Source organism: Bacillus sp. FSL P4-0290, from assembly GCF_037975435.1.
GTDB classification, from domain to species: Bacteria; Bacillota; Bacilli; order Bacillales; family Bacillaceae; genus Bacillus; species Bacillus subtilis.
Window position 1 is genome coordinate 3581501 of record NZ_CP150253.1, and the last position, 230686, is coordinate 3812186.

The 230686-nt window shown below is 42.8% G+C and carries 232 protein-coding genes and 8 pseudogenes (2 of these 240 cut by a window edge); 62 read left to right on the forward strand and 178 right to left on the reverse strand.

Going from position 1 to position 230686, the window contains the following annotated elements; translation table 11 throughout:
* Positions 1–2703 carry the 5' portion of a metallophosphoesterase gene (locus MKY10_RS18785; protein ID WP_044052448.1) on the reverse strand. Its footprint begins 1167 nt before the window's first position, so the window shows 2703 of its 3870 coding nt (coding positions 1–2703); the start codon lies at positions 2701–2703; its stop codon lies off the left edge, out of view.
* Positions 2704–2867: 164 nt separating this feature from the next.
* On the opposite strand from MKY10_RS18785, the gene MKY10_RS18790 reads away from it, so the two are divergent.
* Positions 2868–3341, forward strand: coding sequence for a MarR family transcriptional regulator (locus MKY10_RS18790; RefSeq protein ID WP_003228083.1), 474 nt, complete (start codon positions 2868–2870; stop codon positions 3339–3341).
* 40 nt (positions 3342–3381) lie between these two features.
* On the opposite strand, the gene cypX is transcribed toward MKY10_RS18790, so the two are convergent.
* Together cypX and pchC are read right to left on the reverse strand one after the other, a co-directional pair.
* Entirely contained in the window at positions 3382–4599 is a 1218-nt protein-coding gene (gene cypX / locus MKY10_RS18795) for a pulcherriminic acid synthase (RefSeq protein WP_044052447.1), read from the reverse strand.
* A 15-nt stretch (positions 4600–4614) separates the two neighbouring features.
* The gene (gene pchC / locus MKY10_RS18800) at positions 4615–5361 is read right to left on the reverse strand and encodes a cyclo(L-leucyl-L-leucyl) synthase (protein ID WP_003242712.1); all 747 of its coding nucleotides are present in this window, start codon (positions 5359–5361) and stop codon (positions 4615–4617) included.
* A 425-nt stretch (positions 5362–5786) separates the two neighbouring features.
* Between pchC and pchR the strand changes: the two genes are divergently transcribed.
* Positions 5787–6296 (forward strand): pulcherriminic acid biosynthesis transcriptional regulator PchR, encoded by a 510-nt coding sequence (pchR, locus tag MKY10_RS18805; protein WP_015251128.1) that lies wholly within the window; start codon positions 5787–5789, stop codon positions 6294–6296.
* A gap of 20 nt (positions 6297–6316) precedes the next feature.
* Positions 6317–7528 (forward strand): MFS transporter, encoded by a 1212-nt coding sequence (locus MKY10_RS18810; RefSeq protein WP_015251127.1) that lies wholly within the window; start codon positions 6317–6319, stop codon positions 7526–7528.
* A gap of 27 nt (positions 7529–7555) precedes the next feature.
* Here the strand turns inward: MKY10_RS18810 and MKY10_RS18815 are convergent, their stop codons facing one another.
* Genes MKY10_RS18815 through yvlA form a run of 4 tightly spaced genes read right to left on the reverse strand, consistent with a single transcriptional unit; the run spans position 7556 to position 9567 of the window.
* Positions 7556–7915: a phage holin family protein gene (locus MKY10_RS18815; protein WP_003228066.1), complete on the reverse strand. Its 360-nt coding sequence runs from the start codon at positions 7913–7915 to the stop codon at positions 7556–7558.
* Position 7916: 1 nt separating this feature from the next.
* Positions 7917–8114: a PspC domain-containing protein gene (locus tag MKY10_RS18820; RefSeq protein ID WP_003228065.1), complete on the reverse strand. Its 198-nt coding sequence runs from the start codon at positions 8112–8114 to the stop codon at positions 7917–7919.
* Positions 8115–8118: 4 nt separating this feature from the next.
* Positions 8119–9216 carry a DUF4097 family beta strand repeat-containing protein gene (locus MKY10_RS18825; RefSeq protein WP_003228061.1) on the reverse strand — a complete coding sequence of 366 codons (1098 nt, stop codon included), beginning with the start codon at positions 9214–9216 and terminating at the stop codon, positions 8119–8121.
* A 24-nt stretch (positions 9217–9240) separates the two neighbouring features.
* Positions 9241–9567 carry a protein YvlA gene (gene yvlA / locus MKY10_RS18830; protein WP_003244375.1) on the reverse strand — a complete coding sequence of 109 codons (327 nt, stop codon included), beginning with the start codon at positions 9565–9567 and terminating at the stop codon, positions 9241–9243.
* Between the two features lie 217 nt (positions 9568–9784).
* Here yvlA and MKY10_RS18835 point away from each other — a divergent pair, with 217 nt between their 5' ends.
* Positions 9785–10015, forward strand: a complete 231-nt coding sequence (locus tag MKY10_RS18835) for a hypothetical protein (protein ID WP_003235419.1) — start codon at positions 9785–9787, stop codon at positions 10013–10015.
* 198 nt (positions 10016–10213) lie between these two features.
* Here MKY10_RS18835 and MKY10_RS18840 read toward each other — a convergent pair.
* From MKY10_RS18840 to MKY10_RS18855, 4 genes and pseudogenes are all read right to left on the reverse strand, one after another.
* A pseudogene (locus tag MKY10_RS18840) lies at positions 10214–10777 on the reverse strand (flagellin); the annotation flags it as partial.
* An 80-nt stretch (positions 10778–10857) separates the two neighbouring features.
* On the reverse strand, positions 10858–13731 hold the full coding sequence (gene uvrA / locus MKY10_RS18845; RefSeq protein WP_048655012.1) for an excinuclease ABC subunit UvrA: 2874 nt from the start codon (positions 13729–13731) through the stop codon (positions 10858–10860).
* Positions 13732–13738: 7 nt separating this feature from the next.
* Positions 13739–15724 (reverse strand): excinuclease ABC subunit UvrB, encoded by a 1986-nt coding sequence (gene uvrB, locus MKY10_RS18850; RefSeq protein WP_003228054.1) that lies wholly within the window; start codon positions 15722–15724, stop codon positions 13739–13741.
* A 185-nt stretch (positions 15725–15909) separates the two neighbouring features.
* Positions 15910–16140 carry a CsbA family protein gene (locus MKY10_RS18855; RefSeq protein WP_003228053.1) on the reverse strand — a complete coding sequence of 77 codons (231 nt, stop codon included), beginning with the start codon at positions 16138–16140 and terminating at the stop codon, positions 15910–15912.
* 445 nt (positions 16141–16585) lie between these two features.
* On the opposite strand from MKY10_RS18855, the gene MKY10_RS18860 reads away from it, so the two are divergent.
* From MKY10_RS18860 to MKY10_RS18870, 3 genes are all read left to right on the forward strand, one after another.
* Entirely contained in the window at positions 16586–19081 is a 2496-nt protein-coding gene (locus tag MKY10_RS18860) for a PEP/pyruvate-binding domain-containing protein (protein ID WP_114523626.1), read from the forward strand.
* A 75-nt stretch (positions 19082–19156) separates the two neighbouring features.
* Entirely contained in the window at positions 19157–19726 is a 570-nt protein-coding gene (locus tag MKY10_RS18865) for a TetR/AcrR family transcriptional regulator (RefSeq protein WP_015251123.1), read from the forward strand.
* A 30-nt stretch (positions 19727–19756) separates the two neighbouring features.
* Positions 19757–21091, forward strand: coding sequence for an MFS transporter (locus MKY10_RS18870; RefSeq protein ID WP_015251122.1), 1335 nt, complete (start codon positions 19757–19759; stop codon positions 21089–21091).
* A gap of 47 nt (positions 21092–21138) precedes the next feature.
* Here the strand turns inward: MKY10_RS18870 and minJ are convergent, their stop codons facing one another.
* The 30 genes from minJ to degS all read right to left on the reverse strand — a co-directional run bounded on the left by minJ (position 21139) and on the right by degS (position 47329).
* A complete protein-coding gene (minJ, locus tag MKY10_RS18875) occupies positions 21139–22332 on the reverse strand; it encodes a cell division topological determinant MinJ (RefSeq protein WP_003228042.1) in 1194 nt (397 codons plus the stop codon).
* 78 nt (positions 22333–22410) lie between these two features.
* Entirely contained in the window at positions 22411–22764 is a 354-nt protein-coding gene (gene swrA / locus MKY10_RS18880) for a swarming motility protein SwrAA (protein ID WP_015251121.1), read from the reverse strand.
* A gap of 383 nt (positions 22765–23147) precedes the next feature.
* Positions 23148–24590: a carboxy-terminal processing protease CtpB gene (gene ctpB, locus MKY10_RS18885; RefSeq protein WP_003228041.1), complete on the reverse strand. Its 1443-nt coding sequence runs from the start codon at positions 24588–24590 to the stop codon at positions 23148–23150.
* A 139-nt stretch (positions 24591–24729) separates the two neighbouring features.
* Entirely contained in the window at positions 24730–25620 is an 891-nt protein-coding gene (ftsX, locus tag MKY10_RS18890) for a permease-like cell division protein FtsX (RefSeq protein WP_015251119.1), read from the reverse strand.
* A complete protein-coding gene (ftsE, locus tag MKY10_RS18895) occupies positions 25613–26299 on the reverse strand; it encodes a cell division ATP-binding protein FtsE (RefSeq protein WP_003228039.1) in 687 nt (228 codons plus the stop codon). Before ftsE ends, ftsX begins: the two co-directional genes overlap by 8 nt.
* A 234-nt stretch (positions 26300–26533) precedes the next feature.
* On the reverse strand, positions 26534–26872 hold the full coding sequence (gene cccB / locus MKY10_RS18900) for a cytochrome c551 (RefSeq protein ID WP_048655013.1): 339 nt from the start codon (positions 26870–26872) through the stop codon (positions 26534–26536).
* Positions 26873–26920: 48 nt separating this feature from the next.
* On the reverse strand, positions 26921–27766 hold the full coding sequence (locus tag MKY10_RS18905; RefSeq protein WP_003242677.1) for a YitT family protein: 846 nt from the start codon (positions 27764–27766) through the stop codon (positions 26921–26923).
* Positions 27767–27931: 165 nt separating this feature from the next.
* A protein-coding gene (gene prfB, locus MKY10_RS18910) for a peptide chain release factor 2 (RefSeq protein ID WP_010886623.1) occupies positions 27932–29033 on the reverse strand; the annotation gives its coding sequence in 2 pieces (ribosomal slippage) (positions 27932–28960 and positions 28962–29033; 1101 coding nt in all).
* Positions 29034–29102: 69 nt separating this feature from the next.
* Positions 29103–31628: a preprotein translocase subunit SecA gene (secA, locus tag MKY10_RS18915; RefSeq protein WP_003228033.1), complete on the reverse strand. Its 2526-nt coding sequence runs from the start codon at positions 31626–31628 to the stop codon at positions 29103–29105.
* Between the two features lie 167 nt (positions 31629–31795).
* Positions 31796–32365, reverse strand: a complete 570-nt coding sequence (gene hpf / locus MKY10_RS18920) for a ribosome hibernation promotion factor (protein WP_003228031.1) — start codon at positions 32363–32365, stop codon at positions 31796–31798.
* 190 nt (positions 32366–32555) lie between these two features.
* Entirely contained in the window at positions 32556–32933 is a 378-nt protein-coding gene (locus tag MKY10_RS18925; protein ID WP_003244377.1) for a hypothetical protein, read from the reverse strand.
* A gap of 9 nt (positions 32934–32942) precedes the next feature.
* The gene (gene fliT, locus MKY10_RS18930) at positions 32943–33284 is read right to left on the reverse strand and encodes a flagella biosynthesis regulatory protein FliT (RefSeq protein ID WP_003242603.1); all 342 of its coding nucleotides are present in this window, start codon (positions 33282–33284) and stop codon (positions 32943–32945) included.
* Positions 33281–33682 carry a flagellar export chaperone FliS gene (gene fliS / locus MKY10_RS18935; protein ID WP_015251116.1) on the reverse strand — a complete coding sequence of 134 codons (402 nt, stop codon included), beginning with the start codon at positions 33680–33682 and terminating at the stop codon, positions 33281–33283. The genes fliT and fliS overlap by 4 nt, the downstream gene beginning before the upstream one ends.
* A gap of 21 nt (positions 33683–33703) precedes the next feature.
* Entirely contained in the window at positions 33704–35200 is a 1497-nt protein-coding gene (locus tag MKY10_RS18940) for a flagellar hook-associated protein 2 (protein ID WP_003242960.1), read from the reverse strand.
* Positions 35201–35217: 17 nt separating this feature from the next.
* Positions 35218–35547 (reverse strand): flagellar protein FlaG, encoded by a 330-nt coding sequence (gene flaG, locus MKY10_RS18945; RefSeq protein ID WP_009968250.1) that lies wholly within the window; start codon positions 35545–35547, stop codon positions 35218–35220.
* 232 nt (positions 35548–35779) lie between these two features.
* On the reverse strand, positions 35780–36694 hold the full coding sequence (gene hag / locus MKY10_RS18950) for a flagellin Hag (protein WP_003228021.1): 915 nt from the start codon (positions 36692–36694) through the stop codon (positions 35780–35782).
* 144 nt (positions 36695–36838) lie between these two features.
* Complete coding sequence (csrA, locus tag MKY10_RS18955; protein ID WP_003219727.1) at positions 36839–37063, reverse strand: carbon storage regulator CsrA; 225 nt, start codon at positions 37061–37063, stop codon at positions 36839–36841.
* Positions 37057–37488 (reverse strand): flagellar assembly protein FliW, encoded by a 432-nt coding sequence (gene fliW / locus MKY10_RS18960; RefSeq protein WP_003228007.1) that lies wholly within the window; start codon positions 37486–37488, stop codon positions 37057–37059. Before fliW ends, csrA begins: the two co-directional genes overlap by 7 nt.
* A 20-nt stretch (positions 37489–37508) precedes the next feature.
* A complete protein-coding gene (locus MKY10_RS18965; RefSeq protein ID WP_003243053.1) occupies positions 37509–38084 on the reverse strand; it encodes a DUF6470 family protein in 576 nt (191 codons plus the stop codon).
* Between the two features lie 46 nt (positions 38085–38130).
* On the reverse strand, positions 38131–39027 hold the full coding sequence (gene flgL / locus MKY10_RS18970) for a flagellar hook-associated protein FlgL (RefSeq protein ID WP_003228004.1): 897 nt from the start codon (positions 39025–39027) through the stop codon (positions 38131–38133).
* A gap of 10 nt (positions 39028–39037) precedes the next feature.
* Positions 39038–40561, reverse strand: coding sequence for a flagellar hook-associated protein FlgK (gene flgK / locus MKY10_RS18975; RefSeq protein WP_003228001.1), 1524 nt, complete (start codon positions 40559–40561; stop codon positions 39038–39040).
* A gap of 18 nt (positions 40562–40579) precedes the next feature.
* Complete coding sequence (gene flgN, locus MKY10_RS18980) at positions 40580–41062, reverse strand: flagellar protein FlgN (RefSeq protein WP_003227999.1); 483 nt, start codon at positions 41060–41062, stop codon at positions 40580–40582.
* Between the two features lie 15 nt (positions 41063–41077).
* Positions 41078–41344: a flagellar biosynthesis anti-sigma factor FlgM gene (flgM, locus tag MKY10_RS18985; protein WP_003227997.1), complete on the reverse strand. Its 267-nt coding sequence runs from the start codon at positions 41342–41344 to the stop codon at positions 41078–41080.
* An 80-nt stretch (positions 41345–41424) separates the two neighbouring features.
* Positions 41425–41844, reverse strand: coding sequence for a TIGR03826 family flagellar region protein (locus MKY10_RS18990; RefSeq protein WP_003227995.1), 420 nt, complete (start codon positions 41842–41844; stop codon positions 41425–41427).
* 73 nt (positions 41845–41917) lie between these two features.
* The gene (comFC, locus tag MKY10_RS18995; RefSeq protein ID WP_003227991.1) at positions 41918–42640 is read right to left on the reverse strand and encodes a comF operon protein ComFC; all 723 of its coding nucleotides are present in this window, start codon (positions 42638–42640) and stop codon (positions 41918–41920) included.
* Positions 42604–42900, reverse strand: a complete 297-nt coding sequence (comFB, locus tag MKY10_RS19000) for a late competence protein ComFB (protein WP_003227989.1) — start codon at positions 42898–42900, stop codon at positions 42604–42606. Before comFB ends, comFC begins: the two co-directional genes overlap by 37 nt.
* A gap of 59 nt (positions 42901–42959) precedes the next feature.
* Positions 42960–44351, reverse strand: a complete 1392-nt coding sequence (gene comFA, locus MKY10_RS19005) for an ATP-dependent helicase ComFA (protein ID WP_003243962.1) — start codon at positions 44349–44351, stop codon at positions 42960–42962.
* Between the two features lie 105 nt (positions 44352–44456).
* Complete coding sequence (locus MKY10_RS19010) at positions 44457–45302, reverse strand: DegV family protein (RefSeq protein ID WP_003244125.1); 846 nt, start codon at positions 45300–45302, stop codon at positions 44457–44459.
* 97 nt (positions 45303–45399) lie between these two features.
* Entirely contained in the window at positions 45400–46089 is a 690-nt protein-coding gene (gene degU / locus MKY10_RS19015; protein WP_003219701.1) for a two-component system response regulator DegU, read from the reverse strand.
* An 82-nt stretch (positions 46090–46171) separates the two neighbouring features.
* A complete protein-coding gene (gene degS / locus MKY10_RS19020) occupies positions 46172–47329 on the reverse strand; it encodes a two-component sensor histidine kinase DegS (RefSeq protein WP_339225980.1) in 1158 nt (385 codons plus the stop codon).
* Positions 47330–47545: 216 nt separating this feature from the next.
* Here degS and MKY10_RS19025 point away from each other — a divergent pair, with 216 nt between their 5' ends.
* Both MKY10_RS19025 and tagV read left to right on the forward strand, forming a co-directional pair.
* On the forward strand, positions 47546–48199 hold the full coding sequence (locus MKY10_RS19025) for a YigZ family protein (protein WP_003227979.1): 654 nt from the start codon (positions 47546–47548) through the stop codon (positions 48197–48199).
* On the forward strand, positions 48199–49374 hold the full coding sequence (tagV, locus tag MKY10_RS19030; protein WP_015251114.1) for a polyisoprenyl-teichoic acid--peptidoglycan teichoic acid transferase TagV: 1176 nt from the start codon (positions 48199–48201) through the stop codon (positions 49372–49374). The genes MKY10_RS19025 and tagV overlap by 1 nt, the downstream gene beginning before the upstream one ends.
* A 73-nt stretch (positions 49375–49447) precedes the next feature.
* Here tagV and MKY10_RS19035 read toward each other — a convergent pair whose 3' ends face one another.
* The 13 genes from MKY10_RS19035 to MKY10_RS19095 form a co-directional block, all read right to left on the reverse strand.
* A complete protein-coding gene (locus MKY10_RS19035) occupies positions 49448–50524 on the reverse strand; it encodes an MraY family glycosyltransferase (protein ID WP_003227975.1) in 1077 nt (358 codons plus the stop codon).
* 144 nt (positions 50525–50668) lie between these two features.
* Positions 50669–51862 carry a glycosyltransferase family 1 protein gene (locus MKY10_RS19040; RefSeq protein WP_072692828.1) on the reverse strand — a complete coding sequence of 398 codons (1194 nt, stop codon included), beginning with the start codon at positions 51860–51862 and terminating at the stop codon, positions 50669–50671.
* 28 nt (positions 51863–51890) lie between these two features.
* Positions 51891–52649, reverse strand: a complete 759-nt coding sequence (locus tag MKY10_RS19045) for a glycosyltransferase family 2 protein (protein WP_003242619.1) — start codon at positions 52647–52649, stop codon at positions 51891–51893.
* Positions 52650–52672: 23 nt separating this feature from the next.
* On the reverse strand, positions 52673–53353 hold the full coding sequence (locus MKY10_RS19050) for a Wzz/FepE/Etk N-terminal domain-containing protein (RefSeq protein ID WP_015714805.1): 681 nt from the start codon (positions 53351–53353) through the stop codon (positions 52673–52675).
* Positions 53354–53381: 28 nt separating this feature from the next.
* On the reverse strand, positions 53382–54848 hold the full coding sequence (gene tuaE / locus MKY10_RS19055) for a teichuronic acid biosynthesis protein TuaE (protein WP_048655015.1): 1467 nt from the start codon (positions 54846–54848) through the stop codon (positions 53382–53384).
* Positions 54849–54932: 84 nt separating this feature from the next.
* On the reverse strand, positions 54933–56318 hold the full coding sequence (gene tuaD, locus MKY10_RS19060) for a UDP-glucose 6-dehydrogenase TuaD (RefSeq protein WP_080348104.1): 1386 nt from the start codon (positions 56316–56318) through the stop codon (positions 54933–54935).
* 61 nt (positions 56319–56379) lie between these two features.
* The gene (locus tag MKY10_RS19065; RefSeq protein WP_048655017.1) at positions 56380–57549 is read right to left on the reverse strand and encodes a glycosyltransferase family 4 protein; all 1170 of its coding nucleotides are present in this window, start codon (positions 57547–57549) and stop codon (positions 56380–56382) included.
* Complete coding sequence (locus tag MKY10_RS19070) at positions 57546–58997, reverse strand: MOP flippase family protein (RefSeq protein ID WP_029725996.1); 1452 nt, start codon at positions 58995–58997, stop codon at positions 57546–57548. The genes MKY10_RS19065 and MKY10_RS19070 overlap by 4 nt, the downstream gene beginning before the upstream one ends.
* Before the next feature lie 55 nt (positions 58998–59052).
* A complete protein-coding gene (locus MKY10_RS19075; protein WP_003242561.1) occupies positions 59053–59712 on the reverse strand; it encodes a sugar transferase in 660 nt (219 codons plus the stop codon).
* A gap of 234 nt (positions 59713–59946) precedes the next feature.
* Complete coding sequence (tarQ, locus tag MKY10_RS19080) at positions 59947–61851, reverse strand: (poly)ribitol-phosphate teichoic acid beta-D-glucosyltransferase TarQ (protein ID WP_048655018.1); 1905 nt, start codon at positions 61849–61851, stop codon at positions 59947–59949.
* A 219-nt stretch (positions 61852–62070) separates the two neighbouring features.
* Complete coding sequence (locus tag MKY10_RS19085) at positions 62071–63558, reverse strand: N-acetylmuramoyl-L-alanine amidase (RefSeq protein WP_046664049.1); 1488 nt, start codon at positions 63556–63558, stop codon at positions 62071–62073.
* Positions 63559–63645: 87 nt separating this feature from the next.
* Entirely contained in the window at positions 63646–65799 is a 2154-nt protein-coding gene (locus MKY10_RS19090) for a SpoIID/LytB domain-containing protein (RefSeq protein ID WP_046663988.1), read from the reverse strand.
* A gap of 27 nt (positions 65800–65826) precedes the next feature.
* The gene (locus MKY10_RS19095) at positions 65827–66150 is read right to left on the reverse strand and encodes a hypothetical protein (RefSeq protein WP_015251105.1); all 324 of its coding nucleotides are present in this window, start codon (positions 66148–66150) and stop codon (positions 65827–65829) included.
* Positions 66151–66362: 212 nt separating this feature from the next.
* Here MKY10_RS19095 and lytR point away from each other — a divergent pair, with 212 nt between their 5' ends.
* Positions 66363–67283, forward strand: a complete 921-nt coding sequence (gene lytR / locus MKY10_RS19100) for a transcription antiterminator LytR (RefSeq protein WP_015251104.1) — start codon at positions 66363–66365, stop codon at positions 67281–67283.
* Between the two features lie 39 nt (positions 67284–67322).
* Here the strand turns inward: lytR and wecB are convergent, their stop codons facing one another.
* The 4 genes from wecB to MKY10_RS19120 form a co-directional block, all read right to left on the reverse strand.
* Complete coding sequence (gene wecB / locus MKY10_RS19105) at positions 67323–68465, reverse strand: UDP-N-acetylglucosamine 2-epimerase (non-hydrolyzing) (protein ID WP_123373710.1); 1143 nt, start codon at positions 68463–68465, stop codon at positions 67323–67325.
* 22 nt (positions 68466–68487) lie between these two features.
* Positions 68488–70398: a glycosyltransferase gene (locus MKY10_RS19110; RefSeq protein ID WP_038427954.1), complete on the reverse strand. Its 1911-nt coding sequence runs from the start codon at positions 70396–70398 to the stop codon at positions 68488–68490.
* A gap of 75 nt (positions 70399–70473) precedes the next feature.
* Entirely contained in the window at positions 70474–71994 is a 1521-nt protein-coding gene (locus MKY10_RS19115) for a glycosyltransferase (RefSeq protein ID WP_048655019.1), read from the reverse strand.
* Between the two features lie 34 nt (positions 71995–72028).
* Positions 72029–73396, reverse strand: coding sequence for an alpha-glucosyltransferase N-terminal domain-containing protein (locus MKY10_RS19120; protein WP_015251099.1), 1368 nt, complete (start codon positions 73394–73396; stop codon positions 72029–72031).
* Between the two features lie 340 nt (positions 73397–73736).
* On the opposite strand from MKY10_RS19120, the gene galU reads away from it, so the two are divergent.
* Complete coding sequence (gene galU, locus MKY10_RS19125; protein WP_017695322.1) at positions 73737–74615, forward strand: UTP--glucose-1-phosphate uridylyltransferase GalU; 879 nt, start codon at positions 73737–73739, stop codon at positions 74613–74615.
* Positions 74616–74653: 38 nt separating this feature from the next.
* Here the strand turns inward: galU and tagH are convergent, their stop codons facing one another.
* From tagH to tagD, 6 genes are all read right to left on the reverse strand, one after another.
* On the reverse strand, positions 74654–76237 hold the full coding sequence (gene tagH, locus MKY10_RS19130; protein WP_015251097.1) for a teichoic acids export ABC transporter ATP-binding subunit TagH: 1584 nt from the start codon (positions 76235–76237) through the stop codon (positions 74654–74656).
* A 19-nt stretch (positions 76238–76256) separates the two neighbouring features.
* Positions 76257–77084, reverse strand: coding sequence for a teichoic acids export ABC transporter permease subunit TagG (tagG, locus tag MKY10_RS19135; protein WP_015251096.1), 828 nt, complete (start codon positions 77082–77084; stop codon positions 76257–76259).
* Positions 77085–77257: 173 nt separating this feature from the next.
* Positions 77258–79960, reverse strand: coding sequence for a poly(glucosyl N-acetylgalactosamine 1-phosphate) glucosyltransferase (ggaB, locus tag MKY10_RS19140; RefSeq protein WP_114523625.1), 2703 nt, complete (start codon positions 79958–79960; stop codon positions 77258–77260).
* Between the two features lie 125 nt (positions 79961–80085).
* Positions 80086–81426, reverse strand: a complete 1341-nt coding sequence (locus MKY10_RS19145; RefSeq protein WP_048655282.1) for a glycosyltransferase family 2 protein — start codon at positions 81424–81426, stop codon at positions 80086–80088.
* A gap of 23 nt (positions 81427–81449) precedes the next feature.
* Complete coding sequence (locus MKY10_RS19150; RefSeq protein WP_015251091.1) at positions 81450–82634, reverse strand: CDP-glycerol glycerophosphotransferase family protein; 1185 nt, start codon at positions 82632–82634, stop codon at positions 81450–81452.
* Between the two features lie 93 nt (positions 82635–82727).
* On the reverse strand, positions 82728–83117 hold the full coding sequence (gene tagD / locus MKY10_RS19155) for a glycerol-3-phosphate cytidylyltransferase (RefSeq protein ID WP_048654774.1): 390 nt from the start codon (positions 83115–83117) through the stop codon (positions 82728–82730).
* 508 nt (positions 83118–83625) lie between these two features.
* Here tagD and MKY10_RS19160 point away from each other — a divergent pair.
* The 6 genes from MKY10_RS19160 to MKY10_RS19185 all read left to right on the forward strand — a co-directional run bounded on the left by MKY10_RS19160 (position 83626) and on the right by MKY10_RS19185 (position 90521).
* Positions 83626–84399 (forward strand): WecB/TagA/CpsF family glycosyltransferase, encoded by a 774-nt coding sequence (locus tag MKY10_RS19160; protein WP_015251089.1) that lies wholly within the window; start codon positions 83626–83628, stop codon positions 84397–84399.
* Positions 84400–84494: 95 nt separating this feature from the next.
* On the forward strand, positions 84495–85646 hold the full coding sequence (locus MKY10_RS19165) for a CDP-glycerol--glycerophosphate glycerophosphotransferase (protein WP_015251088.1): 1152 nt from the start codon (positions 84495–84497) through the stop codon (positions 85644–85646).
* Positions 85647–85734: 88 nt separating this feature from the next.
* Positions 85735–86448, forward strand: a complete 714-nt coding sequence (locus tag MKY10_RS19170) for a 2-C-methyl-D-erythritol 4-phosphate cytidylyltransferase (protein ID WP_015251087.1) — start codon at positions 85735–85737, stop codon at positions 86446–86448.
* Complete coding sequence (locus MKY10_RS19175; protein WP_003235523.1) at positions 86445–87470, forward strand: ribitol-5-phosphate dehydrogenase; 1026 nt, start codon at positions 86445–86447, stop codon at positions 87468–87470. The genes MKY10_RS19170 and MKY10_RS19175 overlap by 4 nt, the downstream gene beginning before the upstream one ends.
* Before the next feature lie 3 nt (positions 87471–87473).
* The gene (locus tag MKY10_RS19180) at positions 87474–88643 is read left to right on the forward strand and encodes a CDP-glycerol glycerophosphotransferase family protein (protein WP_044052444.1); all 1170 of its coding nucleotides are present in this window, start codon (positions 87474–87476) and stop codon (positions 88641–88643) included.
* An 18-nt stretch (positions 88644–88661) separates the two neighbouring features.
* Positions 88662–90521: a CDP-glycerol glycerophosphotransferase family protein gene (locus tag MKY10_RS19185; RefSeq protein WP_015384814.1), complete on the forward strand. Its 1860-nt coding sequence runs from the start codon at positions 88662–88664 to the stop codon at positions 90519–90521.
* 38 nt (positions 90522–90559) lie between these two features.
* Here MKY10_RS19185 and lytD read toward each other — a convergent pair whose 3' ends face one another.
* Positions 90560–93202 (reverse strand): beta-N-acetylglucosaminidase LytD, encoded by a 2643-nt coding sequence (lytD, locus tag MKY10_RS19190; RefSeq protein ID WP_015251084.1) that lies wholly within the window; start codon positions 93200–93202, stop codon positions 90560–90562.
* 128 nt (positions 93203–93330) lie between these two features.
* The gene (gene manA, locus MKY10_RS19195; protein WP_015251083.1) at positions 93331–94281 is read right to left on the reverse strand and encodes a mannose-6-phosphate isomerase, class I; all 951 of its coding nucleotides are present in this window, start codon (positions 94279–94281) and stop codon (positions 93331–93333) included.
* 264 nt (positions 94282–94545) lie between these two features.
* Here manA and gerBA point away from each other — a divergent pair, with 264 nt between their 5' ends.
* From gerBA to gerBC, 3 genes are read left to right on the forward strand one after another with little or no spacing between them, the layout of a single operon-like run.
* Positions 94546–95997 (forward strand): spore germination protein GerBA, encoded by a 1452-nt coding sequence (gene gerBA, locus MKY10_RS19200; RefSeq protein WP_003243291.1) that lies wholly within the window; start codon positions 94546–94548, stop codon positions 95995–95997.
* Positions 95998–96002: 5 nt separating this feature from the next.
* Positions 96003–97109, forward strand: a complete 1107-nt coding sequence (gene gerBB / locus MKY10_RS19205; protein ID WP_015251082.1) for a spore germination protein GerBB — start codon at positions 96003–96005, stop codon at positions 97107–97109.
* Positions 97106–98230 (forward strand): spore germination protein GerBC, encoded by a 1125-nt coding sequence (gene gerBC, locus MKY10_RS19210; RefSeq protein WP_191603849.1) that lies wholly within the window; start codon positions 97106–97108, stop codon positions 98228–98230. The genes gerBB and gerBC overlap by 4 nt, the downstream gene beginning before the upstream one ends.
* A gap of 36 nt (positions 98231–98266) precedes the next feature.
* On the opposite strand, the gene MKY10_RS19215 is transcribed toward gerBC, so the two are convergent.
* Positions 98267–99640: a sugar porter family MFS transporter gene (locus MKY10_RS19215; RefSeq protein ID WP_015251080.1), complete on the reverse strand. Its 1374-nt coding sequence runs from the start codon at positions 99638–99640 to the stop codon at positions 98267–98269.
* A gap of 332 nt (positions 99641–99972) precedes the next feature.
* On the opposite strand from MKY10_RS19215, the gene tagT reads away from it, so the two are divergent.
* On the forward strand, positions 99973–100941 hold the full coding sequence (gene tagT, locus MKY10_RS19220; protein WP_015251079.1) for a polyisoprenyl-teichoic acid--peptidoglycan teichoic acid transferase TagT: 969 nt from the start codon (positions 99973–99975) through the stop codon (positions 100939–100941).
* Positions 100942–101096: 155 nt separating this feature from the next.
* Positions 101097–101957, forward strand: a complete 861-nt coding sequence (gene ywtE, locus MKY10_RS19225) for a 5-amino-6-(5-phospho-D-ribitylamino)uracil phosphatase YwtE (RefSeq protein WP_003244395.1) — start codon at positions 101097–101099, stop codon at positions 101955–101957.
* Between the two features lie 33 nt (positions 101958–101990).
* Here the strand turns inward: ywtE and pgdS are convergent, their stop codons facing one another.
* The 5 genes from pgdS to pgsB all read right to left on the reverse strand — a co-directional run bounded on the left by pgdS (position 101991) and on the right by pgsB (position 106361).
* The gene (pgdS, locus tag MKY10_RS19230) at positions 101991–103232 is read right to left on the reverse strand and encodes a gamma-DL-glutamyl hydrolase (RefSeq protein WP_015251078.1); all 1242 of its coding nucleotides are present in this window, start codon (positions 103230–103232) and stop codon (positions 101991–101993) included.
* A gap of 140 nt (positions 103233–103372) precedes the next feature.
* A complete protein-coding gene (gene edmS, locus MKY10_RS19235) occupies positions 103373–103540 on the reverse strand; it encodes an extrachromosomal elements maintenance protein EdmS (protein WP_015251077.1) in 168 nt (55 codons plus the stop codon).
* A gap of 14 nt (positions 103541–103554) precedes the next feature.
* Positions 103555–104697 carry a capsular polyglutamate synthetase PgsA gene (pgsA, locus tag MKY10_RS19240; RefSeq protein WP_015251076.1) on the reverse strand — a complete coding sequence of 381 codons (1143 nt, stop codon included), beginning with the start codon at positions 104695–104697 and terminating at the stop codon, positions 103555–103557.
* Positions 104698–104715: 18 nt separating this feature from the next.
* Positions 104716–105165: a poly-gamma-glutamate biosynthesis protein PgsC gene (gene pgsC, locus MKY10_RS19245; RefSeq protein ID WP_003227889.1), complete on the reverse strand. Its 450-nt coding sequence runs from the start codon at positions 105163–105165 to the stop codon at positions 104716–104718.
* Between the two features lie 14 nt (positions 105166–105179).
* The gene (gene pgsB / locus MKY10_RS19250) at positions 105180–106361 is read right to left on the reverse strand and encodes a poly-gamma-glutamate synthase PgsB (RefSeq protein ID WP_003227883.1); all 1182 of its coding nucleotides are present in this window, start codon (positions 106359–106361) and stop codon (positions 105180–105182) included.
* A 783-nt stretch (positions 106362–107144) separates the two neighbouring features.
* Here pgsB and MKY10_RS19255 point away from each other — a divergent pair.
* The 8 genes from MKY10_RS19255 to MKY10_RS19290 all read left to right on the forward strand — a co-directional run bounded on the left by MKY10_RS19255 (position 107145) and on the right by MKY10_RS19290 (position 113867).
* Entirely contained in the window at positions 107145–108125 is a 981-nt protein-coding gene (locus MKY10_RS19255; RefSeq protein WP_029726015.1) for a LacI family DNA-binding transcriptional regulator, read from the forward strand.
* Between the two features lies 1 nt (position 108126).
* Positions 108127–109008, forward strand: coding sequence for a ribokinase (rbsK, locus tag MKY10_RS19260; protein WP_339225981.1), 882 nt, complete (start codon positions 108127–108129; stop codon positions 109006–109008).
* Entirely contained in the window at positions 109005–109400 is a 396-nt protein-coding gene (rbsD, locus tag MKY10_RS19265; protein WP_029318753.1) for a D-ribose pyranase, read from the forward strand. The genes rbsK and rbsD overlap by 4 nt, the downstream gene beginning before the upstream one ends.
* 15 nt (positions 109401–109415) lie before the next feature.
* A complete protein-coding gene (rbsA, locus tag MKY10_RS19270) occupies positions 109416–110897 on the forward strand; it encodes a ribose ABC transporter ATP-binding protein RbsA (RefSeq protein WP_029726016.1) in 1482 nt (493 codons plus the stop codon).
* Position 110898: 1 nt separating this feature from the next.
* Positions 110899–111867, forward strand: a complete 969-nt coding sequence (rbsC, locus tag MKY10_RS19275; RefSeq protein ID WP_017696600.1) for a ribose ABC transporter permease RbsC — start codon at positions 110899–110901, stop codon at positions 111865–111867.
* Positions 111868–111879: 12 nt separating this feature from the next.
* The gene (rbsB, locus tag MKY10_RS19280) at positions 111880–112797 is read left to right on the forward strand and encodes a ribose ABC transporter substrate-binding protein RbsB (protein ID WP_015251072.1); all 918 of its coding nucleotides are present in this window, start codon (positions 111880–111882) and stop codon (positions 112795–112797) included.
* A gap of 81 nt (positions 112798–112878) precedes the next feature.
* Complete coding sequence (locus MKY10_RS19285; RefSeq protein WP_017696599.1) at positions 112879–113415, forward strand: SH3 domain-containing protein; 537 nt, start codon at positions 112879–112881, stop codon at positions 113413–113415.
* Between the two features lie 155 nt (positions 113416–113570).
* Positions 113571–113867 (forward strand): DUF3892 domain-containing protein, encoded by a 297-nt coding sequence (locus MKY10_RS19290; RefSeq protein ID WP_003227867.1) that lies wholly within the window; start codon positions 113571–113573, stop codon positions 113865–113867.
* Positions 113868–113906: 39 nt separating this feature from the next.
* Here MKY10_RS19290 and MKY10_RS19295 read toward each other — a convergent pair whose 3' ends face one another.
* The 3 genes from MKY10_RS19295 to alsS all read right to left on the reverse strand — a co-directional run bounded on the left by MKY10_RS19295 (position 113907) and on the right by alsS (position 117075).
* The gene (locus MKY10_RS19295) at positions 113907–114434 is read right to left on the reverse strand and encodes an NAD(P)H-dependent oxidoreductase (protein ID WP_003227865.1); all 528 of its coding nucleotides are present in this window, start codon (positions 114432–114434) and stop codon (positions 113907–113909) included.
* 99 nt (positions 114435–114533) lie between these two features.
* Positions 114534–115301, reverse strand: coding sequence for an acetolactate decarboxylase (gene budA, locus MKY10_RS19300; protein WP_003244457.1), 768 nt, complete (start codon positions 115299–115301; stop codon positions 114534–114536).
* Between the two features lie 61 nt (positions 115302–115362).
* The gene (gene alsS / locus MKY10_RS19305) at positions 115363–117075 is read right to left on the reverse strand and encodes an acetolactate synthase AlsS (RefSeq protein ID WP_014478171.1); all 1713 of its coding nucleotides are present in this window, start codon (positions 117073–117075) and stop codon (positions 115363–115365) included.
* Between the two features lie 157 nt (positions 117076–117232).
* Between alsS and alsR the strand changes: the two genes are divergently transcribed.
* Positions 117233–118141, forward strand: coding sequence for an acetoin biosynthesis transcriptional regulator AlsR (gene alsR, locus MKY10_RS19310; protein WP_003227859.1), 909 nt, complete (start codon positions 117233–117235; stop codon positions 118139–118141).
* Positions 118142–118351: 210 nt separating this feature from the next.
* On the forward strand, positions 118352–119680 hold the full coding sequence (locus tag MKY10_RS19315) for an arsenic transporter (protein ID WP_010886626.1): 1329 nt from the start codon (positions 118352–118354) through the stop codon (positions 119678–119680).
* Positions 119681–119736: 56 nt separating this feature from the next.
* Here the strand turns inward: MKY10_RS19315 and MKY10_RS19320 are convergent, their stop codons facing one another.
* The 3 genes from MKY10_RS19320 to cotH all read right to left on the reverse strand — a co-directional run bounded on the left by MKY10_RS19320 (position 119737) and on the right by cotH (position 122818).
* On the reverse strand, positions 119737–120414 hold the full coding sequence (locus tag MKY10_RS19320) for a DUF2642 domain-containing protein (protein ID WP_014481116.1): 678 nt from the start codon (positions 120412–120414) through the stop codon (positions 119737–119739).
* Positions 120415–120473: 59 nt separating this feature from the next.
* Positions 120474–121601 carry a spore coat protein CotH gene (locus tag MKY10_RS19325; RefSeq protein ID WP_339225982.1) on the reverse strand — a complete coding sequence of 376 codons (1128 nt, stop codon included), beginning with the start codon at positions 121599–121601 and terminating at the stop codon, positions 120474–120476.
* Between the two features lie 128 nt (positions 121602–121729).
* Positions 121730–122818 carry a spore coat protein CotH gene (gene cotH / locus MKY10_RS19330; RefSeq protein ID WP_014478176.1) on the reverse strand — a complete coding sequence of 363 codons (1089 nt, stop codon included), beginning with the start codon at positions 122816–122818 and terminating at the stop codon, positions 121730–121732.
* A gap of 141 nt (positions 122819–122959) precedes the next feature.
* Between cotH and cotG the strand changes: the two genes are divergently transcribed.
* From cotG to MKY10_RS19345, 3 genes are all read left to right on the forward strand, one after another.
* Positions 122960–123544 (forward strand): spore coat protein CotG, encoded by a 585-nt coding sequence (gene cotG / locus MKY10_RS19335; RefSeq protein WP_080478428.1) that lies wholly within the window; start codon positions 122960–122962, stop codon positions 123542–123544.
* A gap of 173 nt (positions 123545–123717) precedes the next feature.
* The gene (locus tag MKY10_RS19340) at positions 123718–124335 is read left to right on the forward strand and encodes a flavin reductase family protein (protein ID WP_046160934.1); all 618 of its coding nucleotides are present in this window, start codon (positions 123718–123720) and stop codon (positions 124333–124335) included.
* Positions 124336–124511: 176 nt separating this feature from the next.
* Entirely contained in the window at positions 124512–124847 is a 336-nt protein-coding gene (locus MKY10_RS19345; protein WP_046160935.1) for a DUF4181 domain-containing protein, read from the forward strand.
* A 4-nt stretch (positions 124848–124851) separates the two neighbouring features.
* On the opposite strand, the gene ggt is transcribed toward MKY10_RS19345, so the two are convergent.
* Positions 124852–126429, reverse strand: coding sequence for a gamma-glutamyltransferase (ggt, locus tag MKY10_RS19350; protein ID WP_046160936.1), 1578 nt, complete (start codon positions 126427–126429; stop codon positions 124852–124854).
* A 213-nt stretch (positions 126430–126642) separates the two neighbouring features.
* Here ggt and chrS point away from each other — a divergent pair, with 213 nt between their 5' ends.
* The 3 genes from chrS to chrA are packed head-to-tail and all read left to right on the forward strand — an operon-like array spanning position 126643 to position 128259.
* Positions 126643–127119, forward strand: coding sequence for a chromate efflux transcriptional regulator ChrS (gene chrS / locus MKY10_RS19355; RefSeq protein ID WP_014478181.1), 477 nt, complete (start codon positions 126643–126645; stop codon positions 127117–127119).
* A gap of 13 nt (positions 127120–127132) precedes the next feature.
* The gene (gene chrB, locus MKY10_RS19360; RefSeq protein WP_014481123.1) at positions 127133–127726 is read left to right on the forward strand and encodes a chromate efflux transporter subunit ChrB; all 594 of its coding nucleotides are present in this window, start codon (positions 127133–127135) and stop codon (positions 127724–127726) included.
* Complete coding sequence (chrA, locus tag MKY10_RS19365; protein ID WP_029726023.1) at positions 127723–128259, forward strand: chromate resistance efflux protein ChrA; 537 nt, start codon at positions 127723–127725, stop codon at positions 128257–128259. The genes chrB and chrA overlap by 4 nt, the downstream gene beginning before the upstream one ends.
* Positions 128260–128286: 27 nt before the next feature.
* Here chrA and MKY10_RS19370 read toward each other — a convergent pair whose 3' ends face one another.
* Both MKY10_RS19370 and MKY10_RS19375 read right to left on the reverse strand, forming a co-directional pair.
* A complete protein-coding gene (locus tag MKY10_RS19370; RefSeq protein ID WP_014481125.1) occupies positions 128287–128508 on the reverse strand; it encodes a hypothetical protein in 222 nt (73 codons plus the stop codon).
* The gene (locus MKY10_RS19375; protein ID WP_014481126.1) at positions 128505–129050 is read right to left on the reverse strand and encodes a flavodoxin family protein; all 546 of its coding nucleotides are present in this window, start codon (positions 129048–129050) and stop codon (positions 128505–128507) included. Before MKY10_RS19375 ends, MKY10_RS19370 begins: the two co-directional genes overlap by 4 nt.
* Before the next feature lie 122 nt (positions 129051–129172).
* On the opposite strand from MKY10_RS19375, the gene MKY10_RS19380 reads away from it, so the two are divergent.
* Positions 129173–130054: a LysR family transcriptional regulator gene (locus MKY10_RS19380; RefSeq protein WP_014481127.1), complete on the forward strand. Its 882-nt coding sequence runs from the start codon at positions 129173–129175 to the stop codon at positions 130052–130054.
* Positions 130055–130151: 97 nt separating this feature from the next.
* Here the strand turns inward: MKY10_RS19380 and MKY10_RS19385 are convergent.
* From MKY10_RS19385 to MKY10_RS19460, 16 genes and pseudogenes are all read right to left on the reverse strand, one after another.
* A pseudogene (locus MKY10_RS19385) lies at positions 130152–130853 on the reverse strand (endonuclease V); the annotation flags it as partial.
* Between the two features lie 120 nt (positions 130854–130973).
* Positions 130974–131327, reverse strand: coding sequence for a hypothetical protein (locus MKY10_RS19390; protein WP_014481129.1), 354 nt, complete (start codon positions 131325–131327; stop codon positions 130974–130976).
* Between the two features lie 12 nt (positions 131328–131339).
* On the reverse strand, positions 131340–131684 hold the full coding sequence (locus MKY10_RS19395) for a hypothetical protein (protein ID WP_031601064.1): 345 nt from the start codon (positions 131682–131684) through the stop codon (positions 131340–131342).
* 332 nt (positions 131685–132016) lie between these two features.
* Positions 132017–132328, reverse strand: a pseudogene (locus tag MKY10_RS19400) (transposase); the annotation flags it as partial.
* A 131-nt stretch (positions 132329–132459) separates the two neighbouring features.
* Complete coding sequence (locus tag MKY10_RS19405; RefSeq protein WP_021480772.1) at positions 132460–132669, reverse strand: hypothetical protein; 210 nt, start codon at positions 132667–132669, stop codon at positions 132460–132462.
* A gap of 13 nt (positions 132670–132682) precedes the next feature.
* A complete protein-coding gene (locus MKY10_RS19410) occupies positions 132683–133201 on the reverse strand; it encodes a hypothetical protein (protein WP_033881787.1) in 519 nt (172 codons plus the stop codon).
* Between the two features lie 7 nt (positions 133202–133208).
* The gene (locus MKY10_RS19415) at positions 133209–135020 is read right to left on the reverse strand and encodes a T7SS effector LXG polymorphic toxin (protein WP_031601067.1); all 1812 of its coding nucleotides are present in this window, start codon (positions 135018–135020) and stop codon (positions 133209–133211) included.
* A gap of 18 nt (positions 135021–135038) precedes the next feature.
* Positions 135039–135299 (reverse strand): YwqI/YxiC family protein, encoded by a 261-nt coding sequence (locus tag MKY10_RS19420; protein ID WP_003227825.1) that lies wholly within the window; start codon positions 135297–135299, stop codon positions 135039–135041.
* 9 nt (positions 135300–135308) lie between these two features.
* Positions 135309–135731 carry a DUF5082 family protein gene (locus MKY10_RS19425; protein WP_010332155.1) on the reverse strand — a complete coding sequence of 141 codons (423 nt, stop codon included), beginning with the start codon at positions 135729–135731 and terminating at the stop codon, positions 135309–135311.
* Positions 135732–135950: 219 nt separating this feature from the next.
* Positions 135951–136058, reverse strand: a pseudogene (locus MKY10_RS19430) (hypothetical protein); the annotation flags it as partial.
* 49 nt (positions 136059–136107) lie between these two features.
* Complete coding sequence (locus MKY10_RS19435) at positions 136108–136893, reverse strand: YwqG family protein (RefSeq protein ID WP_046160937.1); 786 nt, start codon at positions 136891–136893, stop codon at positions 136108–136110.
* Positions 136894–137096: 203 nt separating this feature from the next.
* Positions 137097–138419: a UDP-glucose 6-dehydrogenase UglF gene (gene uglF, locus MKY10_RS19440; protein ID WP_339225983.1), complete on the reverse strand. Its 1323-nt coding sequence runs from the start codon at positions 138417–138419 to the stop codon at positions 137097–137099.
* 194 nt (positions 138420–138613) lie between these two features.
* Entirely contained in the window at positions 138614–139378 is a 765-nt protein-coding gene (locus MKY10_RS19445) for a tyrosine-protein phosphatase (protein WP_153529909.1), read from the reverse strand.
* Between the two features lie 48 nt (positions 139379–139426).
* Complete coding sequence (ptkA, locus tag MKY10_RS19450; RefSeq protein WP_041519554.1) at positions 139427–140143, reverse strand: tyrosine-protein kinase PtkA; 717 nt, start codon at positions 140141–140143, stop codon at positions 139427–139429.
* Positions 140133–140879, reverse strand: coding sequence for a protein-tyrosine kinase activator TkmA (gene tkmA, locus MKY10_RS19455; protein ID WP_003227811.1), 747 nt, complete (start codon positions 140877–140879; stop codon positions 140133–140135). The genes ptkA and tkmA overlap by 11 nt, the downstream gene beginning before the upstream one ends.
* A gap of 233 nt (positions 140880–141112) precedes the next feature.
* Entirely contained in the window at positions 141113–141256 is a 144-nt protein-coding gene (locus MKY10_RS19460; protein ID WP_003242876.1) for a hypothetical protein, read from the reverse strand.
* A gap of 203 nt (positions 141257–141459) precedes the next feature.
* Here MKY10_RS19460 and MKY10_RS19465 point away from each other — a divergent pair, with 203 nt between their 5' ends.
* Together MKY10_RS19465 and MKY10_RS19470 are read left to right on the forward strand one after the other, a co-directional pair.
* Entirely contained in the window at positions 141460–143070 is a 1611-nt protein-coding gene (locus MKY10_RS19465) for an SWIM zinc finger family protein (protein ID WP_339225984.1), read from the forward strand.
* Positions 143057–145825, forward strand: coding sequence for a DEAD/DEAH box helicase (locus MKY10_RS19470; RefSeq protein WP_038427969.1), 2769 nt, complete (start codon positions 143057–143059; stop codon positions 145823–145825). The genes MKY10_RS19465 and MKY10_RS19470 overlap by 14 nt, the downstream gene beginning before the upstream one ends.
* Before the next feature lie 127 nt (positions 145826–145952).
* Here MKY10_RS19470 and ywpJ read toward each other — a convergent pair whose 3' ends face one another.
* From ywpJ to ywpG, 4 genes are all read right to left on the reverse strand, one after another.
* Positions 145953–146810 carry a phosphatase YwpJ gene (gene ywpJ / locus MKY10_RS19475; RefSeq protein ID WP_038427970.1) on the reverse strand — a complete coding sequence of 286 codons (858 nt, stop codon included), beginning with the start codon at positions 146808–146810 and terminating at the stop codon, positions 145953–145955.
* A gap of 5 nt (positions 146811–146815) precedes the next feature.
* Positions 146816–147592 (reverse strand): transcriptional regulator GlcR, encoded by a 777-nt coding sequence (glcR, locus tag MKY10_RS19480; RefSeq protein WP_003244075.1) that lies wholly within the window; start codon positions 147590–147592, stop codon positions 146816–146818.
* A gap of 223 nt (positions 147593–147815) precedes the next feature.
* Positions 147816–148157: a single-stranded DNA-binding protein SsbB gene (gene ssbB, locus MKY10_RS19485; protein WP_003227798.1), complete on the reverse strand. Its 342-nt coding sequence runs from the start codon at positions 148155–148157 to the stop codon at positions 147816–147818.
* A 76-nt stretch (positions 148158–148233) separates the two neighbouring features.
* Entirely contained in the window at positions 148234–148617 is a 384-nt protein-coding gene (gene ywpG, locus MKY10_RS19490; RefSeq protein WP_015714843.1) for a DynA interaction protein YwpG, read from the reverse strand.
* Positions 148618–148791: 174 nt separating this feature from the next.
* Here ywpG and MKY10_RS19495 point away from each other — a divergent pair, with 174 nt between their 5' ends.
* The gene (locus MKY10_RS19495; protein WP_014481144.1) at positions 148792–149202 is read left to right on the forward strand and encodes a YwpF-like family protein; all 411 of its coding nucleotides are present in this window, start codon (positions 148792–148794) and stop codon (positions 149200–149202) included.
* 139 nt (positions 149203–149341) lie between these two features.
* Here the strand turns inward: MKY10_RS19495 and MKY10_RS19500 are convergent.
* Together MKY10_RS19500 and MKY10_RS19505 are read right to left on the reverse strand one after the other, a co-directional pair.
* Positions 149342–149734, reverse strand: a pseudogene (locus tag MKY10_RS19500) (class A sortase); the annotation flags it as partial.
* Positions 149721–150098 (reverse strand): prealbumin-like fold domain-containing protein, encoded by a 378-nt coding sequence (locus MKY10_RS19505; RefSeq protein ID WP_116758329.1) that lies wholly within the window; start codon positions 150096–150098, stop codon positions 149721–149723. The gene MKY10_RS19505 and the pseudogene MKY10_RS19500, both read right to left, overlap by 14 nt.
* Here MKY10_RS19505 and MKY10_RS19510 point away from each other — a divergent pair.
* Positions 149982–150817: pseudogene (locus MKY10_RS19510) on the forward strand (histidine kinase). The gene MKY10_RS19505 and the pseudogene MKY10_RS19510 sit on opposite strands and share 117 nt — an antisense overlap.
* 47 nt (positions 150818–150864) lie before the next feature.
* Here the strand turns inward: MKY10_RS19510 and mscL are convergent.
* Positions 150865–151260, reverse strand: coding sequence for a large conductance mechanosensitive channel protein MscL (gene mscL, locus MKY10_RS19515; protein ID WP_021445844.1), 396 nt, complete (start codon positions 151258–151260; stop codon positions 150865–150867).
* Between the two features lie 72 nt (positions 151261–151332).
* Complete coding sequence (gene fabZ, locus MKY10_RS19520; RefSeq protein WP_003221796.1) at positions 151333–151758, reverse strand: 3-hydroxyacyl-ACP dehydratase FabZ; 426 nt, start codon at positions 151756–151758, stop codon at positions 151333–151335.
* A 191-nt stretch (positions 151759–151949) separates the two neighbouring features.
* Between fabZ and rapD the strand changes: the two genes are divergently transcribed.
* Complete coding sequence (gene rapD / locus MKY10_RS19525; protein ID WP_029726041.1) at positions 151950–153014, forward strand: aspartate phosphatase RapD; 1065 nt, start codon at positions 151950–151952, stop codon at positions 153012–153014.
* A 22-nt stretch (positions 153015–153036) separates the two neighbouring features.
* On the opposite strand, the gene flhP is transcribed toward rapD, so the two are convergent.
* The 5 genes from flhP to MKY10_RS19550 form a co-directional block, all read right to left on the reverse strand.
* Positions 153037–153846: a flagellar hook-basal body complex protein FlhP gene (gene flhP / locus MKY10_RS19530; RefSeq protein WP_014478212.1), complete on the reverse strand. Its 810-nt coding sequence runs from the start codon at positions 153844–153846 to the stop codon at positions 153037–153039.
* A 32-nt stretch (positions 153847–153878) separates the two neighbouring features.
* Positions 153879–154691 carry a flagellar hook-basal body complex protein FlhO gene (flhO, locus tag MKY10_RS19535; protein WP_048654786.1) on the reverse strand — a complete coding sequence of 271 codons (813 nt, stop codon included), beginning with the start codon at positions 154689–154691 and terminating at the stop codon, positions 153879–153881.
* 163 nt (positions 154692–154854) lie between these two features.
* A complete protein-coding gene (gene mbl / locus MKY10_RS19540; RefSeq protein ID WP_003227776.1) occupies positions 154855–155856 on the reverse strand; it encodes a cell shape-determining protein Mbl in 1002 nt (333 codons plus the stop codon).
* A gap of 165 nt (positions 155857–156021) precedes the next feature.
* Positions 156022–156303 (reverse strand): sporulation transcriptional regulator SpoIIID, encoded by a 282-nt coding sequence (gene spoIIID / locus MKY10_RS19545; protein ID WP_003221804.1) that lies wholly within the window; start codon positions 156301–156303, stop codon positions 156022–156024.
* Positions 156304–156317: 14 nt separating this feature from the next.
* Positions 156318–156428, reverse strand: a complete 111-nt coding sequence (locus tag MKY10_RS19550) for a protein usd (RefSeq protein WP_010886628.1) — start codon at positions 156426–156428, stop codon at positions 156318–156320.
* A gap of 224 nt (positions 156429–156652) precedes the next feature.
* On the opposite strand from MKY10_RS19550, the gene MKY10_RS19555 reads away from it, so the two are divergent.
* Together MKY10_RS19555 and MKY10_RS19560 are read left to right on the forward strand one after the other, a co-directional pair.
* On the forward strand, positions 156653–157066 hold the full coding sequence (locus MKY10_RS19555; protein WP_003227771.1) for a MarR family transcriptional regulator: 414 nt from the start codon (positions 156653–156655) through the stop codon (positions 157064–157066).
* A gap of 21 nt (positions 157067–157087) precedes the next feature.
* Complete coding sequence (locus tag MKY10_RS19560) at positions 157088–158278, forward strand: MFS transporter (protein ID WP_003227769.1); 1191 nt, start codon at positions 157088–157090, stop codon at positions 158276–158278.
* 82 nt (positions 158279–158360) lie between these two features.
* Here the strand turns inward: MKY10_RS19560 and MKY10_RS19565 are convergent, their stop codons facing one another.
* The 5 genes from MKY10_RS19565 to MKY10_RS19585 all read right to left on the reverse strand — a co-directional run bounded on the left by MKY10_RS19565 (position 158361) and on the right by MKY10_RS19585 (position 164099).
* The gene (locus tag MKY10_RS19565; protein ID WP_339225985.1) at positions 158361–159767 is read right to left on the reverse strand and encodes a right-handed parallel beta-helix repeat-containing protein; all 1407 of its coding nucleotides are present in this window, start codon (positions 159765–159767) and stop codon (positions 158361–158363) included.
* 105 nt (positions 159768–159872) lie between these two features.
* Positions 159873–161345, reverse strand: a complete 1473-nt coding sequence (gene pucI, locus MKY10_RS19570) for an allantoin permease (RefSeq protein ID WP_003243156.1) — start codon at positions 161343–161345, stop codon at positions 159873–159875.
* Positions 161346–161523: 178 nt separating this feature from the next.
* The gene (locus MKY10_RS19575) at positions 161524–162882 is read right to left on the reverse strand and encodes an MFS transporter (protein ID WP_015251034.1); all 1359 of its coding nucleotides are present in this window, start codon (positions 162880–162882) and stop codon (positions 161524–161526) included.
* Positions 162882–163451: a hydrolase gene (locus tag MKY10_RS19580; RefSeq protein WP_015251033.1), complete on the reverse strand. Its 570-nt coding sequence runs from the start codon at positions 163449–163451 to the stop codon at positions 162882–162884. The genes MKY10_RS19575 and MKY10_RS19580 overlap by 1 nt, the downstream gene beginning before the upstream one ends.
* Before the next feature lie 183 nt (positions 163452–163634).
* The gene (locus MKY10_RS19585) at positions 163635–164099 is read right to left on the reverse strand and encodes a hypothetical protein (protein ID WP_015251032.1); all 465 of its coding nucleotides are present in this window, start codon (positions 164097–164099) and stop codon (positions 163635–163637) included.
* Between the two features lie 281 nt (positions 164100–164380).
* Between MKY10_RS19585 and amtB the strand changes: the two genes are divergently transcribed.
* From amtB to bcrC, 3 genes are all read left to right on the forward strand, one after another.
* Positions 164381–165595: an ammonium transporter AmtB gene (gene amtB, locus MKY10_RS19590; protein WP_015251031.1), complete on the forward strand. Its 1215-nt coding sequence runs from the start codon at positions 164381–164383 to the stop codon at positions 165593–165595.
* 11 nt (positions 165596–165606) lie between these two features.
* Positions 165607–165957 (forward strand): P-II family nitrogen regulator, encoded by a 351-nt coding sequence (locus MKY10_RS19595; protein WP_003221829.1) that lies wholly within the window; start codon positions 165607–165609, stop codon positions 165955–165957.
* Positions 165958–166138: 181 nt separating this feature from the next.
* The gene (gene bcrC, locus MKY10_RS19600) at positions 166139–166720 is read left to right on the forward strand and encodes an undecaprenyl-diphosphate phosphatase BcrC (protein WP_024573494.1); all 582 of its coding nucleotides are present in this window, start codon (positions 166139–166141) and stop codon (positions 166718–166720) included.
* Between the two features lie 40 nt (positions 166721–166760).
* On the opposite strand, the gene MKY10_RS19605 is transcribed toward bcrC, so the two are convergent.
* Positions 166761–167183, reverse strand: a complete 423-nt coding sequence (locus MKY10_RS19605; protein ID WP_029726047.1) for a VanZ family protein — start codon at positions 167181–167183, stop codon at positions 166761–166763.
* A 110-nt stretch (positions 167184–167293) separates the two neighbouring features.
* Positions 167294–168166 (reverse strand): stage II sporulation protein spoIIQ, encoded by an 873-nt coding sequence (spoIIQ, locus tag MKY10_RS19610; protein WP_029726048.1) that lies wholly within the window; start codon positions 168164–168166, stop codon positions 167294–167296.
* Between the two features lie 141 nt (positions 168167–168307).
* Between spoIIQ and MKY10_RS19615 the strand changes: the two genes are divergently transcribed.
* The 3 genes from MKY10_RS19615 to MKY10_RS19625 all read left to right on the forward strand — a co-directional run bounded on the left by MKY10_RS19615 (position 168308) and on the right by MKY10_RS19625 (position 169583).
* Complete coding sequence (locus tag MKY10_RS19615; protein ID WP_072692832.1) at positions 168308–168799, forward strand: GNAT family N-acetyltransferase; 492 nt, start codon at positions 168308–168310, stop codon at positions 168797–168799.
* Positions 168796–169293 (forward strand): DUF5362 family protein, encoded by a 498-nt coding sequence (locus MKY10_RS19620; protein ID WP_029726050.1) that lies wholly within the window; start codon positions 168796–168798, stop codon positions 169291–169293. The genes MKY10_RS19615 and MKY10_RS19620 overlap by 4 nt, the downstream gene beginning before the upstream one ends.
* A 158-nt stretch (positions 169294–169451) precedes the next feature.
* Positions 169452–169583: a hypothetical protein gene (locus MKY10_RS19625; RefSeq protein WP_032678712.1), complete on the forward strand. Its 132-nt coding sequence runs from the start codon at positions 169452–169454 to the stop codon at positions 169581–169583.
* On the opposite strand, the pseudogene MKY10_RS19630 reads toward MKY10_RS19625, so the two are convergent.
* Positions 169580–170012, reverse strand: a pseudogene (locus MKY10_RS19630) (YwnF family protein). The gene MKY10_RS19625 and the pseudogene MKY10_RS19630 overlap by 4 nt on opposite strands.
* A 241-nt stretch (positions 170013–170253) precedes the next feature.
* On the opposite strand from MKY10_RS19630, the gene cls (MKY10_RS19635) reads away from it, so the two are divergent.
* Positions 170254–171702, forward strand: a complete 1449-nt coding sequence (gene cls, locus MKY10_RS19635) for a cardiolipin synthase (RefSeq protein WP_003243311.1) — start codon at positions 170254–170256, stop codon at positions 171700–171702.
* 20 nt (positions 171703–171722) lie between these two features.
* Here cls (MKY10_RS19635) and mta read toward each other — a convergent pair whose 3' ends face one another.
* Entirely contained in the window at positions 171723–172496 is a 774-nt protein-coding gene (gene mta, locus MKY10_RS19640; protein ID WP_032722680.1) for a transcriptional activator Mta, read from the reverse strand.
* 144 nt (positions 172497–172640) lie between these two features.
* On the opposite strand from mta, the gene MKY10_RS19645 reads away from it, so the two are divergent.
* Positions 172641–173024: a DUF5362 family protein gene (locus tag MKY10_RS19645; RefSeq protein ID WP_003227738.1), complete on the forward strand. Its 384-nt coding sequence runs from the start codon at positions 172641–172643 to the stop codon at positions 173022–173024.
* 34 nt (positions 173025–173058) lie between these two features.
* Here MKY10_RS19645 and MKY10_RS19650 read toward each other — a convergent pair whose 3' ends face one another.
* The 20 genes and pseudogenes from MKY10_RS19650 to MKY10_RS19745 form a co-directional block, all read right to left on the reverse strand.
* The gene (locus MKY10_RS19650) at positions 173059–173700 is read right to left on the reverse strand and encodes an NAD(P)-dependent oxidoreductase (protein WP_014481167.1); all 642 of its coding nucleotides are present in this window, start codon (positions 173698–173700) and stop codon (positions 173059–173061) included.
* Between the two features lie 67 nt (positions 173701–173767).
* Complete coding sequence (locus MKY10_RS19655) at positions 173768–174169, reverse strand: Rrf2 family transcriptional regulator (RefSeq protein ID WP_003227734.1); 402 nt, start codon at positions 174167–174169, stop codon at positions 173768–173770.
* Positions 174170–174303: 134 nt separating this feature from the next.
* Positions 174304–176013, reverse strand: a complete 1710-nt coding sequence (ureC, locus tag MKY10_RS19660) for an urease subunit alpha (RefSeq protein WP_014481168.1) — start codon at positions 176011–176013, stop codon at positions 174304–174306.
* Positions 176010–176384 carry an urease subunit beta gene (gene ureB, locus MKY10_RS19665; RefSeq protein ID WP_015251023.1) on the reverse strand — a complete coding sequence of 125 codons (375 nt, stop codon included), beginning with the start codon at positions 176382–176384 and terminating at the stop codon, positions 176010–176012. Before ureB ends, ureC begins: the two co-directional genes overlap by 4 nt.
* A complete protein-coding gene (ureA, locus tag MKY10_RS19670; protein WP_046160948.1) occupies positions 176381–176698 on the reverse strand; it encodes an urease subunit gamma in 318 nt (105 codons plus the stop codon). The genes ureB and ureA overlap by 4 nt, the downstream gene beginning before the upstream one ends.
* Before the next feature lie 194 nt (positions 176699–176892).
* Positions 176893–177051: a hypothetical protein gene (locus MKY10_RS19675; protein WP_120363539.1), complete on the reverse strand. Its 159-nt coding sequence runs from the start codon at positions 177049–177051 to the stop codon at positions 176893–176895.
* 310 nt (positions 177052–177361) lie between these two features.
* Positions 177362–177530, reverse strand: a pseudogene (locus MKY10_RS19680) (urea ABC transporter substrate-binding protein); the annotation flags it as partial.
* A gap of 212 nt (positions 177531–177742) precedes the next feature.
* Positions 177743–177931 carry a stress response protein CsbD gene (gene csbD / locus MKY10_RS19685; protein WP_003227718.1) on the reverse strand — a complete coding sequence of 63 codons (189 nt, stop codon included), beginning with the start codon at positions 177929–177931 and terminating at the stop codon, positions 177743–177745.
* A gap of 72 nt (positions 177932–178003) precedes the next feature.
* Positions 178004–178483 (reverse strand): hypothetical protein, encoded by a 480-nt coding sequence (locus tag MKY10_RS19690; RefSeq protein WP_003244390.1) that lies wholly within the window; start codon positions 178481–178483, stop codon positions 178004–178006.
* Positions 178484–178637: 154 nt separating this feature from the next.
* Complete coding sequence (rapB, locus tag MKY10_RS19695; RefSeq protein ID WP_015251020.1) at positions 178638–179771, reverse strand: response regulator aspartate phosphatase RapB; 1134 nt, start codon at positions 179769–179771, stop codon at positions 178638–178640.
* Between the two features lie 191 nt (positions 179772–179962).
* Positions 179963–180988: a GTP 3',8-cyclase MoaA gene (gene moaA / locus MKY10_RS19700; protein WP_003243488.1), complete on the reverse strand. Its 1026-nt coding sequence runs from the start codon at positions 180986–180988 to the stop codon at positions 179963–179965.
* Between the two features lie 15 nt (positions 180989–181003).
* On the reverse strand, positions 181004–181792 hold the full coding sequence (gene fdhD, locus MKY10_RS19705) for a formate dehydrogenase accessory sulfurtransferase FdhD (RefSeq protein WP_015714864.1): 789 nt from the start codon (positions 181790–181792) through the stop codon (positions 181004–181006).
* A 245-nt stretch (positions 181793–182037) separates the two neighbouring features.
* Positions 182038–182199 carry a hypothetical protein gene (locus tag MKY10_RS19710; RefSeq protein ID WP_015714865.1) on the reverse strand — a complete coding sequence of 54 codons (162 nt, stop codon included), beginning with the start codon at positions 182197–182199 and terminating at the stop codon, positions 182038–182040.
* A 94-nt stretch (positions 182200–182293) separates the two neighbouring features.
* Positions 182294–182968 (reverse strand): VWA domain-containing protein, encoded by a 675-nt coding sequence (locus tag MKY10_RS19715; RefSeq protein WP_003243553.1) that lies wholly within the window; start codon positions 182966–182968, stop codon positions 182294–182296.
* Positions 182969–183020: 52 nt separating this feature from the next.
* Positions 183021–183161 carry a hypothetical protein gene (locus MKY10_RS19720; protein WP_014478246.1) on the reverse strand — a complete coding sequence of 47 codons (141 nt, stop codon included), beginning with the start codon at positions 183159–183161 and terminating at the stop codon, positions 183021–183023.
* Positions 183162–183291: 130 nt separating this feature from the next.
* Positions 183292–183975 carry a VWA domain-containing protein gene (locus tag MKY10_RS19725; protein WP_003227700.1) on the reverse strand — a complete coding sequence of 228 codons (684 nt, stop codon included), beginning with the start codon at positions 183973–183975 and terminating at the stop codon, positions 183292–183294.
* A 385-nt stretch (positions 183976–184360) separates the two neighbouring features.
* Positions 184361–185392: a stage II sporulation protein D gene (gene spoIID, locus MKY10_RS19730; protein ID WP_014478250.1), complete on the reverse strand. Its 1032-nt coding sequence runs from the start codon at positions 185390–185392 to the stop codon at positions 184361–184363.
* A gap of 195 nt (positions 185393–185587) precedes the next feature.
* A complete protein-coding gene (gene murA, locus MKY10_RS19735; protein ID WP_003227695.1) occupies positions 185588–186898 on the reverse strand; it encodes a UDP-N-acetylglucosamine 1-carboxyvinyltransferase in 1311 nt (436 codons plus the stop codon).
* 33 nt (positions 186899–186931) lie between these two features.
* Complete coding sequence (locus MKY10_RS19740; RefSeq protein WP_015483817.1) at positions 186932–187672, reverse strand: YwmB family TATA-box binding protein; 741 nt, start codon at positions 187670–187672, stop codon at positions 186932–186934.
* Between the two features lie 134 nt (positions 187673–187806).
* Positions 187807–188037 carry a DUF1146 family protein gene (locus MKY10_RS19745; protein ID WP_003227691.1) on the reverse strand — a complete coding sequence of 77 codons (231 nt, stop codon included), beginning with the start codon at positions 188035–188037 and terminating at the stop codon, positions 187807–187809.
* A 169-nt stretch (positions 188038–188206) separates the two neighbouring features.
* Between MKY10_RS19745 and MKY10_RS19750 the strand changes: the two genes are divergently transcribed.
* Entirely contained in the window at positions 188207–188680 is a 474-nt protein-coding gene (locus MKY10_RS19750) for a hypothetical protein (protein WP_086344421.1), read from the forward strand.
* Positions 188681–188713: 33 nt separating this feature from the next.
* On the opposite strand, the gene MKY10_RS19755 is transcribed toward MKY10_RS19750, so the two are convergent.
* The 18 genes from MKY10_RS19755 to spoIIR form a co-directional block, all read right to left on the reverse strand.
* Positions 188714–189112, reverse strand: coding sequence for a F0F1 ATP synthase subunit epsilon (locus MKY10_RS19755; protein ID WP_021480810.1), 399 nt, complete (start codon positions 189110–189112; stop codon positions 188714–188716).
* Between the two features lie 23 nt (positions 189113–189135).
* Positions 189136–190557, reverse strand: coding sequence for a F0F1 ATP synthase subunit beta (atpD, locus tag MKY10_RS19760; protein ID WP_003227686.1), 1422 nt, complete (start codon positions 190555–190557; stop codon positions 189136–189138).
* 25 nt (positions 190558–190582) lie between these two features.
* Positions 190583–191446: an ATP synthase F1 subunit gamma gene (gene atpG, locus MKY10_RS19765; RefSeq protein ID WP_014481185.1), complete on the reverse strand. Its 864-nt coding sequence runs from the start codon at positions 191444–191446 to the stop codon at positions 190583–190585.
* Positions 191447–191522: 76 nt separating this feature from the next.
* The gene (gene atpA, locus MKY10_RS19770) at positions 191523–193031 is read right to left on the reverse strand and encodes a F0F1 ATP synthase subunit alpha (protein ID WP_014481186.1); all 1509 of its coding nucleotides are present in this window, start codon (positions 193029–193031) and stop codon (positions 191523–191525) included.
* A gap of 16 nt (positions 193032–193047) precedes the next feature.
* Positions 193048–193593, reverse strand: a complete 546-nt coding sequence (locus MKY10_RS19775; RefSeq protein WP_003243176.1) for a F0F1 ATP synthase subunit delta — start codon at positions 193591–193593, stop codon at positions 193048–193050.
* On the reverse strand, positions 193590–194102 hold the full coding sequence (atpF, locus tag MKY10_RS19780; RefSeq protein WP_003244051.1) for a F0F1 ATP synthase subunit B: 513 nt from the start codon (positions 194100–194102) through the stop codon (positions 193590–193592). The genes MKY10_RS19775 and atpF overlap by 4 nt, the downstream gene beginning before the upstream one ends.
* Positions 194103–194264: 162 nt before the next feature.
* Entirely contained in the window at positions 194265–194477 is a 213-nt protein-coding gene (atpE, locus tag MKY10_RS19785; protein WP_003151167.1) for a F0F1 ATP synthase subunit C, read from the reverse strand.
* Between the two features lie 45 nt (positions 194478–194522).
* The gene (gene atpB, locus MKY10_RS19790; protein ID WP_003242621.1) at positions 194523–195257 is read right to left on the reverse strand and encodes a F0F1 ATP synthase subunit A; all 735 of its coding nucleotides are present in this window, start codon (positions 195255–195257) and stop codon (positions 194523–194525) included.
* 7 nt (positions 195258–195264) lie between these two features.
* The gene (atpI, locus tag MKY10_RS19795; RefSeq protein ID WP_015251014.1) at positions 195265–195648 is read right to left on the reverse strand and encodes an ATP synthase subunit I; all 384 of its coding nucleotides are present in this window, start codon (positions 195646–195648) and stop codon (positions 195265–195267) included.
* A gap of 423 nt (positions 195649–196071) precedes the next feature.
* Entirely contained in the window at positions 196072–196701 is a 630-nt protein-coding gene (upp, locus tag MKY10_RS19800; protein WP_015251013.1) for a uracil phosphoribosyltransferase, read from the reverse strand.
* A gap of 134 nt (positions 196702–196835) precedes the next feature.
* Positions 196836–198083, reverse strand: coding sequence for a serine hydroxymethyltransferase (gene glyA, locus MKY10_RS19805; RefSeq protein ID WP_003227669.1), 1248 nt, complete (start codon positions 198081–198083; stop codon positions 196836–196838).
* A 206-nt stretch (positions 198084–198289) separates the two neighbouring features.
* Complete coding sequence (locus MKY10_RS19810; protein ID WP_003227667.1) at positions 198290–198832, reverse strand: TIGR01440 family protein; 543 nt, start codon at positions 198830–198832, stop codon at positions 198290–198292.
* A 12-nt stretch (positions 198833–198844) separates the two neighbouring features.
* Positions 198845–199294, reverse strand: a complete 450-nt coding sequence (gene rpiB / locus MKY10_RS19815) for a ribose 5-phosphate isomerase B (protein ID WP_003221910.1) — start codon at positions 199292–199294, stop codon at positions 198845–198847.
* 156 nt (positions 199295–199450) lie between these two features.
* Positions 199451–199903 (reverse strand): protein arginine phosphatase PrpB, encoded by a 453-nt coding sequence (prpB, locus tag MKY10_RS19820; protein ID WP_015384897.1) that lies wholly within the window; start codon positions 199901–199903, stop codon positions 199451–199453.
* A 75-nt stretch (positions 199904–199978) separates the two neighbouring features.
* Positions 199979–200536 carry a manganese efflux pump MntP family protein gene (locus MKY10_RS19825; protein WP_003227661.1) on the reverse strand — a complete coding sequence of 186 codons (558 nt, stop codon included), beginning with the start codon at positions 200534–200536 and terminating at the stop codon, positions 199979–199981.
* 78 nt (positions 200537–200614) lie between these two features.
* Positions 200615–201655: an L-threonylcarbamoyladenylate synthase gene (locus MKY10_RS19830; RefSeq protein ID WP_019712588.1), complete on the reverse strand. Its 1041-nt coding sequence runs from the start codon at positions 201653–201655 to the stop codon at positions 200615–200617.
* A gap of 156 nt (positions 201656–201811) precedes the next feature.
* Positions 201812–202255, reverse strand: coding sequence for a hypothetical protein (locus tag MKY10_RS19835; RefSeq protein ID WP_003244265.1), 444 nt, complete (start codon positions 202253–202255; stop codon positions 201812–201814).
* Positions 202256–202321: 66 nt separating this feature from the next.
* A complete protein-coding gene (gene spoIIR, locus MKY10_RS19840) occupies positions 202322–202996 on the reverse strand; it encodes a stage II sporulation protein R (RefSeq protein WP_015714872.1) in 675 nt (224 codons plus the stop codon).
* Between the two features lie 140 nt (positions 202997–203136).
* Here spoIIR and MKY10_RS19845 point away from each other — a divergent pair, with 140 nt between their 5' ends.
* Positions 203137–203499 (forward strand): UPF0715 family protein, encoded by a 363-nt coding sequence (locus MKY10_RS19845; protein ID WP_014478265.1) that lies wholly within the window; start codon positions 203137–203139, stop codon positions 203497–203499.
* Between the two features lie 16 nt (positions 203500–203515).
* On the opposite strand, the gene MKY10_RS19850 is transcribed toward MKY10_RS19845, so the two are convergent.
* From MKY10_RS19850 to prfA, 3 genes are read right to left on the reverse strand one after another with little or no spacing between them, the layout of a single operon-like run.
* Entirely contained in the window at positions 203516–203803 is a 288-nt protein-coding gene (locus MKY10_RS19850; RefSeq protein WP_087614762.1) for a DUF5316 family protein, read from the reverse strand.
* 59 nt (positions 203804–203862) lie between these two features.
* Entirely contained in the window at positions 203863–204729 is an 867-nt protein-coding gene (gene prmC / locus MKY10_RS19855) for a peptide chain release factor N(5)-glutamine methyltransferase (RefSeq protein ID WP_015251009.1), read from the reverse strand.
* A 1-nt stretch (position 204730) separates the two neighbouring features.
* On the reverse strand, positions 204731–205801 hold the full coding sequence (gene prfA / locus MKY10_RS19860) for a peptide chain release factor 1 (protein ID WP_003227645.1): 1071 nt from the start codon (positions 205799–205801) through the stop codon (positions 204731–204733).
* A gap of 125 nt (positions 205802–205926) precedes the next feature.
* On the opposite strand from prfA, the gene MKY10_RS19865 reads away from it, so the two are divergent.
* The gene (locus MKY10_RS19865; protein WP_015251008.1) at positions 205927–206313 is read left to right on the forward strand and encodes a VOC family protein; all 387 of its coding nucleotides are present in this window, start codon (positions 205927–205929) and stop codon (positions 206311–206313) included.
* 121 nt (positions 206314–206434) lie between these two features.
* Entirely contained in the window at positions 206435–206989 is a 555-nt protein-coding gene (racA, locus tag MKY10_RS19870) for a chromosome-anchoring protein RacA (RefSeq protein ID WP_021480817.1), read from the forward strand.
* Positions 206990–207023: 34 nt separating this feature from the next.
* On the opposite strand, the gene MKY10_RS19875 is transcribed toward racA, so the two are convergent.
* The 11 genes from MKY10_RS19875 to spo0F all read right to left on the reverse strand — a co-directional run bounded on the left by MKY10_RS19875 (position 207024) and on the right by spo0F (position 217572).
* Positions 207024–207983 carry an AEC family transporter gene (locus MKY10_RS19875; RefSeq protein WP_003242497.1) on the reverse strand — a complete coding sequence of 320 codons (960 nt, stop codon included), beginning with the start codon at positions 207981–207983 and terminating at the stop codon, positions 207024–207026.
* 81 nt (positions 207984–208064) lie between these two features.
* Positions 208065–209762 carry an oxaloacetate-decarboxylating malate dehydrogenase gene (gene malS / locus MKY10_RS19880; RefSeq protein ID WP_003244309.1) on the reverse strand — a complete coding sequence of 566 codons (1698 nt, stop codon included), beginning with the start codon at positions 209760–209762 and terminating at the stop codon, positions 208065–208067.
* Between the two features lie 289 nt (positions 209763–210051).
* The gene (locus MKY10_RS19885; protein ID WP_014478269.1) at positions 210052–210639 is read right to left on the reverse strand and encodes a thymidine kinase; all 588 of its coding nucleotides are present in this window, start codon (positions 210637–210639) and stop codon (positions 210052–210054) included.
* Between the two features lie 88 nt (positions 210640–210727).
* Positions 210728–210928, reverse strand: a complete 201-nt coding sequence (gene rpmE, locus MKY10_RS19890; protein WP_003151132.1) for a 50S ribosomal protein L31 — start codon at positions 210926–210928, stop codon at positions 210728–210730.
* A 118-nt stretch (positions 210929–211046) separates the two neighbouring features.
* Positions 211047–212330, reverse strand: coding sequence for a transcription termination factor Rho (gene rho / locus MKY10_RS19895; RefSeq protein WP_003221939.1), 1284 nt, complete (start codon positions 212328–212330; stop codon positions 211047–211049).
* A gap of 30 nt (positions 212331–212360) precedes the next feature.
* Entirely contained in the window at positions 212361–212522 is a 162-nt protein-coding gene (locus MKY10_RS19900; RefSeq protein ID WP_003227632.1) for a hypothetical protein, read from the reverse strand.
* 214 nt (positions 212523–212736) lie between these two features.
* Positions 212737–213702 (reverse strand): class II fructose-bisphosphatase, encoded by a 966-nt coding sequence (gene glpX, locus MKY10_RS19905; RefSeq protein ID WP_003242962.1) that lies wholly within the window; start codon positions 213700–213702, stop codon positions 212737–212739.
* Positions 213703–213732: 30 nt separating this feature from the next.
* Entirely contained in the window at positions 213733–215022 is a 1290-nt protein-coding gene (locus MKY10_RS19910) for a UDP-N-acetylglucosamine 1-carboxyvinyltransferase (RefSeq protein ID WP_003227628.1), read from the reverse strand.
* Positions 215023–215401: 379 nt separating this feature from the next.
* A complete protein-coding gene (gene fsa, locus MKY10_RS19915) occupies positions 215402–216040 on the reverse strand; it encodes a fructose-6-phosphate aldolase (RefSeq protein WP_003227626.1) in 639 nt (212 codons plus the stop codon).
* 119 nt (positions 216041–216159) lie between these two features.
* Positions 216160–217017 (reverse strand): class II fructose-bisphosphate aldolase, encoded by an 858-nt coding sequence (locus MKY10_RS19920; protein WP_003243339.1) that lies wholly within the window; start codon positions 217015–217017, stop codon positions 216160–216162.
* A gap of 180 nt (positions 217018–217197) precedes the next feature.
* Complete coding sequence (spo0F, locus tag MKY10_RS19925; RefSeq protein WP_003227621.1) at positions 217198–217572, reverse strand: sporulation initiation phosphotransferase Spo0F; 375 nt, start codon at positions 217570–217572, stop codon at positions 217198–217200.
* Between the two features lie 165 nt (positions 217573–217737).
* Here spo0F and MKY10_RS19930 point away from each other — a divergent pair, with 165 nt between their 5' ends.
* A complete protein-coding gene (locus MKY10_RS19930; RefSeq protein WP_015251005.1) occupies positions 217738–218259 on the forward strand; it encodes a DUF2529 domain-containing protein in 522 nt (173 codons plus the stop codon).
* An 81-nt stretch (positions 218260–218340) separates the two neighbouring features.
* On the opposite strand, the gene pyrG is transcribed toward MKY10_RS19930, so the two are convergent.
* The 4 genes from pyrG to MKY10_RS19950 all read right to left on the reverse strand — a co-directional run bounded on the left by pyrG (position 218341) and on the right by MKY10_RS19950 (position 224147).
* Positions 218341–219948, reverse strand: coding sequence for a CTP synthase (glutamine hydrolyzing) (gene pyrG, locus MKY10_RS19935; RefSeq protein ID WP_015251004.1), 1608 nt, complete (start codon positions 219946–219948; stop codon positions 218341–218343).
* Positions 219949–220189: 241 nt separating this feature from the next.
* Positions 220190–220711 (reverse strand): DNA-directed RNA polymerase subunit delta, encoded by a 522-nt coding sequence (gene rpoE / locus MKY10_RS19940; protein ID WP_015251003.1) that lies wholly within the window; start codon positions 220709–220711, stop codon positions 220190–220192.
* A 182-nt stretch (positions 220712–220893) separates the two neighbouring features.
* The gene (gene acdA / locus MKY10_RS19945; protein ID WP_015251002.1) at positions 220894–222033 is read right to left on the reverse strand and encodes an acyl-CoA dehydrogenase AcdA; all 1140 of its coding nucleotides are present in this window, start codon (positions 222031–222033) and stop codon (positions 220894–220896) included.
* Positions 222030–224147: a heterodisulfide reductase-related iron-sulfur binding cluster gene (locus MKY10_RS19950; RefSeq protein ID WP_048654791.1), complete on the reverse strand. Its 2118-nt coding sequence runs from the start codon at positions 224145–224147 to the stop codon at positions 222030–222032. The genes acdA and MKY10_RS19950 overlap by 4 nt, the downstream gene beginning before the upstream one ends.
* A 154-nt stretch (positions 224148–224301) precedes the next feature.
* On the opposite strand from MKY10_RS19950, the gene cls (MKY10_RS19955) reads away from it, so the two are divergent.
* The 3 genes from cls (MKY10_RS19955) to MKY10_RS19965 all read left to right on the forward strand — a co-directional run bounded on the left by cls (MKY10_RS19955) (position 224302) and on the right by MKY10_RS19965 (position 226826).
* Positions 224302–225498, forward strand: a complete 1197-nt coding sequence (cls, locus tag MKY10_RS19955) for a cardiolipin synthase (protein WP_003227602.1) — start codon at positions 224302–224304, stop codon at positions 225496–225498.
* Between the two features lie 12 nt (positions 225499–225510).
* Positions 225511–226473 carry a UV DNA damage repair endonuclease UvsE gene (gene uvsE, locus MKY10_RS19960; protein ID WP_003227599.1) on the forward strand — a complete coding sequence of 321 codons (963 nt, stop codon included), beginning with the start codon at positions 225511–225513 and terminating at the stop codon, positions 226471–226473.
* Between the two features lie 80 nt (positions 226474–226553).
* A complete protein-coding gene (locus tag MKY10_RS19965; protein ID WP_003227597.1) occupies positions 226554–226826 on the forward strand; it encodes a hypothetical protein in 273 nt (90 codons plus the stop codon).
* A 41-nt stretch (positions 226827–226867) separates the two neighbouring features.
* Here the strand turns inward: MKY10_RS19965 and MKY10_RS19970 are convergent, their stop codons facing one another.
* The 3 genes from MKY10_RS19970 to cls (MKY10_RS19980) all read right to left on the reverse strand — a co-directional run.
* Entirely contained in the window at positions 226868–227392 is a 525-nt protein-coding gene (locus MKY10_RS19970) for a dihydrofolate reductase (RefSeq protein ID WP_015251001.1), read from the reverse strand.
* 9 nt (positions 227393–227401) lie between these two features.
* Positions 227402–229129, reverse strand: coding sequence for an ABC transporter ATP-binding protein (locus tag MKY10_RS19975; RefSeq protein WP_044052434.1), 1728 nt, complete (start codon positions 229127–229129; stop codon positions 227402–227404).
* 88 nt (positions 229130–229217) lie between these two features.
* Positions 229218–230686, reverse strand: the 3' portion of a protein-coding gene (gene cls / locus MKY10_RS19980) for a cardiolipin synthase (RefSeq protein WP_041351299.1). The gene runs 34 nt beyond the window's last position; 1469 of the gene's 1503 nt are visible here — the last part of the coding sequence; its start codon lies beyond the right edge, outside the window; its stop codon occupies positions 229218–229220.

Genomic DNA, 230686 nt, shown 5'->3' on the forward strand with positions numbered 1-230686 from the left:
CCGTACAAAATCGGCGGCAATCACAGACGCTTTCAGCGTAAACGGTTTGTCATCCTTCGCTACGAAGCTGTCAACAGGCTGCCATTCGTTTGTCCGATAATTCCAAGCATACATCGTCACCTTTCTCCCCGGCAAAGAACTGCCCTTCCAGACTGCTTCTGCCAGATCATTCTCATCAATTGATGGATCAACCGTCACTTCAAAGCGATGATAAGGGAAAAGCTCTTTGTTTTCTGTCGATACTGTTTTTCCATCAGCAGCTGATACCCGCTCCAATTCTTTATTCGTAAATGGGGTCTCCCTTTCCGGCACAAAGCTTTTCGGCGGTTCAGTCAGTGACGCGTGCTTAAATATTTTCACATGATTGCGCGCTGTATATTGAAATCCCCTATAAAAACCAACATCCATGGCATCATTCGTCGGATCTTTCACCCGTACAGAAATCTTGGCCTTATGCGTGTCGGCTTCGCTGTCTATAACCTCCGGCTGGTCCGGATGCTCTCGTTCGGTTTTAAATATCCTCTCAATCACTGTTTTATTGCCCGCGAGATCCGTTGCTGTCACTTTTAGAGAATGTTTTCCCGGCAAAAGGTCAGAAGATGACGTATGATATGGGAGTGTAATGCTTTCTCCATCTAACGACGCCTCCGCTTCCTCAATTCTGCTCCATTTATCATACATATCCGCCTGCAGGATAAGGTTTCCTTTATACGTTTGCCCCTCGGTGATATTCGGCTCAATGTGAGGTCCTGAATTATCTACCCGTACAACCAGGCTGACATTTTCCTTCCCGTCGCTTGCTTGAATATGGTGAGCGCCTTCAGAAAGCTTTGATGTATCCCACTCCAGCAGCTGTGATGTAAATAGTCCGTCAGGCAGATTGAACTGAAATTGCCAGCTTTTATTTGAGCGCTGATTATCGCCAATAAAGAGTTCCTTCTCAGGGGACACCCTCTGATCCCTGATCACCGTTCCATCTGATAACACCAATCGGGCGTTTTTGACTAAGAAGTCATCACGGTTTTCAGCAGTATCAAACGGAGACACCTTCGAACCTGAACGTATCGTAATACGCTGCAGCTGCTTCCCTTTCCGAAGCAGTGTCTCTGGCAATGGAACAGAATAGGTGCGGTATTTATTTGTTGTATCATCGAACACCTTCAGCACTTTGCCTTCCATCGTTACCGCGTTTTTAAAATAAAGGTTCGTTTTCCTCGTATCGAATGCAAAATATACTTCTTTTTCCATCGCGGGCTCTGTCACTTGTTTTCTCCCGTCAATCCATAGCTTAATGCGGTCAGCTCGCCCTTCTGTCGTGGCTTTGAGAAATTGAGTTCCCGACAGCGTGTCTCTGTTTTCAATATTCAACCGCAGACCGTGCGCCTTGCTTGTTTGTTTAATATCAATCATTTTGACCGGCGTTCTCGCTTCATTGATCCCGTCCCCGGCCGCCACATAATACTCTAGTTGATCCTTCCCGATCAATTCAGGCGAATACACAATATAATGGTAGAGATTATCGTTACGGTCTTTTTCAGCAAGAATTCGCTTAAACGGTTTGTTCTCATCCGTCCGGTAGTAAAAGGCAGCTGTTTTCACTAGACTTCGGTCCCGTATGTCAGCCCGCAGCTCAATGCTTTCAGCAGGGCGGACAGGCTTGCGGTCAGTCAAATCCTCAATAACCGGCTTTTCTTTATCGAGCTTGATTTTCCGTTTCTGGTCGGGCACCTGTGCCTGTAATACGGTTCCGGGAGACGGATTCTTTTCCCCGATTGAAATGTTCAGAAGTTCTGCTGTTCCGTTCAGTGGATACTTATAAAGCACTGATGACAGCCGACGCAGCGCATGTTTCCGATAATGCGCAACCGAAATGTCCTTTCCTGTATTCGTTGATATCACAACGGCCCGCGGCCTCGTATTGGCCATACCCTCTGTCTCGTCTATCACCGCAAGATTTTTTCCTTCTTTTAGTTGTGTCTGATAATAACGATTGAAATCCGCTGACGTCAATTCTGGATGCCCGGCAGGCTTCAGCCAGACGACAAACGTTTCGCCGGATGGTATCAAGATCCTTTCATCAGGTCTCCAAATCAGATCGGAGTCAGGCCCTTCTTTTGGGTAGCGGTAACGGATATGGTAGTCTTTAAAATCAATCGTTCTGTCAGTCGTATTAAAAATCTCAATAAATTCATAACCGTCTGCGCGTCCTATATTCTTCGTATCAACCGCCAGCTCTGTGATCAGAAGCTCCGGAATATGGGCAAGGTCAGCCTGGTATCCTTCAAGCTTCAGTTTCTTCGTCTCCGACTCAACCCGCTGCTTCCCATTCGACATCACAATGTAATACTCAAGCTCGCTGTTCCAAATCAAACGTTTCGGAATTTGTGCCAAAAACTTGCGGACCGCTCCGGGGGTCGGGTCCATCGGCACCATTTTGTAGCCCAGCTCATTACTTTGTTTATAAAAAAGAAAGGCGGAAAATGCTTGATACGAATTATCGCGAACTTGAGCCTCAATCATTAGATTGCTTCTCATTTCAGCTTTCACATCAATTTGAGGAGGATTTTCAAGCAAGGGTATGTAATGAGGCGTTTGAAATAGTTCCTGCTGTACAACAGGAAAAGCTTTCGATTCATGATGGCCGCCAGACAAAACGGAAAGAAAAGACAGTAATATAGAAGCAATAACCGTGTATTTCCTCATCAAAGCACCTCCCTTTTCATGTATTTTGCGTCTGAACAGGGAAGCTTATGAGTTCATTTTTGTGCATAAAGAACAAAAAAACGTCTGTCTCTTGAAAATTCCACTATTACCCAGTAAACTAAGAATAGTTAACCAGTTAACAATTAAATCAGAGAGGCAAATTGATGGACAACAGCATTCATGATGAATTATTTCAAGCTATACAACAATTCGCATTAAAAAGGGATAAACGCGTCTGGCAAAAGGTGCAGATACCATCCATTGGCATATCCTCACAACATCACGATCACCTCAAAAAAGACTGGACTTTGACCCAGCTTCACATTGTTTCCTGCATACATACCAGCCAAAATGTGAACAACAGCTTCTTAGCATCCCGTTTACACATCTCAAAAGCCGCTGTTTCAAAAGCGGTTCATGCTTTGTTGAAACACAATATCATTACAGTGACAAAAAAGCCTGGCAACAAAAAAGAAATTTTTTATACGCTAACTGATAGCGGCAGAAAATTGGCGGCATTACATGAACAGCTTCATGAGAAAGCAAAGGAGCAATATAAACAGCTTTTCAATGAATTTTCAATTGATGATTTAAAAACAGTGACTGCGTTTTTCAACTTGTGGATCAAATATATGTAAAAAGAGTCTCACCCGCATGGGAGAGACCTTTGGAATTCTATTATGCCCCGTCAAACGCAACGAGAAGTGAAACAGGTCCGCGTGTATACAGACCGGACTCAGCATAACAAAAATCTTCCTCTAATCTGATATTCCGCATCTTATCCAGCACAATATTAGCTACAATTTCGATTTCGTTTTTGGCAAAAGCTGCTCCTACACAGTTATGAATGCCGGATCCGAAAGCGAGATGCCGGGCGGCGCCGCTAAAAGCGCTCTTGATACCAAGATCTTCCCGATGAATATTAAACACGTCAGGCTGTTCAAATGCTTCAGGGTCCCGGTTAGCCGCACCGATCATACAAAAAACAATCGTATCTTTTTTGATTTCCATACCGCCGACCACTGTATCTTGGGACAGCTGCCGCGGAATCAGCTGAACCGGCGGTTTATAACGCAATGTCTCCGCAATGGCTCTCGGAACTAACGAACGGTCAGCCAAAATATCATTCATCTGCTCAGGATTGTTGAGCAAATGGTAGATCATCAGTGCCAGCGTCTTATCAGCCGGTTCCGTTGCGGCTAACAGCACATTAAGAATCAGTGCGAGTATATCCTTGTCCGACAGCGCCATGCCTTCATATTCAGAAGTACATAGGATCGAAATTAAATCTGATCCCGGATTGACGCGACGTTCTTTAATGACCGGCATCAAGTATTGGGAAAGCTGTTCGCTGCACCATAACGAATGTGCCCGCGCTTCAGGAGATTGAGAGATACTCGTGATAAAATCGGCAACTCCGCTGTGCCACTCAGAGATTTTTTCATGGTCTCTTTTATCCAGCCCGAGCATGTCCATCGTGACGCACACCGCAAACGTCTTTCCAAAATCATTGACGAGATCAATTTTCCCTCTTTCAAGATAAGGCGCTAACAAGTTTTCTGCATTTTGTTTAATCAATGGAGACAGATGATCCAGTGCGTCACCGATAAAGCTTCTCACTACAATTCTTCTTTTGGCAGAGTGTTCTTTTCCATGCATTTGGGCCAGCACAGGGCCTCGCATGACTGGTTCGGCACGCTCAACAAGTGATTTCGTCGTGAAGATATCCGGATGCTGAAGGATATAGCGGACATCATGATAGCGGCTGATAAAATAACTGTCTATCGACTCTTCATAATGAACCGGATCTTCCTCCCGCAGTTGTGAAAAATAAGCATATGGATTGTTTTGAAATTGATCAGAAAGCACACTAAACAATTTAATCGATTGGCTCATGTTTTACTCCCCCTATCATCCTTCAGATGTGATCCGTTTCTCAGAAAGCATCTGCGCCATTTCCTGTACAATGAGATACCCTTGATTCGGCCGCATACAAATAGAAAATTCATGGTTACTGATCTTCTCACCCAGCTTCCACGGACGATGATAAGCAAGGAGTGTCTCTTCCACCTCTAAAATATCCGGAGCTCCGATAAAAAACGGCAGCTCAGCTATGACATATTCCACAGCCAAATTCAGCATATCCTCACTGACTTCTTCCATCATCAAACTGACGCCCCGCGCACGCCCGATTATCGCTTCACGAGACATGTCCAAACAAGCATGTCGAAAATGAGGCTGCTCAAAAAATGCATGTTCAACTTCTTGTCTCAACAGCTGGTAGGCTTTGTTATCTATAAAATCAGAAAATGTATGAATCGCCTTCGGATCCCCGCCATGAGCCACAAGGGCTCTTTCTGCAAATCTCCTGTTTCGTGATACCTCTTTCCTTACTTTTCGTTCAGCCTTTCCTCTCGGAGTTCCAAGCGCTTCTAGAAGATTAGCCGCCTCATGCCCTGCAAGTAAAACTGAAACGCTTTTAAATTGAGCTTTCGCCCATCCAATTAATCTGTAAATATAATCCTCTGAAAACCTGCTGTTAAATGGGCTGATCCCCACCAAAACATGCCTGCGCCGTTCAAATATTTCTCTGCAGTTTTCTGTTAATGCCTCAGCAATAAAATGCACAGACCTTCTTTCCGTTACCATTCCGGTCATCTCATTCACCCCTAAAACTTATCCCGCTTTAAGTCATCACCCTCAAATACAAGATGGAATAGCTAGAACAACTGAACAAGACGAATGGCAGGCAGCACTTAAAGTTTCCAAATGTTTTTTAAAATTTTAATAATCATTTTCAATACCCATATCATGATAAATGTTTACTAGTAAACATTAGTCATTTTATCCCTTTTCCTTCCAAACGTCAATATGATCTGTACCCAAATATTTGAAAATAAATGTAAACATCACATTTTCCACACACTTTTTACACGCATATTCAGCATGACAGATCAACAAATAGTCTAAACACCAACAATTGACAACGAAAACAAGAAAAGATAAAATGAAATTGTTCACCAGTAAACGATTTGTTTTATTGTTTCATCGTAAACTATTATTACTAAGAAAGAAGGTAGCCTATGTCTGATTTGACAAAACAGATGATATACGACATATACGTGAGACTGCTGCACCTTAATGAACAAAAAGCGAATACTTCACTTCAGCAATTTTTTAAGGAAGCCGCAGAAGAGGATGTGATTGATATCCCTAAAAACATGACAAGCATACATGTCATTGACTGTATCGGCCAACATGAACCCATTAATAATACCGGAATTGCCAGAAAAATGAACTTATCGAAAGCGAATGTAACGAAAATCAGCACAAAACTGATCAAGGAAGAATTCATTAACAGCTATCAGCTGACAGATAACAAAAAAGAAGTTTATTTTAAATTAACCCGTAAAGGCAGACGGATTTTCGACTTACATGAGAAACTGCATAAAAAAAAGGAGCTGGCTTTTTACCAATTCCTCGATTCATTTTCACAAGAAGAACAAAAGGCTGTATTGAAGTTTCTAGAGCAGTTGACGTCAACACTTGAAGCAGAACAAACCGATGGGACTCCAGACAAACCTGTAAAGTAAACAAAAAGGCGGTGTACACTTTGGCTCATACAAAATCAAAGGCAGTATTGATCTTATACAATGTTTGCTTCAGTGCATTTTTTGCATCTTTAAGCCAGAACATTTATTCACCTATTCTTCCGATCATTAAAGAATCATTCCATGTTTCCACAGCTATGGTGAACCTGTCAGTCTCAGTTTTTATGATTGTGACAGCAATAATGCAAATTATATTAGGAGCGATCATTGATTTTAAAGGCGCTCGGATCGTCTTGATTACCGGTATTCTGGCAACGGCAGCAGCCAGCATCGGCTGTGCGGTGACTACTGACTTTACCTTGTTTCTGATATTCAGAATGATACAGGCAGCCGGTTCCGCAGCACTGCCTCTTATTGCTGCCACAACGATCGGACAGCTGTTTACAGGAAATGAACGCGGGAGTGCAATGGGAACGTATCAAATGCTCCTGTCTGTCGCACCGGCTATTGCTCCAGTTCTAGGAGGATTCATAGGCGGAGCAGCCGGATACGAAGGGATTTTTTGGATACTTGCGGCCATCTCGATCGTTTTGCTGGTGACAAACAGCATCACCTTTCCTAAAGATTCTCCAACTGAATCTATGCAGCAAGCCAAAGGCAATGTGTTCGCTCATTATAAATCAATATTTACAAATCGAACAGGGAACGTCATTTTGACTTTAAGTTTTGTTCTCTTTTTCATTTATTTTGCAGTAATTGTCTACCTCCCAATATTGCTGACAGAGCATTACCATATAGATGTGGGTATAGCAGGACTGTTATATTTGCCGCTGGCGCTGAGCACGATTGCAGGTACGTTTCTGTTTAAAAGAATACAGGCAAAAATCGGGCTGCACACCTTGTTTATCGGAAGCAATGTGATTGCCGCCTGCAGCATCATTTTATTTGCTGTTACACATTCCGTTTCTCTCGTTCTCATGGCTCTGACGCTGGCACTGTTTGGCATCTCGATGGGGGTTATTCCTCCCTTGTACTCTACAATGATTACTAATGAATTTGAGCACAACAGAGGGAGTGCAATCGGAATGTTTAACTTTATCCGATATACAGGCATGGCAGCAGGTCCGATGGTATCTGCCTACTTGCTCACAATGATGCCGTCTGCCATGTCCTTTAGCCTCCTAGGCCTTGGATTTGCCGCATTGAGCTTTTGCCTTCTTCCGCCAATGTTTTCGCCGCAGAAGCGCACGAAACAAAAAAAGCACCACATGTAAAAAAGCTGCCTTTGCGGGCAGCTTTTTTTATTTTTTTCTAAGCGGCTCTAAAATGCCTTTTTGAATCAGCAAATGGAAGACCGACAGGATAACGGATGCCCATATCGCTGTGCCGAAGCCGTCGATTTGAAAGCTGTCACCCATAATGGACGCGGTCATCATAAGCGTGATGGCGTTAATCACAAACAAGAAGAGTCCAAGCGTCACCATGGTGACCGGCAGTGTAAATATAATTAAAAGCGGTTTAATCAGCACGTTTAAGATCGATAAAATGAGGCTGGCGATAATCGCTGCCCCAATGCTGCTGATATGGATGGAGTCAATATATCCATCAATGACGATTAATAACAATGCATTGACTAAAATGCTGACTGCCCATTTTACCATGTCATTTCATATCCCTTTCTGACGGGACGATAAAAATCCAAATGATATAAATGAGCAAAACCGGCAAGACACTTGTCATAATGGCTAAGATGACAGTTATGACTCTGAGGAGTGATGCGTCCCAATTGAAATATTCCGCGAGACCTCCGATAACACCGGCGATTTTCTTATTTTTTTCTGAGCGATAAAGCTTATTCATTCGATCACCTCTGTGAGTACTTTAGTTTGATGGCGCCTGTTAGTGATTCTGAGAAGACGGTGATGTTTTGATCATGTGCCTGATTTGAAGTGAACATCATTTCTTTTTGAATCGTATCATTTTTTTCCTTCAGCATCTCTACATCCATTAATTCATGGGACAGCGTACCAAGATTGCTTTTCAGCTCTGCCTTCACTGCGAGATCGTCCGGAATTGCAAGCTCTACATTTCCAGTCGTTGTTTTTGCATAAATGGAGCGGCAGTCTGATTCTGTTACGTTAATCGCAATATTTCCGTTAAAGCTTTGAACGTCAATGGATTCGCTTTTCCCTCGGAGATCGATCAATCCGTTAATGGTTTCCGCTTCTATCGTACCGCAGCTGTGGCTTGCGAGCTTAATTTGCCCGTTGGCCGTTTCAGCTATGGCTTTTTCGGCTGTTAAATACGAGAACGACAGCACGCCGTTTGTCGTTTTCGCTGAGAACTCTTTTACATGTAAATGTTCCCCTCTGACCGGACCGTTAAACAGCTTCACCCGAATCTTATCATACTCCTTCTGAGGAATATACAAAGTGACATTCGTTTTCATCGTCTTTTTCTCAGTACGGATAAAAAACTTATTACCTTTGATTTCACATTCAATATGCTGAAGAAATGCGTGTCTCGCCGCATCCTGGCTGTCAGCGCGATATACCTTCGCCTGGCATTCCGCTCTGATATCGTCATCTTCCCAAGGGACGATATTTACGCTGCCATTGGCAATTTGCAGCTCAACACTGGAAAAGTCAGTATCTTTAAATTGAAAAATGTGCTGAACATCATACGCATGGCCAAAGTTTAAATCAAGGTCAACTTCCTTGACCTTTTTCACAGCAGAATCAATCCAGTCAAACAGCTTGGCTCCTAAAGACGGTTTGCCGCTTTCTTTTTTTGCCGTTGTAAATGGCTCTTCCTCGTCATGAACGTGAACTGAGAGCGCTGTGATTTTCTCTTCTTTTTCCTTGTAGTCGCTGTCAAGCTTTTCAATCAGTGTCAAAGCTTCTTGTGCTGTAAGCTTTCCTTCCTCAACAAGCTTAAGGATTCGTTCCTTTTCTTGCTTCATTACGATCTCCTCCCCATTGTCTACTTATGCTGCACGCAGGACCTTAATGCCCTGAATCACATTCCAAATGATAATGCCAATGACAACTAAGAAATAAATAACCGCTCCCCCGATGATTACAAATACAGGAAGCAAGCTGTCTCCATCAATCGCAACGGCTCCGCCAAGTAAAGCAATAAAAAGGAACAGCCAGCCGACAAACGGAACAATGTGAGAAATAAGAGAGCGTATCGCATGGCGTTTTGTTTCTTTCTCATTTACAACAAAATATGCGACAATCGGCACAATGATTGGCGCAATGAACACACTGAAATAACAAAGTGATGCAATAATAGCTTGATTACGGTTCAATTCATTCCACACTCCTATTGTGAATTGTCCATGACAAAAGATCAGGGACGTTTTACTTATTTATACGTTTAAAATCTCTTCAGGTTTCAAATTCATTCTTTAGACATGCTCCGATTTACGGAAATTGGATTTTAAAAAGTTTTAGAAGTAGAATCTTCCGGCTATACCGATTACAATATGTAAAAAGCTTACGGCAACCAAGGAGGCTGGACAAGCAATGGAGAAAGATCCCAGTGACTATACAGTAACACAAGAATCAGTGTTAAAGCTGATTCATGAACAAAAAAGAATGAATCGTGAAATGATCGCCGAGCTTGAGCAGATTCACGGACCCTTCCCGATCTCTCACGATATCCAATATATAAAAGTGCTGCTCGACAGCAGCAACACACATATTGTTCAAGATTTAATGAGTGTAAGTAAGCAGCTGTATAAGAAGACTTTGTAATTGCGGAAAACATATCATTCATTATAACTGAAACAAAGCTAAAGGTTAGATGACAATATCTTGCCTTTTTTGTTTTGAAAAAACAAGTGATTCCCTGGCTGTCACAAAATGATTGTAACAAAAAAAGCCTGCCGGCACATCCAGTTAATGGACTCTGTCGGCAAGCTGTAACTATCAGAAAGAGATAGCCGTTCAAAATTAACGTAACAATTGAAGCACGTTTTGCGGCTGTTGGTTTGCTTGAGCAAGCATCGCTTGAGAAGCTTGAGAAAGAATGTTGTTCTTTGTGAAATCGCTCATTTCTTTCGCCATGTCAACGTCACGGATGCGAGACTCAGCAGCTGTTAAGTTTTCAGAAGAAGCACCAAGGTTGTTGATTGTGTGCTCTAGACGGTTTTGTACCGCACCAAGTTTAGCACGTTGGTTTGAGACATTGTTGATTGCAGTATCAATACTTTCAAGTTGAGTATCAAAAGGAGTATTTGCAAAATCTGTTACATTAAGTGCGTTTACTCCTAAAGCAGTTGATGACATGCTGTCAATGTTAACTGTAAGCTGCTGGCCAGCATTTGCTCCAATTTGGAAAGTGAAACCATCAGTTTCAGTACCATCTAATAACTTTTTGCCGTTGAATTCAGTACGATTTGAAGTGCCATCAACTTCCTCAATAAGCGCATCCATTTCATCTTTAATTGCACCAAGATCTTCTGCTTGTTGTGTACCTGTGTTTCCTGCTTGAACAGTAAGTTCACTTCTAAACCTATTATGCCGTAAAGAAAAAGCTTGCCTGCTAAGCCCAAGGATGGACTTGCTGACAAGCTGTCCCCTCTTAACAGAGGGTTTTAAGATGTAGCTGTTTCTTTCGCTTTCAAGAGCGATTTCATGCGTGCTTTGTCACGTTCGATAACAGGCTTCAAATAACGGCCTGTATACGATTCTTCAACTTCAGTGATTTCCTCAGGCGTTCCAGACGCGACAATGGTTCCGCCCCCGGCTCCGCCTTCCGGGCCCAAATCCACAATGTAATCGGCCGTCTTAATGATATCAAGGTTGTGCTCAATAACCAGTACAGTGTCTCCGTTGTCTACCAACCGTTGCAGCACGACAAGAAGCCTGGCGATATCGTCGACATGCAAACCTGTCGTCGGCTCATCTAAAATGTAGAGCGTGCGTCCGGTTGAGCGTTTGTGCAGCTCTGACGCGAGCTTCACGCGCTGCGCTTCTCCGCCTGACAAGGTCGTCGCCGGCTGGCCGAGCGTAATATAACCTAAACCAACATCATAAAGGGTTTGGAGCTTGCGTTTGATTTTCGGGATATTTTCAAAGAAAGAAAGAGCATCTTCAACCGTCATATCAAGCACATCAGAGATGCTTTTTCCTTTGTACGTCACTTCAAGCGTTTCACGGTTATAGCGTTTGCCGTGACACACCTCGCATGGAACGTATACGTCAGGAAGGAAGTGCATTTCAATTTTAATAATCCCGTCTCCGCGGCAGGCTTCACATCGTCCGCCCTTCACGTTGAAGCTGAAACGGCCTTTTTTATAGCCGCGGACCTTCGCTTCATTTGTCTGCGCGAATACATCACGAATGTCATCAAATACACCGGTGTATGTCGCAGGGTTGGATCTCGGCGTTCTTCCGATTGGCGCCTGGTCAATGTCAATGACTTTATCTAAATGATCCAAACCTTTAATCTCTTTATGGCTGCCGGGCTTCGCTTTCGCTTTATGAAGCTTTTGCGCCAGCGCCTTATGCAAAATTTCATTAACGAGTGTACTCTTTCCTGAACCAGAAACACCTGTAACTGCTGTAAACGTCCCAAGCGGGAACTTGGCATTCACTTTTTTCAGGTTGTTTTCTGAAGCACCTTTAATTTCAATGTAACGTCCGTCCGGCTTTCTTCTTTCAGGAGGCAATGGGATAAACTTTTTCCCTGATAAATAGCTGCCCGTTAATGAGTTTGGATCTTCCATCACTTCTTCCGGTGTACCCGCAGATATCACCTGTCCGCCGTGAATGCCGGCTCCCGGTCCAATATCTATTAAATAATCTGCTGCCATCATCGTGTCCTCATCATGTTCGACAACAATCAGCGTGTTCCCGAGGTCTCTCATATTTTTCAGAGCGCTGATCAAGCGGTCGTTATCACGCTGATGCAGACCGATAGACGGCTCATCTAAAATATAAAGCACACCGGATAAACGCGAGCCAATTTGAGTCGCCAGCCTGATGCGCTGCGCCTCTCCCCCGGACAATGTACCCGCTGCCCTGCTCAATGTCAGGTAATCGAGGCCGACTTTGTCCAGAAAGCTTAAGCGCTCCACAATTTCGCGCAAAATCAAATTGGCGATCTGCATATCCTTCTCAGAAAGGGTAAGTTCTTTAAAGAAGGCAAGTGCGTCGGCGACAGACAGCTCGGTAATTTTTCCAATGTGGCGGCCGTCAATCAGTACGGCAAGCGCCTCTTTCTTTAACCGATAGCCTTTGCACGTCGGACAAGACTTCTGAGACATATACTGCTCCATCTGCTCACGGATGAAATCAGAGCCTGTCTCCTTATAGCGTCTTTCAATGTTGCGCAATACGCCTTCAAATTGAATTTCACCTTCGCGTATTTGTCCAAAATCATTTTCATATCGGAAATAAATCAGGTCATCCCCGCTGCCGTACAGCACTTTATCCAGTTGATGCTTCGGCAAATCTTTGACTGGCACATCCATATCAATCCCGTAGTGGGTGCAGACTGCCTCAAGCAGCTGAGGATAATATTGTGAGCTGATCGGTGTCCAAGGGGCGACTGCATTCTCCTTCAATGACAAATCTTGATTGGGGATGACAAGATCGGCATCCACTTCAAGCTTCATTCCGAGACCGTCACACGTCGGACACGCCCCGAACGGACTGTTAAACGAAAACAGACGCGGCTCAAGTTCACCAATTGAAAATCCGCAGTGCGGACAGGCATGATGCTCGCTGAACATCAGCTCTTCCTCACCGATGACATCGATCATAACCCGTCCTTCACCTAAACGAAGCGCCGTTTCCAATGAATCTGACAGCCGGGCTGCCACGCCTTCTTTCACCACAATCCGGTCAATGACAACCTCAATGGAATGCTTCTTGTTCTTTTCTAATTCGATATCGTCAGAAAGCTCAGCCATCTCGCCGTCAATTCTGACTCTGACATAGCCTTGTTTTCTAATCTGTTCAAGCACTTTGACATGAGCGCCTTTTCGGCCCGAGACAATCGGCGCCAGCACCTGAAGCTTCGTCCGTTCCGGGTATTCCAGAATTCTGTCCACCATTTGCTCGATGGTCTGGGATGTAATCTCAATTCCGTGCTCCGGACAATGAGGCTTCCCTACTCTCGCATATAAAAGACGCAGATAATCATAAATCTCAGTTACCGTACCGACAGTAGACCTCGGATTGCGGCTCGTTGTTTTCTGATCAATGCTGATGGCGGGAGAGAGCCCCTCAATTGCATCCACATCAGGCTTATCCATTTGCCCTAAAAACTGGCGGGCATAAGCAGACAGCGACTCAACATACCGTCTCTGTCCTTCAGCATATATCGTGTCAAAGGCAAGGGAGGATTTACCTGACCCGGACAAACCCGTGACAACGACAAGCTGATCTCTCGGAATCGTTACATCTATATTTTTCAGGTTATGCGCCCTGGCTCCCTTCACCTCTATCCGATCCATAGCCATTTGTTCATCATCCTTCCGCTTTTAGCTCTAAAAGTAAATCGCGAAGCTCCGCGGCTCTCTCAAAGTCAAGCGCCTTGGCGGCTTCCTTCATTTCATGCTCCATCTGTTCAACGACTTTCTGGCGTTCTTTCTTCGTCATTTTCGACAGCTTCGGCGCGGCTTTTGTTTTGTATTCCGCTTTATCCTCAGCTGCTACTGTGGCACGAATGACATCGCGAATTTCTTTATTTATCGTTTTCGGCGTAATGCCGTGCTCTTCGTTAAACCGCTCCTGCTGCTCGCGGCGGCGTTTTGTTTCATTAATCGCAATTTCCATAGACTTCGTTATTTTATCGGCGTACATAATGACGCGGCCTTCCGCATTTCTCGCTGCCCGTCCGATGGTCTGGATCAGCGACCGCTCCGAACGAAGGAAACCTTCCTTATCCGCATCCAAAATCGCAACAAGGGATACTTCGGGAATGTCCAAACCTTCCCTCAGCAGGTTGATGCCGACAAGCACATCGTACTTGCCAAGGCGCAGGTCGCGGATAATTTCAATCCGTTCAAGCGTCTTGATCTCAGAATGCAGATAGTTTACTTTAATGCCGATTTCCTTTAAATAATCGGTCAGATCCTCTGACATCTTCTTCGTCAAAGTTGTCACAAGCACCCGTTCATTCCGCTCGATTCTTGCTTGAATTTCGCCGATCAAGTCGTCAATCTGACCTTCGATTGGACGGACGTCAATAAGCGGGTCAAGAAGCCCCGTCGGACGAATGATCTGTTCGACCATTTCATCTGTATGTTCAATCTCGTACGGCCCTGGTGTTGCTGATACATACACGATATTGTGCATATGCTTTTCAAATTCCTCAAAACGAAGCGGACGGTTATCAAGCGCTGATGGAAGCCGGAAGCCGTGATCCACGAGCACCTGTTTCCGCGCCTGGTCTCCGTTAAACATGCCGCGCACCTGGGGAATTGTCACATGCGACTCATCCACCACGATCATAAAATCGTCTGGGAAATAATCAAGAAGCGTATACGGCGTTGAACCTGGAGGCCGCAGCGTCAAATGTCTTGAATAGTTCTCGATGCCGGAGCAGAAACCCATTTCACGCATCATTTCAAGATCATATCTTGTCCGCTGCTCTAAACGCTGCGCTTCAAGGAGCTTTCCGTTTTCATGCATGACCTTTAGCTGCTCCTCAAGCTCCTTCTCGATATTTTGAATCGCCTTCTCCATTTTCTCGGCCCGCGTTACGAAGTGGGAAGCCGGGAAAATCGCAACATGATCTCGGTCGCCGAGAATTTCTCCTGTCAGCGCATCCACTTCCCGAATCCGTTCGATTTCGTCACCGAAAAATTCAACTCTGATACAATGCTCATCACGGGATGCCGGAAAGATTTCCACTACATCCCCGCGCACACGAAATGTACCGCGCTGAAAGTCGATATCGTTGCGGGCATATTGGATGTCTACAAGTTTTCTGAGCAGCTCATTGCGCTCAATTTCCATTTCAGTCCGCAGTGACACGACCATTTCCCGGTATTCCTCAGGCGAACCGAGGCCGTATATACAAGACACACTCGCAATAATAATGACATCTCTGCGCTCAAACAAAGCTGATGTGGCGGAGTGTCTCAGTTTATCAATTTCATCATTAATACTAGCGTCTTTCTCTATAAATGTATCCGTTTGAGGCACATACGCCTCCGGCTGATAATAATCATAGTAGCTGACAAAATACTCGACAGCATTGTTCGGAAAAAATTCCTTGAACTCACTGTAAAGCTGTCCAGCAAGGGTTTTGTTATGGGCAATCACGAGAGTCGGCTTATTGACTTCTTTAATCAAATTAGACACCGTAAATGTTTTCCCAGTTCCTGTCGCACCCAGCAGAGTCTGATGCTTCTTGCCCTCCTGAATTCCTTTCACAAGCTTTTCAATGGCTTTCGGCTGATCTCCCTGGGGCTGATATTTCGAGACTAACTCAAAGCGATCTTTCACAAAAATAAGCCTCCGTTTCTTTAACGAAATCTTCCTATAGATATAGTAACACAATGGAAAGCAAAATCACTAAAAATACGAACTAAAGTTCGGTGGTTTTTTATTTCCAGCTGTTTTTGTGTATAAAAAACCTGCTTTTAAATCGTAAAAGCAGGTATTCAGTCTTTATATTCATTATGTCCGATTTATTCTTCTTTTTTCTCTGCAGCTTTTTTGGCCATGTACAGTCCGCCAGCCACAAGAGACACAACATCCAATCCTACAATAAAATACGTTTCTGTATAGCCTTTTAAATAAGAGGCAAACAGCAATGCAGCTGTTAAAGCGATCGCCACATAATGATTAAAGGTGACTCTAGTAAATAGAACAACAAGCATAAAAGGGAAAAACAATGCAAAAACGGCTTTTGTAATCAACAAAAACCCTCCTCAGGGATTCTTCATCTGATCTGATTATAGTAAAAAATGAAGAATCGGACAATCGTGCATTCGCTCCCTCTCCTACACCATACCCCTTTTCAGCCAAAATCAATCACCATATTTGCATTTTGGTGCCGGTCAAAACTTATTCCATGGTGCCGCTGTTCTAATCAGCGGCACTTTTTTTATTACATCATCAAGTCCGCCGCCAGATTCCGAGAATAAAAGAAAATAGGCATACAGTACCAGTACGGCCGCATTTTTCAGGATAATATAACCAACTTAACTATTCATTTTATTTAGGACTTTCTGCGTTTGACAGCATTTTCCTGAAAACCTACAATTGAATGATAGTGTTTACTATCATTTTTTAAACACAGGCTCCGCAATAAAAAGACTAGAGAGAAAAACAAAATGAATGAAGAAAAGAGGGGTTTCAAATATGTATTCTGTTTTATTTCGCCAGGCAGAAGAGTCCAGCCAGCTGGCTGGAGCAAAAGGAATGAATTTGATTAAATTGACCAAACACGGTCTTCCTGTTCCGGACGGGTTTATTATTCAAACGAATGCGCTCGCACGTTTTATGGAGGACAACCAGCTTCAAGAGACTAGCGAAAACGTCGAAAGCGGGATCATTTCCGGAACATTTTCGGATGAGCTGAAAAATGAGCTGACTAGTTCCTTTTATAAGCTTAGAGAATCATATCGATCCGTAGCCGTGCGTTCTTCGTCTGCCTCGGAAGATTTAGAAGGCGCCTCATTCGCGGGTCAATATGAAACCTACTTAAATATCAAAACAGAGGAAGAGTTTCTGGCTAAAGTGAAAGAATGCTGGGCCTCATTTTTTTCTGGGCGGGTCAGCAGCTATAAGAAAAAAATGAACAATCAAATCGCAGAGCCGTTAATGGGAATAGTCGTTCAGGGGCTGATCGATTCAGAAATGTCAGGTGTTATCTTCAGCCGCAACCCTGTTACCCATGATGATAGAGAGCTTTTAATCAGCGCCAGCTACGGGTTGGGTGAAGCTGTTGTATCAGGAAGTGTTACCCCAGACACGTTCATTGTTAATAAATCTTCGTTTGAGATTCAGAAAGAAATAGGTGCAAAGGAAATCTACATGGAGTCTGCGGCAGAAGGAATTGCTGAAAAAGAAACGAGTGAAGACATGCGCAGCCGTTTTTGCCTTACAGATGAACAAGTGATTGAATTGGCTGAAATCACAAAAAAAACCGAAGACCTGTACGGATATCCTGTCGATATAGAATTTGGAATTGCTGATCATCAAATATACCTTCTGCAAGCTCGCCCGATTACAACCATTGATCAGGACAAAAAAGCGGCAGAAGAAAAACGCAGCTTCATGATTACCGACACTGATATGAATGATTTCTGGCTTAACATGGAGTCTAATATTGAAGGTCCGGTGAGTCCGTTATTTTCATCCTTCATCGTGCCGGCATTGGAATATGGCTTGAAGAAGAGCATGCAAAAGTTTCCGATTGGTGTAGTTGTTGATGAAGTAAAACTTTATCGCGGACATATTTATTCCAAAAACCAAGGTGGACAGCAGCCTCCTTCTGAAGACTGCGGCAAAGAGCTTTTCCCGATTTTATCGGAGCATATGTATGACATCATCAATCACACATACCTCCCTTTTTACCGGACACTGGACCAGCTCGCACAAACTGAGCATACCGCAGAAAGCGCACTGGATGCTTTTCAAAAACTAAAGGCCTTTTATCTCACGGCTTATGAAGAGCACTTCAATATCGTTTTCCCGCAAATCCTTTTAACAAACAAACTGCAAGCGATGTATCAGGACATTCAAGGAGAGTCCGAAAACGCTCATTTTTACGAGATGCTGACAGGAAAAATGAACAAATCACTGGAAACGGACCGTTGCTTATGGCTATTTTCTATGGAAGTTCAGGAGAACCCGAACCTTCTGACCATTTTTGAAAACAACAAGCCTGAACAGCTCCAGGAGAAATTAGAACAAACAGATGAGGGAAGACACTTCCTGAAGAACGTCCATGAATTCTTGCAAGAATACGGATGGAGATCTGTTAAAAGTCATGATCTGATTGAACAAATCTGGGTGGAAAATCCGTATTTCGCTCTGGCTAATATTCAAAATTATGTCCGTAATGGCTATCATTTTGACAATGAATTTCAGAAAACGAAAGAAAAACGAGAGAAATTATACAATGAATTCTTGGAAAACATAGAAGATCCCGGTTTGCGCACCGAATTTGACCGCTACTATCAATGGACACTGAACTCTGCAAATATAAAAGATGATCACCACTTTTATATTGACGCCATGCTGGATGCCAAGGCGAGAATCTTTCTGCTGAAGATAGGTGAATTGCTGGCGGAAAACGGTGTCATTCAAGATCGTGAGGACCTTTGGTTCTTATATGACGACGAAGTGGAACAAGCGCTTCTTCACCCTGTATCCCTGCAAGAAAAGGCTGAAAAACGCAGACAGATTTTTCATGAGTATGAGCTGGCCCAAGCCCCTGCCTACCTCGGCACCCCGACAAAAGAACAGCTCAAAGCAGCTGAAGAAATTGTCGGCGCTGTGATAGAGGATGAAAAAAACACAGAGAATCATATTTTTGGCATTGCGGCATCAAGCGGCATTGCGACAGGTCCGGTGAAAATCATTCGGGACGCCAATGAATTTTCTCAATTCGCGCCTGGGGACGTACTCGTTTGCAAGATGACCACACCGCTATGGACCAGCCTGTTTCAAGACGCCAAAGCGATTATTACAGACACAGGCGGCATTTTGTCTCACGCTGCGATTATTGCCCGTGAATACGGCATTCCAGCCGTTCTCGGCACACGCACGGCAACCGAAAGACTGCGAGACGGTGACATCATCACTGTTGACGGAAGCAGCGGCAAAATCACAGTTGTCAGCCGGTCCTGATGCGTCCCCCTCTTTCTTATACAAGCGGGGCGGGTGTATACTTGTCCTGCCAGTATACTCGTGAGGTGAAACGTATTGAGACCGACAAACAAGAGAATCCTTGACGCTGCCATGCAGCTGCTCGTCAAAAAAGGATATCGCGCAACAACTACAAAAGAAATTGCAGAAAAAGCAAATGTAAGTGAAGCGACGATTTTCAGGAACTTTAAAAACAAACAAGGACTAGTTGAGGCTTTGCTTTCTCAGCATTCTTCAAACAGAGGCAGCATTTTGGAACAAACAGAAGGGGATTTGTACAAAGACCTGCTTCATATCGGAACCTGTCTCTTGGAGGAGCTCGAACATAGAAAAGATATCATTAAAATCAGCTTTCGTGAACCGGCCATGTTTCAGGATGTCATTAACCACGTCACTGAATATCCCCAATCTATGAAACAGCTATTGGTTGATTATCTCAAAACGATGGGTGAGAAAGGGGTTATTCAGACAGGAAATGAAGCGGAGAATGCCGACGTGTTCATGTCGATTATCTTCGGTTATTTCATTCACCGTCTCCACTTAGGAGACCAGGTCATATCAATGCCCCAGGAAAAAATGCTGGAGCACAGCACAGCTCTATTTGTCAAAGGAATTTCTGCTGATTAACTCCTTGGCATAATAAAAAGGAGGATCCCAATGAGCTCAAGAAAAGAATGGGCGCTGATCGTCTCGCTATTAATGGGGGCCATTCTGGCTCCCATTAATTCAACGATGATCGCGGTCGCGCTCTCATCTATTTCCCATACGTATAACGAGTCCATCGCAAGCATCACTTGGGTGGTTACCGTTTATTTAATCGTGATGGCAGTCACACAGCCGATTGCAGGAAAGCTCGGTGACATGTACGGCAATAAAACAATGTACTTATGGGGAGTCGGCCTTTTTCTAATCGCATCTCTAGGCTGCGCCCTTTCACCGAGTCTGCTCCTGTTAATTGTCTTTCGGGCATTGCAGGCTGTCGGCGGGGCATTGCTTACGCCAAACAGCATTGCCATTATCCGGCATGTTGTTTCTGAAAAACGCCTACCGAAAGTGTTTGGATTTTTCGGACTGGGCGCAGGACTTGGTGCAGCACTCGGGCCTTTTATCGGCTCTATACTGATTGACAGCTTCAGCTGGCATTCGATTTTTTGGGTCAACATCCCGTTCCTCGCCATTGCTTTATTTACGGCATTAACGATGTTTCCTCAATATAAAGAAAATAAATCTGACGCGCCGCTGGATATCATCGGCTCTCTCTTGCTTGCAGGCAGCATCGTTTCAATTATCCTGCTGACGAAAAATGAGGCTCCATGGGGATATGCGGTATACAGTGTATTGATACTTCTTTTTGTTCCGCTTTTTTTCAGAAGAGAAAAACGTACCCAGCACCCCATCATTGACTTTGCACTGTTTAAAAGCTCAACCTTTACAAATGCGAATCTATCAGTCTTGTTAAGCAATTTGATGATGTATGCCGTCTTATTGATTATGCCGTTATTTATGACGAACCAATTTGGGCTTAATACATCTAACAGCGGGATGGCGCTTTCTGTATTTTCGATCTTCATGTCAGCCAGCAACTGGGTGGGCGCGCAGCTCCATCACAAATGGGGAGCAAAAAAAATCATTTTTCTTTCATTTGCCATGATGGCTGGTGCGAATCTATTATTTTTGCTGTTAAGCAGCTCGCATTCTGTCTTGTTCCTCATTCTCTCTCTTATCCTTGGCGGGCTCGCTTCCGGAGTCGGTCTGACCAGCATGCAGGTGTCATCCCTTGCCACAGTAGACCCCGGAATGTCAGGAGTGGCATCTGGGATTTTCTCGACCTTCCGTTATTTCGGAAGCATCATTTCATCAGCCTTAATCGGCCTGATTTCGGGATATCACATCCTATTTATGATTCTCTTTGCTGTATCCATCATCGGCGTTTTTGTTTCATTGGGCATCAAATCTGATGAAACAGCACGGATAGAAAAAAACTCAGCGTAACACAAAACAGCCCGGCATCGCATCTTCCTGCGGTGCCGGGCTGCCTTTTATGATCCAGAAGCGGCTGCTTCGTCTTCACGGTCATCCTTTACGAAGAGGATGCCCAATTCATGATGTTCTCCTTCATAAGAAGCTCGCTGGTCAAAACGAATTTCTCCATTCAAACCGATAATTTCAAGCTTTACATATGCACGGTTATGCTGAAGCGCTTCATAGAAATCAGAAACGTTCTTAACCGGTATGCCATTGACTTTCGTTATGATTTCCCCGATTTTCAATTCCAGATCCTCAGCCGGCGTATTGGGGATAATCCCAAGCACCATTAAGCCCTGATCCCTTTTCGAGAAATAAAACGGAGCCGCGTTATCATTCACTCTTTGCTTTATGGACAGAAAAATGCGCCCTAACAAAGCAGTACAGACCGCTGCACCCGCAAGCGGCGTCCAAAGTAAGCTCGCTGCACCGAGAACTGCGACGGCAAGACCGAGAATACAAACGCGTTTCGCTGTGATCCTTATACTCGTTTCAGGCAGCGATCCCTGTACCCTTTGTCCAAATCCGACAAAGTAAGGAATCCATAGAAAATGGAATGAGCCGCCGGGAACCGTAAACACGGGCCACCAGCTAAGGTGCGATTCTAAACCATTACCGGGCACGAGAAGGAACAGCGGCAAAAGCCAAACCCGGTTTGCCAGCTGCTGTCCGATCGGCAAACCGCGGCTGCTTACGACAAGTGCCGGTGATGTTCTCACATGCGCAGAACGATAAGCAACCGCTCCTTCAGTGATAATCAGCAAACCTAGAAACACAGCCACAGCCGGCCAAACAACTGCAAATCCTTGCGGAAATCTCTCCAGAAAGGGCTCCGCCTGATATATTTGCAGTCCAAAACCTATCAGCATACTCACACTGACGATATATGCAGCAGACATCCAGTTTGCGCGAAGAGTGAACGCTGCCGCTGCAGTGATAACGGCAATAATCGCAAGTAAACCGAGAGGAATCGATATTCCGAGTCCACCTAAAATAACTGACAAAAGAAGACCTGGAATCAGTCCCTTTGTATATGTAAATTTCAGATCATCATAAATATCTGCTATTCTTGTATGAAAGGTTTTTCGTTCCCGTTTGATTCTTACATAGCCGAAAGCCAGGGTTATGATGATAAAAAACCAGAAAAGCGGGTGTAAGAAGAACAAGCCCGCGCTTTTTAACAGTTCAATTCCCCATTGAACAGACACTATCTCTCACCGCCTCAAGCCAAACATGTTACTCATATTCTATCAAATATTAAATGGCTTGGATATCCTCTGGAGAGTTTATCTCTCTTGCGTCATCCACAGCGTGACATTCGATAGTGAAAAATCCTTTAAATAGTGGTTTACATCCACATCCAATAACCCGCTGATTAGATGCATCGACCTTTTTATATCTGTCAGATTAATTCCTAATCGCTTATGGTTTTTCATTAAGTAGTTAAAATAATGTTTGGCGCATTCCTCATTAATGTCATTTACTGATTCGACATTGGTGTAATTGACCAAATATCTGCTGAACAGCATAAGAAGACTTAGTGCTTTTGTAGCTGAAAATGTTACGTCTTGTGTTCTGTCTTTTAATTGTTCCACTAATTCATAATATTTTTTTTCACGCACAATACTTGCCCTCTTCAATTGTGAACCCCCATTTTCTTTATACAGATAAGCACGGGCCAGTATAAGCAGCAGTACTGGAGTGCTAACAAGCATTCTCGCTAACGTTACTCTTTAAATACCTGTCGTTCAGCTGCCATTAACCTGATTACTGTTCTTTTTAGAACCTTCTTATATTGTATGAAGTAAACAAAGACTAGGCAACTTGCAAAAGTTTCATTTTAAATGCATATTAACTCGTTAGAAAGTCTCTCTCATATATTGATATCGGGTAATAACAGTCCTTTATAAATGTTTATTTGTGAAAATTTTTTTAATTTCTTGTCAAAAACTCATTTTTTATGTGACTTATGATCCATAATCTCTTTAAGCACAAAGAAACAGGAGACGGAATACCATCTCCTTTAATTGACAAATAATGATTTCAATGCTGTTTGAAGCTGCAAATCATTTTTTTCATCTGATTTTTTCTTTTCTATCTGCTGATTTAATGTCTCTGCAGTGCGAGTGTCGATCACACCGGTTTTATTCAGCTTGTTTTGATCCTGAAAAGCCATAACCGCTTTTTTCATGTCTTTGCTGAAATAGCCATCCTCACGTCCCGGATCAAAGCTGAGACCTTTTAACAATACCTGCGCATGCTTGACGTCTTCATTGTTCATGTCCACTTTAAGCGGCTCTTTCAGCTGTAAGGGCCCGGCGGAGAAATAATCGGGCTGCTTAATCGCAATGGTCGGTTCAATTCCTTTCTTATGAATCCAGTTTCCATTTGGCGTCAGCCACTTGTAAAGCGTTAATTTGATGTTGCTGCCGTCCCCCATTGGCACAGCCTGTTGAACCGTTCCCTTTCCAAAAGACGTATCGCCTACAACATCATAATGGCCAGCTTCCTTTAATGCGCCGGCAAGAATTTCTGATGCAGAGGCACTTCCTTTATCCGTAATCACATTGACAGGGTACGCTTTTTTATGGGTCAATGTTGAAAAATAACGTTTTTTATCCCCATTGCGTTCAGCAATCTGAATATACGGTTGATCCTTTGTAACAAAATGCTTAAGAATTTCTTCCACACTTTGAAGATATCCGCCCGGGTTGCCGCGTACATCAATGACAAGTCCTTCTATTTCTTTTTTCTCAAGCTCCCTCAGCGCTTTTGCAAAATCCTCTGCAGTGTGCTCAGAAAAAGTAGAGATGGCAATATATCCGACAGAATGCCCCTGTACTTTTTTCTCTGATGCAAAAACCGTTTCGAGCGGAATCTCAGCTCTCTTGATCCGGAATGACAGCTGCTTCTTCGTTCCAGGCCGCTGAATCTTCATTGAAACGCTGGACCCTTTTTTTCCTCTTATTTTTAACACAGCGTGGTTTAAATCCTTGCCGGCCATCGATTCTCCATTGATGCTGATAATTTCATCATTAGGCTTCAACCCGGCTTTTTCCGCTGGCGATTTCTTGAATGGAGAAACAATAATAATTTTGCCGTCTTCCATTCCAACCTCAGCCCCGATGCCTTCAAATGAGGAATCAAGAGAATCAGAAAATTGCTTAGCTGTCTGCTTGTCCATGTAAACAGAATAAGGATCATTTAGCGTAGACAGCATTCCCTGGATGGCTCCCTCGAGCAGCTTTTCTCTATCTACTTTTTCTACGTACTCATTCGAAATTAACTCATACGCTTTTTCGATTTTGTCCATAGCTTTATCCCGTTCAGAGTCAGCTTGTGCCGTCGCGGGAACTGCTGCAGTCTGGGGCTTATCCATCTCAAGCAGGTTGATTCCCGCATATACACCAGCGCCTCCGAACAGCATGCTCCCTGCTGCTATCACAGCCATTATTTTTTGATTCATCCTTTACTCCTCCTGTATGCCAGACTGTCTTTACCAAAACCTAGAGATAGTATATGTAAAGGATGGAGATTTCATGTAATCATAGAAGAAAAAGAAGGCAAATGAAAAGCCGTCCCGAAAACGGAACGGCTTTTTCACTTTATACTCGCAAAAACTTGCGGATGGAAGTCAGACTTCCCCATACTCCAATTACTGCGCCGATTGCAATCAGCACTAGCGAAACTTGGAATACAAATGGATTATAAGGAAGAAGAGAGACAAATGATCCTTGAACCTTTGGAACGACCCATCCGATGACGTATTGGTAAGTGCTCAGCACCAGTGCAATCGGAATCACAGAACCGAATACGCCTAACAGCAATCCTTCAAGGAAAAACGGCCAGCGAATAAACCAGTTTGTCGCGCCGACAAGCTTCATGATTTCAATTTCTTTTCTTCTTGCGAAAATTGTAATTTTAATGGTGTTGGAAATTAAGAACATCGCCGTAAATACCAGGCCGATAATTAACGCGATTCCGATGTTGCGGGAAACGCCGACTACTTTAAACAAACGGCTGACCTCTTCTTTTCCATAAGTGACTTTATAAACATGATCCATTTTTTCGATCTTTTTCGCCACGTTCGGCGTATCATGCGGATCTGTCGTTTTGACGACAAACGCATCATTAAGCGGGTTTTCTTGATCCTTCATTGTCAGGGATTTTCCGCTGTCACCAAAACTGTCAACCAGCTGGTCAAGCTCTTTTTCTTTAGATGAAAAAGTGACACTCTGAATGCCCTTCAGTTCCTTAATATCGTTCTGAAGCTTGTCCTGTGCCTTCTGATCTGCAGTCAGATCAACCAGCACTTTGATTTCGACTTGTTTTTCTGCATTCGTGGCCATGTTATTCAAATTCAGCATAATCACTAAAAACACGCCGACTAAAATCAGCGTAACGGTTACAGCACTAATGGATGCAAATGTCATCCATGTGTTTCTCCCGAGAGATTTAAAACTCTCACGCAAGTGGCGCCCGAGAATTTTAATCATATGAACCATACTCCCCTCTTGACTCATCACGCACAATGATACCATCTTCGATTGCAATGACACGTTTCTTCATGGTGTTTACGATTTCTTTATTATGTGTCGCCATCACGACTGTTGTCCCGCGGTTGTTAATTTCCTCCAGCGTCTTCATGACTTCCCAAGACGTATCCGGATCAAGGTTTCCTGTCGGTTCATCAGCAATGACAACATCAGGGTTGTTCACAATTGATCTTGCAATAGATACACGCTGCTGCTCCCCGCCTGAAAGCTGGTCAGGAAATTGTCGCGCTTTATGCTTCAGCTGCACGAGATCAAGCACTTCAAGCACCCGTTTCTTAATGACAGACGGCTGTTCTCCAATCACTTCAAGGGCAAATGCCACATTTTCAAAAACAGTAAGTTTCGGAAGAAGCTTGAAATCTTGAAAGACAACGCCTATTTTTCGGCGCACGAAAGGAATCTCTTTTTCTTTAATTGTCGCGAGATCTTTATGATTGATTAAAATTTGTCCTTTTGTCGGTTTTTCTTCTCTGTAAATCATTTTAATAAAAGTAGATTTACCTGCTCCGCTCGGACCAACAACATACACAAACTCGCCGGGATGAATGGTAACAGAAATCCCATTGAGCGCTTTTACGCCGTTCGGATAGGCTTTATATACTTCCTTCATCTCTATCATGAAATCACCTAATCTTTTTATATCATTTTATCTATCACACGGTCATACTCTTCGAATGCATTCGACAATTTATGACCCATTCATTTGTAAAAAGATGAAAAATCTGAAAGTTCCCTTTTTCAATACACTTCATTATACGTCAAATTTAGACATAATACTATTACAGTTTCTTTTCATTCATATTGTCAAGGCATAAAAACATCCTTGCCGGCACTCGGCAAGGATGTTTTTATCTTACTTTTTTTCTGACAGCCATTTGGCAATAACAGCGGCTTCGTTATCCTCTACAAGCCCCTTTGGCATATTGCCGCGGCCGTTTTTAATAATGCTTTCAATTTTGTGTTCATCGTATTTGCCTCCGACCTCTTGGAGATTAGGCCCTGACACACCTTCTAAATCCTTGCCGTGGCAGCCCACGCAGCTTTGCTGATATAATTCTTCCCCTTCAGATGCAGTGGCTTCCGTCTTGCTGCCGGTGTCTGCCTTCTCTTCTTTTGCATCGTTTGATCCGCAGGCAGCCAACAGAACAGAAAGCGCAAATCCAACCATTAGTATCAATAACTTTGATTTCATGTTGAGAAGCACAACTCCTTTACGATCTCTTCCATATTATAACCTCGTTTAAGCGCGTTTGAAACCCTCGCCCAGCACCTCGCTCGCGTCTGCTACAATTACAAAAGCTGACTCATCAATCTGTTTGACGATTTGTTTCAATTTGGTGAATTCAGTTTGCCCAACCACGCACATTAAAATCGGACGGTCATCGTCAGTATATCCGCCGACTGCAGAAATTTTTGTCACGCCTCTGTCAATCTTCTGTAAGACAGCCTCCTTGACAGCCTGCTCCTGCTTTGTAATGATGAGCGCCATTTTTGAACGATTAAAGCCGACTTGCACAACATCAATGGTTTTGCTGGACACATAGACGCCAAGCATGGCATATAAGCCTTGCTCAATATTAAATACAATCATAGCCGTAACAACGATCATTCCGTCAATGATGGCGAGACACTTCCCCAATGACAGACCGGAGTACTTATGAATGATCTGTGCAGCCAAGGCTGTACCTCCCGTCGAACCTTTCCCTAAGTACACAATACCAATTCCGATACCTATCCCGACACCGCCAAAAATCGCCGCCAGGAGTTCATGATGAGTGGCGGGCTGAATATCCCTTGTCAGAAACACTACTAGCGGCAAAAACACAGAACCTGCAAGCGTCTTTAGTCCAAATTTCCCGCCGAGCAAAATGACGCCAGCAATAAATAAAGGGATATTAATAATCCACTGTACATACGCTGCTTCAAAACCATATGATTGTAAAATCGTACTGATCCCGCTGACCCCGCCGGCGGCAATCTTATTCGGAAGCAAAAATACATTAAAGGACACGGCCGTAATCGCTGCTCCTATCAATATGTATACATAATCCCGCAAAATCCACAATGTTTTATTCCGTACGTCCATCATATATCCTCCGTTTCTTCCAATGCTCTCCGATAGCATTTTAATCCTTCCCTGATTAGATGTAAATAACACCCAAATACAGTGGTAATATGCTAAAGCAGCAGTGAAATCAAGGATATAAGAAATAAAAAAACACACCCGTATGCATCAGGTGTGTTTTTCAGCTTATGAAAGCTTAGAACGCAGGTAGGCATCAATAAACGTATCAATGTCACCATCCATTACAGCTTGAACGTTCCCCATTTCTGTATTGGTCCGATGGTCTTTTACCATGGAATACGGATGGAATACATAAGAACGGATTTGGCTGCCCCAGCCGATTTCTTTTTGTTCACCGCGAATTTCATCCAGCTCTGCCTGCTGCTCTTCAATTCTGCGCTGATACAGCTTGGCCTTCAGCATTTTCATGGCTCTTTCACGGTTTTTAATTTGTGAGCGCTCCGTTTGGCATGTCACAACTACATTCGTCGGCAAGTGAGTAATCCGAACGGCTGAATCCGTCGTATTGACGTGCTGTCCGCCCGCGCCGCTTGCACGGTACGTGTCAACTTTAATATCCTCCGTACGAATATCAATATCAATTTCATCGTTAAATTCAGGCATGACTTCACATGAAACGAAAGATGTGTGGCGGCGGCCTGATGAATCAAATGGTGAGATCCGCACAAGACGATGAACACCTTTTTCTGCTTTGAGATACCCGTAAGCGTTGTGTCCTTTGATGAGCAATGTCACTGACTTGATTCCCGCCTCGTCACCTGGAAGGTAATCGAGAGTCTCTACTTTAAAGCCGCGGCGCTCTCCCCATCTTGTATACATTCTAAGAAGCATAGAGCCCCAGTCCTGTGACTCTGTACCGCCAGCACCAGGGTGCAGTTCTAAAATCGCGTTATTTTTATCATACGGCTCGCTGAGAAGAAGCTGAAGCTCAAACTCATTGAACTCTTTTGTTAATGATTTTAGTTCTTTTTCAAGCTCAAGCTGGAGATCAGTGTCCGGCTCTTCTTTCAAAAGATCATGAGTCATTTGTAATTCTTCGTGGGATTCATTCAATTTTTTATACGAATTGACATAATCCTTTAAACCGTTTGCTTCATTTATAACCGTTTGAGCTTTTTGCTGATCATTCCAGAATTCCGGATCAGCCATTTGTTCATCTAGCTCAGCAATGCGGGCCTCCTTTGATTCGAGGTCAAAGAGACCCCCTAAAGTCCGCTAAACGAGAAGCCATATTTTCGAGCTCTGCTCTGATTTCTGATAATTCCATTTCATTCACCTCATTAAAAGATCCGCAGGCGCCTGCAGGCGCCGCGGTCAGTAAACTTGCCGGGGCGAACTATTCAGTACGGCCGCAGCAATTTTTATATTTTTTCCCGCTTCCGCAGTGGCATGGGGCATTTCGGCCGATATCAACCACTTTGCGAACCGGCGCTTTCTTTGCTTTTTTGTTATCGTCGCCTTCTTGCGGCTGATGAGCTGTTGTTTGGCCTTGTACAACCTCTTCACGCTCCAGATTGTTTTCAATCTCAGCTTTCATCACAAATTTTGCGACTTCGTCCTCAATTGATTCAATCATATGCTCAAACATCGCAAAACCTTCCATTTGATACTCACGAAGCGGGTTCGTCTGCGCGTAAGCACGAAGGTGAATCCCTTGGCGGAGCTGATCCATCGCATCAATATGATCCATCCATTTAGAATCAACGGCACGAAGAACGATAACTTTTTCGAATTCGCGCATTTGCTCTTTGCCGAATTGCTCTTCCTTCTCATTATATTTTGTGATGATGCGATCCATAATGAGCTCAAGCATTTCATCCGGTTCTTTGCCGAAGATATCGCTCTTCTCAAGCGCACCTTCATCAAGATAAGTTGTGTTGATAAGATCAACTAGACCGTCAAGCTTCCACTCCTCAGGAAGCTCTTCTCTTGGCGTATAGGCTGCAATTGCGCGTTCGAGAGAAGACTTGATCATATTTTCAACGATTTCACGCAGGTTTTCAGAGTCAATGACTTCAAAGCGCTGCTTATAAATGACCTCACGCTGCTGGCGGAGAACATCATCATATTGCAGAAGCTGTTTACGCGAATCGAAGTTATTGCCTTCGACACGTTTTTGAGACGATTCAACCGCGCGAGAGACCATTTTGCTTTGGATTGGAGTAGAGTCGTCCATGCCGAAGCGGTCAAGCATCGCCATTGTCCGCTCAGCTCCGAATCTGCGCATCAATTCATCTTCCATAGAAAGATAAAATTGAGTAATCCCCGGGTCTCCCTGACGTCCGGAACGACCTCGAAGCTGATTGTCAATCCGGCGTGATTCATGTCGTTCTGTTCCGACTACAGCGAGCCCGCCAAGCTCTTTTACACCTTCGCCAAGCTTAATGTCCGTTCCGCGCCCCGCCATGTTAGTCGCAATCGTAACTGCGCCTTTTTGGCCGGCCTCTTCAATGATCTGCGCTTCACGTTCATGGTTTTTGGCATTTAACACTTGATGCGGAATTCCTTTGTTTTTAAGCAGCTTAGAAATCAATTCAGATGTTTCAACGGCAACCGTACCGACTAGAACAGGCTGTCCTGTCATGTAACGCTGTGCGACATCCTCCGCAACTGCCTTAAACTTTCCTTCCATCGTGCGGTAAATTAAATCCGGTCGGTCATCACGGACAACAGGCCTGTTGGTAGGGATCGTGACAACCTGCATATTGTAGATGTTGCGGAATTCTTCTTCCTCTGTCTTAGCTGTACCCGTCATACCGGCAAGTTTTTCGTACATCCGGAAGTAATTTTGGAACGTAATCGTCGCCAAGGTCATGCTTTCGTTTTGAATCTCAAGCCCTTCCTTCGCTTCAATCGCTTGGTGAAGCCCCTCACTGTAGCGGCGGCCTTTCATCAAACGTCCCGTGAAGGAATCAACAATAACAACCTGTCCGTCTTCCACTACATAGTCAACGTCCTTTTGCATCGCAACGTGAGCTTTTAAGGCCTGGTTGATATGGTGGTTGAGCGCGACATGCTTCACATCAAAGAGGTTATCGATGCCGAACGCTTTTTCCGCCTTCGTCATTCCTTCTTCAGTAAGCTGTACAGCTTTTGTTTTGATATCGTACGTGTAATCCTTCTCCGCTTTTAACGTGCGGACAAAAGCATTTGCCTGTACGTACAGCTTAGTGGATTTTGCAGCTTGTCCAGAAATGATAAGCGGTGTTCTCGCTTCATCAATTAAAATAGAGTCAACTTCATCTATTACCGCAAAATGAAGCGGGCGCTGAACCATCTGCTCTTTATAAAGAACCATATTGTCACGCAAATAGTCGAAGCCAAGCTCGTTGTTTGTGGAGTAAGTAATATCAGCGGCATAAGCTTCCCTTTTTTCGTCTTTTGACATTGAGTTTAAATTCAAACCGACAGTCAAACCGAGAAACTCGAAAATTTTCCCCATTTGCTCAGCGTCACGGCTTGCCAAGTATTCGTTGACAGTCACGACGTGTACGCCTTTACCGGTTAACGCATTTAAATAAACAGGCAGGGTAGACGTTAATGTTTTCCCTTCCCCCGTTTTCATTTCCGCTATATTTCCGTCATGAAGCGCCACGCCCCCCATGAGCTGGACTTTAAACGGAAACATGCCTGTTACGCGGCGTGAAGCTTCTCGAACAACAGCGAAAGCTTCAACAAGAAGATCATCCGTTGTCGCCCCTTTTTCAAGACGCTCTTTAAATTCAATTGTTTTATGTTTCAATGCGTCGTCAGAGAGATTTTCATAGTCTCCGCGAATCGCATCAATATCGTTAGCAATTTTTTCGTATCTATTCAGCGTACGTTTTGTTGGATCAAACATTTTATTTAAAATTCCAAGCATTTATAACGCTCCTCTATCATCACATGCCTATTTTAGAGGCATGTATAAATAATTTACTAGTCCATGTATACCTCTCATTATCATATCATACCTTTTGTTATTTCCAAAGAATTTGCAAATAAGAAAAACAAAAACCTTCCGCGGACATCACGGAAGGCTTCTCTTCATTATTCAGTCGGTTCAATTAAGCCATACTTCCCGTCATTTCTGCGGTACACGACATTTGTAAGGTTTGTTTCCGCATTTGTGAAAACAAAGAAATTATGGCCGAGCATATTCATTTGCAAGATCGCTTCTTCACTATCCATCGGCTTTAAATTAAAGCGTTTCTGACGGACGATGTCCAAGCTCTCCTCCTCTTCTATGTCATCCTGAACCGCAATATCTGTATCAGAGCCAAGACCGTTTGCCAATAAATATTTTGGAGAGCCCTGCTCACGGAATTTACGGTTTACTTTCGTTTTATGCTTACGGATTTGACGTTCCAGTTTGTTTGTTGCGAGATCAATTGCGTTGTACATATCCTCGTTATGCACCTCGGACCGAAGCGCCAGATCTGTCATCGGAATCGTAACCTCAACCTTAGACTCCTTGTCATTGTAAAACTTCAAGTTGACGTTCACATCAGCATCCACGCTATGGTCAAAATAGCGCTCCAGCTTGCCGATCTTCCTCTCGACATGATCCTTTAACGCGGGTGTCACTTCAATATTTTCTCCTCTGATGTTATAGTTCATCAAAGAACGCCTCCCTTTTATTAAGGATATGTATCTATTTCTCTTTTACCCTTTACAATTCCTGCTGAAACATAAATCTTTTGTGAAAATTCAGTGAACTTTGTCGAATTTTGTTTGTATTTGCTCTGTTATTGGCGGTTCGGAGGTATATGTATATGCTGATTGAACGAAACAAATACCTCAAACACGCCTAATTGATTAAAAAGGGTTCCATACATTGATGAATAGACAGCATCCATTTTCTATAATGAATCAGAAAATGTTCCTTTAAATACTCACAGAACTCATGAGAGGGAAAAGAGAAAGAGACCAATTGATCAAACTCCGCAAAAATTTGGTCAAATGCTTTCACACAAATTTCAGCACACCGCGAATCCATAATGAAGAGAAGTGTTGAATGTGTTGAATCCAAATAAAAAAAGGCTTGGATCAGATCTTGGTAGATCCGATCCCCTTCTGTTTTTGATAAATTCTCTTCAGCCTCTATCAAATAACACAACCCCTCTTCGATGGTAAAAAGAAGATGATAATAAGCTGATAAAAGCGTATAATCTTCAATGCTCTTCAAGGCACTCACCTATTTACGCTTGTCATAATATGTGCCGTCAATCGTAATGTTGTTATAAGGGTTTAAATACGTCGTATGCATCACACGTTTTCTTTTCATCTGCTGAAGTTCTGTTGCGATTGACTGCTTCAGTCTTTCCATTTCCTTCACAATCAGCTGATCCCATGTCAAAATAAGTTTCATCTGCTTTCGCTCTTCTTCTGAAAGCGGCAGAGATATCTCCTGAATCAGTTCAGACCGTGTAGCCACAAAGTCTTCAATTTGCTTTAAAAGTTCATCGCTTTCCGGCGTATTTTGTATGTGTGACAGCATACTCTTCGTCTCAGTGTATAGTTGATCTATATTATTCATGCGATCCCGCCTGATCCGTGCCGGTCCTTCCGCTCACTTTGAATGGCTTGTTTCCAAGCATCGCGAAAATCTGTTACATAATCTTCAACCTCAGCCAGCATGCCCGTATCATTTTTGATATTTGCCTGTACCAATCTGCGATACATATAATCGTACATCGCACCCATAGAAGCGGAAAGCTCTATGTTACGGTTAAGTGTAAAATTTAATTCCTGAATAATATTTTGCGCTTTAATCAGATTTTCATTTTTACGTTCCATATCATCATTCTCAATGGCCTGAGCGGCAAGTCTTATAAATTTCAAACAGCCATTATACAGCATAAGCGTCAGCTCCCCGGGTGTAGCCGTATTCACTGAATTTTGCTGATAGGCTGTATATGGATTTTGGATCGCCATGTGTCATCCTCCAAATTACATTTATTGTACAAGAAGCTGTGATAAATAGGACGCTTGTTCGTTCATTTTTTGAATCGCAGAATCCATTGCACTGAATTTTGAATAATAGCGGTTTTCTATGGTATTCAATCTGTCCTGCATATCAGTTATTTCAGTACTTATCGAGTTTAAATTTTTTCCAATGGAATAGCTACTAGCTCCCATTGTCGAGTTCCCAGCTTTAGCTTCAATACTTTTCACAGTACTTCTAAGTGTATTAGTAATCCGCTTCATAATACCTTTATCGCTATAGTTACTATCATTTGTTCCACTTGTAAAAAGATTAGCAACTCCTTGAGGATCTTCTGCTATTTTTGCTTTCAATTTCTCTTCGTTAATCTCTAAGTGCCCTCGCAGTTGGTAAGCACTTGAAGTTGTGATGCCAAATTCAGTTAATTGATAGGTTTTCCCATCCGCATTCACTTGAGTATAAAAGTCAGTCCGCATTTGGTTCGTGCCAGTGCTGATGCTTGAATCGTTTCTCAGCAATCCGCTTTTCGCCTTCTCCTCCCAGAGCTCTACCTCTTTATCGGACATGGCTTCTTTTTGTTCACTCGTGAGTGGCGTATAGTCTCGGTATTTTTCTTCTTTCAGCTTTTCATTCAGGCTGTCAACCAGTTCATTGTATTTATCTACAAACTCTTTGATTTGGTTATAAATCCCATCAACATCAGTAGAAACAGATGTGGTAACAGGGCCTGTGGCTGCAGTTGTATTTTTAATCGAATAAGTAACACCATTCACCGTGAAATTGTTTGTCAGCTTCTCCATTTCAAAGCCGTTGATTGTGACTTTGGCATTTGTGCCTTCTTTGTAAGCAGTAAGCTTATTATCAGCATCCAAAGAAAAACCAAGCTGACCGGACATAAAGTCAGCTGTAGCAGAGTCTGCTGCCTGTATGCTTCCTCCTGCACCTGTTGCTTTAGAAGAAAACGCAATCGTTTCTACGTACTCTGTACCATTCCAAATTTTATCTTTAAATGCTGATACTCCTAGATCTGAGCTGTTAAGTTTAGAAATCACATTATCAATCGTATCGGCACTCGTCACACTAATGTTCACTGTTTTTGCTGTTGTTTCGCCAGGCGCAACAACGTTAAATGCCAAATTGTAATCGCCTTGTGTGTATCCCGTATAATTGTTTGCCTTATACGTTGCTGCAGTTGCCAAGCTCGCCACTTCAACAGTAGACGAAGAATTTGGCGCACTTACGCTTCCTGTAGCAGTTAACACAGACTCATTAGAGCTTGTCACAGTTTTGCTCTGATACGTGCTCGGATATGTCAACGTATTTTTAGACATATAATCTTGCAATTCTTTTATTTTTGAGTTTACTTCACGATAGCTGTCACGCTGCCATTCAAGAGTCTGCTTTTTTTGTGTCAGCTTATCAAGCGGCGCTCTTTCTGTCTGCATCAGCTTTGATACGATATCATCTATATCCATTCCTGACGCCAGACCTGTTATTCTTGTGACCATCTCAAACCACTCCTATTCTACTTTTTTTCATCTACAAATAACCCAAGAAATTCAGTCATAGCCGCATAAAAATCAAGCCACCGTTTTGGTGGAATTTCGCGGATCACTTCATTTGTAGAGTCCTCTATTACCTTTACATAGTATTCATTTAACTTGTCATGAAGCTCGAACTTCAGATGAACTTGCGAAGGTTCCAAAAGCTTGTTCATTTCCCCCACCATTTCAGCAAGATTGGTATATGAAACTTGATGAACAGGAACCTCGTTATCATTATCTTTCTGATTATGTATTTGAGTATCATAACGATCCCAAACAGGTTGTAACGTAGTGAGCCTTTCAATGTTCAATTGATCATCCCCTATGCCCCAATCTATCGTTTATATCGACTAAGTCGAGATAAGATTACACATATTTTTGGAAAAAAATCTTCTGTTTTAGATTTCTTGTATGGAAATACATTTATAAAAAGTTAGTGGAGAATCCGGTTATTATATCATGAGTTAGTGACAGGATGAGGAATGATTAGGAGATAGAAATTTAAATTAAAAGACCCTGGCAACGCCAAGGTCTTTTTTAAAATTAACGTAATAATTGAAGTACGTTTTGCGGCTGTTGGTTTGCTTGAGCAAGCATAGCTTGAGAAGCCTGAGAAAGAATGTTGTTCTTTGTGAATTCGCTCATCTCTTTAGCCATGTCAACGTCACGGATACGAGACTCAGCAGCTGTCAAGTTTTCACCAGAAGCGCTTAAGTTGTTAATTGTGTGCTCTAGACGATTTTGTACCGCACCAAGCTTAGCACGTTGAGAAGAAACTTGGTTGATCGCTTCATCAACAACTTTCAATTGAGCATCGAAACCGATATCAGCAGTATCTGCTGCATTATCTGCGAATTTTGTTACGTCAAGATCATTAACTGAATGAAGAGCTGCAATTGAACCATCAGCTTCTTTAATTCCAAGAGCGTCAGCACCCATATCCTCAATATTTACAGAGATTTGCTGTGTAGCATTTGCTCCGATTTGGAATACCAAGTTCTTTTGATTTGCAGGAGTAGCTGTGTCAACTTTGTAAGTGCCATCGAGCAATTTCTTACCATTGAATTCTGTACGATTTGAAATACCATCGATTTCATCTGTTAAAGCTGAAATTTCATCTTGAATAGATTGCAAATCAGTTGCTTTGTCCTGAGTTCCAGTGTTTCCAGCTTGAACAACTAGCTCACGAACACGTTGAAGGATCGCATGAGTTTCAGTTAATGCACCCTCAGCTGTTTGGATAAGAGAGATTCCGTCTTGAGAGTTTTTAGAAGCCATTTCAAGACCTCTGATTTGTCCTCTCATTTTTTCAGAGATCGCAAGACCTGCTGCGTCATCTCCCGCACGGTTGATGCGAAGACCTGAAGAAAGTTTCTCCATGTTCTTTTGGCTCGCACTGTTGTTTGAAGACAAACGGTTCAGTGTGTTAAGCGCTGCAATATTGTGGTTAATTCTCATTGTTTTGTTCCTCCCTGAATATGTTGTTAAGGCACGTCCTTGTGCCCTTATTTTGTAACTGGCTGAGTCTTTTGCGCCTCCTCCCGGCTACATCATTAATATCGGATTGTCTCTGATTTTGTTAATACAAAAATAAAAAAATCCTCACTTTTTTTGTGAGGATAATGCGGAGATCACATCGCTGGATAACGCTGCTGCACGGTTATTTTCTTCCTGAATGGTCAAGTAAATTTCTTTCCTGTGAATATCAATATGCTTTGGGGCGTCAATTCCAAGCTTCACTTGATCCCCTTCAACCGCAATCACTTTTACTTCAATATCAGCACCTATTTGAATCGCTTCGTTTATTTTCCGCGATAAAACTAGCATGATTCTCCTCCAATCGGATGCTTTGTCGTATATGAGGAGTCGTGTAAAACGACTTGCTTAGCCATCATGTTCTTGCGATTCACAATAATGGGAGCCAATAAATTCGCAGTAGACTTTTCAAATGGCTCTGCCATAGTCAATATTGTCATGACTTCTACGTCTTGAATATTATCGATATCCAAAAGTTCAGCAGTTGATTCATCAAGATCAAATTCATAATTCTTAAAAAAGATAAACGGACTTACGACGATAAACGCAAGATTTTCTGAAGTGACGGACTGCAGTGCCACGAATGGAGAGTCTTCTGAAAGCGGAAGTATGACGAACTGTTTTTCTTCTAAAAAGCCTGGAATCCCGCTTTCAAAAAGAATGATTTGTTCTTCTTTTATGTTCATTTGGCCATGGTACTTCGTATGAATGATCATTGTTCACGATCCTTTTCTTTTTACTTTTCGGGTGATTCTTTCGGGTATTCTACATCTATATTTAAATCAGGGTATTGAAGCATGTCAACCTTAACATTTCCTGGCGTATATTCAACAATTGGCTTATGCGGCTCAGCCTGAATAACAGGCTTTCGCGGCGTAATCTGCACATCAAGCTGTGACGGAGTATATTGTATTTTCACCCTCGAAAGAGAAGGAGCATAATTTTCGCCTAATTGAATTTGGTGCATTTCAGAGTTCCTCCTTGCTTGTGAAGCGATTGGGTTCCCCTTATTTTCAATCTTCATAAGCTCGTCGCCTTCTTCTGCAGTGCGTGCTATTCCCTCCATTACATCCTCATGCCCTTGTTGGGCGGCTTCTTCAATTCTCTTGAAAACATGCTTTCTGTCTAATTCTTCCCATGCTTGTGTCTGGTCAATCGTGAGTTTTCCAGGTGTCACCGATATTTCCATTTCCGCACTCGGCTGTTCGATCTCTAGATCAGCTTGAGGCTGCTCCATTTTTAAGCTGGCAGGCGTCGTTGTTAAACCAATTTTTCCTTGAACACTATGCATAATCAATCTGGGAATCTGCATCACTCTACCTCCTGAACTATAAAAAAAGCGAACTCCTAAGAGCCGCTTACTTTAAAAAGTCAATCAATGTAGGCTGAACAATTTGCGCATTAACGGCCAGAGTAGCCCTGTGCACACTTTGCTGCGCAATAAATTCAGTTATTACTTCTTCCAGTTCTACATCTTCATTGTCTGATAACACTTTGGTAGCTGTTTCTTCTTGCGCTGACAGTCTTGTATTAACCAGTTCAAGACGATTATATCTCGCTCCAAGATCAGATCGTTCAGCGCTCATGCCGTCAGAAAAATGATCAATATCATTTAAAACACTGTCCATGCCATCTAGCGAACCAGAATTTAGTGCTTTCTCAAAAGAATCAAGCATTTCAAATACATTCTGCCCGCTTTCAGAAGTGCCTCCAAAAGCTGACTTTGGATCTGAATTCACTTTCAATGACATATTATTTGATATATTGACTACGACATCAGCTGTATCAGAAATTGTATAAGTTCCGTCTCCGTTATCTGTAACCGGAGGCTTATCTGAATTTGTGCCATTAAAGATATATCTGCCGTTCACTTGTGTATTCGCAATATTTAAAAGCTGTTCCTTTAACTGCTTTACCTCTACGCCAATCGCTTGCCGCTCCGGCTCGCCGTTTGTATCATTTTGAGCTTCAACCGCTAATTCTCTGACCTTTGACAAGATGTCAATTCCTTCTGTAATGTTTGTTTCTGTGTTTTCGAGCCAGGTAAAGGCTTGAGAAGCATTGCTTTTGTACTGCTGCACTTGAGACAGTTGCGTATTATACTTTAAGCTTTTCATTGCTACTACAGGATCGTCGGAAGCTTTTGAGATTTTTTTTCCTGAAGAAATCTGCGACTGGAGTTTATCCAGCTTCGAGTAGCTCGAACCGATATATCTCAGTGAGTTTTGCTGTATCATGCCTTGTGTTACTCTCATGTGACTCTACCTACCTTCCTCCAACACCCATGCCGTTGATCACTTTATCAAGCAATTCGTCTTGTAAAGTCACCATTCTTGCAGCTGCATTGTATGCGTGTTGGAATTGAATCATATTCGTCATTTCTTCGTCTAAAGAAACTGCGCTCATTTGCTGACGGTTTATGTCAGCATCATTCAGCTGTGTTTCTGTATTAGACGCCAGTCGATTAGCCTCTTGAGCTTCGATCCCTAGCTCGCCAATCAGACCCGCATAATAATCTAAAACACTAGTTTCTTTACCGTTAATGGTTATTTTACCGGTTAAAACATTTGCTAATTTTGTAGCATTTGCGTTATCGTTGGCTGCGCCAGTCAGTGAGAAAGCAATGTTTGCGCCTTTTGAATCTATTATGCTGTCAGCCACTTTGATCTTGCCCGCCGCGCCCTTGGCAGGTTCAGTTTCACCGCCAGTAAAATCAAAAAAGTCTCCGCCTTGTTCACCGCTCTTGGTCACACCATTTCTGTGCACTTCATTGAAAGCTTTCGCGAATTCAAGCGCCATATTGTCAAGATCAGAAAGCATTTCCGGGTATACGCCCTTTTCTTGGCCATCTGCTGTTATATACCCATAAGACTCTATAAACCCTAAAAGGGATCCCTTGCTGCTAAAGGACTCCGCCTGTACAGCTGTATCCCCGATTGAAATACTTGATACTAACCCAGTTTCATTATCATAGTTGGCTGCAAGTTCTGAAACCTCGTAATTTTTACCGTCCAAAACAGTTCCTAGCGACTGTTTATTTTTATCAAGGATTTCAATTGATACAGTTCCTTCAGCAGATGCAAGTGCATTCCCGCCTGATTTGTTGTAGCTGACTTTGATATCAACCATTGAGGATAATTTATCGATCAGCAAATCTCGCTGGTCATATAAGCCATTCGGAAGAAGCCCGACCGGCTCTACTTGTGCAATTTGCTTATTTAAACTGTTTAACTGAGAAAGCAGAGAATTGACATCCAACACAGTTGTATTTAGCTCTGCTTTTAAATTCGATTGGACATTTGTAAGTGATTCAGAAATATAATTAAACGTTTCAGCTACAGCTTGTCCTTTTCGAGCAACAACAGAACGTGCACTTTCTTCATTTGTATTATTCGATAATTCCTGCAGGGAATTCCAAAACGAATTGAGCACACTGTTCAAGCCGCTGTCATCCGTTTCATTTAAAACGCCTTCCATTTGGGACAGCGCTTTTGCCTTCGTGTCATAGTATCCGGCACTGTTGTTTTGAAGACGGTATTGGTAGTCAAGAAAGATATCTCTTATTCTCTCAACTGATTTTCCTTGAACGCCCGTACCCATTTGTCCCGCTGTTTTTTCTGCATTTTTAGATACAGCAGGGAAATAGTCAGTTGCCTCCAATGAGACCCGCTGTCTTGTATAACCATCAGTATTGGCATTTGCCACGTTATTTGCAGTAGTGCTTAACGCTGCCTGCTGAGCGCTTAACGCCCGCCTTGCAGTTTCAAGCCCCATAAAGGTAGATGTCATTTTCTGAATTCCTTTCTGCTAAGCTTTTGAATCAAACAGTTTCATTTTGCTACTTTTCGGCAGCTCAGCTTTAATTGATTTGCTGTAATTGAAGTTATTTTCCTTAGGAACCAGCATATCGTACGAAATAGAGATGAATTGCAGCGCGTCTCTTGTCAGCTGCCTATTCATCTCATTTACTTTTTTCAGACGTCCGAGAACTTGAGAAAGAGATTCGTATAGTTGTTCCAGCTCTTCCTTTTCACTGCCTGAGGTTTTGGCGATACATGCGGAAATAGTATTATTTTCGCTATATCCGAGAAAGGCCGAAGTTGTTTTGATCCGGTCATCTTCTGTCTGCGTGATTGCTTGAATATATTTTTGCTCTTTTGTCAAAATGTTAGAAAGCTCTTTTGTTTTGCCGGCTTTGAGCGCTTCCGTCTTTTCTTCAGACAGCGTGAGCAGGTGCTCATGCAGAACGCAAAGTCGCTTCAATTGTTCAATAATTGCCTTCGCTGACATGGGCTTTCTCCTTTTTTATTGCTTTTTATAAAAATTAATCATATTTTTCGCAATATGATTTGCGTCTACTTTGTATGACCCGTTTTCAATTTGCGCTTTAAGCTGCGCAATTTTTTCCTGTCGTGAACCAGTGACTGCGTCGGATGCATGTTGCATTTCTTTAGCCTGTGATGAAATTTCAATTTTATCTTGAGGCTGTGCAACAGTTTTTTGCACCGCTTGCTTATCATAATTTTTTTGATATGGATTAACGGATTGTGTTCCAAATTGATTGATTTTCATAGGATTCCTCTCGCTTTCCGTTGCAGTCTTTAAACAATCTTAACCCTTTTATCGACTGCGTTTTCAGTTAGTTTAGGGAATCAGCTGTTTTTGGTATTATAGGCATAGTATGTGTCTTTTTTACTATTTTCTTTCTCGATTTTCAGAGCATCCTCGTGGTTCAAATGATCCATTTGATCCTTAATATCGGACTGGCAAGCCTTGCAGAACTTGCCTTCTCTAATCGATGTCCCGCACCTTTCACAAGGGTATGCCAAATTAGGAAGATGAGTGATCTGAATTCGCTTCTGCCTGATGAATTTCAATATCAGCTCTTCTTCCACACCTGTTTCCTCAGTTATCCGGCTCAAAGTTGATTGCCGGTTTTCCTGTTTTCTTAAAAATTTATAGACAGTCTCAAATGATTTTTCTTCTTCCTTAATACACGCCTGACATACGGTTTGCAGCTTTGTTTTTAAAAATAAAGCATTGCATTTCGGACAATTAGCCAGTTCTCCCATCTTTTTTTCTCCTTATTAGATAATATGCCTGTGTCAATTTCTAGTGATTATATCGGCATAAAAACAGAATCATTTAGCTTCTGATCAAGGTAAAAGATGACACTGAAGCGGCTTTTCCTTTTTCTAATAAGCAGCGGGCTGCGAAGTGCAAGGTGGCGCCTGTTGTATAAAGATCGTCTATTAAAATGATATTCATACCTTCTGCTGAATTATTTTTTGTATCAAAAATGCACTCTGACAGCAGGCGTTCTGTTTTCTTTTTCTTTGACTGTTTCTCATTATTCAGGCGAATGAGGGGATGGTGGGAAGGCCGGTCTAAACATTCTGCCAAGAGATGTGCCTGGTTAAATCCGCGCTCTTCTTCCCGTTCCTTGCTCAGCGGAATAGGTACAAGAACAAAATGCTTATCGGGGTAAACCTTAGAAAAGGTTGAAGAAAAATCACTTTTAAATGCATTTATGATTTCTGCATCTCCTCTAAATTTAAAACGGGAGAGCGTTTCTTTCATCATATCATTATATGTGTAAACTGAACGGTTTTGACGCAATAGCAAACTGTCTCTGATCCTTGTTCTCCACACCTCGCAATCCCTGCATACGGCATGAACAGATTGAGGTCTGCCGCACAGGGGGCAGATATGTCCTGTGATTTTCTTTAATTTGCTTCTGCAAGAATAACAAACCTTTTCATCAGGCTTTAGTAAAAAAAGGGCTCTCCATGTAACATCTTGAGAAAATTGCGAATCACATAATAAACAGATCAGTTTATGAATGCCTCCTCCTGCTTCGTTTGACATAAATCGCTTGGACTCTCTGAAACTACTGCAGCAGATTCAGCCAAAATGACAAGCATTGCTGTGTTTTTTTGTTTATCTACCAGCTCAGCTTTCGTATATGCGATCTTTTTAAAATCAGTAACGTAGGATGGACTCACTTTGTTTAAAGAAAGTGCCAATACATCGTTTTGGCATACTTGGCAAGTACAGGCCATATGAAGCTGGTCCATATATCGGTCGAGCAGTTCTTTCATTACGATTTCTTTTGAATTGACAAGCATTTTTACAGCTCCTCATCATCGGTTATATGAGTATACTGTACCACGTTTTCAAATAATGGCTAGTCTGTACATTCAACTTTTGCTGCCAATTCATTCATTTCTTTTATATGCTTTCTTGCATCGAGCATACTCTTTGTTTTGCCGAAGTGAAAGTAAATGACATCGCCGTCCGCATATTCTTTATGCCGGCCGGTTCTTCCTGCAATTTGAACAAGTGCGCTTTCAGTAAAGATAGACGATTCCGCTCCTAGTACACCCGTTTGCACCTTGGGGACTGTGACGCCTCTTTCCAGTATTGTTGTTGTGATTAATAGATCGAGCTGACCATCTCTGAATTGCTGCACTTTCTCCTTTCTATGCTTGTCTTCCGCGTGCACAGATGCGGTTCGGCAATGAACACCTTTAAAGCACGCAGCAGCCTTTTCCAGAATAGAAACGGAAGGAACGAATAAAAAAACAGGCCTCCCTTCTTTTACATGAAACTCTATCCATCTTTTCACCGCTGGCGGAATTTTATTTCGGTTTAATTTCTTCTTCCAGTTTCCACACCATACAAAGCGCGGTTCGGGTAAAGGTTTCCGGTGGTGTCTTGCGGGGATGCGAACTGAATGTAACTGTCCGTTCAGTGCTTTTCTTTTTAATTCTTTAGGAGGTGTTGCACTTAAATAAACGAGGGTGCTGTTTTTCTTTCTTGCTTTTTGAACAGCGAATTGAAGGGTTTGATCAGCAGAATATGGAAAAGCGTCAACTTCATCAATGATCATAACATCGATTGCATCTTTATATCGCAAAAGCTGATGCGTAGTGGAAATCATAAGCGGAGATAGCCGCCCTTTGTCATCGCTTCCTCCGTAAAGCGCTGAAATGTCAGCACCCTGAAAGGCAGCCTTGAGTCTTGGAGCAAGCTCTAATACAACATCGGTGCGAGGTGTTGCAATACATACACGCAGTCCTTGATTTAACGCTGATTCTATACCAGGAAACAGCATTTCTGTTTTGCCAGCGCCGCAAACCGCCCAGATGAGGAGCTCTTCTTTTTTTGATATTGCTTCAATTAAAACATTGGCGGCTTTTTGCTGTCCGCTTGAAAGCTTGCCATCCCATGTCAGCTTAATAGACTTCCAGTTTGATTCATTTTCCTCTTTCCATGAATATAAAGGAACCTCCTCACTCACTCTGCCCATCATGACACAGGAACGGCAATACAGCTTATTCTTTCCAGATGAGTGATAAAAAGAAAAATACCGCTGATCAGTTTGTCCGCACCTATTACATCTATATCTCCGTTTATTTATGGATATAGAATTTTCAGCAGTGATATATCCATTCTTGATATGCCATTCAATCATCTCATCGGAAAATGAGAGCTCAGTCCTGAGCAAATGACGGCTTCGAAGCGTCTGCTGCAATTCTTTTGAAAAGGAACTGTTTTTTTCAACTGGCACATTCACATAGCACGCCTCCTTTCGAAACAGTATGCCTGAATGAATATTTTCTGTCCAACTATTAAAATAAGAATATAAAAAAATCTCCGCTCTAAAAACGGAGATTTGGCCTTATTTAAAACACCAGCAAATTCCTAACGCACCTTCACCCAAATGAGTGCCGATTACCGCGCCAAAATAGCTGTTATAAAATTCAACATGAGGATATTTTGCAGAAAGCTCTTCAATGATTTTCGCTGCTTCTTCCTCTCGATTAGCGTGGATAACAGCAGCTCGCATAGGCAACCCTTTACTCGCATCTTCGTCTAAAAGCTCATAAATTCGCGAAATTGCTTTTTTACGTGTGCGAATCTTCTCAAAAGGCACAATTACCTTATTGTCAAAATGAAGGATAGGCTTTACCTTTAGAAGACTACCAATGAAGGCTTGGGCGCTGCTTAATCGCCCGCCGCGCTGAAGATGGGCTAAGTCATCTACCATAAAATAAGCTCGAACTGTTTTTTTCATTTCTTCCAGTTCTTTTATAATATCTTCCGGCGATGATGCTCCGTTTTTGATTAATTCAGCAGCTTTAAGGGCATAAAAGCCTTGAGCCAAGCAGCTGATCTCTGAGTCAAATGGATACACATCAATATTGTCGACCATCGAATCAGCCGCTGCTGCACTGCTGAATGTTCCGCTGATCCCGCTGGAAAGATGGATACTGATAACCGCATCATAAGACTTGCCAAGCTCTTCATACAACGCAACCAGCTCGCCGATTGGCGGCTGAGAAGTCGTCGGGAGCTCATTATGTTTTTTCACTTCTTCATAAAAGCTTTTCCAGTCCAACTCAATTTCTTCACGGTAAGTCTCCTCCCTAAAAACAACCTGGAGAGGGATCATATGTATCTGATGTTGTTCACGCATTTCTTTCGGAATATATGCCGTGCTGTCTGTTACGACTGCAATATTCATAGCTTCGATACCTGCCTTATTGCTTTATAACTCTATTGTAAGGGAAACGGCAGCCTAAAAAAAGACCTGCCTAGTAAAAGGCAAGTCTCCTATTATACTATCTCATTTCTACCCAGCCATTTTTAATGGCGACCACAACGGCTTGCGTCCGGTCGTTTACATTCATTTTTTGTAAAATATTGCTGACATGGTTTTTAACGGTTTTCTCACTGATAAACAATGATTCACCAATACCGCGGTTGCTTTTTCCGTCTGCAAGCATCTGCAGCACTTCACATTCCCGCCTAGTTAAAATATGTAATGGTCTGCGGATTTCAGGGTAAACCTCATGTTGAGGGTGTGCAGAAACTCCGCTTGTTGCAAGGCGGCGGAATTCGTTAACGAGGTTGTGAGTAACCTTCGGATGGAGGTAAGATCCGCCCTCAGCCACTACTTTAACCGCTTCAATTAATGTATCAGCATCCATCTCTTTCAGCAGATAACCTCTTGCACCTGTTTTCAGGGCATGTGTTACATAATTTTCGTCATCGTGAATTGATAGAATAATTACTTTAGATTCAGGATACAGCTCTACAAGCTGTTTTGTAGCTTCCACACCATTTACGTTTGGCATATTGATATCCATGATCACAACATCAGGATGATAGTGCTCAACAATACGAGCCGCTTCGTCTCCGTCATCACCTTCGGCTACCACTTCAAAGGTAGGTTCAAAATCCAATATCCGTTTAACACCTTCACGAAATAACTGATGGTCGTCGATAATAACAATGTTTACTTTAGTCACAAGCCACGCCTCCTTGTATTATTGTTCTATATACTCTAGCATTCGGTCAATATGCCTTTTGGCTCTATTTTACAAATCATAGTCAAAGAGATAACGGAACCTTAATCATAATAAATGTCCCAAGACCTATTTTCGAATCTATTGTCATCGTTCCTTCCAATAAATCTACTCTTTCTTTCATGCCCAGCAAGCCGAATGATTTGTTTTTCTTCTCTTTCGCTTCCTTCAGGTCGAACCCTTTACCGTTATCTTTTATCATTAAAATCACAAAATCCTTTGTGATCTCAACTTTGACTGTAATTTCTTCAAATTCAGAATGCTTTAGCGCATTAGACACAGCTTCCTGTGCGAGCCTGAAGAGCGCAACCTCAAACTGAGGCGCTAGCCTCTGATCCTCTGTTTCTCCAATGCACTGAAAATGTATTTTGACCTTCCCGTTATATTCCTCGGTTGTATATAGATATTTTCTTAAAGTTGGAATCAGGCCTAGGTCATCAAGGGCCATCGGTCTTAAATCATATATAATCCTTCTCACTTCGTAAAGGGCATTCCGAACATTTTGGCGTAGATTTTTAATTTCTTGGAATCCGTCCTCTGCGCCCCGGTCACGGAAAATCCGCTCGATTAATTCCGATCTCATCATAACATTCGCCAGCATTTGAGCGGGTCCGTCATGGATTTCTCTTGAGACTCTTTTTCGCTCTTCTTCCTGCGCCTCAATGATTCTTAAGCCGAAATCCTGTTTTGCCTGAGCATCAGCAAGAAGCAGTCCAACTTCGCGCAAATCCTGATTCAAGTAGTTGAGCACAACTGTAATTTGGCTTACTAATGATTCTGACCGCTCAATGATTTCCTGAAGCCCTAGCAATCTGCGCTCCAAATCGTCCCGCCGTTCGCGCAATTGCTTCTCACGCTGCTGGATCATCGTCAATTCTACCTGCAGCTTATGGGCTTTTTCATAAGCATTGCGGATTTCCTCTTCACTGAATCTATGAAAATTACGGCTGACCTCGGATAAACGGTTTCTCGCATGGCGAGTTTGCACTTCAAGTTTATCGCCAAGCTCAATCACTTCATACACCTGCTGTTTAATTTGTTTCAGTTCTTCGACCAGCTGTTCATACTGCTGGCGTGACTGCTCCCCGATTTGAAAAACCTCGTCCTTGCTCCCGTCAACGGTTTTCAGCATCTTCATCAAAATAGAATCCAGCACTTTGGAATCCATCTTTGTTTTATTCATAATTTCCCTCCGTCACGGCGTTGTCATATATTTTTATTATAAATGTAATTGATCTGCAAATTATGTCGAATTATAATGAAAGAATGCGTATATTCTAGAAAAAAACATTTTTATATACTATCTACTCTTTATGATACCAAAATACGCACAAAAATTCTAAAGACTGTACGAATTTGTATAGGCAGTCTTTTATGCTTAGCAGGAGGGTCAGCTAGCATGCTGCACAGCTATTTTACTGTGAAAGAAGCAGGAGAACACGAGATTGTTATAGAAAAATCGCGTTTTATCTGTCATTTAAGCCGTGTTTCTACCGAACAAGAGGCACAGGAATTTATACAGAAAATAAAGAAACAGCACTGGAATGCGACTCATAATTGCTCGGCTTATGTTATTGGCGAGAATGATCATATCCAAAAAGCCAATGATGACGGGGAACCAAGCGGTACAGCGGGAGTGCCGATGCTCGAGGTTTTAAAAAAACGCAGGCTGAAGGATACTTGCGCCGTCGTTACACGCTACTTCGGAGGCATTAAGCTTGGTGCTGGCGGATTAATTCGCGCTTATGGGAAATCAGTGTCTGAAGGATTAAATCATATAGGCGTTGTAGAACGGAAGCTTATGCGAATCATGCATACTTCTGCAGATTACACATGGCTTGGCAAGATTGAAAATGAATTAAGGGAGTCACAATTTCTGTTAAAGGAAATCCATTATTCAGAAAATGTTGAATTCGAAACATACGTCGAAGAAAAAGAAACAAACGCTTTTTCTGAATGGATGACAGAACTGACAAATGGAAAGAGTGATATTAAAGAGGGAGAGTTGACGTATCTTGAAAAAGCCGTCAATCACATAAAGGAGACTGAATAATGGCTGAACGCGTTAGAGTGCGTGTGCGAAAAAAGAAAAAGAGCAAACGCAGGAAAATTTTAAAAAGAATTATGTTATTGTTCGCCCTTGCACTATTGGTAGTTGTAGGGCTTGGCGGGTATAAACTTTATAAAACCATTAACGCTGCGGATGAATCGTACGATGCCCTATCCCGCGGGAATAAATCAAATCTTCGCAACGAAGTTGTCGACATGAAGAAAAAACCATTTTCTATTTTATTTATGGGAATAGAGGATTACGCGACTAAAGGACAAAAAGGGAGATCAGACTCTCTTATTGTTGTTACCCTGGATCCCAAAAATAAAACCATGAAAATGCTGAGCATTCCGCGTGACACACGTGTGCAATTAGCTGGTGACACAACGGGAAGCAAGACGAAGATCAATGCCGCTTACAGCAAAGGCGGTAAAGATGAGACAGTTGAAACTGTTGAAAACTTCTTGCAAATCCCGATTGATAAATATGTCACAGTTGATTTTGACGGATTTAAAGATGTGATTAATGAAGTCGGCGGTATTGATGTAGACGTGCCTTTCGATTTCGATGAAAAAAGTGACGTAGACGAAAGCAAACGGATTTACTTCAAAAAAGGCGAGATGCATTTGAACGGCGAAGAAGCCTTAGCATATGCCCGGATGAGAAAACAGGATAAACGCGGAGACTTTGGCCGTAATGACAGACAAAAACAAATCTTAAACGCGCTGATTGACCGCATGTCAAGTGCAAGCAACATTGCTAAAATTGATAAAATCGCAGAAAAAGCCAGCGAAAACGTTGAAACCAATATTCGCATTACTGAAGGTTTAGCGCTTCAGCAGATTTACAGCGGCTTTACCAGCAAAAAAATCGACACATTGAGCATTACAGGTTCTGATTTGTATTTAGGGCCTAACAACACATATTACTTTGAACCTGATGCTACAAATCTCGAGAAAGTCAGAAAAACGCTTCAAGAGCATTTAGATTATACTCCTGATACAAGCACTGGCACTTCCGGTACCGGAAGTGCAACAGACGGGACTGACAGCTCAAGCAGTTCTGGCAGCACTGGCACAACAACTGACGGGACGACGAGCGGAAGCAGCTATTCGAATGACAGCAGCACAAGCTCAAACAACAGTACAACGAATTCAACAACTGATTCATCCTATTAAAAAATGCCCGGTCCTTTTAGAGGATCGGGCATTTTTGCGCAGAAAAAAAACTCCGGCACATAAGCCGGAATTTTTAATTCCTTTTCACCAGCCGTTTATAAAACTTTGTAAACGGCTTAAATTTTTCATTCACGAGTCCTGTCACTTCTGCTATGATTTGCATAAAAATAATTAAAATGAAGATAATAAACAAAGAAAGCCAAATTGTGGCACTTTTAAGTACAATCGCACTGATACTGAAAATAAATCCAATTAAATAAATAACTAAGACCGACATCCGATGTGAAAGGCCAAAGGCCATCAGTCTATGGTGAATATGCGACTTATCCGGCGCTGAAATCGGCTGTTTGTTTAATATTCTTCTGATGATAGCAAATGTTGTATCAAAAATCGGTACGCCTAATATAATAATCGGGATAACGATACTGAACAATGTGACACTTTTATACAGGCCTAATAATGAAAGAATCGAGATACTATACCCTAAAAACAGTGATCCCGTATCTCCCATAAAGATTTTTGCCGGATGGAAGTTGTAAAACAAAAACCCCAGCGTGCTGGCAATAACGACTAATGAGAGTGACAGAATGAGTACTTTTCCGCCGGATAGCGCCATGACAGCAATCGTTGACAGGCCGATAACAGAAAGACCGGCAGCAAGGCCATCCAATCCATCAATCAGGTTAATTGCGTTCGTGATGCCGACAATCCATAATACCGTCAGCGGATAAGCCATCCATCCTAACTCAAATCGTTCTGTTAAAAAAGGTACTGAGAAAAAGTCCATTTTTAAGCCAGTGCTTACAATCATAATGGCTACACCTAATTGAATCAAAAACTTAACTTTTGCACTTAATTGATATTTATCGTCAAGAATACCTAACACAATAATGATGAATGCTCCGACTGTAATTGCCGTCATCCTTGTTTCTGTGTAAATACCGGATGCAAGCACGCCTGCAACCACCCCGATAAATATGGCCAGCCCGCCCATGCGGGGCATGATTTTGTCATGTACTTTTCGATTGCTGGGCTGGTCAACTGCACCTATTTTAATCGCAATCCTTTTTACGATTGGGGTTATGATTAAAACTGTCAGCAGCGAGACAATAAACGCAACAACAATGCGAATCATGCGTTCGTCAAGCATAAAGAAGTCTCCTTTGGAATTAAATGAAGTCTTTATTTATATAGAGAACCGTTCCTTCCATTATACCTTCTCCTTAGTTATTATAACAAGCTTCATCAAAAAGAAACACGTATAATCAAAAAACGCGCATCCCAATTTATAGGACTACGCATGTTTTTGAATCCCTGTATATTTCATAATTTGTCTAAATAAGCAATTCCAATCTTGTGTGCGAGCGATGTTTCGGCGCATTTCTTTATAGGTTTCGTCTCCGTTTTGTCCGAGAACTTTTTCACAAGCTGCTATAAAATCAATTGGATGATCACCTTCTACATATTCGTATACATACGGCTTTTGCATTTTTGAGGTTGACGGAAGATTAGTGCCTACAACAGGTTTTCCTGCCGCTAAAAATTCAAATAGTTTCAGCGGAAACACAGCTTGATTATACGGTGATTGTTTATATGGCATGATGCCAATGTCGATAAGCTCCATATAATGAGGCACTTCTTTTGGATCTGCCGGACCGGTCCATATGACATTGGGAAGCCTCAGCAGCTCTTGAAACGAAACATCACCATTGGTGGCATCCGGGCCAACCCATAAAAATGTCCAATCAGGCTTTTGCAGTGCCGCTTCTTTAATCATTTTAAAATCGAGCTTCGGTTTAATCCCGCCAATAAAGCCTAACACCGTTCCTTCTCTCCCCTGCAGTATACTGCGATCGGGAGCTTGTTTATGTGCAGAAAACAGCTCATACTCCACACCGTTTTCCACAGTATGAACCTTTTCTCGTCCTGCAGTCAGTTTTTTGTCTACTTCCTTGTGAAGATAATCTGATGAACAGGTTATTGAATCTGCTCGTTGTATAATTCTCAGCTCTGCCGTTTTAATGACTTTTCGCCGGAATTCAGACAGCAGATTTGATCGGCCGCTGATCGGCGCCGCCCATAAGTCACTGCAGTCATAAATGACCTGATCCCAAGGATACAGCGAAGACAGCAGCGGGAATCCGGGAAACGTGTACCATAAACAGCAGCGTTCACCGTTTGCAGAAGCAGGTGTAAGCTCATCGAGTAATGGGGAGAGCTTATGTCTGTAAAAAACATCTGTATATCGTCCGAAACGAAACATTTTTTTCTGCAGCAGGTCTTTGACAGCGAATTGCCTGATGCCAGAATGGACTTCCTGAAACTCTTTCCCTTGGGCACGCGGAGCCGGACATACCCAAATAACTTCCTTCGTTTCCTCCTGAGCAGCTAAAAATTCTGCCAGCCGGTGCCTTCTGTATCTCAATTGGTCTTTTCCCCATTCAGCAGTGGCAACGATGACATGAATGATTGCTTCTTTTGTTTCCACCTTCATCACCTTTTCTCTCTGTTTGCGGCTATAATCTTTTTTTCACCGCGTTTTTTGCATATTGAACAAAACACCATGTTGCTTTCATAAAATGAAGCCGTTCGATCTCCCTGTAGACAAACCACGTTTTTTTCGCAGCCTTCCATTTGTTGCTGGAAATTGAGTTATTGACAAGCCGATATTCAGCCAGGCATTCATTCATTCCATAGGCAGTAAATCCTTTTTTTAAAAGAGACAGCCATGTGGCTAAGTCCTGTCTCGTTCTGATATTCGGCATTTGGATCTGTCCCGTTTGCTCCCTGTCAATCATCACCGTCAAGCAGCCGATAATTGTATTTTTCAGGGCGTCATCGTACGTCAGGCTTTCCGGCGCATGAATAAATTTATCGAGTGGGGTCCCGTCCTGCGCCATTAAGCTGTAGCCCGTGAAAGAAAACGCACAGGAGCGCTCCATCATAAACTCAAGCTGCTTTTCCAGTTTGTCTTTTTTCCATTTGTCATCACTGTCCAAAAATGCTACGTAGCGCCCTTGAGCGCGTTCCAACGCTTTGTTGCGAGCAACCGCAGCTCCGGAGTTCTCTTCCAGATACACCACATGAATTCTTTCGTCTATTTTTTCATACTGCTGTAAAATGTCGCGGGTCCCATCCGTTGAGCAATCATCCACGATAATCATTTCCCAATGAGGATGGCTCTGATCTAATACCGAATGAACCGTGTCTTCAATATAGTCACGCGCATTATAGGAAGGTGTAATGACAGATACGAGAGGTTTCCAATTGGTCATGATCACATCTCCATCGTATGATTTTAAAAGGATTCTCTGAAAAATTCAGGAATGACAACGAACATAAAGGCAATCGTAAGGCCAATCATAACGCCGAGAACTGCTTTCTTTTTCGGAGACATACCGCCGCCTGCTGTCTCACTTACGGTTTCGGAATCAGTAACACTTGCCGCTTTCAGGTTAAGCTGTGTGTTTTTGAGCTCATACAAAAATCTCTCTTTATCCACTTTGGAATCCTCGCTCACCGACTCGCCTTCAAGCGCGTCTATGCTGCTGCGGATGACGGCTTCTCTTTCTGCATACAGCTTTTGATCGTTTTTGAGGAAGGTGGAGGAAATGGCTTTTAAGACAGATTCCGTTTTATCCTTATCCTCGTCGCTATAGCTTAAAGTCAGTAACGATTTGGATTCCGTTTTGATTGTAAGCTTCTCTTTGATCTCTGCTACATCTTCATCCTTTTCATCAGGAAGCGCCTCCTTCAAAAAAGAGTCGCTCTTTAATAGAAGCGGAATCTCTTCTGTGCTGTTATAAACCGGATGATCATAGCTCCCCACAGCCAAAGTATCTTCAGCTGTATAGCTCTTTTGATCAGCGATCTGTGACGGCAGGATATACCCCGCCGCACCTAATATAATTGGCACCGCTATGATCCAAATGATATTTTTTTTTATGCGACGGGCTATTCTTATCAATATATCGTTCATATAAGTCTCCCTGCTTTTTGTAGTCTGTTTATCTGTACATCGGCTCAGGCATTTGTCTGGATCGCCTTAACACATTCACGGCCGCGATGACGAGCGCCATAAACACCCAATGGAAAAATAAATTTGAAACAGAGCTTGGGCTGATACTTGATACCAGGAAACTGACCATAGCGGTAATAAGTCCTTCTGTGATCAGTTTTGACTGATTTTCTAATTTTCTTTCATAAAACTTGTAAAGCACCCATATGAGGTAGGCATAAACGGACAGATATCCCAGCATGATGAACAAGCCAAAATTAGCCAGAATTTCAACAAGCCAGTTATGCACCTCTGCCACATTGTCAGTATCATATACAGCATAATGCTCAAGATAATAGGATACATTTCCTGCCCCGACTCCGAATCCGTATGAATCAAGGAAAAAATGCCAAGCGTTTTTCAGCAGATTTGCCCGAGCCACATTTGATGGAAGCCTGTCATGAAATGAATGCAGCGTCTGCGGGGCCAGAAACAGCTCCCAAAACTTTGAATAGATTTTGCTGGCGAAAAGAACTGCGAAAAGAGCAATTCCCGCCGCCGACAGCCATATAGCCATTCTCTTTAAAACAGGCGGCAATACAATGAAGATGTAGACAGCAATACCTGCAAAAATGCCCAGAAGGCTGGCTCTTGAACCAGTGGCAAAAATTAAATACAACGCACAGAGCGAGAGCACAAGGCCAATTGCCTTGATGTATCCATTCTTAATGTTTTTCATCATCGTGATGTAAAAAAAGAAGCTGATGGATAAAAAGGTCGCAAAGTCATTTTGATTAAAAAAGACCGATGTCGGATAATGCTGCTTATACTCCGGTCCGCTGTACAATGTGGAACTCGCAAGATGATGGTGGGTGATATGATTGTAAAAACCAATGATCATCAGAAATACCGTCATCACCAGCCAAATGGCATAAACAATCATCAGCCGCTCCATTTTTTGCACGTACATGACAATAAGATAAATGAAGAAAATTCCCATTGCCAATAAGGCTAAATACTTGAGGCCAACTGTTACCGACTTGGCCCATAGCAGAGAAACAAGGCCATATATAAACCAAAAGGCGAAAAAGAGCAATATCCCTTTTACTTGCAGCCCATGCCATCTTTCAATATGGGTTCGATTCCGAACCATGCCGAAAATATGAAGGCAACCCGCTGCAATGAGCAGAAGCCGGTAAAGGAACAAACTGAAAAATCCAAGATGAATAGCGAAAAATGCATTATTTAAAAAAGTGCAGGCGATCAAAATATAGATTACAGCCATAAAGAGCCGTTCTTTTGTTGTAAATGCGGTTGCAAGCGTCAGTAAAAACATGCCAATTGCCAACACCGCAAGCACAACAGCCATCTGCATGAAACCTATATCTTTATGGATGGCTCCCAGCAATAGGACGACTCCAAATATAGCAGCGGCCAGTAACGCTAGCGTATGGACCGCTGATCGTTTGATACTCACATGTTTAACCCCTTTCCTGATGTTTCAGGAGCCGGCGGCCGAGCCTAGCAGCCGGCAGCTTCAACCAAGTAACACTTTTTCTTTTTATAAATTGACGCTTCCCAAGTCTTTAGCCAATTCTTCAAGCGGCAAGCCCGGAAAATATTTGTCAGAGGGTTCCGTTCCCCGAACAGCGGGACGGCCGATAGAGTGATAAATGTATCCGGCTGCCTGCATCTCTTCAAGTGAAAATAAATTTCTGCCATCGATGATGACTGGCTGTTTTAAGAGGTTTTTTACTTTTACAAGCTCCATTTCTTTTACTTCCGGCCAATCCGTTAAAATCAGGCATGCATCAGTGTCTTCCATCGCAGCATACACATCTGTGTAATACTCGACCTGTTCGCCAAGGATCGCTGAAGCTTCAGGAATAGCAATCGGATCGTATGCTTTTACATGGGCGCCCAGCTGCTGCAGCATTGGGATAATATCAAGCGCTGGAGCGGATCTCACATCGTTCGTATTCGGTTTGAAGGCTAATCCCAGGACTGAAATGGTTCTCCCTTTGACGCTTCCCATAACAGTCAAAAGTTTATCTACAATATGAACACGCTGCTTCTCGTTCGTTTCAATGACAGCTTCGATGAGCTTGAATGGATAGCCTGCCGATTTTGCGATTTGAAGCAGCGCGGTTGTATCCTTTGGAAAACATGAACCGCCGAATCCAATACCCGCTTTAAGGAACTTTCTGCCGATACGGCTGTCAAGACCAACACCATCAGCAACTTTTGAGACGTCTGCGCCGACTCGCTCACAAATGTTTGCAATATCGTTGATAAAGGAAATCTTTGTCGCCAGAAATGCATTCGCGGCGTACTTAATCATTTCTGCACTTTCTAGGTTTGTTTTAATGACAGGAGCATGGAATGGCTGATGAAGTTCCTCAATGATGGCAGCGGCTTTATGACTTGTTGAACCAATCACGGCACGCTCCATATTCATCGTGTCATGAATCGCTGACCCTTCCCGAAGGAATTCAGGGTTAGATACAACATCAAATGAGTATCTCCCCTTTGAGGCTTTTTGAACGATAGATTGCACCAGTTTCCCTGTTCCAACCGGGACTGTGCTTTTATTTACGATCACTTTGTAGCCGTTAAGATGCTCACCGATTGTTTTCGCCGCCGCTTTGACGTACGTTAAATCAGCTTCACCTGTTTTGGACATAGGCGTTCCGACTGCAATATAAATAATATCTGAGGCCCGAATGGCGGACGGGATATCGTTCGTAAAGGTCAGGCGCTGATCTAGCACATTTTTTTCAACTAAGTCTGCAAGCCCTGGTTCATAGATTGGGATTACCCCATTTTTCAGACTTCTGATTTTTGATTCATCGATATCACAGCAAACAACTTTATTGCCGATCTCCGCAAAGCAAGTGCCTGATACGAGTCCTACATAACCTGTTCCAATGACAGCTATTTTTTTCACAGCGCTCATCCCTCTCCTGTAAAATGATCTTCCTATTTATATTGGTCGCAGTTTCTTACGATTAAACGGACGTTTTCGTGACCGTCTGATACTGATGATGCAAGGCCTTGGCGTTTTTTCCTGCGTCAAATTGAGCCTGCACGGTTTCATATAAGTCATCTGCTACTTCCGGCTTCCATATTTGCTCATGTTCGTACCGAGTGATCGCTTCCGCCAAGGCTTGAGCGGATTTCGGTTTAATCAGCAGATGTTGGTGCTTTCCGAACAAAGACGACACTCCGCCAACATCCGTACAGATAACAGGAACCCTTAGCGCCAGCGCCTCAATCACAACAGTCGGCATCCCCTCACTGTAAGAAGGAAGCACGAATAGATCTGCCGCAAGTAAATAGTCTCTTACATGATGATTCGGCACTTGGCCTGTGACGATATGCCCCTTCTGCGTCAGCGTCGATTTTGCGGGACCATCCCCGACAAAGACTGCCTGAGGTGGGTCCTGCAGCGATTCGATCGCTTCAGACAGTTCAAAAATGCCTTTCTCTCTGACCAGCCGGCCGACATAGACAGCCAGACGCTGATCAAGCGGGAGTCCGAGTCTTTCTCTGATTTCCTCTTTCGTCTCCTCATTCTCCTGAAAACGGCTGAGCTGTATGCCAATTGGCAAAACCGAGCTGTCAAAGCCCGAAAGCTTTTTGGCTTCTTCCTGAAGCTTGTGGCTGACTGCTAAAACAACTGACGCAGAACCTACGGCACGCTTGAAGGCTTTAAACGCTCCTTTGCTGTAATGCGGATAGACATTCACATCACTGCCATGCAAGGTCAGGACATAAGGAATTTGCGTGGACTCTGACACGACTGCCGCAGCCCCGCCCGATGGCATGGCAAAATGAGCATGGATCAGATCCGGATATAGACCGCGCTGTTTCATGGTTTTTAAAACGGCTGATGCGATTCTCCGATGAGGCTGCGCCCACTTCAGCTGGCCGGGAACTGCCCGATAGAAAGGCCGGTAAACCGGTATCCCCTTTCTAACCTCATACTCCGGTCTGGCATCCTTTTTTCGATATGTCTTTTTCAGCATGCGGACAGGCGCTGAATGAAAAGGCCGTGGGCATATCACAGTGATATCAAGCCCGAGTTTTTGCAGCTCTTGCACCTGTGTCTCATGAAACACACCCTCTCCGGGTTTCATACTGCTCGGATATACGCTTGTGATCCACAAAATCTTCATGACAAACGTCCTTTTCTTAGTAGTTTGCTTTTCGTTTGAGGGTACGCTTTTACCAAAAGAAAGAGATAGCACAGCGCCCCGGCCGCAACTGAAATGGCCAGCCGCATTTCTGCCTGCATACTGAAGTGTTCGGTACTGAGGCTTACACCAAACGCGATGATGCCCATCGCCGCAGTAATCAGAAATGGCTTCATAATCGACTGGAAATAAGCTGAAAGGTTAAGCTTGATGACATATGCCAAAAGCCAGCGCCCGATCAGGAAATTAACAACACTGATAATGGCATACACCCATGCGACTGTCAGCAGGCTTCCCGTCTGTACAGCTGCAAACAGTGATAATCCGTACAGCAGCAGCACGCCAGAATCCCAATAAAACGCTAAGTCAGCTCTTCCTTTAGCCAGCAACACAGATCCATTTGGATTCATAAGCACTCTTAGTATTCCGACAATCGCCAGAACATTTAGGATCGGAACAGCAGCAAGCCACTTTTCTCCGAAAACCGCTGTGATAAAGGCGTCTGACACAGACACGAGCCCGATTAACAGCGGAAACGAAACAAGCGCCAGCATTTTTGTCATATTCAGAAAGCCTTCTCTGATCACGCTGTTTTCATATTTGTTTTTTGCGAAAACAGGGAATGCCACCCGTGTGACAATCGGATTGATCTTCAAAACCGGAATGGTGACAATCTGATAAGCGAGGTTATAAATCCCCAATGCTTCAGCACCAATAAACCGGCCGATCAAAATCATGTCGATATTTGCTCCCAGTCTGTTCACAAGACGGGATGAAAGCTGAAAGGCTCCAAAAGAAAAGAAATCCTTCATGCCTCTCAAATCAAAAACAAAAGCAGGATGCCACTTTTTTCGGTATACAGCCCAATATAAAATCCCTTTACTGGACTGCAGCAGGACTTGAGAAATCACATACGCCAAAATCGCATCCATCATAAAAACCGCTATCGCTAAATATCCGAATGACAATACATTTGAAAAAATCTCTATTTTGCTTAACGTATTAAAATGCAGCTGCTTTTGCAGCATATACTGATATTGCTGTCCAATTGGCGCGATCAAAAACATAATCGCCAGAATCCGAACCAGAAACACCAGCTCTTCTCTTTGATAAAATCCCGCAATGACAGGACTGCTCACATATAAAAGAACAAACAGCAAAACGCCCGTCATAATGTTAAGCCAATACAATGTTGACAGCTGGCGCTCCGTCGCGTCGTCTCTCTGAATTAATGCTGCGCCAAAACCCATATCGAGCACAATCTGGGCGAAAACTGTAACCGTTGTGATCATGCCGACAAGCCCAAATTCTGTTAAGGTCATCATATTTCCAAGCAGGGCAAACTGAACAATTTGTATGATTGTAATACACATGGTTGAAATACTTGTCCACTTTGCACCGCTCATGATTTGTTTTGTAATACTTGGCATCATATTCCCTACTTCTTTTTAAGCTCAGATTGATGGTGAATAATGGCATTCCGTTTTATCTTGCACCATCACCCGTCCAAACTACTTTACAAGTTTTTAACATAATTTTTAATTCTAAAGTGAAAGTCAGATTGCGAATGTAATATAAATCAAATATCAGCTTTTCCTTCGGCGTCATATCGTAACCGCCGTTCACCTGAGCCCAGCCGCTCAATCCTGGTTTAACAGCCAGACGCTGTGTAAAGCCTGGAATCTCATTCTGGAATTTTTCCGTAAATACGGGCCGTTCCGGACGAGGGCCAATCATACTCATATCGCCTTTCAGCACATTAAACAGCTGAGGAAGCTCGTCAATTCTCGTTCTTCTGATAAAAGCTCCGATCCTTGTCACCCGCGGATCTTGCTTCTGTGCCCAAACCGCCCCAGACTTCTCGGCATCTATTTTCATGGAACGAAGCTTATAAAGCTTAAATGGCTTCCCGCCTTTCCCTACGCGTTCCTGCGTATAAATGGCAGGCCCCGGCGTCTCCAAACAAATCAAAATTGAAAATACCGCAATCATTGGCAGCGCAATCGCCAACCCAATGAGCGCAAACCAAATATCCATTACGCGCTTTATTGCCAAATAACGAGCCGTCTTTTCAGATAATGTAAAAGAATGTATTTGTTGAACTGAGAATTCACGACTCACATTCATGCTTTTCTCTGCACTCACTGACACACACCTCACGATTTGTTTGGGATGTTATGATGACCTATGCCAGTCAGTTTAGCAGACGGATGTTAATTGGATGTAAATGGTATGTTAAGAAGTGTGAATTTGTTATTTTTTCTGACATTTATCCGTAAACTTTTTATTGTTTTAGACACTTTTTTTAAAAATTAAGCATATTGTTTAAAAAAAGAGACAAATCATTTTACTGATTTGTCTCTTTTCGTTGTGAAGCATTTAATATTGAAAATAAAACTTTGATTTAGAGGTTAACAGCTTGTATTGAACCTCAACCATTTTACTAAAGAATAACATGGATTTTCGTTCCACATTCCTTGTGTCCAGGACAATTGCTTGGTTATCCACTTTTGCACTGATTTTATTTTGAGAAGTGTTTATCGCAAATTCAATTAATCGCTCTTTCTTTACATGAGCTAGCTGTTCAAGCAAACTCTGCACGTTTACCGTCAATTTTGTGCAATTAGGCTCTAACTCTATACGTTTTACCGGTAATGAGATTTCAGACTGTCCGGTATTCACAATCATTTTTGAATGATTTGGCAAACAGATTTGCTTATCTTTAAAAATAAATGATAAATCTTTTGATTCAGTTTCATATGAAAGTTCTGCTTCTGTATAGGCATGTTTCTTTATATCAATCGAAAGATTATCGTAGTTCATTGTGAAATATGGTCTTGCACTGAAGACAAACAACGCATTATGCCCTAAATACATCGTGTTTGTTGAATACTTATACGCAGCACGCTTGTTTCCGATTCTCGCCCTTAATTTATAGCCATCTATTGACGATTCAATAAAGAAATCCCAAACGCCTAAATCTTCTTCTGCAGATGCCAGTTCATCAAACTTGCACTCAAATGTAAATGTTGAATTTTCATACTTAGCCGGCGCAATGTATTTTTCCGCCTTTGTATCGCGATGAACAAATACTCCTGTCAGAGATTGATTTTGATTCGTTTCATCATTCAACAATTTGTGTTTAATGGTTCCTTGAATGCTGAGGCTGTGATCACTAAATTCAATATTCTGCAGATAATGTTCAAGCTTATTTTTATAATTTACTTTTAATAACTCTTCAGAAATTTGATAACGTTCTAAGCTCGGATAACGTGCAATTATATCCCCGTTATTTACAACACAGAACTTTTTAATGTCTTGTTCTTCACGCTCATACTGGGTTAACCCCTGCAAATCATTATTCCGAATAAACAGCAGCCGCAATTTGATATGCGGAAGCAAAAATTGATCAGCCTCTTCAGGTACTGCATGAATAAATGAAGACAAATATTTAAACCATTCAGCTCTTTCTTCATCTGTCTTCATTTTTATTGTGACATTTTTTGTCCGTGAAAAATCGAAATGCCTGTTTAAAAATACTGCCATCAGTTTAATTTTTCTTGCTTCTTCCAGGTCACTAGCCTTGATAGCAGAAATAATATCTTCCATTGCTCCATAAAAGTTCTCTGGGGGAACATAAGCAACACTCATATGCTCACCGTCTCTTTTGACCAGATAGTAATAATCATAGTCAGCTGAAACAGAAATCTTCTTTGCTTTTAAATAAGCGTTCATTGTGAAGACCTGATCTTCCGCTGCTTTTATGTGAGTAGGGAAGGTAATTTTATTTTCTTTTAAAAGTGAGGCTTTAAACAGTTTTTGGGGTCCCAATGTAAAAACAATTTTGGAATCAACCAAATCAACATCCGGGTTCGTTTCCTTAAACATTGATTTGGGAACACCTCGGCCGTTTATCCCTTTTAACTTACCTAAAGTAATATCTGAATCATTCTCTTTTGAGAAATTGTACCATCTTAACAATGCTTCATTGCCTAGATAGTCATCGGAATCAACAAACAGGATGTATTCACCTTTGGCAATTTTTATTGCATCATTCCGCGGCGCACCTGGACCGCCTGAATTTACCGTTCTTTCAATAACAACTATATTTTCATATTTCTTTTTATATTGATTCAAAATGTCTAAAGATGAATCCGTAGATTTATCATCAACACATATAATCTCATAATCCTCTTTTGGCATCGTTTGATTAACTAAGCTGTCAAGACATTCGGAAATAAGATCTTCTGAATTATATACAGGGATAACAATGCTTATTTTCATCGATTACCTCACTACCCTAATGGTTCGGTTATATTTTTGCCTGATAATTATATCAAAAACATCTGTCAATAAGAATAGGTCTAACCTTAAATTTTGTTAAACTTTTACATAGCATATGTGGTTTAAAATTTTTCTCATTTTATCGTATAAAAAAGCTTGCCGGCAATTCCTGATGGGTTCTGCCGGCAAGCCGCTATTGATGTCTACTAATTTAATCCCCTAATAATATCCAATGATTCCTTCATATATTGCTTGAGCTGCTTTTTCTTGATACAAAGCACTCTTTAACTTACTTGCGTCGTTCGCATTTGAAATGAACGCCAGCTCCGCTAAACTGCTCGGCATCGTTGATTCTCTGATGACATGGAAATTCCCGATTTTCACGCCGCGGTTTTGAGTATTGAGTGCTTTATAGAGTCTGTTTTGTATTTCTGTCGCAAGCCGTTTGCTATTCGCTGACTCATACTTTGTATAATAGTAGGTTTCAGTACCTGTTGCAGCAGGAGTTGCTGAATTGGCGTGAATACTCACAAACAGGTTTGCATTATTGCTTTTTGCTTTTGCAACCCGCTCTGAAAGCTCTAAGAAAACATCTGTAGATCTGGCCATAATCGGAATGGCTCCACCATTGGAAAGTTTGCTGTTTACAAGCTTAGCAACGGCAAGGTTAACATCTTTCTCTTTTAAACCATTACCTACCGCGCCGCTGTCATAACCACCGTGTCCTGCATCCACAAATACCTTTTTGCCTACAATTACATTTTTAAGCTGGTTCACGACATTTGTTGTCACTGAAATAGTTCCCCCAAGAACTGTGAAGGTATTCTTGCTATTTGATCCGATGACTGTTCTTGTCGCAGTCGGCAATGAACCGGCGTCAGTAAATAGCATTGGGCGATTTTGCTTCGCCGCCAGCACAGAACCCGCTAAAGCATCTGCATATTGATAGCCATTGCTGACAAATGCAGCTTTTGATGAAGAATAATACTTTTTCGCTATGTTGGCAGCCACTTCAAAACGGCTGTTCCCGCCGATTCTTGTTGGTGATGGCAACTGGCTGTAAACGCTTTTTGAGACACTGATTTCTCCCCCGACCACAATAGTCGATGTTGTTCCTTTGCTGTTCATCGCATTTTTCGTTGGTTCGGGAATAGAGCTTGCAGTCGTCAGTAGAATTGGAATACCGTTACGGGCAGCATAAGAACCGATTGCCAGACTGTCAGCATATGCCATTCCATTTGCGATTACTGCTTTTGAATTTGAAGACAATTTTTTAGAAATATTTTGAGCAACTTCATAGCGGCTTCTTCCGCCGATCCGTTCCACATTGGAAATACCCAATTTTTTAATGTCGCTTACAACGTTGTTAGAAACACTGATCGTTCCGCCAATGACGATGACCTTGCTCGGTTTAAGCTGGCTGATTCTGTCTTTAGTCGGTGTAGTCAGTTTAGATGATTCCGTCAATAGAATCGGAGCATTGTATTTGTAAGCCAAAGGTGCAGCAGTTAATACATCTGCATACGCTGTTCCGTTTGCTATAACAACCGTGCCCGCACTGCTCCAGCCTTGTTTTGATACATTTACTGCAACCTCATATCTGCTTGCTCCATCCAGCCTTGTAACAGAGTTGGCCGCAAACGCATTTGGTACAAATAACACGACTCCTAGTATCAGCATAGGTATGCTTTTAAGAAAGATCCGCAAAGATAGTCCCTCCAAAGATTCATAATGATCCATAAATCAAATAACGAACAAAGGAGGCATCTCGCCTCCTTTGACTCTAACAATCTTTTAATAGCTTGATAGAGTTGTTCCCGGATAGTAAAAACTTAAAATTGTTGTATAAGATTGTCCAGCAGCTGCTCTGGCATTGGCTCCGTACTGACTCATGCCTATGCCGTGTCCGTATCCTTTACCGCTAATGAGAAAGGCGTTTGTATTGCTTGAGACAGAAGCATATGTACTCTTCATATTGGAAGCGCCAAGCATCGTTCTCAGCTCTGTTGCAGGTACAGTAATTGTTGCTGTTTTTTCACTGAGGCTTCCATTTGACAGGATATAGCCATTTGATTTTTCTTTCACGAAATATGAGAATGTGACGCTTGCTGTTTTCGGCCGCTGACCGGCAGTTTTCTCCGTGCTGAATTTCACACTGGATATTTTCGTGATTTTGATAGACTCGGCATTGCTGTATTTATTTTTAATAAACCATCTTTTCAAACCGCTCAAATATGATGAGTTTGTTTCATTTTTAGAGCTCCACCATGAACCCGGGCTTTTCAGATTCAGACTGCTCTTATCAAGCTGGGTTTTATTTAAAGACAGAGACCAGCTGATTTGCGGGTCGTACGTATCTTTTTTGGCGATTAAATAAGGAAGCTGGCTGCTCCACACCTCACCGCTCGCTTCTGTGTAGCCGCCGTTGCTTGAGGAATACGTAGCTGAAATCAAATTCCCATTGTATTTCAAAACTTTTCCTTTTGTAGCTTCGACCACTTCTGAAGTTTTTGAATTCCAGTCATATCCGCCATATACCTGAAAAGCGGTGGTGTCTTGTACTTCTTTTCCGGCCGAATTAATGGAATAAGTTCTCGCTGCGACAGCTTGGGCTTTAAGCGCTTCTTTCTGCCAGCTGGCCGGCATTTCATGAGGCACAACACCCTTTAAATAATCTTCAAAGGGGATATTCACATTGATTGGCCGAACATATTTGCCTGACTCTATTGTAAATTTCATGTTTCCGAGATATGGCGTTCCGTTCAAACTGATAGAATTTGTAGTTGCATATTTTTTAGGCTGTGCTGCAAAAGACGTTCCAAGCGTCTTGATTGCAGTACTGTTTTTATAAAGCACTAGGTTTCCGCCGGTTAACTTGACTGTATATCCAGTTCCTGCAAAAGTATCTGCCAGTTTGTTCTTTAGCGTATCACTGATGGAAATGCTTCCTCCAAGCAGCGCAAATGACTGAGTTCCTTTTGACGCTACTACATCAGCGACTGGTGACGGCAGGCTGCCTGATTCAACCAGCAGTAAAGGGCTTCCCTGCTTTGCTGCAAGCACAGATCCCGTTAATGCATCCGCGAATGTTTGGCCGTTTGACATAAATACCTTTGTTGCTTTCATATTTAATTCTTTAACGATATTGGCAGATACCTCATATCGGGAAACGCCGCCAATCCGTTTCACAGTTGCCTTCTTTTTTAATGCAGCTTCCACACCAGTGCTGACACTCAACGGACCGCCGACAATTGTAACCTTGCTTGGAATTTTGTAATCACTGCGGATGTTATTGTCTCCCGCAAGTAAAATCGGATAACCGTTCATTGCAGCATATGGCGCGATTGACAGGGCATCCGTAAAGACCATGCCTGTGGCCACTACTGCCTGGCTGTAATTCCCCATCCGATCGGCTATGTTTTTAGAAACCTCGTAACGGGTTGCTCCGCCAATCCGATCGATAGAACCATATTTTTTTAATGTATTTTCTACATTTTTAGAAACACTGATTGTCCCGCCAATGATGAGAATATTGTCAGGATTTAATTTTGCAATTTCGCTTTCTGTTTTTGGTGTTAGCGAATCTGCGTCTGTTAATAAAATCGGTGCATCGTACTTTTTGGCAAGCGGGGTTGCTGAGAGCGCATCGGCAAAAGCGTCCCGATTCACAATGACCACAGTCGTTGGATTTGTCCATCCGGCAGAGGCGACATTATTGGCAACATCAAAACGGGTTGATCCTCCATATCGCTCCGTATCCGCAATTCTTGAGCCGGGAATTTCATATCCGCCTGTGATATCGACATCCAAACTTGATTTGCTGCCTACATAATTACTCAGCTTAACCGAAATGGTTTTATCAGCGGCTTTCGCAGTCTGCATAAACGCCGGACATGCTACAGCCGCCGCAGTGACTGACGATAGAAGCAAGAGCTTCATTTTTTTCAAAACATGGAACCCCCTAAGAGTTTTTTATTACTTTGTCTCAAGATCCTTAAGCATTAAAGCGCCATTTGAATCTTTTGTATATTTGACAACAACTTTTTGCCCTTCTGAAATGCTGTTCATTTTGTCCTGAAGGTCTGAACCAACCTGAATCGACGTCTCTTTATCATCAATAGTGACTGCAATTGTATGGCTGTCCGCCAAACCGGCAAAAGTGCCTTCCTTCGTTACTGTCTCTTCTGCAGTTGCATCCTGGCTGTCTGAATTTGTTTCTGCTCCTGATGAGTTCTGAGCTGTGCCGCACGCAGACAAAAGAAGCAGCATTGAGAACATTAAAATAGCAATTTTTTTCATTCCTATATCACCTCTCCACTTTTTATCGACAATTTTAAGCTTATTTTAAGATTTCTTTCAAAACAACGAAAAATTTTTGCGGATTTTCTTAAAATACCGAAACATTTGTTACAAGGAGCCGTCTATTGTAAAGAATCAGACAAATTTTAGTTGTTTTCAAATATTAAGAAACTTATAATCGTACTAGATTACAAAAAAGCGAGGACTTTATTATGAGAGCTGAAAAAAGAAAGAAAAAAAGAAAGGCATTACTTGTCATTTTAGCCATTGTGGCCGTATTTGTACTCGGAACTGGCGGCTATGCATACTACTTATGGCATAAAGCAGCATCAACCGTGGCAAGTATTCATGAAAGCATTGATAAATCGAAAAAGAGGGATAAAGAGGTCAGTATCAATAAAAAAGATCCTTTTTCTGTCTTAATCATGGGTGTAGATGAACGCGACGGCGATAAGGGCCGTGCCGATACGCTCATTTATATGACTGTTAACCCAAAAACGAATACAACCGATATGGTCAGCATTCCGCGTGACACGTATACAAAAATTATCGGAAAAGGCACAATGGATAAAATCAACCATTCATACGCTTTCGGCGGCACGCAGATGACGGTAGACACTGTTGAGAACTTCCTCGATGTTCCGGTTGATTATTTTGTGAAAGTGAACATGGAAAGCTTTAGAGACGTTGTTGATACACTTGGCGGCATTACAGTTAACAGCACATTCGCGTTCAGTTATGACGGTTATTCGTTCGGCAAAGGAGAAATCACACTGAACGGAAAAGAAGCGCTCGCTTATACCCGGATGAGAAAAGAAGATCCGAGAGGCGACTTCGGACGCCAGGACCGCCAGCGCCAAGTCATCCAAGGTATTATTAATAAAGGCGCTAATATTTCTTCCATCACGAAATTCGGAGATATGTTTAAAGTCGTTGAAGATAATGTGAAAACGAACTTGACCTTCGATAACATGTGGGATATCCAGTCCGATTACAAAGGTGCGCGGAAACATATTAAACAGCACGAACTAAAAGGTACAGGCACGAAAATCAATGGAATTTACTACTACCAAGCTGATGAAAGCGCCCTTTCCGATATTACAAAAGAGCTGAAGGAAAGCCTCGAAAAGTAAAACAAAAAGAAGCTTCGCACAATGTGCAAAGCTTCTTTTTTATTTGCCTGTAAATGAATCCGGTTGTTCTTTCCGGTACCCGTAATGAAACAGCAATTCTTCCACAATCCGGCGGGAAGCCTCTCCATCTCCATACGGATTAGAAGCCTGGGACATTTTCTTGTACTCATCAGGATCAGTTAACAGCTGTTTTGCCAGCTGATAAATGTTTTCCTCATCCGTCCCTGCAAGTTTCAGCGTTCCCGCTTCCACTCCTTCAGGCCGTTCCGTCGTATCACGCAGAACAAGAACCGGTTTCCCGAGAGATGGGGCTTCCTCCTGCACGCCGCCCGAATCTGTCAATATAAAATGCGATTTCGCTGCAAAGTTATGGAAATCAATCACCTCTAAAGGTTCAATCAGATGCACTCTGTCAGAATCACCAAAATGCTTATGAGCCGCTTCCCGGACAACAGGATTCAGGTGCACAGGGTAAACGACTTGTACATCTTCAAATTCCCCTACAATTCTGCGGATAGCCTTGAACATATTTTCCATTGGCTCACCCAAATTCTCCCGGCGGTGAGCGGTCAAGAGAATCATTTTATCCTCACCCACCTGATCGAGAACAGGATGTGAGTAACCATCCCTAACCGTTGTGTTGAGTGCGTCAATCGCTGTATTGCCCGTTACAAAAATAGAGTCGGCCTTTTTGTTTTCTTTTAATAAATTGTCTTTCGCCTGGCCTGTCGGAGCAAAATGCAAATCAGCAATCGCCCCTGTCATCTGTCGATTGAGCTCTTCCGGAAACGGGGAATACTTATTCCCTGTACGGAGCCCCGCCTCCACATGACCGACAGCAATTTGATGGTAAAAAGCGGCTAGGCTTCCGGCAAACGTCGTCGTCGTATCACCATGGACAAGCACAATATCGGGTTTGATATCTTTAAACAACTCATCCAATTTTACAAGTGCGTTAGACGTAATCTCTGCCAGTGTCTGCCGCTCCTTCATAATGTTCAAATCGAAGTCAGGCTTGATGTGAAACGCATCTAACACCTGATCGAGCATCTGTCTGTGCTGTGCAGTTACCGTTACATAGGAATCTATTTCAGGATATTTTTTCAATTCAAGCACAAGCGGTGCCATCTTGATCGCTTCAGGCCTGGTCCCGAAAACAGTCATAACTTTTAGTTTTTTCATATTTGTCACCTGGTTTCTTTGTTTAACGGGCTGTTAGATAGAATTTCGATTGGTCCGATTGTATAAATAGATCTACTTTCTTCTTTATTTTAAAGCACCATAGCTTTTTTTCAATATTTTTACTGCAAAAGTACACACTGACATCCTTTTTCGGAACCAATGTGGTTTTATAAGAATTAATGGATAAAACAATATTGGTGTTTTGTAAATAAGCCGGAGCAAACTTTTGCTGAACGAGATTCCGATCAACCTGTATCACTGTCCCATCAACTGAACTGATTTGATTTTTTATTGGTATTAAAAACTCTTGGTTATTGCATTCGAGCAATAATAAAGATTGCTTCGGAAAAAACAATTGGCTTCCAGGAAATACGAACGTTAAATGCTGGTCCGAATCATTATCTCTGAATTCGACTTTCAGAACTTCCTGCTTTCTGATATCCACCGACAAATTATCATAGGTTTTAGTAAAGTACGGCCGTGCGCTGAAAGCATATTCCCCGTTATTCCCAATATATTTAGCATGTTTTGAATAAGGATACGGTTCTCTGCTGCTGCCAATTCGGACGCGTTTTTTATAGCCGTCTATCCCCGATTCAATAAAGAAATCCCACACACCAATATCTTCTTCATGAATAGCCAAATCAGTAAACTTCGTGAGAAATTCAAATTCTCCGTCCTTGGAATACACTGGAGAAATGATTTTTTCAGTTTTTCTATCACGGTGCACCCAAATGCCGTATAAAGTTTGCATAGCTTGATGCTCTGGTTGTAAAGCCGTGTGGGTAACCGACCCTCTTAATGTGAAAGTGTTGTCCTTCATTTGAAATTCGCTCACGTAATGACTGATTTTGTTTCTGTCATCAACAATCCGTTCATTCTCTGCCAAATGATATGAGATAAGGCTGGGATAGTTTGCTATGATATGACCATTTTTAACTGACGTATATTGGGCCATATTTTCTTTATCAGCTTCAAACTGCTTTAAGCCCTTTAGGTCATTATGGCGTACAAAGTGTAATTTTAACCGCGTATGAGAATGAACAAGTTTATCAATTTCCCGTGGTATATTTTGTTCAACAAAATGATGCAGCTCTGTCATCCATGTTTGCTGCTCCCGTTCGTCCTCGATTGTTACGGTAAAGTCCGTTGTTCTGGAAAAATCAAAATGACGATTCAAAAATTTCGCCATAAACTTCATTTTGCGATTATGTGAAAGACGGCTATTACGAATCATATCTATGATTACCTTCATTGCGCCATAGTAGCTTTGAGGCGCAACGTATGCAAACGTCATATGCTCGCCATCATGCTGTACAGCATAGTAATAATCATAATCGGCCAAGACAGAAATTTTGTCCGCTTCTAAATAAGCCTGCATGACAAATACCTGATCCTCTGTAGCCTGTATATTAGAGGGGAAATATATGTCATGCATTCTAAGCAGTGAGACTTTAAAAAGTTTTGTCGGTCCTATTGAGTAAACAAGCGGAGATTTTACAAGATCCGCCTCAGGTTTCGTTTCCTTAAAAATAGCTTGCGGGACCGATCTGCCGTTTACACCGACCATTTTCCCAAGCACAATATCTGAATCATGCTGTTTTGCAAATTGATACATTCTCTCGAACGCTTCGATTCCTACATAATCATCGGAATCAATAAAAAAAATGTATTCACCGTTCGCAGCACGTATCGCTTGGTTTCGCGGCTCCCCCGGCCCTCCCGAATTTTTTTCTCGTTCTATAACCGTTATATTAGAATACTGTTCACTGTACTTTTTTAATATTGAAACCGTGCCATCCTGTGAACAATCATCTACACAAATAATTTCGTACTCATTATTCGGCATGGTTTGTTGAACCAGACTATCCAGGCAGCGGGAGATAAAATGTTCTGAGTTGTATGTGGGTACTGCTGCAGTGATTTTCACCATGACACCTCTATCCTTATCCGCTTCTATTTCATTCGCAAAAGCTCATATAATGAACAAAAATGATGCAAAAACGTACTATTTCGTTATTTCAAATACTTCTTCCCATCTTTCAAATAATCGGGCTTCACTATATTCAGTATCCATTAAGTTCTTTGCGTTTTTTCCATATTGAATGGCTCTCTCAGGGTTGTCGTACAAATAAATGATACTTTCAGCAAGCATGTCAATATTATCAGGTTCTACAAGCATTCCCGTTTCGTGTTCTTTTATGAGCTCCCTCGGGCTGTATTTCACATCAAAACTGATAACAGGGGTTGCGCACGAAAACGATTCACAAATCGCGAGACTAAACCCCTCAAATTTTGATGTTAATAATGTGGCAAGCGCCTGCTGATAAAATGGAGCGGGATTTGCGACATATCCTTTTAAATGTACATTATCTAACTTAAGATCATCGATCAATTGCTGGTATTCCTCATGGCCGGGACCGCTGCCATATATATTCAGGACAATATCCGGCCGGGATTTTTTTACGATTCCCATTGCTTTTATGACCTTATCGATCCCTTTTTCCTCATGATATCTGGCCACCATGACAAATTCGTTTTTCTTCTTTTCATACGTTTGTAATTTTTCAAGCCTTCTTGGTGCATGAGGAATAACAAAAATATTATTGTTCGACTCAAAATCCTTCATGATATCTTCTTTTTGTTCATTCGTTAATACGATCAGCCCGTCATAATCCTTAATATGCTCCATCGCATATTGATGATTGGTTCGAACTTTGCTGCCTAACGTATAAGGATAATCTAAATGATTTGAGTGAACACAGTAAAATCGTTTTGCCAATCCTGCACGCATTTCATTTACTTTTGAAGCACTTCCGACTCCATCACAGATGATAATAGGGTCCTTTTCTTTCTCACATAACGTTTCAAGCCAATGTGTATGAAACTGGTGCTTGTTTTTGAAAAATACAGCTTCCTTTTCATCACGGCCAAACAGTATAACTCCTTGACTGGCTCCTGTTTTAAAATGGTACCATTCTGTTAAATAACAAAAACCGTCGGGTGCTGTGTAGTGAATTTGATTGATTTTTCCGCTTCTTGTATCGAAAATCACAGTTTTATTTACATAACCGCCATGAAAGAATTCTCGCTTTGTCATTTGCATATTTTCATTGAAATGATCTACATATAAAAGATTATCCGACTCATCCCATTTTTTCTTTTTTATATATAAGCCATTCTTGAAGTATTCCGTTTCTAATTTTTCCTCGTTATGATACGCAGCATATGGTTCTTCAAAGCGATTACGATTTTGATCATAGTAACTTTGCTGCACTTCCCCAATTTTTATATGCTTATGCTGATTTTTATAGTCATCATAAATATTGAGGATATTTACATCAGCATGCAGCCTTCCAGCGCTCTTCAGCACTTGCTCAATCAGATCATAATTGTCCTTATAATCAAGTGTAACCAAATCGATTTTATGGCCGCGCTCCGCAAATGTAAAAGATCTTGACATCATAGAGCTTGTAATGCCGCCTTTTTCAATGTCTATTTCATATATAAGTGAAAAGATCCTTCTCATCTTCAAGCTCCTTCTTCTGGTAAAACCTTGTCTGCTATTTTTTCACAAACAGCCGTTTCATTAATTTTCTCCGAAATCCCTCGGCAGTCTGAACACGCAAATAATTATTTTCTTTTTCTAAAGTAACTTGCCAGCCTGAAATACTTTGTTCTGATAATGGAATTTCCTTTGAATCGGTTATTCGCACACCTGATGCAAAGAAACTATTATCCCACTCGGAACAGAGATACAATTCAATGGTGGACAACTGATCTAACACAGAGTGAACACGAAGTGTACCGCTTACGGTAAATATTAGTTCTTCCTCGCTGTTTACTTTTGCGTTAAACGTGCTTTCAGTGCCGCTCTTTTTATTTTTTAACTTCCAATACATTTTATGGCGGCCAACAGAATGGGGAGGAATGCAGCCTTTAAATTCAACCTTGGCTGACAAATATAAATCGGATTTTGATTGCCATTCTGCCATTAACAGCTCAACATTCATATCCTTCAATTGATTATTAAATGGCACCTGATCTATTAGTTTGTCCACAAAACGCTTGCGGGTAAACGGCTCTTCAGAAACGTAATAAATATTTGTGCGAGGCCCCGTATTTTTAATTATGTCATGATATCTCTTCAAGGAAGGAACCACGAAAGCATCAAGGTGGCCTATTTCCTTTTCAGGGTTTTCCAACATCTCATTCGTCTCTATAAAACCTAGATACATGGAAGAATATTTAACTGAAAGAGATTTTAATGTAGTATATAACTCAACTTCAGAAGTCATAAATAAATAATCCGCTTCCTTTATCAAGCGGCTCAGAAAATAACGGGAAAGTTCATTTTCTGAATACAATACACTGACTATATTCTCTTTTTCGTCAAAAATGACAATTTTTTCAGTTGTTCCATCATTCTTATACCATTTTGTCATATAACAAGTGCCATCTGCCCTTAAATAAAGATGCTGCTTCGGTTTGTTAGTGTCCAGATCCATGTACATTAAGCTATGTACATATCCAGACAAATCATATTCTTCCCTTTTAAATCTTTGCCTGCTTTCATTAAAGTAATCAATGACAGCAAGTTCTCCTGATGCTGTAAACCTTTGATATTTGATATAACGTCCATTATTGTAATAACGATAAATTGGCTTATTTGGTTCTTGAATATATGTTAAACCTTCTTGTTCAATCGGATGCTTGATTTTATCTTTCTGAGGTTCAGAACCTTTAAAGTAGCTGTACATATTAATAACAGCAGTATCTTTAAAAGAAGAAGGCCCATTGGGCTCATGATGTAAAGTGACAATTTCCATTGGATAATTCCAATCGATCGTATTGATACTAAACTTTTGTGCAGCATTCAGCTCTTGACAAACAAATGCTAATTTTGGAGTAGAAACCTTAATCGTCATCATCTATTTATTACCTTTCGAATAAATTCGTACAGTCACATTTTCAGAACTACATTATATCACTTTTGCTGAGCAGGCTCTAGAGATGAAGAAGCTGTTATATTTCTTGAAATACCGGATCAGGTGAAACTGTTTTATCTATCAATTAATGATATTTTTTTGTATTTGTTCAACCCCAAAGTCACTGAATTGACTCTTGTTTAATATTGGTTTTTCTTATATGATTAAATGTGTTTAACAGAATGAAAATAGGGTATTGATGAGAAAAGAAACTCAAACATTTTAAATACTCTGCATTCAAAAGAGTGACCCTAAATCTGTTCTTAAGGAAGGTGCTTTGAAATTGAAAAAAGTACGTAAAGCCATAATCCCTGCCGCAGGTCTCGGAACGAGATTCTTGCCGGCTACGAAAGCAATGCCGAAAGAAATGCTTCCTATCGTTGATAAACCTACCATTCAATACATAATTGAAGAAGCTGTTGAAGCCGGTATTGAAGATATTATTATCGTAACAGGAAAAAGCAAGCGTGCGATTGAGGATCATTTTGATTACTCTCCTGAGCTTGAAAGAAACCTAGAAGAAAAAGGAAAAACTGAGCTGCTTGAAAAAGTGAAAAAGGCTTCTAACCTGGCTGACATTCACTATATCCGCCAAAAAGAACCTAAAGGTCTCGGACATGCTGTCTGGTGCGCGCGCAACTTTATCGGCGATGAGCCGTTTGCGGTACTGCTTGGAGACGATATTGTTCAGGCTGATACACCAGGGTTGCGCCAATTAATGGATGAATATGAAAAAACACTTTCTTCTATTATCGGTGTTCAGCAGGTGCCTGAAGAAGAAACACACCGCTACGGCATTATTGACCCGCTGACAAGTGAAGGCCGCCGTTATCAGGTGAAAAACTTCGTTGAAAAACCGCCTAAAGGCACAGCACCTTCTAATCTTGCCATCTTAGGCCGTTACGTATTCACGCCTGAGATTTTCATGTATTTAGAGGAGCAGCAGGTTGGCGCCGGCGGAGAAATTCAGCTCACAGATGCCATTCAAAAACTGAATGAAATTCAAAGAGTGTTTGCTTACGACTTTGAAGGCAAGCGTTATGATGTTGGTGAAAAGCTCGGCTTTATCACAACAACTCTAGAATTTGCGATGCAGGATAAAGAGCTTCGCGATCAGCTCGTTCCATTTATGGAAGGTTTACTAAACAAAGAAGAAATCTAAACAAAAAGGCTATTGGACATTCATCCAATAGCCTTTTTTTATTTCAACATCAAAGTCAGTGTATGCTCTTCATTATCAACTGCAAAAACCTGATCATCTGTATTCACTAGAAAACGCTTCTTGCTGCTGTCATACAATACATCGCTATCACTTAAGGATAGTGACGCCGGGGTGATAGGAGAAATGTTATGAAAAATAAGCTCTGTTGCTTTATCATTCTCCAGCACATAGCTGATTTTTTCATAATCAAAATCTAATGTTTTTCTGCCGTCAGCCGTATCCCCTTCAGTATATCCATTCAACTTGGATTGAATGCTGGTTCTGCTGTCTCCCAGGAATTTCAGAAAGTATTCATAGGAAGAAGCTGCGTTTTGCGAGACATAAGACGTAAATGCAGCAGCATGCAATTCAGTATGTTTCATGTTAGCTGCAACAGCGCTCTTTTTCACATAATAAGAGTGCCCGTCAAATTTTATTTTCGCTGCTTGTTTGCCTTTTGCAGCTACCGTCACCTCTGTACCGAATGGCAGTGTAACGTCAGCCTTCTGTTTCAAACCCTGATCCTTATAAGCAGCCGCTTTTTCATTTGCTATAAACCCTTGCTTATTGACTGCGGTTAAGCGTTCCTCTGACTTGCCCTTTGCATTGCCATGATGATTCTTCACTTCATTTTGCGGGATAGCGCCAAACGAAGCAATTGTACGAAGCGGAGCATTAAAGAACATCGTTCCTGCCATGAAGACAGTCAAAATAGACAAAATAGCAATTTGAACCGCATTAGCCAATGATTTCGGCTTTTTCTTCTTTTGGCGGAAACGGGCAAACGCTTCAGGATCTTCTTTCTTCCGCTCTTCCGTCTGCTCTTTTTTATATGTCTCTTTTTCTTTTTTAGACAGCTTATTAAACCAGTCAATAAACGCTTTGTACTCTTTCACAACCGTTTTTGTTTCATCAAACATACGAAGCTCGCCATAGTGCATCCAAGCAACACGGTCACACATCTTTTCAATCTGACCGATTGAGTGGCTGACAAAGAAAATCGTTTTTCCTTGCTTTTTAAACTCATTTATTCTGTCTACACACTTCTGATAAAACGTTTGGTCCCCTACAGAAAGCGCTTCGTCAATAATTAAAATGTCAGGGTCAATATGCACGGAAATTGCAAAACCGAGACGCGATTTCATCCCGCTGGAATAGTTTTTAACCGGCTGATTAATAAAATCGCCAATCTCGGCAAATTCAACGATGCTGTCATACATATCATCAATTTCTTTATTGGTTAACCCCATCATCAAACACTTGAGCCGGACATTGTCCCGCCCCGTTAATTGGTTATTTAAACCGGCAGCAATCGCAATCAGCGACGGCTGGCCGTTCATTTCAATTTCACCGCTGGTCGGCGGAATAATTTTAGCCAGCAGGTTAGACATGGTTGATTTCCCTGATCCATTTATCCCTACAAAGCCGATTGTCTCTCCCTCATACACGTCAAAGGAGACATTCCGCACAGCAAAAAAACCATTATCCTTAGCCGGAAAAAACAATCCTTTTATCTTGTCCGATTGTTTTTTATACAAATGATATTGCTTTGAAACATTTCGAAACGAAACTTTTAGTTTCATCGTACAATCTCCTTACGTATTAAAGAAAGTCAACAAACTTGTCTCTGAATTTCATATGCAGAATAGAACCCACTAACAATAAAAGGAATGTGAACAGCCAGAAATACAGCGTGTACTTCACGTCTTGGAAAAACCATTTTCCGTCTAAGAAGCTGTTCCTAAATCCTTCTATCAGATAAAAAATCGGATTCAGCTTAAGCACAGGCAGAAGATTCGGGTGATTTTTCCCGAGCTGCTCTGAGATATTCCAAAAAATCGGAAGTAAAAAGAACAATAATCTGGTTACGGCCTGCAGCAGAAATTGATAATCTCTGACAAGCACACTGATTGTAGAGTTAAACAAGCTAAATGAAAACATAAAAACAATCATGCAGATTAAATAGTAAATATATTGTATCCAATGCAAGCTAGGGTAAACACCGCTTGCTAAAAGGACAATGACATAAACACCCATCATTACAAAATAACTAAATAAATTTGAAGCAATCACAACAGAAGGCAGTGAACTGATCGGAAAATTCATTTTCGCAACCATATTGATCCGTTTAAATACACTGTTTGATCCATCCAGAATCGTCGGGCTAATAAAAAACCACGGGATCAAACCAGCCAGCATCCAAACAATAAAAGGCACTTCTCCAATACCTGTTATGACTGGCTTGCTGTTACGAATCCCCATACCAAATACAAACCAATACGCCAGCATTTGAATGAGAGGATTGAGAAACTGCCATAATACGCCAAGATAATTCATCTGATACTGAGACTTTGTCTCATACGAAGCTAAGCGCAAAATTAAAGGAAACGATGTCACTTGCTCTTTTACGATTCTTACTAATGCATTCATTGTTTATCTTCCTTAGACTTAAATGATTTTTTGGATCTTTCGGTTAAAGAAATTTGAAAGCACCGGTGAATATTGTAACAGATGTTGAGGTTTTTTTCACTTTTAAAAAGTAAAGAGAAGTCCCTCAGAACTTCTCCTAACATTTTGAAGTGTCAATATAAAACAAACCAACCTCATTTAGCAACTTTATTATTATCTAATTCCAAAATAGCATTATAAATACGATTCCTATTATTTTTATCAGTATATGCAAAAAAGTTATCTACTCTTTTTCTATACTTATCTTCCATACGACTATTGTTTTTCATATAATAGATAACTTTATCAACTAAGCTATTATGATCTTCTATTACATCACCAAACCCCATTTTTTTATAATCATAATAATCAAGTTTAAAATGGTATGATTTTTCGTATTGATAATAGATAACAGGTTTTTTCTCATATGCAAAATCAAACGCTACAGATGAAAAATCAGTAATCATTATATTAGAAGAATTAAATAGCATTTGATAGCTGCTGTTATAGTCGGCAAACTCCACATACTCATGCTTTTCAAAGTCTACAATCTGTTGCTGAATATCTGGGTGCGGAAAAAAAGTTATTTTATAATTATTTTTCTTAGCAAATTCGATTAGCCGTTCATCATTAATCAAAGCATTATACCTAGAAAAGTATTCACTATCTTTAAATTTCGGGTTGTACGGTCTTACTCCTTTTGCCTGATCTTTCGGTAATACAATATCTTTTCTCCAAGTCGGCATTATTAGAAGCTGCTTTTCTCCTTCACTCTTCTTAAGATTATCGTATCTCGGAAATCCACCCAACAAAATATTCTCTTTTTTATAGTTGTAATTCCCTTTCACAATAGACCGATATTCAGGTTTGGCAGAAGTGACTAATAATTTGATATTCTTACTGTATTTATTTAACCATTCAGAATGATCTGCCATTGTTATTCCATGCTGCAAAAAGACAAACTCAAAATTAAATAAATCTCTAAAATAAATCTCCATATTAAAAAATGGATTTACAACCCATATATCTGCATGTGTCGATATTACTTTGGAAGAGGATAAGGTTAAAATTTTATGTCTAAAAGATCTGTATGGTATAACCTTTCCATATTTTTTAATCCTGTCGTAATCCTTGCTATCTTTTTTTATTATAAAGTATTTTTTTGCCCCATCATTCTGGTTGATTGCATATTTAAAGAGGTGCTCGGCATTATCATCAGCTTTGTCTTGTCTGTCTATGAATAACCATACTGGTTTTCTATTAAAAATAGTGAAAACATGGTGTGCTATTCTTGCCACAAGTGCCTTCTTAATCGCTGATTTTCTTTTTTTTGATTTCCCCCCTGATTTATGAAGGGATTTCAAGAAACGAAACTCTTTTATAAATCTATTTTTAACATTGTTTTTTTCGAACATTAATTTTTTATAATTATAATAAAAGATATAATCCTTTTTAGCTGCATAAGCATTAAATAGGTCATTTGACAAACCTGAATACTTAAAGAACCGAAGCTTTGCCATTTTTCTTTTTTTACCTTTTGCTATAAAAAATTCAATATGGTGATTTCCAGCAAGATAGCTTTTCGGTATATCTATAGAAAAACCAGGATATTTTTTTATTACCTCTCCTAAACTTATATAATCGTTATGACTTCTTTTTATTTTCTTAGCTTTTATTTTAATTTCTCCAATTTTAGCATAAAAATTAAAGCCTTTAGAATTAAAAAGAGAGCTCCAAAATCCTTCAATATGAATAGAATCCTCATTTTCTTCTAAAATCTCAATAGTTAGAGTTTGATTCGATAACTTCGAAACAATTTTATCTTCTCTGAATAAATAATAATCTTGTTCAGTTTCTTTTTCATATACATACTTACTATAATTTTCACCGTGTTTTATTTTTAAAGCATGATATAGATAGAAATGGCTGACACTTTTTGTATTAATAATGACATCGTCGTCAATATACGATAATACTTCTCGTATCAATGTTAAAAATTCGCGGTATTCATTTTCGTCTAAAGGTGTTTCACTAATATCCTTAATCAATAATTTCCACTTCAAATCATGCATAACCATGTATTGAAGAAACAAAGGTATTTTTTGTTCATTATTTTTGGTGATATCGATTAAATTCTTGGAGAAAGTGATAAGTGAATGGTTAAACCAATTCTTATTTGCTTTAGCAGTCTGCATGGCAGACGATCCATCTTCTCTAACTCTATAATGATATTTTGCCTCCTTAACAAGACCATACTTTTTCTTTTGCGATATAATTAAATTAACTAGCTTAGCATCTTCACCTATTTTACAATTTTCATCAAACCTGATATTTTTCAAGGCATCATTTTTTATAAATGTAGAACAGCAATGAGTTAATATATGATGTGGTTCTTTTTCCACATCCAATATTCTCGTTGCAGAAAACTTATTATTTAGATTATGTTCTCCAGTTCTTCCTTCCTCAAAAAATATTGGGATTGCTACAATATCAATTTCATTTTTATGTTGGTTAAAGAAGTTTAAAACATTTTCGAATGTTTCTTCTGAAACTAAATCATCCGGATCCAAAAATTGAATATATCTGCCTTCAGCATACTTTAAACCATAATTTCGGGCACTGCTCACTCCGCCATTCTGTTTCTTTACATATACAATATTTTTTGGATATTTTTGAGCATATTCTTTACAAATCATTTCACTTTTATCAGGGCTTTCATCATTCACAAGTATTAACTGAATATTCTCGAATCCTAAAGTCTGGTTAATAACGCTTTCTATTGCATCAGTTAGATATAACTCGACATTATAAATCGGCATTATAACACTGAAATCATAGTTAAAACTCTTTTCGTTCATAAAAGATTACTCCTAACAAAATGTTTATATGAATAAGAATCCGGGTAAATAAAAGTAAAAACAATTAGAGTGCTAAATTTTTGAAAACACATAATTAATTTAGTAAAATGTATGAAAAGGATTCCTTACCTGTTTTTTAAAGTCTTTGTAAGAAAACTTTTAAATACGTTTACATGGTTAAGTTCTAAAGCATCATTTGGTGTTTTTAGGACAAAGTCAAATGCAAGGGCCCAAATCGGTATTTCTACAACAAAACCAGCATGTCTAAAATCTCTTAATTTATATCCCCATACTTCAATTGTTTTTTTCAGTTCTTTTCGTTTACACTCTTTTAACCTATTAAAATATTTTATATATAATCTGTCATTTTCTTTCATCTCATAATACTGGTTAATAAAGTGCCCTGTTAATTCAAGTCTAAACCCTTTTATTTTTGTCGAAGTAATAGTACATGAACTAAGCAGTACTCTTTCTTTTTTTATATTTTCAAGAGCTTCTGTATTTTCTTTTAATAAGTGAAACATAAATTCTTTATAGTACATCGGCATATCTTGTTCTTTTATAAATTGCGGATCAATAAATTTTAAAACTTTTATAAAATTATCAACAAAAACTTTTTGTTCTTGTTGATCTAAAACAGACTTATAAACATCTCTATAGTTCGGATATAAAAACAGTTTCATATGATATACAATTAAAAATTGCAGATAAGGCAAAACTATATCATATTTTTTTATTGAATCCATCAACAAAGTCATGTAACATTCATTCAACAAATATGTGTACCTTTTTTTGTTAAACCACGAACGATCAACTAACGAGTTCTGTTCTTTCCGTTTTCTATAAAAATACTTTCCTTCTGCAACTGCTCCGTATCTTTTTTCTTTCAGTAATAACTGATTAAAAAAGATAGCGTCTTCCCAAAACTTTATAGATTCATCAAACTGGACGGTACGATTTAGTGTATGTCTTCTGTAAAAAGTGCCGCCAATATAAAAGTGAATAGCTTTATAATCGTTGAGAATATTTATAACTCTTGTTCCTTTTTCAAATCTATTATTTAATTTATGTTCGCCTTCTTTTTCACCTGTGTAATAAACAGGTAATACCGCGATATTTACATCTTCGGAATCACAAAAAAAATCATAAACACTTTGCAGTGCATTATGAGACAATGCATCGTCAGAATCAAGAAAACCAATAAATTTAGATTTTTCGCTTACATTTGATAATCCACAATTTCTTGCAGCAGAGGGTCCAGAGTTTTCAATTTTCATGATTTTAATATTATTAGGATATAGATTTTTAAAGGACTCACAAATTTGAGGACTGCTATCAACACTGCCATCATCTATTAATATCAGTTCTATATTTTCCTTAAATCCTATTGACTGGTTAATGACACTCTCTATTGAGTACCTTAAATAATTCTCAGAATTATATATTGGCATAATTATAGAAAACATGTTTGTACCTCTTTATTTAGAAGTTAAAGGATCGTTTCAATTACTCTTTTAGAAGCCTTGCCATCTTCTAAATTACAAAATTCATTATAAAAATCCTCATAGTTATGATCTATATAAGGATTATGTAACAACTCTATTACCGTATCTATAAGTTCTTCACTTGTTTGAACCAAGTTTCCTGGCGTTTTTTGCTGAAAATTAAAATAAAAACCTCTGATAGAGTCTCGATAAGCCGGGAGATCATACACAAAAAATACGATGGGTTTTTTTAAATTCATATAATCAAAAAAGACAGAAGAATAATCCGTAATCAATAAATCACTAATTAAATATAAATCTCGAATATCTTTATATAAGGAAACATCTTTCACAAAATCTTTATATTTCCCTAAATTAAATTGTTCTGAAACTAGATAATGCATTCTTAAAAGAATAACCACAGAGTCCCCAAGCTTCCTCTTCATTTCCTCTAAATCAAATTGAAGTTTAAATTTATACTGACCAACTTTCTTAAACTCATTGTCTCTCCAAGTTGGTGCATATAAAATTATTTTTTTATCTTCGCTAATTTCTAACTCTTGTTTTACCCTATTTATTAATGATTCTTTATTTGGTGAATATAGAATGTCATTTCGCGGATAACCTGTTTCTAAAATTTGTTTTTTAAATTGAAATGCCCGTTTAAAAATTTCAGTCGAATAAGCATTAGGAGAAATCAAATAATCCCATTTGCTTGCTTCCTGCAGAAAATTCTGTTTATATTTTTCAGTTGTGGTTCCGGGCATATGCACTTCATCCATATCATTAGCAAGTTTTTTTAGCGGAGTGCCGTGCCACGTCTGTACATACAATGTGTTTTTTGGTTTTGGAATCCATAATGGGAGCCGGCTGTTTGTAATCCAATATTTCGCTGTAGCCATGTACCAAATCCACTTAAAAGAAAACCTTTTTATATATGCTGCATCTACGCCGTCTAATGCCGACAAATATCGTTTATCAATGCTCCATATCATTTTATAATCATATTGATCTTTATTTTCCTGTAAATATTCATAGATTGCTCGGGGATTGCAGCTAAACTGTTTTCCTGAGTAGCTTTCAAATAAAATTAATTTATTGTTTCTTGGCAGAAGAGCAAAAATCTTAAAAAGAACTGAATAGGCCCTGACTAATAAACTTCTGCATTTTTGTAAAATAAAAGATTTCATAATGAACTCCTTAAAGAGTAAAAAATTTATATTTGCGCAAACAAGAAAAAAAGAAGCAACTGAATTACTTCAAGCCTCTTTAAGTTAGTGCTTCTATAAACTAGCCATGTCTTTTTTGATTTGGGTAGTTGAAATGCCTTCTGTTCTCGGAAGGTAAATGACCTCACAATATTCCTTTAAGAAGTCAAATTTCCCTTTCCAATCATCGCCGATCACAAATGTATCTATATCGTACCTTTGAATATCTGAGATTTTTTGTTCCCAGTTTTTTTCGGGAATCACTTCATCCACAAAATCAATTGTTTCTAAAATGAATTTTCGATGTTCATAGGAATGATGCGATTTTTTTTGTTTTTGAAGATTAAATTCATCTGTAGATAATCCCACGATTAAGTAATCACCCAGATTTTTTGCTCTTTGCAGCAGCTTCATGTGTCCATAATGAAATAAATCAAATGTTCCGTACGTTATCACTTTCTTCATCAGATAACATCACCTTCCAACCGTTTTCAACTGAGAGTACCAGAAAAAAACCACAAACCTTAACAGATTGTTTATAATTTCGACACATTTTTTACGTACCATTAATATTGAACAATAATAGCATAAGTTCCTATAAAAGTTAAGGCTCTTTAAAAATGTCAATCACCAGCATTTTTTGGTATCATCGTTGTATTGATGTATAATTTTTACAGGTCTAATGCCTTATCCATACCCATTATAACAAGTTTTCTTTTTCGAAAAAATCGAATCTTTTGTCGCGTTTTTAAGTGAAACGATTTTCTTTCTGCTGCGTCATTTATTTTGTACGCCCCTCCTCATATTAATTCATCGTCAAAACGTGAAGGAATTGTAATGTGAATGTTAAAAGTTCCTAAAGATTTTTGTGGTAAGATAGAGTAAAATGTTTTCAGACAAAGAGTCTTTAATCAAACTATACGAATGACACGTGTTTTTTATAGACATATAGATGAAAAGGAGGGTTGATACGATGCAAACGAAACCCATTAATCAATTAGATTTTGTAGACGGTGAACTAACTTCATTTGTATCACATTTAGAAACGTCATTTTTGGACCAGAATAAAGGTGCGTTCATCGTAACAGCGAATCCTGAAATCGGATTTGAAGCGATGCAAAATCCGCGTTATGAAGCGGTTCTTTCATCTGCTGATTTTATTTTGCCGGATGGCATTGGTGTTGTGTTGGTTTCCAAGCTAATTGGTAAGCCGCTTCAATCCAGAATCGCCGGTTATGATTTGTTTACGTCTTTGCTTGAGAAGGCTGATCAAAAGAAAAAACGGGTTTTCTTTTACGGTGCAGCTAAGCATGTGATTGCTCAGACAATCGAGCGAGTCGAACGTGATTATCCTGGGATTGAAATTGCCGGATATTCTGACGGTTATGTGAAGAATCAACGTGAGGTAGCAGACAAGATCGCAGCCTCAAATCCTGACATGGTATTTGTTGCTTTAGGTTATCCTAATCAGGAGTTCTTTATCCATAAATACCGACATCTATTCCCTCAGGCTGTTTCTGTAGGGCTGGGCGGAAGCTTTGATGTGTTCAGCGGCAATGTCAAAAGAGCGCCCTCATTTTTTATCCGTTTTCACCTTGAATGGATGTACAGGCTGATCACAAACCCTGCGCGCTGGAGAAGAATGCTTAGCATTCCTAAGTATGTTACAGCCGTGCTGAAACATGAACGAACTTCAGCAAAGCCGCAATATACGGGACAAGTCAAAGATCAATCACGCCATCTGTAATGGGCCTTAAAGGAGCTATGGTATGTAATGAAATGCATGAATCTTTCGCTGTGCCTGCCGACAATCCGCGGCAGCCGATTTGAGCTGATGACAGATTGAAATCCTGGTTTGCGTTTTTTTACTATTTGTTCATCAAAGTCATCGGCACATTGCTGTTTTGGGTCAAACCGGGAAGTCAAGTGACCCTTCTTGTTTCCTTTCCTGATAATGCCCGGGCAATATTAAAGGAATATCAGATGGGACACTACTCATTTCCCATTCATGTACTTCTGACCCAGCATGCCAAATCGCTGGAAACAGAATTTCCTGAGCTTACTGTTTCAATTATTAACGAAAAACACCCGCTTCATATATATAAAGCGGTCTTTTCTATGCTGAGCAGTAAAGCTGTGATTGTTGATAACTATTTTGTTTTGACAACCGTTTTGACCTGCAGACCTGATATCGAGTGTATCCAAGTTTGGCATGCGAATGGAGCGTTTAAACGATTTGGGTTAAAGGATATCAACACACAGAATCGTTCGCGGGCTGACGTGAGACGCTTTCGCAAAGTGTATGCTTCATTTGACCGGATTGTCGTCGGTTCTGAACATATGGCTGACATATTCAAGGAATTCTTCGATATAAAAGGTGATAAATTTCTTCGGTTTGGCGTGCCTTTAACCGATGCTTACTATGAGGTGAAGGAAAACAGCAATGACCTTAAAAGCAAATATCACCTGCCGGCAGAGAAAAAAATCATCCTGTATGCGCCAACCTTTAGGGATCATCAGTTTGAAAGCTTTTCGCTGCCGTTTTCAGAAAAACAGCTGCAGCATGATTTAAAAGGAGAATATTTACTTGCAGTAAAACTTCATCCTGTTATGAAGCAATCTGCTCAATTACATGGGGATAGTGCGTGGATAAAAGACGTATCAGATCTCCCGCTTGCAGACCTTTTAAAAATGAGTGATCTGTTAATATCAGATTATTCTTCTGTCCCTTTTGAATTTGCTTTGCTGGACAAACCCATTTTGTTTTATACGTATGATATGGAGGCTTACAACAGAACCCGCGGTTTAATCCGCCATTATACAGAGGTACTCCCCGGGGTTCCTTGCTGTGATTCAGGAATGCTCTTGGACCAGCTGAAAGATATGAACAGGCTTCAAACTGAAGTGGAGCGCTTTTCACGTGAATGGAATCTGTACTCAAGAGGGAATGCCAGCAAGCTGCTTTTAAGCTATATAAATGAGAAATCAAACTGATCTTTATATATAATAGAGATCGGTATTGCAAATAATATGAAAACCTTTTATAAAACATTATGAGTTGTAGTAAGGAAGGAGTCATTTTATGATTTATGCTGAGATTCTAGCCGGTGGAAAAGGTTCCCGCATGGGGAACGTCAATATGCCAAAACAGTTTTTGCCGTTAAATAAACGCCCAATTATTATTCATACGGTTGAAAAGTTTTTATTAAATGACCGTTTCGATAAGATTTTAATCGTCTCCCCTAAAGAGTGGATTAACCATACAAAAGACATTTTAAAGAAATTCATCGGGCAGGATAATCGCCTGATTGTCGTTGAAGGCGGCAGCGACCGTAATGAATCTATTATGAGCGGCATCCGCTATATTGAAAAAGAATTCGGTATTCAGGATGATGACGTGATCATCACTCACGATTCTGTGCGTCCGTTTCTCACTCATCGCATTATCGATGAAAACATTGATGCTGTTCTTCAATACGGCGCGGTTGATACTGTTATCTCAGCCATTGATACAATTATTGCTTCAGAAGACCAGGAATTTATTTCTGATATCCCTGTCCGCGATAACATGTATCAGGGGCAAACACCGCAAAGCTTCCGAATCAGCAAATTGGTCGAGCTTTATAATCAACTGTCCGATGAGCAAAAAGCTGTCCTTACTGACGCTTGCAAGATCTGCTCGTTAGCGGGTGAAAAAGTGAAGCTGGTCCGCGGTGAAGTCTTTAACATTAAAGTAACGACACCATATGACTTAAAAGTGGCTAATGCCATTTTACAGGAGCGAATTTCACAATGATTAATCAAACATATCGTTTAGTTTCTGCCCGACAATTTGAAGTGACATATAAAGATAAAGTTGTCCATTCAGATAAGGTCGTCGTCCGTCCTACCCATTTATCCATCTGTGCTGCAGACCAGCGTTATTATACTGGCTCACGCGGCAAAGAAGCGATGGACAAAAAGCTGCCGATGGCTCTGATCCATGAAGGGATCGGAAAAGTCATGTTTGATCCGACAGGCACATTTAAAGTCGGAACCCGGGTTGTTATGGTGCCAAATACACCGGTTGAAGAGCATGAAGTCATCGCGGAGAATTACCTGCGGTCCAGCAGATTCCGTTCAAGCGGTTATGATGGATTTATGCAGGATTATATGTTCATGGCGCCTGATCGGCTTGTTGAGCTTCCAGACAGCATTAATCCGCATGTCGCAGCCTTCACTGAGCTTATTACAATTGCAGTTCACGCGCTTTCCCGCTTTGAGCGCATGGCGCATAAGAAGCGTGACACATTCGGTGTCTGGGGGGACGGAAATCTCGGATTTATCATGACGCTTCTACTGAAGAAAAAATATCCAGACAGCAAGGTGTTTATTTTCGGAAAAACACCTTACAAGCTTGATCATTTTTCTTTTGTTGATGCAGCTTATCAAATTAACGACATTCCTGAAGATGTCAGAATCGATCATGCCTTTGAATGCGTGGGCGGACGCGGCAGTGAAAGCGCAATTGAGCAAATCATTGCCCATGTCCATCCTGAAGCGTGTGTAGCGCTCTTAGGCGTATCTGAATACCCTGTTGAAATTGAAACAAGAATGGTGCTTGAAAAAGGGATTACGCTGATCGGCAGCAGCCGAAGCGGACGCGAGGATTTTGCCCGTACTGTAGACTTTTTAGCTCAATACCCTGAAGTCGTTGATTATTTAGAAACATTAGTTGGCGGACGCTTCCCGGTACGCAGTATTGAGGAAATTACAAACGCGTTTGAAGCAGATTTGACTTCATCTTGGGGAAAAACTGTTATTGAATGGGAAATTTAAACAGTGAAAACATTCCTTACACGAATTGTAAAAGGAGTATTCGGCACTGCTTATCAACTATTGAGCGCTTTATTACCAGTACAGCACAACAAAATTGTCATAGCTTCCTATCGTGAGGATCATTTAAGTGATAATTTTAAAGGTGTCTATGAAAAGCTGAAGCAAGATCCGTCTCTTCGCATCACCCTGCTGTTCCGCAAGATGGATAAAGGGCTGATCGGACGAGCTGCATATTTGCTTCATCTTTTCGGCTCGCTATATCACCTTGCAACATGCCGCGTGCTTTTGTTGGATGATTATTATTTTCCTTTGTATGTTGTGCCAAAACGAAAGGAAACTGTTGCCATCCAGCTTTGGCATGCTTGCGGCGCGTTTAAAAAATTTGGCTACAGCATTGTGAACAAGCCGTTCGGCCCTTCTTCTGATTATTTGAAGATTGTTCCCGTGCATTCAAACTATGATTATGCCATTGTCAGTGCACCCGCTGCCGTTCCGCATTTCGCCGAAGCCTTTCAAATGGAGCAAAAGCAGATTTTGCCGCTCGGCATTCCAAGAACGGATTATTTTTATCATAAGGAACATATTCGCACTGTACTGGATGAGTTTCATCGGGTTTATCCTGAACTGAAGCATAAAAAAAAGCTTTTGTATGCTCCTACTTTTCGAGGCAGCGGACATCATCAAGAGGGTGACGCTATACCGCTTGATCTGCTACAATTAAAATCGGCGCTAAACCATAAAGATTATGTCGTGATCCTCCATCTTCATCCGTATATGCGCAAACATGCGCACACGGAAGAGGATGATTTTGTGCTGGATTTAACTGATTCGTACTCTTTGTACGATTTGATGGCAATCTCTGATGGGCTGATAACCGATTATTCTTCAGTTATTTTCGAGTACAGCCTGCTGAAACGTCCGATGTATTTTTACTGCCCGGATTTAGAAGACTACTTGGAAGAACGTGATTTCTACTACCCGTTTGAATCGTTTGTACCCGGGCCGATTTCGAAAGACGTTCCATCGCTTGTACACGATATCGAGAGTGATCACGAGGCTGATACGAAACGTATTGAAGATTTTTCACAGGCATTTATCACCCATCAGGACGGCAAATCTTCAGAGCGGGTAGCCGATTTTATTTCATCATTTTTAACATCTGGTGCCGATTAGGAGAAAGTGAGGTACAAAGTGAAGCTGGCAAGAAAGATTAAGAACAGACTTTTCAGATCAAAAAAGAAAACGCAAAAAGAAAATGCAGCTGTCATTGTCCATCCAGCTGATAACAGGGTTTTTTCTCTATTTGATAAAACGAAGCGAATTGAAGAAAACCAGCAAGTCCCTGTCAGAAAGATTTCTGAGTTTTCTTGGAATGGGTCAATTCTAAAAATTGCGGGTTATATGTATATCAAGGGCCTGCCGCTTCAAAAAGAGGATCAGGTTCGAAAACGTTTATTATTGGTGAACAACGGTGTTTTATTTACAGCTGTTTCACTGCGGGATGTTCCGGTAGATAAGCTGTCAATTGATACTTCAAATGTGCCAGGAGCCTATAAGTGGGCAGGATTTTCACAGCAGATTAACTTTTCTAAGCTGATGAATGACAAACCTCTTCCGCAAGGCGAGTATAAGCTGTTTCTCGAGATTGAAGCTGTAGATGACCAAAATGTAAAACATCAGGAAGTGCATACAGTCGGAAATGTAAGTAATTTCCTTTCTAATGATGTGTATGCCACAAAAATGGAATTTCATTCTGCTAAAAAGCTGATGAAGTTCAATTTAATCGTTAATTATGATGAGGGCGAAAAGACGATTAATTTGTCTTGCAACAAACTGCAGGAAATTGATCCGAGCCTTTTGGAGCTGGATACTGGAAAAGAGGCAAACCGCTTTTTGCGCAAGCTGAATACAAGCTTATTCCATTTTGCTTATGATGTATTCCGCCTGCTTCCAATTAAGTCTAATAAAATTGTCTTTGCTTCTGACAGCCGGCTTGATATGACAGGAAACTTCGAATTTGTTTATGAAGAGCTGCTGAAACGTGAAGAAAATTTTGATTTCAAATTTTTCTTAAAGAGCAGCATTCGAGATAGAAAAAGCCTGTCTGAACTGATGTCGATGGCTTATCATTTTGCGACAAGCAAAATCATTTTTATAGATGATTTTTATCCGATTATTTATCCGTTAAAAATCCGTAAAAATGCGGACCTTGTCCAGCTGTGGCATGCTGTCGGCGCCTTTAAGACATTCGGCTACAGCCGAATCGGTCTGCCAGGAGGACCGTCACCGCATTCGAAAAACCATAGAAACTACACGAAGGTTATTGTCAGCTCTGAAAATATACGGAAGCACTACGCAGAGGGCTTTGGGGTAGACATTGAGAACGTCATTGCTACGGGCGTACCGCGAACAGACTTTTTCTTTGATGAAGCGAAGAAGGCATTTGTAAAAGAACGCCTTTACACGGAATATCCGTTTCTAAAGGACAAAAAGGTCATTCTTTTTGCTCCAACCTTCCGCGGAAACGGTCAGCAATCAGCTCATTATCCTTTTGAAGTGCTTGATTTTGACCGTCTGTATCGAGAGTTAAAGGATGAATATATCTTCTTATTCAAAATTCATCCATTCGTACGAAACGATGCCAATATACCTTATCAGTACAGCGATTTCTTTTATGATTTCTCTTCGTTCAGAGAAATTAATGAGCTATTGCTCGTAACAGATATTCTGATAACGGATTACTCTTCTGTTTGCTTTGAGTATGCTTTATTAAATAAACCAATGATCTTCTTCAGCTATGATGTAGATGATTATATTCGCAAACGTGATTTCTATTACGATTACTTTGACTTTATTCCTGGCCCTCTTGCGAAAACGTCTGAGCAAATGATTTCGATCATTAAAGAAGAGAAGTATAACTTTGAGCAAATTGATTCATTTGTTCATTATTTCTTCGATGATCTTGATGGAAAAGCAAGTGAGCGAGTCGTCGATCAAATTGTTTTCCCTCAGGAAGAAGAGCCATCAGAGGATAAAGTTCTTAAAAGATAAATCAAAAACACCTTTTGCAGCCGCAAAAGGTGTTTTTTTTATTGATATTCCGGAACATCAAAGTAAAGTGTATAGCCGTCCAGCAATGAATACAGGCTGTACATGCGGTTTACTTGTTTGTACGCCCAGCCGATGTCTGTTGCGTATTGATGTGTCGCTGTAGCTGACCATCTCATTTTGTACAGTGTGTCCTGATTGTAAGCTGTGTTGTGGATATACGATGAGCCTATGAATTTAGCTCCGCCGATAATGGCCGCTTCAGGTGTGAACCAGCCCTGCTCGTACGCATATTTGGCTCCGTAGTAATTCGGATTGCTGTCGTATGCTCCAATTCCATACATGTTGTATACGGTTTTTCCGTTATAGGTTAATCCATTGGCTAAGGCGGATGTCCCGTTTCCTGTTTCAAGAAGAGCGTGTGAGATTAAATACAGTTCGTTGATGCTATATTGATTGGCGGCATCGATAAATGCCTTTGCTCTCCCTGTCAGGATGCCTTTACCCGCAAGCACTTTCTGATTGACCTCAGTAACGCTGAGGCCCGCTGTCTGTGACAGCTTGAGAAATTGGAAGTAGTATTTGCTGTCTCTGGAAAAGTTATTCGGATCCACGTATTGAACTACTTCATCACTGCTTGCGTTTCGCCAGCCCAAATTGATCTTAGCCCAGCCGTTTATCTGTCCGATGATTTTCACTTTATCGCCTTTTTTAAATTGGCCGATCACGTTTGTCGGACTGACTTCCGGCGTTGACCGGATATTTAGTACATCAGCCGTAACGGTTGATGTTGCTGTATTAATGTACGTGAGCGATACGTAAGCCGCTCCGTCTGTTTGCGGACTTACTGTCATTTGTTTTTGGACCATATCACGAAGCGAGAGATTGTAATTTGTTTTCATGATTTGCGGACCGTTTTTGATCTTCACGATAGATGATGTCCATCCGTATAATTGTTTTAGCTTCGTTGATGCCGCAGCAGCTGTATCATTGCCTGTGAACTGCTCATTTACGCTGATTTTATAAAGCGTATTGCTTTTCGTTGTGTAGCTGGGGGTTACACTTTTCGATTTAAGATAGGTTAACCCATTGTTCAATGCTGTTTTGCTGCTGAGCTGTGTTGTCACGATTTTGTATTGTGTATATGCAGTCTGGCCTGTTTTTGATGTTGTGACTGCGATTTTATTTTGTTTGAAAAATGTTAAAACGCGGTCAATCTCTTCTTGGCTGATGATAGCTTCAGTTGTGATTTGATAGCTGCTCGCAGCTGTCTGACCGGTTTTCTGGCTTGCTGCTGATATATGATTCGATTTGAAAAACGTGAGTGCCTGATTGACTTTCGTTTGATCAAGCAGAGATTCGGTTGTGATTTTAAACGTGTCAGCTATTTGTTTTTTGACGGATTTCGCAGAAGCACTCAGCTGATTTTTCTTTAATATGTTCAAGCCCTTTGTGACTTTTGCTTGATCTGATGTTTCTTCTGAGATGAGCTGATATTGATTTTCTGCTGTTGATCCAGCTGCTGTTTTTGCAGCTTTTACTTTTTTCTGAGCAAAGAAGGCTGCTGCTTTGTTTGCTTGCTGCTCGCCTAAAATCTTTGCCGTCGTGATTTGATAAGCTGCAGACGTTGTCGTTTTTTTGACGCTGGATGACGTGTAATGCCATTTTTTCTTTTTAAAGAAAGTGTCTATTTTTTGGAGCTGCTGTTTTGTTATACCCTTCATATTCACGGTATATGATGTGCTTTTTCCAACCTGTTGATAACTGCCGGATACGCCAGTGTTTTTCTTGATTTGGCTGATGGCGTCCTTTACTGTACTCAGCCCTTTGAAATAAGCTGATTGGACATTGTATGACTCAACGGTTGTTTTTTGATTGATGGACTTGTAGCTGCCTGTGATGCCAGTGCTCTGTTTCAGCTGCTGCAATAGAGTTTTGGCATTGGCTTCACCTGAAATGGCGGCAGTTGTGAACGTATAATAGGCTTGCCCTTTCACTGTTTCCTTTAATGATGCCTGCAGCCCAGATTCCTTTTGGAAGGCGTTTTTGATCTGCGCTGCTCTGCTGTCTCCCACGATTGTGCCAGACTGAATGGTTGTGACAGACACCGTGTGTGTGATGGGCTGATACGAGCTTTTAATCCCCGTTTGCTTGGCCAGGCTCTGGATAAGCGCCTTGACTTTTGTCTCATCAGCAATGTCTGATGTCATGACGTTCATATAGGGCTGAGCTGCTCCGTAAGCTTTTACAGCGCCAGCCACTCCCGTCTCCTGTTTCAGCTTTGCAAGGATAGTGTTGGCCTGTTTTTCTCCGGAGATGGCACCTGACGAGATGGTGACATATGGCTGTTTGCTTCCAACAGGACTTGACGTTCCTGTAATTGATGTCTGTTTGGCGAGTCCGCTCAGTATTGCTTTCGCTTCTGATTCGCTATGAATGCCTGAGGCGGAAATTTGGTAGGTCGTTGTTGTGCCTGAAGCCTGATAGGATGCATCCCAGCCAGTATCTTTTTCCAGTTTGGCGACAGCTTGTGAGGCTTGGCTTTCTGTACTGAACGTATTCGACGGCTCTACTTTATATAGTGAGTAGTCGGTATACGCGGCTGCCTGGGCAGAACCAGACATGGCAAAAAAGGCAAGGGACGCGGCGGATAGAAGCATAGGTGCGATTAGTCTCTTTTTCATTCCTTCTCCTCTTTCTTATTCTATGAGTATATAAAACTAGTTTATTTATCGGCACGCGCATGCTTCATTTATAGGTGAATCACTTCCATTTTCTAATAAAAAAACTTAACCTCGAAGTGAGATTAAGTTTAAATATGAGACACGATAAGGGTACAAGTTCCTTTTATCGTAAAATCGGGCATTTGAGCCGGCAAAATAAAGTGATCACCTTTTTTGAGCGGACATGTTTTGTCCTCATACTTGAGCAAACCGCTTCCTTCTATCACGCTGCAACTCAGAAAGGATTCATCCTGAGTCATTTCAGCTTCGCCATTGATGTCCCATTTATACACCGAAAAATATTCCCCTTGGACAAACGTTTTAATGGTTATGCCTTTTCTTGATTCGGTCGATTCATCTATATACCCGTCCACATGGGGAACCGTGGCGGCATTGACCGCTTTGGCAAAATGAAGCTCTCTCGGACTTCCGTTGCTATCAAGACGGTCATAATCGTACACCCGGTATGTGGCATCTGAATTTTGCTGAGTCTCTAAAACAAGGGCCCCCTTGCACAATGCGTGCAGCGTTCCGCTCGGCACATAATAGAAATCACCCGGTTTAATTTTGATTCTTCGCAGCAGGCCCTCCCAGTCACCGCTGTTGATCATTGTGACAAGTTCGGTTTTTGAGCGGGCCGTATGCCCGTAAATGATTTCTGCGTTTTCCTTACAGTCGATAATGTACCAGCATTCCGTCTTGCCGAGTTCTCCCTCTTCGTTTTCTCCGGCATAGTAATCATCAGGGTGAACTTTAATTGACGTATCTTCCTTCACATCCAGCAGCTTTGTCAGAAGCGGAAACCGATCCCCCTCTACGCCGCCGAATACTTCACGGTGCTCTTCCCAAAGCTCGATCAATGTCTTTCCTTTATACGGGCCATTTGCAACAGTGCTCGGTCCTTTTGGATGAGCGGAAATGACCCAGCATTCCCCCGTTGATTCTGAAGGAATACTGTATCCAAATCTATCTCGTAAAGCGGTTCCGCCCCAGATTTTTTCTTTAAACACAGGCGTTAGAAAAATCGGTGATTGCGTCATGATCCGTACCCCTCCCCTGTAAATAACTGATCATCATTTTCCCGGTGCGCCCCTCTTACAAACGCCCGTATAAGCTGCCTTTTTCCGATGACAACATATGTACAAAGCATCATCTTTTCATTACCCCTTCAAAGAAAACGCTTCCTATCTATTATATCACGTCGAAAAGAAGCTTTGTTTCAGCCTTTTCCTCGATAAGAATAATTCTCCTTTTTTGATACAAATTAATAAAAACCGTCAATCTGTTTACGAAGGAGAGAAACTATGCAAATCGACTCTGATCTCCAGAACAATTTAGACACACTGAAAAAAACATTGGGACAAAACGACGATATGATGTTTTATACATTTGCTTTCGGAGATAGCAGACAAAAGGCGTGTTTACTGTATATTGACGGTCTGACAGAGAATAAAATGCTGGCGCAATACGTCATTTCTCCTTTACAAAAAGAGGCGTTGGCCCATAAGGAATGCTCGATTGAAGACTTATCCGCCTTTTTTTTCGGCTTTCACCACAGCGTTGTTTCTACAATGAAAGAAATAGAGCAGCTCGTTTTTTCAGGGCAAGCCATTTTGCTCGCTGATGGCTATCGCGGAGGATTAGCTTTCGACACAAAGTCAGTCGCAACACGCAGTCTTGATGAACCCTCCTCCGAAGTCGTGGAACGCGGCCCTAAAATAGGATTTATTGAAAAGCTGCGGACAAACACGGCGCTTTTGCGTGAACGGACGAGTGATCCTAATCTCGTCATCAAAGAAATGACACTCGGAAAAAGGACCAAAAAGAAAATCGCTGTCGCTTATATTCAGGATATCGCCCCAGATTATGTCGTCAAAGAAGTGTTTAAAAGGCTGAAATCAGTCAATATAGATAATTTGCCGGAATCGGGGACGCTTGAACAGCTGATTGAAGACGAACCATTTTCAATTTTCCCCACAATATTAAGCACAGAACGACCGGACCGGGTCGAAAGTTCTCTATTAGAAGGGCGAGTGTCCATATTAGTGGATGGTACGCCGTTTGCTTTGATTGTACCGGCTACGGTTGACGAATTTATTCATTCGCCCGATGATTACAGCCAGCGCTGGATCCCAATGTCACTTGTACGCCTTCTTCGTTATTCCAGCATCCTGATCACCATTTATTTGCCCGGTCTGTATATTTCTCTCGTTTCTTTTCACACCGGGCTATTGCCGACTAGAATGGCCATTTCCATTGCAGGCAGCAGGCTTAACGTACCATTCCCGCCTTTTGTAGAGGCCTTTATCATGATCTTTACGATCGAATTGATTCGAGAAGCCGGATTAAGGCTGCCTAAGCCGATTGGACAGACAATTGGCCTTATCGGCGGCGTTGTCATCGGACAGGCAGCTGTTCAGGCGCAAATTGTCAGTGCGCTTATGGTCATTGTCGTTTCTGTCACAGCACTGGCATCCTTTACCGTTCCTTCATACGCCTATAACTTTCCGCTGCGGATCATTCGGATCGGGGTTATGATAAGTGCAACAGCGCTTGGCATGTACGGCGTTATAATGGTTTATCTGTTTGTGATCGGCCATCTCATGCGCCTGAAAAGCTTTGGCCAGGATTACATTATCCCGATCATGGCGCAGCCTGGACAGGATTTGAAAGACACAGTCATCCGTATTCCCACGATGTTTTTAAAAAGAAGACCGACACGAAACGATCCCGAAGATAACATCAGACAAAGGTGATGGCTATGAGGAAATCAGAGCATAAACTGACATTTATGCAGACGCTCATTATGATCAGCAGCACATTGATTGGTGCCGGGGTGCTGACCCTTCCCCGCTCAGCCGCCGAAACCGGAAGTCCGAGCGGATGGCTAATGATACTGCTCCAGGGCGTTATTTTTATTATCATCGTTCTGCTTTTTTTGCCTTTTCTTCAAAAAAACAGCGGAAAAACTCTTTTTAAGCTCAATAACATTGTAGCTGGAAAATTCATCGGCTTTCTATTGAATTTATATATCTGTCTATATTTCATTGGAATTGTTTGCTTTCAAGCTCGGATTTTGGGAGAAGTTGTCGGATTCTTTTTGTTGAAAAACACCCCAATGGCAGTTGTGGTGTTTATATTTCTTGCAGTTGCCATCTATCATGTAGGCGGAGGCGTTTATTCAATTGCAAAAGTATACGCTTATATTTTTCCTATAACCCTTATTATTTTTATGATGCTTCTGATGTTCAGCTTTCGCTTGTTCCAGCTTGATTTTATCCGGCCGGTATTTGAAGGAGGCTATCAAAGCTTTTTCTCTTTATTCCCAAAAACATTATTATATTTCTCCGGATTTGAAATCATTTTTTACCTGGTCCCCTTTATGAGAGATCCAAAGCAAGTGAAAAAGGCTGTTGCTCTGGGCATCGCGACTTCCACATTGTTCTACAGCATTACTTTGCTCATTGTGATTGGCTGTATGACTGTGGCTGAGGCAAAAACGGTGACATGGCCGACCATTTCCCTTATTCACGCATTAGAGGTTCCGGGTATTTTTATTGAACGATTTGATTTGTTCTTACAGCTGACCTGGACAGCCCAGCAATTTGCCTGTATGCTCGGATCCTTTAAAGGCGCCCATATCGGGTTAACGGAAATCTTTCATCTAAAAAATAAAAACAATGCATGGCTGCTGACTGCAATGCTGGCTGCGACGTTTTTCATAACGATGTATCCCAAGGACTTGAATGACGTGTTTTATTACGGGACACTTCTTGGATATGCTTTCTTAATTGTGATTACAATTCCATTCTTCGTCTGGTTTTTAAGCTGGATACAGAAAAAAATAGGGAGGGGGCAGCTGCAATGAAAACAGCATCAAAATTCTCCGTCATGTTTTTTATGCTGCTGGTCCTCTGCGGGTGCTGGGATGTCAAAGATATCGAGCAACTATCCTTCGCAAGAGGGCTGGCGATCGATGAGACAGATGATCACCAGTACAAACTGACGTATCAAAACCTTCTTCCCCAAAGCGAAGACAGCCAAGCATCCGGAAAACCCGAATTTGTCAATGTGACGTCCTACGGGAAAACGATTCTGGAAGCAGTCAGTGATGTATCCATCAAGGACCCTCCTGTTTATAGCGATCATTTAAAAGTGATTCTTCTGGGAGAAAAACTGATGAGGAATCAAAATGTAGACCAAGTCCTCAACCACTTTATCCGGGATGATGAGCTGCGGCGAAGCAGCTATTTGATGGCAGCCAGAGGGAATGCAGCTGATGTTTTCACAAAAGGAAACCCCAATCAGCAGCAACCGATGCCCTCCGAAAAACTGATTGATTTGACAACTCACAGCGGATATAACGGTAAGATTATGATACCGCTGCGCATCGGAAGAGCTTCTGTCTACTCTCAGAACGGGTACAGTTATCTTATTCAAACCGTGAAAAACGAAAAGGGAAAAGCCAAGTATGACGGAGCAGGCATTATCAAAAGGGGCAGCAATAAACTCGTTGGGTTTCTTTCAGCTGATGAAACCCAAACACTGTCATGGGTCATGGGGACGATCCAAGGCGGTGTCATGCCGACGACAGATAAAGGACATCCGATTACGTTTGAAATTAAAAAGTCGAAAACGAAAATTAAGCCCGTCATTGAAAACGGAAAGCCTGTCTTTCAGATTTCTGTTAAAACGAAGGGCATCCTGACAGAAGACCAAAACCCGAATGAAGACTCCTTTAGCAAAAGATATTTACACAGGCTGGAGAACATTTTTGCGAAAAAGCTTGAACGAGATGTTAAGCAGGTAATGGATAAACTGCAGCACGAGTATAAAACCGATCCGGTCTTTTTATCAGACCACATAAGGATTCAACACCCTGACTACTGGAATAAAGTAAAAGGGCATTGGGATGAAATATTTTCTGAGACTGATTTTAAGTACGATATTTCTTTTAAAATCATTAACTTTGGCACGGTGGGAAAGTAAGCAATCAAAAGGGTGCGCATGATCGCGCACCCTTTTTTATGTTCCGACAGTCTGCTGTTTTCCGGCCGATCCTCCCTGTCCGTTTTTGTCCCGTAAATCCTGCTCAATTTCTTCAAGGCTTTTTCCCTTTGTCTCTGTCACTTTAAATCGGACAAATAAGAACGCCATGATACCGATCGCGGCATAAATCAGGAATAAATAACTGATTCCGATCGCTTCCATTAATATTGGATAGGTTAGTGAAACAATCAGTGTCCCAACATGCAACATTAAGGTCGAAACACCGGTACCGATTCCTCTGACGTGAAGGGGGAACAATTCAGGAAGCATCACCCACACAACCGGTCCCCAGCTGACCGCAAAGACAACGATAAACACGCCTAAACAAATGACGGTCGTCCATGAGGCAGCCGGAGTGTTATCGAAAAAGAGATTTACTAAAGCGAGAACGATTAAGCTGATCACCATTCCCGCATTCCCGAATAGCAGTAACGGCTTTCTTCCAATTTTGTCGATGATTTTAATCGCTACTAATGTCATGAGAACATTGACTGTGCCGATTCCGACCGTGCCTAAAATCGAAGCGGAATTTCCGAATCCGACGTTTGTAAAGGTCTTTGGCGCATAGTAGATGATCGTATTCGTTCCGATAAATTGCTGCAAAAATGCCAATCCCAAACCTGCAATAAGCGCTGGGCGCACCCATGGATCGAACAGCTCCTTCAGGCCGCCTTCATCCTGCTTTTCCGCTTCTTTTATATCATGTATTTCCTGATCAATATCTTTTGTGCCACGCAATTTTTCAAGAATTTTCTTCGCTTTGCTTTCTTCGCCATTCGTGAACAGCCAGCGCGGGCTCTCCGGCATAAACAAAATGCCAATGAGCAAGAGCAATGACGGCACAGCAGCCAATCCAAGCATCCAGCGCCACGCTTCGGCATCGGCAAATATGTAATTGACAATGTAAGAAAGAAGGATGCCGACCGTGATCATCAGCTGATTCAGTGATGACAGCGCCCCGCGTTTATGTTTTGGCGCCAGTTCAGATAAATAAAGGGGCACGATTGTCGTCGATGTTCCGACTGCAAGTCCCAAAATGATGCGAAACAGCACCATGACTCCTGTATTTGGGGCCAGTGCCACACCAAGACCGCCTATACAAAACAGCAGCGCGGCTGCCATAATTGCTTTTTTTCTTCCGAAACGGTCAGTCAGCTTGCCGGCCGCTCCTGAGCCCAATATCGCCCCAACCAGCAAGGAGCTGACAACAAGACCTTCTGTAAACGCGTTTAAGCCTAACTCCTTTTTCATAAATAAAATAGCTCCGGAAATCACTCCGGTATCATAGCCATATAACGCGCCTCCAAGAGCTCCGAAAAAATAAAGCCATATATTTGACTGCTTTTTCATAAAGATGACTCCCTTTCTCCATCAGCTGCAATGACATTGTCTGTGGGATTTTTTTAGAAATCTTTTAGCCTCTTTTTCCGGCCATTAAACCTTTTTATTTTGCTGATCATAAGTTTTCCAATCATTTACTTGTATTTTTTTCAATGTCGCCGAAACATTTTACCTGCTGCGGCGTCCAATATAAGGTGATTCAGTACATCATCGTTATCAATTTTCAAAAACAAGAACTTATAAATATAGGAATATTTATCGAAAAATGTCTTTCGAGTAGTTGCCCCATGGCAAATAGAATGGTACGCTTCAAATATTAAAGAAACGTGAGGTATTGATATATGGAAGAACGATCACAGCGCAGAAAGAAAAAAAGAAAACTAAAAAAATGGGTGAAAGTTGTTGCCGGATTAATGGCTTTTTTAATCATTGCGGCAGGCTCTGTCGGCGCCTATGCTTTTGTAAAGCTGAACAATGCTTCTAAGGAAGCTCACGTCAGCCTTGCACGCGGAGAACAATCTGTAAAACGGATCAAAGAATTTGATCCTGGAAAAGATTCTTTTTCTGTATTGCTCTTAGGAATTGATGCCAGGGAGAAAAACGGCGAGACCGTCGATCAGGCAAGAAGTGACGCGAATGTGCTGGTTACATTTAATCGGAAAGAAAAAACAGCTAAAATGCTGAGCATTCCGCGTGACGCCTATGTAAACATCCCAGGTCACGGGTATGATAAATTCACACATGCTCACGCTTACGGCGGCGTTGACTTGACTGTGAAAACAGTTGAAGAAATGCTGGATATTCCAGTCGATTATGTCGTAGAAAGCAATTTCACGGCTTTTGAAGACGTCGTAAACGAGTTAAATGGCGTCAAAGTAACTGTAAAAAGCGATAAAGTCATTCAGCAAATCAAAAAAGATACAAAAGGTAAAGTCGTTCTTCAAAAAGGAACACATACGCTTGATGGGGAAGAAGCGCTCGCTTACGTAAGAACACGTAAAGCGGACAGTGACCTTTTACGCGGGCAAAGACAAATGGAAGTGCTGAGCGCCATTATAGATAAATCAAAATCATTGAGCTCAATTCCGGCTTATGATGATATTGTGGATACGATGGGGCAAAATTTAAAAATGAACTTATCTCTTAAAGATGCCATCGGCCTGTTCCCGTTCATCACTTCATTGAAATCAGTTGAGTCTATTCAGCTGACGGGTTATGATTATGAACCTGCCGGAGTCTATTATTTCAAATTGAATCAGCAAAAGCTGCAGGAAGTTAAAGAAGAGCTGCAAAACGATTTAGGTGTATAATGAACGGGATGGCGATTACGCCATCCCGTTTTACATATTTCCTTGTTGAAAATTATCAAAGTAACGTTTAGCCTTAATTTATATGGATTATGTTTCACAGGCAAGCTGAACATACTACACGAAGCAGCTTCATTTTTAAGGAGGTTCCCCTACATATGAAATGTATTGCGATTGATCTAGACGGAACATTACTCAATAAAGAAAGCGTCATTTCTGCGGAAAACAGAGAGGCGATCAAGCGGGCCGTTGATGCCGGCATCCTCGTCACCATTTGCACGGGAAGAGCGACATTTGATGTAAAAGCGCTGCTGGATGACTTGGACATCCCTATCATTGCAGCTAATGGCGGCACGATCCACGACACGGGTTACCGTTTGATCAGCCGGACATTAATGGATCAGGAAGCCGGTAAAGCGATTGCTGATTACTTACTTTCAAAAAACATTTACTTTGAGGTATATACAGATGACCATCTGCTTTCTCCTTTTGACGGCGAAGCTAAGCTGCACGCGGAGCTTGACATTCTAAAGAGCGCAAACCCAAACGAGCAGACGGATGACTTGTGGCAAGGAGCCATGACTCAATTCAAACAGTTTGGCATTAAACCAATCCCTCATATCGAATCGGTTTTTGACGGCGGTGAAAACATTTATAAGCTTCTTTGCTTCTCCTTTGATATGGACAAGCTGAAACAAGCGAAGGAAGAACTGAAGCATCATAAAAAACTGGCGCAAACCTCTTCAGGAAAACATATTATCGAAATCCTGCCGGCCTCGTCAGGAAAAGGACGCGCGTTAACAAAGCTGGCGGACATATACGGAATTGAAACACAGGATATCTATGCGATCGGCGATAGTCCAAACGATTTGTCCATGTTTGAAGTCGCCGGACACCGTATCGCCATGGAAAATGCGATTGATGAATTAAAAGAAAAAAGCACCTTTGTCACAAAAAGCAATGACGAAAATGGTGTGGCCTACTTTATAGACCAGCTTCTTTCAGGACAATATGCATAAAGAAAAGACTCCAGAGATTGGAGTCTTTTTCTTTTATTGCACCCGTATACTTCCTGCGTATTTATCTTTCCAATATGTGCTCGTGTTCATATTGGTGATGGTCACGCCGTTTGATAATGTGACATGAACAACTTGTCCGTTTCCGATATAGATGGAGGGATTTAAGCTTGTTGATTGAAAGAACACAATGTCTCCCGGCTTCAGGTCCGCCTTCTCAATCTTAGTTCCGGCATTGTACTGGCTTGTTGCGTATCGAGGCAGGGAAATACCGGCTGCTTTCTGGTAGACATATTGGACAAATCCAGCTGTATCAAATCCTGTCTCAGGTGTTACTCCGCCCTGTTTGTAAGGCACTTCTCCGACATAAAGCGTCGCTTCGGAAACAATCGGATTTTCTTTCGGGATTGTCAGGTTGTCAAATCGGCGAATACCCGTCATCTTCGATTTCCAGTAATCCTCTGACAAATAGGAAATGGTTACTTTTTCTGACCGGCTCGCCTGGATGAACCTGCCTGCGCCCGCATAAATGCCTGCATGTGAAATTCCCGTTTTATACGTATTGCTGAAATAGACGACATCACCAGGCTTTATGTTCTGAGGGGCTACCTTCTCGCCCACTGCCCACTGCTGTTCGGCTGATCGCGGCAGATAAATGCCGAGTGCCTGTTGAAACACATATTGCACAAGCCCCGAGCAATCAAAGCCCTCTGACGGCGTGCTTCCGCCAAACACATATGGGACACCGATATATTTTTCGGCCTCCTGAACGACAGGAACATCAGCCGTTGCCGGATCGGCAGCGATTCGTCTCGCCCCGATATAAGTTCCGCTCCAATAGCTGCTTTGTTTGTAATTGGTGATGATAACCCCTTTTGACTGTGTACTGTGAACCATTTGGCCGTCTCCGATATAAAGGGCGTCATGTGTCGGAACAGTGCCGGTGCTTCCCTCTTTCTTGAAAAACAAAATATCACCCGGCTTCAGGTTTTCCGGCTTTACAGCTGTTCCGATTTTATACTGGTCGTTTACAGATCTCGGCAGATGAATATCAGCCTTACTGAACACATATTGTATCAATCCTGATGGATCGAAACCCTCTTTCGGCGTTTCCCCGCCATATTTATACTGATATCCAAGCAGGTTTTTTGCTTCGCTGACAATCAATTCTGGTGATGTATCAGCTTCCGCAATCTCCGCTTTTGTCATAATTGGAACCAAAAAACAAATGATAACCGCCACAAGCAAAAACTTCTTCCAGTTTGCCAGTGTGTTCACTTTTATTATCTCCTCCTCTTTTTGCAGTTTTAACATCGGTATTTTTTTGAATATGTTAAGAGACTTTTTAATATTTTTACAGAATGAATATGCTGGGCAAATAAAAAGAGAGTGTCTCATCAGACACTCTCTTTTTTGAATTATTTATTGGCGCTTACCGGTTCTTCCTGCTGCTGGATTTTATTCATTTCCATATCAATCTTCTGTTTTTCCTGATCTGTCAGCTGATCATTGAATTTAAAAGCTGACATAAACATGAACACGATGGCTACGGCAACAAACGGCCAGATGGCTTTGACAAATTTCATCTTTATCACTCCGATTATTTAGATTTTAGTTTGTCACTATGATCAATATCAAACGTCAGTTTTCCGTCTTCTACTTTCCAAGCGAAATTAGAGTCTTTCGTCAGTTCGCGAATAATGGTTTTCTGTTTAAGGCTGTCTTTTTTCACAGGCGCAGGTGTCGCTTCATGGATGTCGATCGGTGTCACTTCAAAGCGGCCTGTTCCATTTTTCTTCAGGTGATACTGAACCAGTGCACTGTCTCTTGTTCTCGTCCAGCCCTGGTCAAAGACAAAGTTGCCGAGACTGTAGAAAATGACGGTTCCGTTATATACTTCAATCGGTTCTAAGACGTGCGGGTGATGGCCGACGATGATGTCAGCTCCCGCATCAGACATGGCTCTTGCAAGCTGGCGCTGGCGGTCGTTTGGATCATTGTCATACTCTTGGCCCCAGTGTGACTGCACAACAACGATGTCCGCATGTTTTTTCGCTTCTGAAATCATAGGGATGAAGATTTCAGGATCTGCGGGCAGCACGCCCGGCGTATTCTTTTTAGCCGCGAAATCTTTCCCGGACACATCGGTAAAGCCAAGCGTCGCAATCGTTACCCCGTTGACTTTCTGGTACGAAATTTTCTTTTTCGCATCACTTAAGCTGTATCCCGCTCCAACGATATCAAGATTTTGCTTCGCAAATTCTCCAAGCGTATCTTTCATGCCCTGAACGCCGTAATCCATTGCGTGGTTGTTTGCGCTGTTGAGAACCGTGAAATTCATATCCTTCAAGACTTTCACTGATTCCTTATTCGTCTGCAGATGAATCTCTTTATCTGCTTGTTTATAATTCTTTTGATAGGTTACCGGGTTTTCAAAGTTTCCTGCTACATAATCCGAGGCTCTAAAGATCGGTTCAACATATTGAAAAATACTGTCTGCCCCTTTTTGCTCCGTTACTTTTTCAACATAGCGTCCCATCATAATATCGCCTACAAATGAGGCTGAGAGTACGTCGTCAGAATACGTTTTGACCTTCGGCGTTTCCGCTTTTCCCGCCCACATGAAAGCGAACATAAGGACAAAAACGATCGGAATGGCAATAAATACGTGCTTATTGGTTTTCTTTTTTTGCTGTTTTGTCAGCTTTAGCAGCTTTTCATGAAAGCTCAGTTCTTTTTTCATCGTTTGACACACCTTACATTAAATTAAGTAGTAAACAAACATGATAGCAAAGGTCGCTCCGCTCAATAGCAGCGTGCTTCCGAACGTAATGGTTAAACCTTGTTTCTGAATGGTATTGGCAATTAAACCTGGCACGATGATGCCGATTCCTCGAAATTCTGCGATTTCAAATGGTACAATCGGGTATAGAAAATCAAACGCGATTTTTAGGACGATCCCTGTTATCAGCATGGCAGCGAATTTTCTGCGTCCGTACAAAATCATAAATTTGGATAAACCGTATTTCACGATAACATAAGTGAGCAAGCTCACTAGCAAAACAAGTAAAATAAAGACCGGCTGATTAAACACAAGTCCTAAATATCCCGGTACAACAAGTCCTGCCGGCACGATCCCTGTTTTTTCCGCAAAAATTAAACTGAGTAGTACACCTAAAATTAGTGCGATGTATAAATCTGATCCGAACATGTTTGCATTTCCCCCTAGCTTACGAGCTGCTTAACCTTGTATTCGTGGATTTTTTCAATTAAAGGCTCTGCGGCACCATGAATATTGCCGACGCCATATATGACACGGTTGTGCATTCTTTTCTTTAACAATTCCATAATTTCATCTGTTGACTTATACTCTAGATCATGCAGTTTGTCTGCAGGAATTTTGCCTTCTTCGTAGGCTTTTACGATCGGTTCTGTTGTTTCACCGATTAAGATCAGTTCACTTGCTTCAATATAAGGCAATACGTCATTTGCGAATTGCTGTGTCCGATCGACACGGTCTGCGCGGCAGTTCATGATGATGATCGGATCATCGGTCGGGTAACCGATTTCTTTTACACGTTTCCATATATTCAAAGTAGAAGAAGCGTCGTTTGCGGCAAACCCATTAACAAAGTGCCCAGGCTCGCTCGGACTGATCAGCGGAAGAATTCTCATTGCTCCCGGATCTGGCGGCGCATTCAGCATTCCCTTAAATGCTGTTTCTTCGTCAATGCCGAGTGCTTGAGCCACACCCAGCGCCAGAGAAGCGTTATCAGGGAATACCATGTATTCAAATTTACGTAAATACTCATCTGTAATTTTTGAGTTATCAGCAATGATGACTTTTGTGTTTCGTTCTTTTGCTTTTTGTTTAAAGAACTCGGTATATTCACTATCTGTAATGACAAGATGGCCATTATAAGGAATTGTAGCGGTAAACGCTTCTGCAATTTCATCAAGCGTCGGCCCCATGACATCCATATGGTCTTCTAAAACATTCACAATGACGCCGATATTGGCCTGCAGAAGTTCTTCCTGAAAGATGATTTGATAATCTGGGTTAACAGCCATGCATTCACTGACAATCGCGTTAGCCCCTCTTTCTACTGTTTCTCTCATGACTTCTTTTTGCTCTCCGATATTCGGCCCCTGAGGTTTCCGTTTAATCGGCTTTTCCTCCGGTGTGTCCCAGTAAATCATTCTTGCATCTGTTCCTGTTGTTTTTCCAACAGTCTTGTAACCGGCTTCTATTAATATTCCGGTTGTCAGCCTTGTCACAGTCGATTTTCCGCGGATGCCGTTAATATTCACCCGAACAGGGAGGGCATCAATGTTTTTCTGATGTCGTCGTTTTTCTAATATTCCGATGACCAGTATGACAGCACAGGCTATAATGAGTAACCACATTGCTTTTCGACATCTCCTTCTATATTGTTGTAAATTCATTCATCAGTATATAGAATCACTATGAATTCTCAATCGGCATTATGTAACATAATCTTCCCTAATCGACTAAGCCAAACTTCTCTTTTGAAAGAGATTTTATACCTACAAACTGTTTTCTATTTTTGGAAAACAGCAGGACTTATACCTCATCACTTTTTTTAAAAATCGAAGAGAATGCGCTTTCATTTTTCCCCTGATATCCTTCTGGACGTATAGTCACACCCTGGTGTTTGTGTTTAATATGCATTTCAAATCAATCTTTTTTTCAGCCTGTGTTATCAAGCATCTCCTGCTATCATGCGTGTTTCCGGTTCTTATGAACACAAAATAGTTTTATCCTGTTTCTTAAGGACAAGGTCATAATGTCATCCTTTCTGCATGGAATAAGCAATATGAGGCCCATTCCAAAATGACTAAGGAGGTTCGAGATGAAAACGCTAAACATACGAGTCCGAATTCTCTAACATAATTAAACATTTTCTGGGATGATAGTCTTTTCTGTTTCTCACCATTTACAGGTCTAAACGCATGACTTTGAAACAATTTTAATAAAACTTAATATTTGTTCAAGAAATCTTCATCCATATTTGTGAAGACTTTGTCAAAAAAAGAGTGAAAACCTTAAATTTTTCAATTATATATACAATTTACAAGTAGATTTCTTTTGATATTTTTATTGCTAACTTTGGATTGTTCATGATAATCTATCTATGTAAACGGTTACATAAACAAGGAGGAGCTGTTTTGGCTACAATTAAAGATGTCGCCGGAGCGGCGGGCGTTTCAGTTGCGACGGTTTCCCGCGTCCTGAATGAGAATGGCTATGTACACGAAGAAACGCGAACGCGTGTCATAGCGGCGATGGCGAAGCTGAACTATTACCCGAATGAAGTCGCCAGATCTCTATATAAAAGAGAATCCCGACTGATCGGACTTTTGCTCCCGGATATCACAAACCCTTTCTTCCCCCAGCTTGCCCGCGGTGCGGAGGATGAATTGAACCGGGAAGGCTATCGCCTTATTTTCGGCAACAGTGACGAGGAATTGAAAAAAGAACTTGAATACCTTCAAACCTTTAAGCAAAATCATGTCGCAGGCATTATTGCCGCAACAAATTACCCGGATCTCGAGGAATACAGCGGCATGAATTATCCAGTTGTTTTTCTGGACAGAACACTTGAAGGGGCTCCTTCTGTGTCCAGTGACGGCTATACAGGAGGAAAGTTAGCCGCTCAGGCTATCATTCACGGAAAAAGCCAGCGCATTACGCTCTTGAGAGGACCCGCTCACCTGCCGACCGCTCAAGACCGATTTAACGGCGCTTTGGAAATCTTAAAGCAGGCTGAAGTTGATTTTCAGGTCATTGAGACAGCTTCATTTTCAATTAAAGATGCACAATCGATGGCGAAGGAGCTGTTTGCCGCTTATCCAGCGACAGATGGTGTGATCGCGAGTAATGATATTCAAGCCGCTGCCGTTTTACATGAAGCATTGCGGCGCGGAAAAAACGTGCCGGAGGACATTCAAATTATCGGCTATGATGACATTCCGCAAAGCGGACTTCTGTTCCCGCCACTTTCTACAATTAAACAGCCCGCATATGATATGGGGAGAGAAGCTGCCAAACTGCTTTTGGGTATCATCAAAAAACAGCCGCTGGCAGAAACGGCAATTCAAATGCCTGTCACCTATATAGGAAGAAAGACGACAAGAAAGGAAGATTAAGATGCGTAATATTTGTGTGATTGGTAGCTGTTCTATGGATTTAGTGGTCACCTCGGACAAACGCCCAAAAGCCGGTGAAACGGTTCTTGGCACGTCATTTCAGACTGTGCCGGGCGGCAAAGGAGCAAATCAGGCCGTTGCCGCAGCCAGACTTGGGGCGCAAGTGTTTATGGTCGGCAAGGTCGGAGACGATCATTATGGAACAGCTATTTTGAATAATCTCAAAGCTAACGGCGTTTGCACTAACTATATGGAACCGGTTACACATACAGAAAGCGGAACCGCTCATATTGTGCTTGCTGAAGGCGACAACAGCATTGTCGTTGTCAAAGGCGCGAACGATGACATCACCCCAGCGTATGCGTTAAACGCGCTCGAACAGATTGAAAAGGTCGATATGGTGCTGATTCAGCAGGAAATCCCAGAAGAAACGGTTGATGAGGTGTGCAAATACTGCCATTCTCACGATATTCCGATCATGCTAAACCCGGCACCGGCCCGCCCGCTCAAGCAGGAAACAATTGATCACGCCACCTATCTGACGCCGAATGAACACGAGGCTTCGATTTTATTCCCTGAGCTTACCATTTCTGAAGCTTTGGCGCTTTATCCGGCAAAGCTCTTTATTACGGAAGGAAAACAAGGCGTCCGCTATTCGGCTGGCAGCAAAGAAGTGCTCATCTCGTCCTTCCCTGTAGAGCCCGTTGATACAACCGGAGCCGGTGATACGTTTAACGCAGCCTTTGCCGTGGCCCTGGCTGAGGGAAAAGATATTGAAGCCGCATTGCGGTTTGCCAATCGTGCCGCTTCCCTTTCTGTCTGTTCCTTCGGGGCCCAAGGCGGAATGCCGACAAGAAATGAAGTAGAGGAGCTGCTGTCATGAAAAAACACGGTATACTGAACAGCCATCTTGCCAAGATTTTAGCAGACCTTGGCCACACTGATAAAATTGTCATCGCGGATGCCGGACTGCCGGTTCCCGACGGCGTTTTGAAAATTGATCTTTCACTGAAGCCGGGCCTTCCGGCTTTCCAAGATACAGCGGCAGTACTGGCTGAGGAAATGGCGGTCGAAAAAGTCATTGCTGCAGCTGACATAAAAGCATCCAATCAGGAGAATGCGAAATTTCTAGAAAATCTTTTCTCTGAACAAGAGATTGAATACCTTTCTCACGAGGAGTTTAAGCTGCTGACAAAAGAAGCAAAGGCAGTCATAAGAACAGGAGAATTCACACCATATGCCAACTGCATTCTGCAGGCGGGTGTGCTTTTCTAGAAAGGAGGATGAAACATGCAGATTAAAATGAAAGACATTCATAAAGCATTTGGAAAAAACCAGGTGCTGTCAGGTGTTTCCTTTCAGCTCATGCCTGGCGAGGTTCACGCATTAATGGGAGAAAACGGCGCCGGCAAGTCCACGCTTATGAACATTTTGACAGGCCTGCACAAAGCAGATAAAGGTCAAATCAGCATAAACGGAAACGAAACGTATTTTTCCAATCCAAAAGAAGCGGAACAGCATGGAATAGCCTTTATCCATCAGGAATTGAATATCTGGCCGGAAATGACCGTTCTTGAGAATCTATTTATCGGTAAAGAGATATCCTCCAAGCTGGGCGTCTTACAAACAAGAAAAATGAAAGCGCTAGCAAAAGAGCAATTTGACAAACTCTCCGTCTCTCTTTCTCTTGATCAAGAAGCCGGCGAATGTTCCGTCGGACAGCAGCAAATGATCGAAATCGCAAAAGCGCTTATGACAAATGCCGAGGTCATCATTATGGATGAACCGACCGCAGCGTTGACTGAACGTGAAATCAGCAAGCTCTTCGAGGTCATTACAGCGTTAAAAAAGAACGGCGTCTCCATTGTCTATATTTCGCATCGCATGGAAGAAATTTTTGCGATTTGCGACAGAATTACCATCATGCGTGACGGAAAAACGGTAGATACAACAAACATCTCAGAAACTGATTTTGATGAAGTCGTCAAAAAAATGGTCGGCCGGGAGCTGACTGAACGATATCCAAAACGCACTCCTTCTCTCGGTGACAAAGTATTCGAGGTGAAAAATGCTTCCGTAAAAGGGAGTTTTGAGGACGTCAGCTTTTATGTTCGTTCCGGTGAAATCGTCGGTGTTTCAGGATTGATGGGAGCCGGCCGGACAGAAATGATGAGAGCGCTGTTCGGCGTTGACAGGCTGGACACGGGTGAGATATGGATCGCTGGGAAAAAAACGGCTATTAAGAACCCGCAGGAAGCCGTGAAAAAAGGTCTCGGCTTTATTACAGAGAATCGCAAGGATGAAGGGCTCCTGCTCGACACCTCGATCCGCGAAAATATTGCCCTGCCCAATCTGTCCAGCTTCTCACCAAAGGGTCTCATTGATCATAAGCGGGAGGCTGAATTTGTCGATCTGTTAATCAAACGCCTCACTATCAAAACAGCATCACCGGAAACGCACGCACGCCATTTATCAGGAGGAAACCAGCAAAAAGTGGTGATAGCCAAGTGGATCGGCATCGGACCGAAAGTGCTTATCTTGGATGAGCCGACCAGAGGTGTGGATGTTGGCGCCAAACGAGAGATTTATACGCTGATGAATGAGCTGACCGAACGCGGCGTCGCAATCATCATGGTGTCATCAGAGCTGCCTGAAATTCTGGGAATGAGCGATCGGATTATCGTTGTCCATGAAGGCAGAATCAGCGGAGAAATCCATGCGCGAGAAGCAACACAAGAACGAATTATGACACTTGCCACGGGAGGGCGGTAATATGAAAACGGAACAACTGCAAACAGAACAAAAACGGATTCACTTCGACGGAGTCATGCAAAAACTCGGCCCGTTTCTTGGTTTATTTATTCTCGTTATCATTGTATCTATTTTAAATCCCAGCTTTCTTGAACCGCTGAATATTTTAAACCTGCTTCGCCAGGTCGCCATTAACGGATTAATCGCGTTCGGAATGACCTTTGTCATTTTGACAGGCGGCATTGATCTTTCTGTCGGCGCTATTCTTGCCCTGTCCAGTGCTTTAGTTGCGGGGATGATTGTGTCCGGTGTCGATCCGGTTCTCGCGATCATCCTTGGCTGTATCATTGGTGCCGTACTAGGCATGATCAACGGATTATTGATTACTAAAGGAAAAATGGCGCCCTTTATCGCCACGCTTGCGACCATGACTGTGTTTCGCGGACTGACGCTAGTGTATACAGATGGAAATCCGATTACCGGACTTGGCACAAACTACGCTTTTCAGATGTTCGGACGCGGTTACTTTTTAGGCATTCCTGTACCGGCAATTACGATGGTTCTTGCCTTTGTCATCCTTTGGGTGCTTCTTCATAAAACACCATTCGGACGCCGAACGTACGCTATCGGCGGCAACGAAAAAGCCGCGCTCATTTCAGGCATCAAAGTGACGCGCGTGAAAGTGATGATCTATTCTTTAGCCGGGCTTTTATCCGCTCTTGGAGGTGCCATATTGACTTCCCGCCTGCATTCGGCCCAGCCGACTGCGGGAGAATCGTACGAACTTGATGCTATCGCGGCAGTCGTCTTAGGAGGGACAAGTCTTTCTGGCGGCCGCGGACGCATTGTCGGCACTTTGATCGGGGTCCTGATCATCGGCACACTTAATAACGGGCTTAATCTGCTTGGCGTTTCATCATTTTACCAGCTGGTTGTCAAAGGGATTGTTATCTTAATTGCGGTATTATTAGACCGCAAGAAGTCAGCTTAGGAGGGTTTTCACATGAAAAAGGCTGTATCCGTCATTTTAACGTTATCATTATTTTTGTTAACTGCCTGTTCGCTTGAGCCTCCCCAATGGGCAAAGCCGTCAAACTCGGGGAACAAAAAGGAATTCACCATTGGCTTGTCCGTCTCAACACTTAATAATCCTTTTTTTGTCTCATTAAAAAAGGGTATCGAAAAAGAAGCTAAAAAACGGGGAATGAAAGTCATCATTGTTGATGCACAAAATGATTCATCGAAACAGACGAGTGACGTGGAAGATTTAATTCAGCAAGGTGTTGATGCATTATTAATCAACCCGACTGATTCTTCGGCGATCTCAACGGCAGTAGAATCTGCAAACGCAGTCGGTGTGCCCGTCGTAACAATCGATCGATCTGCCGAACAAGGAAAAGTTGAAACCCTCGTTGCTTCCGATAATGTAAAAGGCGGTGAAATGGCCGCGACGTTTATTGCCGACAAACTTGGAAAAGGAGCAAAGGTGGCAGAGCTTGAAGGCGTCCCCGGCGCATCTGCCACACGGGAACGCGGCTCAGGATTCCATAACATCGCAGACCAAAAACTCCAAGTTGTCACAAAACAATCAGCTGACTTTGACCGCACGAAAGGCCTGACTGTCATGGAAAACCTGCTGCAGGGACATCCTGATATCCAAGCTGTTTTTGCTCACAACGATGAAATGGCGCTCGGTGCTCTCGAGGCAATTAACAGCTCGGGGAAAGACATATTGGTGATCGGTTTTGACGGCAATAAAGATGCGCTCGCTTCCATTAAAAACGGAAAGCTGTCAGCCACCGTCGCTCAGCAGCCTGAATTAATCGGTAAATTGGCTACAGAAGCAGCAGATGATATTTTGCACGGGAAAAAAGTGCAAAAAACAATATCCGCGCCTCTCAAACTAGAAACACAAAAATAATTGTTTGATGTTTAGGAACCTGCGATAACGTGAATAGAGATATAGAATGAATTATTTCTCTTACGTGAGGAGAGGAACGGCATGAACAAACCAACAAAACTATTTTCAACATTAGCACTTGCGGCTGGAATGACTGCGGCGGCTGCTGGCGGCGCTGGCACGATCCATGCTCAACAGCCAGAAACAACGGTAAGCATTGATGATTTATACAGTTATCCGATTGATTCTTATTTGGTATCAGCAGAGGCTCTAAATGTCAGAACGAAGGCTTCCGCATCAAGCCAAAAAGCCGATACGCTGCACTTAGGAGATAGCCTAAAGCTGATTTCCTTCTCAAATGCTGACTGGGCAAAGGTTCAGTATAAAAACGGAAAAATAGGATTTGTCTCCACTCATTACATTGTAAAAGCAGCGACAACGGTAAAAACCAAAACAAAAACAAAAGTATATACATCCGCTGATGGAAAGAGCATTAAGACTCTTCCAGCAGACACAAGCGTTTCTTTTTTAGGCTGGAGTAAAACGAATAAAGGCGGTTTTGATTTTGATTGGGTATTCGTTGATTACGGCGGTGCGACAGGTTATATGAAAACAAAGGATTTACACATGACAAAATAACTGAGAGGGATTCCGCATTTATGCGGAATCCCTTTTATTATGAATTGATTTGTCACATTCCCAAGATATTTCTCAGGAAATATTGTCGTATGCTGTGTCGAAACCTTACATGATCATCAACATTTTTGTTCACGCTAAAAAGCGGAGGTGTAAATATGGATCAATTTGAAGCAGCATATGAATCGTATAAAGCCCGGCAAACAACTGTCGATCAAGAAAATGTTCCATCTGGAAAAGAAGAAATTATTGCGGTTAGAAGAAATGAGGAAGACAATATTATCGCAGTGAAAACCAATACAGGAAGAGAGCTCGACTATCCTACTGCGCTGTCAGAAGCAAAATCAGGAAAACTCGCTCATGTTGATGTCTTCCATAAATACGGGCGTGACATTTTGCGAAGTGAACCGGACGGCATCAAGGAAAATAACCTGTCTGAGCTGCCGGATTTTTAAACAAATACAGCCCTGCCGTATGTTGGACAGGGCTGTATTTTAAACAAAAGGCTGCTGGATGTATTCGGCTAACCGTTTTGCACTGTGAGAAATATCCTCTGTAGCTGCATAATTCACGCCATAGAACACATATGGAGGCAGATACTTCATGCCGATCAGATTACTCGTGGCCTGAAATGGTTTCAATAGCTCACTGATCGAGTAATGATTTGCTCCGCCCGCTTGATATTTTTCCGCTTCGCTCCCTGTTGATACAGCCAACATCAGCTCCTTGCCATGCAAGGCATTTCCTTCTGAACCAAAAGCCCAGCCGTAAGTCAGCACAAGATCCTGCCATTTTTTCAAGAGCGGCGGAGAGCTGTACCAATATAGCGGGAATTGAAAGACAATCCGATCGTATTCCTCGCACAGCTGCTGTTCCTTCGCAACATCTATCGCTTCATCCGGGTATTCCTTATAAAGATCCCGTACTGTGATATTGTCATGTTTACTCAATTCCTCAGCCCACGCCTTATTAACAACTGAGGTCTCCATATGAGGATGCACTGCCAAAACCAATATTTTCATCAGACCACACCTTTACTGTTTTGATGTTATTTTATCTAAAATCAGGAAAAGAGCCAAATAAAAAGAAAGCCCTGCTAAAAGGGGCTTTCTTTTTTTCTTTTATTCAGGGCTTCCTTCAGTTGTTTCGATATCTTTCGCAAAATCAGGGTTATCCAGATTCGCATTAAAGAAATCCGCTGTGTTCGGAAGTCTGAGATTCATGTTCATTTTTTGAGAAATCGTAACCGTGCAATCCTCAAGCACATAGTCAAAAACGTGTCCGCCTGAATTGCGTCCTTCGTCAATGAAGTGCAGGTGATAGCCAGAAACGGCGATTCCGTTTGCATAAGCTGGTGTCAAGAAACCTACAATCGTTCCTCTCACGTTGTCGAAGTTGAAAATCGGCTGTGTTTTGACCGCTTCAACCATTGGCACGTAAGGTTTTTCTTGAAGTTCTACTGTTCTTGTCTGCACCTTTTTAAACAATCCGTCAATGCGAATTGCATAAAATAAGTTTCTGCTTGGCAGCATGCTGTTGATCTCTTTTTCAAAGTCTTCGCGTGTCATTTTCGCATCAATTTTGTGCGTCATGTCCGGTGTAAAGAACGTAAATGAACAGAACGGTGAACGGTCTCCATTTTGGACCGGTGTCGCGGTTCCGTCTGAGCGAAGACGGTAAAATTCGCCGTCAAACCCAATCAGCTCTCCGTCAAGCTTGTTAAAGGTTCCGATACCGAAGTCTCCATATTTCGGAATCTCTGACAGTTCAAAATCTCCGTCATATACTCCGTCTAATAGAGAAGTCATTGTTGATACTTGATAAATCTGGCTCACAGGCTGATCTTTTTGACCACGGCTGAGCACTTGAATGTTGCTTTCTCGTTTCATATTTCCCTTCACTCCTTTTATTTAGTGCTGTTCATAAAACAGTGTCGTGATGCGCAGAGTGCTAGAGAGCTTTCGTTTTCATGAGTTCCCCGAATTCTTTCGGAAGCTTGTCACTTGCTAAATTAATGTTATCACTGTAGTCAACCGGGACATCGATGATGACAGGACCTTCAGCGTTCATGCCTTGACGCAGAACATCTGCCAGCTGGTCTGGTGATTCTACGCGCAAGCCAGTTGCTCCGAAGCTTTCCGCATATTTCACGATATCGATATTTCCGAAATCGACCGCAGATGTACGGTTATATTTTTTCAATTGCTGGAATGCAACCATGTCATATGTGCTGTCGTTCCATACAATGTGTACAATTGGTGCTTTTAGTCGAACTGCTGTCTCTAATTCCATTGCTGAGAATAAGAAACCGCCGTCACCAGAGACAGAAACCACTTTTTCTCCCGGTTTCACCAATGAAGCGCCGATTGCCCAAGGAAGCGCAACGCCGAGTGTTTGCATACCGTTACTGATCATTAATGTTAACGGCTCGTAGCTGCGGAAATAACGTGACATCCAAATGGCGTGCGAACCGATATCGCAAGTTACTGTAACATGATCATCGACTGCATTACGCAACTCTTTAACGATTTCAAGAGGGTGCGCTCTGTCTGATTTCCAATCTGCAGGCACCTGCTCACCTTCATGCATATATTGTTTTAAATCAGAAAGGATTTTCTGCTCACGCTCTGCAAATTCTACTTTCACAGCATCGTGTTCGATATGATTGATCGTGGACGGAATGTCACCGATCAATTCAAGATCAGGCTGGTAAGCATGATCAATGTCAGCGATAATCTCGTCTAAATGGATAATTGTCCGGTCTCCATTGACATTCCAGAATTTCGGATCATATTCAATCGGGTCATAGCCGATCGTCAGAACAACATCTGCCTGCTCTAGCAGTAAATCGCCAGGCTGGTTGCGGAACAAACCGATACGGCCAAAATACTGATCCTCTAAATCTCTAGAAAGGGTACCGGCAGCTTGATATGTTTCAACAAATGGAAGCTGAACCTTTTTCAAAAGCTTGCGAACCGCTTTAATTGCTTCCGGTCTTCCGCCTTTCATGCCGACCAAAACGACAGGAAGTTTTGCTGTTTGGATTTTTGCTATGGCCGCACTGATTGCATCATCTGCTGCAGGACCGAGTTTTGGCGCTGCAACAGCACGCACGTTTTTCGTATTTGTGACTTCATTCACAACATCTTGCGGAAAGCTCACAAAAGCGGCCCCAGCCTGCCCTGCTGACGCTATCCTAAATGCATTTGTAACAGCTTCCGGTATATTTTTTACATCTTGAACTTCTACACTGTATTTTGTAATCGGCTGGAATAGCGCCGCATTATCCAAAGATTGATGTGTCCGTTTTAAACGATCTGCACGGATCACGTTTCCAGCAAGCGCAACGACAGGGTCTCCTTCAGTGTTCGCTGTCAGCAGGCCTGTTGCCAAGTTAGAGGCACCCGGTCCTGATGTGACTAACACGACTCCCGGTTTTCCAGTTAAACGGCCGACTGCTTGGGCCATGAATGCTGCGTTTTGTTCGTGCCGGGCAACGATAATTTCAGGTCCTTTATCTTGTAAAGCGTCAAATACCGCATCAATTTTTGCACCTGGAATGCCAAATACATGTGTGACACCTTGCTCCACTAAGCAATCAACAACAAGCTCCGCCCCTCTGTTTTTCACAAGGGATTTTTGTTCTTTTGTTGCTTTTGTCAACACCCTCACTCCTTATTATGCATTTTAAACGTAAAATTTTAAATATCTTGTGATAAGTTTCACTATACACTCTTTGGAAATTGACCTCCAATATCGATTCGCCTTATGATTAATATGTAATACGAATTATTAACCTATGGAAAGGAATGCATATTGAATGGAGCTTCGCCATCTTCAATACTTTATCGCAGTAGCCGAAGAGCTTCATTTCGGAAAGGCTGCCCGGCGGCTGAACATGACGCAGCCTCCTCTCAGCCAGCAGATCAAACAGCTGGAGGAAGAAGTCGGAGTTACGCTTCTGAAAAGGACAAAACGATTTGTCGAGCTTACCGCAGCAGGAGAAATCTTTTTAAATCATTGCCGCATGGCATTGATGCAAATCGGACAAGGAATTGAACTGGCACAGCGGACGGCCCGCGGCGAGCAAGGCCTTCTCGTAATCGGTTTTGTCGGATCAGCTACATATGAATTTCTGCCGCCGATTGTCCGGGAATATCGTAAAAAATTCCCATCTGTGAAAATAGAACTGCGTGAAATATCCTCGTCTAGGCAGCAGGAGGAGCTACTAAAGGGCAACATTGATATTGGTATACTTCATCCTCCCTTACAGCATACAGCTTTACATATCGAAACCGCCCAAAGCAGCCCTTGTGTTTTAGCTTTGCCTAAGCAACACCCATTGACTTCTAAGGAATCAATTACGATTGAGGATTTAAGAGATGAACCAATTATTACTGTTGCTAAAGAAGCATGGCCTACTCTATACATGGATTTTATTCAGTTCTGTGAACAAGCGGGCTTCAGACCCAACATTGTCCAGGAAGCCACAGAATATCAAATGGTGATTGGTTTAGTCAGTGCCGGAATTGGTATGACATTTGTTCCTTCCTCAGCCAAAAAATTATTTAATTTGGATGTTACTTATCGAAAAATGGACCAAATACAGCTTAATGCAGAATGGGTTATCGCTTACCGCAAAGACAATCATAATCCGCTTATAAAGCATTTTATTCATATTTCAAATTGTCAGCAGACAAGAACTAAAGAGAGTGATGCAGGTACATGAACAATACTTGCAATCTCTTTTTTCTTTTGGGATTCTTATGGAATTTTTATTAATTTAATATAATCGCTTAGTACAACTTTATATCAGTATACGTATACATACAGTACAAATAGTTGGCAAGGACATCAGTAAGCGCAGGACATTAGTTTGATTTTAAAAATGAAAGATAGAGAGGTGAAGTAAATTATTGAGTTCACCGGCATATTCACATTGCTCGCTTTTTTCGTAACAATGATTTTTATTTTCTGGAGACCAAAAGGACTAAATGAAGCTATCCCCGCCACATTTGGCGCTTTAATGGTTTTATTGTGCGGAAGTGTGTCATTGGCAGACTTAGGGGAAATCGGAACAAAAGTCACGGGTGCATCGGTTACAATCCTTGCCACTATGATTATGGCCATTGCACTAGAAAGCTTTGGTTTCTTTTATTGGGTGGCTGCAAAACTGCTCCAACAATCCAAGGGTTCAGGCATCAAGCTTTTTTGGCTAACCAATTTGCTCTGCTTTCTCATGACCATTTTCCTGAATAATGATGGGAGCATTTTGATCACAACTCCAATCCTTTTGCTTGTACTAAAATATTTAGGTTTAAAAAAACATCAAAAAGCCCCATATTTATTAAGCGGTGTTTTAATAGCCACAGCCTCTAGCGCACCGATTGGCGTAAGTAATATTGTTAATTTAATTTCTCTCAAAATCATTGGAATGGATCTATATCTTCACACCGCCATGATGTTTGTCCCTAGTATGATGGGACTCATTTTTATGACTTGTCTACTGTTTATGTTCTTTTATAAACGTCTTCCCAAAAGCCTGCCAGATATACCGGGCCATTTTCAGTCTCTGCGGCATAGAAGGTACCATCCTCTTCATTCGCCATCAGCTCCTTTACCAGAACGAAATCAAACAAAAATCATGTTGTTTGTGCTTGCATTTGTTTTTCTCGTCAGAATGAGTCTATTTGCAGCATCATATACCGGTATTTCTGTTCCTCTAGTCGCTGTCATCGGATCTTTTATCCTGTTGAGCTGGAGATGGATTTATTTCAAAACCTCCCCAAGAGACTTGTTATATAAATCGCCTTGGCACATTTTTATATTCGCTTTTACTATGTATGTCTTAATTTATGGTCTGCATAATATTGGATTCACAGAGTTACTTGTGAGTTATTTTGAACCTGTGGTTTCTGGAAGCCTCGCCCATGCAACTTTCGCATCAGGTATCTCTACTTCAGTTTTTTCTAATCTCTTTAACAACCATCCAGCGTTAATGATCAGTACTTTTACCTTAACTGAAATGACCCTGAATCCTTCAACAACAAAAATCATCTACTTGGCAAATATTATCGGCAGTGATATCGGTTCATTATTATTACCTATGGGAACCTTAGCAACGCTTATTTGGATGCATATATTAAAACAGCATGATGAAAGTATTTCATGGGGCGAATATATAAAAACGACCATTATCATCATTCCGCTGACTGTTCTTTTTACGTTAACATGTTTATATTTTTGGATCAGTTGGTTATTTCTTTAGCACAGTATGAAACGAAAAACTGCCTTCTGCTTTTCAAGAGGGCAGTTTTGTATACACTAGGGAAGATGCATTGTCTTTAGATGATTTAACTTCCAAATGACTGGCTCTCCACTTGCGTTAATAAGCTCAATGATATTATTAGAGACACCCTTTAATAGTCCGACTTTTTCTGGCACCTCTCCCATATCAAATATGACCAATTCACCAATATTTTTTTTGATCTGCTCCTCAAAATTACGCACAAGAGGAACTTTGGAAGGCACGACCGGCAATTGTGAGTTGTCAAGAGTATACGGTGTTTGTTCAGTTGAATAAGGGGTAAACCATTTTAAATGATGCATAGATATAAAAAGTATTTTAAATACGGGTGAGAAAAATACAATATAATCGTTTAAAACATTTGTAACATATCCATGGATCGATCGACCCCCAGTTACATAAACTTCAATAAACTGGCCTTTGACCTTGTTTAATGTATTTCTATATGAAAAAGCTAGAGTTTCTGCCTCTATCATTGGATCTTCCGGATTGATCAAAAATGGCTTCTCAGTACTGGTCATTATTTTCGCCTTGTTTATTTGATGAAGATGCAACAAGGGAATATAAAGATAATTGCAGCCATCAAAAATAACAAAAATATCCTGTCCGATATCTATGAGGGTGCCGACAAACCTTGTATCTCCTGAAATGACAACCTCAACATCTGTGTTAAGGAATTGATTCAAACCTTTCACGATTCTCCTCCTTTAACTGAAAAAGGGCATCACTTAATCTGATGCTCCTCCATTATCTATTAATATTTACGTTTCCAGTGATAGTCTATCGTTCTGACAATCGTTTCATAGCTATAATCTTCCTTTTGTTTTCCTGAACTTTTTATTGAACTTGAATAACCTGGTGATCTTGATGATTGATAATCTGATGATCTTGGCGATCGTTTAGATGATTTTGATGAACTCTTTGAACCTGATGAGCTGTATGATGTTGATGATCGATGATCTGAAGATTTTGATGATCGTTTAGATGATTTTGATGAACTCTTTGAACCTGATGAGCTGTATGATGTTGATGACTGATAATCTGAAGATTTTAGTGATCGTTTAGATGATTTTGATGAACTTGATGAGCTATATGGCTTTGAAGAAATTAACGAACTGCTGTACACTTCTTCTTTTTGATCTGTATCATCGCTGTCTTCCTGATTTTGATGCTCATTCTTTTCATCCTCTTTTTTGTACGACCCTTTTGGGCCTAAGCTGATGCTTTTTATGTGAAAAGGATAGATGCGAAGCACCTCTTGATTTTTCACTATAGTATAATGGCCGTCGGCATTATCTACAAGGATACCCTCAATGGCTTCCGGACCTCCACGATTAATTGAAACCCATTTATGAGTCAGACTCTTAAAAACCTCGCTTAAATAATCAGCTTCCAAGACACCTGATGGCGTCTGTCCTTCTATTTTCAAATCGGGCTCATGTTTACTTATACTCTTTATGTGATGGATATTAAAATACACTACCCCATCCTCATTTGTGTTTAACGCAGCGTAATCATCTCCCAGCCAGACCAATCTTCCTTTTTTAGATTCCGGACCCCCTTGATTAAATTGAACTGATTGGTTCATTAATTGTCCGATTAAGCTATGAAAATCGTCAGCGTCGGGCATTTCCTCAGTCTCAATTGTTGTGGTGCTATTATTGGTATCCTCAGTAATACTTTTCACATGCTCCAACTGATAATAAATTATTTTTTTTTCAGCTTGTAAAGCAATATAATCTGATTTTACAGCAGCTAATTTTCCTTTTTTAGATTCCGGACCTCCACGATATACAGTAACAATTTTATCTTTCATTGAATGCAAAAAGTTATAATAAGATATTTCATCATTTGAATGATACTTCATTCTTCTCTTGCTCATTCAAGTTCCTCCTAGTCACTTATACATAGATGATAAACATATTGCATATATACGTGTCACGTTTATTTGTTGAACTAATTCAATAGCCTAATTGTCGCTTTTTCAGCAGAATACCTATTTTCACACATTCATAAAATACTTAAATTATTTTTAAGGTATTGTGAACGGTTTTTAATATACTCACAAATCACATCCGGCTCACGGTCAAAACGCTCAACATCATTCTTTTTATATGGGTCCATTAAGATAAAAGGCCTAATCCGCTCATACATCGCCATTATTTTCGGTTCCATATATTCTATCGTAAAAAGAGATTGGAGCGTTTTTTCTAACAGGCGCTTGTAGGACTTGCGAAACTCGGATTCATCCAATATCCGGGCGGTTAGTGTATTAAATCCTTGAATTCTTACATAATCGGCAGCCATCCGCTCTCCATGGATATCCCTGCCCCAGGTCGCATCATAATCCCAAGGAATCACCTCAAATAATCCGGTTTCCCCGCTTCTGTATAATGCGTAGTTGTGGACAAATCCATCATAGTTCGAGGTGAATACAATACCGGCAAGCCAGCGCAAATACTTATCGACATCCACATGTTTTGTCACTTCTGACTTAAACTGAGCTTTAGGGACAGTATTAATTTTAAAAATCATATCCTGTAAATAAAAATCATCTTCCACAGTCCCTGTCTTCTTTTCATATCCAAGCTCCAGCGACGTCTTCGTTTCCTTTTCCAAATCGCTCATCAGAGAAAAGTTAGCATCATCATCCACCGCGTAAAAAATCGCGCCATCAGCCAGCTTCCTTTTCGCCAAATAATATTCATCTACGGATTCAAGTTCAAGATAAACCCCTTCATTCTTCCCATTCACCTTTACAAACACAAACTCTGCCTTTGGAGACAGTGTCCCTAGCTCCGAGAAAAAATCCAGAGACAATTTGTTTCTCATCAAGGAAGGGTCTTTATACTCCGCATTTAAGTGAATCTCTCGCGCGCCGCGGAATGTTTTCGGCTGATAAAAGGAAATATGGTATGACTTCTTTTTGAAGTCTCTGATATGTGATCCCCGATAAGCGATATCGATATCCAGCCTTTTTTGATTTACCTTCATCACAGCTGGCACCGGATCATCGTCCCATATATCCTTTTTTAATTCACGCAAATCTTTTGGATGAACAAACAGCTGATAAAGCGGTAAATTGGATTGATTCTTCATCCATAATCCTCCTTACAAATTTTAGGCTTTTATTTTTATAAGATCTCAGCGGAACACTTATACACTTTTTAAAACCGCGCGTACTATGAGGGTAGTAAGGATCTTCATCCTTAACATCATTTTTAAAAGGAGGATTTCAAATTGGGCCACTATTCCCATTCTGACATCAAAGAAGCGGTGAAATCCGCAAAAAAAGAAGGTTTAAAGGATTATTTATACCAAGAGCCTCATGGAAAAAAACGCAGTCATAAAAAGTCGCACCGCACTCACAAAAAATCTCGCAGCCATAAAAAATCATACTGCTCTCACAAAAAATCTCGCAGTCACAAAAAATCATTCTGTTCTCACAAAAAATCTCGCAGCCACAAAAAATCATACTGCTCTCACAAGAAATCACGCAGCCACAAAAAATCGTACCGTTCTCACAAAAAATCTCGCAGCTATAAAAAATCTTGCCGTTCTTACAAAAAATCTCGCAGCTATAAAAAATCTTGCCGTTCTTACAAAAAATCTCGCAGCTACAAAAAATCTTGCCGTTCTTACAAAAAATCTCGCAGCTATAAGAAGTCATGCCGTACACACAAAAAATCTTATCGTTCCCATAAGAAATACTACAAAAAACCGCACCACCACTGCGACGACTACAAAAGACACGATGATTATGACAGCAAAAAAGAATACTGGAAAGACGGCAATTGCTGGGTAGTCAAAAAGAAATACAAATAATCTAAGTTTTCATTGTTTCAATAGGCTGCCGGCGGAGGTACGGAAGCCTATTTTTTTATTTGCCCTGTATTAGATATATGTCATGACATAACATATGCAACCCGCATCATTTGGTTTCCTTTAAACCATTTCGTTATAATCAAGGTATCCTAACGATAAAGGCGGTTGTTGCTATGTACATATTTCAAGCTGATCAGCTTAGTGCCAAAGACACATACAAGCTATTGTCAGGTACCGTTATTCCCCGCCCCATTGCATTTGTGACAACACTTTCTTCAGAAGGAGCGGTCAATGCCGCGCCTTTCAGTTTTTATAACGTCGTCAGCTCAGATCCTCCGCTTCTCAGTATTTCTGTTAACAGGACGAAAGGACGCCAAAAAGATACAGCGCGAAACGCAGTGGAGAACGGAGAATTTGTCGTTCATGTCAGTGATGAAGCCATCATTGAAGATATCAATGAAACAGCTGCAAGCTTAAGGCCGGATGAAAGCGAACTTACACGCACCTCACTTCATCCTGTTGAAAGCAAAGCTGTTTCAGTTCCCGGCATTAAGGAAGCCCGCGTTCGCTTTGAGTGCAAATTAGAGCGGCATATTACCTTTGACAATGATCAAGGCATCACTACAGCAGATCTGCTCATCGGAAGAGTTGTCTGCTTCCACCTAGATGAAAAGGTGTATGATGCAGAAAAGGGATATATTTTAACGGATAAATTAAAGCCTGCCTCACGATTGGCGGGAAATCACTATGCCAAGCTGGGGGAAGAATTCACACTGATTCGTCCCAGCTGAAGAGAAGGACTATTTAAATAGAAGAAACTAGTCAAAAAGACCTTATGATTACAAAATATCGCCTGTAAATAACTGAAAAAATATCAAAAAAAGAACACCCAGAGTAAGCTCGGGGTGTTCTTTTATGAAACGTTTTTCCTTTTTCTTCGTATAAAGGTAGATGAGGAGGAATTGGAATGACAAACTTTTGGATTTTAATGCTGATCGCTATTACCATCAGTCTCGCCTCTCAATTTTTTATAAAGAAAAAATACGGTATTGATAAATCCGGCTGGCGATATAAGCATGTCAGCAATACACACAAATGGATCGAAATCACTTTACTTATTTTGTTTGTGGTTTCACTCTCCTTTTTTCCAGTTGAATATTTGCTTCTTTTATTTTTTATTGTGATTGACTCAATACGAATTTTTATGGAGTGGCATTATAGACCTGAAGATAAACAGTATATGTACCACATTGTAGAGGTCTCCCTTATGTTTATGCTTTTGATTTATATTTGTACCCTATAGTTATTTAAATCCCCACAGCCGCTCCGTCTCCCCGAGGATCGGCTCCGCCTTGGAGAAAGCCTTCTTCATCAACTTTGATTGCAGCCGCGTGTCCCATCAGCGGATCATAGTCACCGACAACCTCCACGAGATGCCCGCTGTCTTTCAGTTTTTGGATTGTTTTGTCTGTGAATCTGCCCTCGACTCTAAGACCTTCGTATTCCTCTCCCCACGTTCTGCCCCATACCCAGCGCGGTTCGCTGATTGCCTGTTGTGGATGCATTCCGTAGTCCAGCATTCGGGTAATGATGGCCGTCTGGGTCTGCGGCTGGCCTTCGCCGCCTTGTGTGCCGTACAGAATTTTTGGCTTTCCGCCTTTACAGACCATAGCCGGCATCAACGTATGGAAGGTGCGCTTTCTCGGTTCAAGCGTGTTGACATGATTTTCATCCAGTGAGAAAAATGATCCGCGGTTTTGCAGTAATATGCCTGTATCACCGGCAGTGACTGCCGAGCCAAATTCAAAGTACAGGCTTTGAATGAATGACACTGCGTTGCCATCCGCATCGATTACGGCCGCATATGCCGTATCACTTCCCACCGGCCTGCTTTCTGCCGGTTCTGCCAGATAGCCGATTTCTCCCGCCAATCGTTTCGCATAATTTTTATCTAAAAGCCTTTCAAGCGGAATGTCAGCAAACGCAGGGTCAGTCAAAAAGGCATTCCGATCTACAAAACTCTTTTTCAACGCCTCCACAAGCACATGATAATACTCAAATGAACCGTGCTCGATTTGGGTGAAATCATAGTTTTCCAAAATGTTTAGTGTTAATAAACCGGTAAATCCCTGAGAATTCGGCGGCGCCTGATACACACTGTATCCTCGATAATCACTTGATACAGGCGCTGCCCACTCACCCCGATGCGCTTTAAAATCATCGATTGTCATGTAACTGCCGTTATTCTGTAAATGTGAGACAATCCGCTGAGCGAGATCTCCTTCATAAAATGCGCTTCTTCCTTTTTCAGCAATCACATTCAGACTGTCTGCAAGCTCTTTTTGCAAAAACCGCTCTCCCGGGACAGGTGCTTTGCCCCTTCTCGTGAAGATGTCAGCCGTGTAAGGCGTGGAAGCCAGCAATTCAATATTCTTTTCTGTGTGACGACACTGATCAGCTGATACAGGAAACCCATTTTGGGCATAATCGCGTGCGGGCTCCAATACATCTGCAAGAGACAGACGCCCGTACTCCTTCAGGACCGCATCCCAGCTATCAACCATTCCCGGCACGGTAATGGCACTGTCAATCCCCCGCAGCGGAATCGCGCTTTTTCCCTTATATACATCTCTCGTTACGTTTTTTCCTGAACGGCCGCTGCCATTGTAGACTTTTACTGCCTTTGTTTCCTGGTGAAAGGTTAGCCAAAAGGAATCCCCGCCAAGTCCGGTCATATGCGGATACACAACCGCAAGACAAGCACTCACCGCAACAGCAGCGTCAAACGCGTTGCCTCCCTTGTCTAGTATGCGGTTTCCGGCTTGAGAAGCGAGGTAATGCGGACTGACGACCATTTGCTTTGTACCGATGACAGATCTGTTCATCACAAGTCCCCTTTTTTAAGAAATTTTCTTCAGTATAGGGAGCCTGATTTTTCACATCTACTGATCCGGCAGAAAAACTGACGAACTTTCTACTTTTCGCAAATAACAAGATATTTTTTCGTTCATTTCGAAAACAAATGAAAAATTATTATTTCGATACGTAACTTTTGTGATAAAATGATTGCTAAAAGGCTACGAAAGCAGGTGGAGCAATTGAGTCATGAATATCAAATCCCCAACCTTGTACTTGATGAGACTGATAAACAAATTCTCACGATTTTGCATGAAGAAGGCAGAATTTCTTATACGGATCTTGGCAAAAGAGTCGATTTGTCACGGGTCGCCGTGCAGGCCCGTATCAACCAATTAATTGAAGCCGGTGTTATTGAAAAATTCACCGCTGTCATCAATCCCGCTAAAATCGGCATTCATGTTTCCGTGTTTTTCAATGTCGAGGTAGAACCGCAATTTTTAGAAGAGGTCGCTCTTAAGCTTGAGGAAGAGCCTGCGGTCACCAGCCTTTATCACATGACAGGCCCGAGCAAGCTGCATATGCATGGGATCTTTGCCAACGATCAAGAAATGGAAGAATTTTTAACAAAACGGCTGTATCCATTGCGAGGCGTCGTCAGTGTTGATTGCCAGATGCTGATCAAACGATACAAAAGCCGTATGGGAATGAAGCTGTAAAGGAGAGAAACGAATGAAAAACCATCCTTATCGGGATATGACGGCCGCAATGGTTCGCACCGGCATATTAGGGTTCGGCGGCGGACCTTCCGTGATTCCGCTGATCCGCCATGAAGCGGTCAATAAATATAAATGGATTGACGATGATGAATTCGGAGAAATATTAGCAATCGCTAATGCGCTTCCCGGACCGATTGCCACCAAAATGGCTGCTTATCTGGGCTTTAAGCTAAAAGGCACAATAGGTGCAGTTGTGGCGACCCTCGCCCACATTCTGCCTACATGTCTTGCGATGGTGGGCTTGTTTGCGGCTGTAAATGTGTTAAGCCATTCAGCAATTGTTGCAGGTATGATTGGTGCTGTCACGCCGGTAATTGCGGTCATGCTCGGAATCATGGCGTACGAGTTTGGCCAAAAAGCGCTTAAAGGTTTCGGCTGGGTCACCGGTATCCTGTTTTTTATCATCGCTTTTATCGGCCTGCAAACTTTACAGATTAATCCCGGCCTTGTCATTATCATTTTCTTAGCATACGGGGCGTTTCATTTTAAACTGAAAGACAAAATCACAAATAAACATTCAAAAGATAAAGGAATGTCAGCCTCATGATATCGATCTATTTATTTATGGCGTTTTTTATCGCAAACCTACTGGGATATGGCGGCGGACCTGCGTCTATCCCGCTAATGTTTGAAGAAGTCGTAAACAGATACAGCTGGCTCTCAAACGATCAATTCTCAAATATGCTCGCACTTGCGAACGCATTGCCGGGCCCGATCGCCACGAAAATCGCTGCGTATGTCGGCTACAGCGCAGGCGGGTGGCCCGGCTTCCTAATTGCCCTGATCGCAACCGTCGTACCGTCGGCGCTCGCATTGATCGTCCTGCTGCGCATCATCCAGCGCTTCCGCCAATCACCTGTCATCAAAGGCATGACGCTGTCCGTCCAGCCTGTCATCGCGGTCATGATGCTCATTCTTACCTGGCAAATCAGCGCAGACGGCATCAAAGCGATCGGCTGGATCCAATCGATCGTGATTGCGGGAATTTCGCTCCTTGCCATGACAAAATTCAAAATGCATCCGGCATTTTTGATTATCGCGGCGTTTTTATATGGGGGCCTTGTGATCCCTCATTTATAGAAAAAAGCACCTTGACAGGTGCTTTATTTATTTTGGCCCAGAAATGCCGTTTGATATGACAGCTGTTTCTTCTCCTGCGTCACTCTTGATGATGTGCTTGACTTGCAGCGTGGTTCCTGCCATTCTCACAGATTGCTTCAACTGGGACGAATTGGTTTCAACTTGTATCCAAACAGGAGGCTGGACCTTCCAAAATAAAAAGAATGCAAGAATCAGCATGCCAGCAACGACCGACAGCAAAAACTTCATATCGCATCGCTTCTTTTCAGTAAGCGGCTCGCAGCGGACAGCGCCTGATGATCACGAAGAATATCGCCTGGACGATTGCCTTCTCCCAGCACATAACCTTTAAAGGGCATTCCCATAAAATGAAAAATATGTTCGAATTGCTGAATCAGCGGCAGCCCTTTTATTTTTGGATTGTCTCCGCCCACTGCTATTACATATGCCTGTTTCACTGACATTTGCTGTTTAAAATCAGGAAATCTCGGATCTCTCAACGTCTGTGACCAGCGATCAATAAACAGCTTTAATGTCCCTGACATGCCAAACCAATAAATTGGGGTGGCGAATACAAGAATATGGCACTGCAATATCCGTTCAATGATAGAATCGTAGTCATCTTGAACAGGACGAAAGCCGCCTTGGGCGTGACGCAGATCTTCAATTGGCTGGATTCGATATTTCCGCAAATGAATGTGCTCTGTATCGAATCCTTGAACAGCCTTCTCCGCAAGAATATCCGTATTTCCGCCAGACCGAGTTCCGCCGTTAATAACCGCAATTTTCATGATGCATCTGCTCCTTTGTTTACGAATGATTTTCTTCATCTTATAATGGATTCATCAATCAATACAGATGATTATTTCGATTAATCCAATCGCTAAAACCGATTTAGAAAGGAAGAGAACAAGTGGAATTGAAGCAGCTGATCACCTTTATTACGGCGGCAGAACATGTAAACTTCACCCTAACCGCCAAAATGCTTAATTATGCACAATCAAGCGTTACCTCTCAGATCAAATCACTTGAAGAAGAAATTGGGACGCCTTTATTTGAACGGCTCGGCAAGCGGCTTATCTTGACAGAAGCAGGAAAAACGTTCAAATCTTATGCGCAGAAGATCATTGCGTTAACAGAAGAAGCGAAAATGGCCGCAAATCAAGTAAGAGAAACAACCGGAACCTTAAAAATCGGGGCGACGGAAAGCCAGTGCACATACCGCCTGCCCCCTATCATAAAAGAATTTAAACAGGCTTTTCCCCAAGTAAAGCTCATATTCAAACCATATATCTCCAATGAACAAGCGAAAGAACAGCTCTTACAGGGCCAGCTTGATATCACCTTCATCTTGGATGTAAACCGGATGGAAGACGCACTGCACGTTGAATCTTTGATTCAGGATGAGATCAAAATGGTGGCTGCTAATGACCATCCTTTTCCTGCGGATTTACCAGTAACATTGAAGGATCTTCAAAACGAAACTCTTCTGCTGACAGAGGACGGCTGCTCGTACCGCACGCTCTTTGAGAACAATTTGCATGACTCCGGTGTCTATCCTAACAAATTGGAATTCGTCAGCATAGAAGCCATCAAACAATGCGTGATGGCCGGACTTGGGATTGGAATCTTGCCTGAAATGACAGTAAAAGATGATATTGCAGCAGGCCGGATGAAAGAACTCAATTGGCAGAGCGATTGCCCCGTTTTCACTCAATTAGCATGGCATAAGGACAAGTGGATGTCTGCGCCATTAAAGGCTTTTATCGATTTGACACGGAAAACATTCAAATAAAACCTCTCCACAAGGACGACAAGGTTTTTGAGACCATGAAAGCACACACATACAAAAAAACACTTGATGACTTAGAGCCCCAAGTGTTACACGTGATTTTTCTGTAAAACGTTCGCAAAACATGCGTCTCAACGTCAGCCAGGCGGACAGGGATCGGCAGCCTGCTTTCTTGATTGATCAAGCTCATCGTGATCTGATAGCTGCTGTCTAAATCAATATAATTACCGCAAGACAAGAAAATAGGCTTCACGTCCCGCCGCGTTCGCAGCGCCCGGCCATATACCTCGCCGTCAATGAGAATATCGGTGTATGCACCGACTTCATTTTCAGGCATCACGAAATCATAGCCTTTGATTTTGAGATAGGTTTTCGCAATCCCAATCGTCGGCTTGCCCAGAAAAAAAGCCGCATGGGTGGCAACGCCCATATGGTTGTAATGCAAATATCCGTTGCCATCAAACAAGAAGACATCCGGCTCCGTCTCCAGCTTTTTCGCCGCCTCGATGATCAAAGGCAGCTCACGAAACGCAAGAAAACCGGAAACATACGGCACGCTGATTTTCCCCATGCTGTGCACTTTTTCAATGACTTCTTTTGTATCAGCGTCAATCACGATAATACTGCACACTCCGTATGGTTCTCCGTTCTGCTCCCAATAGGCGAGATCGACGCCTGCGCAGGTGTTGATGGAGTCTAGGTTGATGGAGGTGGATAGGTTGATTTTATGGATAAGGGATTGTTGTGTTTTTACAAATTCTTCTCTGTTTAGGTTGAAAGAATGTATTTGTTTAACATGCATCTAAAATCAATCCTACCTCCTGTTAACTAGTGTCTGTTTTTCTTTGTATTCATTTTTACTTTGAAAACTTACAACTCCAGGTTCTGCAAACTTTATTAATAGTTCTAATTAAATGTTTAACTACATTTCATTATTCGTAACTTTGTTTAATATAAATTCTATATTTTTAACTATTTCAATATGGCTATTTGTCTGAAATTCATATATGGGTTGATCCCAATCCTCATTTTGCATCATAACTAGTTGATAAAATCCATTAGCATCCGCATCTGGATACCAACCTAAATCAAGTAAGTAATTTTTACGAGAGTATGTTAATTGCATTAAATCTTGTGAAAAAAACAACCATTTTTCATCGTCTGGTGCTAGGTTTTTCGGATCAATTTCTCTAAAACTGTTTTGATTTATGGTCCATCCTTTTGGAATCCTTAAGGGTTGTAAACTTATTTCTGGCATTTTTTTTATCTTTCTCATAAAAGCCTCCTATTACTTATCAATACCAAGTTGTTTTAAATACTTATCTAATCGACTTCCAGCAATCGGATGACCATGATATTCACCACCAGAAAACTCCGCTCTAATCCAGCTTGTTGGTGTACCTAGATCATAACCGACTGTTTTTCCTGCATCATAAATGAAATAATAGTTGTTATTTCCATTATCAATAATATGACCTTTTAGAAGTGCCTCTTTTTCTAAAGCTTTGTTATTCACATCTGGTAAGTACTGAGCAGCTTTTTTACCTGTCATACTAAAACGTTTTGCTTCTTCAGGTGTTTTAGCCTTAACATGTTTATGACCATGCGGAGTAAACGAAGCATTATTAAGCATCGTTCTAAATTCTTTACGACCATAATATCCATCGTGAGCTACTTTATCGTGATTTTTAGAAATGTTAGGACTATGAGAGCTTCCCTTACGACCGCCATCACTACCATCTTCACAATCCCAAGATCCTTAACAGCCGTCTTTTCCACATCTACACGTACTGTCGGGATTCCGAATGTAAAGCCCTCCGGAGTTACTGGGCGTTCTGCGTATACGCGGACGTTTGTTGGGACTTTGAATTGTTTTACTTTTTCTAGTGTTTTGTTTGCTTTTTGGACTTTTGAATGGGTTGCAAGCGGGATGCCTTTATCAATATGTTTCGCCAATGCACCGGCTCCAACCAAGCTCAATGCCGCTTCGAGCGCCCCTTGCTTCCGCTTCTCCTCAGACACTTTGTTTCCGAACATATCCCGGCCTGTGACGGCTTCTGAGAATCCGTTTGACGCTACAAGGCCGTATGCACCCATTTCTGTCATTTTGAGAATGTCTAAGGATTTGCCTGTTTTGTAGGCGTCTAATGCGTGTTCAGCAGCGATAGCTGCTTTTCCGGTTTTGTAGATGGCTTTTCCGCCTTTGAAGGCCCGGCCTGCCCAGCCGACGACTGGTATATATCCCACGGCTGCCATGGTGCCGACTGTGACGCGTTCAAAGCTTATACTTATTTACGCTATATAAAACAGTGGACAACAATCTAATAAAAAAACCTTGAAAGGCTTCAGTGCCAATCAAGGTAGAAAATCAAACCAACTCGAAGCGTTTATTTGTTTTTAATAATGCCTTAAGATTTTTTAACAATACTATTAATTCCTTCAAATATAATATCTCTCATAACTTCATTATTACTGTTATAATTTCTTTCATTTCTAATTTTATTAAAAACCTGCTTTATAACCCCATCAATCATTATTGTTAATCCTTCTATATCTTCTTCACTCCCCTCCTTTTTAAAACTTTCATTTATTATTACCAAGCTATCATCTTTTGACATTTTATTTTCTCCTTTACTCTCTTTCTTTCTCATTAAAAACTTTGTCTATATAATTTACATCATCAAAAATCCAGTATCTATCCTCTTCAGGAATATAACTAGTAAAGTCTTCCCGAACCCCTGTCCAATTATTAGGAACATAATTTTCAAAAGGTAATAACTCAGGATACAGCGAAAGAAGCATTTTTTGATTAAAGTCTATATATAATGATGGCCTTAATTCTAGAATAGTACTTTCATAATCCTGATGTTCAACTAACTTCTTTAATTCTGAAGACGGGATAATATAGTCAGTATATTCTTTTAAATAAAGACGATAATTATCTTCATTTACAACTGAAATGTTATTTCTTAGAGAAAGAGCAAAGTCCATATCAAAACTAAACCCGTTTTTTTCATAGGCTTCTTTATATTTCATGATATCTAGTATCCAAACATCTCTTTCTGTTAGATACCATGAGAATTGAGAAGAAGTCTTTACCCCGACTATTATATTTTGGGCATACTCCGGTTTTAATAACAACGAAAACACCACTTTCTCATTCTATTTTTTTGGCTGAATGCCCATATTCCTCTAACCACTCTATCCATGGTTCCGCCGGAAGTTCATAACTAACTCCCGGTGTCGTAGGATCAACAAGCTTTGGAGCAGTTCTCCCCTGGTTACGAGGGTTTTTAGTATATCCATACTGATCAATTACTGTCTCCTTGATTAAATCATCAACCTCTTTAGGTACCTTAAATTCTACAATTTCTCCGCCTGGTCTTGCTACATCTCGATAATATTTAGCGTGTTCTAAATTGTAAGCACTTATGTTTAAATCAGCATTTTTAATAGGAATAACAATGCTTCCATTACTATTTACTTTAATTCTATACTGACTTGTTTTATTTCCCGCTCCTCCGCCTTGAACTCTGTAATAACTTACTGATTGTTCGACAGGATCGACAGATTTTTTACTTGATTGTAACTTATCATTATTTACTTTCTTCGTATATAATTGTTTCTTCTCTGGCTTTAAGTCAAATGTATGGCCAGTCGAAGTAACAATCTGTTCTTTATTTATATGACCACTTTGCTTAATTTTAGAAAAAGAATAACTCTTATCAAGATTTCTTCCCATCGATAGCGTATTGTCAACCGACTTCGCCAATGCACCAGCACCAACCAAGCTCAATGCCGCTTCCAGCGCACCCGTTTTCCGCTTCTCCTCAGACACTTTGTTTCCGAACATATCCCGGCCTGTGACGGCTTCTGAGAATCCGTTTGACGCTACAAGGCCGTATGCACCCATTTCTGTCATTTTGAGAATGTCTAAGGATTTGCCTGTTTTGTAGGCGTCTAAAGCGTGTTCAGCCGCGATAGCTGCTTTTCCGGTTTTGTAGATGGCTTTTCCGCCTTTGAAGGCCCGGCCTGCCCAGCCGACGACTGGTATGAATCCGGCAGCGGCCATAGCTCCTGCTGTCACACGCTCTGCGGTGGAGAGTTTTTCTCCGGTAACCGGATCAACGCCTTCGGTTGCTCTTTTATAATCATAATAGCCAGTGACTTCTCCAGTAAAGTTGCAAACTCCATCCCATGTTTTTTCGTACCACGGTTTGTTTGCTTCTTCCTCGGCTTTTTCCTGGAGCCGTCTTGCTTCTGCTTGCTGGGTTTTTGCATCGATATAGGTTGTTCCTTGATTTTCTACTTCAATGACGCTTTTGTAGACTTCATTGCTGTGGAAGGCTTTTTTGTCATAGTACATAGGAGAAGCGCTCTTCCCATTGCTGGTGGCCTGCATGAGAACGGAATATTTGGTGAGCACTGCGTTGTCCAGAGATTCTAAATTTTGATATTCAGTTGTCAGGGATTCATCAAGCTTATCGACAGCTGTGATCGTGTCACGTCTGATTTTTTGGGCATCGCCCATCTTATCTGCATAGTCGTCAAGCGTATACATGTCGAGGTCAATAATATCGCTGATGCCTGACAAAATAGAATCGATTTCTTCTTTATGGGCGGAGACAATCTCTGAGGCTTTCAGGTCTCCATTGGGCAGCTCATGATCCAAAAAAGAAGTTTCCACATATGAATCATTCAGTTCTTGATCTTTAATATCTCCTGAAATGCCATTTAAAAACGCAATTTGAGCAGAGACAAGCGTCAGCCAGCTGTCTACGATTTCCGCCTGTCCCTGAAAAAAATCTTTAATATTGTCCGCGCCTTTTCCTTTAAAATTATCGCCTAAATCTGCAACTCCCTGAAACGCTTTTTTCAGCGTATTCAGCTGCTCCTCAAGCGTCTCATATTGCTTTTTTCTGCTCTTCGCTTCTTCGATTAAAGATTTAGATTCAAATACTTTGCTCATCGCACTGCCCTTTCTTTTCTATTTTACCGCTATCGCCTCGTCCTGCTCTTTGAGTGAATCTACATTATCCTTTGTATCCTCGATATTTTTCTGTACCGCTTTTTTATAATCTCCGAGCATGGTTTTGATGTTCTCCTCACGCTCATGGTATTTTTTCGTATAATCGAGTTTGTTTTTTCCATTGGACCCCGCGGCGCCGATTGATACGTCAGCAAGCGCATCTTTGACAGAATCCAATGTTTTGATGACTGTGTCGTACTTCAGCTTAATTTCTGACATAAAAAAAGATCACCACCATTTTAGTTTACTAATTTGTCTTCCTGCTTCTTCTACGAAATCTTCTCCTTTAGCAAGAAGGTCGCCTGCGGCATTCGCTGCACTTTTTGTCAAATTCAGCTCAAATTTCTCTGTCTCAAGCCAGAATATTTTGCTTTGAATCGAAGCCATATACTCGTTATATTTATCATTCACAATCTTGGATGCTTCCGATTTCGCCTCTTCTCTTCCCTTGTCGAAATCATCGGCTTTTGTTCCCGTCCAATGCTTGCCCAATTCCGGTTTCACAATTTCTTTGATTTCAGTGATTGCCTCTTCTTGCAGTGTGTCTATGTCCTTTTTTGCTTTTTTCAGCTTTTCGATCTTGTCTTCCACGTCGGAAATTTTTCCGTTGAGCGAACTTTTGATATCCGCTAGCATACTTTCATAACCCATCTGAATCACCTCTTAATACTCAAAAAGTCGTATGGAGGGGCTGATGAAGATAGACTTTTCCATACTTTATTTCCATATATTATATTTTAAAATAGCCAGAAGGCGGCTTAAATAGGGTAAATGGCTTAATTTAGGCATATAACGCTCTTGGAATGTAGGTATTTGATCTTGTTTTTGTTCGTTATACAGCTAATAAAAGCGTTTTATCAAATAGAAATACCTAATGTCATAGTTATAAAGGCACTTGAAAGAAGCAGATTTTGTTGGCCTGCCTCTTACCGTGCTGAGCTTATTGTTCATCAGGTCGATCACGTCTGATTTTGTCATTTGGCTTCTATTATTCCCCCCTTCTGACCCTTTGGATCAAAAGCTTGTATTAGCTGCAGTCCCAGTTATACAGAACGTTTGAAAAGTCTTTTTTCCTTAGATCGTCAGGTGTGATGAAAAAATTGGCGATACCGACGTCTCCCCACATTGAATCGATATCATCGTCTGAATCAATTTGTAAAAGCATGATGGTGTGTTCTTTATATGCGTATTCCCGTGGATCATGCTGGGTAAAAGAAGCGTATCCGCCGATTTTATGGCCAAATCCGTTTTCAGCCAGTTCATTATAAATGTCTTCTTCATCCTCGCCGAACTGACCAAAGAACTCCATTGTTTCCATGCCCGTATACTGCTCAAATTGAAAATCTGTAGGCAGCACCCATTCCGAAGATTTCACAGGCTCGACTGCCGCTTCTGATAAAATCGGAAAATCACATTCGCCTGTGCCAATAAATGAAAAATCAGAAACAAGCTCGTCTTCGTTTTCTATGATATTTTCAAAATAGATCACTCTGAAATCCTTTTGTTCACATCGATCGTCAAAATTCAATCCATAGACGTCATCATGAACAGAAATGTAGAACTGCAGGATACCTGAAGAAGGGTAGCCGTCAAGCTGGGGAATGTGCGAGAAATTAATCTGTGCCAGAAGCTTCATCGGCTGTCCATTTTCATCAGTCGGGTATGTTTCATGCTTGGGGAAATAGGGATCACCGGCAATTTTGCTGTCATATCGTCCTGTTTTCCCTTTTCGGACATTCAGTTTCACGTATTCTTTCGCTGATTTCTCCAGCAAGTCGCGGTACGGTCTCATTTTTTCGGGCAGATGATTCATCAGATTCTCTCCTTTTCCGGCATCTCCAATTATTTTTGGAAGGTTTTATTTTCTGGTTTTCTTCTAATGTTTTTCAAACGAATGTTTAAAGAAGACCTACTTCTGCATAATTTTCCAAACAATAGTTAAATAGTAGCAAATGTATTCAGCACCCCGCAATAGATGAAAAAAAGACTGGTGCGCAACCAGCCTTTCTTTTTCATCTATTGAATTGCACCTGACGGAACAACCGCCTTCCGACCGACAGAATAATACTCCACTCCTACAGCCGCAGCCTCATCCAATGTGTAGCAGTTTCTGCCGTCAAAAATGAGCGGCTTTTCCATCAAATCCTGATAAGCCGCTAACGGAAATTGTTTAATGTCAGCCCAGTCGGTTAAAATCATGACGGCGTCAGAACCTTTGACAGCTTCCTCGATCGTCTCTTTATATTCAACAGCTTGCGGGAGAACATGCTTTGCATGGCCGACTGCAATGGGATCGTAGGCTCTAATACGGGCGTCGAGCGCAGCGAGACGGTCTGCAATAACAATTGACGGCGCTTCTCTCATATCGTCGGTATTCGGTTTAAATGACAGGCCTAAAAGGGCAATCGTTTTTCCCGTCACCCCGCCGAGCCTGTTCAGCGCTTTATCAACCAGCATCGCCTGCTGATTGTTGTTGACTTTGATAACCGATTTCAGCAGTTCAAAATCATGCTCGACATTGCCGGCAATTTGCACGAGGGCGTTTGTGTCCTTTGGAAAACAAGAGCCGCCGTAGCCTATGCCCGCTTTCAAAAACTGGCTCCCGATCCGCTTATCCTGTCCCATCCCGTACGCGACTGCTTCAATATCGGCGCCGACCTTTTCACATATATTCGAAATTTCGTTTATAAAACTGATCTTAGTGGCCAGAAAAGCATTTGAGGCATATTTGATCATCTCGGCGCTTCTGATATCCGTTTGGTAAATCGGGATTTGAAACGGACGGAAGAGCTCCTCCAGCGTATTTGCTGTTTTCTCATCGGCCGTCCCGATCACGATCCTGTCACCATGAAAGGTGTCATAGATCGCCGACCCCTCACGCAAAAATTCCGGATTGGATGCGACCGAAATACTGACAGGCTCCGCTAGATGTTCAGTGATCAGTCCATTAATCAAATCGTTTGTCCCAACGGGCACTGTGCTTTTCGTTACCACGACTGTATCTCGTTTGACATGCTTTGCGATGCGTTTGGCCGCATCTGTAATTTGCTCCAGATTGGCGTGCCCATCGCTTTTCTGCGGTGTGCCGACCGCTATAAAAATGATGTCTGCCTGTGCCAAGCCTTTCTCATAGCTCGTTTCAAAGTTCAGCCGTCCATCAGCTGTATTTTTTCTCATCAGCTCTTCAAGACCTGGTTCAAATATGGGGGAAATGCCCTTTCTCATTTCATCAATCTTGTGAGCGTCAATATCAATGCAGGTTACATGATGTCCAATCTCAGAAAGAGAAACACCTGTCACAAGACCGACATAGCCTGTTCCGATGACTGTTATATTCATTGTTTCCCTCCAACAGTTAAATTGCTGCTTTGCAGCTTCCGTAATATCGTATGAGAACATCCTATCATGAATGCGAATGATCTCCCGCATAGCCTGTCGGGTACAGCCTGTACAGATTTCTGAAATGTGATTCAACCATACAATACACTATTATATCGCTCTCAAAAAGAAAGTGGTGAAATGAGAATCGGCTGTTAAAAAAGACCAAACAATTTTCTTCTTTTGACCGGCTGCGGAGGCTGTCTGAAGATGGTCTGATTCCGCAGGAGAAGCTCTGCATTTTCCGTCAGCATATAAGGAAGTTCCGAGCCGAATTCTTTCTCTAGAACATAAAGAGCCTCTTGGGTGTGAAAATTTCTCGTTTTCACATTATGGGCATCTGAGGCTACGAAATGGATCAAATTGGCTTCAACCAGCCGGAGAGAAAATGCTTTCAGCTGCTTGCCGAAGGTCCCCGCAAGACTTCCTGAAGTAATCTGAGATGCTGCTCCTTTTTCCACAAGATGATACAGCAAAGACGGGTTTTCGCGAATTTCCCTGTTGCGTTCAGGATGGGCGATAACCGGAATATATCCTTTCAGCTGCAAATCATAAAAAAGCTGCTCCGCATATCGGGGAACGTGATCAAACGGAAACTCAATCAAGATGTATTTTGTATTATTCAGCGAAAGCAGCTGCCGTTTGGCAAGGTCTTGTTCCACCTCGCCGTAGATTCTGATTTCCTGTCCCGGAAGCACATGTAAAGGAATGTCTTCTTTGATTAAACGTTTGTTTAACTGATTTGCTGCTTCTCTGACTGCGGCTGGCTCGTTTTTATACACACCGTTGTTATGATGAGGTGTCGCAATGATCGTCCGGATTCCCTGACGAACAGCGGCTCTTGCCATTTCTATGCTGTCAGCCAAATCACCTGCCCCGTCATCCATTGCGGGAAGAATGTGACAGTGAATATCGATCATGTCCTAGCCCCCTTTTTTCGCAAAAATAAATAACGGGCACGATGCACGTTATTTATTTTGCATGAAATTGTCCTTGTTTCCGTAATATCCGTATTCAGAGTGCTTCGAAAGCTTTTTGCCGTTTATAATCGCCCCAAGGAGCTTGCTTTTGCACGTTTCAAGCGCCTCTTTCGCTTTTGCGGCTTGTTCTTTTTCTGTTTTCCCGCTTGAAATAACCAGAACAGAACCGTCTGCCACGTTGCCTAAAATCTGTGCATCTGCTACGGCAAGAATAGGCGGCGTATCAAAAATGACCATATCATATGCCGCACACGCTTCGTATGCAAGCTCCTTCATCCACTTCGAGGAGAGAAGCTCGGCCGGGTTTGGCGGGATCGGGCCGCTCGTCAGCACGTCAAGATGTTTTTCATTCGATGCTTGTACAGCCTGCTCCATAGAGCTTTTCTTTAATAAAACAGATGTTAAGCCAACCGTATTTTCAAGAAAAAAGGCCGTATGTACTGTTGGTTTTCGCAAATCAGCATCAATCAGGAGCACTTTTTTTCCCTGCTGGGCGAATACGACAGCCAGATTGGCGGCCGTTGTTGATTTTCCTTCCCCCGGACAAGCCGATGTAATCATCACTGATTTCATTTGCCGGTCCACTGAAGCAAATTCTATATTCGTGCGAATCGTCCGATATTGTTCAGAGTTCAAGGATTTCGGCTCTGTCATTGCAATGACATTTCTCCGCATCCGCGAGTCTCTGCTTTTTCTAAGCGCCAAAATGTCCACTCCCCGTTTTTTCAGATTGGAAACCCTGTAAGGTCTTTGCTGTTTTCTGCTCATTCGCAATGGTGGAAACTGTCCCTAAAACAGGTATGTCCAGCAAGGATTCGAGCTGCTCTTCCGATTTGATCGTATTATCCAAATGCTCAAGCAGGAAGGCCAGTCCGATGCTTCCCGCCAATCCGGCCGCAAACGCGATGGCAATGTTTAGTAGCGGCTTTGGCGATACAGGGGACGGATGTTCTGAAACCTCGGCTTTTGACAGAATGCTGACATTGTCAACATTCATAATGGATGTGATTTTGTCTTGAAAAACAGATGCTATAGTATTGGCAATATGAGCCGCTGTTTCCGCGTTTTCATCCCTGACTGATATGTTGACCACTTGGGAGTCCTGTTCGCTGGATACGGTAATTTTGTCATTCAGTTCTTGGGATGTCATCGACAGGCCCATTTCTTTAATGACTTCATCTAAGATGGCAGGGCTCTTAATGATGACATTGTACGTATTGATTAACTGAAGATTGGTTTGGACATCGTTAAATTGGACTTCTTTTCGTTCATTTTTCGATTGGTTGACCAGAATCTGAGTTGAATTTTCATAGATGGGTGTAAGTGCGAAGAAACTAATGAGTCCGCCGGCAGCAGTGGCAGCTGCGGTTACAATCATAATCAAAAGTATGCGTTTTGTTAACGTTGATAATATCTCTTTTAAGCTAGTAGATTCTCCCATGATACCTCCAAATCTCTTATAACATCCTTTTCCATTTACGATTATACAACGTTGAAACCGCATTTCTCCAGCTTTTCACGTGACATAATTCGACATTTTTTTACAAAACGAAATGTTGCTCTTTTTTATGTAAGCGCTATATTTACTGTGTTGACAGCGCTGTCTCATTTTCTCTTATTCGTGCAGTCACGTAACCTCGCATAAAAAAATCCCGCAAAAGGCGTGCGGGATTTTTATGTTGCATATCCATTTTTAATATGAGAAATCAAATTTTCAAGCATTTCCTTCGTCGTCATCTCAGATGACTGCTCACCAATTTCATGTGCATGCATCAAAATTTTCAGAAATTCTTCTTGATTCAATTTCTTTTCACTCATCTTTTTTTTCCTTTCAGCTTCCATTAAGTTGAAAACACGATTATTATATGATGCTGGTTATCAATTTGCAATCTCTAATACATCATTCGACACATCCCATTTTTTATGTCCTTTTTTAGGAAAAACTTTTTAAGGCCGATGTGTTGCGATATAATAGAGAAATTGGATCTTTTTATTACGTGACTCGGTTAGGAGCGATAATCATGCTTCAGAATATGATTTCCAAAGACGATGTGCTGGCATCTGCTGAACAGTTAAAAGAACTTCTTCCTTACAATGAGGAAAATGTTCAGCTGATCAAAAAAGCCCTTATTTTATATCGGCAGGATTCAGTCTATCGTTTACAAGCAGTGAGTCCGACGGAAGTTACGGCTTACGTGCAGGATGTTGTACCTGTGCGGGTCACATTGAACTTGTTTGTCATAGTCAAAAGCGGCTGTTCATGTCCGTCCGGAAGAATCTGCCGCCATATGCTGGCTGTGTTTTTATATGTATATGCAATGTTCGAGCGAGTGGGTACTTTTACAGAGTATTGGCTGGAGAGGGAAAAGCTGGAGGAAAGCAAAGAGCTCGTCCGCCGCCAGTTTCAGGAAAAGGTGCTGCCTAATGAAGAATCGCTTTCAAGCTGGCTTGCTTTTTTTGATTCAGAGTTTTCTCTCTGGCAGGCACGTACGCCAGAAGGCAGCCAAAACATGCAGGGCCTCTATTACGGCTACCTGTCCGCATTAAAAAAACATGCGCCGAACAAGCCGGAGCTGAAAAGCCTGTATCAGATTCATTCCGCGATTGCGGTTTGGCTTCGCATGTTCACATTGATTGAAGCGGGCAAGCTAAACCCCGAACTTGATTTTTATTCCCTCAATCCGTACGTTGAACAGCTGATGGATACAATCTACAGCTCTATTGATAAATTAAAAACGTACGCGCTGTCTTTTGCGCTTGATCCGTTTTTGGATAAAACACCGGATGTTATCCGACCTTTGCTGTTGAAAGAAGAAATTTTCCAATATGAACGCATCCGCGTCTTCGGTGAAATTTGGAGTGCGCTGCTGTCGCGTCCAAAATGGGTGGCACGCGAACAGGAGATGTTGAAAAAAGAAGCAGGACGGCGTTTTTCTCCCGAATTGCAATTCGGGCGCCTGCATTTGGAATTCCTGCAAAAGAATGATGACGTTATTTTTGCGGAAGCGGATCAATTCCCGCCGGAAGCGCTCCCTTATACGTTCCAATGGCTGAGTGAAATGACTGCCAAGAAGGACTGGAAACGGCTTAAAACATGGTACCAGCAAATTGAGCCAATTGCGATGGGTTATACGAAGCTGGATAAGCCGTTTAAAGAGATGCGCGATGTGATCGGCGAGTTGTTCCTTCTGTTGAATGCCTATGTGCAGCAAACCAATGATCAAGCGCTGTTTGAGCGCTTTGCCGCGGGCTGTCTGCCGTATACGTTCACAGAATACAGCCATCATTTATATGAAAAAAAACGCTATGCCGAGTGGATTGAAATTCATAGCCTTGTCGGCTTTTCCATCAATGAAATGGATAAAATGATGCTCAAGGAAATTGCAGCGAGCGACCCTGAGGCGCTTATACCGGCTTACCATAGAGAAGTGGCTTTTTTCATTGATCAGAAGAACCGCAGCTCGTACAAGGAAGCCGCCCGGTATTTGAAAAAATTGCGCACCCTGTACAAAAAAGCGAAAAAGCAGAAGGTGTGGGAGCGGTATATTCAGCTGCTGAGCTCGCATTACAAGCGCCTGCGTGCGCTTCAAGAAGAACTGCAGAAAGGAAAGTTGATTGATGGCGAGTCTTAAAGAAATTCTCATCCACGTCGAACAAATGGAAGATGGGTCATTTACGCTCTCAGCCTTTGATGAGAATGAGCAGCCTCTTCCCTACAGCCATATGAAAAAGCATTTGTTCCAATGGCATGAATCCTCATTTTACGGAACCTTTCTAGAGGATGTCAGCTTCATCGGGACGACTGCTGTCCTGCTATCTCCATGGATGACTGTAGAGCTTCTCGGCAAAAACTCGTTCAACTCATTCAGCTCCGTGCAGCTTACAGAAGAAACGGAGCCGCTGATCGAGGCGGCATCGACCATCTACGAATTTATCGCGGACGGCGATTTTATGCCTGACTATGACGCATGGACAAACGGTGTTTTTCGCTGGAAGGACCGCGATAATATACTGGAGGGCTTTACTGCGGAATGGTTTTCCGCTGCCGTACAGGATTACATCCAGTACGACGATGACCTGCGGGAGAAATGGGAACATATCAAGGAGAAATCGCCTGCGGTTACGACATTCCGCGGCCATTTTCTTGATGAAGAGGATTTTCTGGAAGGCATTGGCTGGATTGACGACCAATCTCCATTTACTGTCGGCTTGCGCTTAAATGAACCGGACTTTGACGGAGACGAATGGAAGATCGAGATGTTTTTACGCGATAAAAAGAGCGGCGCTGTAGAATTCTTTGACGGACTGAAAAGCCTCAAAAAATCGTGGCAGGCGTACAGCGATAAAATCGCGCGTGAGCAGGACCGCTTTCACAGAACGGTTCCGTGGCTGTCGTTTGATTCCGGGACAACGCTGATCTCGGAGGAAGAAGCCTGGATCTTCCTGTCAGAAGCAAGTGAGACGCTTGTCGATATGGGGGTAGAAATCCTCCTGCCGTCCTGGTGGCAGATTGTCAGAGACAGCAACATGATGCTGAAAGCAAAGGTGTCGTCTTCCCCGCGCGGCGAGTCATTTGTCGGCATGAATGCACTGCTTGATTTCAACTGGCGGTTTGCGACAAATGGAATTGAACTGACTGAGGCTGAATTTAATGAGCTTGTCGCCAGCAACAGGCGCCTTGTTAATATCCGCGGGCAATGGGTTAAAATCGATCCGCAGTTTATCAAACAGATGAAACGCCTGATGGAAAAAGCAGAATCAGAGGGACTCCACATGTCTGATATTCTGGCGCGTGAGCTAATGGATCAGCAGGATGGCGGACTTGAGGATTCGGATCTGATTGATACATCCGCTTTCGCAGGCATTCAGTTTGATCTGTCTAAACAGCTCAGGTCACTGATTCGAAAGCTCACTGCCGCGGAAAACCTGCCGGAGCACGAAGTCAGTCCTTCTTTCAAAGGAACGCTCCGCCCTTATCAGAAATACGGCATGAACTGGCTGCTGTTTCTGCGGGAAAGCGGTTTTGGCGCCTGTCTGGCTGACGATATGGGGCTTGGGAAAACGATTCAAATGATCGCCTATTTCCTTCACGTGAAGGAAAGCGGCCGGCAAAAAACGCCTCATTTGATTATTGCGCCGACATCCGTACTTGGCAACTGGCAGCGGGAGCTTCAAACCTTTGCCCCTGATCTGTCTGTCGCGCTCCATTATGGGCCGCGCCGGCCAAAGGGTGATGATTTCGCCGCGCATTATGAAAACGCAGACGTGGTGCTCACTTCATACGGTCTGTCACATGCCGATACTGAAGAGCTTACTTCTGTGACATGGAACACGATCTGCCTTGATGAAGCGCAAAATATTAAAAACGCGCATACGAAGCAATCACGCGCAATCAGGAAGCTGAAGGGGCTTCACCATATCGCGCTGAGCGGCACGCCGATGGAAAACCGACTGACTGAGCTGTGGTCTATTTTTGACTTCATGAATAAAGGCTACCTCGGCAGTTTGACCGGCTTCCATAAACGCTATGTGCTGCCGATCGAAAAAGACCGGGACGAAAAGAGAATCGGACAGCTTCAGCAATTAATCCGGCCATTCCTTCTCCGCCGGACGAAACGGGATGAAGAGGTCGCGCTTAATCTTCCTGAGAAGCTGGAAGAAAAAGAATTTATCCCTCTGTCAGCCGAGCAGGCATCCCTTTATGAGCAGCTCGTCAAAGACACTTTTGACCATATGACATCCCTGACCGGCATGCAGCGAAAAGCGCTGATCCTCAGCATGCTTGGACGGCTCAAGCAAATATGCGATCATCCCGCGCTTTATTTAAAGGAAGAGCAAACCGAGCTGCTGGCCGGCAGATCAGTCAAGCTCGAAAAATTGCTGGAACTGATGACAGCGATCCGCTCCCAAAACGAAAGCTGCCTGATTTTCACGCAATACATTCAGATGGGGAACATGATGAAGCGGCTGCTTGAAAAAACGTTCGGGGAACCTGTGCAATTTTTAAATGGGAGTCTCTCCAAGCAAGAGCGGGATACACTCGTTGAGAAATTTCAAAGGAAAGAATATCCGACACTGATTCTTTCACTCAAAGCTGGAGGCACCGGACTTAATTTGACCGCCGCCAATCACGTCATCCATTATGACAGATGGTGGAACCCGGCGGTTGAAAATCAAGCGACTGACCGTGCATACCGCATAGGCCAGGAGCGCTTTGTCCACGTTCATAAAATGATTACGACGGGAACAATCGAAGAAAAAATTGATGTCATGCTTGAATCCAAGCAAACCCTGAACGATCAAATTATCCAAAGTGAAAACTGGATTACCGAGCTTTCCACACAGGAGCTTGAAGAACTGTTTACATTAAGCGCTACAGCGCAATGATCATGACTAAAAAAGCTGGCTCTGATAGAGCCAGCTTTTTTCCGTTCATAGCCGTCACGCCGAATCTCCAAAAAATCCGTTACGCCGGTTATATCAACAGGATGCGCTTTTGGAGCAGCACATATACCTACAGCAAATGTTTCATCATATGTGCGACACCATGTTCGTCATTGGTTAAGGTGACAGCATCGGCTATCGATTTGATGTCTTCCCGGGCATTGCCCATCGCTACACCTTTTCCCGCAGCCTCCAGCATCGATTTGTCATTTAAACTGTCACCTACAGCAGCGGTTTCCTCGAGCGGAATATTCAGCTGTTTTGCAAGCCTCTTCAGCGCCTGCCCCTTGGAAGCTTTGCGGGAAGAAAGCTCAAAGTTGTGCTCAGCCGAACTGACAAGCGTCAAATCTTCGGCATGCTCATATCTTTTCCAGCCTGCCTCAAGCTTTTCTTTGAAGAAAGAAAAGCCGAGAATATTGTAAAAATCGATTGGCTGATCGGCTTCAAACAGCTCTTGAAAAGAGTTAATGTAAGCAAAGCCCGATTGGCTGTATTGCACCTCGGCCGCCTGCTTAAGGACAGAAAGATCTGTTTCCGGGTTTGCGCTTCTAAATCTGTCCAGCTCAACATCAAGAAGTTCTCTGCCGTTTTGAGGCGTATAAATCGCTGAACCTGTGAATACCTCATAATAATAGTTTTCCGACTCAAGCCATGAGAGAATGTCATACGCCCGTTTCGTATCAATCGTTTCGTGATGATAAAGCCTGCCGTCGGGATCGTGAATGACGGCGCCGTTTGCACTGATCACCCATGTTTTGATCCCCAGCGGTTCAAAGATTGACATGACGTCAAAATGAGCGCGCCCAGTTGACACCACCACTTCAATGCCGTCCAGCTGCGCCTGCCGCAGTGCGTTTTCATTTTCCAAGCTTACCTGATGCTTGCTGTTGAGTAAGGTTCCATCTAAATCAATCGCAATTAATTTCACGTTTGTCAGTCCTTTCCTTCATCCTGCTCTGTCACGAGAAGCTCAACGCCGTTTCGGTCAAGCAAGTCACAAAATGCCTGATTCGGCAGCCTGTCTGTAATCAAAAGGTCGATTTCATTCAGCTCCGCATACTGATAAAAACTGGTGCTGCCCAGCTTCGAATGATCTGCAAGCGCGATGACCTGCTTTGCCTGCTGTATCATTTTCCGCTTCACCATGCCATCCTCTTCATGCGCAATTGTAATGCCATGTTCGGAAATACCGACCACACCAATCAGCGCTTTATCAACATGGTAGCTTGAGAGCTTTTCAATCACAGAGGACCCGTACAGAAAGCGGTGCTCCTTTTCCAGCTTGCCTCCCAGCAGATAAATTTCAATTCCCTCTTTATCGGACAGCACATCCGCAAGATTAATCGAATTGGTGATTACCGTACAATCAACCGCATTCAAATGCTTTGCACATGCCTGAACAGTTGTAGAGGCGTCTAAAATCACCCGGTCTCCATCATGAATAAGCGATGCTGCAAGCCTGCCGATCTTATTTTTTTCCTCAGACACTGTTTTCAGGCGGCCGGAATAGCTTTGAATTTTCTGATGCACAGTCGGTAAAATGGCGCCGCCTCTTGTGCGGATGATGGCATTCTGTTCCTCAAGTTTCACAAGATCTCGTCGCGCTGTATCCCTTGACACTTGCAGGAGCGTACAGATCTGCTCCGTTGTAATTCGGTTATGCTGTTTTAAAAAATCCAAAATCGCTACTAATCTTTCTTCTTGGTACACGCCCTCATTCCTTTTCTCAGCAATCATTTATAAGTAATTATAAGTTTTTATTTGATTTTATTCAACATTAATAAGTGATTTTAAGTAAAAATGCGTCGAGAGAACCAATTTTTCCTAAGTAGGCAAAAAGAAAGAACCAGTCTGGTCGACTGGTCAATTTTGAGGGGATGATGCGAAGATCCGGATAATAGTGAATGGATAGATAACGGGAGGAGCAGGGGTGTCAATCAGCAGCTTTTTCCCGGGGTTTAGGGTCCATAAAACGAACAGTGTCAGCCAACACTTCTGTTACATACACGTTAACGCCTTCCTCGTTTTCATAGCTTCTTGTCTGAATCCGTCCGCTTACGCCGACGAGAGAACCTTTTTGGCAATACAACGCCGTGTTTTCAGCTGTTTTTCTCCAAAGTGTGCAATTGACGTAATCAGCTTCGATTTCACCTGAAGCATTCTTGAAGCTGCGGTTCACCGCGAGCGTAACATGTGCAACTGCCGCACCGGCGGAAGTGTAGCGAAGATCAGGATCTTTTGTAAGACGTCCGACAAGCATGACCTGATTGAACATGCGATTCCTCCTCTCCTTGCGGTTGTATGTATTGTAAATGATGCAACAAGAAAAGAAAAACGCTTAAAAATGGCTTTCAGCCTCTGTTTTTATCTTTCGTTTTCATTTTTCCTTCAGCTAAAAACATCTTTTGCTTTTTTCCTTTGAAGAAATATGTACTTTTTAAAAAACAGAAAAAGATTTGCTTTGTCAGCCAGTTTTGCGTATTCATGCGCACATAGGAAGAGCCATCCCACGCAAACCACTGAAAGCTCAATTTTTTTTCCGGCATTGACAGCTTGATTTTATACTGCTCCATGCCATCTTGTGTTTCGTATAAAAAACTTATTCTTCCTTTTTTGTTCAGATGAACCTCAAACACTTCTTTACGGCTTAACATATATGTTACTTCCTTTTGAATCAAATGGCTTTCAGAAGGAGCGCCGTCAATATAAATTTCTTTTAAACGAAATTGATTCATACCACATCTCTCCGTAATCCATAGTCAGTTACAGTATAATGAAAAAATAGAAATTATTAAATGTTTCGCTCATACAAAATTCTTTAGCCCCAGCATTGCAGGATTTTTTCCTCGAAAACGTTTATGTTATAATGGAAGGCAAGAAAACTTTGGAAGTAATCGGGGTGAGAAGAAATGAAAACCTTTAAACTGGTTGACCTGAATGTGGAACGAGTGGACAAGGAAGAACAATCAATCGAACAGTTTCCCCTTATTGACGGACTGATTATAAATAAAGAAGACGGTGAAAATCACTGGCTGATTGAGGCGCTTGTACAGAAAGAACATCTGTCTTTTTTTGAACAGCTTCTAAACAGCCAATCTGAAGCCAAAGTATTTGTAACGATCACGAAAAAAAGCAATCGCCCCGCCCAGCTGACAGCAGCAGTGAAAAATATCGTCAAGCTGGAAGAAAGCATCCAGGTTTTACTCTATGGACAAATGGTCACAAGAAAACAGCAGGGCACTGAAACCATTCTCGAGTCCCTTGTAAAAGAGGGCTATACAGGAACAAAACTCATTGAGGCATTTAAACAAAAGTTATAAATATGAGGGGGCATGTTCCCCAAAACAGACACAGAACCGAAGAGCATCACAATAGACATTTAGAATAGATATGTTCTGCATGAAAAAAGCTGCCGTTTTGAACGGCAGCTTTTCTTTTCGTGCTTTCACTCTTGCATATTTAATTTGTATGGCCAAAAGAATCAACCAATTCCCCTTTCACAACAAGGCGCCCTTCAGTTTTGACCGCCTTGTCACATGTGATTAACGTAATCTCTTTTCTGTTTGTCTCACGAATTACATCTGCATCCATTTCCGATATGATGTCTTTAGATGTTACAGAATAGATATAATCCTTTTTAAAATCCGTGATGACAATTTGGGCACCTGTTTTTATGTTTTCCAGAGGTCCGAACAGAAGATTCTTTTGCTTCAAATGATGGCCCGCCAACGGATAATTTCCCTCACCCATTTTTTGATCCGGGCGCATTGTTGCCGCCCCTATCAAAAGATTTTCATTGGTTGTGCCTTTTACGATCGGAAGCTCCAGATCGACACTTTTAATTGTTATCCGCCGCCTTGATTGTGAAGTGAATCACGTGCTTTCGACGTTCTCCACTTGACTGGAATGCTTTAATGGCGATCCCGGCATCTGTAGCTTCAGGCTTTCCTTCAGAGGAATCAGAAATCTCAAACTCTATTTTCTCAGTGTTCAGCACATAACCGGCTGGCGCTTTCGTTTCAACAAAAGCGTATTGTCCCGGTGCAAGGCCTGAAGCTGTGACTTTATGATGCCGGATATGACTGGTTTCGAAGTCTGTATGAAAATTCGCGAACGATTCAGCATGGTGGATCTTCCGGTTCTGATCATTACAGCTGCCATTATCGGCCATGACAAATACAAGGCTTTTCATGCCGGAGCGAATGACATTTTGCAAAAACCTTATCATTACTCTGAATTTATGGCGCGTATTCAAAACCTGATCATGATGAAACATACAGCAAATCAAGCCACAAGAATGGAAATGGCGTTTCTCCAGTCGCAAATCAAGCCTCATTTTCTTTATAATGTATTAAACACGATTATTTCTCTCACTCATTTGGATATTGAAAAGGCCCGGGAGGTAACAGAGGAATTTACCAACTATTTAAGAATGAGTTTTGACTTTCAAAATACATCAGCCATCAGTTCCTTCAGACATGAGCTTTCGATTATCAATTCCTATCTTTCTATAGAAAGACGCGATTCGGTAATCGGCTTGAGGTTCTTTTCGATATAGATGAAGACATTGACTTTATCCTTCCGCCTTTAATGATTCAGCCCTTGGTGGAAAATGCCGTTCTTCACGGTGTCAGCAAGAAAAGAGGCGGAGGATGGATCAAACTGACAGCTAAAAAACAAAGCAAAAATGAGTATCACATCAAAGTAGAGGATAACGGTGCGGGGATGCCTCCGGAAAAACAAAAAGATCTCTTATCTGCGGATTTCGATCGCAGCGTCGGGTTGAAAAATATCAATCAGCGGCTGAAACATTTTTGCGGAAGCGAGTTGATGATCATCAGCACTCCGGATGCAGGCACCTCTGTCTCAATGCTCATTCATCTCGCTGAAACAACAGAAAGCCCCGCGGGACTGAAGGACATAGAACGAACCTAAACGAAAATTGAGATAAAAAAAAGACGCCGTTTATAACGGCATCTTTTTTATTCCGGCGACTTTGCTTGCTGCTTCAGCAGGTCTCTGATTTCTTTCAGCAGCTCCTCCTGCGCATCCACCGCTTCCTCCGCAGCCTCTTCTTCTGCTGCTTCTTTTTTGCGCCTTAACCCATTCAAAGTCCGAATGACGATAAAAATGGAGAACGATATAATTAAGAAGTTCACAATCGTCTGTATAAAGCTGCCATACTTCACTACAGCATCGCCAAACGTAAACGACAGGCCTGAAAAGTCAAGCCCTCCCAGCAGCAAACCGACCAAAGGCATAATGATATCATTTACTAGAGATGTGACGATCTTTCCGAAAGCGCCGCCTATCACAACACCAATCGCAAGGTCTACGATATTCCCCCGCATGGCAAAGGCTTTAAATTCATTCCACATACAATCACCTGCTTTTCTATATTTGTAAAGAAAAAAAGACAAATGTGCCGCTGGCCATCTGCCTTTTTTCAATTATTCTCCGAGGGCAAAAGTCAGTTCTACTTCGCAAACGACTTCGCCATCAACTGTGGCAACGCCTTTTCCGCGCCCGATTGTGCCGCGGGCACGAATGATTTCAACCTCAAGGTGAAGCTGGTCACCAGGCTTGACTTGTTTTTTAAAGCGGCAGTTATCAATGCCTGCAAAAAAAGCCAGTCTGCCGCGGTTTTCTTCTTTAATCAACATCGCAACAGCTCCGACTTGAGCGAGTGCTTCTACGATTAATACGCCGGGCATAACCGGGTACTGAGGAAAATGTCCGTTAAAGAACTCTTCATTAGCGGTTACATTTTTATAGCCTTTTGCCCGTTTGCCCTCTTCAACTTCCGTAATCCGATCCACAAGCAAAAACGGATAACGGTGAGGAATAATTTCTTTAATTTGCTGAGTATCAAGCATTGTCTTGACATCTCCTTCATCTGCATTAGTATGTATAGCAATCATCAAAGATCCAATCTGTACATTTGAAAAGTATATTATGAATTAATCTCTTTTTCAACCGCGCTAAAATGTAACCAACTGTCAATGAGAGCCGTCAAAAGTTATGATATGATAATTATAGATTTTACCAATAGCAAAGAGGTAGGAAAATGATTTCGAAGTTTATTGAAAAAAGAATGCTAAACATGTTAGACGAGTGGTATTCCGCAATGAGCAAACGCAAAATGAATCACGTTTGCACACTGAAAGAGAAAATTGATCAGCACCTTCCAAAGATCAAAAAGAACACAAAACTTTGGATGCGTTATCAATTGTTTCAGGCCCGCCATCAGCTGCTTTTTGAAAACCAGAACGGACTCGATTCATTGTTCGATGACCTATATGGCCTGGAAGACAAAATGGATGATGAATTGAAATATTATCTGTATTTTTTCTCTGGGTTATATGAGATGGTAAAAACAGCTCCGAAACATGCAGTACATCATTTTAAAAAAGCTGAACAGTACCTGGCCGCCATTCAAAATACGTTTGAAGCCGCTGATTTATATTATCAAACCGCCGGCGCCTATTACTTGATGAAATCACCGCCGCTTTCCATCCAATACGTCAAAAAAGCATTACACATCTATTTGCACCAATTCGGCTATATCAAAAAGGTAATCACCTGTAAACTTTTGCTCGCCGTGAATTATATTGATCAAGAACGCTATGAAAAAGCTGAACAGCTTTTCAAAGAAATCATTAAGAAAACCCAGCAACTACATGACGAAAACCTGCTATGCCATGCTTATTATAACCTTGGCTTTTTAAAAGCGACCGAGAAAAAAGACCAGGAAGCGCTTCTTTACTTTAGGAAAGTATTAAAGAATCAAGAATTTGAAATGAATTCACCAGTCTCATATCTTCATTGTGTGTACGAGTCTGTCAGAGCGCTTTTTAAAACAGGGAACATCACAGAAGCTAAAGCCGTCCTTCAAAAAGGAAAAGAATTATCTGAAAAGGTAGACATTCAAACCATTTATTTAAAATTAAAAACGCTTGAAGCCCTCTACACATCAGCCGAAGACCCTTATGACCAGCTGCTCGAATATGTGCTTGAATTAGAAAAAATCGAGGCGTGGGTGGATTTAGAAGTGCTGTTAGAAGATATTACGGAATACTACAAAAAAAAGGACGATTTCGAAAAAGCCGCTTTTTTTATCATGCGCGGCTGATTGAAAAACGCCCATTTTCTTATTATCTGACTGAATTGATTAAACCGAGCATTTGATCTCCCATTGTGATCGTTCTGCTGTTCAGCTGATATGAACGCTGGGACGTGATCAAATCTGTCATTTGTTCTGAAATATCGACATTGGACATCTCAAGTGAGCCCTGCTGCATGCCGATGTTTTGTCTATTAGCGCCGTTTAGCTCTTCAAAAGCTGCCGCATTATCAATAGAGAAAAGGTTATTCCCTTCCGATTTCAGCTCTTGAGGGTTATTCACTTGGACAACGCCAAGATTAAACCGCTGAACCGCGTTTCCATCAGATGCGGTTAAGGTGCCGTTCTTATTGATGGTGATATTCTTCATTGAGCTGTCGATGTTCACTGTATTGCCGTTCTCATCAAGTACGGGATACCCATTTCCAGTGACGAGCTGCAGCTGGTTGGCATTCGCAGCGGACGGCGTTACATACAGCGCCCCGTCCCTCGTATACTGGCGGTTTCCATTTACATTTACCTGAAGATACTGGTATGGAGACGTAAATGCGATATCCAGATCGCGATCGGTCTTCTGAATGCTTCCTTGATCAGAGACCAGGCGTGAATTCATCATCGCTCCGACGCCAAGGCGCAAGCCGGGCGGCGTTTTTCGGGCTTTTGCCACTTCCTCGTTTTTTTCATCAACCTGATCGAATTGCTGTCTGACAAGCTCAGAAAAATTCGTATCTTTTGCCTTATAGCCGGTTGTGTTGCTGTTTGAAAGGTTGCTGCTGATTGTGTCAATCTGCTGCTGCAGCTGGTTTAAGGTTGTTGATGCCGTTAGCATTGACCTGAGCATAGTTGATGTCCCCCGTTTTTTCTTCCGTTATCTTAAATTTTTCCAATTTCATTTGCTGCTTTATCCATACTTTTATCGTAAGCCTGAATAACCTTCTGATTCGCCTCAAACGATCTGTATGCTTCAGTCATTTCTGTATAGGCGCTTGTCACATCCACGTTTGAAAGCTCTGAGACGCCTTGTTTTAATGAATAGGATACCTGATTATTTCCGGCTGCGCTTGGCAGATCATTACCGTCCGCCGTGCTGTACAAATCATTTCCGTCCCGTTTGAGAGTGCGGACATCTTCCGCCATTCTGACATCAATCTGGCCGGCTGTGCGTCCGTTCGTTGTCACAGTACCGTTTTCAGACACAGTGAAATTCTCATTATCAACAGTGATTGGCTGGCGATCCGTCGATAAAATAGGGCGTCCGTTGATCGTCAGCTGGTTGTTCTCGTTTAGTGAAAATGTGCTGCTTTTTGAATAACGGATTCCATCCGCTGTTTGAACAGGATAAAAAAGAGCAGCTTTTTCATTGGTTTCCGCATTCATCGGAACTTGATTTTCAACCAATGCAATGTCTGTAGGCTGGTCTGTGGACTTCAGGCTTCCCTGTGTAAAGAGAGGCTTAAGCTCTTGCATATATACTCCGGTATTCACGGAACCGATTTCCGTCCTCGATGTCCCGGCCGGAGATTTTGATTCTATTCTGCTGAGCAGCATCTCAGGGAACGCGCGCATCGAGCCTTGATCAGCTTTATATCCTGATGTATTTGCGTTAGCAATATTATTTGAAAGCATTTCCGTTCTTCGCTGCTGGGCAATCATAGCGGATGTTGCTGTATATAATCCTTTTAACAAATTTCCCACCTCTAAAAATGGCATTTTTTCCAGTTGTCATATAGGAACATTCGTTCTATAATAAAAACTCAGTATTTTATCCTATTATCGTCATTTAACATCTTTTCGTGAAGGCTTTTTCATAAAAAAACCTCATTCTTTTTGCAGAATGAGGTTTGTGAAATCAGCTTAGTTTGCGTTTAGGAAGCTTGTCCATATTATCAAGCATGACACCTGTGCCGATGGCTACGCAATCCATAGGATTTTCAGCAACGAGGACCGGTACCTTCAGCTCTTCAGCAAGCAGCTGGTCAAGGCCGTTTAAGAGCGCGCCTCCGCCGGTAATAATAACGCCGCGGTCAATAATATCAGCAGAAAGTTCAGGCGGTGTTCTTTCGAGCACTTGTTTCGCAGCCTGAACAATAACAGCGACAGATTCACGAAGGGCTTCTTCAACTTCTTTACTGTTTACTGTAATTGTTCTTGGAAGACCGGAAACCATGTCCCGTCCGCGAATGGAAATTTCCTCGTGACGTGCGTCTGGGAAAACAGTTGCGACTTTAATCTTAATATCCTCCGCAGTACGTTCACCGATCAGCAGCTTGTACTCGCGTTTGATATAATTTAAGATTTCCATGTCAAACTTGTCCCCAGCCATTTTAATAGAAGAGGAGGTGACAATATCGCCCATTGAAATAACCGCGATATCCGTCGTCCCGCCTCCGATGTCTACAACCATGTTACCGCTTGGCTGGAATATTTCCATACCCGCGCCGATAGCGGCAACTTTAGGTTCTTCTTCAAGGTACACATGTTTCCCGCCGCTTTTTTCTGCAGCTTCTTTAATTGCTTTTTGCTCAACGGATGTAATATTCGTCGGGCAGCAAATGAGCATGCGCGGCTTTGAGAACAGGCCTTTTACATTCAGCTTGTTAATAAAATGTTTCAGCATTGCTTCTGTTACTTCAAAGTCAGCAATAACTCCGTCTTTCAGCGGGCGAATCGCAACAATATTCCCAGGTGTACGTCCAACCATTCGTCTTGCCTCTTCGCCAACCGCCAGCACTTTGCCGCTGTTTTTATCAAGTGCAACAACGGAAGGTTCATTCAGAACAATTCCTTTACCTTTAACATGGATCAGTACATTTGCAGTACCGAGGTCAATACCAATATCCCTTGCAAACATCTATTTATATCCTCCTTGAAAATCTGTTTCACAGTAAATATCCACATTGTGCCCTAATTATATATATTATCATAAAATATAGAAAAAAAGTTGGAAGCACAATAAGTTCTTTACAAATTTTTGCGGATGTTTTATGAACGATTTCAAGAAGGCAATGCCAGGTGATTACGATTGCTGAACAGGCTCTCCTTCGAGAATTTCATCTTTTTTATATTTGAGCTTTGTCGCTTCTCCTCCTCTTAAATGCCTGATGGATTTATGATAATCGAGTATTTCTTTCACTTCGTTTGCCAAGTCGGGGTTAATTTCAGGCAGACGCTCTGTTAAATCCTTGTGTACTGTACTTTTGGAAACACCAAATTCCTTCGCAATGACACGAACGGTTTTCTTTGTCTCCACGATGTACTTCCCTATCTTGATTGTTCGCTCTTTGATGTAATCGTGCACACCACTCGACCTCCCTAAAATGGATGTGAGAAGTGTGAAATGAGATCCGTATTCTGTAAAGAGTCGTTCATTATGCCGCTTCTTCGTTGTATGGTTTTAAAAGTAAGTTTGTGAAATATGCCCACGATCCCTCACCTCAAACACTCTCTTTGTTAGGTTTGTAACAGTGTATTAGCATTCTTTTGGGAATATGCTAAAAACTCAATAAGGACAAGGGGTGAAACGAACTTTTTCAGATTCAGCAAACTATTTCGCGTCACTAAATTTTCATCTTTACAACTATTGATCGCTCCTGTAAAATGAAATAAGCAATTAGTTACTTAGGTAAGTTTTTTAGAAGGAGACCGACATGTCCTACGTCAACAGACACCTCATTCATCAAATCAACCAAAGCGCCCGCCTGATTGCCAAGAAAGCCAATGAACAGCTAGAGCCATTCGGCCTTTATTCATCTCAATGGTCAGTTTTATATTGTTTGCGTACGATCGGACCAATGACTCAAAAAGAGATTTGGTCCTATTTAAATGTGGAAGCGCCGACTGTGACTCGGACGATCAAACGCCTGGAGGAGAACGGCTGGGTTCAGAGACGGCAAGGTGAAGACAAACGGGAAAAACTTGTTGTCCTCACAAAAGAAGCCGAGAAAAAATACGAAGAAATCAATGTGAAAATGCTGAAATTCGAGGAAGAGCTGCTTGCAGATTTCCGAGATGAAGATAAAGAAGCTTTTTCTCATTTATTCCGCATGTTTTTACAACAATGAAAATAAGGAAGTGACATACATTTGAAAAAAGCGGATGCGATATGGACCAAGGATTTTATTATGGTCCTGCTTGTCAATTTATTTGTGTTTGTGTTCTTTTATACATTTTTAACTGTATTGCCGATCTATACGCTGCAAGAGCTTGGCGGCACAGAATCACAAGGTGGGCTTTTAATCAGCCTGTTCCTTCTGTCTGCGATCATTACACGGCCTTTCTCCGGAGCCATCGTTGAGCGTTTCGGGAAGAAAAGAATGGCGATTGTATCAATGGCGCTCTTCGCCCTATCATCTTTTCTGTATATGCCGATTCATAACTTTTCCCTGCTGCTCGGATTGCGGTTCTTCCAAGGAATTTGGTTCAGCATTTTAACGACTGTTACAGGTGCAATTGCCGCTGATATTATTCCAGCCAAACGGCGCGGTGAAGGGCTTGGATACTTTGCCATGTCTATGAACCTCGCAATGGCGATCGGACCTTTCCTTGGTCTGAATTTGATGAGAGTGGTAAGCTTTCCTGTATTCTTTACAGCCTTTGCGCTGTTTATGGTTGCGGGCTTACTTGTTTCGTTCTTGATAAAAGTGCCGCAAAGTAAGGACAGCGGTACGACTGTATTCCGTTTTGCGTTCTCGGATATGTTTGAAAAGGGCGCACTCAAAATTGCGACGGTCGGTTTGTTTATTTCTTTCTGTTATTCAACAGTCACATCATATCTGTCTGTATTCGCCAAATCAGTTGACCTTTCGGATATCAGCGGATATTTCTTTGTTTGCTTTGCGGTGACAATGATGATTGCACGCCCGTTCACAGGGAAATTGTTCGACAAAGTCGGACCGGGCATTGTCATTTACCCATCAATCCTGATTTTCTCTGTTGGACTCTGCATGCTGTCCTTCACACATAGCGGCTTAATGCTTCTGCTTTCAGGGGCGGTTATCGGTCTTGGCTACGGATCAATCGTTCCTTGCATGCAAACATTGGCGATTCAGAAATCTCCGGCTCACCGCTCCGGTTTTGCAACGGCAACGTTCTTTACCTTCTTTGACAGCGGAATTGCTGTAGGATCGTATGTATTCGGATTGTTTGTAGCATCTGCCGGCTTCTCTGCCATTTATTTAACAGCGGGGCTGTTCGTTTTAATTGCTCTGCTTCTCTACACGTGGAGCCAGAAAAAACCTGCAGAGGCTGAAGGAAAAGTGTCTATTGCAGAATAAATTTCAGGCTGCCGGGAAATCCCCGGCAGTCTTTTTTACATATAAAAAACGGCGCTCTCTAAGAGAACGCCGCTTATAGCAATTATTCAATGACAGGCCGCGCAGGTGAATCAGGATCTAACGAAAAATCATAGGACGCTTCATCACGAAACATCGGATCGGCATATATGGATTGCTGATCGTTTTTTGTTGCTTTTCGATACGAAGAAAATGAATCATATTCTTTCTTTTTCCACATCCATATGCCGTCTTGATCCGCTTCCTTGTGGTACACGTTATGATTGACCGTATTTCCTTCATTTTCTGTAAAATCGTTTCCGATAAATAATCTGGAATCACCAGCCGTCAATATATTCTTTTCAATTGTGTTGTTTTTCGTATCGTACTGCAGCAGCAGCTGTCCGCCATACAGTCCCTTTGTGTCATTCCGGTACATAATATTGCGGGCAATCAGAGAATTGCTGGTGCCGCCCCGCTTTTTGTCATATCCTCCGATTGAAATACCGGTGTACGCATTGTTGTACACTTTGTTGTCTGTGATCTGAATGGCATTTGCATACTTTCCTTTGTGTTCAGACGTTGCTTCAATCCCAATATCGTTATCGTAAACTGTGTTGTTCTTAATTTCGATATCGTGTCCTCCATCGACATAAATCCCGCCCGCTGAGTATTCATCTCCATAAGCAGGATTGCCGTAAGTCGAGTTTTGATAAACTGTATTGTTTTCTACGACTCCGTTTCGCACGTAATCGTTTTTATCCGCGGTTCCCTCATAACCAATTAGATCAATCCCGATGTTATTATTGTTGCGGACCACATTGCCTGCAACTGTGAAGCCGTCGATATTACCGTTCAGCACAACTGCTTCACTCGCTCCAAGCGTCAGTTTCTCAACTGTATTGTCCTCGATTCGGATGTCTTTCATGCTGCCAGTCCCATAAACTGCGATTCCGTGAGCATTTCCTTCATCCACTGTTGTCTTAATCCCCCGGATGTGATTATCCTTAATGGCGATATGACTGCTGGACCCTGATACATAAATCCCTATAGCAGTTGCTTCCTCAGATGAAACAGAAAGATCTTGAATTGTTAAACCGCTGATGGCAATGTCATGTTTATCGTGAATACGAATAAGCGGTGTTTCATATTCAGCGTTCGCAACGGATTCACCGCTAATCACGACGTTTTCATTTTCATAGTTTCGGAATGTGACAGGCTTTCCGTCCGTACCGCTGTGCTTTACATCAAGGGTCTCATGATACGTGCCCTCCCGAATCATGACAGTTGTGCCGGCAGCAGCCTTCTCAGATGCGTGTGCCAATGTACGAAACGGCTTTTCTTTTGTTCCTTCATTTTGATCACTGCCATTTGGCGAAACATACAGATAATCCCCAGATCCTTCCTCATTCGCTTTTGTCTTATCATAAACGAAAGCGAGGATGACAGACGTTAAAACACCCGCCAAAAGAATAAAATACCATTTTCTCATTTTCGATTCCCATTTCGTTTTAGAATAGATTTCTAAAACCATTATAAATGTTCTATTTATGGAAAACCATTTCAAAAATATGAAAATATACCGTCTAAATAGATCTTATTCAGCCTGGCGGACCTGCGCATGTTCAACTGTTTCAATTGCCAATGATGCAGGCGGGTGAACACGCATCAGAACAATGTAGAAAAGAAAGGAAATCAGCACACCTACAAACCAAGAAATATCGTATAAGCTCTTCAATACAGGAACATACATGCCAATCAGCGAAATCAGCGCTCCTAACATTGTGGCTGCAAACGCACGGTAATTGTAGCCCTTCCAATACACATACCGTCCTGTTTCGGAATACAGGTCATCTACCGAGAGCTCACGTTTGCGAATGATAAAATAGTCGGCCATCATCACGCCTGCCACCGGTCCAAGCATGCCGCCTATTAAGCCAAGAAACGCATAAACGCTTGTCGCGCTCTCCATCAGCTTCCATGGAACCGTAAATAAAGCGAGCAACGCTGTGATAAAGCTGCCACGTTTGAAATTGATATATTTCGGCAGGGCATTCGCTATATCATAAGCGGGCGATACGATGTTCGCCGCGACATTTACAGAGATCGTAGCGATGCAGAGCGTGATCACGGACAAGACGATGACATAAGGGTTATCAAACCGCGCCAAAATATCGACAACATCCCAAATCGGCTCTCCGAACGCGACCTGCGAGCCGGAGGTCACCGTAATACTTGCGAATGCGAACAGCGCAAACGTTCCCGGCAAGCCGTAAAATTGTCCTTTGATTTGCTCTTTTTGTGTTTCAGCAAACCGTGTAAAATCAGGTATATTTAAGATCAATGTCGCCCAGATGCCGATGATGCCAGTAACTCCGGCAGCAAACGGCCAGAATGTTTCTGAAAACGTATGAAACTTTCCTGGTTGAGAGTATATCGGGCCCAATCCTCCGGCAATATCAACGGCCCACCATACCATGCCGCCAAATACCAGATACACTAAAGGCCCTGCCCACACCTCAAAACGTTTAATCGACTCCATGCCGTGATGCAATACGAGTAAATGAATGGCCCAAAAGAATACAAAGGAAAGCAAACCGGACAAGTGAATGCCGAGAATGTTCCACTCGCCGCCAATTTCTCCCCAGCCTGGCCACATATTCAAAAGCAAAATGTTCAGTGCCGTGCTACCCGCAAAGGTCTGGATGCCAAGCCACATGATAGCTGTAAACGCCCTTAGAAGCGCGGGGATATTCGCGCCGTATATCCCGTAAGAAGCCCGAATGATCACGGGAAACGGCAGCCCGTATTTTGTCCCCGCATGGCCGTTTAAGGCAAGAGCGCCAAATAGGATAAGTGATGCCGTAATAATGATCGCCAGCACCTGCCAAGGCGAAAGGCCGATCGCAATTAATCCTCCCACGGTCGCGTAGGTCGGTATGTTATGTATACATCCCATCCAAATGGAGGCAAAGTTCATTGCTTTCCACGTCCGTTTTTCCTGTCCCAAAGGCACCAGATCTTCATTGCTCAGCCTGTTGGATTGCTGCTGACTCTCTTTTAATTTCATAGCCGGCTCCCCTTTCCATATTGTCTATATGTCATCACGTTATGTTTTTTGACATTAGATGTCACTTAATATAACTGAAGAGTCAGACAATAACACTGGCTATGATATACAATTTTCCCGTTTGTATTTGAACAGCTTAAACAAGAAAAAGAGACAGACCTCAGAGCCCGTCTCTTTCTTAAGATGCAGTTTTCATTAATGCAGCAAATCTCACAGCCATTAATAGGCTTGCTCCGCCCGCTATGATCATAATGATTCCCATCATATCAAAATGGGCTGCCGTGATTTCTTTACCAAAAAGAATGCCAAGGATCACCGAAGACAAAATAGATCCTAGGTAACGGCAGGTTTGAAACAGGCCTGAAGTCGTTCCTACCATGTTGGAAGGACTCGTTTTCAGCATCGCTGCCTGAAGCGCGACATTGCCCAGTCCGTAGCCTATACCCAAGAGCGACAGAATGAGCCCTTTACCGATGATCTGGACATTGATAAAAAAGATGGTTAAGAGCACGGCTCCAGCCGTCATCAAAAGTGCTCCCACAAAGATCGGCTTGACGACACCAGATCGGTCGATCCATTTGCCGGTTAGAGGTGACACAACGATGCTCATTCCAGACATAAACAGCATAAACAGGCCGCTCGTTTGAACAGAAAGATGCATTTCATCCTGAAAGTAACTTGGCAAACCAAAAAATAAACAATAGAAGAAAACATTCAATAAAATAAACTGAACATACACGGCTGACAGGTTTCGCTGTGTTTTAAACAGACGGACATCAATAAACGGCTTATCCGTTTTCAGCTCGCGCCAGACAAACGCACAGAGCAGAAGCAAGCCAAGCACACCTTCAACCGCATGCGGCGACGTGCTGAACGACAGCAAAAAGGATAGAAGGAAAATGATTCCCCCGGCAAATAAAACAATTCCAAGAATGTCGAGCTGCTGAATAATGGTTTTGATTCCTGCCCCTTTTTTCTGATCTTTCGGGAACATATACAGGCCCAATAAGAAGCTGAGGATAATAAACGGCAAATTAACGATAAAGATCGCCGGCCAGCCTCCCCATACAATCAAAAAACCGCCGACTGTCGGCCCCAGCGCCGTCATGGCGGACGCAAAAATAGAGAGTACAGCCAAGGCTGAAGCTTGGCGCTCATGAATATGATTCCGAATCAAGCCGACACCTGACGGATAAATCGCGCTGCTCCCCACCGATTGAAACAGCCGCATGACCAATAATGTCATAAACGTCGGCGCAAACGGCGCCCCGATGGCAGAAACCGCAACAAGAATAAGCCCGAATAAAAACAAGCGTTTCCGCCCAATCAAATCACCGAGCTTTCCCGTAACCGGCTGCGCTACGGCACTCGCCAAGTAAAACGAGGAAATCAGCCAGGAAACCGTTGTAAACGAGAGGTGAAACTCATGCTGGATGCTATGGAGCGCAAGAGAGATCATAGACGAGTTCAGCGGATTCAGCATTGTTCCCGAAGCCACCGCTGTTAAAAAAACAGCCCGGCTTTTTTTCGACAACATCATTTCACTTGTTCCAGAAACTCTTCCGTTGTCCGCGATTTACCGATTCTCGGGAAAATAAAGCGCAGTGTGGCTTCATGCTCTTCATCGCTAAATGTGGACATGGCATCTGTAATAAAAATCTGCTGATAGCCAAGCTGAAATGCCTCCCGTGCTGTGCTTTCCACCCCGATATTCGTTGCGATGCCGCACAATACAATCGTATCAATGCCGCGACGTCTCAGCTGCAAGTCTAAATCTGTGCCAAAAAAAGCACCCCATTGCCGTTTTGTCACAGTATAATCGCCATCCTGCACACCGATTTCCGGAACAAATTCGGCCCAGTCCGCAGGCATTTTCCCTGAACCTCCCTGCGCAGGCTCATCCGTTTGCGGCTTCAGGGCGTCCGCTCCATCATGAAAGGCTACATTTACAAAGCTGATGAACCCGTTATGTTTCCGAAATTCATCTACGAGCTTTTTCGCGTTCGGGACAACCTGGCCGCTTTGATCAATCGGCACAATTCCCTTTTGTAAATCAATGATAACCAATGCTGTTTTTTGAAAATCAATGTTGAGTGTATTCATCATACGTCTCCTCCTGATACTGTTAGTGTTTCTCACATTGCATATTTTACTCTTCACACTGCCTAAGTTCTTTTATGATGCTTGTGAAATTCTCAGAAGGAGCGTTTTCTCATGATTTTTCTTTTATGTAGTAGTAACAGGTTGTGCATACGAACAAACCGGCAAGGACAGTAATCATAAGGGGCGTCATCGCTTCATCACCTGCCTGCTGTCTATCGGTTCCTGCCTAAAAATGCCCATGAATTTGCGGCGGTCCATCCAAAGCAGGAGAAGACACATAACCATTAATATCGTGCTAAGATCCTGCACGCCAATATCAAAACAATAGTTAATCAAGACGATGTTCACAATAATGGGCATAAAAATAACCGCCCCTAATGCAGCCGTTCGCGGAATCAGTAATAAAACAGCTGCCAGGATTTCACCAAAACCTATAAACAGTTCATAGACATGAGAATAACCGAAAAATGTCCACGCGATCGTAAACCCCTTCCCGGCAGCCGCCTCGATTTCAGGCGTCACCTCGCCAAACTGGCCAATCACCACTTTCGCCAGACCGTACACGAAAAAATTAAAGGCTAAAAACAATCGGAACGTCGCAGGAATCGACTTGCGTAATGCTCTCCTCAGCCTGCCGCCTTTCTTCATCATACATCCCCCTCAGTGTATTATTTGATGTAGTACACTTAATACAGTATAGAGTATTCTAATTAATGTCAATTCCCTTTTCTGCTCATATGAATAGCTTCTTTTATAGATACAAAGTCTTATATCGTAAAAAATGCCGTTCTCCTTTCTTTCCGTCCCTCGATAACATTTCTCAAAAACCATGTCAGGAAATCTTACATGAAAATGTTTTATCATTCTTTTTTCTCTATAATGAAGAAATATAATAATTGCTTTTTATTCTGAAAGATACGGAGGAATGAGACATGCAAATGGGCGATACAGTTTTTATGTTCTTTTGCGCTTTACTCGTGTGGCTGATGACCCCGGGATTAGCGTTATTTTATGGAGGAATGGTAAAGAGCAAAAATGTGCTGAGCACTGCCATGCACAGTTTCTCTTCCATTGCCATCGTTTCCATCGTTTGGGTGCTGTTCGGATATACACTTGCCTTCGCACCAGGCAATTCAATCATCGGCGGGCTGGAGTGGGCCGGCCTCAAAGGGGTCGGATTTGATCCGGGAGATTACAGCGATACCATCCCCCACTCGTTATTTATGATGTTCCAAATGACGTTCGCCGTTCTGACTACAGCGATTATTTCCGGGGCCTTCGCAGAGCGGATGCGATTCGGCGCTTTTCTTTTATTCTCGGTTTTATGGGCCTCTTTGGTTTACACACCCGTAGCGCACTGGGTATGGGGCGGCGGCTGGATCGGCCAGCTTGGAGCGCTCGATTTCGCTGGCGGCAATGTTGTTCATATTTCCTCCGGGGTGGCAGGACTTGTTCTTGCCATTGTGCTCGGCAAACGGAAAGACGGCACAGCGTCTTCTCCGCATAACCTCATTTACACCTTCTTAGGAGGAGCTTTGATTTGGTTCGGCTGGTTCGGCTTTAACGTCGGCAGCGCTTTGACTTTAGATGGTGTAGCCATGTACGCGTTCATCAACACAAACACCGCGGCTGCAGCCGGGATCGCCGGCTGGATCTTAGTAGAATGGATCATTAACAAAAAACCGACAATGCTCGGAGCGGTATCTGGTGCAATCGCCGGGCTTGTCGCCATTACGCCGGCTGCCGGATTTGTCACACCGTTCGCTTCTATTATTATCGGCATCATCGGCGGGGCAGTTTGTTTCTGGGGCGTATTCTCGCTTAAAAAGAAATTCGGATACGACGACGCGCTTGACGCCTTTGGCCTGCACGGGATCGGCGGCACATGGGGCGGAATCGCAACAGGATTATTCGCAACAACCTCTGTTAACTCAGCGGGCGCAGATGGGTTATTTTACGGTGATGCAAGCTTAATCTGGAAACAAATCGTCGCCATCGCCGCCACTTATGTTTTTGTATTTATTGTCACTTTCGTTATTATTAAATTTGTAAGCCTCTTCCTTCCCCTTCGCGCAACTGAAGAAGAAGAGTCACTTGGGCTTGACTTAACGATGCACGGGGAAAAAGCATATCAAGATTCTATGTGAGGAGTGACGCTATGAGCGGTCAAATGTTCAAGGTAGAAATTGTAACGCGTCCGGCAAATTTTGAAAAGCTGAAGCAGGAACTCGGAAAAATCGGAGTGACCTCTCTGACTTTCTCCAATGTACACGGCTGCGGCCTTCAAAAAGCACATACGGAGCTCTATCGAGGGGTAAAAATAGAAAGCAATGTATACGAGCGTTTAAAAATAGAAATTGTGGTCAGCAAGGTTCCTGTTGATCAAGTGACTGAGACCGCTAAAAGGGTGCTGAAAACGGGATCACCGGGTGACGGTAAAATATTTGTCTATGAAATCAGCAATACGATCAACATCCGCACAGGCGAAGAAGGACCTGAAGCACTTTAATATCGGTACGAGATTCGGACACTCCGGATCTCTTTTTTTGTGCACAGAATCCCCCCCAGAAACCGCGATTCCTCTTCGAATTCTCTTCAAGCGCCGTTATTTCAGACAATCTCTATTTTTATTTGAAACTTTTCATGAGTAAGATTAGTCTACTAAATATAAAAATGTAAAAGGTGATTATTTGAACTACGAAATTTTTAAAGCAATCCATGGACTATCTCATCACAATTCAGTTCTCGATTCCATTATGGTCTTCATCACGGAATATGCCATTGTCGCCTATGCCCTTATCCTATTGGCAATCTGGCTGTTTGGGAACACACAAAGCAGAAAACATGTGCTATACGCAGGCATCACAGGAATTGCAGGCCTTGTGATCAACTATTTGATTACGCTTGTTTATTTCGAACCGCGCCCGTTCGTTGCGCATACAGTGCATACACTGATTCCGCATGCTGCGGATGCTTCATTTCCAAGTGACCACACGACAGGTGCATTAGCGATTTCTATTGCGATGCTTTTCAGAAACCGCAAAATCGGCTGGCCGCTTGTCATTTTTGGGCTTTTGACAGGCTTTTCGAGAATTTGGGTGGGACATCACTATCCGGTAGATGTATTGGGCAGCCTCGTTGTCGCCATCATTATCGGGTTCCTTTTCTTTAGATTTTCAGATCTGCTCCGCCCGTTCGTCGATTTGGTCGTAAGGATTTATGAAACCATTATCAATAAACTGACGAAAAAACCAACCGATCAAAATTTCTAAGAAAGACAAAAGCCGGCGTCTTTAACCAAGACAGCCGGCTTTAATATTTCTCATACATCTCTTGTTTTCTTCGCTTCGCCAACACATATAAACCATAAAACAATCCAATTCCAACAGCATCGATGAGCACATCCCGGATACAACCATTCCTGCTGAAGAAGAGCTGAAGAACTTCTGTGAAAAAAGCAAACGCGAATGAGCCGGCTGCAGCTGATCTTATGCTGCCCCGCTGTTTCCACAGCAAATAGGTCAGCACAAAGAAGGAAAACGCGTGCCCGATTTTTTGAATAAGCGCTTCAGGTATAGCAAGCTCTGTAAAATCCATGTCTAAAAAACGAGACATATCAGGGTGCGGCTGAAAATGAAAAGCCACCGTTTGTGACACGACCATGCCGCTGAAGCTTTCCGTACAGACAGAGAGCAGGATAAAAAAGATCCAGCCTGCGAGCAATAGGCGGTTCATGACATAACCTCCTTTATAACGTACGTGCCTACATGTAACTACATAGACGGTAAAACAAAGCAAAAAGTAACAGAAAAAAACGCCCATCACAAGGATAGACGTTTTATTCATTAAGACTGTTCAGTGTCTTCTGTTGTGCTGCTTTCTTTAGAACCAGATTTGTCAGTCGAATCATCCTTTTTCTCACCGGATTTTTCTTCTGTTCCTTTTTCAGTTGATCCGTCCTTTTTCTCGGAAGATTGCTGAATGGATTCTTCTGTTTCTTGGGTGGCAGCTTTTTCTTCAGCAGCTGCTGCTTTTTCAATAGAAGAAACTGGTTTGTCCATAAAGTTTAACGGATTCATTGCGACCCCATCTTTACGGATTTCAAAGTGCACGTGGTTTCCGCTGTCTTCACTGTAAAGGTTCTTGCCAGATTTTCCGATCACTTGATTTTGTTTTACTTTGTCACCTTGCTCAACGCTTACTTCGGAAAGAGATTGATACACAGTCGATAAACCGTCGGCATGTTCTACTTCCACAACATATCCCAGCACTGGATCTTTTTCAGCTTTAACAACCGTACCGCTCAGAGAAGCAGAGACATCGAAATCTTTCCCGTCTTTCTCAGCTAAGTCAATTCCTTTGCTTAGGCTGTACGTGTTATTATAGGTAACGAGTGCTGCTTCTTTCTCTTCTTTTGCGGCATCGGTTTCATAGAACTTTTTCACAACAGAAACGTTTTCAGAATCAACAACCGGCATTGCGACATTTTCCATTGACTTTCCTACTTCAACTGCATCGTCGTTGTTGTCATATGCGGATTTTCCGCCGTTATCAGCCAACTGATCCTTTACCTCATCATTTGAAACTGATTGATACCAAAGGACAGCTGTTAAAATGACGGCCGCACTGACTAAGTAAATTGCAGGGAACACCCAGCGTTTACGAAAAAACTGCTGAAGTTTTTTGACTTGAGAAGTTTTCTTTTCTTCCTCTCTCATTGTTTCATCACCTCAGCAACATTCTGAACACTTTTCTGAAAATATATACAACCTATCCAAAAAAACTTTTTTAGATGTAGTTTGCACAGACTGAACGAAAATATGTATTTTTTTTGAGAGGAGTGCCAAAAACGTATGAACATGACATTGCGTCTTGCTGAACATAAAGACTTGGAGGCTGTTGTGGCGATTTATAATTCAACGATTGCTTCTCGAATGGTAACAGCCGATACCGAACCGGTAACTCCTGAAGACCGGATGGAATGGTTTTTGGGACATACAGAGTCACGCCCGCTCTATGTGGCCGAGGACGAAAACGGAAACGTCGCTGCCTGGATCAGCTTTGAAACATTTTATGGAAGGCCAGCCTATAATAAAACAGCGGAGGTCAGCATATACATTGACGAAGCATGCCGCGGCAAAGGTGTTGGATCATATTTGCTTCAAGAAGCGCTCCGCATTGCCCCGAATCTTGGCATCCGCTCACTTATGGCCTTCATTTTCGGGCATAATAAACCAAGCCTGAAGCTGTTTGAAAAGCACGGGTTTGCAGAATGGGGACTATTCCCCGGCATCGCCGAAATGGACGGAAAAAGATACGATTTAAAAATTTTAGGGAGAGAGCTTTCATGATTAGTCTGGATAAAGATGAAAACGAAATTGAAAATCATAATGAAGAAAATAGCCTTGTTGAACAGGAGACCCGCCAGCTGAGCGCCTCCGCTGTCAAGTCGCTATCCGACATTGCCAAGTGGGGCAAAATTTCTGGCATCTTGTTAATCATTATGGGATCGCTTGTCACTCTGTCTGCTTTGATGACAGTGATTGGCGCCATCCCGGGCGTACTGCTCATTATATCAGGCGTATTTTTGATGCGCTCAGCAAAAGCAGCCGCGGAAGCCGAAGGAAATCTAGCCGGCAGCGCTGGCGAAAGCATGCTTGAAAATTACGGGACATTTATAAAAATGCAGCTGTTTTATGCAGCATCCAGTATCGTTACTGTCCTGATCGGGATCATTGTAGCCATTTTCGTGCTGGTGGTAATCGGCATTGCTGCTTTTGAGAACACGCCTTCGTATGAAGATCCGGATTCCTATTATTATGAGGATGATCCGGTGTTTGAATAATGATGAGACAGGACAGGGCATGCGTTCCATATAAACGGAACCATGCCTATTTTATTTGACTATTCAAAGCAGGCCGGCGTAAACACCAAATCCTGAAGCAAGCATACAATAGACATCTCTAGTAGTGGAAATCAACAAAGCAACGCTGTTACCCAGAAATGAATATCAAAAAAACGGATGAAGTCGGAATCAATCCGAAACCGCACTTTTTATTTCGGGTGTCTGCATGCAAAAAAACACACCCGGATCGTCTGGAAAATCCCAGAAATCCGGGTGCATCTCTTCTTTAATACATTTTTTTGCGTCTGTCTTCCTCAGTCAAAAATTCAACAAAACTCCGCATCGCAAAAGGCTCTTCCTTTATTTGTCGTGCGTAGGAGCTTTTCCGCTCTTCTGAAAGGATTTCGCTCTTTTTGATCCTGTTCAGCATATAGATGTGAACCGTTTTTTGGATTTGTTTATGCTGATAGCCTGCCTCTTTAAAAAATGCGAGCCCGAGCGCCGCCAAAATGGCGAATATGCCTGCGCTGATCAGGGACTCCCTGTCAGCTGAAGCATGAAATAGAAAAGCAGCTAAATTAAAGAGAGAGAACGCAGCAAGCGGAATAGCAAGAAAACGGTAAATGACGGTTTTTTTCATGAAAGGCTGTACGGCCTTTTGAATTTTTTGCATTTCTGTTTGTGAACCCCGGCATTTGTTCGACTCTGTAAAAGTTCATATAATCCTCCCCCTTTATTTGATGTTTCAAGCTTCACGAACGTTACATATGTGTTTATTTTAACGCAGGTGCAAGCTGGTTTTAAAGAAATCTGCCCGTATTTTTCACGAAGAATCTGGATCGCCGCTCTTTATTCTTTTAAAATGTGAGTGTTATAATTTGTAATGGGAATCAGATCACTGTTATTCATGGAATACTAATGGCAATCTTCTTGATAAATATGAATGAGCGGGGTTACAAAGTGAGTATTTCTTCCATCCTTTTATCACTTTTTTTCATTTTAAATATTCTTTTGGCCATCATTGTCATCTTCAAAGAACGGCGCGATGCCAGTGCATCTTGGGCGTGGCTGCTTGTTCTTTTCTTTATTCCCGTTTTAGGCTTTATTTTATACTTATTATTCGGCCATAATCTCAGACGCAAGCATTTGTTTCAATGGGAAGACCGGAAAAAGATTGGAATTGAAAGGCTGCTGAAGCATCAGCTTGAAGATTTAGAAACCAAGCAATTCCAGTTTAACAACCGGGCAACCTTTGATAACAAAGATTTAATTTATATGCTGATTATGAATAACCATGCTGTGTTTACAGAGGATAATTCAGTTGACGTCATTACAGATGGACGGGATAAATTTCAGCGGCTGCTGAGTGACATTTCAAAGGCTAAGGATCATATCCATTTACAGTATTATATTTATAAAGGCGATGAATTAGGCAAAAAATTGCGGGACGCTCTCATCCAAAAGGCAAAAGAAGGTGTTCAGGTCAGAGTGCTTTATGATGAACTCGGGTCCAGAACGCTGAGAAAAAAGTTTTTTAAAGAGCTTCGCGAGGCTGGCGGGCATGTGGAGGTCTTTTTCCCGTCAAAGCTCAGGCCGATTAACCTGCGGCTGAATTACCGAAACCATCGAAAGCTTGTGATCATAGACGGAATGACCGGTTATGTCGGAGGCTTTAACGTCGGAGATGAGTATCTAGGGCTTAATCCGAAATTCGGTTATTGGCGGGATACGCATATCCGACTGCAAGGAACGGCCGTGCACGCCATCCAAACACGATTCATCCTTGACTGGAACCAAGCTTCTCATCACCATACGCTGACATATATTCCAAATCACTTTCCTGATTACGGCCCAAAAGGCAACGTCGGGATGCAGATTGTCACAAGCGGCCCTGATTCGGAATGGGAACAAATTAAAAATGGCTACATCAAAATGATTTCGAACGCCAAGCGTTCCATTTTGATACAAACACCTTATTTTATCCCAGATGCAAGCCTGCTGGATGCTTTAAGGATCGCTTGCCTTTCGGGCATTGACGTTAACATTATGATTCCGAACAAGCCCGATCACGCCTTTGTATACTGGGCGACACTTTCGTATATCGGCGATCTGCTGAAAGCCGGAGCCACTGTCTATATTTACGATAACGGCTTTATTCACGCGAAAACCATCGTGGTGGATGACGAAATCGCTTCAGTCGGCACAGCGAACATTGATGTCCGAAGCTTCAGGCTGAATTTTGAGGTTAATGCATTTATTTACGATATCACCATTGCTAAAAAACTGGTTTCAACTTTTAAAGAAGATTTGCTAGTATCCAGAAAATTCACCTATGAGGAGTATCTGCAGCGCCCGTTGTGGATTCGAATAAAAGAATCCGTCTCGCGGCTGTTGTCGCCGATCTTATAAGATGCGAAAACCCCCAGCCTTTACGGCCGGGGGTTTTCCTGATGGTCACAGTAAATGATGATCGCCTCCCGCAAAAAAGCGGCAAGACCTTCTCCATATTGATTGATTGAATCGGTAAATCGCTCGTCAGTGATATACACTTCCCCGAGTCCTCTGAAAATGTCGAGTGTGCAATCGTAATGATATTGGCAAATATGATCGCGAAATGCCCCCACTGCGGCCTGAACCTCTGCATCATCGGGCCCATGCTTCATTCGCGCCGCAATTCGTCTGTAAATCGAATCAAATTCAGCCATGATCGAGCGCCAATCATCTGCCGAGTATGCAGATGTCCTTTTCTCTGTTTCTTCTGCGATTTCCTTTCCATACAGCTTTCTGACTTCATCAGCGTATGTCTGCTGGTGCTCTTCAATGTCTTTCATGCTTAATCCGGCAAATAAATCTCTCTTATTCATCGTTTCCCCTCCATCAACGGACAAAAGCGTCCTGTCAATTGTTTGAATCATCTCATCCATTCTTTGTTTTTTCTTCATCAATATCTCCTTTTGCGACTGAAGTGCCGCTTTCCGGTCAAAATTCGGATGATCCAGCATCTCTTTAATCTCATCCAGACGAAACCCGATTTCCTTGAAAAATAAAATCTGCTGCAGTCTTTCCAGGTCTGCGTCACTGTACAAACGATACCCAGCATCAGTAAGCGCTGAAGGATTCAGAAGCTCAATATTGTCATAGTGATGAAGCGTCCGAATGCTAACGCCTGATATCTCCGCCACTTGTTTAACTTGATATTTCATACATAACACCTCCTCTTTTTTATCGTAAACAATCACGCAACGTTAGGGTCAATCCCCAAAATGTTATTTTCTATATACAAAACTTCTCACAAATAGTGTATAAAAGAAAAGTGAGTATTTTTTTGTAAAGGGGAGCCAGTATACATGAATCCTGAAACAATGAACAAAACCCTCATCAGCATTTCGAAATGGGGAAAAGCTACAGGCATTTTATTTATTATTATGGGCGCAATTACCGCGCTTTCAGGCGCGTTCTTTTTTCTAATCGGTGCCGTGCCAGGCGTACTGCAAATTATTTCCGGTATCTTTTTGATGAGGTCAGCTAGGGAAGCAGGCCAAATGGCTGAACACAATAGCGGACAGTCTGAAGACTTAATGCTGGAGAATTACGCGAAATTCGTAAAGATGCAAGGGATTTATTTGATCGTAAGCATTGCTGTATCCATTCTTGCGATTATCGCCTTCTTCATCTTTTTAATGCTTGGGATTGCTGATGGCCTTTTCAGCGATACGTACAGCACTTATTAATGAGAAAAACCCGGAGCTGGCTCCGGGTTTTTTATTATTCCGCTTCGCTTACCACTGTGAAGCGTTCATTTTTGTGTTCGGGATGTTCAAGCTCGTCCAACACGGCAATGGCATAATCTGCATAGCTGATATAGCTGCCGCCTTTTGCATTTACGATGACATTGTCTTTTCCTTTTTGGTAAGAGCCAGTCCGTTTTCCTGCTGGATCAAAAAATGCCGCAGGACTGAGGAACGTCCAGGAAATGGAGTCTGTCTGCTGCAAATCTTTCAGGTTCTCGCCTTGATTTGATGCAGTTGGCAAATATTCTTTCGGAAATTCCGGCGTATCCATTAAACGGGTTGTTTTGGCTTCATCAACAAACAGGCTTCCCGCTCCGCCAACAACAAGCAATCTTGTGTGCTTCGCGTCCTTTAAAATGCTGATGAGTGCTCTTCCTGCTTCAACATGAAGATGTTCTTGGCCGGGTGCTGCTCCAAAAGCGTTTACGACCGCGTCGAAAGGCTTGATGTCTTCCACAGTCAGTTCAAACACATCTTTCTCCAAAACCGCTACGTCCTGCTCCTGCACTTTTGAAGCGTTTCTGACGATGGCTGTCACTTCATGGTCTCTTGTTTTCGCTTCTTTCAAAATCTCGTTTCCCGCTTTCCCGCTTGCGCCTATAATACCAATTTTCATTTTTCATTTCCTCCTTATTTGTAACAATTTTAGTTACATGTTAGCGGTGAGAAGTCATCCCTTTTGATTAAAAGAGATGATTCATAACATCTTTTAATGACTTGCTTGCCAGTTCATTTTCCATCGCTCTTTGCACACTTTCAAACGTTTCATCCAGAGCGTTCTGAATTTTTTTCCCTACCGGACATTTCGGATTCGGGTTTTCATGAACCGCAAAGAGTTCTTCTTGCTTTTGGACAGCCCGGTACACTTCTAAAAGAGAAATATCAGCAGGATCTTTTTTGAGGCTTGCACCCGGCACCCCGGCGCGTGATGTGAGAATATCAGCTTTTTTCAGCAGGCTGATCATTCTTCGCACAACTACCGGATTCGTGTTGACACTGTCTGCAATGATTTCTGAAGATGTTTTTTCATCCATCGAGATGAGGGATAAAATATGAATGGCAACAGCAAGACGGCTGTTAATCATGTTTTTTCACCACCGTTGTAACTATAATAGTTACATTTGATTCGTTTGTCAACATCTAATATACACTAAATACACGGGTTTTGTGCACCGTTTTTAGTCAATAGAACGGCCGGATGCACTCCGGCCGCGTCTTATCAGAATAAGAAATATCTTTGTCCAAGGGGGACATAATCGACAGGCTGGCAAGACAATTCCTCCCCGTCAGCAAAGACCTGATAGGTTTTTGGATCAATCTCAATCTTCGGCAAAGCCGAATTCAGCTTCATATCCAGCTTGCTCAGCTTTCTGATATTTTTGACTGGAGAAATCCTTTTTTCCAGCCCTAAGCTTTCCGCCACACCACGCTCTATGCTTGCCTGAGACATAAATGTAATCGAGGTTGAGCGGTTGGCTTTTCCGTAAGACGCATACATTTGGCGCATGAAAACCGGTTCAGGAGTCGGGATGGACGCGTTCGGATCTCCCATTTGCGCACGTGCAATCATGCCGCCCTTTAAGACCAGTTCCGGTTTTACGCCGAAAAATACCGGGTCCCACAGAACGAGATCAGCAAGCTTCCCTTTTTCCACCGAGCCGACTTCATGGCTGAGCCCGTGCGTAATTGCCGGATTAATCGTGTATTTGGCAATGTACCGTTTTGCGCGCACATTGTCATTTCCGTTTTCGCCGGCAAGAGCGCCGCGCTGTTTTTTCATTTTATCGGCTACCTGCCATGTTCGGATGATCACTTCACCGACCCGCCCCATCGCTTGGGAATCCGATGATGTCATGCTGATCGCACCGATATCATGGAGAATATCCTCCGCGGCAATCGTCGCAGCCCTGATTCTGGAATGGCTGAACGCCACATCTTCAGGCACTTTCGCATCTAAATGGTGGCAGACCATCATCATGTCAAGATGCTCATCCATCGTATTAACGGTATAAGGAATGGTTGGCGTTGTAGATGACGGCAGAATGTTCGCGTAAGAAGCGAGCTTCATAATATCCGGGGCATGGCCGCCGCCTGCACCTTCAATGTGATAAGTATGAATGACCCGGTCCCCGATCGCGTCGAGCGTGTTTTCCAAAAAGCCCGCTTCGTTAAGCGTATCGGTATGGATGGCAACTTGAATATCAGCCTCGTCCACGACTTCCATACACGTTTTAATGGCGCTTGGCGTCGTGCCCCAGTCTTCATGAAGCTTAAGGCCGATGGCGCCTGCTTCCACCTGCTCGATCAGCGGCGCTTTATCGGATGCATTCCCTTTTCCTAAGAAGCCGACATTGATCGGAAACTCCTCGGCCGCTTCCAGCATCCTTGCCATATACCACGCGCCGGATGTACATGTTGTCGCTTTGCTGCCTGTTGCGGGTCCTGTTCCGCCTCCCAAAAGGGTTGTCACACCCGAAGAAAGCGCAACTTCCATCTGCTGAGGACAAATAAAATGAATGTGCGTGTCCACTCCCCCGGCTGTTAAAATTTTGCCTTCACCGGAAATCACCTCTGTCCCCGCTCCGATGACCATGTGCGGATCGACTCCATCCATGATATCAGGATTTCCGCTTTTTCCGACACCGACAATCCGGCCGTCTTTCACACCGACATCCGCTTTGACAATGCCTGTGTAATCCAATAGCACGACGTTGGTGATAACTAAATCCAAAGCGCCGTCCTTCCCTGTGATTCTGCCGTTTTGGCCCATGCCGTCGCGGATTGTTTTTCCGCCGCCAAAGATCATTTCTTCACCGTATACTGTGAAATCCTTTTCGACTTCGATCCATAAATCCGTGTCGCCCAATCTGATTTTATCGCCCGTTGTCGGGCCAAACAGTTCCGCATATTCCTCCCGTGACATTTTCATCGGATTACACCCTCCATCCAGCCGGCTTGTTTTAAGTTGGCCAACGTTTTTTCTTTGCCGCGTTCATCGATAAACGTGTCGGCCATTCCGTTCAGCCCTTTAATTGTCTTGCGTCCTCTGATTTCCACTAGTGAGACCGTTTTCTGCTCTCCCGGCTCAAAACGGACCGACGTGCCTGATGGAACATCAAGACGCATGCCTATCGCCAGTTCACGGTCAAATAATAAAGCCCCGTTGGCCTCCGCAAAATGAAAATGCGAACCGACTTGAATGGAGCGTGATCCGGTGTTTTTTACCGTTACCTCCCGTATCTCACGGCCTTCATTAATCGTAATGGTTCCCTCAGCAATTTGAAATGCTCCCGGCTTCATGACTTCACCTCCGCAGAAATTGGCTGATGTACCGTAACAAGCTTTACTCCATCCGGAAATGTGGCCTCCACCTGAATGCTGTCCAGCATCTTAGGGACACCCTCCATCACATCTTTTTCCGTTAATACATGGCGGCCGGCTTCCATCAGCTCTGCTACTCCCTTCCCATCACGTGCGCCTTCCATAATAAAGCAGGTGATATAAGCAGCAGCCTCAGGATAGTTCAGCAGAACGCCCCGCGCCTTTCGCTGTTTGGCTAATTCCCCCGCTGCAAAAATGAGCAATTTCTCTTGTTCAACCGGTGTCAGTTTCATCTGTAGTCCTCCTTCTTTTGTCATATAAAGCAGATGCGGCTACTACGAATTTGCGGAACAGTCAGGCGGGACATCACCTCCCTTTCTTCGAGAATGGGGGTCATACGGTAAGATGCCTTTCAAAGCGGCATGCCGTTTCTTCATCAGCCTTGCCATGGTCAACAACCGTTCCCCTGTCGATCACAGAAAGATAGTCAGCACAGATTAACGCGTTTTCCAGACTGCGCTCGACTAAGATAACAAATGTCTTTTTTTCTGGAAATTTCTATAATAACTTGTCTGACTAGTTCGACAATTAAAATCTGGATTCCTTCCAATTGTTTATTAAGTAAAATATTTTTCAGATTTACCATCAGCGCTCTGGCGATTGCAAGCTGCTGCTGTTGACCGCCTTTTCGTTTTGAACAAACGTTTGATTAAAACAAATAGCCCCCCTGTTTAGCCGGAAGCAGGCCTATGAAGTGGATTGGCCGACTCCATTTCGGCCTAATACAGCGACAATCTGCCCCGGGTGAACCTCCATGTTGAGGCTGTGCTAAACCATCGATTGATCATAACCAGACGTTACATTTCTGATGGCAGCCCGTTGTTTTGCTCCGCAACCGGAAGCATGGCATGGAGGCCAGTCTGAGACGCCGTCCTCCACGATACCGAGAACCCGATTATTGCCATTAACTCCGCATCATAGACGGACATTTCGCTGATCGCCACCGTTCGGCTTAACGAGTGAAGAATCCCGGCCTTCACTGAATCCCGCTTGTGTCGATATTAACTGTTTTTTCGCACTCCCGCTGGCTTCCGACACTTTCTTCGGTGCAGTACATTCCGTCATCAAAACCCCTTTGTTTGATTTCTCCAAATGATGTTATAAAAGTTTACAACTTATGTCATTATTATATAGAAGAGGCCTATTAATTCAAAGAATATTTAAAAAATTTAGTTACCTTGACCAAATCAGCTTCTTTTTTTGTTATATTTATTCACATCAGAAAAAGCGAACAAAAAAAGACAAGAAACATTTCGTTTCCTGCCTCTTCCGTACGATTAATCTTTATCTGAAAATTTATCCTTGGCTTTCCCGATATCCTTTTGGATTTCGCCTTTTGCCTTATCTTTTTTGCCTTCAGCCTGCATGTCCGTTCTGTCAGCCATATCTCCGACTTTATCCTTCACTTCTCCTTTGGCTTTATTGAAGCCGCCCTTCATTTTGTCTTTTACACTATCGTTACCCATGTTAATTCTCCCCTCTCAATTATGTGTGTACTTGTTACCTTCCCGATCTGAGAGGCATTAAACATTCTAATGTTATTTATCGATTTCGTAGCGCTCTCCGTAACGGAGCACCTTGTATATCGCCAGCCCGTCTGATGACTTTTTCTCCGAATATCGGACCGGCAGCAGGGCAAAAAACACATAATACGTAGAAAAATAGACAAACTGATAGAAAAACACATTCGGCTTTAATACACTGTGTATAATCAGCAGATTGATTGCAAAAATCGTGATGAGGTTAAACAAGCAGCCCCCTGCATACACGAGTGCATTTGAGAAACGATTGTCAATTTTCAACTCCCCGTACCGGCAAAAAGAATCGATAAAATAAATCGTTCTGAACCGTATGGGTCCAATTTTAAGCAGCGTTTTTCCCATGCCTATATCCAACGATCCCTTTCCGCCAAAAATAAAAGCCATAAAGCTGTGCCCTGAAACATGTATAATCTGTACAAGCGGCAGAACAATGAGGAAAGACCACAGAAACTTCACCATATCATTAAAACCAAACATTGAATTCCCCCTCACATGCATATCTGCATCCCAAAACGGTTTTTGTTCAAAAAACAGTGCTGTAGCGATTTTTCCTGTTCTCCCCGGAAATAAACGTTCCGATGCTCCCCTTTTTTTGCATAAAAAAAACCATCTGCCAGCAGATGGTTTTGTCTCATACTTCATATAAGCAATCGTTCCTTTGAATCATCTCTCTCATGCTGACCGCTTTTTCATAAAAATACACCGCTTCTTTATATTGTTCGCGATGACTGAAATAAGAGGCAGCATCTAAAGCAAATTCTTCAATATATACATACAGGCCCTTTTCTTCCATATAATCAAATACTTCTTGAATCATATCCAAATTGACAGATTCCACATATAATGCCTGCAGAAATTTATATTTTGCCAGACTGAAGAAGTCGTTTCGTTTTTGGGCAATGGCAATCCCTTTTTCATAGTACCGTATCGCGGCTTCGCTATCTTGTTTTTTGAAAAGAACGCGAGTCAGGCTGAAGAGCGCTTTTGGAAGCTGTTCCAGCTGATAATCCTCGAAGACAGGAAGCGCTTTTTCAAAGTATTCGGCGGCCTGATCCAGCTCCCCCTTGTCATCATAGCAATTCCCAATGTTATAAAGGGCTGATCCGATTAAACGGGGCTGTCCTTCCAATAAAGCAAGGCGATACGCGTCATCTAAATGTTCAAGTGCTTTTTCATAATTTCTGTAGTCAATGTAGTTTCCTGATATGACGAAATGGCATTGAATTCTTCTGACTCTATAAAAATCGTGAGCCTTATACGTCTCCAGCGCCTGTACGGCATGGTTCATGGAAAAGTGCGTCTGCTTCATAATATAAAAGACTTCCGCCACTTTAAAATGAAATTCCGCTCTTTCAATTTCATCTTCTACAAACGCAAGCATCTTCTCAGCTTTCCGATAAAAGGATATAGCCGAGATGTAATTGTTCTGTTCAAATTCGTACATTCCTCTAAACAAGTGAAAATAATACTCAGATAATCCGGAGATGCTGTCCTGATTGCTTTCCAGCGTTTTGATTAATTCACGATATTGAAGCTGAGATTCCTCGTGCAGGTCAGGCTTTACATAATCCAGCATAATTTGGTGCCGGTAGCTGATCAGCTGATAATACAGGAGAAGCAGCTGATCCTCTTCCATCTGTTCGATATCTAGATCAATTTCTTCTTTCAGCTTTACGGCATCAGCCACTTGAAATGCTAAAATGTGCTTATACCACTTATTGATTTTCACTCCTACTTGAGATGACGGGATCTCGTACGCGGCCATGCCCCTCCAACCCTTTCTATTTTCTAATTGGTTATATTTTATCATAATGTATGGCTTTGGAATTAAATTTTCTTACAATGATTCCTTCTTTATGCCTATCCTTATATATTTCGGTTTTTCTACGTATTTTTTGCACTCGGATTCTAATAAAAAAGCTTACCGGACAGTGCCGATAAGCTTTTGACTTCAAATTAACCGCCAATATAAGACATTTCCACTTTCTTTTTGCCAGATGCTTTTGATAGCGTACGATCGACTGAATACTGATCGATCCGATTTTTCCATACTGTCCCGATCATTTCTGATAGTTCGTCATCACTTAATTCCTGGCGAACCGGAGCTCTGAGGTCAAATCCGCTTGAAGCGAATAAGCAGGTAAACAGCTCTCCTCTCGCAGAAAGACGGGCTCTGTTGCAAGATCCGCAGAATGCATCAGATACAGATGATATGACGCCAATTTCTCCGGAGCCGTCCAAGTAGCGGAATCTGGAAGCCACTTCGCCTATATAATTAGGCGCTATCGGCTCAACCGGCATGTGTTTATTGATCAAATCTATGATTTCCGCCTTTGTCATGACGTCTTTCTTTTCCCATTGGTTGGTGTTGCCTACGTCCATAAATTCAATGAATCTCAGGATATGCCCTTTTTCTTTAAAATAACGGGCCATAGGCAGTATATCTTTTTCATTGACGCCCTTTTGAACGACCATATTGATTTTAACACCGAGCCCCGCTTGCTTCGCCGCTTCAATGCCTTCCAGCACCTTGCTGACAGAAACACCGCGCCCGTTTATCTTCTTAAAACGCTCGTCTTCTAAAGAATCAAGGCTGATCGTAACCCTTTTCAGCCCAGCCTCCTTGAGCCTCTTAGCATAAACAGGCAGCAGTGATCCGTTTGTCGTCATCGCGATGTCACGAATACCCGGTATGCGGGCCAGTTTTTTGATTAATTCCGGCATATCCTTTCTCATGAGGGGCTCTCCGCCGGTCAAGCGGATTTTTTCAACGCCAAATCTTGTGACAAACAATGTCGCAAGCCGTTCCAGCTCCTCAAATGAAAGCAGCTCCTCTTTCTTTAAAAAAGGATAATCCGGGCCGAATAATTCGGCGGGCATACAGTACGTGCATCGGAAGTTGCAGCGGTCTGTAACAGAAATGCGAAGGTCTCTCAGCGGTCTGTTTCTTTTATCCAACATCTGACGCGACTCTGTAATCATAGCTACAGCCCCTTCCTATCCCCTGATTCTCTCAGGGTGTGTATATACATTAAATGATCCGTTTCTGACAAATCCAATCGCTGTGATATTCAATTCTTCAGCCATTTGAATGGCAAGCTCCGTCGGGGCCGATTTGGAAATGACAATCGACACGCCGATTTTGGCCGCTTTTAACAGGACCTCTGATGAGATTCTGCCGCTGAACACAATCAGTTTGTCGCGTACGGACATCCCGTTTAGAAGGCAGTGTCCGTATAGTTTATCAAGTGCGTTGTGCCGACCGATATCGGTGCGCATCAACAGAAGCTTCTCTGTGTCGCAAAGCGCCGCATTATGGACGCCTCCCGTATCCTGAAACGTCCCGCTCCCTTGCTGCATGTCTTTCATAAGCGCCAAACATGCCTCAGGCGATATCTTGATTTGGCTGACAGCCGTCTTGGCTGTTTTGACATCCTGCTGAAAATAAAAATGACGGCCCTTTCCGCAGCATGAGCCGATCACCCGTTTCGTATAATCCTTTTGATCCAATGTCTCAGGGTGAACGAGGTCGACATATACAAAACCGAGACTTTCATCTATTGTAAACCTTTTAATTTCTTTTTGAAATCGTATAACACCCTCTGATGCGAGAAATCCGATGACAAGCTCTTCGATATGCTCAGGCGTACAAACGAGCGTCACAAATTCACTGCCATTCAGTATCACTGTCAAAGGGAATTCCGTCACCATCCGGTCTTCTACTTTCCTTATTTCCCCTTGTTCATAGCGCCATACATCCCTGACCGCAGTTACTTTATCGTTCAATGTCTCTTCCCCTCCGCAATGTTCCTGCCTTTATATTTTTTCACACTCCTCGGATTTTGTCGAATTCTGAGACACAAAAAGAGCCCTCTATATAAAGGGCTTTCACAGGATGTGATGACGGCGGTGTTTTGGCAGGGCGCCTAAGCATTTAGCTGCCGTTCCTTTTTTAACACGTGAGCACCTATGTGCATTGACAACGAACGCGGGGTTTGTCGACACGCTGAGACACCTCTGTATAAAGGACTCTATGGTTGATTATGCTGATTCTTTTTCAGAACCGTAAACAGCACAACAGCTGCGATCAAGGTGAGAATGCTGACAAAAAAGAAGGCTGCCAGTTTTAGAAGAACACCAAGCAATATAAATGCAACGGTGGCTATAAGAAAAATCATTCCGAATAATTTCATATGTTCAACCCCTTTTTAGGGTATCATTCCCGCCCAAACTGTTTTTAAACCAATAAAAAAAGGCGCCTGGGGGAGCGCCTGATTTTTAGGTTCCTTACTCAGTAAATTTTTGTGCTTCTTTTTCCCAAGCCTGTTCGAACTCATCCGCACTGTTCGCTGAAATATATTCTCCGCCGCCAGCGACAGCTGCTTGTTTCATCTCTTCATTACCCTTGACATCAAAGTTGAAGCCAATGATGTTTACAATCGTATCCACATTTGATGCACGGAGCTTTTCGATTTCTGCCGCAGGGTCTCCGCCGCACGTTTCTTCACCGTCAGTGATTAAATACACCACGTTTTTCCCGTCTGCGTCAAATGCTTCAAATTCTTTTCTTGTGTCTGCAAGTGCTTTGGCTATCGGTGTCCATCCAGTCGGCTTGAGCTCACTCAATGAATTGTCAAACAGAGACCCTTCATATGGATGAAGGCCGTAAATGGTTTCCGTTGTACTGCACGAAAGGGCTTTACCGGACAGTTTATTGTTCCCTGCATGCCCGAAAACGCGAAGCATAAGATTTGTATCCTTTGGAAGAAGTTCGGCAAAAGATTTTACTGATTTTTTGGCAATGTCTATTTTGCGCTCTCCTCCTGTTTTTTGAACCATGCTTCCGCTTCCATCAAACAAAACAGCTACATTTGTATCAGCCTGTTTCTCAGCGGCAAAAGACGGGGAGGCAATGGAAACAGTCAACAATCCAATGATACCGGCAGCCAGCAATTTTTTCATATAATTACTTCCTTTCTTTTTCATATTTTCCAACTATATGTTGGATTCTTCTTTATGCTAGAATACGAAAATGCAAAAAGATATAGGACATGCTGCCTTTTGTGCTGCTTTCACGATCTGTCCAAAATCGCTTGAAATGCCGTTCATTTTTAGCCATTTCCGCCCAGAAAGCATAAACAGATTGTGTGATCATTCATTCTTTTTTCGCCTTGATTATGACAGAAAAACGGAAATCTGCTACTATGCTACAGGCAGATAGCTAATTAGTTTTGAAGTTTTTGTTACATACAAAAAGAGGCTGACCATCACCAGCCTCTTTTTTCTTATTTAGATAACATTAGTGATTGCTGAGTGAAAATTTTCTCAACATCTTTTTGGGTATAAGCCGGGAAGTATTCACCGCCGCCTACTTTCGCAATTGCGTTCAGCTGGCCTTTGTATCCCTCTTTATAATCAAAGCCGATCACATTAACAGTGATATTGTCTTTTTGCAGTTCCTTTGCTGTTTTAATCGGGTTTCCTCCGCACGTTTCCTCACCGTCTGTCAACAGATACACCACTTTTTCCCCTTTTGCATCAAGCTGGTCAAAAGAAGATTTCGCCTCGTTCAGCGCTTTGGCAATTGGCGTCCAGCCAGTCGGCCCAATTGTATTGAGAGAATTGAGGAAGCTTTGCTCATTAAAGCTTTGGAAGCCGTATACGTTGCGAATGGCTTCACATGACTGAACTTTTCCGGAATTTTTATTGTTTCCTTCAGAGCCAAACACGCTCATTTTCACCTGAGTTCCTTCTGGCAGTGAGCTCGCAAACTTTGAAATTTCTTTTTTGGCTGAATTAAATTTAGAGACACCGTCTATTCTTTTCGCCATACTTCCGCTGGCATCAAGCAAGACCGCCACGTTCGCCGGCGCTTTAGCCTCCGTTTCTGTCTTTTCAGCTGCAAAAGCAGGTGAAGTTAATCCAAAAAGCAATCCTGTCATCATGATCAGTGAAAATCTTTTCTTCATGTTCGTACCCCTTTACCAATTTGTTTCTGCGTGCAGATGTTCAACGCTGAACATAATCTATCGTAATCAACAAAAACCGAGAAATAAATAGGGCGGGCTTCCCCATTGCTGTTGTTTACTTTTGCATAGAAACCTATGTTTTTATTAGTGATTTCCACCTAACGCCCCTATGAAAAGAGAAGATTGTCCGCCTTTCGACTTTCGTTATATGAGTCTGTCGAAGTCTGTCGACAAATGTGGATGACTTTACCACAATCTCAAAGCCTGAAATCAGGAAAAAAGGACTGATCCTTAAAGACGGTCAGAAGCTCCTCTAAACCGTTTCAGCTGCTCTTAGATAAAAGATATTCAGGAACAGAAAAAGACGCCCAATGAGCGTCTTTTTCTACTTTTTCGCCATATATTTATTCAAAAACGCATCTGCCTCAGAAATTTGTGTGCCTTGGTAATAGTACTTTACAATGTCATCAACCGTTTTGCCTTCTTTGGCCATAAAATTCGCTCCGTATTGGCTCATCCCCACACCGTGGCCAAATCCTCTCGTCGTGACTGTAATTGTGTCTCCATTTCGCTTCCATTCAAAATCGGCGGAGTTGAGACCCAGCTTTTCACGTATGTCTCTTCCTTTCAGCGTCTTGCCGTTAATGACGGCAGTTGCGACCTGGTGGCCCGGTGTCTCGCCGGTAATCTTCCCTACTGCGCTAGATCCATCCAGCTTGACGCCAAGCTTTTGCTGAAATTCTGCCGCTGTAAAGGTTTTCGTTGCCTTATATTTCGGAGACTTTTTATCCCATGGGCTTTTGACGCTTTTTAAATATGGGATAGCACTTGTCCAATAAGCTTCTGCATTCTCTGTGTAGCCGTTGCTTGTGGAGAAAAAGGAGGCTTCAATCGGCTGGTTGTTGTACGTTAAGATTTTGCCTTGCGTACTGGCTACCGCAGCTGTGATTTTCTTCAGTTTTGTCTCATAGCTTGTGCCCCACTGTTTTTTCAGCTCCGCTTTGTTTTTATACACCTGGAACATCTGTGTATCATCCACCAGTGAGCCTTTAGGAGCCTCAACCGCTGAATTTGACACCATCAGTCTGACAATAAATGTTCTGGCGGCGAGGGCCTGGGCTTTCAGTGCTTCAGATTCAAAGGTTGCCGGCATTTCGGAGGCGACGACTCCAATCACATACTCTTCAAGCGGAATGTTTTCTACGGATTGATTTGCGGTTCGATAGACGGGAATAGAAACAGGTGATGCTTTCAATGTTTCTGCTCCTTTCGATGCTGGTTTCGTGCTGACTGCTGTCTTTTCTGATTCTACGCTGGCCCCGGCTTCCTTATTATGCTGGAATGGTATAACCAAGAGTGTGGGAACCAAGAGAATCAATGCACATAGTACGGATAGTGTGATTGCGAATTGTTTCATATTCAGCTGCCTCCTGCTCGGGATTCGACTCTAGTCTAGTCTATGGGCAGGGACAAGCTAATATGACTCTCGTTTTGGACAGAAACTTTATTTGTCATTTACGTATTCTTTTTTGCTATTTTGCGCATAATGATGATAATACACAAAAAATAAAAAACCAGTATGCCAGAGTGACATACTGATTTTCAAGTAAGTTTATGCATTTAAGTCAGAAACGACTTCTTTATTCTCTTGCTCAGAAGCAGACTCATCATTTACACGTTCGATGTCTGCGCCCAGAGCGGCAAGCTTCTGATGGAAATCAACGTAACCGCGGTCTAAGTGCTTCAATTCAGTAACACGTGTGTGACCTTCAGCCACTAACCCCGCAAGAATCAGCGCTGCACCTGCACGCAAATCAGTCGCTGCAACTTCAGCTCCCTGAAGCTGTACAGGACCGTTAATGATGACAGAACGTCCTTCAATCTTGATATCACCATTCATACGGCGGAATTCTTCCGCATGCATAAAACGGTTTTCAAAAACGGTTTCTGTAATCATGCTTGTGCCGCTTGCACGAAGCAGAAGCGCCATCATTTGTGACTGCATATCAGTCGGGAAGCCCGGGTGAGGCATTGTTTTGATGTCAATCGGTTTAAGTTCTTTCGGGCCGATGACACGCAGACCTTCACCTTCATCCTTAATTGTTACACCCATCTCTTCCATTTTTGCAATTAAAGAGGTGAGGTGTTCAGGAACCGCTCCTTTTACTAATACGTTTCCTTCAGTGATTGCAGCAGCAACCATAAATGTGCCCGCTTCAATGCGGTCAGGAATAATATGGTGTTTTACGCCGTGAAGCTTTTCGACTCCTTCAATTTTGATGGTGCCGGTGCCAGCTCCGCGGATTTTTCCGCCCATGCCGTTGATATAGTTTGCTAAATCAACGATTTCGGGTTCTTTTGCCACGTTTTCCAGCGTAGTTGTTCCTTCAGCTAGAGCGGCTGCCATAATCAGGTTCTCTGTAGCTCCTACACTTGGGAAGTCCAGATAAATTTTTGCGCCTTGCAGTCGGCCTTTTACTTCAGCTTCAATGAAGCCATTACCGACTTTGATTTCTGCGCCCATTGCTTCAAAACCTTTTAAATGCTGATCAATCGGTCTGGAACCAATTGCGCATCCGCCCGGAAGTGCAACTCTTGCATGACCTGTACGCGCAAGAAGCGGCCCCATGACAAGCACAGACGCACGCATTTTACGAACATATTCAAAAGGTGCTTCAGTTTGCAAAGCGTATGAAGCATTTACAGTCACTTCATTATTTTCAAAATGCACATCTGCTCCTAAATGACGCAACACTTCGTTAATTGTATATACATCGGAGAGCGTAGGTACATCACAAATTACGCTTTTTTCTTCACTTGCTAATAAAGATGCAGCGATAACAGGTAAAACGGCATTTTTAGCGCCTTCAACTTTGACTGTGCCGTTTAACTTCTGACCGCCGCGGACGATGATTTTTTCCAAGGTATTCCCCTCCGCGTCCCTAAATTCTCTATATTAATATTCAGTCGTAACGATTGGTGTGCCAACCGTAACGGTATGTTTTCCGCCCATTCCTGCACTTCTAAGTGCAATTTGCAAATTCATTTTATGTTTCGAGGTCATAATGTACTCTTCCCACTCATCTGTAAACGCAGAAATAGAAACGAAATTTGGCTCAACTACATGTTCTACTGATCTTGCTTGAAATTCATTTAATAACTGATTTGCTTTTTTTTGCAAAACAATATTCATATTATCATCTAAGTGACCATTTAGACAAGTAAAAATAACTACTTTTTCTTGGAATATCCCAAGTGTCTCCCGTTCAAACTGTTCATATGTATCATTCCAGCTATCCGGTGTCTCTAGACTCATTTGCTCATATAATAAATACGAAGTTGGATTGTGTTTTTTGAGGGTTGTGACAAGCTGCAGTCTAAAAGAAGTACGATTTTTTTTGTCAGTATATGTGCCAATTGCCTTTATCATTTTATCTTCCCGTGCAATCACCCAATCATATTGACGATACTCTGATTTTAAACGTTGCACTTTTTGATAAAATTCTTTTTCGGTCAGTGACATGTTTTGTTTTGCATGCAATGTCCACTTATCTATTGACACATCTTGGCGTTCCATCCCCTCTGCCATTTGTGCTAACGGCGTTAATTCACTCGCATGGATGGTATGGAAAACAGCAATGACGAAGCTTAACATGACGGAAATGATAATAGCGTGGCTTACTTGTTTTTTCTTCATGTTCATCTCTCCCCCTTATCCCCAGTTTTACCGGAGGCAAGAGGCGCCATACGTAAAAATCTTCGTCAAAACTCGAGCTATTCGCTTCAACCCGCTTCTCCCAACCATTTAATGATAATAATGTTCAAAACCTATTAAAATAGATAGGGAAGCTGCTGTGAATAATTGAGATAATCTAAAAAGAAATTAGCAACGGCCGTTCCAATGGCAATTGTCAGCAAAATCATCAGGAGTCTAGCCTGCACGACTTTGCCTTTTTTGATTAACGGATCTATATTGACGGCTTGCAACGCCCACCAAGTCACTGCTATAAAAATCAGGTGAACGACAATGCCGATTGCAGCCTGCTGTCCCAATACACTCATCTATTACACTCCTTTCTCTGCGTTCATACCCTTTCTTATTATATAAGAAGCACAGATAAAGATGATACATTTTATACAGAACGGAATAATCAGCCAAATCTAGGGCTAATCCCCGCTTAAAGTGCGATTCTTTTACATGGTATACTTTATTGGAAAGGAGCTGGCAAATGTGAATCATTCTTTTTTTCAGCCTGAAAAGCAATATGGTGAGGACCTGCCAATTTTTGATCAGGAATGGGAAGCAATTGCATTCTATTATGATTATAGACAGTCACAGATTGAAGAACTGAATGAATTGTGTCAGTTTTTTAACATTTCTCTTACCTATACGAGAGAAAGCCTTGAAGAGCTTGAAAACCTCTATTTTCAAAGTATACAAGAGCTTTTGCTTGCTGATTGGAATCTTCCTATTGAAGAATTCGAGAAAATGATCAGTGTTTATCTTATAGATTGCGTGATTGCCCGCCATGAAGATGCTGAATGGGTTGTAAAACCTTATCCCTATAAAGACGGCGCTTATACACTTGGCTTTAGAAGACATCGCAAATCGTGGCATACAATGAATGCCTGTGATAGTTTATACCTGCGCCAAAAAGAGGATCGCCCGCTGCTGTCGCTGTTTGATTCTCTTGTTCGTTCATAAAAAAATCCTTCTCATAAAGAGAAGGATTTTTTCTTATTTCCCTGCTACATCCAATCTGTTCAAAGCCCGCTGTAACGCAAGCTCAGCCCGACGAATGTCAGTATCATCTGATTGAGTATTCAAACGCTCCTGCGCCCGCTGGCGTGCAGCTTCAGCGCGCTCTTTATCGATGCCTTCTGCTGTCTCGGCAGCCTGGGCAAGGATGGTGACCTGATCAGGACGGACTTCGACAAATCCGCCGCTGACGGCAACCATTTCAGTCTGCCCGTCTTTTTTCAGACGGACAGCGCCGATTTTAAGAGGAGCCACGGTTGGAATATGGCCTGGCAAAATACCGAGATCGCCGCTTTCGGCTCTCACACTCACCATTTCGATATCCGCATCGTATACTGGGCCGTCGGGAGTAACGATATTGACTTTAACGGTCTTCATGCTTTTACCCTCCTAGGACCAGATTAAACTTCTACACCCATTTCTTTTGCTTTCTCAACAACTTCTTCGATACGGCCTACAAGACGGAACGCATCTTCTGGAAGATGGTCGTATTTACCGGCTAAGATTTCTTTGAAGCCTTGTACCGTCTCTTTTACAGGCACGTAAGAACCTTTTTGTCCAGTGAACTGTTCAGCCACGTGGAAGTTCTGAGAAAGGAAGAACTGGATACGGCGTGCGCGGTGAACGACAAGTTTGTCTTCCTCGCCTAGTTCATCCATACCGAGAATCGCAATGATATCTTGAAGCTCTTTGTAACGCTGAAGCGTTGACTGTACTTCACGCGCAACTGCATAATGCTCTTCTCCGACAATTTCAGGAGCAAGGGCGCGTGATGTAGATGCCAACGGATCAACCGCAGGGTAAATACCCATTTCAGTTAATTTACGCTCAAGGTTTGTTGTCGCATCCAAGTGAGCGAACGTTGTCGCCGGCGCCGGGTCAGTGTAGTCATCGGCAGGCACGTAGATCGCCTGGATAGATGTAACTGATCCAACGTTCGTAGACGTGATACGCTCTTGGAGCTGACCCATCTCAGTTGCAAGCGTCGGCTGATAACCAACCGCTGAAGGCATACGGCCAAGAAGGGCTGAAACCTCTGAACCCGCTTGTGTGAAACGGAAAATGTTATCGATAAAGAACAGTACGTCCTGTCCTTGTACATCACGGAAGTGCTCAGCCATTGTAAGGCCTGTCAAAGCAACACGCATACGTGCGCCCGGCGGCTCGTTCATTTGTCCGAATACCATGGCTGTTTTGTTGATTACGCCAGAGTCACTCATTTCGTAGAAAAGGTCGTTTCCTTCACGAGTACGCTCTCCTACGCCGGCGAATACAGAGATACCGCCGTGCTCTTGCGCGATGTTGTTGATTAATTCCTGGATTAATACGGTTTTACCTACACCGGCACCACCGAACAATCCGATTTTACCACCCTTAATGTAAGGAGCAAGCAAATCAACAACTTTAATACCTGTTTCAAGAATTTCAACTTCTGTTGAAAGCTGATCGAATGAAGGCGCCTGTCTGTGAATCGGATCCTTTTTCGCATCCGCAGGAACCGGCTCATTCAAATCAATATTTTCTCCGAGAACGTTAAATACACGTCCAAGTGTTACATCACCAACCGGTACTGAGATTGGCGCTCCTGTATCTACAGCTTCCATACCGCGCTGAACACCATCTGTAGATGCCATTGCGATTGTACGGACTGTATCATCACCTAAATGAAGAGCGACCTCAAGCGTTAAATCAATACCTACTTCGTTTTCACTTGCAGCTGGCTGTGAAATTTTAATCGCATTATAAATTTCAGGCAAGTGACCGTCTTCAAAACGCACGTCGACGACCGGTCCTAATACCTGGCTAACGCGTCCTTTCTTCATCGCTATCCCTCCTGACAAAATCTTTCTATTCTAAAGCGGCTGCTCCGCCGACAATTTCCGTAATTTCTTGTGTGATGGCTGCTTGGCGAGCGCGGTTGTAAGAAAGCGAAAGTGAATCGATAAGTTCCTTCGCGTTGTCTGTCGCGTTTTTCATCGCCGTCATTCTTGCAGCGTGCTCACTTGCTTTACTGTCAAGAAGCGCACCGAAGATTAAGCTTTCTGCATATTGAGGAAGCAAAACCTCCAGAACCTCCTCTTCAGATGGTTCAAATTCATAAGACGCCGTTCTTTTTCCGCCGCCGCTGCCCAAATCAGATAACGGCAGAAGTTTTTTCTCCGTTACTTCTTGAGTAATGGCGCTGACAAAATGGTTATAAACAAGGTGCAATTCATCAAACGCACCGTCTATAAACATTTGGATCGTTTGACGGGCAAGATCTTTAATTTCTGTAAACGTCACTTCATCCCCAAGTCCTGTTAACTCGGAAATGATCGGAATCTCCCGTTTCTTAAAGAAATCACGGCCCACTCTTCCGATGGCAATCACCGCATACTCATCCTTAGACTGATGACGTTCTTGCATGGCCTGATAAGCATTCCGTAAAACCGAACTGTTAAAAGCGCCGGCAAGACCGCGGTCAGACGTAATGACAAGGTATGCCGTTTTTTTCACTTCTCTGCTGAGAAGCATCGGGTGCTTCACGTTGCCGGAAACTCTTCCGACGTTTGACACAACCTCTTGGATTTTATCCATATATGGCACAAATGATTTTGCATTGTTTTCAGCACGATTCAGCTTAGCCGCAGATACCATCTGCATGGCTTTTGTAATCTGACTTGTTTTTTTCGTTGACGTGATCCTTGACTTAATATCGCGTAATGAGGCCAAAGATTTCACCACCTTTTCTCTTCATCTGCGTAAAAAGAGAGAAAAAGAGAACCTTTTTCTCTCATCAGCATTCGAGTTAGTTGCTTGGTGCAAATGTGCGTTTGAAGCCTTCGATTGCAGCATTGAAGTCTTCATCAGCAGGAAGGTTTCCTGTTTTCGCAATTCCGTCAAGCAGGTCTTTATGGTTTTGGTCAAGGTACATGTAGTACTCTTCTTCAAAACGTCTGATATCCGCCACAGGAATATCATCGAGATATCCTTTTGTCAGCGCATAAAGAATGGCTACTTGCTTTTCAACCGGAAGCGGCTTGTTCAGATCCTGCTTCAGCACTTCAACTGTACGCGCACCGCGGTTCAGTTTTGCCTGAGTCGCTTGGTCGAGGTCAGAACCGAATTGAGCGAATGCTTCCAGCTCACGGTATGACGCAAGGTCAAGACGCAAAGTACCTGATACTTTTTTCATCGCTTTGATTTGCGCTGAGCCGCCGACGCGGGATACAGACAATCCGGCATTGATCGCTGGACGTACGCCTGAGAAGAACAAATCAGATTGCAGGAAGATCTGTCCGTCGGTGATGGAAATGACGTTCGTCGGAATATAAGCAGAGATATCTCCGGCTTGTGTTTCTACGAACGGCAGAGCTGTAATTGATCCTGCGCCTTTCGCGTCGCTAAGCTTTGCTGCACGCTCAAGCAGACGGGAATGAAGATAGAATACATCCCCAGGGAACGCTTCACGGCCTGGCGGACGGCGAAGAAGCAAGGACAGCTCACGGTAAGCGGCCGCTTGTTTAGAAAGATCATCGTATACAACAAGAACGTGCTTGCCGCTGTACATAAATTCTTCTGCCATTGTAACCCCAGCATACGGTGCCAGGTACAGAAGCGGTGCCGGCTGTGAGGCAGACGCCGTTACAACAATTGTATAATCAAGCGCGCCGTGTTTACGCAATGTTTCTACTACGCCGCGGACTGTTGATTCTTTTTGGCCGATCGCAACATATACGCAGATCATGTCTTGGTCTTTTTGGTTCAGGATCGCATCGATCGCAACAGATGTTTTACCTGTTTGACGGTCACCGATGATCAGCTCACGCTGGCCGCGGCCGATTGGAATCAGTGCATCGATCGCTTTGATACCGGTTTGAAGCGGTTCATGAACGGATTTACGGTCCATAACGCCTGGTGCAGGGCTTTCAATCGGACGAGTTTTGCTTGTAAGGATCGGGCCAAGTCCGTCTACCGGCTGGCCTAGCGGGTTTACAATACGGCCGATTAACTCTTCACCAACAGGAACCTCCATGATGCGACCTGTTCTTTTTACTTCGTCTCCCTCACGGATCTCACTGAAAGGTCCTAAGATGACGATACCTACGTTTGATTCTTCAAGGTTTTGAGCCATACCCAAAACACCGTTTGAAAATTCGACAAGTTCACCGGCCATACAGTTGTCAAGGCCGTGCACACGTGCAATACCGTCACCGACTTGGATGACTGTACCTACGTCTTGAACTTCAATATCAGATTGATAATTTTGTATTTGCTGTTTTATCAGCGTGCTAATCTCTTCAGCTTTGATGCTCACTTAGGTTTCACCCCTTCTATCGATTTTCCCCGGCTAATTGACGTTCGATGCGCTGAAGCTTCCCGCTTACGCTGCCGTCATAAATCCGGTTTCCAATGCGGACTTTAATGCCGCCTATTAAATCCGTCTGCACTTCATTTCTGATTCTCAGTGAAGCGACTCCGGCTTTTTTTGCAAACACTTGTGATAATGGTAACATTTCTGCATCCGTCAGCGGTTTCACTGAATATACGATTGCGTCTTCTGTTTGACGGGCCACATTTGCGAGTTTGATAAACTCATCTGTGAGCTCAGGGACAATCGCGGCACGATGGCGGTCAATCAAAAGAAAAATCGTATTGAGTACGGACTGTGACAAAGAGCCAAATGCATTTTGAATCAGCTCTTTTTTCTTCGCAGCCGGCACCTTCGGATGGTTCAACACATCATTAAGCGCTTTTTCATTTTGAAATACTTGTTTTACAACAATTAGCTCTTCTTCTACTTGATTCAGCTGAGCGGACTCATTGGCTATATCAAAAAGAGCTGATGCATATCGTTTAGAGACAGCTGATCCACTCATCGGCTTTCTCCTACCTCTTTAAGATAGTCCTGGATCAATTTCTCTTGCGCTTGTTCATCCAGTTCTTTTTCGATCACTTTCGACGCAATCATGACAGAAAGAGACGCTACTTGCTCACGGAGAGCAGAAACCGCCTGTTCTTTTTCCTTCACGATTTCAGTTCTTGCTGCTTCTTTCAGACGTTCAGATTCTGCACGTGCAGCCTGAATAATCTCTTCTTTTTGCTTCTCTCCCAGTTTCTTTGCGTTTTCGATAAGAGTTTGGGATTCCTGTCTTGCTTCTTTTAAAAGAACGCGCTGCTCTTCAATCAGCTGCTGCGCTTCTTTATTTTTTTCTTCAGCAGACGTAATTTCTCCAGCGATGTGGTCTTCACGCTGTTTCATTATGTTTAATAGCGGCCCTAAAGCGTATTTCTTCAGAAGCGCTAATAAGATTAACATAGCTAACAGTTGGAACAGGATATCTCCGCCGTTAAACGACAATCCTAGTTCAAGTGGTAATTGAGACATCTACTACGGCAACTCCCTTCTGCAGGTTTTTCTTTGCTGATCCAGCAGCCGCACTTGTCTCTTTTCAGCCGGCAAGGCGGGATGCTTATCAGACATAAAGCAATGGCGAAGGTTCTCTTGGAATGATCTTCGCCATTTTTAGTTCATATAAGGCTTTTATGCTTAGCCAAAGAACGCTAAGAATGCGATAACGACAGCGATAATAGGAAGGGCTTCAACTAATGCGATACCCATGAACATAAGAGTTCTCAGTTCTTTACCTGCTTCCGGCTGACGGGCAATCCCCTCTACCGTACGTGAAACAATCAAACCGTTACCAATACCTGCACCAAGTGCGCCTAAACCAATTGCAATCGCAGCTGCTATTAAATTCATGAAAAAGTTCCTCCTTTAAAATGTTATCCGTTTGGATATAATGTTTTAATGATCATGACTGATTTTATGAGACATGTACACCATCGTCAGCATTGTAAAGATAAATGCCTGGATAGCACCAATAAATAAACTGAATGCTTGCCATGCCAGCATCGGCAGAATGGCACCGATTGTACCGACAAGACCGAGAGCCACGCTTTGCGAATAATGGCTTGTTGCTAATCCCGCAAGCAGGCCGAGAAGAATCTCACCGGCGAAGATGTTACCATACAGCCGCAAACCTAGAGTCAGCGTATTCGCAAACTCTTCGATGATTTTCATCGGGAGCATGAATGGAACAGGTCTTAAATAGTCTTTGGAATATTCCTTGAGCCCTTTCATCTTCACACCATAGTAGTGGGTTAAAGCAACAACCATCACGGCTAGCGTTAATGTAATGGCAGGATCGGCTGTCGGAGACTTCCACCAGAGCTCATGTCCGATTGTAATAGAGAACGGCAGCCCCAGCATATTCGACACAAATATGTACATCAGCAATGTGACACCAAGTGCCAAGAAGTTAGCCCCTGTTTTTAAATCCATTGTACTGCCAATAATATTGCGGACGAAATCAACAATCCATTCCATAAAGTTCTGGGCTTTTCCGGGACGGATCGAAAGCGTTCTTGTCGTCAATATAGCAATCAATAAAACAATCACACTCGCCACAGTAATCATCAGAATGTTTGTCAGATTAAAAGTAAGACCTAGAAATTCTATAGTTCTGTAACCATGATTCAAAGGGTTTTCACCTCTCTTCCATTGATGAACGTTTAAGCTGGATAAAGGAATCTATCATAATGACAGGGTATATTGTCATTAATCCAATAACTGTACTTGCCATATGAAAATATCCGGGATTTTTATAGGCAACAGCCACAGCAAGAATCGCATTGCACCACCGCGCTGCGCTCCCGAGAGATCGTATGGACTTTCCTTTCTCAACAGCTCTGTCAAAAGCATTCATTCTTCTGACGAGCAGTAAAAAATTAAACAAACTGAAAACAGTTCCCAGAATAAGGCCTAAAAAAACGGTTTTATACGCTGTTAAACCATAACCCAGTACATACACTGCCAAAATGAACAATAAATATTTGCGTTGTCTGCTAAATGTAAGCTTGGGATCGTCCATCAATTATCTGTCTCCTGATGAAAAAATAATGTATAGCTTGGATACGGCAAAAATCAGCGGTTAACCCTTAGTAGAAGACCTTTTTTGACCGGCAAAACGGGCCTGTTCGAAAAAATCATTCATCCGCAAGCCTTGCAGGGATGCTGTTTCATTCGCTTAAATAAATCCTCATAATACGGGTTTGCTGAGAGGATTTACATTGAGGATGAGGACTATAATGAAAGCTATGAAAACCTTCTCATAATACCCTCGTTTAGCATACAATAGCCCCTAACATGTGTCAATCTGTTTAAAGTTAAAAAACTTTTTATACTTTACGTCTCCACAGAATGTTCACAATTTCACCTATAATTGTATACAGATTCACCGAATAGCAAAAAACTGGATAAAAAAATGAAACCCCCTTTTGGGGATTTCATTTTTTTATTTTGTTCCAAACATGCGGTCACCCGCATCTCCGAGACCTGGAACAATATATCCTTTTTCATTTAATTTTTCATCTAGCGCCGCAATGTAAATATCAACGTCCGAATGATGCTTCTGCAATACTTCCACACCCTCCGGCGCTGCTACAAGACACATGAAACGGATATTTTTCGCACCGCGTTTTTTAAGGCTGTGAATGGCTTCAACTGCGGAACCGCCCGTAGCGAGCATCGGATCAACTACGATGAATTCACGCTCTTCCACATCAGAAGGAAGCTTGACATAGTATTCCACGGGTTTTAAGGTTTCTGGATCACGGTAAAGGCCGACATGTCCCACTTTTGCCGCAGGAATCAGCTTTAAAATGCCGTCAACCATTCCCAATCCTGCTCTGAGGATAGGAACCACTCCGAGTTTTTTCCCTGAGATGACTTTCGATTTCGCAGCCTGAACCGGTGTATTGATATCCACTTCTTCCAGAGGAAGATCGCGGGTAATTTCAAATGCCATGAGTGTAGCCACTTCATCTACTAACTCTCTAAAATCCTTCGTACCTGTATTTTCATTCCGTATATATGTCAGCTTGTGCTGAATTAAAGGATGATCAAATACATAAACCTTTCCCATACTGTGTTTCAGCTCCTTTTTTATTGTCCCATCAACAATTACACACTTCTATTGATTCTACAAAAAAAGACATTGAGTTTCAAGAACATCGTCAAAAAACCCGCCGGGCATAAGCCCAAGCGGGTTTTAGGATCTTAATAATCTAATTCTTTATATAAAGGAAATTTATCAGTCAGAGCAGCTACACGCTGTCTTGCTTCTTCAAGTTTTCCTTCGTCTTCGTGGTTTTTCAATGCAAGCGCAATGATAGCACCGACTTCTTCTAAAGCGTCTCCGTCAAAACCGCGGCTGGTTACAGCAGCTGTACCAAGACGGATGCCGCTTGTTACGAAAGGTTTTTCAGGATCATATGGAATCGCGTTTTTGTTAGACGTAATACCGATTTCATCAAGTACATGCTCCGCAACCTTACCAGTCAGTCCGAGCGAACGAAGATCAACAAGGATAAGGTGGTTGTCTGTTCCGCCTGAAACGAGCTGGATGCCCTCTTTCGTTAAGGCTTCAGCCAGACGTTTCGCATTTGAAATGACGTTTTGTGCATATGTTTTGAAATCGTCCTGCAATACTTCACCGAATGAAACAGCTTTTGCGGCAATAACGTGCATCAGCGGGCCGCCTTGAATTCCAGGGAAGATCGATTTATCAATTTTCTTGCCAAACTCTTCACGGCAAAGGATCATACCGCCTCGAGGACCGCGAAGTGTTTTATGTGTTGTTGTTGTAACGAAATCAGCGTAAGGAACCGGGTTTGGATGAAGGCCTGCCGCAACAAGTCCTGCGATATGTGCCATATCCACCATGAAGTAAGCGCCGACTTCATCAGCAATTTCACGGAATTTCTTAAAGTCGATTGTACGAGGATACGCACTTGCTCCTGCTACGATAAGCTTCGGTTTATGAGCGAGGGCTTTTTCACGCACGTCATCGTAATCAATATATTGAGTTTCTTTATCTACGCCGTACTCAACAAAGTTATATTGAACACCGCTGAAGTTGACTGGGCTTCCGTGTGTTAAATGGCCGCCGTGGGAGAGGTTCATCCCAAGTACAGTATCGCCTTGCTCCAAAATCGTGAAGTACACTGCCATGTTTGCTTGCGCGCCTGAATGAGGCTGAACGTTTACATGCTCCGCTCCAAAGATTTCCTTCGCGCGGTCACGGGCGATATCTTCAACGACATCGACGTGCTCGCATCCGCCGTAGTAGCGTTTGCCCGGATATCCTTCTGCGTACTTATTTGTCAAAACAGATCCTTGTGCTTCCATAACCGCTTCACTTACAAAGTTCTCAGAAGCAATCAATTCGATCTTAGTCTGTTGGCGTTCACGCTCATTTTTAATGGCGTTAAACACTTGTTCGTCTTGCGCAGGTAAATGTTTCATCAGCGAGATCCTCTCCTATCCGTATCCTGTTCTTTGTTTTTACCATCACTATTGTACATGGTTTTTAAGGCCGATGTAAAAGATTATTTTTAAAAAATCTAAATTTTTATTGGTAAAAACGAATATTAATAACTTAAATTTAATTTAAAGTTCGGAATTTATTTCACTGTCTTAAAATAAAAGAAAAGACTGGCTATGCAGTCCTTTCATTCGCACTCATAAACCGCCCGCACTCCGCCGATTAGTTTCGGCCGTGTACGCGCCAATGTCACATGAGCTGAACCGAGGCTGTTTTGAGAGACACGCACAGGGACAGCCACCGGCTTCAGATGCATGCCGATAAACGTATCGCCTATATCAATTCCGGCGTCAGCCTGAATGGTTTCAACAAGAACAGGAGACTTCATCTGCTTAAACGCATAAGACGCCATCGCTCCGCCCGCTTTTGGAACGGGCACGGCAGAAACGGTTGGAAGCCTGAACAGCTTGGCCGTTTCTGCTTCGACGACAAGCGCTCTGTTTAAATGCTCGCAGCATTGAAACGCCAGATGGATTCCCGTTTTTTCCCGAAGCTCAGCAAGTCCGCTGTAGATGCTTTCAGCGATATCTACACTGCCCGATGTGCCGATCCGGCTGCCGGCCACTTCGCTCGTGCTGCATCCAAGGACGAAGAGCTGATCTTGTTTCAATTCCGCTTGGTCCTGAAACTCAGACAGCATCGTCTTCCACGTTTGTTTCAACTCATTCATTAAACAGCACCCCTACAGGTTTTTCTCTTCATAATCTGAGATTTTTCCAATACGCGTTTGGTGTCTTCCCCCGGTAAACTCAGTAGTCAGCCAGATTTTTGCGATTTCCCGAGCCAAACCAGGTCCGATCACCCGTTCACCCATCGCAAGGATGTTTGTGTCATTATGCTCCCTCGTCGCCTTCGCGCTGAAGGTATCGTGCGCCAGCGCGCAGCGAATCCCTTTTACTTTATTAGCGGAAATGCTCATGCCGATGCCTGTCCCGCAAATTAAAATGCCTCTGTCAACTTCGCCGCTAACCACTTTTTCGGCCACCGGAAAAGCATAATCCGGATAATCGACAGAGCCGCTGCCGCAGTCACAGCCCATATCAATATATTCAATTTGCAATTCGTCCATTAACTCTTTGATTTCATTTCGAATGTGAACGCCGCCATGATCCGATGCAATGGCTACTTTCATCTGCTTTTCCTCCCAGCGTGTGTGATACGGCCCGCCCGCTTTATTGACCGCGCAGCCTGTCCGCTCTTTGATTCACACCATATGATGTGCTTTTCACTATATTCTACTCCTTCACGCAGGATTTGCAAATGACCTGTTTGCAGATTTTCTGACAACTTATCTGCGGTCTTTTTTCAGCTGTTTTGCCAGCTGCCGAAGAAGCTCTTCAAGCTCATCTCGCGTTTGTTTATAGATGTCAATTGAGCCGCCGAACGGATCGATGACATCACCATGGCTGCCTGTGACATATTCTTTTAACGTAAACACTTTATCACGATAACGTCCAAATTGGCTGGCAATGATCTGCTTGTGCTGATGGGTCATAGCCAGAACCAAATCAGCCGACTCCATATGTTCTTCAGTTAATGGAGAAGACACATGATTAAGGGCAATGTGTTTTTCAAACAGCGCTTCGACTGCATGAGGCGTCGCTTTCCCATTAGGTGAAGCAAACACGCCTGCCGAGCGGACATTGACATTCAGCCCTTCCATTTCTGCAATTGATTTAAAAAGCGCCTCAGCCATTGGGCTGCGGCACGTATTTCCAGTACAGACAAAAATAATATCCATGTCAGTCACCCCTTATTTTTCTCTATTATATATGAAGAAAAAAGAAACGGCGACTTCGTTTCTTTTATTGGTATATTAAATTGGCAAAAGCAGCTTTAGTCCAAACACGATTAATATGATGCCCCCGAGCGCTTCGCTGTATGTGCCAAGCCATGACTGCACTTGTTTTCCGACCAGCAGGCCCAGCCATGTCAACATCATGCTGAACAGCCCGAACAGGGTAATTGTGAGGAGCGGATGCGAGCCGTATATCCCCAAGCTCAAGCCGACGGAAAAGCTGTCAAGGCTGACGCCGATGGCAAACAGCAATAAGCCCGGCCCTGCCGGTGACATGAATCGTTCTTCTGACTGTTTAAAAGAGGCCATAAGCATTTGAACCCCAAGAACAAAAAGCAGCGCCCCACCGATATAAACCGCTAACACGCCGAGGAGCCCTGACAGCATGTTGCCGGCCGCCATCCCTGCAAGAGGCATGATGACGTGAAAGAGGCCGATGATGAAACCAATATAGAATATCTGCTTCTTTCTAAGTTTGACCATGCCCATTCCAAGGCCGACAGAAAAAGCATCCATCCCTAAAGCAAACGCCATGATGCTTAATGTAATCAGTTCGCCTATAAACAAATCCGACATACATAAATAACCCCCTTGGACACGCCCCGCTTTTTTAGCCTATGCGTGTCCAAAAAGGGTTAGAACATCTGACTGCTTTCAGCGAATCACTCTTCCTCCGGCGGCTTTCATCAGCCTGTTCATAATAGCAAGACCGACACCTGTATCCGGAAAGGATTCCGCTATAATGAAATCCACCTTATTCTCATCAAAGCTGCGCAAAGCATCATACAGCCCTGCCGCAACAGTCTCAAGCTGAGCCCGTCTTCCGCAGCTCTTCACATAATCAGCGGAATAAACGCCCGCGTTTTCTTCTGTCGTCAGGACACCGACCCGTCTTCCGCCCTGTTGATATTCTTGAATGAGGTGCTGAATGCGCTCTGGGCTGCCTTCGCAAATGGCAAGAGGCGCTGTCGGCGCATAATGTGTATATTTCATCCCTGGAGAAATCGGCTTCTCGTTTTGGTCGCTGAGCCCTTTATCCACATGGATCGGCCCGATCACCGCTTCAATTTGTTCCTTCGTAATGCCGCCAGGACGCAAGAGAACAGGGATGTCGTCCGCACATGAAAGCACGGTTGATTCGACCCCGATTCCGGTAGGGCCTCCATCCATAATACCGGCTATGCGGCCATCCAAGTCGTGAGCCACATGCTCTGCTTTTGTGGGACTTGGCTTGCCTGATAGATTGGCGCTCGGTGCTGCAATCGGCAGTCCCGATTCGCGAATCAATGCAAGGGCAAGCGGATGATCCGGCATTCTAATGGCAACCGTTTCAAGACCTGCCGTTACACGAGGTGAAAGCGCATCAGGTTTGCAAGGCAGAATGAGCGTAAGTGCTCCCGGCCAAAACCGTTTCATCAATGTTTTCGCCTTTTCCGGCGCTGGGCCCGTTAAATCCTCAAGCTGGCTGATATCCGCAATGTGGACAATCAGGGGATTATCGCTCGGCCGCCCTTTCGCCTCATATATTTTTTTGACGGCATCCGTATTTTTTGCGTTTGCGCCTAGGCCATATACTGTTTCTGTCGGAAAGGCAACGACTTCATTTTCTCGGAGCAAAGCGGCTGCTTGTGCAATTTGTGGATCATTTGTGGATAACTCGTCAGTTACATCCACAAACCATCTTTTCGTTTTCATTTCTGACCAAACTCCTTATTCACAACAATAAAACGATTGTTTTACGCGTGTAATCCTTTTGAAAGTATAAAAGATGTCCTGTAATAAAACAAGCGTTATCCACAAATTGTGGACAACGCTAATAAAGAAGTGGATAAGTATGTGTATAAACTGCACTTATCCAGACGCTTTTTTCATTAAAACGGCTCCTTCTGTTTGCCGCGATTCACAGAAGTGATCAGAAGAAAACAGCTCCTCCGGTACACTCTCAGCTCTTTCAAAACCCATAGCCGTCAGAAAGTCCGCAGAGGAATGCTGATTTGCTACTAGGTACACGGTTTTGATCTGATGCTTTTCGCACAGCACCTCCATGCTTTGAAAAAGCGTGACAATGTGGCCTTGGTGAAGCTTGTCCGATATGACAAGTGATCGCAGCAGCCCCTGGTCACAGCTTATTTTTTCAATACCGAGGCATCCGGCAATGTTTTTCTCACTGTCCTCCAGCATAAGAAATTGAGTGAAGCCTTCTTTCACGCCTTCATAGCTGGTTTTTGCCTGTTTTAAAAATGCCTCGAGCACATCTCCGTCTTTTTCCCTTGCCACCCGCAGTTGATAAAACATCCGTTCACCCCGTTTTTGCGTTCTTTCTTCCAATCTATGAGGCAAATCTATTTTTAGACCAGATGATTAGGAAAAAAGGTCGGAAATCCATTCGACTAAAAAGAATTTCACTTCTGTGCCGTCTTCTTTTTCTTCGTTCTCTTCTTTTTTGGCTTTTTCCGCTTTAGCGGTTACGTCCTCAAGCACTTTTTCAGTCTGCTTTTTTGAGGCTTCTTTATCTTCTTGTTCTTTGACGGCTTCCCCGTTAGAAAAATCGAGAAAGCAGAGGGGCGGGAACAGCACACACCACCAGTTGGCGCCGTCTCCTTTTCCAAGCGTAATCAAAATCGCTTCATACTCACCAGCGGGATATACCATGTTGCCGTAAAGCTTTGTCGGAAACGAGATTTTGTCAAAATCAACGGATATCGACTGATTCGCTCCTTCTTTCTCCATTGTTTCCTTTGCAATTGCTTTGATTTCAGGCAGCTTTGAACGAATCACGCGACGCGCTTCTTCAATAGAAGTAATATCCTTTACCCAAGTTGTGATTTCTTTATTCACCGCGTCTCTTATATGACGTTTTAATTGCTGGTCTTGATCACTATCGCTGTTTGCCAATATTCTCAAACGAATCGCCTGATCCGGTATGACCACCGGCTGATTTTCCGATTTTTGTGCCGTCTCTTCTTTTGCCAGCCCTACGAGCGCTCCAGATAATAAAAGAAAGATATATATACAAATGATTACTGTTTTTTTCATCGGTCCCCACCGTTCCTCTCCGTGCTTTGTTTCTAGCCCTATTATGGACAAGGAGAGCCGGGGGTAAACGTGCAGGGTGAAAAAAATCTAGCAAGCTGTTAATCTTATTTATGGTACGATAGTGTTTTAGGAGGTTTAAGATGAAATACAATTATACAGTGCTGTTATCAGCATTCACGATGTCCGTTCTTTATTCAGTAATTTATATTCATTCATTTATCATTGCCGCTCTCATCACAATGGCATTTTATTTTCTGTTTCCTTATTTGATCTTCGCACTGCCGCTTCAAATCATGATGAATAAAAAGCCGAAACGGTTCAGCCCTTTGTATCTGCTGTATTACCTTGCCGCTGCTTTTATTGCCAACGCGATCATTTTCGGCGTGCTTCAGCCTTCGGGACAATCTTTGTTTCAAAATACAGCCTTCTATCTTTTCGCTGTATTAACAGCTCTTATCTATTGGATATGGGACTCTGTTTTACTGCAAAAAAAGGAAGCCTAAGAGGCTTCCTTTTTTATTAAAACAAAATCGTCAGCAAATAACATAGAATGGAAGGTATCGCCGCAACAAAGAAAGCGGCCGCCATTTTCATGCGAGATGTACGGCCTTCTTTGGTTTCTGAATGGTAGTTTGCCCGCTGATCGCTTCCGCTTACAGCCAAACCCAATGTAATGATCGCGAGCCCCACTAAAACGAGAGACGCAACGCCAAAAATCGCTTCATATGAAAGAGCCTGCGGAAAAATGGTGCCAATCATGCTCTCAATCGCAATGAGCAGGATTCCTGCTGTCAGGGCCTTTTTCATGTTTACATCCCCTTTGCTGGTGTTAAACAGCTTGATCCATTCACTCGCCAGCAAGCTGCTTATTTATTTTTATGAATCAGAGCGCATATGGTTCTGTCTTTTCCATTAATATCTTTCAGCACTTCCACTTCCGCTCCCTTAAATGCCTTGAGGATCAGGTCTTTGACCGCCGCTCCCTGGTTCCATCCGATTTCAAAAACGACAAATACTTTATCCTTCATGACAAGCGGAATGTCTTCCATAAACCGCTTATAAAATTTCAGCCCGTCTCCGCCATCGGTGAGAGCGTGCAGAGGCTCATGAAAACGGACAATTTCCGATAAATCAGCCATTTCTTCCTCTGAAATATATGGCGGGTTTGAGACAATGATATCCGCTTTTTTTCCCGCCTTAATAAAAGGCTCAAGCAGATCGCCCTGATAAAAGCGCACATTTGCTCCGAGTTTTTCTGCATTGGCAGAGGCGACTTGCAGCGCCTCTTTCGAAATATCGACCGCCGACACAGAAAAGTTTTGGTTTTCAAGCGCAAGCGTGACGGCTATTGCGCCGCTCCCTGTACCAACGTCAACAACTTCGAGCTTGCCGTCTTCAGAAAAGACACTCCGATATTTTTCAAGCAAATGAAAGACAACTTCTTCAGTTTCCGGCCGCGGGATCAGCACATCATCATTCACCATAAATTCCCGTCCATAAAAAAACTCTTTTCCTATAATGTATTGAACCGGCACGCCCTCTTTATGCATCTCAACGTGACGCTTAAAGCGATACAGCTCGTCTTCACCAATCGGTTCCTGTAAGCTTGCGAGCAGCTTGCTTCTCTCCATTCCGGTATCATAAAGCAATAGGAGCTCGGCAGCATTTTCTTCTCTTCCCGCTTCGGTTAAATAAGAAGAAGCCCATTTCAGGGCTTCGAATATCGTCTTCATCTTAACCTTCCGACTGCTGAAGCTTGCTTGCCTGATCTTCAACAATCAGCGCTTCAACCACTTCGTCAAGTTTTCCTTCAAGAATCTGATCAAGCTTTTGAATCGTCAAACCGATTCTGTGATCCGTCACACGGTTTTGCGGGAAGTTGTATGTGCGGATACGTTCAGAGCGGTCACCAGATCCGACTGCTGATTTCCGTGTTTGATCATATTCAGCCTGGGCTTCCTGCTGAAATTTATCATAGATTCTGGCACGGAGAACCTTCATTGCTTTTTCTTTGTTCTTAATTTGAGATTTTTCATCCTGGCATGATACAACTACACCTGTCGGCAAGTGAGTCAGACGAACTGCAGACATTGTTGTGTTAACGCTTTGTCCGCCCGGTCCGCTTGAAGCAAACGTATCGACACGGATATCCTTCTCATGGATGTCAACCTCTACCTCTTCTGCCTCAGGAAGACATGCCACTGTTGCAGTGGATGTATGGATGCGTCCGCCTGATTCTGTTTCCGGAACACGCTGTACGCGGTGGGCGCCGTTTTCATATTTGAGTTTAGAATACGCGCCGCTTCCTGTAATCATAAAGATGATCTCTTTGTAGCCGCCCGTTCCGGTTACATTCGCTTCCATGACCTCTGTTTTCCAGCCCTGAAGCTCAGCATAACGGGAATACATTCTGTACAGATTGCCCGCGAATAAAGCGGCTTCCTCGCCTCCCGCGGCTCCGCGGATCTCCATAATAACGTTTTTATCATCATTAGGATCTTTCGGGATCAAGAGCACTTTCAGCCGTTCTGACAGTGTTTCCGTTTCCTTCTGAAGTTCAGAAATCTCTTCCTTCACCATATCGCGCATCTCAGCGTCCAACTTCTCTTCAAGCATCGCTTTTGCATCAGCCAGCTGTTCTGACGCATCTCTGTATTGTCTATATACGTCAACTGTTTCTTGTATATCAGATTGCTCTTTTGAATATTCTCTTAGCTTTTTCGGATCGTTGACTACTTCTGGATCGCTCAAAAGCTCATTTAATTTTTCGTATCGTTCTTCAATTGATTTTAAACGGTCTAACACGGTCTTCACCTCTGTTTTCCTGTGCGTAACATTCTCATTATAGTATAGTGATTAACCCCAGTCAAAAGCATTTCAATCCCAGCTGGAAAAGCCCCCTCTGCTATACTGGAATTCGAGGAGGGATGATGTTGCTGAAATCAATACATCATATTGCAATCATATGTTCAGATTACGAAAAGTCGAAAGCTTTCTACGTACATAAGCTTGGTTTTCAGGTGATTCAAGAAACGTACCGCGAAGAGCGCGGCTCCTATAAGCTTGATTTGTCGCTTAACGGCTCGTATGTCATTGAGCTGTTCTCGTTTCCCGATCCGCCCGAACGACAAACCCGGCCTGAAGCCGCAGGCCTGCGTCACCTCGCCTTTACAGTCGTCAGCTTGGATAAGGCGGTTCAGGAGCTTCATGAAAAAGGAATCGAAACAGAGCCAATCAGAACAGATCCGCTGACCGGCAAGCGTTTCACCTTCTTTTTTGATCCTGACCAGCTTCCATTAGAACTGTATGAACAATAACAGTTTTTGAAGAAAAAAAGGAGATACCCACTTTCTTTGCCGAATCTTTTCTTGTTTTGTCTAACGGGAAGGGAACCGCATTCTATGGTCGAATACCTAGCTTAAAAGGAGGTATGGGATCATGAATACAAATATGGTAGCAAGTGAACTCGGCGTCTCCGCAAAAACGGTGCAGCGGTGGGTGAAGCAGCTGAATCTTCCGGCCGAACGCAATGAGCTCGGACACTATTCGTTCACGGCAGAAGACGTGAAGGTTCTAAAATCCGTTCAAAAACAAATCTCTGAAGGCACGGCGATTCAGGATATTCATCTGCCGAAAAGCGCTAAAAAGCGCACAGGCTTCCTTGTCCAAAAAACAAATAGCGACACAGAACGAAGAATCGAGCAGCTTGAACAAAAGCTGGACACCCTTTTACAGCAAAGGCAGGACGAAAGTGAATTGATGGCAAGGATGTCGGAACTGGAACGCCAGCTGAAACAAAAAGCCGATGAAGGTGTATCTTACCAGCTGCTTCAGCACCGCAGAGAAATCGATGATATTCTTGCAGATCTGCAATCACTGACCTCACAAATGAAAGAATTCACCGCTCAGCCGATCCCCGAGACTGCTGCTGCTTCTGAAAAAACCAAAACGAGAAAAAAACCGCTGCTGTCACTGTTCAAATTTCAAACCTAAAGCAAAAAGCTCCCCGTAAAGGGAGCTTTTTTTGTTACGCAGTAAGCGCGATAATGATTGGAAGTGAAATCAATGACAGAATCGCACTGACCACAAACGCAGTTGCAGTTTCTTCTTCTTGTTTCTCGAAACGAGTCGCAATCATGGCTGCAACGGCAGAACCAGGGAATGCAACAAGAAGGATTGCTTTTGTTGTTTGGTCAGCCGGAAGTCCGATAGCAAGAGCAATCAAGAACATTAACGCAGGCTGAACCGCAACTTTTAGTAACGCAATACCGATAGCCGGCATACTGAGTTTAATTTTACGAATACCAACGGTAACACCGACAGCAAAGAGAGCAACACCAGATGTTGTGCTTCCAAGCTGATCAAGCATTTTAACACCCAGCTCAGGAAGAGTGAAATTGAAAACCAGCACTAAGATCATACTGATTAACGGAGCAGCTGCAAGCGGCTCACAAAGACCATGCAGGATTGATTTTCCTGTCATCTTCCAGAAGCTGTCGCCACTCTCTTCGTTTTTCTTAGAAGACTCACCAACAGTAGCGATAATGATCGCGAGCGGATCAAGAATCGCGTTAACCACGATACCTGTGACCGCGATCGGAATCGCAACTTCATTCGCTCCGAATAAGCTTCCCAATACCGGGATACCCATAAATGCGAATGTCGGCTGTGCAGAGTTCAAAGAAAATACAGATGAGTTCGTTAAATCATACTTGAAAATAAATCTGCAAACCAAAAGAATGATGATATAGAAACCAACAATCCCAATAATTAAAGAAATCATTAAAGGTACTTGTGATAAAAATTCACTTCTGGAAGTTGTCAAAATACCAGCGATAAAGTGAGCTGGAAGTGCGTATTTCGTTACTAACGTACTTACCCCTTTTGCCGACTTGGCATCATAACTTCCAAAATGTCCTGCAAACCAACCCAGCACGATAACAAAGAAGATCGGCGCCAGGAGGATTAAGATATCTAAGATGCTCAAAATATTCTCCTCCAAATCCTATGTCCGTATACTTTAGCTTTACAAAAAGCTTTCCCTCGGACAGAAAAATTTACTCGCTAATTATTTCGCGATGACTTTTTTGTATTCAGGTGTCCACATTGCATCAAGTACCGCTTGTTTCACATCTTCAGGCTGACGATTTGCCACGCCGTCTTTAATTGCTGCTTCAGCAACGGCAATCGCAACTTGGATAGAAACCTCTTGAAGCTTATCAATGCTTGGAAGCAATCCTGCTCCAGGTGTTTCAAGATCAACCATTTCAGCAATCGCATCAGCAGTTGCAGCAAACATAGCAGGTGTAATGATACGCGCTTCAGCTACAATTGAACCAAGTCCAAGACCAGGGAACGCGAATGCGTTGTTAGATTGTCCGATTTCATAAGAAACACCGTTGTATTCTACATTGTCAAATGGGCTTCCTGTTGCAATAAGCACTTTTCCGTCAGTCCATTTGAACAGATCTTCAGGAACAGCTTCAGCAAGGTGAGTCGGGTTAGACATCGGCATGATAACCGGACGGTCTACGTGAGATGCCATTTCTTTTACAATTTCCTCTGTGAATGCACCTGAAACCCCTGAAGTACCAATCAAGATTGTTGGTTTCGCTTGACGAACCACTTCATCGAATGGAATTTGACCTTTTTCATCGCGCTTCCAGTCTTTCACTTCATCCGCATTGCGAAGGTAAGGTTTTTGGAAATCAAGGATGCCTTCGATGTCTTCAGTCAGCAAGCCTCTGTAATCAAGTGTGTAGAAACGTTTGTTAGCTTCTTCTTCAGATAATCCGGCTAGCACCATTGTGTCACGGATTTGGTCAGCAATACCGATACCAGCAGAACCAGCACCGAAGATAACAACACGCTGATCTTTAATAGAAGCGCCGGTTTTCTTCATAGCAGCAAGCACACCTGCAAGTGTAATCGCGCCAGTACCTTGAATATCATCATTAAATGTCAGGATTTCATGATTGTATTTTTTCATGATGTTGCGTGCATTTTTGTTGCCAAGGTCTTCCCAGTGAAGAAGCGCTTTAGGGAAGAATTTCAATGCAGCTTTTACATAAGCGTCAATGAAAGCTTCGTAGCGTTCACCTTGAACACGTTCATGCTTGTTACCAATATATAAAGGATCGTTTAGAAGTTTTTCGTTATTCGTACCGACATCAAGCACAACCGGGATAACACGGCTAGGGTCAATACCAGCTGCAGCAGTATAAACAGCCAATTTACCGATTGCGATATTAATACCGCCTACACCCCAGTCACCGATACCGAGAATGCTTTCGGAGTCAGTAGCAACGATAAGATCAATATCGCCTGCTGTCGCATGAAGGTTTTCAAACGCTTTTTCAATACCGTCAATGTTGTCGATTGACAAGTAGATTCCTTGAGGTCTTCTATATTCATGGCTGTATTCCTGAATCGCTTCACCAACTGTTGGCGTGTACACAACAGGAAGCATTTCGCGAAGATGGTTTTTCAGCAATTTATAGAAAAGAACTTCGTTACGGTTTGCAAGATCACTTAAGTAAACATTTTGACGAAGGCGGTCAGGCTGCGCTTGGAATTGCTCGTACGCGCGTTGTGCTTGTTGATCAAGAGAAAGTACAGTTGGCGGCAGAAGCCCTTCTAAGCCGAGTTCTTGTCTTTCTTCTAGTGAAAAAGCAACGCCTTTATTTAAAGTAGGAATAGATAAAACTTCTTTTCCTCTAAGAGTTGTTTCTAAGTGGCCTTCTTTCGTTTTTTTTATGTTATTCAAGCAAATCTCCTTCTTTCTTGAAATAGTTAACCAAGTTAAGTAATAACCCATCTAAAATATGACCGATCATGATCTTTATGCGACTTTGTGACAATTATTCGAACAATGTCTCAAAACTATTTACATTACGTAAGCTATTGTATGCCTGTCAAAATCAAAATTCAAGGGAAGAAAATTACTTAATTTTTTAATATACTTATTTAAATTTTTTAATTGCATATTATCAGAATATAAAAAAAACACCGGTGTTTTTAGCCGGTGCATTCTATCTTTATACCCATGTTTTGGACTATTTTTTAGATTTTCCTGGGACTTCGTGATGATGTCTGCATCTTGCTTCATATGATTCAGATGCACCAACCAAAATGACCGGATCATCGTAAGAAGCAGGTTTGCCGTCAATGAGGCGCTGTGTTCTGCTCGCCGGTGATCCGCAAACAGAACAGACGGCTTGCAGCTTTGTCACACTTTCCGCAATCGCCATGATATTCGGGACGACACCGAACGGCTCTCCCCTAAAATCCATATCAAGGCCTGCTGCTATCACACGGTAGCCTTTATCGGCAAGAGATGATAAAACCTCAACAATTTCCTGATCAAAAAACTGCACTTCATCAACCGCAATCACATCTGTACTTTCACTGATGTGATCCCAAATGTCCGCAGCAGACGAAATGGCATAGCTCGTCATCGATGTTCCATTATGGGAGACAACAGCAGCTTCGCTGTATCGGTTATCAATTACAGGCTTAAATACCCTGACTTCCTGCTTGGCATAAGTTGCTCTCTTCACTCTTCTGATCAGCTCTTCAGATTTCCCTGAGAACATGCTGCCGCAAATCAGCTCAAGCCACCCGCTTTGTTTCATTATGTACATAGGCTTCGCTCCCCTCTCTCTGCCAGCTGTGTTTTAGACAATATAAAAAACAGGCAAGACTGCTGCTTGCCTGTTGAGAAATCTATTATTACTTAAGACCGTATTTTTTGTTAAAGCGATCAACACGACCATCAGCAGAAGCGAATTTTTGACGGCCAGTGTAGAATGGGTGGCATTCAGAGCAAATCTCAACGCGTACCTCTTCTTTTACTGAGCCTGTTTCAAATTCATTTCCGCAAGCGCATTTAACTGTTGCTTTTTTGAAATTAGGATGAATTCCTGCTTTCATTGTATCCATCTCCTTCCGCCCTGAATCCCGTGTGGAAACAGAGTTATTATTTCGGAGCATTGTCCGAAACGCATATGAGAAAATTATATCAGTGATTTACTTCTTTTGCAAATACAATTTACCTTCTTGCAGATGATAGATTTGCCTGTTTCCATTCTTGATTGAGAATATCGAAAAATTCCTGGTTTGTTTTGGTTTTTTTCATTTTTCTCATGAACTTTTCTGCGAAATCAGGTGAATCAGACATCGTTTTGCGGATAGACCATAAGCGATCAAGATGCTCTTTAGGCACAAGCAGCTCTTCTTTGCGCGTTCCTGAACGGCGAATATCGATGGCAGGGAAGATGCGGCGCTCGGCAAGAGAGCGGTCAAGATGGAGCTCCATGTTGCCTGTTCCCTTGAATTCTTCATAAATGACATCATCCATACGTGAACCTGTATCGACCAGAGCCGTAGCAAGGATGGTTAAGCTGCCGCCCTCTTCGATATTTCTCGCAGCCCCGAAGAAGCGTTTCGGACGGTGGAACGCCGCTGGGTCAATCCCCCCGGAAAGCGTTCTTCCGCTTGGCGGAATCACTAAGTTGTAGGCGCGGGCAAGCCGTGTGATGCTGTCCATCAGAATAATGACGTCTTTTTTGTGTTCCACGAGACGCATTGCACGTTCAAGCACAAGCTCGGCCACTTTGATATGGTTTTCCGGCACTTCATCAAACGTTGAGCTGACGACATCCCCAGCTACAGAGCGCTCGATATCGGTTACTTCCTCAGGTCTTTCGTCAATTAAAAGCACGATCAGCTCTGCTTCAGGCTGGTTCGCTGTAATGCTGTTGGCAATTTCCTTCAGCAGCATCGTTTTTCCGGCTTTCGGCGGCGCAACAATCAATCCGCGCTGTCCAAATCCAACCGGCGCCATCATGTCCATAATTCTTGTAGACAAGAAGTTCGGCTTTGTTTCAAGCACCATTTGACGATCCGGATAAAGTGGCGTAAGAGCCGGGAAATGCACACGCTCTTTTGCAGATTCGGGATCATCCCCATTTACTGCTTCAACGTGCAAAAGTCCATAGTAACGCTCATTTTCTTTTGGCGGGCGAACCTTGCCTGATACTTTGTCTCCGTTCCGCAAATCGAAACGGCGGATTTGTGAAGCTGAGATGTAAATGTCTTCTGAGCTTGGAGAGTAGTTGATCGGTCTCAGGAAGCCGAAACCTTCAGACTGGATGATCTCAAGAACGCCTTCCATAAACAGCAGATCTTCCTGTTCTGCATTCGCTTTCAGAATGGCGAAAATGAGTTCTTTTTTTGTCAGTTTGCTGTAATAGGAGATTTTATAATGTCTTGCAAGTTCATAAAGCTCTTTCAATTTCATATTTTCCAAAGAGGAAATAGATACGTCTTTCATAAAAACACCACGCTTTTCATAGTCAATATCTTACTCTGAACATGTCATCTGCTGCTTTTGCACAACATCCGCCAAAGCACATTCTTTTTTTAACATAAAGGAACTTCTATCGGTAACACTTCCACCCATGATCGGCGCTTTTGTTAAAAGGATTGTCTTAATGAGTTTTGAAGGAAGCGAGGACAAAAACATGAGAAGATCAATACTTATATCGTCTGTATGCGGTAGAAATTGAAACTTTCCTAGTGCTTAAAAGAAGGTATTACGCAGTAAAATTCGCAGCACTCTTTATTTTTACCTTATTTCAAAAAATTATTCAACTGAAATAAGGTTTTGACACGGAATTGATAGAGTTGACGCTTTTCTGCAAAAGTTAAAGCGGGCTCACACCCGCTTTTTCTGTTTGTTATGGACGGATTACAAGATTTGGTTTCTTTTTCAAGCTGTGTCTGCCGTCAACGAAACGAACAGTGCCCGATTTTGCACGGATAACTAAGCTTTCAGTTGTACCGACAGAGCCTTTGAATTGAACTCCTTTTAACAGCTCGCCGTCAGTAACCCCTGTAGCTGCAAAAATCGCGTCATCACCCTTCACAAGGTCTTCCATGCGAAGGACTTTGCTTAAATCAAGGCCCATTTTGTGACAGCGAGTGATTTCTTCTTCGCTTTGCGGAAGAAGTTTACCAATGATTTCTCCGCCGAGTGCTTTTAGCGCAACAGCGGAAAGCACACCCTCAGGAGCGCCGCCTGATCCGAACAGGATATCAACGCCCGTGTGGTCGAAAGCCGTGTTGATGGCGCCTGCGACATCGCCGTCATTGATCAATTTGATTCTGGCGCCGGCCTCACGAAGCTCGGAAATGATTTTTGCGTGTCTTTCACGGTTTAAAATTGTGGCAACGACGTCCTCAACGTCCTTGTTTTTCGCTTTTGCCACCGCTTTAAGATTGTCAATGACAGGTGCTTCGATGTCAATGCAGCCCACCGCTTCCGGACCGACTGCGATTTTTTGCATATACATGTCAGGAGCATTCAGAAGCGTGCCATGGTCTGCGACCGCGATAACCGTCAGCGCATTCCAGCCGCCGCTTGCTAAGATGTTTGTGCCTTCAAGAGGGTCAACTGCGACATCCACGCGCGGGCCGTACCCGTTTCCGAGTTTTTCCCCGATATACAGCATTGGCGCTTCGTCCATTTCCCCTTCACCGATTACAACAGTCCCTTTCATCGGCACTGTATCAAAAACGTCTCTCATTGCACTTGTTGCCGCTTCATCAGCCTCATCTTTTTTTCCCCGGCCCATCCATCTTGCTGATGCCAATGCCGCAGCTTCGGTCACACGTACCAATTCCATTGATAAACTTCTTTCCATTTCAACACGATCTCCTCTCACAAGAAACCATTATGAATTTTGAAGCTGTTCTATTTCTTCGTCAGTCATTCTTTCACGCCAAATTGTCGCTCCAAGCCCCTCAAGCTTCTTCTCAAGGCTGCTGTATCCTCGGTCAATATGCTCCAGTCCCGTAATTTCCGTGACGCCATCAGCCATCAGTCCGGCTACCACCAAGCAGGCTCCGGCACGCAGATCACTCGCCTTCACTTTTGCGCCTTGAAGCTCGACAGGACCTGTGATGATGGCAGATCTGCCTTCTACTTTCATATTGGCACCCATTCGTCTCAGCTCATCAATGTGCTTGAATCTTGCCGAGTAGATGGTGTCTGTGACGACACTCGTCCCTTTCGCCCTTGTCAGGAGCGCCGTCATCGGCTGCTGTAAATCAGTCGGAAACCCCGGGTATACGAGGGTTTTGACGTCAACCGGCTTTAAGTTCTTCTGCCCGCCGACAATGAGGAGCTGGTCGTCGCTTGTTTCGATATGATAGCCCATTTCTCTCAGCTTTGCCGTTAACGACTCAAGATGAGTGGGAATGACGTTATCGATAATGACTTCCTTGCCCATTGCAGCCCCTGCAATCATAAATGTCCCGGCTTCAATTCTGTCCGGAATGATCGTATGCTTGCAGCCGTGCAGTTCCTTCACGCCGTCGATTCGAATCACATTGGTGCCCGCACCTTTGATTTTGGCGCCCATGCTGGTAAGCAATGTCGCGACGTCAATGATCTCAGGCTCCTTGGCAGCGTTTTCGATGATCGTTTTCCCTTCTGCCAAAACAGCGGCAAGCATAATGTTAATCGTTGCCCCAACGCTTACGACATCTAAATAAATCCTTGCGCCTCTCAGCCTTTCAGCTCGCAAATAAATGGCGCCTTGTTCATTGGTTACTTCAGCTCCGAGTGCTTCAAAGCCTTTGATATGCTGATCAATCGGACGGGGCCCTAAGTGACAGCCGCCAGGCAATCCAATGACCGCCTGCTTGAAGCGGCCGAGCATCGCCCCCATTAAATAATATGACGCGCGAAGCTTTTTTACTTTCCCGTTAGGAAGCGGCATGCTGATCATCGACGTAGGGTCAACAACCATTTCCCCATTCTCAAAATGCACGTTGCCGCCGATTTCCTTTAACAGGTCACGCAGCGTTTCAATATCTGAAATCTCTGGAAGCCCTTCAATTGTCACCTCGGAATTTGCCAAAATGGTTGCAGGTATTAACGCAACAGCGCTGTTTTTAGCGCCGCTGATATGTACTGTACCGTTTAACGAGTCACCGCCGGCAATATTCAACTTTTCCATGATAGTCTCCTTCCATAAGAAGATAGCTGCGGAGCTAAATAAAATGTCATTTTATTCTGTCTCTGCAAATAAAGCTCATGTCCAAAATCTAGCCAATTCGAAGAGAAAGAATACAACACATTGTAAAATATCAGGAAGAAAATAGCGAAGCTTTGGGGGGGTACAGGTTTCAAAAGATGCACAGAGACCTGCCGGCTCGAGAGACATCGTCGTCATCCGGCAAAAGCAGTACGCATACCCTTCATTCCGATATCAGCTTCTGCAGCCCAATGATTCCTTCTCTGTAAAGCGGCGTCAGCATCTGAAGATCCGCTGTATCAGGTCGGTGAAATACAAAGGCCGCGGCAAACAGGCATAAAGCTGTTTGCCGCCCCTTTCATTATTTGTTCCAGTCTGCCAGGAATTGTTCGATTCCTTTGTCTGTTAATGGGTGCTTCGTGAGCGCATGAATGACTTTCAGCGGCATTGTGCCGATATGAGCCCCTCTAAGAGCAGCTTCTGTCACGTGCTGCGGATGGCGGATTGACGCTGCAATGATTTGCGTGTCAAGGCCGTGAATGTCAAAAATCTGTTTAACTTCTGAAATCAAGTCAAGCCCGTTGTGGCCGATGTCATCTAAACGTCCCAGGAATGGAGATACATATGTTGCCCCCGCTCTGGCAGCAAGAAGCGCCTGGTTGGCATTGAAGATCAATGTAACGTTTGTTTTGATGCCTAAGTCAGTAAGTGCTCTTACCGCTTTTAAACCGTCAGACGTCATCGGGATTTTCACCGTAATGTTCGGTGCGATTTTCGCCAGTTCTTTTCCTTCCTCGATCATTTCCTCAGCTTTCAAAGAAATAACCTCTGCGCTTACAGACCCTTTCACGACGTCTGTGATCTCGCGAAGACGGTCGTGGAATGATACATTAGCTTCCTTTGCTACTAAACTAGGATTCGTCGTTACACCGGCGAGAATTCCTAATTCATTCGCTTCTCTAATTTCATCGATATTGGCTGTATCAACAAAGAATAACATTTTCAAAAAGCCTCCCTGATTAAGAAATTTTCTGAACTGTGAATATGATTGCGCTTTCTAAAGATAGACGGAAAACCGCCTGTCAAGCTGTCAGGCGGCTATAAAAAGTTCCAATTGAATTAAGCTTGGTTTGAAGAACCAAATTCACGCATTTTACCGATAACTGTTTCTTTGATCGCTTCACGAGCTGGTCCAAGGTATTTACGTGGATCGTACTCGTCAGGCTTAGCTGCCAATGTTTCGCGAACAGCTTTTGCAGAAGAAATTTGGTTTTCAGTATTCACGTTGATTTTAGCTGTACCAAGTGAAATTGATTTTTTGATGTCAGCAGTCGGAATTCCAGTACCGCCGTGAAGAACTAGCGGAAGACCAGTTGATTTTCCGATCTCTTCCATTTCTTTGAAACCAAGGTTTGGCTCACCTTTGTAAGGGCCGTGAACAGAACCTAATGCAGGTGCAAGGCAGTCGATGCCAGTGCGCTCAACAAGCTCTTGGCACTCTTTAGGATCAGCGTAGATTACGCCTTCAGCGATAACGTCATCTTCTTGTCCGCCTACTGTTCCAAGCTCAGCTTCTACAGATACTCCGTGGAAATGAGCAAGCTCAACAACTTTAGCAGTTGTTGCTACGTTTTCTTCAAATGGATGGTGAGAAGCGTCGATCATTACAGATGTGAAACCTGCATGAATCGCTTTCGCACAAGATTCAAAGCTTGAACCATGGTCTAAGTGAATCGCAACAGGAACTGTCACTTTGTACTCTTCCATAAGTGCTTTTACCATAGCAACGACTGTTTTGAAGCCGCCCATGTAGCGTCCCGCACCTTCGGAAACACCAAGGATCACTGGAGATTTTTCTTCTTCAGCTGCTTGTAAAATCGCTTGAGTAAACTCAAGGTTGTTTAAGTTAAATTGTCCTACAGCGTACCCTTTTTCTTTAGCTGTATTCAACATTTCCGTCATAGAAACTAAAGGCATGTCGAATGTCCTCCTTATGTAGCCTGATTGTCTTCTAGCGAAAAAAGCTTTCCACCCTAGCATGACCCATATATTGCTGTCATATGTAAATACTCAGATCGCTTTTTCTCCATAACTAGGATACCAACTTTTCGACAAATCGGCAACATAATGACATGATTCATTTGTTTCTTCTTTTTGTCAGTTAGACTTCAGGGGCAGATATTTTTTGACGGCGTCTCTGATTTCGTCGATGTCAAACGGCTTGGCAAAGTGCGTCAGAGCGCCCAATTCCTTCGATTCCTGGATCATGTCGAGCTCTCCGTATGCCGTCATGATAATGACCCGGATGTTTTCGTCAATGACCTTCATCCGTTTTAAGATTTCGATTCCGTCCATGCCGGGAATTTTCATGTCCAAAAGCACAAGGTCGGGCCGTTCTTTTGTCACAATGTCAAGCGCCTGCAGGCCGTTCGCAGCCTGAAACGTCTGGTAGCCTTCTTTATTGAACACTTCATTTAGCAAAATACGAATGCCGTATTGATCATCAACGATTAAAATTTTTTCATTCATCATTTTACACCCCAATATTATGATTTTCGTCAAAAGTAAGCAGTATTGTATGTATTCTGTTTGATTTTCCTATTTCCTTTAATTATAATAGTCTACTTTACGACATTTTCTGAGCATTTTCTCTTTTGTTGTATACTGATATTGTACGTTATAAAGGAGGATTCACTTATGTTGAAAATATTCACGACGCAGTTAACAGGTATTTTTTCCCGCATTCAGGATAAGGAATCTGACGCGATTGAAGATGGGGCGCGGCTGCTTGCTCAAGCGGTGATCAGCGGGCATTCCATTTATTTATATGGAGCGAATGAGCTTCAGGGCATCTTTTATGAGGCCACCGAAAGCAAAGAACCCTTCCCATCTGTCAAAGCCTTTCCAGAAAGCGCTGAGGAAGTGACAGAAAGCGACAGGGTGCTGATGTTTTGTTCAGGGACGGGCACAGCCGAAGAACAGGCGCTCGCAAAAGAGCTTTATGAAAAAGGTGCGGGAGTCGTATGCGTATCGCCCGCAGCCAAAGACAGTGCGGGAATAGAACAGTATTGTGATGTGCATATTGATTCTAAATTAAAAATGCCGCTTGTTCCCGATGAAGACGGCACCCGTTACGGATTTCCCTCTTTAATGACAGCACTGTATGTCTATCACGCTTTATCGTTTACACTAAAAGAAATTCTGCAAGAGTATGCATAATATCTTATTGTACATGCTGGAACTTGCCGGAAACAAATAAAAAAGACTTGCCCGCTTTTGACAAACGGCAAGTCTTTTTTATTACTTCTGATTTGCAGCTTCGACAGACGCTCCGATAAAGCCTTTGAATAGAGGCTGAGGTCTTGTCGGTCTTGACTTGAACTCTGGGTGGAACTGAGAAGCTACGAACCAAGGGTGGTCTTTCAGCTCGATGATTTCAACAAGGCGTCCATCAGGGCTTGTGCCTGAGAATACGAAGCCTTGCTCTTCCATTTGCTGTCTGAATTCATTGTTAAACTCATAGCGGTGGCGGTGGCGCTCGTACACCACTTCATCCTGATACACTTCAAAGGCTTTCGTGCCTTCTTCAAGCTTACAAGGGTAAAGGCCGAGACGAAGCGTTCCCCCAAGATCCTCCACATCCTTTTGTTCAGGAAGAAGATCAATGATCGGGTATTGAGTTGACGGATCAATTTCCGCTGAGTGAGCGCCTTTTAAGCCCAATACGTTTCGTGCGTATTCAATAGACGCCACCTGCATGCCCAAGCAAATGCCCAAGAACGGAATGTTATTTTCGCGCGCGTATTTTGTCGCGACGATTTTGCCTTCAACACCGCGGTCTCCGAATCCGCCCGGCACAATAATGCCGTCTGTTCCGCTTGTGAGTTCTGCGATATTGTTTTCTGTCACTTCTTCCGCGTTGATCCATTTCACTTTTACATCTGTGTCAAACGCATAGCCCGCATGGCGGAGAGACTCGACAACAGAAATGTATGCGTCAGGAAGCTCAACGTATTTGCCGACAAGGCCGATTGTAATCGATTGAGACAGGTTGCTGACTTTGTTAACAAGCTCTTTCCACTCGGACATTTCCGCTTCTTTGCATGCCAATTTCATGTGCTCGCAAACAAGCTTATCAAGCCCTTGTTTTTGAAGCTCCAGCGGAATGGAGTAAAGGTTGTCCGCATCTTCACATTCAATAACCGCTTTTGTATCGATGTCGCAGAATAGCGCGATTTTATCTTTCATATCTTGAGAAATCGGCATTTCTGTACGAACGACGATGATGTTTGGCTGAATGCCCAAGCTGCGCAATTCTTTTACGCTGTGCTGTGTCGGTTTTGTTTTTAATTCCCCAGCAGCTTTAATGTAAGGTACAAGCGTACAGTGGATGTACATTACGTTTTCACGGCCGATGTCGCTCTTCATTTGGCGGATCGCTTCAAGGAATGGCAGTGATTCGATGTCTCCGACAGTACCGCCGATTTCTGTAATGACAACATCTGCGTTTGTCTCTTTCCCCGCGCGGTAAACACGGTCTTTCAATTCGTTTGTGATGTGCGGGATGACCTGTACGGTTCCTCCAAGGTAATCTCCGCGGCGTTCTTTTTTAAGAACTGTTGAATAGATTTTACCTGTTGTCACGTTGCTGAATTTATTCAGGTTAATGTCGATAAAACGCTCATAGTGACCAAGGTCCAAGTCTGTTTCAGCGCCGTCATCCGTTACGAATACTTCACCGTGCTGGTACGGGCTCATTGTTCCCGGGTCAACGTTGATGTATGGATCGAATTTTTGAATCGTCACGTTCAGTCCGCGGTTTTTCAGCAAACGCCCTAATGAAGCTGCTACAATACCCTTTCCAAGTGAGGATACAACTCCCCCGGTTACAAAAATATATTTCGTCATTTCGTTTGCTCCTCTCTTCGCTCTTAGCTACATTTTTAAAATGTACTATTTTATAAAAAATCATTTAGCCTTTTAAATGATTTATAAGAAAAATGAGGGGTGAAAATAAGAAAGCTCCCTTTCAATTTCTTGAAAGGGAGCATAACGTACTATGTTCTCTCTTCGTTTTTGAAGAGCCCAAAATACATACTACCTAGTTCGACTATGAAAGTCAAGATCGTTTTGAAGATGAAATCTGATACTATTTAATTTCCTCTTCTTCATCATCATAGTCTTCATCACCTTCATCAATAATATCTTCTTCGATCTCAAGATCGTCGTCGTCTTCGTCAAGATCTTCATCGTCAAAATCGTCGGCTTCAAGATCGAGTTCTTCCTCAACTTCATCCAAATCAAGGTCGTCTTCGTCGATCTCTTCAAACTCGTCAAGATCAAGATCTTCTTCGACTGCTTTCTTCGCTTTTTTCTTTTTCGCCTTGACTGTCGGCTGAGTTTCTTCATCAAGCTGATCATACGGATACCAGCTGCGAAGCCCCCACGTCTGGTCAGATAGCGCCAGGAAGCGGCCGTCAATGTTTAAATCTGTATAAAATTGAGCGATGCGGTCTCCAAGCTCTTCTTTTTTCACGCCGAGCAAAGATGCGATTTCATTTAAAAGCTCCTGAAAAGGAACTGGTTTTTTATGTTCTTCAAATAATTCGTGAGCGATTTCAACTAAAGCCATTTCCTTTAGCTCTTCCTGTGAATATTGTTTGATACCCAAGGTCGGACACTCCCTTTCTATTACTTATATGTATCTGTTTTATCAATAATGAAAGCGATTTTGTATCGTTCTTATACAAACCATACCTCTCATTATAAACAAAATAAAACAGAATATGCTACCCTTAACAGCGTTAATTTAAATAATTTTACAAGAGTGATCCGACTGAGAGATGTTTTCCGTTAATCCGCGAGCATTCTGGAGATGACCAGTCTTTGAATTTCTTGAGTGCCTTCATAGATTTGCGTGATTTTTGCATCACGCATATAGCGTTCTACCGGATAATCTTTTGTATAGCCGTAGCCGCCGAAAATCTGCACGGCTTCGGTCGTTACCTTCATCGCCGTATCCCCAGCCATCAGTTTGGACATGGCGGAAGCTTTTCCATATGGAAGGCCCGATGATTCTAACCACGCAGCCTGATAGGTCAATAGCCTTGAAGCTTCTATCATTGTCGCCATATCCGCGAGTTTAAAAGCGATGCCCTGCTGCTCGCCGATCGATTTTCCGAATTGCTTTCGCTCTTTTGCATATTGAAGCGCCGCATCAAGCGCTCCTTGGGCGATGCCTACGGCTTGTGCAGCTATGCCGTTTCTGCCTCCGTCAAGCGTCTTCATCGCGATTTTGAAGCCTTCTCCTTCTTCTCCGAGACGCTTTGATGCGGGCACTACACAATCTTCGAACATGATTTCCGTTGTCGGTGAAGAACGGATGCCCAGCTTCTTTTCTTTCTTGCCTGTAAAAAATCCTTCAAAATCCTTTTCTACTATAAAAGCGGTAATGCCTCTTTTCTTTTTCTCGGGATCGGTGACAGCAAAAACAATGTAAATATCAGCAACGCCGCCGTTTGTGATAAACACTTTGGAACCATTCAACACATAGTCATCGCCGATTCGTTCAGCTGTTGTTTTCATGCTGCCGGCGTCAGAGCCAGACCGTGCTTCGGTCAAAGCGAATGCGCCGATTTTCTCTCCGAGGGCCAGCTGTGTTAAGTACTCTGTCTTCTGTTCCTCCGTCCCAAAGGCAAACAGCGGCCAGCTGCAAAGAGAGATATGGGCGGAAAGCGTCACTCCGGTGGAGGCGCACACTTTTGACAGCTCTTCCACCGCGATGACGTAGGCTAAATAGTCACTTCCAATTCCGCCGTAATCTTCAGGCCATGGAATTCCCGTCAGGCCCAGATTTGCCATTTCCCGAAACAGCTCGCGATCGAAGCGTTCTTGTTCGTCCCGTTCAGCCGCTGTCGGGGCCACCTCATGCTTCGCAAAATCGCGCACCAATTTTCGTATCATCTCATGTTCTTCTGATAATGAAAAATTCATTGCTTCTCCCCCATTTTCAGATCAGCGCCTAAAACGGATTGAGCCAGAAGCTCGACGACGTCGTACGTTTTGACTTGGTCTTCGGCTTCCTTCGCCTTTGTGCCGTCCCCAAGCATGGTGAGACAATACGGACAGCCAGAACTGATCACCGATGGGTTGACTGCGAGCGCTTGCTCTGTCCTGGCGACGTTAATCCTGTTGCCTGTTTCTTCCTCCATCCACATTAATCCCCCGCCGGCTCCGCAGCACATGCCGGTTTCCCGGTTTCTCTCCATTTCAACAAGCTGCACGCCCGGAATGGCTTTCAAAATCTCTCTCGGCGGATCATAGACTTCATTGTACCGGCCCAAATAGCACGAATCATGGAAGGTAATCGTCTCATGAAGCGGGTGCTGCGGCTTTAATTTTCCGTTTTTCACAAGCTCGGCCAGCACTTCTGTATGATGATAAACCTCGCCTTCAAATCCGAAATCCGGATATTCATTTTTAAATAAATTGTATGCATGGGGATCGATCGTAACGATTTTTTTGACATCATTTTTTTCAAATTCAGAAATATTCTTCTCAGCCAGCTCTTGGAACAAAAATTCATTTCCGAGGCGGCGCGGCGTGTCTCCTGAATTTTTTTCTTTATTGCCGAGGATCGCGAAGGACACGCCCGCGTGATTGAGCAGCTTGGCAAAGGAAATTGCGATTTTCTGGCTTCTGTTGTCGTAAGACCCCATGGAGCCTACCCAGAAAAGGTACTCAAATTCTTTTCCTTCTTTTTTCATTTCTTTTACAGTCGGAATCTCAGCATCCGGCGCCTCGTTACGCCAATTTTCACGTTCCTTGCGGTTGAGTCCCCACGGATTCCCCTGCCGCTCAATACTTGTCATTGCGCGCTGGGCGTCACTGTCCATTTTTCCTTCTGTCAGTACGAGGTAGCGGCGGAGATCGATGATTTTATCCACGTGCTCATTCATGACCGGGCATTGATCCTCACAGTTCCGGCAAGTGGTGCATGCCCAAATTTCTTCCTCTGTGATGACGTCGCCGATCAAGCTTGGATTGTAATCAAGCGCCGCTGCGGCTTCCTGCGATCCGCTGCCCGCTGACGCCGCAGCCAGCTGATTGCCTCTCGTATGCCGAAACGCTGCTGCGGGCACCCATGGGGAGCGAGAGGTGACGGCAGCGCCTTTTTCCGTGAGATGGTCTCTGAGACGCAAAATCAAGTCCATCGGAGACAGCATTTTTCCGGTGCCTGTTGCAGGACACATATTGGTACAGCGGCCGCACTCGACACACGCGTATAGATCAAGCAGCTGAGACTGTCTGAAATCCTCAATTTTTCCCGCTCCGTAGCTTTCTTTCGTTTCGTCGGTAAAATCAATTTTTTCAAGTTTTCCGGCAGATTCCATTCGATTGAAAAAGACGTTTGCCGGGCCGGCGATTAAATGGGCATGCTTCGACTGAGGCACGTACACTAAAAAGCTAAGCAAAAATAGGAGATGGATCCACCATGCGATATACAAAATCACCGCCGCGCCTGTTTTCCCGACACCGCTAAGCATAAACGCAATACCTGAGGCAATTGGCTCGCTCCAAGAAAGCCCATGCTCATGCCAAATCAGATTCATCCCGTTCCCAAGCAGAACGGTCAGCATTAATCCTCCGATAAAAATGAGAACGAGTCCGGCTTTGAAACCGCGTTTCAGCCTCACGAGCTTTTCGATATAACGTCTGTAGAATGCCCATCCAACAGCAATTAAAATGAGAAACGTAACAATTTCCTGAAAAAAGGTGAAGGCGGGATAGACCGGGCCAAGCGGCAGATTCCGGCCGGGAGCCAGTCCTTTGATGATAAAGTCAATTGCTCCGAACTGAACCAATATAAATCCGTAGAAAAACATGACGTGAATGATTCCGCTTTTCTTGTCCTTGAGCAGTTTTTTCTGTCCGAATACATTCACCCATATGGCGTGAAGCCGTTCCTTGAACCGTTGATCAAATTGTTCTTTCTGGCCGAGCTTGATGTAGGCCAGTCTCGTTTTGACCAAGTACACAAACAAATAGACAGCGTAAGCGGTTACAATCAGAAATAATAATGCATTTGCGATGAGAAAGCCGCTCATTCCAATTCCCCCTTTTTACTGATAAAGACCGCGATCCCCTACCCCCGAATCTGTATAAGATTATCTTTATGATAAATAATGAATGAGTGTTCAGTCAATAATTAAATTCCTGCTGTTCGGGCACACTACCTTTACTACGGAAAGGAGTGCCGGTATGAAGGTATTTATCGTGATTATGATCATTGTCGTTATTTTCTTTGCCTTGATTCTGCTTGATATCTTCATGGGCCGTGCCGGATACAGAAAAAAGGCGTACGAGCCTGTTTTTTCAAAAAAGAAGAGTGACATCGAATTGATCCACTGCGGCGCTGATCTCGTTGAGCGGATGATGAATGATATTCGCCAGGCCGCCTCTTCTGTTCACATGATGTTTTTTATTATGAAAAATGATGAGGTCAGCCACAATATGTATACCTTGCTGAAAACAAAAGCCCAAGCTGGCGTCTCCGTTTATTTACTTCTGGATTGGGCGGGCTGCCGGGCAATTAAAAAAACGGCGCTGCAGACGATGAAAAATGCCGGCGTCCATGTCCATGTGATGAATCGTCCCCGTTTTCCTTTTTTCTTTTTTCACATGCAAAAACGGAATCACCGGAAGATTACGGTGATAGACGGAAAAATCGGTTATATCGGCGGGTTTAATATCGCCGAAGAATATCTTGGAAAGAAGGCGAAGTTCGGCAATTGGGAGGATTATCATCTGCGCATGATCGGAGAAGGCGTACATGATCTTCAAACGCTTTTTGCTTCTGATCTAAAACGAAATACCGGAATCGAACTGGGTTCGGATGTTTGGCCAAAGCTTCAGCAAGGGACTATTTCTCACAAGATATATGCGACCGACGGTTATTCCCTTGAAAACATATACTTGGCCAACATTGCCCAAGCGAAGAATCGCCTTACGGTTTGCACGCCTTATTACATTCCATCAAAACCGCTTCAAGAGGCCCTTATTAACGCAAGAAAAAACGGCGTATCCGTGAGAATCATTGTACCGATGAAATCAGACCATCCGCTGGTACGAGAAGCAGCTTTTACGTATTATTCGGAGCTCTTGGATGCCGGCTGCCTTATTTATCGTTATTATCAAGGGTTTTATCATGTAAAAGCCCTCATCATAGACGACCATCTCAGCATTATCGGAACAGCCAACTTCGATAAACGAAGCCTGTTCTTAAATGAAGAGGTGAATGTTGAAATTGATGACGAAGCGTTTACAAGTGAAGTCTATGCCACGATTGAGGAGGATATGAAAAAGTCGGAGCTGCTGACGATGGAGGATTTCAGCAAGCGCACATTCAGGCAGCGCCCGGCGGAATGGCTCGGCAGGGCATTATCTTATTTCTTATAAAGGAGAGTTCCTATGATTTTCAGATTCGGGTTCGTTTCAAATGCGATGAGCCTTTGGGATGCGTCTCCCGCTAAAACATTGACATTCGCGCGTTATTCAAAGCTTTCAAAGACTGAAAGAAAAGAAGCGCTTCTGACTGTGACAAAAGCCAATTTGCGCAATACGATGAGAACCCTTCACTATATCATCGGCCACGGCATTCCTTTGTACCGTTTTTCCAGTTCGATTGTGCCGCTGGCTACGCATCCCGACGTGATGTGGGATTTTGTAACACCGTTTCAAAAAGAGTTTCGGGAGATTGGAGAGCTTGTTAAAACCCATCAACTGCGAACAAGCTTTCATCCAAATCAATTCACTCTGTTTACGAGCCCGAAGGAATCCGTCACAAAAAATGCGGTAACCGATATGGCGTATCACTACCGCATGCTTGAGGCCATGGGCATTGCTGATCGCTCCGTTATCAACATTCATATTGGCGGCGCTTACGGAAATAAAGACACCGCCACTGCACAATTTCATCAAAATATAAAACAGCTGCCGCAGGAGATCAAAGAGCGGATGACACTTGAAAATGATGATAAAACATATACAACGGAAGAAACGCTTCAGGTCTGTGAGCAGGAGGATGTTCCGTTTGTCTTTGACTTTCATCATTTTTACGCCAATCCAGACGATCACGCCGACCTGAATGTAGCACTGCCCCGCATGATCAAAACGTGGGAGCGGATCGGCCTTCAGCCAAAGGTTCACTTGTCTTCCCCAAAATCGGAGCAAGCGATACGCAGCCACGCCGATTATGTTGACGCCAACTTTTTGCTGCCGCTGTTGGAACGCTTTAGGCAATGGGGAACTAATATTGATTTCATGATTGAAGCAAAGCAGAAAGACAAGGCGCTTCTCCGCTTGATGGATGAATTAAGCTCCATCCGCGGTGTCAAACGCATCGGGGGCGGTGCGCTGCAATGGAAGTCATAAATGTGCAAAAATAGGTTTACGACTTGTCAGCTTTGGGAATTTAGGCTATATAAGACAACAATCGATGGAGGAGAAAGATCATGAAAAATATCAAGTCTCTGAAAGTAGCCGCACAGGCCTTTACTTTAAGAAATTTGATTCATCTTTATAAAATGTGCCATTCCGGAAGCCACGAGGTTTATATTTATTCAAAGAAAACGATGTGCAAAATCAAAAGCTTAATTGAGCTTGAAACATTCCGCATGGCTCATAATGAAAAGGAATATCTGATCGTAGTTGAAGGAACAAAAGCATCACAGCTCATTGAAAAATTCCAAAATCTCATCGAGCCTGCTGAGAGAGAAGCGCTCTAACTTACATACAAAAAGGGATAGACATCTGTCTATCCTTTTTCTTATGCTCTTACATAATGGAGCTGAACCGCTTGTCCAAATTGTTTTGTCCCTTTTAACCGCAGTTTTGTTTCATTTGTTAGTTCGTGAAACAGCGGGATGCCGCTTCCTAAAACGACGGGAATAACAGTGATGATGAATTCGTCGATGGCATCTTCTTTCATAAAGTCATTCACAAGCTCTGCCCCGCCAGCTATCCAGATGTTTGAGCCTTTTTCCTGTTTCAAACGGGCAGTGAAGGCTCTGGCTCCCTCATTGATAAACGTCACATGTTCATCTTGATAACTGTCGGGCGATCCTGTAAAAACATAGCAGGTTTTATCCTGATACGGGAAAACCGGTGTTAGCACTTTAACGTGCTCATATGTGCTCCGCCCTAAAATGACTGTATCAACCTGCTGATAAAAATCACTGTAGCCGTTGTCACCTTCACCTTCAAATTCATCCAGCCAATCGATGCTTCCATCTTCTTTTGCGATCATCCCGTCCAATGAAACAGCAATGTACAGCACAGTTTTTCTTTCCATGTTCTCCTCCTATCGATGCACCATTTGCCCGAATTGCGCTTGATGCAGCCTGCTGTATAGGCCTCCGGCTTCGATCAGGTCTTGATGACGGCCTTGTTCTTCAATACCGTTGTTTGTGACGACTACAATTCTGTCCGCGTCTTTGATTGTTGCCAGCCTGTGGGCGATGACAAGCGTCGTGCGCCCCTCAGACAACTCTTGAAGCGCCTTTTGGATCGCCGCTTCCGTCTCTGTATCAAGGGCTGAGGTGGCTTCGTCGAGAATCAAGATCGACGGATTTTTCAAGAACATCCTTGCAATTGACAGACGCTGTTTTTGCCCGCCGGAAAGCTTCACGCCGCGTTCGCCAATCATAGTATCCAACCCATCGGGCATGTTATGGACGAGCTCTTCCAGATGCGCCTGCTTCACAGCTTGCCAAATGTCTTCTTCTGATGCGCCTAGTCGGCCGTAGGCGATATTTTCTCTAAGCGTGCCCGAGAATAAGAAAACGTCCTGCTGCACGACGCCAATCTGCCCGCGCAACGAAGAAAGCGTCATGTCTTTTATACTGATGCCGTCAATCGTAATGTCGCCCTCCGATGCTTCATAAAAACGCGGAAGCAGACTGCAAAGCGTTGATTTCCCCGCACCTGACGGACCGACGAACGCCACCGTTTCCCCGGCTTGAATGGATAGGTTGATGTCATTGAGGACATTGTGATGGTCATCATAGCCAAACGAAACATGTTTATAGCGGATATTACCCTTCAGGCCGGAAACATCTCTCGCATCAGGTGAATCCTGAATGTCCGGCTCTGTCTCCATGAGCTCCATATAGCTTTTGAAACCCGCGATCCCCCTCGGATACATTTCGATAATGGCATTAATTTTGTCAATAGGCCTGAACAGCACATTCGTCAGGAGCACAAACGCCACAAATTCCCCGTACGATAAGGAGCCGCGAATGACAAACCACGTCCCGCACAAAAGAACAAACAGCGTGACAAACCGAGTCAGCATATAGCTGATTGACCCGTTTTTCGCCATGATTTTGTAGGAAGAAAGCTTTGTGGAACGGAAACGCTGGTTGTTGACGGCGAAGCGTTCTTTTTCAAATGCTTCATTTCCGAACGCCTGCACAAGCCGGATGCCGCCGATGTTATTTTCTACACGCGCGCTGAAGTCTCCGATATCCTTGTTCAGCGTGGTAAATGCTTTGGTCATTTTTTTGTTGAAATAAAGCGCTAGCCAAATGACGATCGGCATAATGATAAACGTTAATAAAGCAAGCTGCCAGTTAATAAACAGCATCACTCCGAACGCCCCGAGAATGGTCATGACCGCAATGAATAAGTCTTCCGGACCGTGATGGGCGACTTCACCGATATACATTAAATCGTTCGTGAGCTTCGACATCAGCGTTCCCGTCTTGTTGTTGTCGTAAAATTTGAACGAGAGCTTTTGCAAATGGTCAAAAAGCGACTTTCTCATATCAGTCTCAATATTGATACCAAGCATGTGTCCCCAGTAGGTCACGATATACTGAAGAGCCGAGCTGAGCGCGTACACCGCAAATAACCCGATTGAGGTCGCGATGATCAGCCCCCAGTCCCTGCCCGGCAGCAAGGTATCAATAAAATAATTGACGATCAAAGGAAAACTCAGCTCCATTAAACCTCCCGCGATCGCTGAGAAAAAGTCGAGAAAGAACAACGTTTTATATGGTTTATAATATGAAAAAAATTGCCGCAGCACCCTATCTTCCCCCAATGTATAAATAACTGATAATATTTCTCAATTATACTATACACGGGCTGTTTTGAAAGATCAGATTTCTTTTTTCTTACAGAACACCTGAAAACAGGCGGGCAAATGACTCTTTTGTCCGGTCAGCCACGCCTCTTTTATAAAAGCCGACAGGGCTGAGCTTTTCACTTTCCTGCATATCTTCTTCAAAATGGGCCTCAAGGGTTCGGATCGCTTCGGCATCCGTGAAGAACACATTCACTTCAAAGTTGAGCTGAAAGCTGCGCATGTCCATATTCGCGGTACCGACGGAGGCGAGATCGCCATCAATGATCATGACTTTTTGATGCATGAAGCCTTTTTGGTAGGAGTACACTTCAATGCCCTCAAGGAGCAGCTCCGGGAAATAGGACCTCGACGCGTATTGGGTCAAAAAGCTGTCGTTCTTCTCCGGCACCATAACCCTTACCTCTACCCCCTTTGTCGCCGCTGCTTTTAGCGCCGTGCGAATGGATTCATTGGGGACAAAATAGGGCGTGGCGATCCATATTGATTTCTGCGCTGAAGAAATCATTTCATAATAAAGGTCGCTCATGCTTTCCTTCATGTCAGGGCCTGTCGCGACAATTTGATAAATGCCTCCTCCTTCCACGGGAACCGGGGTATTGTACTCCTCTTGATCAATTAACACTTCATTGGAGACGTATTCCCAATCCAGCATAAAGATAGCGTGGAGCGTTTGCACAATTTCCCCCTCAAGCCGCAGGTGTGTATCTCTCCAAAATCCGATGTACGGATCTCTGCTGATATATTCCTTCCCAACATTTAATCCGCCCACAAAACCGGTTTTCCCATCGATGATCACGATTTTCCGGTGATTTCTGAAATTCAGCTTCTGGTTGAAAAACCCGTATTTCAGCGGAGAAAACGGGACGATGTCCACCCCCGCTTGTTTCATTCTCATAATATCTCTTCTTGCCAGCTTCATGCTTCCTGCCGCATCGTATAAAAACCTCACCTCGACACCTTGGCGCGCTTTCTCCATCATAATATCCATCATGCCGTGTCCGAGCATGTCTGATTTAAACATGTAGTATTCAATATGTATGTAAGATTCCGCTTTTCTCATTGCTTTGAAAATGTCCGGGAAGGTTTCTTCGCCGTTTTTCAGCACTTTGATGTTGCTTTTCGTATTGATATTCATATGGGCAGCCCTGATGGAATATGTAAAGAACCTCTCTTGATTGTCCTTCAGCCCTGTCACTTCGGGCGTTTCCTCCTTGTCAAACAGCTTCCTGAGCTTTTCCCTGTTGTACATTCGTTTTGTCTTAAACAGCTTTCCCTTTACATAAAGCTGTCCCGAAAACAGATAAAACACGTAGCCGACGATTGGAAAAAAGACAAGAATATGGATCCATAGCAGCGTGTGCTGCGAGGTGCGGTTTTCAAGAATTAATGAATAGATGCTGAACAAAATAATGCTTATATAGCAAAGCAATCCTCCGTAAAACTCAAGCCTGGAAACCGGAAAAAACCAAATGACATATGCCCCGATGAGCATCATAT

Coding starts and splice junctions, on each gene's coding strand:
- MKY10_RS18790 (WP_003228083.1), top strand. CDS start 2,868: ATGGACAACAGCATTCATGATGAATTATTTCAAGCTATACAACAATTC.
- cypX (WP_044052447.1), bottom strand. CDS start 4,599: ATGAGCCAATCGATTAAATTGTTTAGTGTGCTTTCTGATCAATTTCAA.
- pchC (WP_003242712.1), bottom strand. CDS start 5,361: ATGACCGGAATGGTAACGGAAAGAAGGTCTGTGCATTTTATTGCTGAG.
- pchR (WP_015251128.1), top strand. CDS start 5,787: ATGTCTGATTTGACAAAACAGATGATATACGACATATACGTGAGACTG.
- MKY10_RS18815 (WP_003228066.1), bottom strand. CDS start 7,915: ATGGTAAAATGGGCAGTCAGCATTTTAGTCAATGCATTGTTATTAATC.
- MKY10_RS18820 (WP_003228065.1), bottom strand. CDS start 8,114: ATGAATAAGCTTTATCGCTCAGAAAAAAATAAGAAAATCGCCGGTGTT.
- MKY10_RS18825 (WP_003228061.1), bottom strand. CDS start 9,216: ATGAAGCAAGAAAAGGAACGAATCCTTAAGCTTGTTGAGGAAGGAAAG.
- MKY10_RS18835 (WP_003235419.1), top strand. CDS start 9,785: ATGGAGAAAGATCCCAGTGACTATACAGTAACACAAGAATCAGTGTTA.
- uvrA (WP_048655012.1), bottom strand. CDS start 13,731: ATGGCTATGGATCGGATAGAGGTGAAGGGAGCCAGGGCGCATAACCTG.
- MKY10_RS18860 (WP_114523626.1), top strand. CDS start 16,586: ATGTATTCTGTTTTATTTCGCCAGGCAGAAGAGTCCAGCCAGCTGGCT.
- MKY10_RS18870 (WP_015251122.1), top strand. CDS start 19,757: ATGAGCTCAAGAAAAGAATGGGCGCTGATCGTCTCGCTATTAATGGGG.
- ctpB (WP_003228041.1), bottom strand. CDS start 24,590: ATGAATCAAAAAATAATGGCTGTGATAGCAGCAGGGAGCATGCTGTTC.
- ftsX (WP_015251119.1), bottom strand. CDS start 25,620: ATGATTAAAATTCTCGGGCGCCACTTGCGTGAGAGTTTTAAATCTCTC.
- ftsE (WP_003228039.1), bottom strand. CDS start 26,299: ATGATAGAGATGAAGGAAGTATATAAAGCCTATCCGAACGGCGTAAAA.
- cccB (WP_048655013.1), bottom strand. CDS start 26,872: ATGAAATCAAAGTTATTGATACTAATGGTTGGATTTGCGCTTTCTGTT.
- MKY10_RS18905 (WP_003242677.1), bottom strand. CDS start 27,766: ATGGACGTACGGAATAAAACATTGTGGATTTTGCGGGATTATGTATAC.
- secA (WP_003228033.1), bottom strand. CDS start 31,628: ATGCTTGGAATTTTAAATAAAATGTTTGATCCAACAAAACGTACGCTG.
- hpf (WP_003228031.1), bottom strand. CDS start 32,365: ATGAACTATAACATCAGAGGAGAAAATATTGAAGTGACACCCGCGTTA.
- fliT (WP_003242603.1), bottom strand. CDS start 33,284: ATGAATAATATAGATCAACTATACACTGAGACGAAGAGTATGCTGTCA.
- fliS (WP_015251116.1), bottom strand. CDS start 33,682: ATGGCGATCCAAAATCCATATACAGCCTATCAGCAAAATTCAGTGAAT.
- MKY10_RS18940 (WP_003242960.1), bottom strand. CDS start 35,200: ATGGTCACAAGAATAACAGGTCTGGCGTCAGGAATGGATATAGATGAT.
- hag (WP_003228021.1), bottom strand. CDS start 36,694: ATGAGAATTAACCACAATATTGCAGCGCTTAACACACTGAACCGTTTG.
- csrA (WP_003219727.1), bottom strand. CDS start 37,063: ATGCTAGTTTTATCGCGGAAAATAAACGAAGCGATTCAAATAGGTGCT.
- fliW (WP_003228007.1), bottom strand. CDS start 37,488: ATGATCATTCATACGAAGTACCATGGCCAAATGAACATAAAAGAAGAA.
- MKY10_RS18965 (WP_003243053.1), bottom strand. CDS start 38,084: ATGCAGATTCCCAGATTGATTATGCATAGTGTTCAAGGAAAAATTGGT.
- flgL (WP_003228004.1), bottom strand. CDS start 39,027: ATGAGAGTAACACAAGGCATGATACAGCAAAACTCACTGAGATATATC.
- flgK (WP_003228001.1), bottom strand. CDS start 40,561: ATGACATCTACCTTTATGGGGCTTGAAACTGCAAGGCGGGCGTTAAGC.
- flgN (WP_003227999.1), bottom strand. CDS start 41,062: ATGTCAGCGAAGGCAATTATTGAACAATTGAAGCGACTTTGCGTTCTG.
- flgM (WP_003227997.1), bottom strand. CDS start 41,344: ATGAAAATCAATCAATTTGGAACACAATCCGTTAATCCATATCAAAAA.
- MKY10_RS18990 (WP_003227995.1), bottom strand. CDS start 41,844: ATGGGAGAACTGGCTAATTGTCCGAAATGCAATGCTTTATTTTTAAAA.
- comFC (WP_003227991.1), bottom strand. CDS start 42,640: ATGTCAAACGAAGCAGGAGGAGGCATTCATAAACTGATCTGTTTATTA.
- comFB (WP_003227989.1), bottom strand. CDS start 42,900: ATGCTTGTCAATTCAAAAGAAATCGTAATGAAAGAACTGCTCGACCGA.
- MKY10_RS19010 (WP_003244125.1), bottom strand. CDS start 45,302: ATGAATATTGCAGTCGTAACAGACAGCACGGCATATATTCCGAAAGAA.
- degS (WP_339225980.1), bottom strand. CDS start 47,329: ATGAATAAAACAAAGATGGATTCCAAAGTGCTGGATTCTATTTTGATG.
- MKY10_RS19025 (WP_003227979.1), top strand. CDS start 47,546: ATGCTGCACAGCTATTTTACTGTGAAAGAAGCAGGAGAACACGAGATT.
- tagV (WP_015251114.1), top strand. CDS start 48,199: ATGGCTGAACGCGTTAGAGTGCGTGTGCGAAAAAAGAAAAAGAGCAAA.
- MKY10_RS19035 (WP_003227975.1), bottom strand. CDS start 50,524: ATGCTTGACGAACGCATGATTCGCATTGTTGTTGCGTTTATTGTCTCG.
- MKY10_RS19045 (WP_003242619.1), bottom strand. CDS start 52,649: ATGACCAATTGGAAACCTCTCGTATCTGTCATTACACCTTCCTATAAT.
- MKY10_RS19050 (WP_015714805.1), bottom strand. CDS start 53,353: ATGAACGATATATTGATAAGAATAGCCCGTCGCATAAAAAAAAATATC.
- MKY10_RS19065 (WP_048655017.1), bottom strand. CDS start 57,549: ATGAAGATTTTGTGGATCACAAGCGTATATCCGAGCAGTATGAAACCC.
- MKY10_RS19070 (WP_029725996.1), bottom strand. CDS start 58,997: ATGCCAAGTATTACAAAACAAATCATGAGCGGTGCAAAGTGGACAAGT.
- tarQ (WP_048655018.1), bottom strand. CDS start 61,851: ATGAAAATAAGCATTGTTATCCCTGTATATAATTCAGAAGATCTTATT.
- MKY10_RS19095 (WP_015251105.1), bottom strand. CDS start 66,150: ATGAAAAAAATTGCTATTTTAATGTTCTCAATGCTGCTTCTTTTGTCT.
- lytR (WP_015251104.1), top strand. CDS start 66,363: ATGAGAGCTGAAAAAAGAAAGAAAAAAAGAAAGGCATTACTTGTCATT.
- wecB (WP_123373710.1), bottom strand. CDS start 68,465: ATGAAAAAACTAAAAGTTATGACTGTTTTCGGGACCAGGCCTGAAGCG.
- MKY10_RS19110 (WP_038427954.1), bottom strand. CDS start 70,398: ATGGTGAAAATCACTGCAGCAGTACCCACATACAACTCAGAACATTTT.
- MKY10_RS19115 (WP_048655019.1), bottom strand. CDS start 71,994: ATGAGAAGGATCTTTTCACTTATATATGAAATAGACATTGAAAAAGGC.
- MKY10_RS19120 (WP_015251099.1), bottom strand. CDS start 73,396: ATGATGACGATTAAGGTTTCTACTCCAAAATTAGCATTTGTTTGTCAA.
- tagH (WP_015251097.1), bottom strand. CDS start 76,237: ATGAAACTAAAAGTTTCGTTTCGAAATGTTTCAAAGCAATATCATTTG.
- tagG (WP_015251096.1), bottom strand. CDS start 77,084: ATGAATGCATTAGTAAGAATCGTAAAAGAGCAAGTGACATCGTTTCCT.
- ggaB (WP_114523625.1), bottom strand. CDS start 79,960: ATGAACGAAAAGAGTTTTAACTATGATTTCAGTGTTATAATGCCGATT.
- MKY10_RS19145 (WP_048655282.1), bottom strand. CDS start 81,426: ATGTTTTCTATAATTATGCCAATATATAATTCTGAGAATTATTTAAGG.
- MKY10_RS19150 (WP_015251091.1), bottom strand. CDS start 82,634: ATGAAATCTTTTATTTTACAAAAATGCAGAAGTTTATTAGTCAGGGCC.
- tagD (WP_048654774.1), bottom strand. CDS start 83,117: ATGAAGAAAGTGATAACGTACGGAACATTTGATTTATTTCATTATGGA.
- MKY10_RS19160 (WP_015251089.1), top strand. CDS start 83,626: ATGCAAACGAAACCCATTAATCAATTAGATTTTGTAGACGGTGAACTA.
- MKY10_RS19170 (WP_015251087.1), top strand. CDS start 85,735: ATGATTTATGCTGAGATTCTAGCCGGTGGAAAAGGTTCCCGCATGGGG.
- MKY10_RS19175 (WP_003235523.1), top strand. CDS start 86,445: ATGATTAATCAAACATATCGTTTAGTTTCTGCCCGACAATTTGAAGTG.
- lytD (WP_015251084.1), bottom strand. CDS start 93,202: ATGAAAAAGAGACTAATCGCACCTATGCTTCTATCCGCCGCGTCCCTT.
- manA (WP_015251083.1), bottom strand. CDS start 94,281: ATGACGCAATCACCGATTTTTCTAACGCCTGTGTTTAAAGAAAAAATC.
- gerBA (WP_003243291.1), top strand. CDS start 94,546: ATGCAAATCGACTCTGATCTCCAGAACAATTTAGACACACTGAAAAAA.
- gerBB (WP_015251082.1), top strand. CDS start 96,003: ATGAGGAAATCAGAGCATAAACTGACATTTATGCAGACGCTCATTATG.
- gerBC (WP_191603849.1), top strand. CDS start 97,106: ATGAAAACAGCATCAAAATTCTCCGTCATGTTTTTTATGCTGCTGGTC.
- MKY10_RS19215 (WP_015251080.1), bottom strand. CDS start 99,640: ATGAAAAAGCAGTCAAATATATGGCTTTATTTTTTCGGAGCTCTTGGA.
- tagT (WP_015251079.1), top strand. CDS start 99,973: ATGGAAGAACGATCACAGCGCAGAAAGAAAAAAAGAAAACTAAAAAAA.
- ywtE (WP_003244395.1), top strand. CDS start 101,097: ATGAAATGTATTGCGATTGATCTAGACGGAACATTACTCAATAAAGAA.
- edmS (WP_015251077.1), bottom strand. CDS start 103,540: ATGAAATTTGTCAAAGCCATCTGGCCGTTTGTTGCCGTAGCCATCGTG.
- pgsA (WP_015251076.1), bottom strand. CDS start 104,697: ATGAAAAAAGAACTGAGCTTTCATGAAAAGCTGCTAAAGCTGACAAAA.
- pgsC (WP_003227889.1), bottom strand. CDS start 105,165: ATGTTCGGATCAGATTTATACATCGCACTAATTTTAGGTGTACTACTC.
- pgsB (WP_003227883.1), bottom strand. CDS start 106,361: ATGTGGTTACTCATTATAGCCTGTGCTGTCATACTGGTCATCGGAATA.
- rbsK (WP_339225981.1), top strand. CDS start 108,127: ATGCGTAATATTTGTGTGATTGGTAGCTGTTCTATGGATTTAGTGGTC.
- rbsD (WP_029318753.1), top strand. CDS start 109,005: ATGAAAAAACACGGTATACTGAACAGCCATCTTGCCAAGATTTTAGCA.
- rbsA (WP_029726016.1), top strand. CDS start 109,416: ATGCAGATTAAAATGAAAGACATTCATAAAGCATTTGGAAAAAACCAG.
- rbsC (WP_017696600.1), top strand. CDS start 110,899: ATGAAAACGGAACAACTGCAAACAGAACAAAAACGGATTCACTTCGAC.
- rbsB (WP_015251072.1), top strand. CDS start 111,880: ATGAAAAAGGCTGTATCCGTCATTTTAACGTTATCATTATTTTTGTTA.
- MKY10_RS19285 (WP_017696599.1), top strand. CDS start 112,879: ATGAACAAACCAACAAAACTATTTTCAACATTAGCACTTGCGGCTGGA.
- MKY10_RS19290 (WP_003227867.1), top strand. CDS start 113,571: ATGGATCAATTTGAAGCAGCATATGAATCGTATAAAGCCCGGCAAACA.
- MKY10_RS19295 (WP_003227865.1), bottom strand. CDS start 114,434: ATGAAAATATTGGTTTTGGCAGTGCATCCTCATATGGAGACCTCAGTT.
- budA (WP_003244457.1), bottom strand. CDS start 115,301: ATGAAACGAGAAAGCAACATTCAAGTGCTCAGCCGTGGTCAAAAAGAT.
- alsR (WP_003227859.1), top strand. CDS start 117,233: ATGGAGCTTCGCCATCTTCAATACTTTATCGCAGTAGCCGAAGAGCTT.
- MKY10_RS19325 (WP_339225982.1), bottom strand. CDS start 121,601: ATGAGCAAGAGAAGAATGAAGTATCATTCAAATGATGAAATATCTTAT.
- cotH (WP_014478176.1), bottom strand. CDS start 122,818: ATGAAGAATCAATCCAATTTACCGCTTTATCAGCTGTTTGTTCATCCA.
- MKY10_RS19340 (WP_046160934.1), top strand. CDS start 123,718: ATGTACATATTTCAAGCTGATCAGCTTAGTGCCAAAGACACATACAAG.
- MKY10_RS19345 (WP_046160935.1), top strand. CDS start 124,512: ATGACAAACTTTTGGATTTTAATGCTGATCGCTATTACCATCAGTCTC.
- ggt (WP_046160936.1), bottom strand. CDS start 126,429: ATGAACAGATCTGTCATCGGTACAAAGCAAATGGTCGTCAGTCCGCAT.
- chrB (WP_014481123.1), top strand. CDS start 127,133: ATGAAAAACCATCCTTATCGGGATATGACGGCCGCAATGGTTCGCACC.
- chrA (WP_029726023.1), top strand. CDS start 127,723: ATGATATCGATCTATTTATTTATGGCGTTTTTTATCGCAAACCTACTG.
- MKY10_RS19370 (WP_014481125.1), bottom strand. CDS start 128,508: ATGAAGTTTTTGCTGTCGGTCGTTGCTGGCATGCTGATTCTTGCATTC.
- MKY10_RS19375 (WP_014481126.1), bottom strand. CDS start 129,050: ATGAAAATTGCGGTTATTAACGGCGGAACTCGGTCTGGCGGAAATACG.
- MKY10_RS19390 (WP_014481129.1), bottom strand. CDS start 131,327: ATGAGAAAGATAAAAAAAATGCCAGAAATAAGTTTACAACCCTTAAGG.
- MKY10_RS19395 (WP_031601064.1), bottom strand. CDS start 131,684: ATGCTTAATAATGCTTCGTTTACTCCGCATGGTCATAAACATGTTAAG.
- MKY10_RS19405 (WP_021480772.1), bottom strand. CDS start 132,669: ATGTCAAAAGATGATAGCTTGGTAATAATAAATGAAAGTTTTAAAAAG.
- MKY10_RS19415 (WP_031601067.1), bottom strand. CDS start 135,020: ATGAGCAAAGTATTTGAATCTAAATCTTTAATCGAAGAAGCGAAGAGC.
- MKY10_RS19420 (WP_003227825.1), bottom strand. CDS start 135,299: ATGTCAGAAATTAAGCTGAAGTACGACACAGTCATCAAAACATTGGAT.
- MKY10_RS19425 (WP_010332155.1), bottom strand. CDS start 135,731: ATGGGTTATGAAAGTATGCTAGCGGATATCAAAAGTTCGCTCAACGGA.
- MKY10_RS19435 (WP_046160937.1), bottom strand. CDS start 136,893: ATGAATCATCTGCCCGAAAAAATGAGACCGTACCGCGACTTGCTGGAG.
- uglF (WP_339225983.1), bottom strand. CDS start 138,419: ATGAATATAACAGTCATCGGAACAGGCTATGTCGGTCTTGTGACAGGT.
- MKY10_RS19445 (WP_153529909.1), bottom strand. CDS start 139,378: ATGATCGATATTCACTGTCACATTCTTCCCGCAATGGATGACGGGGCA.
- tkmA (WP_003227811.1), bottom strand. CDS start 140,879: ATGGGAGAATCTACTAGCTTAAAAGAGATATTATCAACGTTAACAAAA.
- MKY10_RS19460 (WP_003242876.1), bottom strand. CDS start 141,256: ATGAGTGAAAAGAAATTGAATCAAGAAGAATTTCTGAAAATTTTGATG.
- MKY10_RS19465 (WP_339225984.1), top strand. CDS start 141,460: ATGCTTCAGAATATGATTTCCAAAGACGATGTGCTGGCATCTGCTGAA.
- MKY10_RS19470 (WP_038427969.1), top strand. CDS start 143,057: ATGGCGAGTCTTAAAGAAATTCTCATCCACGTCGAACAAATGGAAGAT.
- ssbB (WP_003227798.1), bottom strand. CDS start 148,157: ATGTTCAATCAGGTCATGCTTGTCGGACGTCTTACAAAAGATCCTGAT.
- ywpG (WP_015714843.1), bottom strand. CDS start 148,617: ATGAATCAATTTCGTTTAAAAGAAATTTATATTGACGGCGCTCCTTCT.
- MKY10_RS19495 (WP_014481144.1), top strand. CDS start 148,792: ATGAAAACCTTTAAACTGGTTGACCTGAATGTGGAACGAGTGGACAAG.
- mscL (WP_021445844.1), bottom strand. CDS start 151,260: ATGTGGAATGAATTTAAAGCCTTTGCCATGCGGGGGAATATCGTAGAC.
- fabZ (WP_003221796.1), bottom strand. CDS start 151,758: ATGCTTGATACTCAGCAAATTAAAGAAATTATTCCTCACCGTTATCCG.
- rapD (WP_029726041.1), top strand. CDS start 151,950: ATGATTTCGAAGTTTATTGAAAAAAGAATGCTAAACATGTTAGACGAG.
- flhP (WP_014478212.1), bottom strand. CDS start 153,846: ATGCTCAGGTCAATGCTAACGGCATCAACAACCTTAAACCAGCTGCAG.
- mbl (WP_003227776.1), bottom strand. CDS start 155,856: ATGTTTGCAAGGGATATTGGTATTGACCTCGGTACTGCAAATGTACTG.
- MKY10_RS19555 (WP_003227771.1), top strand. CDS start 156,653: ATGTCCTACGTCAACAGACACCTCATTCATCAAATCAACCAAAGCGCC.
- MKY10_RS19565 (WP_339225985.1), bottom strand. CDS start 159,767: ATGAGAAAATGGTATTTTATTCTTTTGGCGGGTGTTTTAACGTCTGTC.
- pucI (WP_003243156.1), bottom strand. CDS start 161,345: ATGAAATTAAAAGAGAGTCAGCAGCAATCCAACAGGCTGAGCAATGAA.
- MKY10_RS19575 (WP_015251034.1), bottom strand. CDS start 162,882: ATGTTGTCGAAAAAAAGCCGGGCTGTTTTTTTAACAGCGGTGGCTTCG.
- MKY10_RS19580 (WP_015251033.1), bottom strand. CDS start 163,451: ATGATGAATACACTCAACATTGATTTTCAAAAAACAGCATTGGTTATC.
- MKY10_RS19585 (WP_015251032.1), bottom strand. CDS start 164,099: ATGATGAAGAAAGGCGGCAGGCTGAGGAGAGCATTACGCAAGTCGATT.
- amtB (WP_015251031.1), top strand. CDS start 164,381: ATGCAAATGGGCGATACAGTTTTTATGTTCTTTTGCGCTTTACTCGTG.
- MKY10_RS19595 (WP_003221829.1), top strand. CDS start 165,607: ATGAGCGGTCAAATGTTCAAGGTAGAAATTGTAACGCGTCCGGCAAAT.
- MKY10_RS19605 (WP_029726047.1), bottom strand. CDS start 167,183: ATGAACCGCCTATTGCTCGCAGGCTGGATCTTTTTTATCCTGCTCTCT.
- spoIIQ (WP_029726048.1), bottom strand. CDS start 168,166: ATGAGAGAGGAAGAAAAGAAAACTTCTCAAGTCAAAAAACTTCAGCAG.
- MKY10_RS19615 (WP_072692832.1), top strand. CDS start 168,308: ATGACATTGCGTCTTGCTGAACATAAAGACTTGGAGGCTGTTGTGGCG.
- MKY10_RS19620 (WP_029726050.1), top strand. CDS start 168,796: ATGATTAGTCTGGATAAAGATGAAAACGAAATTGAAAATCATAATGAA.
- MKY10_RS19625 (WP_032678712.1), top strand. CDS start 169,452: ATGAATATCAAAAAAACGGATGAAGTCGGAATCAATCCGAAACCGCAC.
- mta (WP_032722680.1), bottom strand. CDS start 172,496: ATGAAATATCAAGTTAAACAAGTGGCGGAGATATCAGGCGTTAGCATT.
- MKY10_RS19645 (WP_003227738.1), top strand. CDS start 172,641: ATGAATCCTGAAACAATGAACAAAACCCTCATCAGCATTTCGAAATGG.
- MKY10_RS19650 (WP_014481167.1), bottom strand. CDS start 173,700: ATGAAAATTGGTATTATAGGCGCAAGCGGGAAAGCGGGAAACGAGATT.
- MKY10_RS19655 (WP_003227734.1), bottom strand. CDS start 174,169: ATGATTAACAGCCGTCTTGCTGTTGCCATTCATATTTTATCCCTCATC.
- ureC (WP_014481168.1), bottom strand. CDS start 176,013: ATGAAAATGTCACGGGAGGAATATGCGGAACTGTTTGGCCCGACAACG.
- ureB (WP_015251023.1), bottom strand. CDS start 176,384: ATGAAGCCGGGAGCATTTCAAATTGCTGAGGGAACCATTACGATTAAT.
- ureA (WP_046160948.1), bottom strand. CDS start 176,698: ATGAAACTGACACCGGTTGAACAAGAGAAATTGCTCATTTTTGCAGCG.
- MKY10_RS19675 (WP_120363539.1), bottom strand. CDS start 177,051: ATGGTAAATCTGAAAAATATTTTACTTAATAAACAATTGGAAGGAATC.
- csbD (WP_003227718.1), bottom strand. CDS start 177,931: ATGGGTAACGATAGTGTAAAAGACAAAATGAAGGGCGGCTTCAATAAA.
- MKY10_RS19690 (WP_003244390.1), bottom strand. CDS start 178,483: ATGTTTGGTTTTAATGATATGGTGAAGTTTCTGTGGTCTTTCCTCATT.
- rapB (WP_015251020.1), bottom strand. CDS start 179,771: ATGGCCGCGTACGAGATCCCGTCATCTCAAGTAGGAGTGAAAATCAAT.
- moaA (WP_003243488.1), bottom strand. CDS start 180,988: ATGATTACAGAGTCGCGTCAGATGTTGGATAAAAGAAACAGACCGCTG.
- MKY10_RS19710 (WP_015714865.1), bottom strand. CDS start 182,199: ATGAAATTATTCGGAATGATTTTTCTTATAGCCACCGTTGCATTTATA.
- MKY10_RS19715 (WP_003243553.1), bottom strand. CDS start 182,968: ATGAAAAAATTGCTGGCTGCCGGTATCATTGGATTGTTGACTGTTTCC.
- MKY10_RS19720 (WP_014478246.1), bottom strand. CDS start 183,161: ATGATCACACAATCTGTTTATGCTTTCTGGGCGGAAATGGCTAAAAAT.
- MKY10_RS19725 (WP_003227700.1), bottom strand. CDS start 183,975: ATGAAGAAAAGATTTTCACTGATCATGATGACAGGATTGCTTTTTGGA.
- spoIID (WP_014478250.1), bottom strand. CDS start 185,392: ATGAAACAATTCGCAATCACACTATCCGTACTATGTGCATTGATTCTC.
- MKY10_RS19740 (WP_015483817.1), bottom strand. CDS start 187,672: ATGAAGAAAAAACAAGTAAGCCACGCTATTATCATTTCCGTCATGTTA.
- MKY10_RS19745 (WP_003227691.1), bottom strand. CDS start 188,037: ATGAGTGTATTGGGACAGCAGGCTGCAATCGGCATTGTCGTTCACCTG.
- MKY10_RS19755 (WP_021480810.1), bottom strand. CDS start 189,112: ATGAAGACCGTTAAAGTCAATATCGTTACTCCCGACGGCCCAGTATAC.
- atpD (WP_003227686.1), bottom strand. CDS start 190,557: ATGAAGAAAGGACGCGTTAGCCAGGTATTAGGACCGGTCGTCGACGTG.
- MKY10_RS19775 (WP_003243176.1), bottom strand. CDS start 193,593: ATGAGTGGATCAGCTGTCTCTAAACGATATGCATCAGCTCTTTTTGAT.
- atpF (WP_003244051.1), bottom strand. CDS start 194,102: ATGTCTCAATTACCACTTGAACTAGGATTGTCGTTTAACGGCGGAGAT.
- atpE (WP_003151167.1), bottom strand. CDS start 194,477: ATGAATTTAATAGCAGCTGCGATTGCAATTGGTTTAGGCGCACTTGGT.
- atpI (WP_015251014.1), bottom strand. CDS start 195,648: ATGGACGATCCCAAGCTTACATTTAGCAGACAACGCAAATATTTATTG.
- upp (WP_015251013.1), bottom strand. CDS start 196,701: ATGGGAAAGGTTTATGTATTTGATCATCCTTTAATTCAGCACAAGCTG.
- glyA (WP_003227669.1), bottom strand. CDS start 198,083: ATGAAACATTTACCTGCGCAAGACGAACAAGTGTTTAACGCCATTAAA.
- MKY10_RS19810 (WP_003227667.1), bottom strand. CDS start 198,832: ATGAATGAGTTGAAACAAACGTGGAAGACGATGCTGTCTGAGTTTCAG.
- rpiB (WP_003221910.1), bottom strand. CDS start 199,294: ATGAAAGTAGCCATTGCATCGGATCATGGCGGCGTTCACATTCGAAAT.
- prpB (WP_015384897.1), bottom strand. CDS start 199,903: ATGGATATTATTTTTGTCTGTACTGGAAATACGTGCCGCAGCCCAATG.
- MKY10_RS19825 (WP_003227661.1), bottom strand. CDS start 200,536: ATGTCGGATTTGTTTATAGGCGAACTGATTACATTAAGCATCATGGCG.
- MKY10_RS19830 (WP_019712588.1), bottom strand. CDS start 201,655: ATGAAAACGAAAAGATGGTTTGTGGATGTAACTGACGAGTTATCCACA.
- MKY10_RS19835 (WP_003244265.1), bottom strand. CDS start 202,255: ATGTTTTATCAACTGCGGGTGGCAAGGGAAAAAGACGGAGATGTGCTC.
- spoIIR (WP_015714872.1), bottom strand. CDS start 202,996: ATGAAAAAAACAGTAATCATTTGTATATATATCTTTCTTTTATTATCT.
- MKY10_RS19845 (WP_014478265.1), top strand. CDS start 203,137: ATGAAATACAATTATACAGTGCTGTTATCAGCATTCACGATGTCCGTT.
- MKY10_RS19850 (WP_087614762.1), bottom strand. CDS start 203,803: ATGAAAAAGGCCCTGACAGCAGGAATCCTGCTCATTGCGATTGAGAGC.
- prmC (WP_015251009.1), bottom strand. CDS start 204,729: ATGAAGACGATATTCGAAGCCCTGAAATGGGCTTCTTCTTATTTAACC.
- MKY10_RS19865 (WP_015251008.1), top strand. CDS start 205,927: ATGTTGCTGAAATCAATACATCATATTGCAATCATATGTTCAGATTAC.
- racA (WP_021480817.1), top strand. CDS start 206,435: ATGAATACAAATATGGTAGCAAGTGAACTCGGCGTCTCCGCAAAAACG.
- MKY10_RS19885 (WP_014478269.1), bottom strand. CDS start 210,639: ATGTACATAATGAAACAAAGCGGGTGGCTTGAGCTGATTTGCGGCAGC.
- rpmE (WP_003151132.1), bottom strand. CDS start 210,928: ATGAAAGCAGGAATTCATCCTAATTTCAAAAAAGCAACAGTTAAATGC.
- rho (WP_003221939.1), bottom strand. CDS start 212,330: ATGAAAGACGTATCTATTTCCTCTTTGGAAAATATGAAATTGAAAGAG.
- MKY10_RS19900 (WP_003227632.1), bottom strand. CDS start 212,522: ATGTTTTTGTCCTCGCTTCCTTCAAAACTCATTAAGACAATCCTTTTA.
- glpX (WP_003242962.1), bottom strand. CDS start 213,702: ATGGAAAGAAGTTTATCAATGGAATTGGTACGTGTGACCGAAGCTGCG.
- MKY10_RS19910 (WP_003227628.1), bottom strand. CDS start 215,022: ATGGAAAAGTTGAATATTGCCGGCGGTGACTCGTTAAACGGTACAGTA.
- fsa (WP_003227626.1), bottom strand. CDS start 216,040: ATGTTATTCTTTGTTGATACAGCCAATATCGATGAAATTAGAGAAGCG.
- MKY10_RS19920 (WP_003243339.1), bottom strand. CDS start 217,017: ATGCCTTTAGTTTCTATGACGGAAATGTTGAATACAGCTAAAGAAAAA.
- spo0F (WP_003227621.1), bottom strand. CDS start 217,572: ATGATGAATGAAAAAATTTTAATCGTTGATGATCAATACGGCATTCGT.
- MKY10_RS19930 (WP_015251005.1), top strand. CDS start 217,738: ATGTTGAAAATATTCACGACGCAGTTAACAGGTATTTTTTCCCGCATT.
- pyrG (WP_015251004.1), bottom strand. CDS start 219,948: ATGACGAAATATATTTTTGTAACCGGGGGAGTTGTATCCTCACTTGGA.
- acdA (WP_015251002.1), bottom strand. CDS start 222,033: ATGAATTTTTCATTATCAGAAGAACATGAGATGATACGAAAATTGGTG.
- MKY10_RS19950 (WP_048654791.1), bottom strand. CDS start 224,147: ATGAGCGGCTTTCTCATCGCAAATGCATTATTATTTCTGATTGTAACC.
- cls (WP_003227602.1), top strand. CDS start 224,302: ATGAAGGTATTTATCGTGATTATGATCATTGTCGTTATTTTCTTTGCC.
- uvsE (WP_003227599.1), top strand. CDS start 225,511: ATGATTTTCAGATTCGGGTTCGTTTCAAATGCGATGAGCCTTTGGGAT.
- MKY10_RS19965 (WP_003227597.1), top strand. CDS start 226,554: ATGAAAAATATCAAGTCTCTGAAAGTAGCCGCACAGGCCTTTACTTTA.
- MKY10_RS19970 (WP_015251001.1), bottom strand. CDS start 227,392: ATGGAAAGAAAAACTGTGCTGTACATTGCTGTTTCATTGGACGGGATG.